General features: G+C 42.5%; 185 protein-coding genes, 7 pseudogenes and 1 riboswitch (1 of these 193 cut by a window edge). Of the genes and pseudogenes, 98 read left to right on the top strand and 94 right to left on the bottom strand.

The features are described from left to right. Nucleotides 1-319: 319 nt before the first annotated feature. Nucleotides 320-1,702: an APC family permease gene (locus B0X70_RS14415; RefSeq protein ID WP_036777273.1), complete on the top strand. Its 1,383-nt coding sequence runs from the start codon at nt 320-322 to the stop codon at nt 1,700-1,702. A gap of 193 nt (nt 1,703-1,895) precedes the next feature. Further along, the gene (dld, locus tag B0X70_RS14410) at nt 1,896-3,611 is read left to right on the top strand and encodes a D-lactate dehydrogenase (RefSeq protein ID WP_217469641.1); all 1,716 of its coding nucleotides are present in this window, start codon (nt 1,896-1,898) and stop codon (nt 3,609-3,611) included. Nucleotides 3,612-3,751: 140 nt separating this feature from the next. On the opposite strand, the gene sbcB is transcribed toward dld, so the two are convergent. From sbcB to B0X70_RS14395, 3 genes are all read right to left on the bottom strand, one after another. Continuing rightward, entirely contained in the window at nt 3,752-5,182 is a 1,431-nt protein-coding gene (gene sbcB, locus B0X70_RS14405) for an exodeoxyribonuclease I (protein ID WP_217469640.1), read from the bottom strand. A 160-nt stretch (nt 5,183-5,342) separates the two neighbouring features. Next, nucleotides 5,343-5,651 (bottom strand): type II toxin-antitoxin system RelB family anti-toxin, encoded by a 309-nt coding sequence (locus B0X70_RS14400; RefSeq protein WP_036815231.1) that lies wholly within the window; start codon nt 5,649-5,651, stop codon nt 5,343-5,345. Then, nucleotides 5,641-5,871 carry a type II toxin-antitoxin system RelE/ParE family toxin gene (locus tag B0X70_RS14395; RefSeq protein ID WP_246593297.1) on the bottom strand — a complete coding sequence of 77 codons (231 nt, stop codon included), beginning with the start codon at nt 5,869-5,871 and terminating at the stop codon, nt 5,641-5,643. Before B0X70_RS14395 ends, B0X70_RS14400 begins: the two co-directional genes overlap by 11 nt. Nucleotides 5,872-6,441: 570 nt before the next feature. Between B0X70_RS14395 and B0X70_RS14390 the strand changes: the two genes are divergently transcribed. Further along, nucleotides 6,442-6,666, top strand: coding sequence for a hypothetical protein (locus B0X70_RS14390; RefSeq protein WP_217469638.1), 225 nt, complete (start codon nt 6,442-6,444; stop codon nt 6,664-6,666). Between the two features lie 199 nt (nt 6,667-6,865). Here B0X70_RS14390 and B0X70_RS14385 read toward each other — a convergent pair whose 3' ends face one another. Next, entirely contained in the window at nt 6,866-7,096 is a 231-nt protein-coding gene (locus tag B0X70_RS14385; protein WP_217469637.1) for a hypothetical protein, read from the bottom strand. 964 nt (nt 7,097-8,060) lie between these two features. On the opposite strand from B0X70_RS14385, the gene tmaR reads away from it, so the two are divergent. Further along, nucleotides 8,061-8,378, top strand: a complete 318-nt coding sequence (tmaR, locus tag B0X70_RS14380) for a PTS system regulator TmaR (RefSeq protein WP_036782152.1) — start codon at nt 8,061-8,063, stop codon at nt 8,376-8,378. A 44-nt stretch (nt 8,379-8,422) separates the two neighbouring features. On the opposite strand, the gene B0X70_RS14375 is transcribed toward tmaR, so the two are convergent. Both B0X70_RS14375 and rne read right to left on the bottom strand, forming a co-directional pair. Continuing rightward, nucleotides 8,423-9,055 carry an SDR family oxidoreductase gene (locus B0X70_RS14375; RefSeq protein ID WP_217469636.1) on the bottom strand — a complete coding sequence of 211 codons (633 nt, stop codon included), beginning with the start codon at nt 9,053-9,055 and terminating at the stop codon, nt 8,423-8,425. Between the two features lie 184 nt (nt 9,056-9,239). Further along, entirely contained in the window at nt 9,240-12,302 is a 3,063-nt protein-coding gene (gene rne, locus B0X70_RS14370) for a ribonuclease E (RefSeq protein ID WP_217469635.1), read from the bottom strand. A 559-nt stretch (nt 12,303-12,861) separates the two neighbouring features. Between rne and rluC the strand changes: the two genes are divergently transcribed. Further along, complete coding sequence (rluC, locus tag B0X70_RS14365) at nt 12,862-13,821, top strand: 23S rRNA pseudouridine(955/2504/2580) synthase RluC (protein WP_217469634.1); 960 nt, start codon at nt 12,862-12,864, stop codon at nt 13,819-13,821. Here rluC and B0X70_RS14360 read toward each other — a convergent pair. Further along, complete coding sequence (locus B0X70_RS14360) at nt 13,818-14,408, bottom strand: Maf family protein (protein WP_217469633.1); 591 nt, start codon at nt 14,406-14,408, stop codon at nt 13,818-13,820. The genes rluC and B0X70_RS14360 overlap by 4 nt on opposite strands. A 142-nt stretch (nt 14,409-14,550) precedes the next feature. Here B0X70_RS14360 and yceD point away from each other — a divergent pair, with 142 nt between their 5' ends. The 18 genes and pseudogenes from yceD (at nt 14,551) to B0X70_RS14270 (ending at nt 30,083) form a co-directional block, all read left to right on the top strand. Next, nucleotides 14,551-15,075, top strand: coding sequence for a 23S rRNA accumulation protein YceD (gene yceD / locus B0X70_RS14355; protein ID WP_036782159.1), 525 nt, complete (start codon nt 14,551-14,553; stop codon nt 15,073-15,075). Between the two features lie 12 nt (nt 15,076-15,087). Further along, on the top strand, nt 15,088-15,258 hold the full coding sequence (rpmF, locus tag B0X70_RS14350) for a 50S ribosomal protein L32 (RefSeq protein WP_011147057.1): 171 nt from the start codon (nt 15,088-15,090) through the stop codon (nt 15,256-15,258). Between the two features lie 29 nt (nt 15,259-15,287). Continuing rightward, a complete protein-coding gene (gene plsX / locus B0X70_RS14345; RefSeq protein WP_072165134.1) occupies nt 15,288-16,325 on the top strand; it encodes a phosphate acyltransferase PlsX in 1,038 nt (345 codons plus the stop codon). Between the two features lie 6 nt (nt 16,326-16,331). Continuing rightward, nucleotides 16,332-17,285, top strand: coding sequence for a beta-ketoacyl-ACP synthase III (locus tag B0X70_RS14340; protein WP_036815005.1), 954 nt, complete (start codon nt 16,332-16,334; stop codon nt 17,283-17,285). 24 nt (nt 17,286-17,309) lie between these two features. Next, nucleotides 17,310-18,242 carry an ACP S-malonyltransferase gene (gene fabD / locus B0X70_RS14335; protein WP_040153169.1) on the top strand — a complete coding sequence of 311 codons (933 nt, stop codon included), beginning with the start codon at nt 17,310-17,312 and terminating at the stop codon, nt 18,240-18,242. Between the two features lie 8 nt (nt 18,243-18,250). Next, complete coding sequence (fabG, locus tag B0X70_RS14330; RefSeq protein WP_105398239.1) at nt 18,251-18,985, top strand: 3-oxoacyl-ACP reductase FabG; 735 nt, start codon at nt 18,251-18,253, stop codon at nt 18,983-18,985. Nucleotides 18,986-19,139: 154 nt separating this feature from the next. Next, complete coding sequence (gene acpP, locus B0X70_RS14325; RefSeq protein ID WP_011147052.1) at nt 19,140-19,376, top strand: acyl carrier protein; 237 nt, start codon at nt 19,140-19,142, stop codon at nt 19,374-19,376. A 73-nt stretch (nt 19,377-19,449) separates the two neighbouring features. After that, nucleotides 19,450-20,700, top strand: a complete 1,251-nt coding sequence (gene fabF, locus B0X70_RS14320) for a beta-ketoacyl-ACP synthase II (protein WP_036815009.1) — start codon at nt 19,450-19,452, stop codon at nt 20,698-20,700. A gap of 228 nt (nt 20,701-20,928) precedes the next feature. Further along, nucleotides 20,929-21,753: an aminodeoxychorismate lyase gene (gene pabC, locus B0X70_RS14315; protein WP_110087144.1), complete on the top strand. Its 825-nt coding sequence runs from the start codon at nt 20,929-20,931 to the stop codon at nt 21,751-21,753. A gap of 49 nt (nt 21,754-21,802) precedes the next feature. Then, entirely contained in the window at nt 21,803-22,828 is a 1,026-nt protein-coding gene (gene mltG, locus B0X70_RS14310; RefSeq protein ID WP_217469632.1) for an endolytic transglycosylase MltG, read from the top strand. Beyond that, nucleotides 22,825-23,462 (top strand): annotated as a pseudogene (gene tmk / locus B0X70_RS14305) (dTMP kinase). Before mltG ends, tmk begins: the two are co-directional and overlap by 4 nt. Then, nucleotides 23,462-24,445: a DNA polymerase III subunit delta' gene (gene holB, locus B0X70_RS14300; protein WP_217471737.1), complete on the top strand. Its 984-nt coding sequence runs from the start codon at nt 23,462-23,464 to the stop codon at nt 24,443-24,445. Before tmk ends, holB begins: the two are co-directional and overlap by 1 nt. 31 nt (nt 24,446-24,476) lie before the next feature. Next, nucleotides 24,477-25,262 carry a metal-dependent hydrolase gene (locus B0X70_RS14295; protein WP_217469631.1) on the top strand — a complete coding sequence of 262 codons (786 nt, stop codon included), beginning with the start codon at nt 24,477-24,479 and terminating at the stop codon, nt 25,260-25,262. Between the two features lie 71 nt (nt 25,263-25,333). Continuing rightward, the gene (gene hinT / locus B0X70_RS14290; RefSeq protein ID WP_105395045.1) at nt 25,334-25,690 is read left to right on the top strand and encodes a purine nucleoside phosphoramidase; all 357 of its coding nucleotides are present in this window, start codon (nt 25,334-25,336) and stop codon (nt 25,688-25,690) included. 180 nt (nt 25,691-25,870) lie between these two features. Next, nucleotides 25,871-26,440 (top strand): penicillin-binding protein activator LpoB, encoded by a 570-nt coding sequence (gene lpoB, locus B0X70_RS14285; RefSeq protein ID WP_217469630.1) that lies wholly within the window; start codon nt 25,871-25,873, stop codon nt 26,438-26,440. Beyond that, the gene (gene thiK, locus B0X70_RS14280) at nt 26,427-27,290 is read left to right on the top strand and encodes a thiamine kinase (protein WP_214068184.1); all 864 of its coding nucleotides are present in this window, start codon (nt 26,427-26,429) and stop codon (nt 27,288-27,290) included. Before lpoB ends, thiK begins: the two co-directional genes overlap by 14 nt. A gap of 50 nt (nt 27,291-27,340) precedes the next feature. After that, nucleotides 27,341-28,363, top strand: a complete 1,023-nt coding sequence (gene nagZ / locus B0X70_RS14275; RefSeq protein ID WP_214039901.1) for a beta-N-acetylhexosaminidase — start codon at nt 27,341-27,343, stop codon at nt 28,361-28,363. A 415-nt stretch (nt 28,364-28,778) separates the two neighbouring features. Next, nucleotides 28,779-30,083 (top strand): NAD(P)/FAD-dependent oxidoreductase, encoded by a 1,305-nt coding sequence (locus B0X70_RS14270; protein ID WP_036782186.1) that lies wholly within the window; start codon nt 28,779-28,781, stop codon nt 30,081-30,083. A gap of 86 nt (nt 30,084-30,169) precedes the next feature. On the opposite strand, the gene B0X70_RS14265 is transcribed toward B0X70_RS14270, so the two are convergent. Next, nucleotides 30,170-31,846 carry a S8 family peptidase gene (locus B0X70_RS14265; RefSeq protein ID WP_217469629.1) on the bottom strand — a complete coding sequence of 559 codons (1,677 nt, stop codon included), beginning with the start codon at nt 31,844-31,846 and terminating at the stop codon, nt 30,170-30,172. A 270-nt stretch (nt 31,847-32,116) separates the two neighbouring features. Then, nucleotides 32,117-32,345, bottom strand: a pseudogene (locus tag B0X70_RS14260) (IS30 family transposase); the annotation flags it as partial. 815 nt (nt 32,346-33,160) lie between these two features. Between B0X70_RS14260 and B0X70_RS14255 the strand changes: the two are divergent. The 10 genes from B0X70_RS14255 to B0X70_RS14210 all read left to right on the top strand — a co-directional run bounded on the left by B0X70_RS14255 (nt 33,161) and on the right by B0X70_RS14210 (nt 47,653). Next, complete coding sequence (locus B0X70_RS14255; RefSeq protein WP_217469628.1) at nt 33,161-34,825, top strand: ShlB/FhaC/HecB family hemolysin secretion/activation protein; 1,665 nt, start codon at nt 33,161-33,163, stop codon at nt 34,823-34,825. A gap of 48 nt (nt 34,826-34,873) precedes the next feature. After that, nucleotides 34,874-43,900 carry a two-partner secretion domain-containing protein gene (locus B0X70_RS14250; protein WP_217469627.1) on the top strand — a complete coding sequence of 3,009 codons (9,027 nt, stop codon included), beginning with the start codon at nt 34,874-34,876 and terminating at the stop codon, nt 43,898-43,900. Beyond that, nucleotides 43,897-44,352 carry an immunity 42 family protein gene (locus B0X70_RS14245; protein ID WP_023044989.1) on the top strand — a complete coding sequence of 152 codons (456 nt, stop codon included), beginning with the start codon at nt 43,897-43,899 and terminating at the stop codon, nt 44,350-44,352. Before B0X70_RS14250 ends, B0X70_RS14245 begins: the two co-directional genes overlap by 4 nt. A 220-nt stretch (nt 44,353-44,572) precedes the next feature. Further along, nucleotides 44,573-44,740: a hypothetical protein gene (locus B0X70_RS14240; protein ID WP_217469626.1), complete on the top strand. Its 168-nt coding sequence runs from the start codon at nt 44,573-44,575 to the stop codon at nt 44,738-44,740. A gap of 66 nt (nt 44,741-44,806) precedes the next feature. Next, entirely contained in the window at nt 44,807-45,394 is a 588-nt protein-coding gene (locus B0X70_RS14235; RefSeq protein WP_217469625.1) for a hypothetical protein, read from the top strand. Nucleotides 45,395-45,471: 77 nt separating this feature from the next. Continuing rightward, nucleotides 45,472-45,816, top strand: coding sequence for a DUF7957 family protein (locus B0X70_RS14230; RefSeq protein WP_217469624.1), 345 nt, complete (start codon nt 45,472-45,474; stop codon nt 45,814-45,816). A 70-nt stretch (nt 45,817-45,886) separates the two neighbouring features. Continuing rightward, nucleotides 45,887-46,168 carry a hypothetical protein gene (locus B0X70_RS14225; protein ID WP_217469623.1) on the top strand — a complete coding sequence of 94 codons (282 nt, stop codon included), beginning with the start codon at nt 45,887-45,889 and terminating at the stop codon, nt 46,166-46,168. Further along, nucleotides 46,147-46,272, top strand: a complete 126-nt coding sequence (locus tag B0X70_RS14220) for a polymorphic toxin type 33 domain-containing protein (protein WP_217469622.1) — start codon at nt 46,147-46,149, stop codon at nt 46,270-46,272. The genes B0X70_RS14225 and B0X70_RS14220 overlap by 22 nt, the downstream gene beginning before the upstream one ends. A 68-nt stretch (nt 46,273-46,340) precedes the next feature. Further along, a complete protein-coding gene (locus B0X70_RS14215; protein ID WP_217469621.1) occupies nt 46,341-46,739 on the top strand; it encodes a DUF4279 domain-containing protein in 399 nt (132 codons plus the stop codon). 422 nt (nt 46,740-47,161) lie between these two features. Further along, nucleotides 47,162-47,653: a DUF2569 domain-containing protein gene (locus tag B0X70_RS14210; RefSeq protein WP_217469620.1), complete on the top strand. Its 492-nt coding sequence runs from the start codon at nt 47,162-47,164 to the stop codon at nt 47,651-47,653. A gap of 516 nt (nt 47,654-48,169) precedes the next feature. Here the strand turns inward: B0X70_RS14210 and B0X70_RS14205 are convergent. The 3 genes from B0X70_RS14205 to mfd all read right to left on the bottom strand — a co-directional run bounded on the left by B0X70_RS14205 (nt 48,170) and on the right by mfd (nt 54,279). Then, nucleotides 48,170-49,015, bottom strand: coding sequence for a TauD/TfdA family dioxygenase (locus B0X70_RS14205; protein WP_036804999.1), 846 nt, complete (start codon nt 49,013-49,015; stop codon nt 48,170-48,172). 65 nt (nt 49,016-49,080) lie between these two features. Further along, a complete protein-coding gene (gene pvcA / locus B0X70_RS14200; protein WP_036805003.1) occupies nt 49,081-50,058 on the bottom strand; it encodes an L-tyrosine isonitrile synthase in 978 nt (325 codons plus the stop codon). Between the two features lie 774 nt (nt 50,059-50,832). Then, on the bottom strand, nt 50,833-54,279 hold the full coding sequence (gene mfd / locus B0X70_RS14195; protein WP_110091861.1) for a transcription-repair coupling factor: 3,447 nt from the start codon (nt 54,277-54,279) through the stop codon (nt 50,833-50,835). Nucleotides 54,280-54,476: 197 nt separating this feature from the next. Between mfd and lolC the strand changes: the two genes are divergently transcribed. The 5 genes from lolC to pepT all read left to right on the top strand — a co-directional run bounded on the left by lolC (nt 54,477) and on the right by pepT (nt 59,887). Then, a complete protein-coding gene (lolC, locus tag B0X70_RS14190; RefSeq protein ID WP_217469619.1) occupies nt 54,477-55,679 on the top strand; it encodes a lipoprotein-releasing ABC transporter permease subunit LolC in 1,203 nt (400 codons plus the stop codon). Next, nucleotides 55,672-56,376: a lipoprotein-releasing ABC transporter ATP-binding protein LolD gene (gene lolD, locus B0X70_RS14185; protein ID WP_217469618.1), complete on the top strand. Its 705-nt coding sequence runs from the start codon at nt 55,672-55,674 to the stop codon at nt 56,374-56,376. Before lolC ends, lolD begins: the two co-directional genes overlap by 8 nt. Continuing rightward, entirely contained in the window at nt 56,376-57,623 is a 1,248-nt protein-coding gene (lolE, locus tag B0X70_RS14180) for a lipoprotein-releasing ABC transporter permease subunit LolE (RefSeq protein ID WP_217469617.1), read from the top strand. The genes lolD and lolE overlap by 1 nt, the downstream gene beginning before the upstream one ends. Before the next feature lie 91 nt (nt 57,624-57,714). Next, on the top strand, nt 57,715-58,566 hold the full coding sequence (gene cobB / locus B0X70_RS14175) for a Sir2 family NAD+-dependent deacetylase (protein ID WP_036781485.1): 852 nt from the start codon (nt 57,715-57,717) through the stop codon (nt 58,564-58,566). A 55-nt stretch (nt 58,567-58,621) separates the two neighbouring features. Continuing rightward, nucleotides 58,622-59,887: a peptidase T gene (gene pepT / locus B0X70_RS14170; protein ID WP_110087241.1), complete on the top strand. Its 1,266-nt coding sequence runs from the start codon at nt 58,622-58,624 to the stop codon at nt 59,885-59,887. Nucleotides 59,888-60,127: 240 nt separating this feature from the next. Here the strand turns inward: pepT and B0X70_RS14165 are convergent, their stop codons facing one another. The 8 genes from B0X70_RS14165 to rluE all read right to left on the bottom strand — a co-directional run bounded on the left by B0X70_RS14165 (nt 60,128) and on the right by rluE (nt 68,012). Beyond that, a complete protein-coding gene (locus B0X70_RS14165) occupies nt 60,128-61,249 on the bottom strand; it encodes a ribosomal protein uL16 3-hydroxylase (protein ID WP_036781481.1) in 1,122 nt (373 codons plus the stop codon). Nucleotides 61,250-61,332: 83 nt separating this feature from the next. After that, on the bottom strand, nt 61,333-62,796 hold the full coding sequence (phoQ, locus tag B0X70_RS14160) for a two-component system sensor histidine kinase PhoQ (protein WP_036781507.1): 1,464 nt from the start codon (nt 62,794-62,796) through the stop codon (nt 61,333-61,335). Nucleotides 62,797-62,815: 19 nt separating this feature from the next. Next, a complete protein-coding gene (phoP, locus tag B0X70_RS14155; RefSeq protein ID WP_036781478.1) occupies nt 62,816-63,484 on the bottom strand; it encodes a two-component system response regulator PhoP in 669 nt (222 codons plus the stop codon). A gap of 242 nt (nt 63,485-63,726) precedes the next feature. Then, nucleotides 63,727-65,097: an adenylosuccinate lyase gene (gene purB / locus B0X70_RS14150; RefSeq protein ID WP_110087239.1), complete on the bottom strand. Its 1,371-nt coding sequence runs from the start codon at nt 65,095-65,097 to the stop codon at nt 63,727-63,729. Nucleotides 65,098-65,120: 23 nt separating this feature from the next. Then, nucleotides 65,121-65,750: a high frequency lysogenization protein HflD gene (gene hflD / locus B0X70_RS14145; RefSeq protein ID WP_110087238.1), complete on the bottom strand. Its 630-nt coding sequence runs from the start codon at nt 65,748-65,750 to the stop codon at nt 65,121-65,123. A gap of 2 nt (nt 65,751-65,752) precedes the next feature. Next, on the bottom strand, nt 65,753-66,856 hold the full coding sequence (gene mnmA / locus B0X70_RS14140) for a tRNA 2-thiouridine(34) synthase MnmA (protein WP_110087237.1): 1,104 nt from the start codon (nt 66,854-66,856) through the stop codon (nt 65,753-65,755). 84 nt (nt 66,857-66,940) lie between these two features. Continuing rightward, on the bottom strand, nt 66,941-67,390 hold the full coding sequence (locus B0X70_RS14135) for an NUDIX hydrolase (RefSeq protein WP_217469616.1): 450 nt from the start codon (nt 67,388-67,390) through the stop codon (nt 66,941-66,943). Next, a complete protein-coding gene (gene rluE, locus B0X70_RS14130) occupies nt 67,383-68,012 on the bottom strand; it encodes a 23S rRNA pseudouridine(2457) synthase RluE (protein ID WP_217471736.1) in 630 nt (209 codons plus the stop codon). The genes B0X70_RS14135 and rluE overlap by 8 nt, the downstream gene beginning before the upstream one ends. A gap of 138 nt (nt 68,013-68,150) precedes the next feature. On the opposite strand from rluE, the gene icd reads away from it, so the two are divergent. Together icd and B0X70_RS14120 are read left to right on the top strand one after the other, a co-directional pair. Continuing rightward, the gene (gene icd, locus B0X70_RS14125; RefSeq protein WP_036781463.1) at nt 68,151-69,404 is read left to right on the top strand and encodes an NADP-dependent isocitrate dehydrogenase; all 1,254 of its coding nucleotides are present in this window, start codon (nt 68,151-68,153) and stop codon (nt 69,402-69,404) included. Nucleotides 69,405-69,725: 321 nt separating this feature from the next. Then, nucleotides 69,726-70,121 carry a hypothetical protein gene (locus tag B0X70_RS14120; protein WP_217469615.1) on the top strand — a complete coding sequence of 132 codons (396 nt, stop codon included), beginning with the start codon at nt 69,726-69,728 and terminating at the stop codon, nt 70,119-70,121. Between the two features lie 214 nt (nt 70,122-70,335). Here the strand turns inward: B0X70_RS14120 and folK are convergent, their stop codons facing one another. The 7 genes from folK to folE all read right to left on the bottom strand — a co-directional run bounded on the left by folK (nt 70,336) and on the right by folE (nt 79,245). Next, nucleotides 70,336-70,878: a 2-amino-4-hydroxy-6-hydroxymethyldihydropteridine diphosphokinase gene (gene folK, locus B0X70_RS14115; protein WP_052105671.1), complete on the bottom strand. Its 543-nt coding sequence runs from the start codon at nt 70,876-70,878 to the stop codon at nt 70,336-70,338. A 77-nt stretch (nt 70,879-70,955) separates the two neighbouring features. After that, a complete protein-coding gene (locus B0X70_RS14110; protein WP_200883244.1) occupies nt 70,956-71,720 on the bottom strand; it encodes a pteridine reductase in 765 nt (254 codons plus the stop codon). A gap of 44 nt (nt 71,721-71,764) precedes the next feature. After that, on the bottom strand, nt 71,765-73,126 hold the full coding sequence (locus B0X70_RS14105) for a tetratricopeptide repeat protein (RefSeq protein ID WP_217469614.1): 1,362 nt from the start codon (nt 73,124-73,126) through the stop codon (nt 71,765-71,767). Nucleotides 73,127-73,132: 6 nt separating this feature from the next. Next, a complete protein-coding gene (locus B0X70_RS14100) occupies nt 73,133-75,946 on the bottom strand; it encodes a condensation domain-containing protein (RefSeq protein WP_217469613.1) in 2,814 nt (937 codons plus the stop codon). A 41-nt stretch (nt 75,947-75,987) separates the two neighbouring features. Then, entirely contained in the window at nt 75,988-77,934 is a 1,947-nt protein-coding gene (locus B0X70_RS14095; protein ID WP_044467151.1) for a dehydrogenase E1 component subunit alpha/beta, read from the bottom strand. Between the two features lie 16 nt (nt 77,935-77,950). Beyond that, nucleotides 77,951-78,553 (bottom strand): 6-carboxytetrahydropterin synthase, encoded by a 603-nt coding sequence (locus B0X70_RS14090; RefSeq protein ID WP_036805051.1) that lies wholly within the window; start codon nt 78,551-78,553, stop codon nt 77,951-77,953. Continuing rightward, the gene (gene folE, locus B0X70_RS14085) at nt 78,550-79,245 is read right to left on the bottom strand and encodes a GTP cyclohydrolase I (RefSeq protein WP_036805054.1); all 696 of its coding nucleotides are present in this window, start codon (nt 79,243-79,245) and stop codon (nt 78,550-78,552) included. Before folE ends, B0X70_RS14090 begins: the two co-directional genes overlap by 4 nt. 794 nt (nt 79,246-80,039) lie before the next feature. Here folE and B0X70_RS14080 point away from each other — a divergent pair. The 3 genes from B0X70_RS14080 to B0X70_RS14070 all read left to right on the top strand — a co-directional run bounded on the left by B0X70_RS14080 (nt 80,040) and on the right by B0X70_RS14070 (nt 85,880). After that, a complete protein-coding gene (locus B0X70_RS14080) occupies nt 80,040-80,933 on the top strand; it encodes a LysR family transcriptional regulator (RefSeq protein ID WP_217469612.1) in 894 nt (297 codons plus the stop codon). A gap of 2,403 nt (nt 80,934-83,336) precedes the next feature. Then, a complete protein-coding gene (locus B0X70_RS14075; RefSeq protein WP_217469611.1) occupies nt 83,337-84,809 on the top strand; it encodes an alanine/glycine:cation symporter family protein in 1,473 nt (490 codons plus the stop codon). A 252-nt stretch (nt 84,810-85,061) separates the two neighbouring features. After that, complete coding sequence (locus tag B0X70_RS14070; protein WP_217471735.1) at nt 85,062-85,880, top strand: N-acetylmuramoyl-L-alanine amidase; 819 nt, start codon at nt 85,062-85,064, stop codon at nt 85,878-85,880. Between the two features lie 364 nt (nt 85,881-86,244). On the opposite strand, the gene B0X70_RS14065 is transcribed toward B0X70_RS14070, so the two are convergent. The 3 genes and pseudogenes from B0X70_RS14065 to B0X70_RS14055 form a co-directional block, all read right to left on the bottom strand. Beyond that, complete coding sequence (locus B0X70_RS14065; RefSeq protein ID WP_217469610.1) at nt 86,245-86,679, bottom strand: DUF805 domain-containing protein; 435 nt, start codon at nt 86,677-86,679, stop codon at nt 86,245-86,247. 272 nt (nt 86,680-86,951) lie between these two features. Next, a pseudogene (locus B0X70_RS14060) lies at nt 86,952-87,656 on the bottom strand (RNA-guided endonuclease InsQ/TnpB family protein); the annotation flags it as partial. A 23-nt stretch (nt 87,657-87,679) separates the two neighbouring features. Then, a complete protein-coding gene (locus tag B0X70_RS14055; RefSeq protein ID WP_036805072.1) occupies nt 87,680-88,063 on the bottom strand; it encodes a helix-turn-helix domain-containing protein in 384 nt (127 codons plus the stop codon). A 315-nt stretch (nt 88,064-88,378) separates the two neighbouring features. On the opposite strand from B0X70_RS14055, the gene mgrB reads away from it, so the two are divergent. Further along, nucleotides 88,379-88,522 (top strand): PhoP/PhoQ regulatory lipoprotein MgrB, encoded by a 144-nt coding sequence (gene mgrB / locus B0X70_RS14050; protein WP_082300881.1) that lies wholly within the window; start codon nt 88,379-88,381, stop codon nt 88,520-88,522. Nucleotides 88,523-88,691: 169 nt separating this feature from the next. Beyond that, the gene (locus B0X70_RS14045) at nt 88,692-90,071 is read left to right on the top strand and encodes an amino acid permease (protein WP_036805075.1); all 1,380 of its coding nucleotides are present in this window, start codon (nt 88,692-88,694) and stop codon (nt 90,069-90,071) included. Between the two features lie 67 nt (nt 90,072-90,138). Here B0X70_RS14045 and pagP read toward each other — a convergent pair whose 3' ends face one another. Further along, nucleotides 90,139-90,762 (bottom strand): lipid IV(A) palmitoyltransferase PagP, encoded by a 624-nt coding sequence (pagP, locus tag B0X70_RS14040; RefSeq protein ID WP_036781808.1) that lies wholly within the window; start codon nt 90,760-90,762, stop codon nt 90,139-90,141. 603 nt (nt 90,763-91,365) lie between these two features. Between pagP and cspE the strand changes: the two genes are divergently transcribed. Together cspE and thiD are read left to right on the top strand one after the other, a co-directional pair. After that, nucleotides 91,366-91,575: a transcription antiterminator/RNA stability regulator CspE gene (gene cspE, locus B0X70_RS14035; RefSeq protein WP_036781809.1), complete on the top strand. Its 210-nt coding sequence runs from the start codon at nt 91,366-91,368 to the stop codon at nt 91,573-91,575. Between the two features lie 114 nt (nt 91,576-91,689). After that, nucleotides 91,690-91,782, top strand: a riboswitch (TPP riboswitch). 40 nt (nt 91,783-91,822) lie between these two features. Continuing rightward, the gene (thiD, locus tag B0X70_RS14030; RefSeq protein WP_217469609.1) at nt 91,823-92,623 is read left to right on the top strand and encodes a bifunctional hydroxymethylpyrimidine kinase/phosphomethylpyrimidine kinase; all 801 of its coding nucleotides are present in this window, start codon (nt 91,823-91,825) and stop codon (nt 92,621-92,623) included. 142 nt (nt 92,624-92,765) lie between these two features. Here thiD and fbaB read toward each other — a convergent pair whose 3' ends face one another. After that, nucleotides 92,766-93,815, bottom strand: coding sequence for a class I fructose-bisphosphate aldolase (gene fbaB, locus B0X70_RS14025; RefSeq protein ID WP_110090433.1), 1,050 nt, complete (start codon nt 93,813-93,815; stop codon nt 92,766-92,768). Between the two features lie 586 nt (nt 93,816-94,401). Here fbaB and tnpA point away from each other — a divergent pair. After that, nucleotides 94,402-94,830 (top strand): IS200/IS605 family transposase, encoded by a 429-nt coding sequence (tnpA, locus tag B0X70_RS14020; RefSeq protein ID WP_217469608.1) that lies wholly within the window; start codon nt 94,402-94,404, stop codon nt 94,828-94,830. Between the two features lie 1,768 nt (nt 94,831-96,598). Here tnpA and trhP read toward each other — a convergent pair. The 7 genes from trhP to B0X70_RS13985 form a co-directional block, all read right to left on the bottom strand. Next, complete coding sequence (gene trhP, locus B0X70_RS14015) at nt 96,599-97,960, bottom strand: prephenate-dependent tRNA uridine(34) hydroxylase TrhP (RefSeq protein WP_217469607.1); 1,362 nt, start codon at nt 97,958-97,960, stop codon at nt 96,599-96,601. 197 nt (nt 97,961-98,157) lie between these two features. Further along, nucleotides 98,158-98,502: a YegP family protein gene (locus B0X70_RS14010; protein ID WP_036805088.1), complete on the bottom strand. Its 345-nt coding sequence runs from the start codon at nt 98,500-98,502 to the stop codon at nt 98,158-98,160. 96 nt (nt 98,503-98,598) lie between these two features. Beyond that, the gene (baeR, locus tag B0X70_RS14005) at nt 98,599-99,303 is read right to left on the bottom strand and encodes an envelope stress response regulator BaeR (RefSeq protein ID WP_036805090.1); all 705 of its coding nucleotides are present in this window, start codon (nt 99,301-99,303) and stop codon (nt 98,599-98,601) included. Further along, nucleotides 99,300-100,688, bottom strand: coding sequence for an envelope stress sensor histidine kinase BaeS (gene baeS / locus B0X70_RS14000; protein WP_040151499.1), 1,389 nt, complete (start codon nt 100,686-100,688; stop codon nt 99,300-99,302). The genes baeR and baeS overlap by 4 nt, the downstream gene beginning before the upstream one ends. Further along, nucleotides 100,685-103,771, bottom strand: coding sequence for a multidrug efflux RND transporter permease subunit MdtC (mdtC, locus tag B0X70_RS13995; protein WP_040151498.1), 3,087 nt, complete (start codon nt 103,769-103,771; stop codon nt 100,685-100,687). The genes baeS and mdtC overlap by 4 nt, the downstream gene beginning before the upstream one ends. Continuing rightward, a complete protein-coding gene (locus B0X70_RS13990) occupies nt 103,768-106,914 on the bottom strand; it encodes an MdtB/MuxB family multidrug efflux RND transporter permease subunit (RefSeq protein ID WP_217469606.1) in 3,147 nt (1,048 codons plus the stop codon). Before B0X70_RS13990 ends, mdtC begins: the two co-directional genes overlap by 4 nt. Beyond that, a complete protein-coding gene (locus B0X70_RS13985; protein WP_105395644.1) occupies nt 106,914-108,119 on the bottom strand; it encodes an MdtA/MuxA family multidrug efflux RND transporter periplasmic adaptor subunit in 1,206 nt (401 codons plus the stop codon). The genes B0X70_RS13990 and B0X70_RS13985 overlap by 1 nt, the downstream gene beginning before the upstream one ends. A gap of 640 nt (nt 108,120-108,759) precedes the next feature. On the opposite strand from B0X70_RS13985, the gene B0X70_RS13980 reads away from it, so the two are divergent. The 3 genes from B0X70_RS13980 to B0X70_RS13970 all read left to right on the top strand — a co-directional run bounded on the left by B0X70_RS13980 (nt 108,760) and on the right by B0X70_RS13970 (nt 111,681). Then, complete coding sequence (locus B0X70_RS13980) at nt 108,760-109,689, top strand: nucleoside hydrolase (RefSeq protein WP_217469605.1); 930 nt, start codon at nt 108,760-108,762, stop codon at nt 109,687-109,689. Nucleotides 109,690-109,714: 25 nt separating this feature from the next. Beyond that, entirely contained in the window at nt 109,715-110,704 is a 990-nt protein-coding gene (add, locus tag B0X70_RS13975) for an adenosine deaminase (protein WP_217469604.1), read from the top strand. A gap of 290 nt (nt 110,705-110,994) precedes the next feature. Beyond that, nucleotides 110,995-111,681, top strand: a complete 687-nt coding sequence (locus tag B0X70_RS13970) for a Crp/Fnr family transcriptional regulator (protein WP_072165536.1) — start codon at nt 110,995-110,997, stop codon at nt 111,679-111,681. A gap of 102 nt (nt 111,682-111,783) precedes the next feature. Here B0X70_RS13970 and B0X70_RS13965 read toward each other — a convergent pair whose 3' ends face one another. The 4 genes from B0X70_RS13965 to B0X70_RS13950 are packed head-to-tail and all read right to left on the bottom strand — an operon-like array spanning nt 111,784 to nt 116,489. Then, entirely contained in the window at nt 111,784-113,316 is a 1,533-nt protein-coding gene (locus B0X70_RS13965) for an asparagine synthetase B family protein (RefSeq protein WP_217469603.1), read from the bottom strand. Between the two features lie 35 nt (nt 113,317-113,351). Continuing rightward, nucleotides 113,352-114,707, bottom strand: a complete 1,356-nt coding sequence (gene aroA, locus B0X70_RS13960; protein WP_217469602.1) for a 3-phosphoshikimate 1-carboxyvinyltransferase — start codon at nt 114,705-114,707, stop codon at nt 113,352-113,354. A gap of 28 nt (nt 114,708-114,735) precedes the next feature. Next, the gene (locus B0X70_RS13955; protein WP_217469601.1) at nt 114,736-116,040 is read right to left on the bottom strand and encodes a carboxyvinyltransferase; all 1,305 of its coding nucleotides are present in this window, start codon (nt 116,038-116,040) and stop codon (nt 114,736-114,738) included. A gap of 50 nt (nt 116,041-116,090) precedes the next feature. Next, nucleotides 116,091-116,489: a RidA family protein gene (locus B0X70_RS13950; protein WP_217469600.1), complete on the bottom strand. Its 399-nt coding sequence runs from the start codon at nt 116,487-116,489 to the stop codon at nt 116,091-116,093. Between the two features lie 555 nt (nt 116,490-117,044). On the opposite strand from B0X70_RS13950, the gene B0X70_RS13945 reads away from it, so the two are divergent. The 3 genes from B0X70_RS13945 (at nt 117,045) to B0X70_RS13935 (ending at nt 120,362) form a co-directional block, all read left to right on the top strand. Beyond that, nucleotides 117,045-118,196, top strand: a complete 1,152-nt coding sequence (locus B0X70_RS13945; RefSeq protein WP_217469599.1) for an ATP-grasp domain-containing protein — start codon at nt 117,045-117,047, stop codon at nt 118,194-118,196. Nucleotides 118,197-118,383: 187 nt separating this feature from the next. Further along, nucleotides 118,384-119,586, top strand: a complete 1,203-nt coding sequence (locus B0X70_RS13940; protein WP_105395447.1) for an IS256 family transposase — start codon at nt 118,384-118,386, stop codon at nt 119,584-119,586. A 155-nt stretch (nt 119,587-119,741) separates the two neighbouring features. Further along, nucleotides 119,742-120,362 (top strand): EamA family transporter, encoded by a 621-nt coding sequence (locus B0X70_RS13935; RefSeq protein ID WP_246593296.1) that lies wholly within the window; start codon nt 119,742-119,744, stop codon nt 120,360-120,362. Nucleotides 120,363-120,438: 76 nt separating this feature from the next. Here B0X70_RS13935 and B0X70_RS25970 read toward each other — a convergent pair whose 3' ends face one another. The 6 genes from B0X70_RS25970 to purM form a co-directional block, all read right to left on the bottom strand. Beyond that, nucleotides 120,439-120,600, bottom strand: a complete 162-nt coding sequence (locus tag B0X70_RS25970; protein WP_105397102.1) for a YfgG family protein — start codon at nt 120,598-120,600, stop codon at nt 120,439-120,441. Nucleotides 120,601-120,612: 12 nt separating this feature from the next. Beyond that, entirely contained in the window at nt 120,613-122,145 is a 1,533-nt protein-coding gene (gene ppx / locus B0X70_RS13930) for an exopolyphosphatase (protein WP_036805121.1), read from the bottom strand. Between the two features lie 3 nt (nt 122,146-122,148). Continuing rightward, on the bottom strand, nt 122,149-124,218 hold the full coding sequence (gene ppk1 / locus B0X70_RS13925; protein ID WP_036805124.1) for a polyphosphate kinase 1: 2,070 nt from the start codon (nt 124,216-124,218) through the stop codon (nt 122,149-122,151). A 63-nt stretch (nt 124,219-124,281) separates the two neighbouring features. Further along, entirely contained in the window at nt 124,282-124,851 is a 570-nt protein-coding gene (gene speG / locus B0X70_RS13920) for a spermidine N1-acetyltransferase (protein ID WP_110087418.1), read from the bottom strand. Nucleotides 124,852-124,964: 113 nt separating this feature from the next. Further along, entirely contained in the window at nt 124,965-125,603 is a 639-nt protein-coding gene (gene purN, locus B0X70_RS13915; RefSeq protein ID WP_217469598.1) for a phosphoribosylglycinamide formyltransferase, read from the bottom strand. Beyond that, nucleotides 125,600-126,640 carry a phosphoribosylformylglycinamidine cyclo-ligase gene (gene purM, locus B0X70_RS13910; RefSeq protein WP_036805134.1) on the bottom strand — a complete coding sequence of 347 codons (1,041 nt, stop codon included), beginning with the start codon at nt 126,638-126,640 and terminating at the stop codon, nt 125,600-125,602. Before purM ends, purN begins: the two co-directional genes overlap by 4 nt. Before the next feature lie 225 nt (nt 126,641-126,865). On the opposite strand from purM, the gene upp reads away from it, so the two are divergent. Both upp and uraA read left to right on the top strand, forming a co-directional pair. Then, complete coding sequence (upp, locus tag B0X70_RS13905; protein ID WP_036805138.1) at nt 126,866-127,492, top strand: uracil phosphoribosyltransferase; 627 nt, start codon at nt 126,866-126,868, stop codon at nt 127,490-127,492. Nucleotides 127,493-127,560: 68 nt separating this feature from the next. Beyond that, entirely contained in the window at nt 127,561-128,853 is a 1,293-nt protein-coding gene (gene uraA / locus B0X70_RS13900; RefSeq protein WP_046393819.1) for a uracil permease, read from the top strand. A 135-nt stretch (nt 128,854-128,988) separates the two neighbouring features. On the opposite strand, the gene B0X70_RS13895 is transcribed toward uraA, so the two are convergent. The 7 genes from B0X70_RS13895 to B0X70_RS13865 form a co-directional block, all read right to left on the bottom strand. Further along, nucleotides 128,989-129,180, bottom strand: coding sequence for a hypothetical protein (locus B0X70_RS13895; RefSeq protein WP_052739579.1), 192 nt, complete (start codon nt 129,178-129,180; stop codon nt 128,989-128,991). Between the two features lie 77 nt (nt 129,181-129,257). Beyond that, entirely contained in the window at nt 129,258-129,428 is a 171-nt protein-coding gene (locus tag B0X70_RS13890) for a hypothetical protein (protein WP_157297551.1), read from the bottom strand. Beyond that, nucleotides 129,412-129,855: a hypothetical protein gene (locus B0X70_RS13885; protein ID WP_036805148.1), complete on the bottom strand. Its 444-nt coding sequence runs from the start codon at nt 129,853-129,855 to the stop codon at nt 129,412-129,414. Before B0X70_RS13885 ends, B0X70_RS13890 begins: the two co-directional genes overlap by 17 nt. A gap of 243 nt (nt 129,856-130,098) precedes the next feature. Further along, nucleotides 130,099-131,406 carry a 6-phospho-beta-glucosidase gene (locus B0X70_RS13880; protein ID WP_217469597.1) on the bottom strand — a complete coding sequence of 436 codons (1,308 nt, stop codon included), beginning with the start codon at nt 131,404-131,406 and terminating at the stop codon, nt 130,099-130,101. Then, on the bottom strand, nt 131,403-131,744 hold the full coding sequence (locus B0X70_RS13875) for a PTS lactose/cellobiose transporter subunit IIA (RefSeq protein WP_217469596.1): 342 nt from the start codon (nt 131,742-131,744) through the stop codon (nt 131,403-131,405). Before B0X70_RS13875 ends, B0X70_RS13880 begins: the two co-directional genes overlap by 4 nt. A gap of 18 nt (nt 131,745-131,762) precedes the next feature. Further along, complete coding sequence (locus B0X70_RS13870) at nt 131,763-133,091, bottom strand: PTS sugar transporter subunit IIC (protein ID WP_040153508.1); 1,329 nt, start codon at nt 133,089-133,091, stop codon at nt 131,763-131,765. 29 nt (nt 133,092-133,120) lie between these two features. After that, a complete protein-coding gene (locus B0X70_RS13865; RefSeq protein WP_036805159.1) occupies nt 133,121-133,426 on the bottom strand; it encodes a PTS sugar transporter subunit IIB in 306 nt (101 codons plus the stop codon). A gap of 293 nt (nt 133,427-133,719) precedes the next feature. Here B0X70_RS13865 and B0X70_RS13860 point away from each other — a divergent pair. Beyond that, nucleotides 133,720-134,323, top strand: a pseudogene (locus B0X70_RS13860) (hypothetical protein). A gap of 308 nt (nt 134,324-134,631) precedes the next feature. Continuing rightward, nucleotides 134,632-135,339, top strand: coding sequence for a DnaA inactivator Hda (gene hda / locus B0X70_RS13855; RefSeq protein ID WP_011146972.1), 708 nt, complete (start codon nt 134,632-134,634; stop codon nt 135,337-135,339). A 41-nt stretch (nt 135,340-135,380) separates the two neighbouring features. Here hda and arsC read toward each other — a convergent pair whose 3' ends face one another. Together arsC and bepA are read right to left on the bottom strand one after the other, a co-directional pair. Then, nucleotides 135,381-135,737: an arsenate reductase (glutaredoxin) gene (gene arsC, locus B0X70_RS13850; RefSeq protein WP_040153506.1), complete on the bottom strand. Its 357-nt coding sequence runs from the start codon at nt 135,735-135,737 to the stop codon at nt 135,381-135,383. 9 nt (nt 135,738-135,746) lie between these two features. Further along, a complete protein-coding gene (gene bepA / locus B0X70_RS13845) occupies nt 135,747-137,210 on the bottom strand; it encodes a beta-barrel assembly-enhancing protease (RefSeq protein ID WP_040153505.1) in 1,464 nt (487 codons plus the stop codon). 136 nt (nt 137,211-137,346) lie between these two features. Between bepA and B0X70_RS13840 the strand changes: the two genes are divergently transcribed. Further along, nucleotides 137,347-138,426 (top strand): AI-2E family transporter, encoded by a 1,080-nt coding sequence (locus tag B0X70_RS13840; RefSeq protein WP_036779716.1) that lies wholly within the window; start codon nt 137,347-137,349, stop codon nt 138,424-138,426. 125 nt (nt 138,427-138,551) lie between these two features. Here the strand turns inward: B0X70_RS13840 and bcp are convergent, their stop codons facing one another. Together bcp and B0X70_RS13830 are read right to left on the bottom strand one after the other, a co-directional pair. Then, complete coding sequence (gene bcp / locus B0X70_RS13835; RefSeq protein WP_036779718.1) at nt 138,552-139,022, bottom strand: thioredoxin-dependent thiol peroxidase; 471 nt, start codon at nt 139,020-139,022, stop codon at nt 138,552-138,554. A 26-nt stretch (nt 139,023-139,048) separates the two neighbouring features. Then, nucleotides 139,049-139,594, bottom strand: coding sequence for a glycine cleavage system transcriptional repressor (locus B0X70_RS13830; protein WP_036779720.1), 546 nt, complete (start codon nt 139,592-139,594; stop codon nt 139,049-139,051). Between the two features lie 271 nt (nt 139,595-139,865). Here B0X70_RS13830 and dapA point away from each other — a divergent pair, with 271 nt between their 5' ends. The 8 genes from dapA to B0X70_RS13790 all read left to right on the top strand — a co-directional run bounded on the left by dapA (nt 139,866) and on the right by B0X70_RS13790 (nt 150,493). Further along, entirely contained in the window at nt 139,866-140,765 is a 900-nt protein-coding gene (dapA, locus tag B0X70_RS13825; RefSeq protein ID WP_036779722.1) for a 4-hydroxy-tetrahydrodipicolinate synthase, read from the top strand. Between the two features lie 16 nt (nt 140,766-140,781). Then, on the top strand, nt 140,782-141,831 hold the full coding sequence (gene bamC / locus B0X70_RS13820) for an outer membrane protein assembly factor BamC (protein ID WP_217469595.1): 1,050 nt from the start codon (nt 140,782-140,784) through the stop codon (nt 141,829-141,831). Between the two features lie 273 nt (nt 141,832-142,104). Then, a complete protein-coding gene (locus B0X70_RS13815; RefSeq protein ID WP_336246291.1) occupies nt 142,105-142,548 on the top strand; it encodes a type III secretion system chaperone in 444 nt (147 codons plus the stop codon). Then, complete coding sequence (locus tag B0X70_RS13810) at nt 142,535-143,701, top strand: VopS family T3SS effector adenosine monophosphate-protein transferase (RefSeq protein ID WP_217469593.1); 1,167 nt, start codon at nt 142,535-142,537, stop codon at nt 143,699-143,701. The genes B0X70_RS13815 and B0X70_RS13810 overlap by 14 nt, the downstream gene beginning before the upstream one ends. A 435-nt stretch (nt 143,702-144,136) precedes the next feature. Next, nucleotides 144,137-144,850, top strand: coding sequence for a phosphoribosylaminoimidazolesuccinocarboxamide synthase (purC, locus tag B0X70_RS13805; protein ID WP_036779728.1), 714 nt, complete (start codon nt 144,137-144,139; stop codon nt 144,848-144,850). Between the two features lie 587 nt (nt 144,851-145,437). Further along, nucleotides 145,438-147,153 carry an ABC transporter ATP-binding protein gene (locus B0X70_RS13800; RefSeq protein WP_246593295.1) on the top strand — a complete coding sequence of 572 codons (1,716 nt, stop codon included), beginning with the start codon at nt 145,438-145,440 and terminating at the stop codon, nt 147,151-147,153. Then, nucleotides 147,150-148,796 carry an ATP-binding cassette domain-containing protein gene (locus B0X70_RS13795; protein WP_110087024.1) on the top strand — a complete coding sequence of 549 codons (1,647 nt, stop codon included), beginning with the start codon at nt 147,150-147,152 and terminating at the stop codon, nt 148,794-148,796. Before B0X70_RS13800 ends, B0X70_RS13795 begins: the two co-directional genes overlap by 4 nt. A gap of 521 nt (nt 148,797-149,317) precedes the next feature. Further along, nucleotides 149,318-150,493, top strand: a complete 1,176-nt coding sequence (locus B0X70_RS13790) for an alpha/beta hydrolase (protein WP_217469591.1) — start codon at nt 149,318-149,320, stop codon at nt 150,491-150,493. Between the two features lie 11 nt (nt 150,494-150,504). Here B0X70_RS13790 and B0X70_RS13785 read toward each other — a convergent pair whose 3' ends face one another. The 9 genes from B0X70_RS13785 to B0X70_RS13745 all read right to left on the bottom strand — a co-directional run bounded on the left by B0X70_RS13785 (nt 150,505) and on the right by B0X70_RS13745 (nt 162,336). Next, a complete protein-coding gene (locus tag B0X70_RS13785) occupies nt 150,505-150,735 on the bottom strand; it encodes a phosphopantetheine-binding protein (RefSeq protein ID WP_036779738.1) in 231 nt (76 codons plus the stop codon). A gap of 34 nt (nt 150,736-150,769) precedes the next feature. Next, nucleotides 150,770-151,993, bottom strand: coding sequence for an ABC transporter permease (locus tag B0X70_RS13780; RefSeq protein ID WP_217469590.1), 1,224 nt, complete (start codon nt 151,991-151,993; stop codon nt 150,770-150,772). A gap of 2 nt (nt 151,994-151,995) precedes the next feature. Continuing rightward, nucleotides 151,996-152,661, bottom strand: a complete 666-nt coding sequence (locus B0X70_RS13775) for an ABC transporter ATP-binding protein (RefSeq protein WP_217469589.1) — start codon at nt 152,659-152,661, stop codon at nt 151,996-151,998. Further along, nucleotides 152,645-153,811 carry an efflux RND transporter periplasmic adaptor subunit gene (locus B0X70_RS13770; protein ID WP_246593294.1) on the bottom strand — a complete coding sequence of 389 codons (1,167 nt, stop codon included), beginning with the start codon at nt 153,809-153,811 and terminating at the stop codon, nt 152,645-152,647. Before B0X70_RS13770 ends, B0X70_RS13775 begins: the two co-directional genes overlap by 17 nt. A 15-nt stretch (nt 153,812-153,826) precedes the next feature. Beyond that, nucleotides 153,827-158,218, bottom strand: a complete 4,392-nt coding sequence (locus B0X70_RS13765) for a condensation domain-containing protein (RefSeq protein ID WP_217469587.1) — start codon at nt 158,216-158,218, stop codon at nt 153,827-153,829. Nucleotides 158,219-158,235: 17 nt separating this feature from the next. After that, nucleotides 158,236-158,730, bottom strand: coding sequence for a hypothetical protein (locus B0X70_RS13760; protein ID WP_036779744.1), 495 nt, complete (start codon nt 158,728-158,730; stop codon nt 158,236-158,238). After that, complete coding sequence (locus B0X70_RS13755; RefSeq protein WP_217469586.1) at nt 158,727-159,737, bottom strand: hypothetical protein; 1,011 nt, start codon at nt 159,735-159,737, stop codon at nt 158,727-158,729. The genes B0X70_RS13760 and B0X70_RS13755 overlap by 4 nt, the downstream gene beginning before the upstream one ends. 525 nt (nt 159,738-160,262) lie before the next feature. Then, nucleotides 160,263-161,267 (bottom strand): hypothetical protein, encoded by a 1,005-nt coding sequence (locus B0X70_RS13750; RefSeq protein ID WP_217469585.1) that lies wholly within the window; start codon nt 161,265-161,267, stop codon nt 160,263-160,265. 4 nt (nt 161,268-161,271) lie between these two features. Then, nucleotides 161,272-162,336 (bottom strand): radical SAM protein, encoded by a 1,065-nt coding sequence (locus tag B0X70_RS13745; protein ID WP_217469584.1) that lies wholly within the window; start codon nt 162,334-162,336, stop codon nt 161,272-161,274. Between the two features lie 254 nt (nt 162,337-162,590). Here B0X70_RS13745 and B0X70_RS13740 point away from each other — a divergent pair, with 254 nt between their 5' ends. The 5 genes and pseudogenes from B0X70_RS13740 (at nt 162,591) to B0X70_RS13720 (ending at nt 168,313) form a co-directional block, all read left to right on the top strand. Then, nucleotides 162,591-164,219 carry a (2,3-dihydroxybenzoyl)adenylate synthase gene (locus B0X70_RS13740; protein ID WP_217469583.1) on the top strand — a complete coding sequence of 543 codons (1,629 nt, stop codon included), beginning with the start codon at nt 162,591-162,593 and terminating at the stop codon, nt 164,217-164,219. Between the two features lie 28 nt (nt 164,220-164,247). Further along, nucleotides 164,248-164,868 (top strand): annotated as a pseudogene (locus B0X70_RS13735) (isochorismatase family protein); the annotation flags it as partial. Nucleotides 164,869-164,938: 70 nt separating this feature from the next. Then, nucleotides 164,939-165,709 carry a 2,3-dihydro-2,3-dihydroxybenzoate dehydrogenase gene (gene dhbA / locus B0X70_RS13730; protein ID WP_036779753.1) on the top strand — a complete coding sequence of 257 codons (771 nt, stop codon included), beginning with the start codon at nt 164,939-164,941 and terminating at the stop codon, nt 165,707-165,709. Nucleotides 165,710-165,806: 97 nt separating this feature from the next. Continuing rightward, nucleotides 165,807-166,259, top strand: coding sequence for a DUF441 domain-containing protein (locus tag B0X70_RS13725; protein WP_011146947.1), 453 nt, complete (start codon nt 165,807-165,809; stop codon nt 166,257-166,259). Nucleotides 166,260-166,264: 5 nt separating this feature from the next. Further along, nucleotides 166,265-168,313, top strand: a complete 2,049-nt coding sequence (locus B0X70_RS13720; RefSeq protein WP_217469581.1) for a tRNA(Met) cytidine acetyltransferase TmcA — start codon at nt 166,265-166,267, stop codon at nt 168,311-168,313. Here the strand turns inward: B0X70_RS13720 and B0X70_RS13715 are convergent. From B0X70_RS13715 to B0X70_RS13695, 5 genes are all read right to left on the bottom strand, one after another. Continuing rightward, nucleotides 168,264-168,452, bottom strand: coding sequence for a YpfN family protein (locus B0X70_RS13715; RefSeq protein ID WP_036779759.1), 189 nt, complete (start codon nt 168,450-168,452; stop codon nt 168,264-168,266). The two genes, B0X70_RS13720 and B0X70_RS13715, sit on opposite strands and share 50 nt — an antisense overlap. Continuing rightward, nucleotides 168,452-169,114, bottom strand: coding sequence for a M15 family metallopeptidase (locus B0X70_RS13710; RefSeq protein WP_217471733.1), 663 nt, complete (start codon nt 169,112-169,114; stop codon nt 168,452-168,454). The genes B0X70_RS13715 and B0X70_RS13710 overlap by 1 nt, the downstream gene beginning before the upstream one ends. 11 nt (nt 169,115-169,125) lie before the next feature. Continuing rightward, nucleotides 169,126-170,253, bottom strand: coding sequence for a succinyl-diaminopimelate desuccinylase (dapE, locus tag B0X70_RS13705; protein ID WP_217469580.1), 1,128 nt, complete (start codon nt 170,251-170,253; stop codon nt 169,126-169,128). Nucleotide 170,254: 1 nt separating this feature from the next. Continuing rightward, on the bottom strand, nt 170,255-170,638 hold the full coding sequence (locus tag B0X70_RS13700) for an ArsC family reductase (RefSeq protein WP_046394792.1): 384 nt from the start codon (nt 170,636-170,638) through the stop codon (nt 170,255-170,257). A gap of 224 nt (nt 170,639-170,862) precedes the next feature. After that, nucleotides 170,863-171,498: a response regulator gene (locus tag B0X70_RS13695; protein ID WP_011146941.1), complete on the bottom strand. Its 636-nt coding sequence runs from the start codon at nt 171,496-171,498 to the stop codon at nt 170,863-170,865. Nucleotides 171,499-172,090: 592 nt separating this feature from the next. Here B0X70_RS13695 and maeB point away from each other — a divergent pair. The 5 genes from maeB to B0X70_RS13670 all read left to right on the top strand — a co-directional run bounded on the left by maeB (nt 172,091) and on the right by B0X70_RS13670 (nt 181,026). Next, nucleotides 172,091-174,370 (top strand): NADP-dependent oxaloacetate-decarboxylating malate dehydrogenase, encoded by a 2,280-nt coding sequence (gene maeB, locus B0X70_RS13690; protein ID WP_110086442.1) that lies wholly within the window; start codon nt 172,091-172,093, stop codon nt 174,368-174,370. A gap of 98 nt (nt 174,371-174,468) precedes the next feature. Then, nucleotides 174,469-175,347 (top strand): ChaN family lipoprotein, encoded by an 879-nt coding sequence (locus B0X70_RS13685; protein ID WP_391529379.1) that lies wholly within the window; start codon nt 174,469-174,471, stop codon nt 175,345-175,347. Nucleotides 175,348-175,624: 277 nt separating this feature from the next. After that, nucleotides 175,625-176,425, top strand: coding sequence for an energy transducer TonB (locus B0X70_RS13680; protein ID WP_217469579.1), 801 nt, complete (start codon nt 175,625-175,627; stop codon nt 176,423-176,425). Between the two features lie 131 nt (nt 176,426-176,556). Then, on the top strand, nt 176,557-178,614 hold the full coding sequence (locus B0X70_RS13675) for a S9 family peptidase (protein ID WP_110086456.1): 2,058 nt from the start codon (nt 176,557-176,559) through the stop codon (nt 178,612-178,614). Between the two features lie 129 nt (nt 178,615-178,743). Beyond that, the gene (locus B0X70_RS13670; protein WP_217469578.1) at nt 178,744-181,026 is read left to right on the top strand and encodes a TonB-dependent receptor domain-containing protein; all 2,283 of its coding nucleotides are present in this window, start codon (nt 178,744-178,746) and stop codon (nt 181,024-181,026) included. Between the two features lie 31 nt (nt 181,027-181,057). Here the strand turns inward: B0X70_RS13670 and xseA are convergent, their stop codons facing one another. Then, nucleotides 181,058-182,431 (bottom strand): exodeoxyribonuclease VII large subunit, encoded by a 1,374-nt coding sequence (gene xseA / locus B0X70_RS13665; RefSeq protein WP_217469577.1) that lies wholly within the window; start codon nt 182,429-182,431, stop codon nt 181,058-181,060. Between the two features lie 172 nt (nt 182,432-182,603). On the opposite strand from xseA, the gene guaB reads away from it, so the two are divergent. The 4 genes and pseudogenes from guaB (at nt 182,604) to B0X70_RS13645 (ending at nt 186,535) form a co-directional block, all read left to right on the top strand. Next, nucleotides 182,604-184,070, top strand: a complete 1,467-nt coding sequence (gene guaB / locus B0X70_RS13660) for an IMP dehydrogenase (RefSeq protein ID WP_046396951.1) — start codon at nt 182,604-182,606, stop codon at nt 184,068-184,070. 73 nt (nt 184,071-184,143) lie between these two features. Continuing rightward, nucleotides 184,144-185,721 (top strand): glutamine-hydrolyzing GMP synthase, encoded by a 1,578-nt coding sequence (gene guaA / locus B0X70_RS13655; RefSeq protein ID WP_217469576.1) that lies wholly within the window; start codon nt 184,144-184,146, stop codon nt 185,719-185,721. A gap of 210 nt (nt 185,722-185,931) precedes the next feature. After that, nucleotides 185,932-186,242 (top strand): annotated as a pseudogene (locus B0X70_RS13650) (type II toxin-antitoxin system RelE/ParE family toxin). A 2-nt stretch (nt 186,243-186,244) separates the two neighbouring features. Beyond that, nucleotides 186,245-186,535 (top strand): type II toxin-antitoxin system RelB family anti-toxin transcriptional regulator, encoded by a 291-nt coding sequence (locus B0X70_RS13645; RefSeq protein ID WP_036805204.1) that lies wholly within the window; start codon nt 186,245-186,247, stop codon nt 186,533-186,535. 533 nt (nt 186,536-187,068) lie between these two features. On the opposite strand, the gene B0X70_RS13640 is transcribed toward B0X70_RS13645, so the two are convergent. Both B0X70_RS13640 and B0X70_RS13635 read right to left on the bottom strand, forming a co-directional pair. Then, complete coding sequence (locus tag B0X70_RS13640) at nt 187,069-187,461, bottom strand: DUF2335 domain-containing protein (protein WP_217469575.1); 393 nt, start codon at nt 187,459-187,461, stop codon at nt 187,069-187,071. A 93-nt stretch (nt 187,462-187,554) separates the two neighbouring features. Beyond that, nucleotides 187,555-187,797, bottom strand: coding sequence for a hypothetical protein (locus B0X70_RS13635; RefSeq protein WP_228901878.1), 243 nt, complete (start codon nt 187,795-187,797; stop codon nt 187,555-187,557). 279 nt (nt 187,798-188,076) lie between these two features. On the opposite strand from B0X70_RS13635, the gene rlmA reads away from it, so the two are divergent. Beyond that, nucleotides 188,077-188,895 (top strand): 23S rRNA (guanine(745)-N(1))-methyltransferase, encoded by an 819-nt coding sequence (gene rlmA / locus B0X70_RS13630; RefSeq protein WP_217469574.1) that lies wholly within the window; start codon nt 188,077-188,079, stop codon nt 188,893-188,895. Between the two features lie 80 nt (nt 188,896-188,975). On the opposite strand, the gene mntP is transcribed toward rlmA, so the two are convergent. The 8 genes and pseudogenes from mntP to pabB form a co-directional block, all read right to left on the bottom strand. Then, nucleotides 188,976-189,557, bottom strand: coding sequence for a manganese efflux pump MntP (gene mntP, locus B0X70_RS13625; protein ID WP_146111044.1), 582 nt, complete (start codon nt 189,555-189,557; stop codon nt 188,976-188,978). A 425-nt stretch (nt 189,558-189,982) separates the two neighbouring features. Next, a complete protein-coding gene (locus B0X70_RS13620) occupies nt 189,983-190,441 on the bottom strand; it encodes a DUF986 family protein (protein WP_036781965.1) in 459 nt (152 codons plus the stop codon). A gap of 65 nt (nt 190,442-190,506) precedes the next feature. Further along, nucleotides 190,507-191,373, bottom strand: coding sequence for a PTS mannose transporter subunit IID (locus tag B0X70_RS13615; protein WP_046397536.1), 867 nt, complete (start codon nt 191,371-191,373; stop codon nt 190,507-190,509). Nucleotides 191,374-191,386: 13 nt separating this feature from the next. After that, entirely contained in the window at nt 191,387-192,187 is an 801-nt protein-coding gene (locus B0X70_RS13610; RefSeq protein WP_036781969.1) for a PTS mannose/fructose/sorbose transporter subunit IIC, read from the bottom strand. Between the two features lie 75 nt (nt 192,188-192,262). Continuing rightward, nucleotides 192,263-193,246, bottom strand: a complete 984-nt coding sequence (gene manX / locus B0X70_RS13605) for a PTS mannose transporter subunit IIAB (protein ID WP_046397537.1) — start codon at nt 193,244-193,246, stop codon at nt 192,263-192,265. A gap of 496 nt (nt 193,247-193,742) precedes the next feature. Further along, nucleotides 193,743-195,106 (bottom strand): annotated as a pseudogene (locus tag B0X70_RS13600) (L-serine ammonia-lyase). A 171-nt stretch (nt 195,107-195,277) separates the two neighbouring features. Next, nucleotides 195,278-195,841, bottom strand: coding sequence for a CoA pyrophosphatase (locus B0X70_RS13595; RefSeq protein WP_046397539.1), 564 nt, complete (start codon nt 195,839-195,841; stop codon nt 195,278-195,280). Continuing rightward, the gene (gene pabB, locus B0X70_RS13590) at nt 195,838-197,208 is read right to left on the bottom strand and encodes an aminodeoxychorismate synthase component 1 (protein ID WP_217469573.1); all 1,371 of its coding nucleotides are present in this window, start codon (nt 197,206-197,208) and stop codon (nt 195,838-195,840) included. The genes B0X70_RS13595 and pabB overlap by 4 nt, the downstream gene beginning before the upstream one ends. A gap of 139 nt (nt 197,209-197,347) precedes the next feature. On the opposite strand from pabB, the gene B0X70_RS13585 reads away from it, so the two are divergent. The 3 genes from B0X70_RS13585 to pip all read left to right on the top strand — a co-directional run bounded on the left by B0X70_RS13585 (nt 197,348) and on the right by pip (nt 199,036). Then, a complete protein-coding gene (locus B0X70_RS13585) occupies nt 197,348-197,527 on the top strand; it encodes a YoaH family protein (protein ID WP_040153331.1) in 180 nt (59 codons plus the stop codon). Nucleotides 197,528-197,634: 107 nt separating this feature from the next. Then, complete coding sequence (gene yebF / locus B0X70_RS13580) at nt 197,635-198,009, top strand: protein YebF (RefSeq protein WP_040153328.1); 375 nt, start codon at nt 197,635-197,637, stop codon at nt 198,007-198,009. A gap of 73 nt (nt 198,010-198,082) precedes the next feature. After that, nucleotides 198,083-199,036, top strand: a complete 954-nt coding sequence (pip, locus tag B0X70_RS13575) for a prolyl aminopeptidase (RefSeq protein ID WP_040153326.1) — start codon at nt 198,083-198,085, stop codon at nt 199,034-199,036. A gap of 49 nt (nt 199,037-199,085) precedes the next feature. Here pip and B0X70_RS13570 read toward each other — a convergent pair whose 3' ends face one another. Then, nucleotides 199,086-199,316, bottom strand: coding sequence for a DNA polymerase III subunit theta (locus B0X70_RS13570; protein WP_040153323.1), 231 nt, complete (start codon nt 199,314-199,316; stop codon nt 199,086-199,088). 319 nt (nt 199,317-199,635) lie between these two features. Between B0X70_RS13570 and ftnA the strand changes: the two genes are divergently transcribed. The 4 genes from ftnA to B0X70_RS13550 all read left to right on the top strand — a co-directional run bounded on the left by ftnA (nt 199,636) and on the right by B0X70_RS13550 (nt 202,097). Next, nucleotides 199,636-200,139, top strand: coding sequence for a non-heme ferritin (ftnA, locus tag B0X70_RS13565; RefSeq protein ID WP_036782010.1), 504 nt, complete (start codon nt 199,636-199,638; stop codon nt 200,137-200,139). Between the two features lie 194 nt (nt 200,140-200,333). After that, on the top strand, nt 200,334-200,720 hold the full coding sequence (yobA, locus tag B0X70_RS13560; RefSeq protein WP_036781988.1) for a CopC domain-containing protein YobA: 387 nt from the start codon (nt 200,334-200,336) through the stop codon (nt 200,718-200,720). A gap of 2 nt (nt 200,721-200,722) precedes the next feature. Next, on the top strand, nt 200,723-201,616 hold the full coding sequence (copD, locus tag B0X70_RS13555) for a copper homeostasis membrane protein CopD (RefSeq protein ID WP_040153321.1): 894 nt from the start codon (nt 200,723-200,725) through the stop codon (nt 201,614-201,616). A gap of 139 nt (nt 201,617-201,755) precedes the next feature. Next, on the top strand, nt 201,756-202,097 hold the full coding sequence (locus tag B0X70_RS13550) for a YebY family protein (protein ID WP_036781991.1): 342 nt from the start codon (nt 201,756-201,758) through the stop codon (nt 202,095-202,097). Between the two features lie 227 nt (nt 202,098-202,324). Here the strand turns inward: B0X70_RS13550 and B0X70_RS13545 are convergent, their stop codons facing one another. Then, entirely contained in the window at nt 202,325-202,567 is a 243-nt protein-coding gene (locus B0X70_RS13545) for a DUF1480 family protein (protein ID WP_036781993.1), read from the bottom strand. A 664-nt stretch (nt 202,568-203,231) separates the two neighbouring features. Between B0X70_RS13545 and B0X70_RS13540 the strand changes: the two genes are divergently transcribed. From B0X70_RS13540 to htpX, 4 genes are all read left to right on the top strand, one after another. Then, nucleotides 203,232-203,729 (top strand): free L-methionine (R)-S-oxide reductase MsrC, encoded by a 498-nt coding sequence (locus B0X70_RS13540; protein ID WP_036781995.1) that lies wholly within the window; start codon nt 203,232-203,234, stop codon nt 203,727-203,729. Between the two features lie 95 nt (nt 203,730-203,824). Continuing rightward, complete coding sequence (gene proQ / locus B0X70_RS13535; RefSeq protein WP_040153316.1) at nt 203,825-204,532, top strand: RNA chaperone ProQ; 708 nt, start codon at nt 203,825-203,827, stop codon at nt 204,530-204,532. A 19-nt stretch (nt 204,533-204,551) separates the two neighbouring features. Beyond that, entirely contained in the window at nt 204,552-206,603 is a 2,052-nt protein-coding gene (gene prc, locus B0X70_RS13530) for a carboxy terminal-processing peptidase (RefSeq protein WP_036782000.1), read from the top strand. A 350-nt stretch (nt 206,604-206,953) separates the two neighbouring features. Next, nucleotides 206,954-207,841, top strand: coding sequence for a protease HtpX (htpX, locus tag B0X70_RS13525; protein ID WP_040150653.1), 888 nt, complete (start codon nt 206,954-206,956; stop codon nt 207,839-207,841). Between the two features lie 78 nt (nt 207,842-207,919). On the opposite strand, the gene B0X70_RS13520 is transcribed toward htpX, so the two are convergent. Continuing rightward, nucleotides 207,920-209,311, bottom strand: a complete 1,392-nt coding sequence (locus B0X70_RS13520; RefSeq protein ID WP_040150651.1) for an L-cystine transporter — start codon at nt 209,309-209,311, stop codon at nt 207,920-207,922. Nucleotides 209,312-209,498: 187 nt separating this feature from the next. Beyond that, nucleotides 209,499-210,047, bottom strand: coding sequence for a metal-dependent hydrolase (locus B0X70_RS13515; protein WP_036782006.1), 549 nt, complete (start codon nt 210,045-210,047; stop codon nt 209,499-209,501). Between the two features lie 398 nt (nt 210,048-210,445). Here B0X70_RS13515 and B0X70_RS13510 point away from each other — a divergent pair, with 398 nt between their 5' ends. The 3 genes from B0X70_RS13510 to B0X70_RS13500 all read left to right on the top strand — a co-directional run bounded on the left by B0X70_RS13510 (nt 210,446) and on the right by B0X70_RS13500 (nt 213,862). Next, nucleotides 210,446-211,615 (top strand): RNA-guided endonuclease InsQ/TnpB family protein, encoded by a 1,170-nt coding sequence (locus B0X70_RS13510; protein WP_217469572.1) that lies wholly within the window; start codon nt 210,446-210,448, stop codon nt 211,613-211,615. A gap of 90 nt (nt 211,616-211,705) precedes the next feature. Further along, nucleotides 211,706-213,268, top strand: coding sequence for a transposase (locus B0X70_RS13505; protein WP_217469571.1), 1,563 nt, complete (start codon nt 211,706-211,708; stop codon nt 213,266-213,268). A 51-nt stretch (nt 213,269-213,319) separates the two neighbouring features. Further along, nucleotides 213,320-213,862, top strand: a complete 543-nt coding sequence (locus B0X70_RS13500; RefSeq protein ID WP_217469570.1) for a YniB family protein — start codon at nt 213,320-213,322, stop codon at nt 213,860-213,862. A gap of 56 nt (nt 213,863-213,918) precedes the next feature. Here B0X70_RS13500 and B0X70_RS13495 read toward each other — a convergent pair whose 3' ends face one another. From B0X70_RS13495 to B0X70_RS13475, 5 genes are all read right to left on the bottom strand, one after another. Then, nucleotides 213,919-214,785: a fructosamine kinase family protein gene (locus B0X70_RS13495; protein ID WP_217469569.1), complete on the bottom strand. Its 867-nt coding sequence runs from the start codon at nt 214,783-214,785 to the stop codon at nt 213,919-213,921. A gap of 118 nt (nt 214,786-214,903) precedes the next feature. Continuing rightward, entirely contained in the window at nt 214,904-215,791 is an 888-nt protein-coding gene (locus tag B0X70_RS13490; RefSeq protein WP_217469568.1) for a metal ABC transporter permease, read from the bottom strand. Next, on the bottom strand, nt 215,788-216,663 hold the full coding sequence (locus B0X70_RS13485; RefSeq protein ID WP_036775950.1) for a metal ABC transporter permease: 876 nt from the start codon (nt 216,661-216,663) through the stop codon (nt 215,788-215,790). The genes B0X70_RS13490 and B0X70_RS13485 overlap by 4 nt, the downstream gene beginning before the upstream one ends. Then, nucleotides 216,660-217,556, bottom strand: a complete 897-nt coding sequence (locus B0X70_RS13480) for a manganese/iron ABC transporter ATP-binding protein (protein WP_036775949.1) — start codon at nt 217,554-217,556, stop codon at nt 216,660-216,662. Before B0X70_RS13480 ends, B0X70_RS13485 begins: the two co-directional genes overlap by 4 nt. Next, nucleotides 217,553-218,473, bottom strand: coding sequence for a metal ABC transporter substrate-binding protein (locus B0X70_RS13475; RefSeq protein WP_036805264.1), 921 nt, complete (start codon nt 218,471-218,473; stop codon nt 217,553-217,555). Before B0X70_RS13475 ends, B0X70_RS13480 begins: the two co-directional genes overlap by 4 nt. 222 nt (nt 218,474-218,695) lie before the next feature. On the opposite strand from B0X70_RS13475, the gene B0X70_RS13470 reads away from it, so the two are divergent. Next, a complete protein-coding gene (locus tag B0X70_RS13470) occupies nt 218,696-219,367 on the top strand; it encodes a transglycosylase SLT domain-containing protein (protein ID WP_036805267.1) in 672 nt (223 codons plus the stop codon). 905 nt (nt 219,368-220,272) lie between these two features. Then, nucleotides 220,273-230,686: the start of a non-ribosomal peptide synthase/polyketide synthase gene (locus B0X70_RS13465; RefSeq protein WP_217469567.1), read on the top strand. It continues 38,702 nt past the right edge of the window; the window shows 10,414 of its 49,116 coding nt (coding positions 1-10,414); it begins with the start codon at nt 220,273-220,275; the stop codon falls past the right edge of the window.

The raw sequence follows: 230,686 nt of genomic DNA, 5'->3' as shown, positions 1-230,686 counted from the left end.
TATGTGTCGGTTATTTTTTTTGCTTTGACTTATTTTTTACTATACCAGAGGCCGGACTCTGAGCCGGATAGATAATTGGCCCACGAGCAACCGCAACGAGGATCGGTTGCCGTAATGAGGAACGCTAATATGGAGCAATTATTCTCTTTCGCACTTGTACCAATCGGTACATGCTGCTGCATCGATGACTACGGAGCATTGCGCTCTGCATATAATCCAGCCTCTAACTCTCCTGCCTATAGGCAGAAGCGAAGTCTTCCCAGTAACTGTCGATTAAGTAGTGTCATAACACGAATCGGAGTTATGGGAGGTTTCGCTCATGTCGCGTAATACTGTAATCCCACTAGGCACCAACCAGACTGGTGCGAACAATCGAGTTCAACTCAGAAAAACACTGACTTTAGTTCAGGTGGTGATGATGGGTCTTGCTTATCTGCAACCTATGACCATCTTTGATACTTTCGGCATTGTTTCTGGTTTGACTGACGGTCACGTACCGACATCCTACGCTATTGCTTTGATAGCAATTCTGTTTACCGCCTTGAGCTACGGGAAATTGGTAAAACGTTTCCCATCTGCCGGATCTGCATATACTTATGCACAAAAATCCATTAGTCCGCATGTTGGCTTCATGGTGGGTTGGTCATCGCTATTGGACTATATGTTCATGCCGATGATTAATGTCTTGTTAGCGAAAATTTATCTTCAGGCCATTTTTCCTAGCGTAGATCCGTGGATCTTCGTCGTGGGGTTTGCATTACTGATGACAGCTTTTAACCTGCGTGGCATTAACGTTGTTGCTAATCTCAACACGGGTATTGTTATTGTTCAGGTTGCCATTATGGTTGTATTTGTGGGTTTATTGATCCACGGTGTGTACAACGGGGAAGGAGTTGGGACTTTATGGAGTGCGAAACCATTCGTTTCTGAGGATGCTAATTTAATCCCAATGATTACTGGGGCCACGATTTTGTGCTTTTCATTCCTAGGGTTTGATGGCATTAGCTCGTTGTCCGAAGAGACGCCGAATGCTGGTAAGGTGATCCCGAAAGCGATTTTCCTGACAGTATTAATCGGTGGTGTCATCTTTATTGCGGTTTCTTATTTCTTACAGCTCTATTTTCCAGATATCTCTCGGTTCAAGAACCCGGATGAATCTCAGCCAGAAATTATGCTGTATGTAGCGGGTACGCTGTTCCAAGCCATTATCTTGGTTTTCTCTTGTGTCACCGTTTTGGCTTCTGGTATGGCGGCTCACGCAGGGGTTTCCCGTCTGCTCTATGTTATGGGGCGTGATGGTGTATTTCCTGAGAAAGTATTTGGCTATGTTCATCCAAAATGGCGGACGCCGGTAATCAACGTGTCGTTGGTAGGTATTATAGGGTTATCTGCGATTACTTTTGATCTGGTGACTGCAACAGCTCTGATTAATTTTGGCGCGTTGATAGCGTTTACCTTTGTGAACTTGTCAGTCATTTCTCAATTCTATATCCGTGAACGTCGTAACCGTACATTAAAAGATACAATTAATTTCTTGGTATTACCTGTGATAGGTGCTTGTACTGTTAGTGTGCTGTGGATGAATCTGGAACAAAGTTCTATGGAATTGGGGCTAACTTGGGGAGCAATTGGTCTGATTTATATGGTATTTCTGACCCGTCGCTTCCGGCAGCCGATGCCGCAATGCTCTGAAATGGTTTAATATCTAGCAAAAGAATAATGGCGCCGAATTTGGCGCCATTATTTTTCCTATGTTGTCAATTTATCGTAATAGTGAAGAAAAGGGAGCTTAGGAAAAAAAACAGCGAGGTAGCTTACAGATAAGAAAAATTTCAACGGTAAACGGAGAAAAACAATCTATGCTCTGAGAGGTGATTATTATTAAGGAAGAGACTATGAATGGTACAAAAACCTCTCAAAATCAACAATTCATTACTACCCTGACCAATATTGTCGGTAAATCTCATATCCTGACTGCCCCCCATAAAACTGAACGTTATCGTAAAGGCTTTCGCTCCGGCCAGGGAGATGCTTTAGCTGTCGTATTTCCCGGTTCACTGGTGGAACAGTGGCGTGTGTTTAAGGTCTGTGTTGAAGCAGATAAAATCATCTTAATGCAAGCGGCCAACACGGGGGTAACCGAAGGTTCTACTCCGAATGGCAAGGATTACGATCGTGACATCGTGATCATTAGCACACTACGCATGAATAAGATTCAGATTTTAAAATCGTGTAATCAGGTAGTGGCGCTACCGGGCAGTACATTATGGCAACTTGAACGTGCGCTCAAGCCTCTGGGGCGTGAACCTCATTCAGTTATCGGTTCTTCCTGCATCGGCGCTTCCGTGGTTGGGGGCATCTGCAATAACTCAGGGGGTTCTTTAATTCATCGTGGGCCGGCTTATACCGAAATGGCATTGTATGGACGAGTTAATGAGCGCGGTAAGCCGGAATTGATTAATCATCTGGGGATCTATTTGGGAGAAACGCCGGAAGAGATCCTCTCTTGTCTGGAAGAACAGCGTTACAGTAATCAGGATGTAGAACAGGGGCAGCGTAAAGCATCTGATCATGAATATGCCCAAAGAGTGCGTGACGTAGATGCTGATACTCCATCTCGTTTCAATTCTGACGAGCGTCGTTTGTTTGAAGCTTCAGGTTGTGCTGGTAAGCTGGTTGTGTTTGCGGTCCGGCTCGATACTTTTCCGGCAGAACCTTTGTCTCAAGTATTTTATATCGGTACCAACCAAACTGGCGTATTGACGGAATTACGTCGCCATATATTAGCAAATTTTCATAATTTACCGGTGGCAGGTGAATATATGCACCGGGATATTTTCGATATTGCGGAAACTTATGGTAAAGATACTTTTATCATGATTGATAAGCTTGGTACTGATAAAATGCCAGCTTATTTTACTTTAAAAGGGAGAATGGACGCTATCTTCAATCGTATCCCATTTTTGCCTGCCAATCTTGTCGATCGCATTATGCAGGGGTTAAGTCGCTTACTTCCTTCCCATTTGCCTAAGCGTTTAAAAGAATATCGTAATCGTTTTGAGCACCATTTAATATTAAAGATGTCCGGTGATGGGGTTGAAGAGGCCAGAAGCTGGTTGGAAAAATATTTTAGCCAGGTAGAAGGGGATTTCTTTGCTTGTACACCGAAGGAAGGCGCTAAAGCGTTCCTGCATCGTTTTTCCGCTGGTGGTTCAGCTATCCGCTATCAAGCGGTGCATAGCAACACAGTAGAGAATATCCTTTCACTGGATATTGCTCTGCGCCGTAATGATCGTGAATGGTTTGAACAATTACCCCCAGAGTTTGATGATGTGTTGGTACACAGACTTTATTGTGGGCATTTTATGTGCTACGTGTTCCATCAGGATTACATTGTGAAAAAGGGGGTAGATGTACAGGCATTGAAAGAAAGAATGATAGAACTGCTTGATAAACGAGGTGCGGAATACCCGGCAGAGCATAATGTGGGGCATGTATATCAAGCTAAACCCCAACTTAAGGCTTTTTATCGGATGACTGATCCCACTAACACTCTCAACCCAGGAATTGGAAAAACATCCAAGCTGAAAAATTGGGGCGAAAGATCTTAATGTCAATATTCTCAGTAGTTACAACGTTATGCTGGTATTAAGAAAGTTCAAATCTGTAAAAGTTGATGACAATCATTCTGTTAGAAAGAAAGGCGAGTATATATGACTCGCCGTTTTATATTTGTTCTCGACCCGTTTAATTATCCAGCCAGTTGCACTGCATATTCCATGAGTGCTTTGAGCTGACGACATTTTTCTTCATTGCTTTGGTGTTCAATGAAGAGTTGTTCAATTATAAAGAAATATTCATTCAGTTTATCCTGAGTTAAGACATCTTGACGATGACGTAACCAACGCTGTTGTTCATCGTAAGTTAGAGTAGCGGGATAGTTTCTGGCACGGTAGCGGAATAACAGCGTTTTAATACGTGGGTCCTGAAAAGTCAGATCGAGTGCCGGTAAATTCTGAGGCAGCGTCTCCCGAATAATATTCATTGCTGCTTTATCGGCACTACTAAAGAAGCCGTCATACAATTTAGCGTCAACATTATCGGATTCAGGGAAAGGTTCGGCCTCTGCAAACAGTTCTACAACTTTTTCTCTGATTTGTGGATTATTCCGTAGAATAGCCAGATTTTTTTCGCAGTGATTACGATCTAATCCAATACGTTCAGCGTCTTCTGCCCGCAAAGTATTATCGGGGGCGATTATCGGGCACTTATTAATATGAACCAGTTTTATAGGGACTGGCAATTGATCTGGCTGCAATTCATCATGGCGGGTATATAGACGTTCACGTAACGTATCTGCATCCAATTCCAGTAATGGTGAAATATCTCCAGCTAAATCGCACATAATAACCGCATTCTGGTTTACTGGATGCCAGGCAAGAGGCGCAACCAAACTGAGGTTGCTGCGAGCGGCGCCAAACATCCCGGAAACATGAACCAGTGGTTTCATTTGAGGGATATCGATGAGGGAGCTAATTTTCTGCTTATTTCTTAACTGAAAGAAATAATTGAACATCTTTGGCTGTACTTCTTTGAGTAATTTTGCCATTGCGATCGTGGCGTAGACATCGGACATAGCATCGTGAGCATGTGAATGTTCAACGCCATTTGCCTTGGTGAGATGTTCTAGTTTAAAGCTAGGTAGACCATCTTCATTCTCTGGCCAGACAATACCTTCGGGGCGCAAGGCGTGACAGGCACGTAATACATCAAGCAAATCCCAACGGGAATTACCTTTTTGCCAACTATAAGCGTATGGATCATAAAAATTGCGGTAAAATATATTCCGACTGACTTCATCATCAAACCGAATATTGTTATAACCGAGGATACAACTGTTCGGTACGCTGAATACATTATGAATCTGGCGGGCAAATTCCGCTTCATTGACCCCTTTTTCTAATGCAATTTGCGGAGTAATGCCGGTAATCATGACAGCTTCTGGTTGTGGAAGATAATCATCAGCGGGTGAACAGTAAATAACTAATGGCTCTTCAATAATATTGAAATCCATATCAGTACGAACACCAGCAAATTGAGCCGGTCTGTCCAAGGCCGGATGTTGACCAAAAGTTTCGTAGTCGTGGATGTAGAAAGTGGGTTGTTCGCTGCTATTTTTCACTGTTGTTCACTGTCCAAGGTTGTTGATTAATTATTCTTTTACCGCGTAGTTTGGTTTTAATCAGCTTTAATGTCCAAATAAAATGGTAATTTATTATTTAGTGTTAATTCAGGTCTGATAGTGGTTGGTTATTTACACAGGTGTCTATCAGATTACAAAGTCATACTAGGCGTATCTGTAATTTTTTACCGACAGCTGCTGCATATTTTTTCAATGTATTATACGAAGGCCCTTGTGTACCAGAAGCTAGCCCACTTTCAAGCCGTGTGATGGCCGTTGCTTTGGTTCCCATGCGTTCAGCTACTTGCGCTTGTGTTAGCCCGGCTTTTTTGCGTGCAGCTAGCAGTTCATCAAGCAATGCAAATTCTTGTTCCAGTTTCTCGTATTCAGCTTTTACAGCCGGATTTGACAGCATTTTTGCAACCATTTCATCGTGTGTCATAGTTGGAGGGGTATGTTTACCAGTCATTTTCTACCTCTTTCATTCTGATTTCGGCTTTCCTGCGTTCTTTAAGTGGGGTCTTTTGCGTTTTCTTCACGAAGCTGTGCAGCATCACTATACGGTGCCTAATCATTGTGCAATAGAACACGCGAGCAATCCCTTCAGCCCCTTTGAGTCTGAGTTCAAACAACCCATTACCAAACGCTTCTGTGTGTGGTTCTCCGAGGTTGGCACCATGTTCTCGCATTCTTTCGGAATACCTGATGTAACGGGCTTGAAGTGTGTCAGGGAGAGCAAGGATCTCGTTCTCCACCTCGGTGCTATAGTAATCGATAGTATATTTCATGAACCAAAAATAACAAAATTGTTATATTTTTGCAATGCTTTGCTAATGTGAAGCAGGTATATGTGACTGTTCCTTGTCCTATTGAGTTGTATCCTAAAAGTTGGACGCCAGATTACTGACTTAAGGGGGCGGTTCTATGAAGAAAAATATCCCGTTGCCTCTAGGATTCAGGTTGCTGAGGATTTCCTGTCAGGTACTTTTGGCGTTAAACTGACTGCAAAACATTTTGGTATTTATCATAGTACTATTGTGTACATATTTTCTTACTTTTTGCTCCATGATCGGAAGTTGGTTATTAACATTTTGAGTACTTGAAATAAAAAATTGTGTGTTTTAAGAACATTTACCCTTGACAATATTGACCTGCCTACCGCAGTATGCATCGAAGTGTTGAAAAAATAAACGAGGTGAATATGTCAAATTTAATTTATTTAATGAAATATTTGAAGAGTTCTCTGTAAGGCTAGATCAATGAAGATAGTAAGTATATTGATGAAAATCGTGATGCACATAACTCAAGGGATAATTGGTGGGGTGAGTGTATTTTCAGTTATTGGATTAGTTTATTTTACCTTAATGTCAACATTGGAAAATAGATATCAGTATGCGATAGTTGCAGGTATATGTTTGGCGCTTTCTGGTTTTTTTTACTATATAACGGAAAAAATGAAAGAAAAATGTATATTACTCCAATAGGTTACAATTAGTAAGTATGAAAATTATTCTTTACTAAGGTGGATTCGATTAATAAATACATTTTTCAGGGGGGCTTCCTTATTATCAATGGTATTATCACAGGAAATCTATAAATGCCTTTTATTAGTTTGCTGATGAATTGTTTAGGCAATTTTACCAGCAAACAGGGTATATAATAATTAGAGTATATTTATCCTTGTTAAGGATAATTAATTTCTTGAAAATGCTCATTGATAGATTCAATATATTGTTCACTTAAACCAGTTTCATATTGAATTCTTTCAAGTAAATTTATTCTATTGACACTATAAAATGGTTTAATAGAAATCCCATTTTTTGGATGGGTTATTCTTATAATTGGAATTCTTGTTCTACGTGCATGGCCAAAAGATATTTCGTAACCATCCAAATCAAAAGGAATTTTTTTCATCACCAAACCTAACCATTGTTATGTTTTTCGTCAATTTTAATTGTGTTTCAGCAATAAGGGATTTTTATTCTGTTATTAAGATGAATGTCACAAATATAGTGATTTTTGTAAGAGATTTAAATAATAAACTAATAAACTAATAAACTAATAAACTAATAAACTAATAAACTAATAAACTAATAAACTAATAAACTAATAAACTAATAAACTAATAAACTAATAAACTAATAAACTAATAAACTAATAAACTAATAAACTAATAAACTAATAAACTAATAAACTAATAAACTAATAAACTAATAAACTAATAAACTAATAAACTAATAAACTAATAAACTAATAAACTAATAAACTAATAAACTAATAAACTAATAAACTAATAAACTAATAAACTAATAAACTAAAGGTTTTTCCTATTTGGTATAAATTTTCTCTAAAATAATTCCCTGAAAATCCTATTTTACAAGTAATTGAAAAATAAAAGTGTGAAGACAGTTTAAGATATATAGAATATTGGGGTAATACTGATACTTTATTCAGGTTTTTTTATCATGTTTTATATAATTAATTGTCTTTGTTTGGTTTGTTTATTGATATCTGATTTAATGATTTAATTTCTAAATGGAATTAACTTTATGGTTTTTTATTCATTTTGTATAAGATAATAGTGATTAATGATAGTACACTTGAAATCTGAAAAAATTGTAGAGTAAGAGATGGAAGATGAGCGATAGGGAAAAACTGTGCTTCTGTCAGTGGAGGGTTGGCGATTTATTATTCATTCGCAATGGACGATTGTTTTCGATTGAGTCAATATGTTGAATCTTTAGCAAGAAGTTAACAGGTTTATGTAATTAATGAGAATCAATAAATAACGGAAACTAACTTGTCTATTAATGGTTTTGGTCTTATTGTGTAGTTAAATTGGATAATCTATACGTTTGAGTAAAAGAAAGGTATGAAAATGGACAACGCAAATAAACCGTCATTCCACAATGTGCTGGAGTTTGTACGTATGTTTCGTCGTAAGAATAAGTTGCAGCGTGAAATCGCAGACAATGAGAAGAAAATACGTGATAACCAGAAACGAGTTTTATTGCTTGATAACTTGAGTGAATACATCAAGCCCGGTATGTCAATTGAGGATATTCAGAGCATCATTATGAATATGAGAAGTGATTATGAAGACCGCATAGATGATCACATAATTAAAAATGCGGATCTTTCTAAAGAGCGTCGTGAGTTGTCTAAAAAGCTTAAAACAATAGGTGAACTCAAATAGCATCATTAGATAACCACGCGTGAGTGCGTGGTTATTTTTACCGACTACGCAGTAACCCAATCAGGTTTAAGCTCTGGATCAACTAAGGTATAAATCTGCTGATATGAAGATTCTTCTTCTGCCATAGTTGCCAGTTGATGTGCGACATCTTGGCGACTAATTGCACCATGAATTTCATGTTGATATCTTTGGCAATGGCCTGTTCCCGGTTTATCTGTTAATCCACCTGGGCGAATAATTGTGTAATTTAAAGAACTTGTCTGAAGGTAGCTTTCTGCCATTGATTTACGCCTGACGGATTGGCCAAACAGTGACTTAGCTCTGGGTGATAAGGTTTTCCAGCCTTCGCCGCAACCTATTGAGGTAACGAGTAGCATACGTGTTATTCCAGTTCTCTCAATAGTATCAATGATGTTCATATTGCCAGGGAGATCTGAATCAATTCCACCAATAGTAGAGAAGACGATTGCTTTTGAACTTACATGTTGTACCGCTTTTTCAACATCTTCGGGATTACAGGCATCGCCTTGTATTACTTTGACGCCTAAAGCACTTAGCTCAGTAGCCTGCTGAGCATTGCGGATAAGAGCAATTACGGGACGTTTTTGTTGCAGCGCGACAGTCACGAGATGGCGTCCAACGCCACTACCTGCACCAAAAATAAGCCACGGTTTCATAGACTATTCTCCTGGTTAAATAATAAATCGAATGATAATTAATTGAACAGAGTAACAGTGATAGCCGTTTAAACTACCCCTTATATAGATAGAATAAAATTAACGATAAGTATTTTTGTGGGGTTAGTAGCAAAAAAAATGGCTCCCCAAAAAGAGCCATTCTGCTAATATTAAACGATGTTATCTATTCAAAAGACTGTGGTTTAGCCATTGGTGAAGTAGCCGCATTAGTGGCTGAATGGCCCCCAGCTCCCCCTTTCCCGTCAAAATGAGAAAAAGGCCGTTGCCATTCACTAATAACAATGGATTTTTCAATCATCTCAGGGGCTGGCGCTTTGGTCATTGGCGCATAAGCATGATGAACTTTGGCTATAACGGCAACAGGCTGTTTAACCATTTCATCTTTACTCTCTTCGACAGTCATCACTGCTGCAATTTCTTTAGAAACAACAATGTCTTCTTCTGTTTCAGGTTGCTGTTCAAATTCAAAGGCAATCGGCGTTATTGCAACAAGTTCAGTAACTGACGGCTCTTCCTGCATTAATTCGGTTTGTTGTAGAACAATGTCATTTTGTTCCGTAATGCCTGTTTCAGGTCTGATTCCGTCCTGGCGAACTTCCAGCGTCTCCGTTACCTTAGGCGATTCAGTGATGGTTTGCTCAGATTCTGCAATAACGGTGATTGCAGAATCTGTCTCTGCTGCTATTGTTGGCAATACCTCATTTTGCTGTTCTTGCTGTTCGATCATGGAAATTTCCTCAGGAATTTCTATGGAAATCGGAACCACCGGATAGCGAACCCAAACTTTACCGGAAGCCATTTCTGGTGATGCAACAGCCATAGATAATGGCGCCGGTGATTGAAGTAGATTTCTTTCATCACGGTAACGGCGGCGGCGCTGACCACTAACGCGCAAATGACGAGGTGAGCGACGAGAGCGGCGTGGCATAACATTATCTTGTTGCTCTTTATTTTCAGCCAGTTGTTGTGGCTGAACTGTTTCTACAGGTATTTCAACCGGTGCTGGTAATTGCTCTTCTGTAACAACAGGAACCGGCAGTGAAGCGGCAGTTGTAACTTCTTTCACTTCATCTATGATGCGGATTTTTTGTTCAAGCTGACGACGTTGGCGACGTGGTGCGACTGGAAGACGCTCTTCAACCTCATTTTCAACGACTTCTGGCTTCTGGGTTTCAAGTTGCTGCTGGCGTTTTTCTTCCTGACGACGGCGTTGACGTTCGGCACGTTGCTCGCGACGTTGCTGCTGTTGAGCTTCACGAGCAACCGTATCTATCGTCACGTTGTTATCTTGAGCGCCATTTTTCTGTTGAGTGTTGCGATTTTTTCGTTGCTCGTCACGATCACGGTTATTACGTTGCTCATCACGCAGATTATTATCATCACGATCTTTACGTGAATTTTGACGGCGTTGGTTACGTCGTTCAGAAGAGCGACGGCTATCATGACCGGATAATTTATTCTCTTTTTTCTGGGCCGGTTTTTCTTCTTCTGTGCTGAACATTTTTTTCAAAGCAGTTAAGAAGCGGCTAAAGAGACCAGGTTGTTCCGTTATAGTCTGAGCAGGGCGATTAGGCTTTTTCTCTTTTGCTTTATGTGATGGCTGCTGTGCTGGCGTATCGGCTGGTAAAGCAAAGGCAGAAATAGCGGGCTGTTCAGGACGCTTACGTTCAGGTTGGACATCTTCTTGAGGATTTGTCGTTCCAGCTTCATGAAATTGAGGAAGCAGATAACTCAGTGTAGAAATTTCCTCACCCTTACGCACGCGTAAGACAGAGAAGTGGGGAGTCTGCATTTGATCGTTAGGCACGATCACCACGCCAACGTCTCCTTGACGGCGCTCAATTGCACTGACTGCCTGGCGTTTTTCATTTAGTAGATATGAGGCGATTTGTACCGGAACAATAGCATGTACTTGATGCGTGTTCTCTTTCAGTGCCTCTTCTTCAATCAGACGTAAAATGGATAGCGACAGGGATTCGTTATCACGAATAGTCCCTGTGCCGCTACAGCGCGGGCAAACGTGGTGGCTGGATTCACCTAGCGATGGACTTAGGCGCTGACGGGACATTTCCAGTAGACCAAAACGGGAAATACGACCAATTTGAATACGAGCACGATCCTGACGAACAGCATCACGTAGGCGGTTTTCCACTTCACGTTGATGGCGTACGGGTGTCATATCGATAAAATCGATAACAATCAAACCACCAAGGTCACGCAGGCGTAACTGACGGGCAATTTCATCCGCTGCTTCAAGATTGGTATTAAAAGCGGTCTCTTCGATATCCCCTCCGCGTGTTGCGCGAGAAGAGTTAATATCGATCGCGGTTAACGCTTCTGTGGTATCGATAACCACAGCACCGCCTGATGGCAGGCGAACTTCACGCTGAAATGCAGATTCAATCTGCGATTCAATCTGATAATGACTGAACAGGGGAACTTCACCACTATATAGCTTGATTTTACTGGTGAAATCTGGGCGGCCAAGTGCAGTGATATGTTGCCGTGCCAGATCGAGAACCTTGGGATTGTCGATTAAAATCTCACCGATATCTGGGCGTAAATAGTCGCGGAAAGCACGGACGATAACATTGCTTTCTTGGTGGATTAAGAATGGCGCAGAGCGGTTCTCCGCGGCTTTTTTGATCGCCTCCCAGTGTTTAAGGCGGAATGACAAATCCCATTGTAGTGCTTCTGCGGATTTACCGACGCCCGCAGTGCGGACGATCAGCCCCATTCCTTCCGGCACTTCTAGCGATGCCAAAGCTTCTTTCAGTTCTGTGCGGTCATCTCCTTCGATACGGCGGGAAATACCGCCAGCGCGAGGATTATTAGGCATTAATACCAGATAACTGCCCGCCAGGCTGATAAAAGTAGTTAAAGCAGCCCCTTTATTACCACGTTCTTCTTTATCGACTTGAACGATAACTTCCTGGCCTTCCCTGAGAACATCTTTGATATTAGGGCGACCATGAGGATGGTAGTTATTGGGGAAGTATTCGCGGGCTATTTCTTTAATAGGAAGGAAACCATGCCGTTCAGCACCATAGTCAACAAAAGCGGCTTCCAAACTAGGTTCAATTCGGGTGATTTTACCTTTGTAGATATTTGCTTTTTTTTGCTCGTGTCCTGGGCTTTCGATATCCAAATCATAAAGACGTTGCCCGTCAACCAGAGCAACACGCAACTCTTCTTGCTGAGTTGCGTTGATTAGCATTCTTTTCATTGTAACTTACTCATTATTTTTTACATTAGTTATAGAGCCACGGGCAAATATAGATGAGCGACTGGTAACCGATGGTCTCGTGTCTTTTACAAATCCGCCAACCTCCCGGTTGTCGTTTGTATAGAGACGCATATTTTCGGTAGGTCTGAATTTTCACTTAGAAAACAGTACCCTTTTCTAGGAATAATCTGCAAATATAAATGAAGCGGATTTGATCCAATTCCAGTAATCTGCTACCCGTAGCCCGCTAATTATTTGATTTCCCAGTACGTCTTACGCCATTGCTGCGTTTTTGTGCAATCAAATAAAGAACAAACGTTTAACTTCGCCATTCAGGATTAAAAAACTGATGGTGGCTACGTATTATTCCATTGCTGTTGGGGTGATAGCAAGGTGACTTTATGTCTTTAAGCGGTTTTTCTGATGAAATAGGAAGAAATAGTTAATATTTAATCTTTATCTTAAAGTAGGGAAGGTAACAGCTAGAAAGTATGCGTGATTTTTACACATATTTAAAAATGAGTAGCACTCTGCTTGAGTGATAATTAAAATTGCTATCATGAAAACGAATAATCAAATTGTACAATTTGTCACTATTGATGACGATGAGGCCGGACAGCGGGTTGATAATTTTTTATTAGCGCGTTTGAAAGGGGTTCCTAAGAGCATGATTTACCGGATTGTGCGTAAAGGCGAAGTTCGGGTAAACAAAGGCAGGATAAAACCTGAGTATAAATTGTCTGCGGGGGATGTTGTTAGAATCCCGCCGGTCCGGGTTGCAAAACGGCAAGAGGCGCCAGTTTCAGCTAAATTGGATAAAGTCGCTGCATTAGGCGATTGTATCTTATACGAAGATGACTACATTTTGGTGCTCAATAAACCTTCCGGTACGGCTGTTCATGGCGGTAGTGGCTTAAGTTTTGGCGTTATTGAGGGGCTACGGGTTTTACGTCCGGAAGCCAAATTCCTCGAATTGGTGCATCGTTTGGATCGTGATACCTCTGGAATTTTGTTAATTGCTAAAAAACGCTCAACTTTACGGGCCTTGCACGAGCAGTTACGACTTAAACAGATGCAGAAAGATTATCTGGCTTTAGTTCGGGGACAATGGCAATCACATTGTAAAGTTGTTCAGGCTCCATTGCTGAAAAACATCCTGCAAAGTGGTGAGCGGATTGTTAAGGTAAACAGTGAAGGTAAGCCTTCTGAAACACGTTTTAAAGTAGAAGAGCGTTTTACCAATGCAACGTTAGTGAAAGCCAGCCCTGTAACAGGTCGGACTCATCAAATCCGTGTTCATACACAATATGCTGGGCACCCGATCGCTTTTGATGATCGTTATGGCGATAAAGTCTTTGATTCGCAACTGTCAGATACGGGTCTTAACCGCCTATTTTTGCATGCCAGCGCGCTAAAATTTACTCATCCTTCGACGGGAGAGACATTACGTCTTGAAGCGCCGATGGATGAGCAGTTGCGCTATTGTATAAAAATGCTACGTCAGCATCACAGTAATTAACCTATCTCCGTCAGAGGGTTTACCCCCTGGCGGATTAATAATTCAGTCAATGTAATTAATGGTAAACCGATTAGCGTATTCGGATCTTTCCCTTCAAGTCGTTCAAATAAAGTAATTCCTAACCCTTCGCTTTTAAAGCTTCCGGCACAATTAAGGGGATTTTCCGCGGTTAAATAAGCACAGATTTCATCATCAGTGAGTTCTCTAAAATAGACATTGAATAATTCGCAACGGGTATCAGCTATTCCTGTTTTGCTGTTAAAGAGGCAAATGCCGGTATAAAAGGTGACGCAATGACCACTGGCTTGCCGTAATTGTTTAAATGCATTTTCAAAATTGTGAGGTTTGCCGGTAATTTCGCCATTAATAACACAAACCTGATCAGAACCAATAATCAAATGCTGAGAATATTTAGCTTGTAATGCCTGTGCCTTGGCTTGTGCCAAACGCATAACGAGTTGTTCTGCATTTTCATTCATTCGAGGTGTTTCATCAGTATCAGGAGCCGCGCATATAAAGGGTAAACGAAGTTTTTCCAGTAACATGCGGCGGTAAGCTGAGGTGGAAGCTAAAATGATTTGTGTCATAATTTTTCCAAAAGACATGGCGAAATAATTGCAGGCATTTTAAACTAGGCGCAGCTTAATAAGCGAATATTTGGCGGAAAGGTGCAGATGTGTGGCCTTTTTCTTTGACTATATCTCATTACAAAGATAATATGCGCGCCTTATGCAAAAGGTAAAATTACCCCTAACCATTGATGCGCTTCGCGCAGCTCAGAAACGATTAGACTACGCAGGTAGTTATTCACCTGAGCAAGTTTTGCGTATCGCGGAATCTGTGGTTAGCGTGGACAATGATGTAGACAGCGTTTTATCGTTTCAGATAGATAACCAACGTCTGGCGGTTGTGCGTGGGCATTCCGATGTGGATGTTACGCTTGAATGTCAGCGTTGTGGCGGTAATTTCAGCCATCACGTTCACATAACATATTGTTTTAGCCCGGTCGTCAATGATGAACAGGCTGAAGCATTACCGGAAGAGTATGAGCCAATTGACGTTAACGAATTTGGCGAAATAGATTTGCTGGCAATGATTGAAGATGAAATAATTCTTTCTCTGCCGGTGGTTCCGGTACATGATTCTGAACACTGTGAAGTGTCCGAGGCGGACATGGTGTTTGGTGAATTACCTCTAGAGGCTGAAAAACCAAACCCATTTGCCGTATTAGCCAGCTTAAAGAAAAGTACTTAAGGAGTAAGGTCAATGGCCGTACAACAGAATAAACCAACTCGTTCTAAACGTGGTATGCGTCGTTCTCATGATGCACTGACTGCACCATTACTGTCTGTAGATAAAACTTCTGGTGAAACTCACCTGCGTCACCATGTGACTGCTGATGGCTACTACCGTGGCCGCAAAGTCATCAACAAATAATCTCCGCCAGTCATTAGCAAGTTAATACCTTGACTAATCTGACTTTAGCGTTAGATGCCATGAGCGGGGACTTTGGTCCTCGCGTTACGGTGCCTGCTGCATTGCAGGCACTGGCGTCTAACCCTAGACTTAAATTATTGCTGGTCGGGATCCCCGATATCATTTCTCCGATGCTTGTAAATAGCGATGCTGAGTTGCTCAGTCGTTTACAAGTGGTTCCTGCTGAACGGGTTGTGGCTAATGATGCGAAACCATCGCAAGCGATTCGTAACAGCCGAGGAACGTCAATGCGTATTGCCTTGGATTTAGTGAAATCAGGTGAAGCGCAGGCGTGTATCAGCGCAGGAAATACCGGAGTATTGATGGGGTTATCTAAATTGATGCTAAAATCTATAGAAGGCATTGAAAGACCTGCTTTGATGACCGTGTTGCCAAACCTGAAACAGCGGGAAACGGTCGTATTGGATTTAGGCGCCAATGTTAATTGCGATAGCCGCATGTTGGTACAATTCGCCATTATGGGTTCAGTGATGGCCGAGGAAGTCGTAGGGGTGGTTAATCCTGCGGTAGCATTGCTTAACATTGGTACAGAAGAGAGTAAAGGGCTGGATAATATCCGCGAAGCCGCCACTGTTTTAAAGAGCATTCCGACAATAAATTACATTGGTTATCTGGAAGGTGATGAATTACTGACAGGTAAGAGTGATGTACTGGTATGTGACGGCTTCGCAGGTAACGTGACGTTAAAAACGATGGAAGGGGCGATCAGAGTTATCTTATCCCTGCTTAAATCATCGGATGGACAAAAGAAAAAGTTTTCCTGGTTGTTGAAAATAGTCAAGAAGTGGTTGCAAAAACGGATGACAAAACGCTTCGGTCACCTGAACCCTGACCAGTATAATGGCGCATGTCTGTTAGGATTATATGGAATTGTAATCAAAAGCCATGGGGCGGCTAATGAGCATGCGTTTAAAGCCGCAATCGAACAGGCTGTTCAGGCCGTTGAAAGGCAGGTTCCTGATAGAATTGCTGCACGCCTGGAAACAGCATTACCCAAGAGTGACTGAACATACATGTATACAAAAATTTTAGGTACAGGTAGTTATCTGCCTGCGCAAGTGCGTACTAATGCTGATTTAGAAAAAATGGTAGATACGTCTGATGAGTGGATTGTTACCCGTACAGGTGTCCGCGAACGTCGTATTGCTACTGATGATGAAACCGTTGCGGTTATGGGGTTTCGGGCCGCCAAGAAAGCAATTGAAATGTCGGGCATTGATAAAGATCAGATTGATTTAATCATTGTTGCAACAGCTTCATCCACCCATGCTTTCCCCAGTTCTGCGTGCCAAATTCAGCACATGTTGGGTACCCAAAATTCAGCGGCTTTTGATATTTCCGCCGCTTGTTCTGGTTTTGTTTATGCACTGAGTATTGCTGATAAGTTTATTAGAACCGGTGTGGCGAAACATGCATTGGTTATTGGTTCTGATTCTATTACCAGAACGCTTGATCCAGAAGATCGCGGAACACTTGTCCTGTTTGGCGATGGTGCAGGCGCTATGGTGGTAGGGGCTTCTAATGAGCCAGGAATTCTTTCAACTCACCTTCATGCAAACGGTAGCTATGGTGAATTGTTGGTATTGCCTTATCAGGAGCGTCAGAATCTAAAAGAACCAGCGTATGCCAGTATGATTGGTAATGAAGTATTTAAGATTGCAGTTCGTGAATTGGCTAATATAGTTGATGAGACTTTAGAAGCAAATAACTTACCGTATAGTGAGTTGGATTGGCTGGTGCCTCATCAGGCTAATTTGCGTATTATCGCAGCGACAGCTAAAAAATTAAACATGACAATGGATAAAGTAGTGGTAACACTAGATCGTTACGGTAATACTTCTGCGGCATCGGTACCCACAGCATTTGACGAAGCAGTGCGTGATGGCCGGATTAAGCGTGGTCAGTTAATCTTAATTGAGGCTTTTGGTGGTGGCCTTACTTGGGGTTCAGCACTGATACGTTTTTAATTTGACAGGAAGATGAACATGTCTATGTCTGAATTTGCAATGGTATTTCCTGGTCAGGGTTCTCAAGACCTTGGCATGTTGGCCGATTTGGCTACGGCGTTCCCGGTTGTCGAGCAAACTTTTGCTGAAGCATCTGATGTACTGGGATATGATCTCTGGGCACTGGTTCAGCAGGGGCCAGAAGAAGAACTGAATAAAACATGGCAAACTCAACCCGCGTTGTTGGCAGCATCGGTTGCTATTTGGCGGGTCTGGCAGGAAAAAGGTGGAAAAGCACCATCACTGATGGCTGGACATAGCCTTGGTGAATATTCTGCACTGGTTTGTGCAGGCGTCATTGATTTCAAACAAGCAATTAGACTTGTTGAACTGCGTGGCAAATTGATGCAAGAAGCTGTACCTGAAGGCGTTGGTGCAATGTATGTTATTATTGGCTTAGATAATGAATCCATTGATCGCGCCTGTAAAGAAGCAGCTCAGGGGCAAATTGTTTCTCCTGTTAACTTTAACTCACCTGGTCAGGTTGTTATTGCCGGTGAGAGAGAGGCGGTAGAGCGTGCTGGTGATGCATGTAAAGCCGCAGGTGCGAAACGTGCGCTGCCTTTGGCAGTCAGTGTACCGTCGCATTGTGCACTGATGAAACCCGCCGCAGATAAGCTGGCAGTTGTTTTGGAAGGAATTGAATTTAGTCATCCTCAGTTCCCGGTGGTAAATAATGTTGATGTGAAAATAGAACAATCTGCTGAAGCTATCCGTGATGCACTGGTACGACAACTCTATAACCCTGTCCGTTGGACAGAAACAGTTGAATTTATTGCTGGACAGGGTGTCGGGCGGCTATTAGAAGTAGGGCCAGGTAGAGTTTTGACAGGTTTAACTAAACGAATTGTCAATACCTTAAGTGCAGCAGCAGTTAATGACACAGCTTCACTAGTAACTGCATTGGAAAATAATTGAGGAACAATATGAGATTAGACGGAAAGATTGCATTAGTAACAGGAGCTAGCCGTGGGATCGGCCGTGCAACTGCTGAACTATTAGCAGAGCGTGGAGCCTATATCATTGGTACAGCAACAAGCGAAAAAGGTGCTGAAGTCATCAGTGCTTACCTTGGTGAAAAAGGTAAAGGTTTTGTACTGGATGTCACTGATCCGGAATCGATTGAACAGCTTATGACTACCATCCGAACAGAGTGGGGTGGGCTTGACATTTTAGTGAATAATGCGGGTATCACGGCTGATAACCTGGTGATGCGCATAAAGGATGATGAGTGGCAGCATGTTATTGACACTAATCTTTCATCCGTTTTCCGTATGACAAAAGCGGCAATGCGCTTCATGATAAAAAAACGTTATGGTCGTATCATCTCTATTGGATCTGTTGTGGGATCGATGGGGAACACTGGGCAGGCAAGCTATGCAGCGGCGAAAGCAGGTCTTGTTGGTTTCAGTAAGACATTGGCTCGTGAAGTGATTTCTCGTGGTATTACTGTTAACGTTGTTGCGCCAGGGCTTATTGAAACTGATATGCTAAAAGCGTTGCCAGAGGAACAGTTGGCGAACTTTTCGAAAGATATCCCCGCTAAGCGGCTTGGGGATGTGAAAGAAATTGCTAGTGCTGTGGCTTTCTTTGCTTCTGATGAAGCGGCTTACATCACAGGCGAAACATTACATGTCAATGGCGGCATGTACATGAACTAAAAAATGAGCGAACCAGTTGCATTTTTTGTGTCAAATAACGCAAAATAGTGCAAGTTTGTGGTTCGACCAGCCGGGATTGGGTTGCATCTTTTCCTGTATTTTATAAACTACGAAAACCATCGCGAAAGCGAATTTTGATAGGAAATTTAATAGCATGAGCACTATTGAAGAACGCGTTAAAAAAATCATCGTTGAACAACTTGGTGTTAAAGAGGAAGAGGTTGTTAATTCAGCTTCTTTTGTAGATGACTTGGGCGCTGATTCTCTTGACACAGTTGAACTGGTAATGGCTCTGGAAGAAGAGTTCGATATCGAAATTCCAGATGAAGAAGCAGAAAAGATCACTACAGTTCAGGCAGCTATTGATTACGTCCAGAACCAAAGCGAATAAGTGAACACACCTAGGCGGTCATTCGACCGCCTATGTTTCTGCCCTAAATAATTTCCCTCCCTGGAGGATAAGCGTGTCTAAGCGTCGAGTAGTTGTGACCGGACTAGGCATGTTATCTCCTGTCGGTAATACAGCAGAATCTTCTTGGAAAGCTGTTTGTGCCGGACAGAGTGGTATCAGCCTTATTGACCATTTTGACACCAGTCACCATGCAACTAAGTTTGCTGGTCTGGTTAAAGATTTTAATCATGAAGATTTCAATATTTCGCGCAAGGATGCACGAAAAATGGATGACTTCATTCAATATGGTATTGCAGCAGGTGTGCAAGCCATTGAAGATTCTGGAATTGAAGTAACAGAAGCCAATGCTAGTCGTTTTGGTGCTGCTATTGGTTCTGGTATTGGTGGTTTGGGTCTGATTGAAGAAAATCACGGAGCATTGGTGGCGAATGGTCCTCGTAAGATCAGCCCATTCTTCGTACCTTCTACGATCGTAAACATGGTAGCAGGTCATCTGAGTATTATTTACGGCTTGCGTGGTCCAAGCATTTCTATCGCAACAGCATGTACATCAGGTGTACATAATATTGGTCATGCTGCCCGTATTATTGCTTATAATGATGCTGACATTATGCTGGCAGGTGGTGCGGAAAAAGCCAGTACTCCTCTAGGGGTTGGTGGTTTTGGCGCTGCCCGTGCTCTATCTACCCGTAACGATAATCCACAGAGTGCAAGCCGTCCGTGGGATAAAGACCGCGATGGCTTTGTTCTGGGGGATGGCGCAGGTATCCTGGTACTGGAAGAGTATGAGCATGCGAAGAGACGTGGTGCGAAAATTTACGCAGAAATCGTTGGCTTTGGCATGAGCAGTGATGCTTATCATATGACGTCTCCGCCAGAAAATGGCGCAGGTGCAGCACTGGCGATGGAAAATGCGCTGAAAGATGCCGGCATTACTACCAAGCAAGTGGGATATATTAATGCTCATGGTACTTCAACACCGGCTGGCGATTTAGCGGAAGCCCATGCAGTTGAGTCCGTGTTTGGTGAAGGTACTGATGTTTTAGTGAGTTCCACCAAATCAATGACGGGTCATTTGTTGGGTGCTGCGGGAGCGGTTGAATCTATTTTCACTATCCTGGCATTGCGTGATCAGGTTGTTCCGCCAACTATCAACCTGGAAAACCAGGATGAAAACTGCCGTCTGGATTTCGTGCCAAATGAGTCCCGTCAGGTAGAGGGGATGGAATATGCATTGTGTAACTCTTTCGGTTTCGGTGGTACTAACGGCTCACTGATTTTCCGTAAGATTAAGCCTGATTGACAGACAAAGCCTGATATTACAGAAAATTGCTGTTGAAGGCCCCTCGGTATGAATTTGTAAATATTGAGAGGCGACAAAATAGAGAGCTCCAATAGTTAATCATTATTGGAGCTTTTTTTGTGGCAAGAATCATGGGCATTTTTGCACTCGTGACAGCGATATACTATCATACCGTCTGTTGATAAATTGATTGAAATGCCTTTTTTGAGTAATTAAGAATAAAGTGATATGTATTGGATTAATGGGGAGCGGAGCGACTATTTACCAGTGAATGATCGTTCAGTTCAATTCGGTGATGGTTGTTTCACAACAGCAAAAATAGAACAGGGGCAGGCCGCTTTATTGCCATTGCATATCCAAAGATTACAAAAAGGCGTTGAAAGGTTATATCTTCCACAACCTGATTGGCAACAGCTTGAAAACCATATAAAACAGATTGCTTCCACAACTGAACAAGGTGTACTTAAAGTTATTATTTCCCGCGGAACCGGAGGGCGTGGTTATAGTGCTGAGGGTTTTACGCAATCCAATCAGATTTTGTCTGTTAGTCCTTATCCCGATAACTATTTGAAACAGCGTCAGAAAGGTTTTTCTCTGGTGCTCAGTCCGATACCGATGGGAATAAACCCTTATCTTGCCGGAATAAAACACCTTAACCGATTAGAACAGGTATTGATTAAATCATTTATCGAAAAATCAAATGCTGATGAAGCTCTGGTACTTGATACGGATGGTTTATTGGTTGAATGCTGTACTGCAAACATTTTCTGGCGTAAAGGAAAAGATGTGTATACTCCTGATTTACGAGGCTGTGGTATCGAAGGGGTGATGCGAGCAAGAATAATCGCGTTATTATCGGAAAGTGATTATCACTTTTCCTGTGTAAACTGTTATCCCGAGACATTGGCTGATGCAGATGAAGTGATAGTCTGTAATTCTTTAATGCCAGTGATACCTGTCAGAGAAATTCAAGTTCATGAAAATCAGCCTACATGGAAATATCAGTCAAGGGAGCTATATGATTATTTGCTTCCTGAATGTCTGAAATTGTAATTCATAATGTGTCTAAGTGAACAATGTATTTAAGTGATTAGATTAATTGATGAAACGGAAAAAAAGTCTTTTTGCTCTATTGGTTTTGATTGTCATTACGGCAGCAATATTACGCTATGCTGGCTATAAAAAAGTTGAAAAATTTGCGGATCAAACACTAACAATTAAACAGGATCGAATATTTACCTTACCAGCCGGTATTAGTCGTCATGGTTTGGAGGCGTTACTAGTGCGGGATAACTTGATTGAAGATAGTCATATTTTCCCTTGGTTATTAAGGCTGGAGCCAAAACTTGCCGAATTTAAAGCGGGAACTTACCAATTGACACGAGAAATGACGTTGCGGGAAATGTTGCAATTATTCTCTAGTGGTAAAGAAGCGCAATTTACGGTCCGTTTTGTTGAAGGTAGTCGTTTATCTGACTGGTGGAAAATACTACAGCAATCTGAATATCTTAAGCATGAATTGGATAATAAAAATGCGCAGGAGTTGGCTGAGATACTCGATATAAAAGATACCGATACTTTGGAAGGGTGGCTTTATCCTGATACCTATCACTATACGGCAGGTACAAGCGATGTGGCGTTGCTGAAACGAGCATATCGACAGATGAAAATGACGCTTGAAGAGGAGTGGGAAGGGCGTGACAAAAATCTACCCTATAAGAATGCTTATGAAATGTTGATTATGGCGTCGATTATTGAAAAAGAGACCGGTGTTGAGGTTGAGCGGACAAAAGTTGCTTCTGTATTTATTAATCGCTTACGGTTGAACATGCGGCTTCAAACTGATCCGACCGTGATTTATGGTTTAGGTGAAAAATACACAGGCACTATTTTTCGTAAAGATTTAACAACATTGACGCCCTACAATACTTATATGATTGATGGCCTGCCACCCACACCGATTGCGATGCCTGGCCTCGCTTCCATAAAAGCGGCTGCCCACCCGGCAAAAACCGAATTTCTCTATTTTGTGGCGAATGGTAAAGGTGGTCATACTTTTACGACCAATCTAGCTGCGCATAACAAGGCGGTAAATATTTATCGTCATAGGTTAAAACAGGACAAATGAACAGCAAATTTATTGTTATTGAAGGGCTGGAAGGTGCAGGAAAAACGTCAGCGATGAAAACAGTCGTTGAAATATTGCAGCAGCACGGTATTCAGGATTTAATTTTTACCCGTGAGCCGGGTGGAACACCACTGGCAGAAAAATTACGAGGGTTAATTAAACAAGGTGTTGAAGGTGAATCTCTGACGGATAAAGCAGAGGTGTTAATGTTATATGCAGCCAGAGTTCAATTAGTCGAAAATGTGATTAAACCTGCTTTGGCTCGCGGTACATGGGTTGTGGGTGATCGTCACGACCTCTCTTCCCAGGCATATCAAGGGGGAGGGCGTGGTATTGATAAAAACTTGATGAGTTCGCTACGTGATACTGTGCTTGGTGATTTCCGTCCTGACCTGACTATTTATCTCGATCTTCCTCCTCAGATTGGTTTACTGCGTGCTCGTGAACGCGGAGAGTTAGACAGAATTGAAAAAGAGTCGATGGATTTTTTGATCGTACGCGCAGTCGTTACCTGGAGTTTGCAGCACAGGATAAGAATATTGTGACCGTTGATGCGGCTCAACCGATAGAGCAAGTACAAGCAGATATTTATCAGGTACTTGGGCAATGGCTAAAGCAGCAGGAAAATGGCTGATGAATTGGTATCCGTGGCTTAATCAGGCATATCGTCAGTTGGTGGAATCTCACCAGCAAGGTCGAGGCCATCACGCTTTATTGGTTCATGCTAATGCAGGTACTGGGGCCGATGTGTTGATCTATGGATTAAGCCGATGGTTGATGTGTCAGGATAGACAGGGGATGAAAAGTTGTGGGAAGTGTCATAGCTGTCATCTGATGATGGCCGAGACTCATCCTGATTGGTACATTATGTCACCGGAGAAGGGTAAAACCAGCGTTGGTGTGGAAGCGATACGGCAGATTACGGAAAAGCTTTATAGCCGTTCTCAGCAAGGTGGGGTAAAAATTGTCTGGTTACCTTTGACCGAGTGTTTGACAGATGCTGCGGCTAATGCATTATTGAAAACGTTGGAGGAACCGCCGGAACATACCTATTTTCTTCTGGAATGTCGGCAACCAGCCAGCCTTTTGGCAACTTTACGTAGCCGTTGTTTTTACTATTTTTTGCCAGTGCCTGAAACGGAAAGTAGTCTTTATTGGTTGCAAAAACAGTTGCCTTTAGTTTCTTCTGCCGATGCAATAACAGCATTGAAACTGTCTCAGGGGGCTCCTGTAGCAGCAGAGCAATTATTGCAACCGGGGCAATGGCAGATACGGGAACAGTTTTGTCAGGCTGTTAAACAGGCTTTGGATAAACGCGATGCTTTGTCACTTTTACCCCAGCTTAATCATGAAAATGCGCCACAACGCCTTCATTGGCTTATTAGCTTGTTACTTGATGCGGTGAAGTGGCAACAGCAGGTACAGCGTTATTGCATCAATCAGGATCAACAAACGCTGATTTATCAATTGAGTTCCATGCATACTATGGCTGTTTTGCTGCAAAGCGTTGATGATTGGATGTCTTGTCGTCATCAGTTGCTTTCAGTAGTGGGCGTAAATTGGGAATTGTTGTTGGCAGAACAGTTGCTTAATTGGGAAAAACAGTTTACTTCATAACCATAAAATCTTTTTGTATACGAGTTTAAATATGTTGTTAGTTGATTCGCATTGTCATCTCGATTGTCTCGATTATGAAAACCTACATAAAAATGTAGATGATGTTGTTGCAAAAGCGGCAGATCGGGAGGTTAAATTTATGCTGGCAGTAGCGACAACGCTACCTGGTTTCCAGCAAATGAAAACGTTAATTGGTAAACGGGAAAATATCGTATTTTCCTGTGGTATTCATCCACTTAACTTGGATGAAGGTTATGACTTTGATGAGTTGGCGCGTTTAGCGGCCGAGAATGAAGTTGTCGCACTAGGTGAGACTGGGTTGGATTACTACTATCAACAGGATAATGCTGAATTACAGCGAACCTCATTTCGTGAACATATTCGTATCGGACGCAGACTCAACAAGCCGGTTATCGTTCATACCCGTAGTGCTCGTGATGATACTTTAAAGGTATTGCGTGAAGAACAGGCACGAGAATGTGGCGGTGTTTTGCACTGTTTTACGGAAGATAAAGATACGGCTAGAGAATTACTGGATTTAGGTTTCTATATTTCATTCTCTGGTATTGTTACTTTCCGTAATGCAGAGCAGATCCGTGAAGCGGCGAGATATGTACCATTAGATCGTATTCTGATTGAAACTGATTCGCCTTACCTTGCACCCGTTCCTCATCGTGGCAAAGAGAACCAGCCAGCCTATGTACGTGATGTTGCGGAATATATGGCTGTACTCAAAGGTGTGAGTGTTGAGACAATAGCAGAAGTGACTACACAGAATTTTTGCGATTTATTTCATGTTGATGTAGACAAAATTTGATTTATCAACTTGAATCTTTGGCTTGTAAGCGCTCATATATCGGTTGTTTTTTTGAATAAAAGGAAAATATGATGGCAGAGGAAACTATTTTCAGTAAAATTATTCGCCGTGAAATACCTTCTGATATTGTTTATCAGGACGATCTGGTCACTGCATTTCGCGATATTTCTCCACAGGCGCCGACCCATATTCTAATTATTCCAAATGTCCTGATCCCAACAGTGAACGATGTTAAACCGGAGCATGAAGCAGCGTTAGGGCGCATGATGACGGTTGCGGCAAAAATTGCTGAACAAGAAGGCATTGCTAAAGATGGATATCGTTTGATTATGAACTGTAACCGCCATGCGGGACAGGAAGTTTATCATATTCATATGCATTTGGTTGGCGGTCGCCATTTAGGGCCATTGTTGATGAAGTCAATGTGAAGTATTGAAATTCATGGATATTAGGCAGATATTCGGGGATGTTTATTCCAAGATGCCTCGAATATCTCGATTTTTTAATAAATGCTGCAAATTTATCATTGGAGTTGAACCGATAATATATTGCTGCTATCACAGCAGAAATTTATCTGTTTTTTAGAACTCTGTAATTGGAATAGGTTAATGAGAAGAATTCTTTTTGTAGCACTATCGGTTATGTTTTTGGCGGGATGTCCATCCTTGCCACCGGAGCAGCCCGAACCTCCGACGCCGGTTGTACCAGTGACTCCATCGGAAAAACCGACACCACCATCGGAAAAAGTACCAGAACTCCCGAAAATGCGCGCGATTGACTGGGAAAGTACTGTGCAACCATTAGTTGAGCAATTAGTTAAGGCTCATGGGTTGGAAAACGGGAAGCTACTGTTAGTTGATACAGTAAAAAATAATACCAACGGTGCATTACAAACCATGCAGGCAACCGATGCTCTGTGTCAAGCTGTCAGTAGCAAGCATGTTTTTGAGTTAGTACCACAAAATCAAGTGCAAAGTGCCCGTCAATCTCTAGGCTTATCTGAGGAAGATAGTTTGGGATTGCGTAGCAAAGCGATTGGTCTGGCGCGTTATTTGAATGCCGATTATGTCCTTTATTCTATAGTTTCAGGTAACAGTGATAAGCGCGATATCGTCATGCAACTGATGCTGGTACAGACGGGTGAGATTCTTTGGTCAGGGCACGGTGACGTTAAATAATCATGATTGTTTGTTGCGGGCATTGTGCAGGCAATGGCCGCATACCGAAGTAGGCGATTGGAAAATAAGACCGTTAAGCGGTCTGACAAATGGGAGCTATTACGCCACCAATGGTAAATATCATGTTGTCGGCCGTAAGCAGTGGCAACAAGGGAAACAGCTTGGCGTTAATCGTCAGCGTGAAAGCGCCATTTTGCGCCATCTCAGCCAGGTAAAAATTGCTCCGCAAGTCATAGCAATGGTTCCTCATTGGCTGTTGTTGACGTGGTTGCCCGGCCATGTGATTGGGCAAAATGAGTTTTCTCAGCCTGATTTTTTGCAAAAATTGGCGGCATTATTGGCGATTTTGCATCACCAGCCGCTGTTTGGCTACCGGCTTCAACTACGGCATCAGTTAGAAAGCCACTGGTTGCAAATTGATAAAACGCGTCTTACTCCCCGCTGGTTGCGATTGCATAAACATTTTATGTCATCTCCAATGCCTTCAATACTCAAATTATCACCCGCTCATATGGATGTGCATTACGGTAATTTGCTTAATACTTTTCAGGGGCTGAAACTCATTGATTGGGAATATGCAACTGATACCGATATTGGGTTTGCGCTAGCGACACTGTTTCTCACTAATCACTGGAATGAATCGCAACAGCAAGATTTTTTGAACTACTATTGTTGTCAGCCATCAGGATACTTGAATCGCACACTATTAGAGCGCCAGATTAAACGTTGGCGACTTTGGGTTGATTATATGTTTTTGATGTGGTTTGAAGTGCGTTGGAAACAGAGTGGTGATCCACAATTTTTAGAATTAGCACAACCGTTACGTCTCTCTTTTGGTCTAACGTTTTAAATATATCGCACTGCATTAATTGCAGCACATGAATACAAGTGAGGAATGTTATGGGTCCGGTCATGTTAGATGTTGTTGGTTATGAATTGGATAATGAAGAGAAGGAAATTTTGCAACATCCATTAGTGGGCGGATTAATTCTGTTTACCCGTAATTTTCATGATCCTGAGCAATTACGAGAATTAGTACGTCAGATTCGTAAGGCTTCCCGTCATCGTCTTGTGATTGCTGTTGATCAAGAAGGCGGCAGAGTTCAGCGTTTCCGTGAAGGTTTCACTTGTTTACCGGCGGCTCAATCTTTTGCTGGATTGAGTGACAATCTCAATGGAATTCAATTGGCGGAAGAGGCGGGTTGGTTGATGGCGTCTGAAATGATTGCTATGGATATTGATATCAGCTTTGCTCCAGTTTTGGATTTAGGTCACCGATGTGTGGCTATTGGTGAACGTTCATTCCATGAAGATCCCGAACAGGCCAAGATGATGGCGGAGCACTTTATTAAAGGCATGCATTCTGCTGGTATGAAATCGACGGGTAAACATTTTCCGGGGCATGGTGCTGTTGATGCTGATTCTCATAAAGAAACTCCCTGTGATGATCGCCCGTTGGAAGTTATTTGTCATCATGATATGTCTATTTTTCGTGATTTTATTCAGCGCAATTTATTGGATGCGATTATGCCGGCTCATGTGATCTATTCTCAGGTAGATGAGCATCCAGCCAGCGGGTCGTCATACTGGTTAAAATCAGTGCTGCGTCAGCAATTGGGCTTTGATGGCGTGATATTTTCCGATGATCTCTCTATGGCGGGGGCGGCGATGATGGGAAGTTACGTTGAACGCGGACAGACTGCCCTCAATGCAGGTTGTGACATGATTTTGATATGTAATAACCGTGATGGAGCGATTAGCGTGCTTGATAATCTGCCTTTGACCAAAGTGGAGAAATTATCAGAATTGTATCATCGAGGTAGTCAATACAGTTTGAATGAGTTAAAGAATTCAAAACGTTGGCAGCAGGCTAATAAAGCACTAACGGCTTTACATGAGCAATGGCAGGGTTGTGTGCGGTAATTGTAAAGTCATCTTTTATGTTTGTTTTATTGCCAAATAGATGACCTTTAGCGTTAATTGTGCGGGAAAATATCCCGCTTTTTTGTATAAATAGTATTGTCGCATTCCTGAAATTTCTTTGATATCAGGTTTTTTTAAGATCTCTTTCTTAATTCATATTTTCTTTCTTACGTCAATAGAAACATGAGAAAAATAAGAGCTGAATCCAACCAACTGAAAATAAATTGACAAATTTTGTGATTGATGTTTATTTATTCAAAAGAATTTGATGTTGTTCAATTTTGGTATGACCTACTAACCAGTCATGATATTCTGTAATTATCACATCAGTTATTTGTATAAAACTAAATGTTATTTAAAGGTATTATTTTACTGCCCTTAAATAACATTTGGTTTACATTTTAGTGGAGTAGTCATGACAACACCAAAGAAGAGAATTGTTATCATTGGTGGAGGTGCCGGTGGTTTGGAACTGGCAACCAGTCTGGGGCATAAGTTGGGTCGCAAGAAGAAAGCAGAAATTGTGCTGGTGGATCGTAACCAAAGTCATTTATGGAAGCCGTTATTACATGAAGTGGCAACAGGCTCCCTTGACGATGGGGTTGATGCGTTGAGTTATCTGGCCCATGCCCGTAATCACTATTTCAGTTTCCAATTAGGGACGTTGACTGATATTCACCGCGATAGCAAAAAAATTACTTTGGCTGAGATCAGGGATGAATATAACGAAGTGCTGGTGCCTGAACGTGAATTGAGCTACGACATTCTGGTTATGGCCTTGGGCAGTACATCCAATGATTTTAATACACAGGGTGTGAAAGAGCATTGTATCTTCCTGGATAATCCACAACAGGCTCACCGTTTCCATAATGAAATGTTGAATCTGTTTCTTAAGTATTCTGCAAACTGTGGGCAGCAAGATAAGGTTAATATTGCTATCGTTGGCGGTGGTGCGACAGGTGTTGAGCTATCAGCGGAATTGCACAATGCGGTAAAACAGCTTAACAGTTATGGTTTTGAAGGGTTGAATTCAGAAGCGTTGAACGTGACGTTAGTCGAAGCAGGGGAGCGGATTTTGCCTGCATTGCCGGCGCGTATTTCTGCTGCGGCACATCAGGAACTCACAAAACTTGGCGTTCATGTATTAACCAAAACTATGGTGACCAGTGCTGATGAACGCGGGTTGAATACTAAAGAGGGTGAGCTAATTAAAGCTGATCTCATGGTATGGGCTGCCGGTATCAAAGCACCTGATTTTATGAAAGATATTGCTGGTCTTGAAACTAACCGAATTAATCAGCTAGTGGTGAAGCCAACGCTGCAAACGACACTTGATGATCATATTTTTGCCATTGGTGATTGTGCGTCATGCTCGAAGAAGGAAGGTGGTTTTGTTCCACCAAGGGCGCAGGCGGCTCATCAAATGGCTAGCTGCTGTTACAGTAATATTATTGCCTTGTTGCATGATAAACCGTTAAAAGAGTATACCTACAAAGATCATGGCTCATTGGTGTCATTGTCTAAATTCAGTACGGTGGGTAGTTTGATGGGCAATTTGATGCGTGGTTCAATGATGATAGAAGGGCGTGTAGCTCGCGCTGTCTATATCTCTTTATATCGTATGCATCAGGTAGCCTTACATGGATATATCAAAACTAGCTTGATGATGCTTGTTGGCGGTATAAACCGTGTAATTCGCCCGCGATTAAAATTGCATTAATGACTTAATTAATACAAGGCCCCCCGTAGAATAACGGGCGGCCCTGATAAAACATCACTACTTTAATCTGAAATCATTTACCTTAATTAAGAAAGCAAACGATCAACTAATTTGAAAGCATTTGCGACATTTGGTCGCGAGCCGATTCCTTGTAGTTCTCCTATTGTAAAACCGCTACTTCTAACCAGTGTTGCTATTTGAGTGCAGTTAAGATATTTATGATATTTTGATTTGGCATAGGACTGAATAAGTGCTAATGCCCCTGCGACTAAAGGTGTAGCACTGGATGTACCATTATAACCGCGAGTATAATTTCTATTATTTCCTGGTAGGTACTGTAAGTTTGTATATCCAGTAGTTGTGACATTCTCACCCCAGGAGTTTAAACTGGTGTGAAGATTATGATTGGAAAAGCCTAATCGGTGTCCATTAATTGATGTACAGGCACCGATCATAATACCACCAGGATCACCGTAATTAGGGAAAGTGAAGTCATAGGCTAAATTAATACCACTATTACCAGAAGCGAAAATAATGATAGCTCCTGCATCAGCACAACTTTTTATTCTTTGCCAATTAGATTTGAGGTAGGTAAAAGGATAATATCTATTATTGGCTACAGTTTGAATATTTAAGCTAATAATATCTCCTGGTAAAAAGCTATATATTATTCTATCAAAATCATCGACGTCATAAAAACGGAATTGACATTCGTGAGCAATACCCGTCACACCGAATTCATTATCTTTTGCAGAAATACAGCCGGTGGCTGCTGTGCCATGATTACAATCTTGTGTTTCTGGGCGGCTGTTGATAACCGTAATATTACCAACTAAATCTTCATGGTTTCTATAAACGCCGAAATCAAGATGGTGTACAGTGACGCCTTTACCTTTATAACCTTCATCCCAGGTTTTTCTAATATTCATACCGTTATGTTCGTCTAAATATCCCTGTAGATGTGAAAAATCAGGTGTAACGATATGAGTAGTATCAAATTCAGGAATTATGGTTTCCTCTTCGGACAGAAGTAAAGGCGGTGGTGGCAGTTCTTTCAAAATCGGCGTAAGAGAGCAAAATTCGACATAATCCAGTTTCTCCAACTCATTGGCTAACTTGACTAAATCAGCATGACTAATATCAGCATCTATCTTGTAAAGATGAGTTAATTTACTGAATTCTGGTGTTTTCCAGGTTTTCTTATCTAAATCTTCTTGATTAAAAACAGGTTTTATCTCTATTGCGCTTTTATATGAATTAAAAATAGGTAATAAGTTATCTTTTTCTATTTCAAATTTTTTTAATCCATCAGGGGAAAACAGAATTTCAAGATTATATTTCAAATTCTTATTTGGGATATCATTATTTCCTTTTAAAGAGACGGTGTTACCTTTAGCAGGTGTTTGTTTCGGGAGGATATGGTTAATGTCAATATTATCAGTTTTGTTTTTATCTATCTCATCGATTTTCTTATTGATATCAAACAATAAATCTGATTCTTTTATTTCTATATTTTCTGGTGTAAGATTAGCAACTGTTTTACCATCCTGAACAAGGATGGTTTCTATCGTATAATTTGCGGGTTTTAGTGAAGTCAAGCAGGCGATTTGATTATCTTCACTATAACATTCATATATCTCTTTTGTATTTGAATTGGTTACGGTGTATTTTATTTCTGTATTGTTACTAATTTCACCGTGACATTTGAAATATAAATTACCGTCAAATTTTGCAGATTGAAAGTACTCAAGGGATATGTTCATTATCATTCTCCTCTTTGGTTAATTGCCTCCTCAGTATAACTATAACTGGGTATTTCATATTATTATTATTTCTTAGTCCATTGTTCTGTTAGAGAGTAACTGGGCTATCTATACTGATTATTGCTGAATGTGATTTTAGAATTAATTTATAATCGCTTTGGTGAGGAAGTTATTTTCCTTAAAATAAAAAGTGGGTTTTTATTAAGGTGGATAAGTTTGAATAACCTTATTAATAGTATGTAATATATTTACATAGTAAGTGCAACATTGTTACTCTGGAAGTAAACACATCCGTGTTCCTCTAAATAATTCATTATGTGTCTTCCCACCCCCGAGTTTTTCGGGGCGATTACTTAATCGGTTTACCACAAAATTTAATTTCTGCTCAGATATTTCATTAAAACTGGTTCCCTTTGGTGATTAACTCATTGATGTTTTCATTAGTCCCCCTTTCCCAAGGTGAATAAGGGTGAGAAAAGTAAATTTGCGACTCTAATTTAGTTCATGCTCTGCAAACTCCAAACATCGTATTACCTTCCCAATCGCCGATACGTTCAACTCTCCAATTACGGAGAATGACGCTAACAAATCATGTTGTTTATCCCAATATAATTATGGAGGTTTTAGGTTAAATGATCTTCTGGCAGAGCGAGCAGCCGATAAAAAGTAAGATTGGCATGGATACATCCTCACTGGAGATCTTTGTCTCATTAGGATTCATGATTTTTTCCAATCTGTGAGTTAATTACGGAGCAGTAGCACGGGATTTATTTTTATCTGATAGAGTTTATTTAACCAAAATCGATATGGGCAGCTCAACTAGACATCAAGTCCGGTAATAGAGAAATTAGCTGTGTAATCACCACCAATACCTGCTGTCTGATAGTTATCTCCCAATCCGCAATAGCGTAGCACCTGTTTTGCCAACTGAGCTAAAAGTTATCATCCAATCTAATCATAAAAGGTCATTACTTATCACAAATTAAAAATAACTGTCACAGTTCAAGAAATTCAATGCTGAAATCAATCATCATAAATGTGATTTACATCACATTGTTAAAATAAAACAATAAAATTAATTTGAAATTATTAATTCTGGTTATTAAATGATTAATATTAATCTATTTTTTATACAATTCTGTTACAAAATAATCACATTGGCCTGTTTTTTGCTTTGTCATATAACCTCTTGTTTTTGCTGTTATTTTAACCAACCCCCTATTTTAGTTGCCCGGTTGATAATCAACCCTAAATATTGATCGTTAAGTTAAATTCATGGTTAATGCTGTTTCGACATTGTGGAATAGAAAGTCAATGAAAAGCAGTATTTTGGTATTAACGGTTTTTTGTAGCGTAGCCTCAGGCAGTCAAGCCGCCGACATCGCAGATCAACAACTCATTCATCAACAGGCCCGTCAGCAAGCCCTGGAAGCGCAATTAGCCCCGCCGCCTGCGGAGGTTCATCTGTCGGTACCGGAAACCGGGGAGTCAGCCGCCTTTGCGGTGGAAACCCCCTGTTTTCCTGTCACTCATGTCGTATTAGCCGGCACCGAAAATTTCCCGCACTGGCTACCGCTCCGGCGTGTCGCCCAACAGGGCGAAAACCATTGCCTCGGTGATAAAGGCATTAGCCGGCTGATAACCCAATTGCAAGATCAGCTCATCAATCATGGCTATGTCACCAGCCGGGTTCTGGCTCCTCCCCAGGATTTGCGTACCCAAACCTTAAAACTGGTGATGATACCGGGCAACATCCGGCATATCCGCTATACCCCAGATAGCGGGAACTATATCCAGCGGATAACCCCCTTTCCCGCACGTGAAGGAAAATTATTGGATTTACGGGATATCGAGCAGGGATTGGAAAACTTGCAACGTTTCCCGACCGTGCAGGCTGATATGAACATTGTTCCGGCAGAGCAGCCGGGGGAGAGCGATATTGTGCTGGACTGGCGTCAATCCCGCCACTGGCGAGTCGCCACGTATCTGGATGATACCGGGTCTAAAAGCACCGGGCGTTATCAGGGCGGTTTAACCTTCTTTCTGGATAACCCGCTGGCGCTCAGCGATCTGTTCTATCTCTCCGAGGGACGCGATATTCACTCATCTGCCGGGAAGGGCAGCCAAAATGACACGCTCTATTACTCTTTGCCCTTCGGCTACTGGATGGCGAGTGTGACGGCCAGTCATTACGATTATACCCAGACGATAGCCGGGCTGAATCAGGCGATCCAATACCGGGGCAAAAGCCAAAACCTGGCGGTTCAGCTTAGCCGTGTTCTGCACCGTAACGCCGACCAGAAAACTCTGCTTAACGGTGAAATTTATCGCCGGACGTCGCGCAATTTTATTGATAAGACCGAAGTTGATGTTCAGCGCCGGGAAACCGCGGGCTGGAAGCTGGGGCTGTCCCATCATCACTTTATCGGCAGTGCGACGCTGGATACCCGGGTGACTTACCAGCAGGGCATGCGCTGGTTTGGCGCACAACCGGCGCCGGAAGAGTACCGCAATGAAGGGACCGCCTTACCCAAAATCACCCAGTTCTCGGCGACGCTGGCCGGGCCGTTAACGCTGTTTTCTCAGCCCTTTTCTTATCAGACCCAATATTTGCGTCAGATAAGCGCCAGCCCATTGACGCCCCAGGATCGATTTTCAATCGGAGGCCGCTGGACGGTGCGCGGCTTTGATGGCGAGCTGACCTTATCCGCTGATCGGGGCTGGTACAGCCGGAACGAGCTGGACTGGCAAACCCCGCTGAAAGGGCAGTCGCTGTATCTGGCAATCGATTATGGCGAAGTGGGCGGCCGGGGCAGTGACGCGCTGCTCGGAAAACACCTGGCGGGGAGCGCCCTGGGCTGGAGAGGCAACCTGAAAAAGGTGAGCTACGACCTGTTTGTCGGCGTCCCGCTGTCCAAACCCGCCGGTTTCCAAACTTCCCCCGTCACGGCCGGATTCAACCTGTATTGGCAGTATTAATTCAAATAACAAAACTGCCGGTGGGTAGTGTTGTGTGGAGCAAAAATCATGAACAAGCAGTTATATCGTATTATCTTTAATCAATCTCGCCAGCTGTGGATGGTGGTGGCCGAGATAGCGCGGGCCGGACGGGGAAGAGCCGGACGTCGCGCTCATCGCCCCTCTTCACCGCAGCGTCGTTGCCGACTCACCGCGCTACGGTTTGGGTTGTTGTTAGCCCTTGGCGGAGTTTCGCTCACCGTACAGGCGGCGATTGTGGCCGACGGACAGGCACCGGGCCGTCAGCAGCCCACCATCATTCGCAGCGCCAACGGCACGCCGCAGGTCAATATCCAGACCCCGGGCGCCGACGGCGTTTCCCACAATACCTACCGTCAGTTTGACGTGGATAAACAGGGGGTGATCCTCAATAACAGCCATCAGGCCACCCAGACGCAACTGGGCGGTATGGTCGCGGGCAATCCGTGGCTAGCCAAAGGGGACGCCAGCGTTATTCTTAACGAAGTCAACAGCCGTGACCCCAGTCACCTTAATGGCTGGATTGAAGTGGCCGGGCATAAAGCCGAGGTGATTATTGCCAATCCTTCGGGCATCACCTGTAACGGTTGCGGTTTCATTAACTCACATCGCACTACGCTCACCACCGGACAGGCGCTGATGGAGCAGGGCCGGCTGAAAGGGTTTGATGTCAATCAGGGGGAAGTGCGGATTGACGGGCGCGGCATGGACAGCACACAGCAAAGTTACACCGATATTATCGCCCGCTCCGTGGCGATTAACGCCAAATTACACGCGCAAGACCTGAAAGTGACCACCGGGCGCAATATTGTCGATGCGACGCATCAGCAGATTAAGAAAAAATCGGTTGACGATGAAAAGCACCCAGAGTTTGCGTTGGATGTGGCGGCGCTGGGCGGCATGTATGCCCATAAAATCAGGCTGATAGGCACCGAGGCGGGGGTGGGCGTGCATAATGCCGGTAATATCGGCGCGTCTGCCGGGGAGGTCCATATCACCGCCGATGGCCGGATAGAGAACCGCGGCACCCTCAGCAGCCGTGACGCGTTGCAATTAACCAGTACCGCAAAGATAGACAATCAGGGCAAACTCCTGTCTCAATCGACGGCGACCTTGCAATCAGGCGAACAACTGAACAATAGTGGTCGGGTTGAGGCTCGGGGCAATATCACCGCCAGAGCAGGAACGATACAAAGTGGTCACGGCAGCGTGTGGGCTGCGGGGCTGGATGACAACGGCAACACGACCCGCCCCGGCTCCCTGACTCTGACCGCGCAGCACGTTCAGGCTAATGGCAAAAATCTGGCCACTGATACGCTGGCTATCCACAGCCAACAGATTGACCTGAGCGACAGCCAGACGGCGGCCGGGCAAATTCAACTGACTGCCAGTCAATCGGGCATCAGTACCGCTCGCGCTACCGTCAACGCCGACCGTTTTAGCGCGAAAACCCCGGGTCAGTTTAACAACGACGGCGGCCAGTTAGTGGCGAAGGAAATCCACCTCACGACGCCGGATTTATCCAATCAGCAGGGAAAAATTAACCAGACCGGGACCGGTGAACTGACGCTCCATACCCGCGCCCTGAATAACCGTGAAGGGATGGTGTTCAATCAGGGGAAACTGACTCTCACTACTGACCGGCTCAACAACCGTCAGGGCACTATTGCCAGTCAGGGCGAGGACCTGCATCTGACCGCGCATCAGGCCGATAACAACCAGGGGACGGTGCAGTTGGCCGGTCAGGGTCAATTATCGCTCAACACCCAACGGTGGCTGGGTGATAAGGGCAAACTACTGACCAATGGCGCCCTGACGATACAGGCCGGTGAACTGCAACTCAACCACGCCGAAACTCAGGCCGGGCAGATAACCGTCAACGCTGACATCCTGAGCCATCAAGGTGGCGTGATGCAACAACAGGGCAAAGATACGCTGTCCCTCACCACCCGGAGGCTGGATAACCAGCACGGCACCCTTGCGGGCAACGGCAACCTGAACCTTAAAGCAACGACCATCGATAATCGTCACGGCAACATCGTGGCCGCCGAAAAAGGCTCGCTGACACTGGCGGTCAAAGACACGCTGGACAATCAGTCGGGCCGGCTGGAAGCCGGTCACGCGCTCCAGCTCAGCGCGACTCAATTGGATAATCGCCGGGGGAGCATCGTGGCAACCGGGGACAGCGCCACCCTCACCGTGGGCAAAACTATTCAAAACGTTAACGGTCATCTTGAAGCCAAAACCCGACTAACTACGACCAGCCAGACCCTGGATAACACCCAAGGCGTGTTGCTGGCACAGCATATCAATAGCCAGACCACAGGCCATCCCTTCACCAATACCGCGGGGCAGGTGATAGCCGAAGACACGCTGACGGTAAACAGTGGCGAACTGGATAACACCGCAGGGTTGTTACAGGCTGGCCGCGAGATGACCGTTGATACCCACGGCCACCGATTCACCAATACCCGCAATGCCGACCAAAAAGCAGGCCGGTTATTGAGTGGCGGGCAGTTAACTTTGCGCACCGGCGATGTTGATAACACCGGCGGGATAATCGCCGCGGACGGCAAAACTGCGCTGACCAGCACTGCACTCAATAATACTCAGGGCCAGATAGCCGGAAATAGCGGGCTGGACATTCACAGCCGACAACTCACTAACCGCAACGGGACTTTACAATCCGCCGACGCCCTGACTCTGGATACCGACGGACAGTTGCTGGATAACCAGCAGGGCCAGATTATTGGAGAAGGAAAAACCACCGTCACCAGCGGCCCACTGGACAATCGCCACGGTCATCTGCAAGGCGGACAGGTGGTTATCGATACCCGACACGCCGCGCTGGATAACCGGGACGGCAAACTGTTATCCACCGACACGTTAACCCTGAACACTCACCAGCTCGATAATCGTCGCGGGCAGGTGCAGGCGGTGGGCGACACTCAGCTTGATGTTGACACTCAAACCGATAACACCGGCGGCCTTATCCGTGGCGGTCAGCAATTGACCCTGAACACCGCTCGCCTGATTAACCGCGAGACGGCGCACACGGATAACGGACTGGAAGCGCAAAACCTGACGGTAAACGCTCAACAGGTGGACAATACCCAGGGCGCTTTACGGGCGGCCAATCACCTGCAAGCTCAGGTGAGTCACACGCTGGAGAATGCGCAGGGGTTAATCTCCGCAGGTAAACAACTTACCGTAGACGACAAGAGCGGGCACACCTCGCTAGCGATTAACAACCGGCAAGGCACGCTGATTGCCGGGGAACAGGCCACGATTAACGCACACTCTCTGAGCGGTGACGGCCAACTGTTATCACAGGGCGATATGGCGGTCACTTTAACTGAGGATTTTCACCATACCGGCAACACGGCGGCCAATGGCAATCTGACCCTGAAAACGACCGGCAATCTTATCAATGACCGCCAGATAAAAGCCGGTCGGGCGCTGTATCTGGGCGCACAGAATCTCACCAACAGCGCCTCCGGTGAAATCAGCGCCAAACAAACGCAAATCCAGGCTCACGATACGCTGAACAACACCGGACTGATTGACGGCGGCTTGACCCATATTACAGCCAACACCCTGAACAATACCGGCACCGGGCGCATTTACGGTGACCAAATTGCCCTCCAGACGGGCACACTGAATAACTCCGCACAGGACGGCAAAGCCGCCGTGATTGCGGCGCGGGACCAACTGGATATCGGCACCGGAACACTCAACAACCAGCATCATGCGCAGATTTACAGTGTGGGCGACATGCACATCGGCGGCCGGTTGGATAACACCCTGACGGCCACCGGTCAAGCCCGTGAACTGAATAACCACGCGGCGACGATTGAAGCCGGGCGCCACTTGAAGATGAATGCCGACCGGATTAACAACACCAACGCCGGGTTGGTGACTCAGGTCGTCGAAACAGAAAAGTCTCAGCATCACGATGCAGTACTAAGCGGCCAGACCACTCGCTATGACTGGTCACAGGTGGACACTTCCCACCGCAATAAATACAAAGTGCACGATGCCATCATGCCGGATGGCAGCCGCAGTAATGACTTTTACGAATATCAGTACACCCGCACCGTCAAAGAAACTCAGGTCAAACAGAGCGACCCCGGTAAAATTCTGGCCGGGGGTAATATCACGCTCAACAGTGCGCAGGTCACCAATCACGACAGCCAGATTGTCGCTGGCGGCACGCTCGGTGGTGAAATTGGTGAACTGCACAATATCGCTACTCAGGGAGAACGGATTACCACCGATACGGGCAGTCAGACCCACTGGTATGCTAAAAAAACCAAAAAGAAAAAGTTCGGGTTCGGGGGGACCAAAACCTCGCAGGGGAAAAGCCGCAGCAATTATGACCCGGCCCCCGTCATAGAAACCATCGACCTGAAAACGCTGGCCTGGCAGGAGAATACCCGTCCACAGGGTACCGATATCACGATTACAGACCGACAAACCGGTCAGATACATTCTGCCCCCACGACGGTCACACCGGTGAACGGTATCAAAAATCAGCCACTGGTATTGCCTCCCGGTCAGCCGTTTGAACTGAGTTTGCCCCCGGAGACCGTCAAAGGACAAACTGTCGACCCGGTGATACGCGTGGTGACGCCCGATACCCGCCTGCCGGATAACAGCCTGTATACCGCGCAACCGGGCAGCGACAGCCACTATCTGGTGGAGACCGACCCGAAATTTACCCAGTACAAACAGTGGCTCGGCTCGGACTATATGCGGCAACAGTTAACGCACGACCCGGCGCTGGTTCACAAACGCCTGGGCGATGGGTTCTACGAACAGCGTCTGGTGCGCGACCAAATCACCCAACTGACCGGCCGGCGCTATCTGCCCGGCTACAATAACGACGAAGCCCAGTTTAAAGCGCTGATGGATGCCGGTATCGCCTTTGGCAAACAGCAACAGTTAACGCCGGGCGTGGCGCTGAGTCCGGCGCAGATGGCGTTGCTGACCTCAGACATTATCTGGCTGACTAACCAAACCGTCACCTTGCCGGATGGCACTACCGAGGTGGTCACCGTGCCGCAGGTTTACGCGCGTGTCCGTCAGGGCGACCTGCGCAGTGATGGCAGTTTACTCGCCGGGAATACCGTGGCGCTTAACAGTCAGGGCGATATCACCAACAGCGGCACGATAAGCGGACGTGACGTCACCCAACTGACGGCCAACAATTTGACCAACAGCGGCTTTATTCGCGGCGGCAAAGTGGATGTGACGGCCCAACAGACGCTCACCAACCGGGGCGGCCGGATTCAGGGCGATGACCGGGTGACCCTGAAAGGCCGGGATATCATCAGCGCATCGACGGTGCGTGGGGATGAGGCTAACCGCTGGCTGGACCGTCCGGCGGGCATCTATGTGCGGAATGATAAGGGCGCCTTATCGCTGAGCGCCATCAACAATGTGCAATTAACCGCCAGTGACGTCAAGAATGCCGGGAAAGACGGTCACACCGAGATAACCGCAGGTCATAACCTGACGCTGGACGCCTTAAGCACGCGCCGCACAGAGCAAGGGAATTGGGGGAAAGATAACTATCGCCATCTGACCCAACAACAGGATATCGGCAGCCAGATAACCGGCGCCGGTGATGTGACCCTGCAAGCCGGGCAGGATTTGAACGCCACCGCCGCTCATGTCAACGCCGGTCGACAACTGACGGCGCAGGCCGGCAATAACCTGACGCTGACCACCGGTACCGCGTCCTCAGACTTAGTGGAACACAGTAAACAGACCAGCAAAGGCTGGCTGTCGAAATCGTCAGTGGAAACCCACGACGAAGTGCATGACCGGCAGGCCCTGAGCACCACATTCAGTGGCGATAAGGTCAATCTCCAGGCCGGTAAAGACCTGCGTATCAGCGGCAGCAATGTCGCCGGTACGCAGGATGTCAGCCTGAGCGCCGGTCATCAGCTCACTGTTACCACCGCCGCGGAAGCGCACGATGAAACCCATTGGCGGCAGGAGAAAAAATCCGGCCTGATGGGGACCGGGGGGATTGGTTTTACTGTTGGCAAAGCCAGCCAGAAAGCCACCACCGACAGTGACAGCCAGCTGAGTAAAGGCAGCACGGTCGGCAGCAGCCAGGGCAACGTCACCCTCAACGCCGGTGAACAGCTCCGGGTTCACGGCAGCGAGGTGATTGCCGGTAAAGACCTGACGCTGACCGGTCAACAGGTCGATATCACCAGCGCGGAAAACCGCCATCACACCACGACAAAAACCGAACAAAAACAGAGCGGTTTAACCGTGGCGCTGAGTGGCACTGCTGGCGGGGCCGTCAACAGCGCGGCGCAAACAGCCAGAGCCGCCCGCAATGAAAGCGACCCGCGAGTGAAAGCCCTGCAAAACACCCAAGCCGCCCTCAGCGGAGTGCAAGCGGCGCAGGCCGGCCGACTGGCGGAGGCTCAGGGCAGTGACGACAAAGGCAATAACAACCTGGCCGGGATTAGCCTGTCCTACGGTCGCCAGTCTTCCCGTTCAGAACAGCAGCACCGCCAGACCACTCAACAGGGCAGCCATCTCACTGCCGGGGATAACCTCACGATAACGGCTCACGGGGATAACAAAGGTCCATCAAATCAAAGCGGCGATATCCGTATTCAGGGCAGCCAGTTACAGGCGGGTAAAGACCTGCAACTGAATGCTAACCGGGATATTCAGCTCTCCTCCAGCCAGAACACTGAACAGACTACCGGCAAAAACAGCAGCCACGGCAGTTCGCTGGGCATGGGCCTGACCGCGGGACCGGGAGGGACCGGCCTGAGCGTCTCGGCCAATGTCAGCCGGGGCAACGGCCGTGAAAACGGCAACGGTATCAGTCACACTAACACCACATTACAGGCGGGACAGACCGTCGGGCTAAACAGTGGCCGGGACACCACGCTGAAAGGGGCCCAAGTCAGCGGCGAACAGATTACTGCCGAGGTGAAACGTCATCTGACCCTCAGCAGCGAGCAGGACAGCCAGCGCTATGACAGCCGACAACAGAATGCCAGCGCGGGCGTCAGCGCCACCGTGGGTCCCCTCTCCAACGGCACCGCGAGCCTCAATGCCAGCCGCAATAAACTCCACAGCAACTATGACAGCGTGCAGGAGCAGACCGGACTGTTTGCCGGCAAAGGCGGCTATCAGGTTGACGTCGGCGACCACACCCAACTGGACGGCGCGGTGATAGCAAGTACCGCCGACAAAGCCAACAACACCCTGAACACCGGAACGCTGGGCTTCAAGGATATTAAAAATCAAGCGGACTTTACTGTTGAGCAGCAAAGCGCGGGCGTCAGCCTCGGCCAACCGACCGCCGGTCAGGTCCTGAATAATCTGGCGGTCAATGGGCTGAGTGGTTCCCATAACCAGGGCCATGACAGCAGCACCACGTACGCCGCCGTCAGTGACGGCAACCTGATTATCCGGGATAAGGCGCACCAGACGCAGGATATCGCGACCCTCAGCCGCGATACCGATAACGCCGCCAATGTCCTCAGTCCGATATTTGATAAGGAAAAAGAGCAGCAACGGCTGAAACAGGCGCGACTGATTGGCGAAATCAGCGCCCAGATGACCGAGATAGCCCGTACCGAAGGGAAAATTATCGCCACCAAAGCGGCGAAAGCGAAACTGGACCATATCAGTGAACCGGACAAAGCCGCAGCCAGAAAAAAACTGGTCGACAGCGGCAATCCACACCCGACTGCGGCGGATATCAATAAGCAAGTTTATGACACCGCTTACACACAGGCGCTGAATGACTCGGGCTTTGGGACCGGCGGAACCTATCAGAAAGCCCTACAGGCGGCTACGGCAGCGATTCAGGGCTTAGCGGGCAACAATCTCGGTCAGGCGCTGGCCGGGGGCGCTTCACCGTATCTGGCGGGCGTGATAAAAGAGCTGACCACCGACCCGAAAACCCATCAGGTGGATATCGCCACTAACACGCTGGCCCATGCGATTTTAGGCGCGGTGGCGGCAGAGGTAAGCGGTAATAATGCCTTGGCGGGTGCCGCGGGTGCGGCGTCGGGGGAACTGGCGGCTCAGGTCCTGATTAAGCAGCTTTACGGCGACGGGGCTAAAGTCAGTGAGTTAACGGAAGAGCAAAAACAAACTATCAGCACCCTTTCCACCCTGGCGGCAGGACTGGCAGGCGGCATTGCTGGTGACTCCACCGCCAGCGCCGTTACCGGGGCTCAAGCCGGGAAGAACGCAGTCGATAACAATCACCTAAGTGTGGAGAAGAATCAATCGCGCAGTGAGGAACTGGTTAATTGTCAGGGTGATAGCAGTTGCCGCTCTGCCGTTAGGGATAAATATCGGCAGGAGTATGACAAGGTTCAGGAACGGATAGCAACGTGTTCAGGCGCTGACCAGTGCGTTGCTGTTGCCAAAGAACTGCGGGCATTGCAAGGTGATTACAGCGCACGAATAGGCGAAATTCAGGAAAAAGCCAGAATGCAGGGGCTGGATTCCCTCACTCCAGCAGAAGTGCGGGAATGGGCAGATTTACGGGGTGCCATGTCAAATATTGACGCATCACGGAATTTGGTGCTCCATCGTGCCCAAGTCACCGGCGGTTCAGAAGAAACGACCCAGGAAATCGTGAAGATTATGGGGCAGACGGGAATTGCGGCGTCTGCGGGGGTGGCCGGAGGGATCAGTAAGGCTGGAGTAAAAGGAATAAAGGGAAGTGCTGTACCAGTACCTAATCCAGTGACAGCAAATAATGGGTTAGTTTATAAATCCAATCCTAAACATACTCTTGGTGGTGATGGAAATCGCCGTAATGCGGGAATAGAACCAAAAGACTCATTGAAACTTTTTGAAAACTCAATTCCAAGCTCCAAAAATTATGGTAATAAAGAAGTTAGATTCGCTAAGGATGAAAAAGGTAATATTCATAGGTTCGAAGGTACCAATGGGGAATATCACTGGAATGGCAGTTCTGGAGATATAAAAAACCAGTTAACAAGTAAACAGGTGCCAAGCGACATTCAAAAGAAATTGGGAGTTAGGTTGAAATGATTTATGGCGATCCGTTTTATTTTTCTCTTCAGTTCGATGCTGTTGAATCATGGAACTCATCTGATGGTTTTTGGAAAAATGGCATTTTCTTTTTCTATTTGGATGGACATAAAATATTTGATCTTTTGGATGTTTTTGAGCTGAAAACAACCTTCAGTTTTTATTCAAATATGAAAATAGATGAATTGGTATGTAATGATGTCAACATTGAACCAGTTAGCCTGTATAGAAATGCTGAGAGTTATTTCACAGGGGATGGAGAAAATCTCATTGAGGGGCTGTTCGATATGACATGTACACCAATGGGAGATAATGGATGTTATGTTTACTTCATGAAAACGAGCCATAATGATCGTTTTGTATGGAGTAATGATGATGGAAAAACAATAAATGAAACATTATTACCATCTGGTACTGTAAGCTCTGTAATTAAAAAATTATCTAATTATTGATGTTAGAAACATAAATCCCGGCCAAAATGAACTACCCCAAATGTTAGACAATCATCCGACATTTAAAAAGGGGGGGGGTCATTACGTCTGGAAAAAGTGGCTTACAGGCTAAAAAGTCGCGTCGGGGCGTTATGGGCCGGGCATCAAACCGTACCGGGAAGAATTGATTGTAACAGACTGATTGCATTGGAAAATTCAGTGTCCATCGGTCAACTTCGCAATGGAATGCGTTGTTGTAGACAACAATGCCCTTAGCATGGGGAGTCTGTTTGGTTCCGAAGGCGCTAAACATTTTGAAGGAGCGGGATCACTCGCACAAAAAATGGCCCAATCCGGTGCAACACCCGAAGAAATAAATGCTGCCTTAACTCACTACCTCAAAGGATAAGTCCCTGAGGGTCAAGACCCAGCAAAAGGTCTGATTATTGCGTGGGGGAACTTCTTTGGTGTTCCGTTGGATGTCGTGTTATCAAATGAGCAGATGACGCCACAGAAAGCGGCGGAAATTGTTGCCGGAGGGATACCTACCAGTGAAGCGAAGCTGATACAGTTTGCAGCCGCGAAAGCATATCTGTCTTTAAGTAAGTATCGGTCAACAGAAGTGGTTGAGGGGAAAGGAGGTTCTCTGGCTGATAAAAGTATTACTGGAAATAAGACGACGATTTCATCTATAAATGAGGGCAAAGGTACTTCTGGACGACTCCCTGAAAAGCCCATTAAAGAAGTAACAGCAACAGAAGTAAATAATTGGTGGAAAAGTCAGGGATATGAACAACCTCCATATACTCCAGGAACTACAGTAAAGGAATTTGAATTAGCAGCTAACACGCAATTTGTTAGGGTTTATGATGGTACTCATTCACAAATGAGAGGGGGATGGATGATGAAAGCCGAAGATATAAAAGGATTAAGTAGTAAACAAATTCAAGAAAAATTTGCTTTGCCATATGAGCCAAAATACGTTGCGGATGTTGAAATTAAAGCAGGTACTAAGATGAGAGTAGGTTCTGCAAATAGTCTGTTTGGCTATAAAGGTGGATGAACCCAGTTTGATCTTATGGGGCAAAGAACAGGTACATTCACTAATGAACGGGCTATTCAGAAAAAATAGGATATAAAATGGCTATCTTAGTAAACGATAACAAGATTAATGTTAATGGGCACTTAATTATATTTAATCAAAAGATTATTAAGGCGATAGAAATCGATAATGGTTCTGTTCTTGTCTTAACTGATATTCCTATAGGAGATGACGGACTAAATAATCTATTTTCTTACACAAATAATGGAGAATTTCTTTGGCAAATAGAGCCTTCAGATTTACAAAAAGAAGGTCAAATCAGTTACCCATATGAAGGATTGAACGTTGTTGAAGGGCAATATTTTGTTGTTGATTTTTATGGAAGAAGAATATTTTTCGATCCTCATACTGGCCTATTCTTATCACGAGATGTTGTAAAATAAGGCGGATAATAATGCTCTAGCTGTACCAATGCCACCACCACCGATAGCGGGTTCAAACACGGGTGAAGCCGTGAATGAAGCAAATCAGACAATAGCTTCAGTTTTGGACAAAAAATTGAAGGAAATGGGAGAGTCTATAGATAAAGCCACCCAATGCTCCTTTGGCCGGGTATGTTCGTCAGATTATGTAGATGGTGAAAATCAACCAAATGTGGGGGAAAACCTGCGAATGAAGAGAAGAAGGAGTATGGTGGTACAGGAAATCAACAGCCACCTGAAGATAATCAAAATAAGAATGAACAGAATGAACATAAACCATCAAATATCAAAATGGCTGATGACAAGTATTTAAAACAGAATGAAATTGATGCCCATGAGCTTAAATCTGATGTTGTTGGTAAGAAAAATATATCGAAATATGATATTTATGTAAATAAAGAAACTGGTGAACTATGAGTTTTCAGAAAAGGGGGTACTGGAGAAGGTATCCCAACAGGTGAATTCATTAAATAAGGTTATAACGAATGAGTAAATCAACTGTGAGTGTGTATTTTTTGATCTCGGGAGATAAATTAAATCCTAGGGATGTAACTGAAAAATTAGCTATTCAACCAACAAAATGTTGGGTGAAAGGCGATCCTATACTAGGTAAAAAACGCCTTAGAATAGATAGTTGTTGGCTTTTGAGTACAGGTGATGAAGAGTCGCTTGATATTGGTGAACAGTTAGGAAAAATATTCGTATTACTACAGGACAAAAAAAAGGTTTTAGTAAAATTAGCTAATGAATATGAGCTTGATTATCAGTTTAATATAGTAATTAAAATAGAAGAAGGAATTAGACCAGCAATAAGTTTGGATAAAATGATGATCAAAGAGCTTGACGAGTTAAATGCGGGACTAAACATTGATCTGTATATATAGTTAAAAATTAAATAAGTTGTTGTCGATAACAACCACCTAAGTGTGGAGAAGAATCAATCGCGCAGTGAGAAACTGGTTAATTGTTAGGGTGATATCAACCGCTGTTCTGTTGTCCGGGATAAATATCGTCAGGAATACGATAAGGTTCAGGCATGAATAACAAGCTGTACTGGTGCAGAGCAATGTGTTGCCGTTGCCAAAGAACTGCGGGTATTACAAAGTGATTACAGCGCATTAATAGGAAAAATTCAGGGAAAAGCCAAGGTGAAATATTTTTTTTCACTTGGAGATGTAAATAACTACATTAAAAATAGGAGTATTTATCGGACTGACAAGTTATTAGTTTATATACTATCACCTGTATGATTTAACGTGAATTAACAATCAATCTTTGGATTAAAATTACTATTTAGAGAAATTTTATGAAGTGTATTAAATGTGAAAGCCCAGCATTACATGAATCAGACTTTTGTGCAGCATGTGAAGAGAAAGAATTAAGTAGCATTGGCGGGTTTCTCTATTTACCTGCAATAAATCTTATCTTTGCAATATTTAGCTCTTTATTTAGTTCATATAAAACAATGACAATCTTAAACTCTAGTTATGATTCTCTGGGTGAATTACGTATCCTTATAGGATTTGAGTTTTTCTGTTTTACAATTATTTTTGGAATTGCACTTTATACATCTATTCTCTTCTTTAGAAAAAAGAAGAAAACACCTTTGTTTTACATTATCCTGTTAGTTTTTACCTCATTATTTGTCATCACCGATTTAGCGTTGGCTCATTATGGATATGAAATAAAACTGGATTATAATCATCTTTTCTTGCTTTTTAGAACTGTGTTTTATGCATGTGTATGGGTGCCTTACTTTATTATATCTATTCGAGTTAAAAGGACATTTATTAAATAATGGTTAAAATTAAACTATTTTATAAACAATATTCAGTGGGAGTAGGTGAATTTTTTATAATTAATATTTGTTTGAAAAATATGACAGCCAAAACTACCTCGGCCTTGTGAATTGCTCCCCAAAGTCAGACAATTCAAATCACGCTTTCATTAAGGTCCGAGTCCTGTATTTTACTGGACTCAGACCATTTAATTTATACTTGATGCGTAAGCGTGCGGCGAAAAAGGGTAACAGTGTTATGGTCAAGAGAATTTATATTTCAGCTATTAATAACGACTATAATGGCAAAATGATTTTGGTTGATAATTATTTTTTTACAATCAAAATAAACGTGTCAATGTTATACTGAGATTATCAAGGCTGGCTAAGGAGATAATTAAAAAGATTTTAATTTTGCTCAAGAAAACGGTGGGTTCGACTAATAAATGCAATTTTTCATAAAGATAGATCATTTGACTCCCAATAAATTACAGTGGGAATCAAATAATCTTTCTAGTTCTTTATCGTATAAGAATACTATGATCTTAACGCTTGGTTATTAAATACTGGATTGGATTGAATATGAATTCTCTGTAAATGTCTTTCTGATTTGGAGGTAAATCCTTCACGTCCATGTAGCAGAGAGAAGTTATCCACAATCACCAGATCGCCTTTTTTCCATGTATGAGCATATAAATGGCGTTTATCATAGAGTGTTTTGATGAAATCTTGCTGAAATTCCGCTACTTGATCAGGGTTGATGTTATGGTATTCAATAGCATGCTTATTCAGGAATTTTTCTCCATCTATTGCTGGTTCATTATATCTGATAACGTATCCGTTTCCGTCAGGATGTTCTTCCAGTAGAGGAGAATGAACCTCTCCACCATAATGAGTGACCTTATTAATGCGATAAGTAATAGATATATTTTTCCATTGTTCTAGTTGCTGTTGAGTAGCATTAGTAACAACACGACGAGTATTGACAAAGGTTGTTCTGCCCCCTTGGTCACTTTCAGGTGCGTGGGCGCAATGGAACATAATAAATTCAGGAATGGTCGGTTTATACATGCCGTCCCAGTGCAATGGCATATAGCTGTTATCAAAAACGTGATCGGTAGCATCTTGATGTTCACGAACATCTAAAATAGCACCAAACGGCCACATCATTATTTCTCCCCAATTATGGGCATATTCTTCATATTTTTTGTGGTCAGATAAGTCAGATTTGAAACCACGTAATATAAGCAGATTGTGTTTTCTAGTCAGTTCTTTCAGTTGTTCCACTGATAATGTATCAATATGTTGATCGGAATATTGAGGAGTAATTTTTAAACCAAATGGGGTTATCTCTTCTGTCTGGAAGTTATTTAATTCTGTCATCGCTATTTTCCTTTAATTATAATTTCTCTTTAAATCACCATATTACGTTAAATTACCATATTAAGTTAAATTACATAGTGACTAGGTTTTCCATGAATATTAACTAGCTTTCCACCCATCATCTGGACTTCTTTGTGTTTCATAAGTATGAATTGTCCATTTACATTGGCTGCGACACCGTGCCAAGGGGTTAACCAATCATCCCGGGTTGGCATCATATGAATACCAAGTTTAATACTACTTGCTGGCTGAGGATGAATAGATAAACGTATGGCGTTTGGAAAATGAGTATCTAATAAACTTCCCCATGCCCAACTTCGTTGAATAACACCGACGGCCCTTTGTTTGGCATCTTTTTGTAGGGCATTGTTTGATCCGGTATAGCCGGGTAACAAGCTGTCTTCATATAAGAAGCGGGTGACCGCACGGTATAATTGTAACCCATCACTATTTTGCAACAGTTCGTCTTTGATAGACTCTTCCGGGCGGGCATAATGTTTGACTAACAGATGTCTCTGTAAATTGAAATCATCACTATGTTCGCAAAGTTCCTTATCGTCATTAAGGTTAAATGTACTTAAATTGATAGCACCCACTTCATGAAGTAATTGTTTAATATCTTCATGATATTGGCTGATAACTGTATCATTGACGTGGATGAGATCACCGAAAACATGCCCATCAGAGCAAATAATAATGCGGGCGCCAGGTGGATAATAAAGCTGGATACGCTGGCAAAGAGAATTAAGAAAAATTAAAGATAGACGTTCTGCCATATCGGGAGCAGTACCAAGCACTTTATTTCTGTTTGGTGATTTTGTTGGGAATGCGGGTAAAATAAATTCGATAGGTTTTTTGTTCTTGATAAATTGTTCAATTCTGGGCAATTGTACAGTTTTAACAATCTCTTCTTCTTTAGCCGAATCCCTCCCTGCGTCAGTAAGGCGTCTGCGATATTGCAACAACTCACGCAGAATCTGCATAGAAATATTATTAGTGGAAACATTCTCGGAAGTAATATTATTAGCGGTGGTAATTTGCATAATTACGATTTCTCATATATTTGTTGCAAGTATATCTATTTTCAAAATAGATAAATAGCGGTTCAACTAATTGGTATAGGCGAAGTGTAAGATAATGCAATTAAAAGATAATATAATATTTAAGAATATCTAATAATTTATTTAATAATAAACAATATGTTTGAATATGATTTATATAATTAGTCAATATATTTGATTGATTGTTACATTAAGGCACCGTTTAATAGGGTTATTAAAACATTCGTTAACTGGTACGATCACTTCAATTAGACACTAGTTAAAGTTAAATGAGCGATGTGCAATGAGATTGAGGCTAATTTTATATTAGTCGTTTTTTGCTGAAATTGATTCTGAATAAGGTAAATAAGGCATTTTTTCGCTATTAATATATTGTTAATAATTATATGATGTGATTTTTGCATAAGGAAAAATTATGAATTTAATGGGGGAAGATATCATTAAAGTAAATTACTGCATGAGGTTGATCATAAAGGCCATTATTATGACTATATCTAGTTATTATCTTTCGTAAATAAAATTTTCCCATAATCCAATCAGATTAGTAATCTTCATTTTATATGCATATTGTCATAGGATTGTTATCTTAGAATAAATATTGATGAATAGATCACAGCATAATTATTCAATAGTACAAATGAATATTGGCCTCGATTTTGGCGGGATTACGTAGAAAAAAGGAGTTATGAAATGTGAATTAAATTGCAGTACTTCCCCACAGATTGGTAATCAATCATAGGGGAAGTTAACAGTGGTTTAAGAATGGATTTGATGATGTTCAAAAGTATCAAGTAATTGCTGAATGAATTCCAGACGTGTCATTCTTTCGTTCAGATCGGTGATGAATTTCAGTTTAGCGGGGCCATCCAACCGGTAGATTTCGGGCTGTTTCTGTAACAGGCCGATAAGATAAGTTGGATCGACTTTATGTTTCTCACTAAACTCGATGAATCCTCCTTTTTCATGGGCTTCTATTCGTTTAATACCTAACTTCTGAGCTGACAAGCGAATGGCTGCTGATTGTAATAAATGGCGCCCCGGATTAGGTAATGTGCCGAACCGGTCTATCAATTCAACCTTCAATTCTGTTAATTCTGATTCTTCCTTGGCGCTGGCAATACGTTTATAAAAAGACAAACGCATATTGACATCGGGAATATAATCATCGGGTAACAAAATAGGCATCCGCAATTCAACGTCAGTTTGGCTATTGCTCAAGTCTTCAAGTGAAGGTTTGCGGCCTGCTTTTAGTGCATCGACAGCACTTTCCAACATCTCCATGTAGAGAGTGAAGCCGATGGTTGTCATCTGACCACTCTGTTCTTCGCCCAAGAGTTCGCCGGCTCCACGGATTTCAAGGTCGTGAGTTGCCAATGCAAAACCTGCGCCTAAATCTTCAAGGGAGGCGATGGCTTCCAGACGTTTGTGTGCATCGGTTGTCATTGCTTTCGGATGTGGTGTCAGTAGGTAAGCATAAGCCTGATGGTGGGAGCGTCCGACGCGTCCACGTAATTGATGCAATTGGGCCAGGCCGAAATGGTCAGCACGTTCAATAATGATGGTATTGGCGCTTGGAATATCGATGCCTGTCTCAATAATGGTGGTGCAAATCAGAACATTAAATCGTTGATGATGGAAATCAGTCATCACCCGTTCCAAATCCCGTTCACGCATCTGCCCATGACCAATTGCGAACCGTGCTTCTGGTACTAACTCTTCGAGACGCAGTTTCGCTTTCTCAATATTTTCAACATCGTTATAGAGGTAGTAGACCTGCCCACCGCGCAAAACTTCACGCAGTATGGCTTCTCGCACAACCAGACTGTCATACTCGCGCACGAAGGTTTTAACTGCCAGACGGCGGGCTGGCGGGGTCGAAATAATTGAGAGATCCCGCATACTACTCATTGCCATATTGAGCGTCCGGGGAATTGGGGTTGCGGTGAGGGTTAGAATATCGACGTCGGCACGCATGGCTTTGATCTGCTCTTTGTGGCGAACACCAAACCGATGTTCTTCATCGACAATTAACAAGCCAAGGTCTTTCCAACGCAGGTCGCTTTGTAGCAGTTTATGCGTGCCAATAATAATATCGACTTTACCTTCGGCTGCCATTTCAACGACTTGCTGCTGTTCTTTGGCGCTGCGGAAGCGGGATATCATCTCAATACGTACGGGCCAATTTGCAAAACGGTCGCGGAAATTATCAAAATGTTGTTGAGCCAGTAGGGTTGTCGGAACCAGGACCGCTACTTGTTTGTCATTATGGACTGCCAGAAATGCGGAGCGCATTGCAACTTCGGTTTTGCCAAATCCTACATCACCGCAAATTAAGCGATCCATCGCTACGGGTTGACACATATCATTCAGAACGGCGTTAATCGCTTGTTCCTGATCTGGGGTCGTTTCGAATGGAAAGCTCTGACAGAACAGTTGGTATTGTTCCCAATCATGTTTAAAAGCAAATCCGGGTTTTACGGCGCGGTGAGCATAAATATCAAGCAGTTCCGCGGCCACATCGCGCACTTTTTCGGCTGCTTTCTGGCGGGCTTTGTTCCATGCTTCTCCGCCCAATTTGTGTAATGGGGCATTTTCATCAGCACCACCTGCGTAGCGGCTGATTAGATGCAGGGAAGATACCGGAACATAGAGTTTGTCGTCGCTGGCATAACTTAGGATCAGATATTCAGCTTGGATACCACCTGCTTCCAGCGTAGTTAACCCCTGGTAGCGGCCAACGCCATGCTCCAAATGGACCACCGGTTGATTGGGGCGTAATTCAGCAAGGTTACGGATCAGGGTATCGGTATTAATCGTGCGGCGGGTATCTTGACGGCGGCGAACAATACGCTCACCGAGCATGTCACTTTCACAGATTAGAGCAAATTCATTCTTTGTATCGATAAAACCATGTTCAGCGGCACCAATCATCAAAAAGTGACCGGGTTGTTGCGCCTGATTTAATCTATTGATTTTAATTGGTTTAATCTTTATTCGTGACAATAATTCCTGTAATGCTTCTTTTCGTCCTTCGCTTTCGACGGAGAAAATTACGCGGCCACTGAATTGTTCCAGGAAACGGCGAAGTTTATCCAGCGGCGCCTTATTTTGTGCAACAACGGAGAGATCGGGCAGTAATTGATAATCAAGGTTTACGTGGCTCGTTTTTTTACTCAATTCTTCCGCTTTAAGTTGAATGCGGGGCCAGTTTTTTAGCGCTGAAAATAATTTATCCGCCGGGAGCCAAAGCTCTTCTGGGAGGAGGAGAGGGCGCATTGGATCAATTTTACGGCTCTCGAAGCGCTGTTGAATATCTTGCCAGAAACGTTCAGCGGCATTATTGATTTCTTGGCTAAGAATCAGGGTGTTATCAGGCAGGTAATCAAACAATGCAGGCAGAGGTTGGCTGAAAAACAATGGTTGCCAGTATTCTATCCCTGCCGGTAGCGTACCTTTGCTGACTTGCTGATAAATATGCTCACTGTCACGACGGACTTCGAAACGTTCCCGCCATTGGCTGCGAAACAGTTCAATCGTCTCTTTATCTGTTGGGAATTCATGAGCAGGCAGTAGGTTGATTTGCTTAACCTCAGTTAGCGTGCGTTGGCTGTCAACATCGAAAATGCGTAAGCTATCGATTTCATCATCGAAAAAATCAATACGATAAGGATGCTCGCTTCCCATTGGAAAGAGATCAAGTAGTGCGCCACGAGTAGCAAATTCGCCATGCTCAAGAACTTGTTCGACACTACGGTAGCCGGCCTGTTCTAATTCAGCACGAAGTTTGTCCCGCGAGAGTCTCTGACCTTTATGCATAACCAATGCATGTCCGTTAAGGTACTCATGAGGGCAAACCCGTTGCATTAAGGTATTTATCGGCAGGATTAAAACACCTTTGGTCATCGTCGGCAGACGGTAAAGTGTAGACAGGCGGTTGGAAATGATTTCCTGATGAGGAGAGAAGCTGTCATACGGCAGTGTTTCCCAATCGGAAAGAAGATCAACCGGGCAATCGGTAAACTGATGGATTTCATCATGCAGACGCAAGGCGTTTTGCATGTCTTTGGTTATCAGTACAACAGGCCCTTGATGGCGCTCGATAATTTCAGCACATTCTACAGCGCAAGCGGCGCCAATAAGTCGACCTAATTGACGGTTATCACCGCGGCGTTCAGGAAGTTCATAACGATATTTTGAGGACATAAGCGTAAATGTGTTCTTTATGATTCAGTCCATTCCAACGGGCTTTCGACGCATATATGGTCTTCGAGTAAACACGCAGGCTGGTTGAGAGAAAATAAAAAAACCACAGAATCTGGGTGTTGGTGGTTCCATAAAATATAACTACCCTTTATTATCCCCGAACACTTTGCTTTGGCAACAGGGGCGTAACAGATTTCATGTTTCAATCTGTCTCATTATTTATAGGTTTACGGTATATGCGTGGCCGGGCGGCTGACAAATTTGGTCGGTTTGTCTCATGGCTATCAGCAATTGGCATTACTCTCGGTGTTGCTGCATTAATTACAGTATTGTCTGTGATGAACGGTTTTGAGCGTTCATTGGAAACTAGCATTCTCGGCTTTATGCCACAGGCGATTGTGACGTCGGTAAACGGCTCGCTAGACCCAAAAGCGCATCCTGTTAGTGAACTTGCGGATCTAAAGCAGATTAACAGGGTTACCCCATTGGTGACGGGGGATGTGGTATTGCAAAGCGCCCGGAATGTCGGTGTCGGTGTGATGTTGGGCATCACTTCTGATGAATATGAGCCGCTGGCCGAATATTTGATCGGTGCTTATCGTCATCAACTTGCTCCCGGTAGCTACAATGTTATTTTGGGCGAAAGAGTGGCCGGGGAGCTTGGAGTAAAACGTGGTGATCGCATTCGCCTGATGGTGCCAGGTGCAAGTCAGTTGACGCCAATGGGACGTATTCCTAGTCAGCGTCTATTTACTGTTATTGGTACTTTTGCATCTAATAGCGAAGTCGATGGCACACAGATTCTGGTTAACCAGCAAGATGCGGCTCGTCTGATGCGCTATCCGCCAGGTCACATTACTGGCTGGCGTCTCTATCTTTCAGAACCATTGACTGTAGATAGTTTGAGCTTACAAAACTTGCCTGAGGGATTGTTGTGGAAAGATTGGCGCGAACGTAAAGGTGAGTTTTTCCAAGCGGTCAGGATGGAAAAAAACATGATGGGCTTATTGTTAAGCCTGATTATTGCTGTGGCTGCGTTCAATATTATTACTTCGCTTGGTTTACTGGTCATGGAAAAACAGGGTGAAGTGGCGATTTTGCAAACACAGGGGCTGGTACGACGTCAGGTGATGGCGATTTTTATGATCCAAGGCGCGGGAGCCGGGATCATCGGCACTTTACTGGGAACTGGGTTTGGTGTTCTGCTTTCCAGTCAGCTTAATAACTTAATGCCGCTTATTGGCTTGTTGACCTTAGGGGTTGAACTGCCTGTTGCCATTGAACCGCTACAGGTTGTTACAATCGCAATTTCAGCGATGGCGATTGCCCTATTATCTACGTTATATCCTTCCTGGCGTGCTGCTGCCGTCCAACCTGCTGAGGCTTTGCGTTATGAATAATCAACCACTATTGTTGTGCAATAATCTGTGTAAAAAATATCAGGAAGGACAAGTACTGACCGAAGTGCTGAAAGATGTCACTTTTGCTGTCAATCAGAGTGAAATGATGGCGGTTGTGGGAAGTTCAGGTTCAGGTAAGAGTACGCTTCTGCATTTGCTTGGTGGGTTGGATACGCCGACTTCTGGTGAAGTCCTGTTTAAAGGGCGCTCGTTGAATAAAATGTCTTCCAGTGCCAGGGCAGAACTGCGTAATCATGAATTGGGCTTTATTTATCAATTTCACCATCTGTTGCCAGATTTTAATGCGATAGAGAATGTCGCTATGCCGCTGTTGATCGGCGGTAAAAATCGTAATCAGGCGCAGAAGAAAGCATTAGAAATGCTGGCGGCTGTTGGTCTGGAGAAGCGAGCTCATCACCGCCCATCAGAATTATCGGGAGGTGAACGCCAGCGTGTGGCAATTGCCAGAGCGTTGGTGAATGAACCCTCTTTAGTTTTAGCGGATGAACCTACCGGCAACCTCGATTTACGTAATGCAGATAGCATTTTTGCATTACTGGGCGAGCTCAACCAGCAGCAAGGCACGGCATTTCTGGTCGTCACCCATGATTTGAATCTCGCCGGCAGATTAAATCGTCAGGTGGAAATGCGTGATGGTTATTTACAGGATAAATTGACCCTAGCGGGGGCGTTGTAATGGCGAATTTGCCTCTCTCTTTGGTCACTGCTTTGCGATTTAGTCGCGGGCGTCGCCGTGGCGGTATGGTATCTCTGATTTCTGTGATTTCTACGCTAGGGATTATGCTTGGTGTCGCTGTTCTCATTATTGGTCTGAGTGCCATGAATGGTTTTGAACGAGAATTGAGAAACCGCATCCTCTCTGTTGTTCCTCATGGTGAAATCTATACGGTTCATCAGCCTTTTGAACAGTGGCAACCTGCATTGGAACGGGTAAAAAACACAACCGGTGTGGTTGCTGCTTCACCTTATGTTACTTTCACTGGCTTGATGGAAAAAGGTGCCAGCTTACATGCGGTTCAGGTGAGAGGCGTTGATTTAGCCACTGAATCTCAGGTCAGCTCATTACCACAATTTGTACAAGATAATGCCTGGCAAAATTTTCAAGCTGGTCATCAACAGGTCATTCTGGGGCAGGGGGTTGCTAACGCCTTGAAGGTTAAACAGGGTGATTGGCTGACTGTTATGATCCCGAACAATGATCCTGAGATGAAATTGTTGCAACCGAAACGAATTCGTTTGCAGGTTAGCGGGATTTTTCAATTGAGCGGCTTGCTTGATCATAGTCTGGCTCTGATTCCTTTGGCTGACGCGCAACAATATTTGGATTATGGACAGGGAATCACGGGCATTGCGCTTAAGGTTGATGATGTATTTGCCGCTGATCAACGGGTAAAGTCTGCCGGGGAAGCATCACAAGAGTATGTCTATATCAGCAGTTGGATGAGAAGTTATGGCTATATGTACCATGATATTCAGATGGTACGTAGCATTATGTATCTGGCGATGATTCTGGTGATTGGCGTAGCGTGTTTTAATATCGTTTCTACCTTGATTATGGCGGTAAAAGATAAAAGTAGTGATATTGCTATCCTGCGAACTCTTGGCGCTAAAGATAGGCAAATTAGGGCAGTTTTTCTCTGGTATGGGTTACTGACGGGTATGACGGGCAGTATTGCCGGTGCTGTAGCCGGTGTGTTGGCATCACTGAATCTGACAGCGCTGATTCATGGGTTGGAAAAGTTGATCGGGCATCAATTTCTTTCCGGCGATGTTTACTTCATTGATTTCTTGCCATCTGAGTTACATGGCATGGATGTTCTGTATGTTCTGGCGACGGCTCTGATTCTGAGTTTATTGGCCAGTTGGTATCCGGCGCGACGAGCAAGTAGACTTGATCCGGCCCGAATTTTAAGTGGGAAATAATCAATCTGTTATTGGCACGAGCTAATCAAAACGTTATGGTGTAAAAAATAGAAACCTAAGTAGCATTTAAGAAATCTTAAAGGAAGTCAGTATGCGAGTTCGTCGTCGGCTTAGTCGGCTTGGCCGGCTTCGTAAGGTTAAGCGTGTGAGACAGCAGAGATTTCGTAGCCGGATTTTTTATAGGGATAATCGATTGGCGCTTAATATGAAAAAACCTTACATCGTGGTATTGACGGGGGCCGGTATTTCGGCCGAATCGGGTATTCGGACTTTCCGCTCTTCTGATGGGTTGTGGGAAGAGCATCGGGTGGAAGATGTTGCTACACCTGAGGGTTTTCAGAAAGATCCAGAATTGGTGCAGGCATTTTATAATGCTCGGCGTCATCAACTTCAGCAATCAGAAATAAAACCGAACGCAGCGCATTATGCTTTAGCCGCGCTGGAGCGTGAGCTTGGCGATAATTTTTTATTGATTACTCAGAATATCGATAATCTTCATGAGCGGGCGGGCAGCTATCGTACGGTGCATATGCATGGTGAATTGCTCAAAATTCGTTGTTGCCAATCTGGGCAAGTGTTTGAGTGGACAGGCGATTTGACGACAGATGAACGCTGCCATTGTTGTCAGTTCCCCTCGCCATTGCGTCCACATGTTGTTTGGTTTGGTGAAATGCCTTTGGAGATGGAACAGATCTATTCCGCACTGGCCCAGGCAGATATTTTTATTGCTATCGGCACCTCTGGTCATGTTTATCCTGCGGCTGGGTTTGTACATGAAGCTAAACTGGCAGGGGCGCACACGGTAGAGTTGAACTTAGAACCGAGTCAGGTGGAAAGTTTATTTGATGAAAAGCACTATGGACCGGCTAGTAAGATAGTAGATGAGTATGCCAGAAGGTTAATTGATAGTATTAAAGAATTTAAAGCTGATTTGACGCAATAATTATTGTGTTTCTCTTCCTCATAATAGGTAACAAAATCCCTGGGGGAAGAGAATAATGGACAGATTACTAGAGCGTTTTTTTAAATACATATCTTTTGATACTCAGTCAAAGCCGTCAGCAAAGACTATTCCCAGTAGTCATGGACAGCTCGAACTTGCTAACGCGCTAAAACAGGAGCTGATCGAATTAGGTTTTTCCAATGTGGCACAGGATGCTCATGGTTGTGTGATGGCAACATTACCTGCCAATACCTCTTGGCCTGTGCCTGCTATCGGTTTTATTGCTCATCTTGATACTTCACCTGATTTCTCTGGGAAAAATGTTAGTCCACAAATGCTGGAAAATTATCGAGGCGGCGAGATTGCTCTGGGAACGGGTAATGATGTGTTATCGCCGGTTATGTTTCCTATCTTGCATAACATGTTAGGGAAAACATTGATTACCACCGATGGTAAAACGTTGCTTGGTGCCGATGATAAGGCGGGTATTGCGGAAATCATTACTGCAATGGTTCGTCTGAAAAATAGCAATATCTTACATGGTGATATTCGGATTGCGTTTACACCTGATGAGGAGATAGGTAAGGGAGCAAGCTATTTTGATATTAATTCATTTGATGCTGAATGGGCATACACCGTAGATGGTGGTGGTGTAGGTGAACTGGCATTTGAGAATTTTAATGCGGCAGTAGTAACCGTTAAGATTGTTGGCAATAATATCGACTCTGGTAATGCTAAAAATATCATGATCAATGCATTATCGCTGGCGATCCATATCCATCAGGCATTGCCATCGGAAGAAACACCGGAACATACCGATGGATATGAAGGCTTTTATCATTTGCAGCGTATTAAAGGCACGGTTGAGCGTGCTGAAATGCACTATCTCATTCGTGATTTTGATCGGAATAACTTCGAAGAGCGTAAAAAGAAGATGATTAAAATTGCTGAAAAAGCCGGTGAAGGGTTGCATTCTGGTTGTTATATCGAACTGACTATCGATGACAATTATTACAATATGCATGATGAAATTATCAAATATCCGCATGTTATTGAGATTGCCAAACAAGCAATGCTGGATTGTAATATTGAACCCGTTATTAAACCTATTCGTGGTGGTACTCATGGTGCGCAATTGTCATTCCGTGGTCTACCCTGCCCGAATATATTCATGGGAGGGTATAATTATCATGGTAAACATGAATTTGTTTCGTTGGAAGGGATGGAACAGGCTGTCAATGTTGTCATGCGTATTGCTGAATTAACCGCATTGTTGTCTAAAAAATCTGAAATAAGTCCGTCGTTGTGCAGCATTAACTAAGTAGATAATTTGCTGTGTTGTTTTTCGATATATGCAATAAATTAATAGGTCTTGCTTTCTGCTTGTGAGTGATAGCAACACCATGATTCATTTGTGCTTTCCGTTAATATACAAATCCCAAAATTGCCTTTGAATCAGAGGATCTGATTCAAAGGCAGTGAGTTAATCACTAACTCAGGTGTTAAACAGAATTAATGATCTTTGATAACTCTATTGAAATTAACCTTTTGAGGTGAGGTATCAATCATTAAAGTACCAGTAACCACTATTAACCAATGCAGTGAGCAGCCTGATAAAACGAACATCATCTATCGCTTCACCAAGCATTTCGGCATTAATTTCATAATAGTGGCAAAGAACATCAGCCGCTTTAATATGAGGCGTATCTATTAATTCACCGTTAACAAAGCACTGATCACCAATCCTTATAACCCGCAACCCGTTAAGTCGGTGGAGATTTTCACCTTGTTTCATTAATTCATAAATTTCATCACTTTCATAAGGTGGCTCTGGTGGAGCAATATCAAGTTCATGCCGTGACTGAGAAATGAATTCACCAAACCATTGCTGGAAAGTGTCAGGTTGTGCCAATAACTCGTTCATCATGGCATGTAGCTCTGATAATTCATGCGGCTGGACCAGTGCCGGATTTTCACGGAAAGTCAGATTAGGATCGTTATAACGATAGCTGCCTAAATCATTAGCCAGCACATAATCGGCGAAGCTACTGAAAAGCTCACGGGAATTGGGGGCGCGGAAACCAACTGAATAATTTAGTGACTCTTCGATGGCATAACCTTCATGCGGAAATCCAGGTGGGATATAGAGAATATCGCCTGGCTCCATCTCTTCGTCAATAATGGCATTAAAGGGATCAACCTGTAATAGATCGGGGTGAGGGCAGCGCTGTTCCATTGGTAGCTTTTCCCCAATGCGCCAGCGACGGCGACCCATTCCTTGAATGATAAATACATCGTATTGGTCTAGATGCGGACCAACACCACCTCCGGGAACAGAGAAGGAGACCATCAGATCGTCTATCCGCCAGTCAGATAATACGCGGAATGGTTGCATTAATGCGGCGGAAGGATGGTGCCAGTGATTAACCGCTTGTACCAGCAGTGACCACTCTTTTTCACCTAAATGATCGTAACTTTCAAATGGACCATGAGAGACATCCCAACGGCCATTTTTCTGGCTGACCAGGCGGCAGTCAACTTCATTTTCCATAGCCAGACCCGCGAGTTCATCGGGAGTAAGGGGATCAATGAATTGACGGAAGCCTTGTTTGATCAGTAAAGGCCGTTTTTGCCAATGATTATGCAAAAATGCCTGCCAGTCCAGGTTCAACTGATAGTCCATAGTGACATCCTGAGTGTGAAGTGAATTTCAGGGTATTATAACCAATAGTTAAATCCAGTATCAGACTGTACTGGCATATTTAACTAATCGTCATCATTAATTTGCTGGCATCGGAATATAACGCAAATTCTGGCGCCACCAAGTGGACTGTCACTGATACTGATATCACCTTTATATTGTTCGATAATTTCAGAAGCAATTGACAATCCTAGCCCTTGACCGGGCTTTAAAGTATCAACACGTTGGCCTCGCTGGAAAATCATTGCCCGTTTTTCAGGCGGCACCCCTGGACCATCGTCATCGACAATAATCATTACCGAATCGTGATCGATCGCCACAGAGATCTCAACAAATTTAAGGCAATATTTACAGGCGTTTTCCAACACATTCCCCATGACTTCCATAAAGTCGTTTTTCTCACCAAGCCAGGTGATCTCCGGCGAGACATCTAACGTGAGACTGACGCCTTTACGCTGGTAAACTTTTGTTAAAGCGCTGCACAGGCTATCCAGTAAAGCAGGAACAGAAGAAACTTTCCGCATAATGGCGCTGTGTTCACTGCGCATACTGGCTCGATGTAGATAATAGCCTATCTGCTGAGAAATACGGCCAATTTGCTCTAGCATGATAGGTTCTGCTTGTTGAATAGTCATTTGTTTGCTGTCGCGTAAAGAACGGAGAGTTGATTGTAAAACAGCCAGTGGCGTTTTCAAGCTGTGTGTTAGATCAGCGAGCGTTGTCCGGTATTTTGTATAGCGGTTGCGTTCATTATTGAGCAACACATTAAGATTACGCACTAGCCCCCGCAGCTCTGTCGGTGGATTCTCATCCAGTTTTTCCCGTTCACCTTTTTCTAACGAACTGATCTGATGAATAAGCGATTTAATTGGCCGTAAACTCCAGTGTGCCGCCAGCCAGATTAATGGGATAACCAGAATAAGATTGGCAATCAATACATAGCCGAACCACTCCCACACCAGAACCGCTTTTTGTAAATCCTGTGGAATGGTATCAATGACTACAATAGTTAATGCTGGCAAATGAGCTGTCGCGCTATATCTGTTGACGGAAACGGAGTGGGTTAGCTCGTTATCTTCATTTTCGTCAAGTGCGTCAAGTTTACCTAATTGCCCTTGTGTGTTAGCCGAATTTTTTAGTAAGTCGCGGCTGCTTTTTAAATCAGTATCCAGTTCATATAAACCGTCTTCTTTTAACCATTCACTGGGAATAGAGTTTTCGACTTTTGGGATATGGCGTTGACGCCAGAGGATGGTGCCTTTGTTGTTATAAATCAGAACCAATGATGGGTTATTCAGTGTGAAATTAGGTGGTACTGAAATATCCAGCTTATTATTATTCCACTGTGCAAGGCTGAAAAATAGGTTACTCTGACTGCGTAGCAGTGTATAAGCAGTTTTATCAAAACTAACCAGATAACCGACAATGGCGACAATACCGTAAGACATGGTAAGAGCAAGAATAACCGCCGCAGTTGCCATTAAAAATCGGGTACGGAGTGAGAAAGGCTGCTTTTTGTGCTTAAGCACTTTTTTACCTATGAAAGTCTTACACATCAAAGCGATAGCCTTGGCCACGAACAGTTACGATAGCTTCATAGGGCCAGATATCCAATATTTTCTTCCTTAGCCGACCTATTAAGACATCGATGGAGTGGCCTTCGCGCAGTTCAGCATCGGGATATAATTGGCGCATTAATGACTCTTTAGTGACAACTTTGTCGCTATTACACATCAGTATTTCAATGATTCGGTATTCAAACGCCGTTAGTTTGACGCTCTCTCCGTAAACTGTTAACTCCTTGCGTGACAGATCAATTTTGAAAGGCGGGAATTCAATGATCTGAGAAACTAGCCCATTATTACGGCGTAAGAGTGCCTGCATACGAGCAATAATTTCTTCAAGATGAAAAGGCTTGGTAACATAGTCATCCGCTCCTGCATCAAGAACCGTGACTTTTTCTTGCCAGCTTTCGCGGGCGGTCAGAACAAGAATGGGGAGTTTTTCATCTTTTTGGCGCCAGCGACGGATCAAACTTAAACCATCTTCTCCGGGCAAACCAAGATCAACAATGGCAATATCGGGTTCGCTCTCGACCAGATAGTAATCGGCTTCTTTGGCATTTGCCGCGGCATCAACTAGATGACCGGTATCACGAAGCTGTACCGTTAAATGGTGACGCAGTAACATGTTGTCTTCAACGATCAATATCCGCATGGAATAATCCTTCTCAACTCCAGCAGGCAGTATTGTAATAATCAATTCATTCGGACTGTTATATAGACAAAACTGCCAGTAAAAAATTCAATGCAATGGTTCTGGCTGAACATGTTAGATACATGGATCTGTAACAGCAAGACGTTAAGTAGAAATAGAGAATATAACTTTAAAGTGTGTTTGGGATTGGTTTATATAAGGATAGCAACAGACGGGTGTTTTATCCGTCTGTTGAATATCAATTACTTCAATTCATCAACCAGTGTAATTGCACGGCCAATATAATTTGCCGGTGTCATGGCTTTCAGGCGAGTTTTCTCTTCTTCCGGTAAATCCAGTCCATCGATAAAGATTTTCATCCCCTCAGCATTGACGCGTTTACCGCGGGTAAGTTCTTTGAGTTTTTCATAAGGCTTTTCGATACCATAGCGACGCATCACTGTTTGGATAGGTTCAGCAAGCACTTCCCAGTTTTGATCTAGCTCATCCAGCAGATGCTGCTCATTGACTTCCAACTTATTTAAGCCTTTCATCGTAGATTGATAAGCGATCAGAGCATATCCCAAGCCAACACCAAGGTTACGTAATACAGTTGAATCAGTCAGATCGCGTTGCCAGCGGGAAATCGGTAACTTGCTTGCCAGATGACCAAATACTGCATTTGCCAGCCCCAAATTGCCTTCCGAGTTTTCAAAATCAATTGGATTGACTTTGTGTGGCATAGTGGAAGAACCGATTTCACCGGCAACCGTTTTCTGTTTGAAATGGTTAAGTGCGATGTAACCCCAAATGTCGCGGTCAAAATCGATAAGAATCGTATTGAAGCGAGCGATGACATCGAACAATTCAGCAATATAATCATGGGGTTCGATTTGAGTCGTGTATGGATTCCATTTGATGCCGAGTGAAGTCACAAAAGTTTCACTAAACTGATGCCAATCAACCTGTGGGTAAGCGGCTATATGGGCATTATAGTTACCCACGGCGCCATTAATTTTACCGAGTATTTCGACTTGTTCCAGTTGGCGATACTGGCGTTCCATCCGGTGAGCAACATTGGCAAACTCTTTACCAACGGTGGAAGGTGTGGCCGGTTGGCCGTGAGTGCGAGATAACAGTGGTAAATCTCGATATTCACTCGCCATTTTTTTGATGGTATCAATCATCTGATGCCATTGTGGTAAAAGTACTTCTTCACGAGCTGTTTGTAGCATCAGTGCATAAGCCAGATTGTTAATATCTTCAGAAGTACAGGCAAAGTGAATAAACTCAGAAACCTTGTGTAGTGCAGGAACATGTGCAACTTTCTCTTTCAGAAAATATTCCACTGCTTTGACATCGTGGTTAGTGGTGCGTTCGATAATTTTAATGCGCATTGCATCCTGTTCATTGAAATTTGTGATAATTTCATTCAGGTAAGCGTTTGCGTCTGTATCAAAAGCGGGAACTTCTTTAATTTCAGCACATTCTGCCAGTTTTTGCAGCCAACGTACTTCAACCTGCACTCGGAATTTCAGTAAGCCAAACTCACTAAAAATGGTACGTAATGCGCTGACTTTATCGCCGTAACGGCCATCGATCGGAGAAACAGCAGTTAGTGAGGACAATTCCATTGGTAGCAACTCCCGGATTTTATTTAACAATGAGAAAGAATATCTTTCGCCTGTTGGATCAGGCGTTGACGAGAAAACATTAATTGCAGGCGACCGCCGCCAACTTGTTGCCATAAGACCGCGCAACGGACGCCAGCCAGTAGAATAGCCCGGACTTTCGCTTGTACAAGTGGATTGCGCAGAACATCCGGGGAACCTGTCACTTGGATACGTGGGCCTATTGGGCTGATAACATCGACATAAATACCGGCCAACGCATTGAACATCCCTTCTGACATGGGTTCAAAATGCGCCTGTTGGCGCTCTAACAAACTGATACGATTACCCAGTGCATCGAAAGCGGCCTGATTTTTATTTAGTCGGCGCTCCAGTGCGACTAGACTCAAGATATAGCGGGTGAGATCGGCGGAAATACCATTGTTGTTAGCGCTATTAAACATCCCTAGCAATGCGTTTAGCCCAGTGCGCAGATTGCGTTCATGATTGCCGAACACATCTAAAACAGATGTCGGGTTAGTGTTCAGGATGCTATTAACCATAGTGGCGACAGCATCGGTATCACACTGGTTTTCATGAGCAAGTTGCTGTACCAGACGACCTGACTGGCAAATTCCCGCCAATGCCAGTGTGATATTGTAATAATTCTTTGCCACGATTACTCCTGCAAACGTTGTTCAATCACGCCACCGCCAAGACAAACTTCACCCTGATAAAAGACGGCTGATTGGCCGGGGGTGACTGCGGCGACAGGGTTAGCAAAACGGACTTCAATTTTATCTTCGTTTATGGGGGTGACAGTGCAAGGAATATCCTGCTGACGATAACGTGTTTTGACGACGCAATGGATTTCTTTAGTTAATGTCTCTCTATCAACCCAATGAAGTTGCTGAGCGATAAGGCCGGTAGACATTAAACGAGGGTGTTCATGCCCCTGCGCCACGATCAGGATATTGTTTTGAACGTCTTTATCTATGACATACCACGGCTCTTCGCTGCCTTCTTTCGTTCCACCGATGCCTAAACCTTTACGTTGGCCCAACGTATGGTACATCAGCCCCTGATGTTCACCGACGGTTTCTCCATCTACAGTCATAATGGGGCCAGGTTTGGCAGGTAAATAACGGCCAAGGAAATCACGGAATTTGCGCTCGCCGATAAAACAGATACCGGTGGAATCTTTTTTCTTTGCCGTCGCCAGACCGATTTCTTCCGCGATACGACGAACCTCCGGTTTTTCCAGTTCACCGACAGGAAATAGGCTTTGAGCAATTTGCTGGTGGCTCAGAGTGTATAAGAAATAACTTTGGTCTTTATTGTTATCCAGCCCGCGTAATAATTGGCTTTTACCGTTAATATCTTTGCGACGGACATAATGACCTGTTGCGATGTAATCCGCGCCTAAATCCTCAGCAGCGAATTCCAGAAATGCTTTAAACTTAATTTCTTTGTTACATAGAATATCTGGATTAGGTGTTCTGCCCGCTCGATATTCAGAAAGAAAATGTTCGAAAACATTGTCCCAATACTCGGCGGCAAAATTGACGGTATGAAGTTCGATGCTCAACTTATCGCAAACGGATTGGGCATCAGCCAGATCAGTCGCGGCTGAACAGTACTCTTCATCATCGTCCTCTTCCCAATTCTTCATGAACAAGCCAGCCACTTGATAACCTTGCTGTTGTAGCAAATAGGCGGAGACGGAGGAATCTACACCGCCGGACATGCCGACAATGACTTTTTTCTGGCTGTTATCTGACATGGGAATCTCACTGGAGAAAAAAACGAGCGTCGTACTTTAACACGTTGCAGACAGGGGTGCATCAAACGTATTACTGTTTTGTTATTAAATAAACGGAGAAACATAACTATCCAATAGGGCGAGAGGATATTTTTCGTTTTTCAGGTAGCAGCGGATACTTTCTGCGACGAGAGGAGAACGAAGACAATGGCTATTGAATATTTGTTCGGCTGTAACCCAATGGCAACAGTCAATATCACGGTCTTGTGGATTGGCTGCGGTTTGTTGTTCCATTTCAACCAGAAACAGAAAACGGATAAAGGGCGTGCCGTCTGGCGCAACCCACTGATGAACTTTCAGCAGTGCTTGTGGTTTAGCCTGAATACCGGCCTCTTCCCATAATTCGCGTTCCGCCGCTTGTAACAATGTTTCATCAGCCTCAAGATGACCAGCGGGCTGATTCCATAATGCTTTGCCATTAATTGTCTCTTCAACGACCAGAAATTTATTCTGGGCATGGACAATACAGGCAACTGTGACGTGGGGACTAAACAAAATTGATCTCCTTCCATTCACCGGGTTTCATCTTGCCTAATTGCAAGCTTCCCATACTAAAACGAATTAGCCGAAGTGTGGGGAAACCGATATGTGCTGTCATTCTGCGCACTTGACGATTTCGGCCTTCATAAAGTGTTATTTTTAACCAGCTTACCGGAATATTTTTACGTTCACGAATCGGTGGCTGGCGACGCCAAAGCCATGATGGTTCATGAACTAACTCAGCGCCTGCGGGTAGGGTAGGCCCATCTTTTAATATGACGCCATTGCGTAACTTATCGAGAGAAGCTTCATCTGGAATGCCTTCAACTTGCACATAATAAACTTTGGCTGTTTTTTTATTCGGTTGGGTTAGCTGTGCTTGAAGTTTGCCGTCATTGGTCAGAATTAATAATCCTTCACTGTCGCGATCTAAACGCCCGGCAGCATACACATTTGGGAACGGGATAAAGTCTTTTAGTGTTGTTCTGCCCATTTCATCAGTGAATTGGGGTAAAACATCGTAAGGTTTGTTAAATATCAACACTCGACGAGGTTCTGTTGGTTTTTTGACAGAATGTGATATTTTTCTTTGGCTGAATCGGTTAAGTCTGTGTTTTTTAATGGCGAAATTTGTCATCATAGATCACTGCATAAAATGGAAGGGGTATTATACATTAGTCTGCTATCAATTGGCGTTCGCAGAATATTCAAGTAGTATTGACACGTCCCTTACAAAAAATTAACAAGGTATTACGCTTACTTGAAGGAGAGGTTAATGGAAAGCAAAGTAGTTATTCCGGCGGAAGGTAAAAAAATAACAGTCGACGCTAAAGGTAAACTGATTGTTCCGAATAACCCGGTCATCCCTTATATCGAAGGGGATGGGATTGGTGTCGATGTTACCCCTGCAATGTTGAAAGTGGTCGATGCAGCGGTTCAGAAAGCCTATCAGGGTGAGCGTAAAATTTCCTGGATGGAAATCTACACCGGTGAAAAATCTACTCATGTATACGGTAAAGATGTTTGGTTGCCGGATGAAACGTTGGATCTGATTCGTGAATATCGCGTAGCCATTAAAGGTCCTCTGACGACGCCGGTTGGCGGCGGCATTCGTTCTCTGAACGTAGCATTGCGTCAGCAATTAGATCTGTATGTTTGTCTCCGTCCTGTTCGTTACTACCAGGGAACGCCAAGTCCGGTCAAACAACCTGAATTGACCGATATGGTTATTTTCCGTGAAAACGCAGAAGATATTTACGCCGGTATTGAATGGAAAGCGGGGTCTGCCGAAGCGGATAAAGTGATCAAATTCCTGCAAGAAGAGATGGGCGTAAATAAAATCCGTTTCCCACAACAATGTGGTATCGGTGTGAAACCCTGTTCTGAAGAGGGCACTAAACGCTTAGTCCGTGCTGCCATTGAATACGCAATTGATAATGACCGTGAATCTGTCACTCTGGTTCACAAAGGCAACATTATGAAGTTTACCGAAGGTGCTTTCAAAGACTGGGGTTATCAGCTTGCTCGTGAAGAGTTCGGCGGTGAACTGTTGGATGGCGGCCCTTGGGTAAAAATTAAGAATCCGAAAAACGGCAAAGAGATCATTGTCAAAGATGTCATCGCGGATGCGTTTCTACAACAGATTCTGTTGCGCCCTGCTGAATATGATGTTATAGCCTGTATGAACCTGAATGGTGACTACATCTCTGATGCACTGGCTGCTCAGGTTGGTGGTATTGGCATTGCTCCGGGAGCAAACATCGGTGATGAATGTGCCTTGTTTGAAGCGACTCATGGTACAGCACCTAAATATGCAGGTCAGGATAAGGTGAATCCAGGTTCTGTGATTCTTTCCGCTGAGATGATGTTGCGCCATATGGGTTGGACAGAAGCCGCAGATCTGATCGTTAAAGGCATGGAAGGCGCGATTGCCGCGAAGACCGTGACTTATGATTTCGAACGTCTGATGGAAGGCGCTAAACTGCTGAAATGTAGCGAATTTGGTGACGCGATTATTCAGCATATGTAATCCGTCATCATTGTGAAAACTTCACGGTAGCTAATGCTTCCGTGGGGTTTTCTGAATTTACAGGGATTTTTGCTGTAAAATTCTCAAAAATAGTGGAAATAAACGTGTTTTTTTGCGTTATATTCTTCAATTTTATTTTTTTCAGATAGTTATCTGTCGTTTTTACCTTTTTATGCCCTATAGCCTTAATTGGAAAATCTCAATCACTTAAAAGGTATATATTGTTGTTTTATTAGGCATGAAATTTTGCAAGTCACATATGACAGAGTGTATACTGAGGTTAATATTCGTTCTGTCTGATTAGGGAGAGGGGGGTAAAAGATGAGTGGCTCAGATGATAAAAAAATAGAGTTTAGTACGAGCGATGTGTTAAATGCTCTCTTACATCGCGGTCAGAATATGCAACATCTTGCAACTCAGGAAAGTGTGGATAATCTGCGCCGTGAGACCGAGGCTAACTTTGCGTCACTTGATAAGCGTTTCGAATCTATTGATAAACGCTTTGAATCTGTTGATAAGCGATTCGAATTAATAGATAGACGCTTCGAATCTATAGATAAACGTTTCGATGTTATGGATAAGCGTTTTGAATCTATAGATAAACGTTTTGATAAACTTGAAGGTAAATTTGATCGACTTCAATGGTTTATTGTTGCGGCGGCGCTGGCATTGCTATTCAAAGAATATATTTTTAAAGCGGCGACTGTTATCCAGTAACTTGCAATTTTTTGCAAGTTACTGCTAACTTATTCTTTTTTTCCTCTTCTTCATTGCCTTTTGCTAAGGTGTCTTCCCGCTCTTACAGAAGCGGTCTGAGTTGTGTTGAATTTCTTTGTTCTAATAACCAATTGTTATGAAATTATATTTATGAGTCAGTCATGTTAATACACAGAAATTTGATTGATAACAATGTGCTGTTTTTGGCCCTTTTCTAATGAATGTTAGCAGAAACAGATCGAAATGTTTGGTCGAAATGAGATATGTATTTTTCTTTCTCGTAAAGTGTTTGTAGTTTTTGCTCAAGTTCACTAATCGATGCTTTAAGGAGCGGATGTTGCGTTTCAGGTAATAAATCATTGAGTGGCGTTAAAACAAAGAAGCGCTTATGAAACCTCGGATGAGGAATAATCAGGTTTTCCGTAGATATAATCTTGTCTCCGTATAAGAGTAAATCAAGATCCAGTGTTCGAGGAGCATTGACAAACGAGCGTTTCCTGCCGTTGAGAGTTTCAATACTTAGCAACTCGGTGAGCAAGACCACCGGTGTTAGCGATGTCTCAAAGACGACAACGGCATTCAAGTAGTCTGGTGCTCCTGTACTGTCAATCGGGGCTGTTTTATATATCGGACTAAATCGGAAGTTTGTACTTTCTCTCAATGCCAGCAAATGATTTTCTGCTGCTAATAAGTTGTAATAAGGCTGATTAAGATTACTTCCAATTGCCACTGCTGCTATGACTTTTTCGTGCTTCATATCATATTTACCCGCAAAAAATTAAATCACCTGACACTTATTCCATCATAAAAATGTATGTTGCTAGCGTGGAACTTTTATCTGGAAAGTATTGCACCGCCATCGATCCTGATGATGTGACCTGTGACATACTCTGAAATTGCAAGAAATCGTACCGCCTCAGCGATGTCTTTGCCATCACCAATTCGGCCAAGGGGGATTTTTTTCAAAGTGGTGAGTTTTTCGCTATCATCTGATTTATTACTCTTTTCAGGCCACATGATAGTTCCAGGAGCGACGCCATTCACTCGGATATTTGGCGCTAACTCTAAAGCGAGCGCTTCGGTGAGTAGTGCAAGGCCCGCCTTTGCAGCACAATAGATAGGATATCCTTTTAGAGGACGCTGAGCATTGATATCTACTATATTGACTATGTTCCCACAAACCTGATGTAGCCAAGGCATAGCAGTTTGGATCAGAAAAAACGGTATTTTTAAGTTAATATCGACCAAATCATTCCATTGGCTATGGGAAACAGATCCAATTTCTGTTGGGTAATAGGTTGAGGCATTATTGACTAATATATCTAATTGTCCCCATTCACTTATTGCTGCATTTATAACGGGTTCACAATTGCGTAAATCACTCAGATCGGCTTGCACAGATATTGCGGAGTGGACTCGTATCGAATTTAATTCCTGAACGAGTTCGTTGGCTTCTAATTGGGATGTATTACAGTGTGCTACTATATTGAATCCCTCAGCATGCAATGCTTTTGCGATAACAGCTCCTAATCTTCTGGCAGCCCCCGTGATCAGTGCAACTCGTCGTTTTCGCATTGATATAAAATGTTCATTTTTCATATTGATTTTCCGTAATTAAAGTAGATCTCGCAAATACAGATAAATTAAGTTTCCATATATTTGTGAACAATCATTTCATTGATTTTTACCCGATTCAAAAATGAAAGGCGTCTGGTATCATCAAGAATACGGTGAGCTATGCTCATTACCACATTATAAGCTTCTGATAACCAGCATTTTTCCTGCTCCATATCTCCACAGTTGATTGCTACGGTATAGTGGTTCATGTAGATCTCCTGTGCTCGGAGAGCGGGTAGCCATCCCATGCGAATGAGCATATCAATAGCAGATTGGCTATATTTTTTGGCAGCGTCAAAGTTATTTAGTCTGAGGGAAATTTGTCCCATAAGCGATAAAGAAAGGATTTCGCTACGATATATTCCAGCTTGGTGTGCTTCAGCGATATTTTCCTGCAAGATTTCTTCGGCCAAGGAGATATTTTGTTTGGACGGACTACTTTCTCGTTGTAAAAGAAATTCCGCATAGTAATTTCGGACAAGCGTTATCAAAGGTAAGTTACGAGCCAATTTACTCTCTTTCCACCCTGTTATGAGGTGTTCACGTGCCTTGTCATATTTTCCCCATTCCATATAGACCTTGCCAAGGAGTGCACGATTATTCGCATTCCATGCGTGTGGCGTTTTCTCAGGGATGAAATATTCAAGGCAGCTAAGTAGAAGCGATTCAGCGGTTTCATAATCCCCTAGACTAATATGGACTTGTGCTAGGTAGTTGCAGAAGATGGAAATGTCGAATTTGATGCCGAGGTGCAGGCTTGACTCATAAACTCTTGACAGATGTTTCATAGCTGCTTCGTAGTTTCCAAAATCGAACTCGCAAACTCCATGTATCGAAGAAATAAAATGGATATACCTTTGGTTTTCCAATGACAGTTCATGATTTACTGGATTCTGATGCAGGATATAGTGAGCTTGCCGGATCAATTCTCTCCCACACTTAAGGCTGATTTTCATAGTCTTGTGACCTAATTCAGCTAATGCAAGGGCTTTGATATAGGGGGTACAACTGTTTTCAGCCAAAATGACTGCATCTTGTATCGCCAAGATTGCTGCTTCCGATGATTTTGTATTGGCGAGGTACTTTCCTTTGAGAACTTTCAGTTTAATATGCGTATCAAGTGATGCTTTCTTAGTATGATAAGTTTCTGCCAAAGAGAATAGATCATGTCTTGTCCATTTCTCAGTGAAAGGGAGATTGCATTGTTGATTATAAATGTCATGTATAAACAATAGCATATAAATACAATCTAGAGTGATTTCATCTTGCAGACAACACTGTTCATTTGCAGCCCTGAGCTGTGTGTAACAATGTTTGGCGCAGTGTTCGAAATCTTGACGATTTAGTGCTTCGTGTGCTGACCGGTGTAATTCTTGTGCTGGTATCATGTTTGATTACTCAATTGTTTCACAAGTATCTTTAAGTTTAAGCAGCGTGATACTGTTCTCCGAACATGCCTTCCGAAGGACTGCTGTGAATGATCGAACTATGGATTTCACCGTTTTCTCTTGAAAGAGATCAACGTTATATACTAACTTTGCACATATATTTTCATGCTCTACAGATATCCATAGCGTCATATCTAAAATTGTGCCGTCAAAAGGTTCTCTACCACGCCCTATATCTAAGTTTATGGGTATGCTCTCAATGTTTCGTAAGGTCAATTTTGCGTTGGGAAGCATGATTAACATGACCTGAAAGACGCGTGATCGTACTTTGTGTTTTTCATGAGGAGCTAGTGCATCGGCAATCGTGCCAAAAGACCAATCAATATTATCCTTTGCATCCAGAGTAGTTCGACGTATCGATTCAGTCAGTAATGTGAATTCTTGTGTATCTTCAACGAATATGCGTGCTGCCCAATTGTTTGCAAAGAAGCCAAGATTGTTCCCATATTCCGGTTGTCTGTTGTCCGCCGCAGTGCCAATAATGACTTCTTGTTGCGATGAATAATGTGAAAGAACAATTGACCAAGCTGACATAAGAACCGCATACGGTGTGGCTCCTATATGGCGGCTGAATTCAAGGACACCAATCTCTTGTGGGATCTGGAATACTTCTGACGCGGAACGTCCTGTTTGATAGATTTCTGATTGATTGCATATAGATATAGGGAGAGAGAGTAGGGAAGGTGCACCTTCCATTTTATGTTTCCAGTAACTTATTTGACGTTTTACAGATACATCACGGATATATTGTTGTTGCCAGTTGGAATAGTGGCGATATTGTCGTTGTAGATCTTTTGGCAAAGCAACTGATTCGTCACCGCACGCATGGGCATAGAAAGTTGATAATTCGCCAGTGAGAATTCGAATAGACTCACCATCTGCAATCAAGTGATGTAGACAAAGTGTTAAAACCTGTTCGTCTGCTTTGAGAAGAACCAGGCTTACATGAAACAGCCAGTCGCCTACATTCCAGGCACATTGTGAATGACGTTGTAAGGTGGACATTAATTGTTTGTCTTGACCTTCTTTGGCTATTGTAGAAAGGTCAATTATCTCAATTGGCAGATCGGCATCTTCTTCAAAGTACCCAATAAATGACGCGGTGGCCCAATCGAATCGACTACGAAGGATTTCGTGTCGTTTTGTTAGGTGATGTAGTGCTTGCCTTAATGCATCTCTATCGAGATGACCAGTGAGCCGATAAGCGCGGAAAAGGTTATAGTCAGAGGGATCTCCATCAGCGCATAATTTGAGTAATCTCTCTTGTTGAAGAGAGAGTGTAACGTAGTTATCCGGCGACTCAGGTAAAAGATCGTCAATGTTTCGAGGTGTTTCATTAATTAGCTGTATAATTCTCTGGGTGAATTTTTGAAGGGTGGGGTTTTCGAAAAGCAATCGCAGAGGTACAGCAACGGCAATATGAGCCGCGACTTGCGATATCGTGTGGGTAGCCTTCATCGAGTCACCGCCGAGTTTGAAGAAATTATCCGATAGATTCACTACTTGGCATTCAAGCTGCGATTGCCAAATATTGCTGATATCGTCAGCTAATTTTAGATTTGTCGGGGAAAAGCGACTGTGAACCGGGGGCGGTTGTTGAGCTTCTGTATCGGATAAGTGTAATTTAGTGGCATTGTTGGTGAGTAGCCTTCGTTTAAAGTCATTTAAAAATTGTGCTGCTATGGCGCCAGTGATTACTCTATGATCGAATACTAAGGTGAGTGACATAGGGTATCCCTCAAGATCTTTATCACCTCCGATTCCTAGAATGGCGCATTGCTGCTTATTTAACATGGGTTGAAAATGAAGAACATTCTGACCAGACAGGTCGGAAACTGTAAAGGTCGCCCCTGTGACATCTTCAAGACTTAACTTGTTTTCATGGTATCGGCAGACATAATCGGCGACAGCTACTTCCACATTTGGCAATGCTAATTGATTTATTTGCCGAACCACGGGGACTCGCAGTCCTTGATTCATGTCAATTGCAACGCCAATATTCACTGCGCTGTACCGATGAATCCGTTGTTTCTCATAATAAGAGAGTAATTGTGGCCAGTCTTGCAGTGTGATACCCAGTATCCACAAAAGATAAGGAAAAATTTGTCCACTGGAATTTGCATCATTTCGCAATTTTTCCCGTAGATTGATGGAATTGAACTGAACAGTGATAGAACTGGGTAATGAGCCATTCTGAGCTTCAGAGAGAATGCGTATTTCAGCTTGTTTCGAAACTTCGATCGGTTCCGTAGTCGTGATATTTTCGACTAATGATAAAATCTTATCCGATTCGTGGGGTTCAGCTAATAGTATAGCTGTGGATGGCTTTTGAACGTGTTCTTCTAAAGCTAAATGTTGTCTGAGATAATCCAAAGTTATGAGGCCGCTAAATCCCAGTTTTGAAGGATCAATTCTATGTTGTTCGAGATATGCAGTAGCGGCCTTAGAGAATCTGGCCGTTGCATTGCTTCTATCCACTTGGAACATGGATGCATCGGGATCTTCTTTATTTGGGGTAGAAGTAGGTTCTTGAACGATTTCAGCTATAACATTTCCTACAGCAACCTCATCTCCTGTCTGATACCTCTTAAGGAGATATCCCGACATAGGGCTATGGATTTCCATTATGGCTTTGGAAGCTTCTACCCTCGCGATCATTTGCCCGGTAGTGACATAATCGCCCTCTTCGACTAACCATTCTGAGATTAACATTGTCTCGTCGTTGGCGCTTAGCTTCTCAAGAATAATGGTATTTTTCATAGTATACCTACTGTGGTCACATTAATTTTAATTAAAGACATTTATTGTTGAGGCTTGGCCTCTGATATGTATGCTTTAAGAATTTGTTCAATCAGCATGTCTTTTCCTGGAATCATAAGGTTTTCAAGGGCTTTACTTGAGGGTATCGCCATACTGAAAGGATATATGCGTATTGTGCGAGGCAATAACTTACCCAAAATTTCAGTCAATTGAGCAACGACTTCTGAACCGAAACCCGCAAATCCCTGGCCTTCTTCAACGATAATGGCGATTTTGCATTTCGATACGAGTTTGATATATGGGATTACACTAAACGGATATATCTGGAGTGGGCAGATAACTTGAGCAATCACATTGTGTTCTACAAAAAGTTCTTCTGCTACATCCACCAGCAGATCACTCAGCCCACCATAACCGAAGATTACAACGTCGACGTTTGTTGACAGAGGGTTTACAACGACCGCGGGGAATGGATCGTCAGAGGCATAGCTTGTGAACCCCAATGAGGCATTTCGAATGCTCTTGGTATAGAGGATTTTATTTTCAATAAGAAGAACAGGACCTTCCTCCTGTTTTGCGAGTGCTTTGTAGACTATTGCCGGATCGATAAGATTGTTAATTGCCAGTATCGTCAGACCTGGTATTCCCATGAAATGTTTTTCCAAAGTTTGGCTATGGGTAGGCCCGTAACCGCGGCCAGCGCCCATTGGTGTTCGGATCACTAATGGAACTTTCACCTGATCGTTGTACATGTCCCTAAACTTGGCGGCGTGATTCAATATTTGGTCAAACGCTAAAGTCAAGAAGTCGCCAAACATGATTTCCACAAAAGGACGATATCCATGCATGGCGAGTCCACATCCGATGCCGACAATAGCGCTTTCGGAAATGGGGGTATTTATGACTTGTCCGGGAAAGCGATCGGACAGACCATCGGATATCTTAAATGCGCCCCCATAAGGTGCTTTCACGTCTTCTCCTATGAACAGGATATTTTTATCCAGTTCCATGATTTCCAAAAATGCATTATTGATTGCACGGGATAGTCGGATCTTAGACCCTTGGCGGGGTAGAGAATGAAATGTGGAAGATTGCGATTGTGTTTCAGTACCGTAAAACGGTGATGAGCGAGCCTGCTTTGCCTTTCTTATTGCGTCATTTACTCTTTCTTGAGCTCCGGCGACTTCTGTCGCTAGTTCAGCAGTATGCTCACGCAGAATGACATTGATGGGATCTATAGTATTAAAGTGTTCGATTTCGTCTATGCTTCTTAGATCGTCTCCTTTGGAGTGAGCTTTGAGACGGTAAGTATCGATTTGTAGAAAAGCAGGGTGCCTTTGGTTTCTAGTATAATTTATCAGATCTTCTGTCTCAGTTATCAGATGTTCCCAATTCCAAACATCAGATTTCGCATATCTCATTCCAAAAGCCTGTGCGCGCTTGCTTATGCTGCCTGATAATGTTTCTGAGATATGAGTAGATTGTGCGTACTGATTGTTTTCTAACACGATCAATAGTGGTAAATCCCACTTTGCTGCGATATTTAATACTTCATATACGACACCCTCTCCGAGCGTGCCATCTCCGATAAACGCTATTGAGATGGAGTTATCATGGCGTAACTTCTTGGCGAAAGCTGCCCCGGTTGCTACTGGCAAGATCCCGCCTTGAATTCCGTTAGAAAAAAATCCCTCTTTGCATAGATGTTGACTTCCACCACGGCCGCCACACACGCCGGTTTCTTTTCCCATCACCTCTGCGATTAGTCCTGTAACATCGCCTGTCCGCGAAAGAAAGTGACCGTGACATCTATGATTGGAGAATACCCAGTCATTTTTTTTCAGAAACTTGCATACTATTGCGCCTGTTAACTCTTGCCCAATGCATGTATGCACTGTTCCATGCAGTTCTCCAATGGAATAAAGACGTAACAATGCTTCTTCCGTTTCTCGTATTAGTAGAGATGTTCGTAAGATATCGCTGTCCATATTCGTCAGCCCTCATTCATCGTGATTTGTTACTTGGTAAGTGCTCATGAGTAAAATCAGATGTAACAATATTTCTTGAGTCATATTCAAACCGGCCCATTGCTTGTGAATAAGCTTTCAGCTCCTCGAACCGTTGGCTGAGAAATGCGTTACGTTCCTCTTCATGAATCGAATCGGCATTGCAATCTGTAAAACAATTGGGGGTTTCATAGAGTCTGACGTGGTGAATTTTGAGGCTATCCCATTCACTAAAAAGAACTTCCATAGTGAGGAATATCTCTTTTGCAATATTTTCAACGGTTGGATTGCAGTACTCGCCACTACGATTTAAGCTCATGAGTCTAAATTTACTGCGCGTAGCATGGACAGCGGATATAAAATCTGCATCCTTGGGATTAAGAATCGAGGCGTGATCCAGATACTCATCAATCCATGCTGCGCCGATACGCTTTATCTCTTTAAAATCTATTGCGTATCCAATTGGCTGCATCTGTTCAAATGAGAAAGTGAGTTCATACAGATAAGTGTGTCCGTGGATATTGAAGCATTTCACCCTCTCGTTCATGACTCGATGAGCGGAGTCAAAAGAACCTTTACGTGTAATATATTGAATTGTCATGCGGTACCTCTAATCAATTCATAGAAGTCTTGCTTGGCAGGTGAATTAGTATCGGCGAATACACCTGAGAACATTTGTGTCTTCATCCGGCTTTTCTGGTGGCGTACACCTCTGCAACTTACACAGTTGTGTGATGCATCTACCAATACTGCGACACCCTGATTTCTTTCACATACTTGGTTTACCGCATTATGGATTATTGCTGTTAATCGTTCTTGTATAAGTCCACGTCTGCCAAAATGTTCGACGATTCGATTTAACTTTGACAGGCCAAGAACGCGGCCATGTTGACTTGGTATATAGGCAACGTGAACATAGCCTCTGATTGCTTGATGATGGTGAGAGCACATGGAGTCGAGAGCGATCCAGCCGTCGAATACAATGCCATCGTAGTTATCTGCCGGAAATGTAGTGATAGGTCCCATTGGTTTGTATCGACCTTTCCATAGGTCAAGTACATAAGCTTTCGCAACACGTCTCGGCGTGTCTTTCGAATTAGGATCATTTTGCCAGTCTACGCCAAGAGCGGTCAGGAATTCTCCGAATGATATAGCAGCTTTATCTATGATAAGGTTAAGTTCTGTTTTGGTCAGAGTCTCATTGGGTCCGTGTAATGCGCGTTTTTTTGCTAATTGCATGGATATTCCATCTGCAAATCCATGTGTAGAAATTTCTAAATCTCCTGGTTCCACAGTAGGTACCTCGTTATTGTCACTAAATGGTTCATTATGATCCGTTTAGAAAAATGCATATTTTTGTTTAACGGACCACCAGTATTTAGTCCCTTACTATCTGAATGCTAGATAAAATAGTGGTGGGTATCATGTCCTTTGCAGTCATTCTTAAGACCTTTTAAGTCTTAATTGGGTGAACTGATATTGGGATTCGTGTTTTCCCGCTCACTTAGTCACGTTGTGAAATTGTGCATTAAGTTAGATATGTTATATACCCGTCATCTTTCAAGTTTCTTCTTTGTTGGCTGCACTCGCTCACCCCGGTCACACAGTTCGCTATACTCCCGGGGATTCACTCCCTTGCCGTCGCGATGCATCTTGAAATCTATAGGATGTGCCGTTATTTCTGCTTGTTTTAATTTCTTGATATGAATATTTAATACTTATCTTTCCAGAGAAAATAATGAGTCTTATTTATTGTTATTGTAAATGTATTGACGTACAGTTTGGGGCTTATTCATTAAATAAATTAATTAATTATATGAATGGCATCCAGATAGAGAGCGGTTTCACAACTATCAGATACTGTTTTTTAACAAGGTTAGGCAAATCTTGCCCGGTGATCGGTTATAACATATTTACTAAAGGAGGTTTTATGTAATTCGGAATTGATAATATGGGCCCTGATCTAACCTACGGGACAACACCAACTTAAAACTGAACGCTTTTAGATGATCTGAAAGGACAAATAAAGATGTGTTCAGAAAGAATAGGCATAAGTCTGTTTAGCGAAAGATGGAGGTTGCATATATATGAAATTGCGACATTTACGGTGTTTTGTGGCGGTAGCAGAAGAATTACATTTCGCGAGAGCTGCGCAGCGCCTGCATATAGAACAATCACCGCTATCAAGGATAATTAAAAACTTGGAAGCTGATCTTGGTACGATGTTATTCGTGCGTACCACAAGGAATATCCGGCTCACACGTGCGGGGGAAATTTTACTGGAGCAGGCTCCTCGCATCTTTTCCGTACTTGGTCAGGTTCGTGATAGTGTGAAAGCAGTTTCGGCTGGATTTCATAGCCAGCTTCGTATTGCATTATCCGATGGTGTTACACCACCCAAGTTAGCCGAATTGTTAGCAAAATGCCGTGAGGACGAACCAGGGATGGACATTCGCTTACATGAGATACCTCTAGCTCAACACATGAATGGATTACGTGACAACCTTTTTGATGTGGGATTTGCTCAATCTATGGCAGTAGGCGATGGCATCATTGCCATGCCGGCTTGGTATGATTCGTTGGTGGCGGCTATTCCTATCAGGCACCCGCTTTTAGTGTATAAAGAAGTGCCGTTAGATGAACTTTTATACTATCCACTGATCATCTGTGGTCAGGAAGCGTATGAGGGATATTTGGAGCCGGTGCTGTCTATATTACAAAATGCAAAGTTAGCGCCATCTATATCCGAAAAGGTTGCCAGTTTTGACCTTTTGCTAACTTTAGTGGCCGCTGGATATGGGATTGGGGTGGCGGGAGAGTCACAGATCAACTTGGCTCGGCATGGCGACGTCGCCATAAGACCATTCGCTGGTGATATTCCTAAACTGGTGACATATATGCTTAGGCTTGATGCACCGTTAACAGAAGAACTTGCCCGGTTTGAAGAAAGAGTTGGAAATTTGTACACCAGTGTTTGTTGATCTTATTAGGGGAAAGAGCCTTTTGGAGTTCTGCTAGTGCTGATTAAAGTGCAATTCGCAATCATCTAAGTATCTAAATTGATAGAGAACTGCGAATTTCTGGCAAATATTTGACCATTTTTTTCCAATGCCTGATGAAAGTTTTCATATCAATCGGAGTCGAGGACTTAAGATACCTATCTTGAGAAAGAATGGAATGATCAGCTTGGTTTGATGAGTGACAAGTAGATGTAAGAAGTTAAAACTGGATAGTTAATTTAATAGCATGTAAAAATCTTTATTGCGTGTGTGTTTAGGCAAAAACCGCTAACGGGAGTTTGTTCTCCCGCTGGTTTTATAACTGTAAATAGAGTACTTACTGTATAATATTTGAAGTGTTATTATTTAGTTATTGTTTTTCCTTATTAAGAATTTTTTCATATTCCTCCCAAACGGCAGACAATGGTGAACTTAAACAACAAATGGATATTGAACCCCCTGATGGAGGGTGATATTCATATTTAGATCTCCCACGATAGACTCTTATAGGTAAATTGTTATCAGTGGGATTCTTCCTTTTTCTTCTTAACATCATTCATAACCTCAACGTATATTGTTTAAATTATGCATTTAGAATAAAAGTGAGATATTTATACAATATTAACTTCATAAACATATTTTTTTTGTAAAAGATAACAAATGAAAATATTAGCAGTAGATAATAAAAGATCCAGTTTTATGTTGCATATAAGAGAAGTTTTTTCACATTTTTTATAAAATAGTTTCAAAATGAAATAATATTTTATGGAAATTAAAACACAATGTTTGATAAATGTAAAATAAAAGTTGATTTTAACTATGCATGGTTGGGTTAAATCTGTTGTTTTTATAGCCGAATGAAGTGGTGACTAACATATAACTGACTGTTTGGGAGAATTTTGATGCTTATACCCGTCATCTTTAAAGTTGCCTCTTTGTTGGCTGCATTCATTCACCCCGGTCACATAGTTATCTATGCTCCCGGGGATTCGCTCCCTTGCCGTCGCGATGCATCTTGAAATCCATAGGGTATATAGGTATTCAACGAATTGTTGTAACAAAATGGTGGGTGTAATTTTGGTCAAACTATCTCTAACTAGCTATCACGATGGATTGCCAAGTTGAGTCTTGGTATTTTTGTGATTTACCTAAGATACCTCTACTCGTAGTATCCAGCCTTAGGGAAACTCAACGTGGTGATATCATTGTGATAACTTTATTTTGCAGTGTATTCTATTTTACTTAAATTCTATTGCTCATGCGGTAAATTTTCTACAAGCTTTATTAAATATTCAGTCTATCTGGCAGTCGATCAAATTTGTCCTGATGCGGCTGGAAAACTTGCTGAATAAACGTTATTTGCTTCCAAAAGGCAATCAGAGTACCCCTTGATTTTTTATAAAAAAGGATTTTATTATGCCGATTTTATGGTCATTTCATTTTAATTCACTTGCGGAAATATTGGACAATCATCTTGTGGAAAATAGAGTAATAGGAGGCATTAGATATATATTTTGAAGATATTTGCAGAATAGAAAAATAAGCAGAAATGTGTTCGTTAGAATCAGATGAAGAAGTGGGGAACATTCGTTAAAATCTTTTTAATGCTAATGATACTTAACACAAGTAGCTAGGAGAAAAATATCATTTTTTCTTGTGATTTAGGATGCTTACAGATAAATGCCAGATATAGGTTAAGGTTTTTATTAGTTTTTTGCATGTTATGTTATTTGTTGGGATGATATTTCCTACATTGAGTGTATGTGTTGGTATTTCATTGTGATCTGATAAGTGAGTTTTTTATCTTTTTGATTTTTAATGTTTTATGTGATGGATGTCACTATGCGAAATTTTCTAAATTAATGATGATTTTTTTGTTAAAGCTGATAATCTGCTCACAAAACTAATCACAATATCTTATTTTTGAATTTTTTTTCTTGATATTAATTGGTTGTTGATTTAATTAACAAGAGGCTCATTGGTAGAACTTTTTTACTTGCATGAGCACTATCGTCGTAGGCTTCATAATAGTAATGGGTTTCATTATGTAGCTTATTGTGAATCACAGGTAGGAGGCATCGCCGAAAGTGTATGAAATGACTGACGGGCAATAGTCGATTGCATGCCATATCTATTAACTATCAGTCAAAAACAGTACACCAAACATTCATTTAATCTGATGGATAATGTAAAAAGGTCAGTAAACATTACACATTAATTTCAAACTTGTGTTACATTCATAGTGTTTTTCTGACCGGTATCTCTGTGTTTTTTTATACAGCATTGTGTTACTTGTTAATTATAAAGGCATATTAAGCGCAATGAATTCTGCCGGATACGATTTTATGGTCAGACTAGGTTTACTAATTTAAGGGGAAAAATATCTTGACGGAACTAATTAGCTTTCTTAACAGCCTTAACAGTATCCTTTGGGGCTCCGTGCTGATTTATCTTCTTCTTGGCGCCGGTATTTACTTCACGATTCGTACAGGTTTTATACAGATTCGCCATTTTGGGCACATGTTTTCAGTATTGAAAAACAGTAAAAAATCTGACAGTGCAGGTATTTCATCATTCCAGGCTCTGTGTACCAGTTTAGCAGCACGGGTTGGCACCGGTAACCTTACTGGTGTGGCAATCGCTTTAACGGCTGGTGGGCCTGGCGCCATTTTTTGGATGTGGATGGTCGCTCTGATTGGGATGGCAACCTCTTTTATTGAGAGTACACTTGCCCAGCTGTACAAGACAAAAGACGATAAGGGGAATTACCGCGGTGGTCCGGCCTACTATATGGAAAAAGGGCTTGGGGTACGCTGGATGGGCATTCTGTTCTCCATATTCCTCATTATTGCTTTTGGTCTGGTATTTAATGCTGTTCAGGCAAATTCCATCGTTCAGGCTGCTGCTTTCGCATTCGATTTCAACCCTTTATATGTTGGCATCGGTTTGGTGATTCTTAGCGGGTTCATTATTTTTGGTGGTTTGCGCTCTATTGCTCGGGTTGCAGAGTTGGTTGTCCCTTTTATGGCGATAGCTTATCTGATTTTGGCATTCTGGGTAGTCGGGCATAACTTTGAACGCATGCCGGAAGTGTTTGCATTAATTTTCAAAAGCGCATTTGGTTTGCAGGAAGCAGTCGCAGGCACCGTTGGTTATGGTGTTGCACAAGCGATGACACAAGGTGTTCAACGCGGGTTGTTTTCAAATGAAGCAGGGATGGGTTCAGCACCCAATGCTGCGGCTTCCGCTTCTCCATATCCTCCTCATCCGGCATCTCAGGGTTATGTGCAGATGCTAGGTGTCTTTATGGATACTCTGGTTATCTGTAGCGCTACTGCTGTTATCATCCTGTCATCGGGTGTGCTTGATGGCAATATTTCAGGAATAAGTGGAATAGAATTGACTCAGCGGGCACTGTCTTCCGCTGTCGGCGATTGGGGATCTGAATTTATTGCATTGGCTATCTTCTTTTTCGCATTCACATCAATCATTGCAAATTATGCTTATGCTGAAAGCAATATCGTATTCCTTGAACGTAATCATATTGCTGGTTTAGTGATCTTACGTCTGGCGGCGTTGGGTATGGTGATGTTTGGTTCGTTGGCTGAATTGCCTTTAGTTTGGAAAATGGCTGATTTGTCTATGGCATTGATGGCAATTACCAATTTGACCGCTATTTTGTTGCTTTCTGGCGTCGCATTTAAGCTCGCAAAGGATTACAACCAACAGAGACGTGTTGGTAAATTACCGACATTTGATATCAATCAGTATCCTGAGATTCAGAAAAAAGTTGAAGTTGGTATTTGGGAAGAAACGGCAACTCTTGCCCAATCTAACCAAGCGGTTGACCGCAAGTGAAATGCTAGCACACAGTATAGTTAATACTATTTAACAACATAGCGGCTGATAGCCTTTCACGTTTCATCTGTTATTCTTGCCTTATTTCCATCTAACTTATGGGAATAAGGCATTTTTACTTGTGGTCTATGTCAAGAGCAAAACCGGTAGTTTTATAAAAAAATCATGTAAAACATAAATTTTATTTTGTATTCATTTGATTTCTTTGTGTTATTATCTTGCTATTCAATTAATAGGTAGGACAGGGAAATGATGAAGAAGATCATATTAGTTGGCTTATTTATGCTATTGGCGGGGTGTTCCAGCCTGGAAGATCGGGGCACTTATAAAGTTGATAGCTCTTTTCCTTCACAAGGTCAAAATGACAGAGTAAGGTTTTTGGTATTCCACTATACCGCTGTCAATGATGAAGATTCTTTACGTATACTCACTCAGGGCGGTGTTAGTGCTCATTATTTGCTCCCATCGTTACCTAATTATGCGAGAGGCAAGCCTGTTATTCTGCAACTGGTTCCTGAAGATAAGAGGGCATGGCATGCTGGTATTAGTGGATGGAATGGTCGGAAAGACTTGAATGACACTTCGATTGGCATTGAAATTGTTAATAAAGGATTTACGGAAATGCTACTTGAGAAAGAGTGGTATCCGTTTAATGAGCAGCAGATCGATCTATTAACGCGTTTGGCGAAAGATATTATTCAACGTTATGGCATTGAACCTATTAATGTCGTTGGTCACAGTGATATTGCACCTTTGAGAAAGTATGATCCAGGTAAACTTTTCCCTTGGAAGAGTTTGGCTGAACAAGGTATCGGTGCATGGCCTGACGATGCAACCGTTGAAAAGTATATGGCGGGTAGAAAATGGAATGATGGCGCTTCTGTTGAGTTAATTCAGAAGACATTGGCTAAATATGGCTACACCATTCCACAAACCGGTGTGCTTGATGAAGATACCCGCAAAACAATCAGTGCGTTCCAGATGCATTTCAGGCCAAGTGACATCAGTGGTAATCCTGATGCACAAACTGAATCGATAGCTCTGGCTCTGGTTGAGAAATATAAAAAGTAGTTTTGATTTGTAATATTTCATTGTGATCGTGCCATAAAAACAACTTCATCAGAGTGACCTTTATGGCATGATTCTTCTCATTAACTCTATAGATTTTCATGATCTATTCTTCGAGCCTTTCTTCACTTTGTTTTAACCTGCAATGACAGTCTTACCTCGGCAGTTGTTGATCACATCTTTCCTGTTATCACTGTTTTAACATCAGGCGGCTTTCATTATTATTTCTATAGAGAAAGAACTAAGATTATGGCTAAGTAATAAAATATTCAGTGTATATAAATAATCGTCGCTTTATTTTATAATGATTATTACTATCTTAAGTAATAGTTAAATTAAATTAAATTTTTGTAATATGGAGAAAATATTAATTTTTATTATTGTTTCTCCTTTTTGGCAGAATAAATGCCAGGATAATTCCAATTAGACTGATAAAGGGTGAATACATTATTATTTTGTTTTTGTCGGAAAAATAGTTTGGTAACACACTGCACAGGTAGATAAAAATAGAGATTATCCAGCCATACAGCCCCACATCATTAAATCTGTAGGCTGTTTTCATGATTAAATAGTAAACCGTAGCGAAGGAACACATTGCCCATAGGCCAATAGAGATTATATATAACCACACTGATAACTCATATTGCATGTGAGCTGCGTAATTGTTTTCTGCTAGATAACCTGAGAGAAAGATCAATATTCCTAAAATAGCGGCTATTTTAATAAAGCTAATAATATAATCTTTTCTACTCAATCTTTGGCTGAAATAGCTTTTTATTGAACTCACTAGAGAATCGTTCATAAATAATAGTCAGATAAATAAGAATGGGACAGATAGTAACTGATTTAACGATAGTATGAACAGAAAAATATGAATCAGATATTAAGATGAGAATATTTCAAAAGTAATTTTATGATTAAATATGTATAAATAAGGTGATGATTGTTAAATTATATGATGGTTTTTGTCCTTTATGATTTTTTTTGGTGTTTAAACCGTTGTGTGATGATTTGACAAATGATTATTCGCTTATGTGACTGCTCCCCGCCGTAAACGGCAAGGCTTCCCACTTCTCAGGCCGCAACCGTTGATGCAACGGATTTACGCTGGCCTCCGTGGGCAGGAACGACGAGTCCCGCCGCCTGTAATTCCTGTATGCCCTTGCGCTGGATGTTGATCGCTGCGTTGATGTCACGATCATGTTCGACACCACAGCAAGGACATGGCCAGATCCGCTTGTTCAGCGGCATTTCTGGCACTTTATGGCGGCAGCAGTGACACGTTTTCGAACTGGCGAACCATTGATCCAGTTTCACCAGATGGATGCCTGCCGCTTCCGCTTTGTATTCCAGCTTCGTGATGAATCCATGCCAGCCTGCATCACTGATAGCACGAGCCAGCTTGGGATTTTTCATCAGGTTGGCCGATTTCAGTGTCTCCACAATGATCGCTTGGTTTTCGTCAACAATTGAACGAGACAGTTTGTGTTGAAAATCGGCACGGGCATTGGCGACCCGTTCGTGTATACATGCAAGCTGTATACGCGCTTTGCGACGATTGGCACTCCCCTTGGTCTTACGGGATAACGCTTTCTGTTTACGCCGCAGGTTGCGGCTGGCGTTGATAAGGTGGCGTGGATTCGCAATCTTATCCCCACTGGATGTGATCGCATAGTGAGACAACCCCATATCCAGCCCGGTTACACGGGCTACCAAAGAGGGCTTTACTGGCGCTTTCATGCCGTCATTGCAGAGGATTGAGGCGTAATACTTGCCTGTTTCAATGTTCTCTGACTATCGTGTCACGAACGGTTGGCAGCAAAATGTAGAGGTAATTTAACTTCGAGCTCAATATCTGGATTCTGCCGGAAATCATAGGGCGTTATGCCATACTCTTTGCGGAACATGTAAGTGAAATGAGACTGAGAGCCGAAGCCGAAATCTAAAGCGATATCAAAAATAGGCAAAGAGCTGTTTCTTAAAAGATGCACAGCGCCGGCCAGGCGTCGCTGGCGGATATATTTACCAAGCGAAATGCCGGTGACTTCCTTGAATATTTTCTGCATGTGCCAAAGCGAGTAACCGGAGTAAGCTGCCAGTTCTTCCAGGTGGATTACCCGGCCAAGGTGATTCTCAATCCATTTGCTGAGAGCACATACAAGTGCTAAGTGATTATCCTGTGGCATTAACAATTTTGTTCTGGTTGAAAATGAAAGGAAGTATACACAACTTTTTCTAAAGATGACAAAGCCTTGACATCACGATTTAGATTGTAACTGAATGTGACAATTGATTTTTTTGTCATAGTGAATAAAATCCACATGGTTAGTATTTGTTTAAACGTGTTCTGATATGTTGTTAGCATACATATTGTTGCCGGTACGATTTTTTCGCAATGAAAGCACAGGATGAATATTTTTCTTGTTTCATTGTTGTAAAATATCATTTTCCAACTTTATTCTTAACGTATTGCGTTCTGACCGAACTTGAAGGAAATAGAATTGGACATAAAAAAAACCATTGCAATCTTAGTATTACTTGGAATATGTCTGTTCTTGTATCTGTTAGCTTTGGATAGCTATTGTGATCAGGGGGGAAAGTTTGATTCAGGTATTTGTTCTGTGACTCGATATCTGCCTTTCTGATTAGTTGCTGATACTCATCAGCCATTTTCCCGTCATATATCTGTGCTAACATATATCTTCAATATCCACCCTTTAAAGCTAGTGTTTTGTTTGCTTTGAATAAAGCAGATAAGGGGAAGCGGTTGTTTTCCCACTAATAACAAGATAGAAGTTGCATCAAGAGGACAAGATGGCAGGACAATCGCAGCGGTCAACACTTAAACGCGGTTTAAAAAACCGGCATATTCAACTTATTGCTTTGGGGGGGGCTGTCGGGACTGGGTTGTTTCTCGGTATTGCACAAACCATAAAAATGGCAGGTCCCTCCGTAATTTTAGGATACGCTATCGCAGGCTTTATTGCATTTCTGATTATGCGTCAGCTAGGAGAGATGGTGGTCGAGGAGCCTGTAGCGGGGTCGTTTAGTCATTTCGCGTATAAATATTGGGGGGATTTTCCCGGATTTTTATCAGGTTGGAATTACTGGGCGATGTTTACTCTGGTTGGCATGGCTGAATTAACGGCTGTGGGAATGTATATCCACTACTGGTGGCCTGATATTCCAACCTGGGTTTCTGCAACCGTCTTCTTTGTCTTAATCAATACAGTAAATTTAATTAATGTCCGATTATATGGTGAAACAGAATTTTGGTTTTCCATCATTAAAGTGACCGCCATTATCTGTATGATTGTATTTGGCGCTTACTTGTTAGTTAGCGGAAATGGCGGACCTCAGGCCAGTATTACTAACCTTTGGCAACATGGCGGCTTTATGCCTAATGGCATCACCAGCCTAATCATGGCAATGGCTGTGATCATGTTCTCTTTTGGTGGATTGGAACTGGTAGGTATTACCGCAGCAGAAGCGGAAAATCCACGTATCAGCATTCCTAAGGCCACCAATCAGGTAGTATACAGAATATTGATTTTCTATATTGGTTCTCTGACCGTGTTATTGTCGCTTTATCCGTGGGGCAATGTCGTTGAAGGTGAAAGCCCATTTGTTATGATTTTTCACAACCTGGATAGTTTCTGGGTGGCTAACGTTCTGAATATTGTTGTCCTAACTGCCGCATTGTCCGTTTATAACAGCGGTGTGTATTGTAACAGCCGGATGCTGTACGGTTTAGCAAAACAAGGCAATGCTCCTGGGATGCTGACAAAAGTTAATGAGAGTGGTGTTCCTATCAGAGCCATTGTCGTGTCTGCTTTGGCAACGTCCGTTGGTGTATTGATTAATTATGTAATGCCGGGCAAAGCATTTGAATTATTGATGGCGTTGGTGGTAACAACGTTAGTGATTAATTGGGTCATGATCTGTACGGCGCATTTAAAATTCCGGGCGGAAAAAGTTAAACAGGGAATAGAGCCATCATTTAAGGCATTCTGGTATCCATTCGGTAATTATCTGTGTCTGGCTTTCCTTGCCTTTATACTCGTCATTATTTTGATGATGGACAGCATCCGTATTTCAGTCATTCTGATGCCATTCTGGGTGGGTGTGTTATGGATTGGGTTTTTAATGTCTCGTTCCCGCCGTGATAAAATGAGAGCACAGGAGCAGGGATAACATATATTTGGATTATCTCTATGAAGATACCAGGCTGATATTACACAGCCTGGTATTTTTTATCCAGTTACCATTGCCAACGTAACCAAGCGAAGAGGACGTTACCGTTATTATATGTGCCGGGAATATATGTCCCTTGCAGCGATAACCGATCATATTCTATGGAGAATAACGGTAGTGGCAGTGGAATAGGGACATAATAATAATCATGACGAGCTGTAACGCTTAAAGTGAAACCGATTCCCATTCGGAAACCATCTAAATCACCGGGTATCCACATTTTCTGAAATCCATAGCCAACGATGGGTTCCAAACGGTTATGAGAATCCATAAAAGCCATTGCATAAAGGGAATGCCAATCATTGTCTTGGTCGTAACGATATTTACCATAGCCGAAACCCCAGGGCCGCTCATTATATCTATCGATTTTCTCTTTATCGTAGGTATGCCTGTTATGCCAAGTAATTACCGGCAGATAAAGTTCATTGTCGGGTGCATTCCAGGTGAGAGCGACATTATTGTTGAATTTTTCCCATAAACTACCTGAATTGTTGCTATAACCGAGCGGTGTGTGTGATTGAGTCGTTGCTAATGATTTATTAGCAGTATTTGCTGTTGCTGCCAACACTGTCCCAGATGAGACTAAAAGAGTGGCTGATAGGGTACAGGCTGTGGTTAAATCAAACTTCATTATTTATTGCTCCAAATTTCCCGACGACATAAATTGGGAAGATCCTGCGCATCACGTAAAATATGACAAACATCTAAATTCAGGAATTCTACTCTTGCTATTTTCAATAAAAGTTAAACGAAAAATTAATATTAAGATGTGATAGGTATTAACTGGGTATATTTAATACTGATATTTTAGTCGACTAATATTGGGAGTGTGTTGATTTTTTCTTTCACCCAAACAGTAGAGATTGGCCTCTGTGAACATACTAATAGATATAAAAAATCTAATAATAAGATAGGCAAAATAAATTAGAATTTTTTATGTTATCTGGGGTTTTGTTGAATGGATAAACTGTAAGCTAATTAGGATAACCTTGGATTTTCAAATTTTTGCAGTTATGTTAAACAATAATTGTTGTTAAGAATTTTAAATATGTGCGTTAGCTCCATAGCTGATAAAAAATGGCTTGCCATCATATTAAGAATATGTGATAAATCGTTCGGGTAAACGAGGTACGGTTCTGTTATACAGTTCTGTTAATAGCAGCAACTTGCTCTAGTTTTTATGTTGCGCCGAAACGGCGAATTAGAATTAAGTGATCCAAAGGAAATTCTTAAAATGGCAAAAATCACTGGTACTGTAAAGTGGTTCAACGAATCAAAAGGTTTTGGCTTTATTACTCCTGCTGATGGTAGCAAAGATGTGTTTGTACATTTTAGCGCTATTCAGAGCGAGGGTTTTAAAACTCTGGCGGAAGGCCAAAAAGTTGAGTTTGAAATTCAGGACGGTCAGAAAGGTCCTTCTGCGGCAAACGTCACTACAGCATAACTTCTTTTTGTCGATCATTTTGGATTGACGAAGTAAATTTGTTGTCTGATTGGTTTTTTACTGGCAACAATGACATACCGATATCACCCTGTTGGTTATCTGATAGGGTGTTTTTGTTTTGGCTCGGGGCGCTCTTTATTGAGCTGAGATGAACCCGTAATACCTGATCTGGATAATGCCAGCGTAGGGAAGTCATGGTGTCTTTTCCTGATACTTGCTTTTCTTTTGCTGGTTGGAAGAGGTGCTTATGATGAGAATCAATTTACTGACAATTGCCGGTACTGATCCTAGCGGCGGTGCCGGCATTCAAGCTGACCTAAAAACTTTCTCTGCACTTGGTGCTTATGGCACAACAGTAATGACAGCGCTTGTTGCGCAAAATACCTGTGGTGTGCAATCCATTTATGATATCGATCCTACTTTTGTTGCGGCACAGCTTGAATCTGTGCTGTCAGATATCAGAATTGATAGCGCTAAGATAGGCATGTTATCTAATGCAGCCAACGTTGTCGTTGTTGCTGATGCAATAAGTCGTTATTCCGTTCCTTATGTTGTATTGGATACGGTAATGATTGCGAAAAGTGGCGATCCGTTGCTGGCGCCGGAAGCGGTTTCCGAGGTTGTTGAACGATTATTACCGAAGGTTTCGTTGATTACCCCAAATTTGCCGGAAGCCGCAGCGATATTAAAGTGCTCTGTAGCAAAAACCGAAACGGACATGCAAAAACAGGGGCGTGAATTATTATCGCTAGGATGCGAAGCCGTTTTACTGAAAGGCGGGCACCTTACAGAGCATGAAAGCCCTGATTGGCTGTTTACTGTTGAGGGTGAATGGCGTTTTACTGCGCCCAGAATCAATACGCGCCATACACATGGTACAGGGTGTACGCTCTCTGCTGCGCTGGCTGCTTTGCGTCCACGTTACTCGAATTGGCAGACAACCCTGCCTGTTGCCAAATCATACCTCCAGGCGGCATTAGAACAGGCGGACTCGTTAGAGGTAGGAAAAGGCATTGGGCCTGTGCACCATTTTCATCAGTGGTGGTGAGAATAACTGATTGGCGTTTTCGGGATTAGGTGAGAAAGTGATAATGAATAAGAAGAGTAAGGTATTTATACTGTGAGAGCAGTATAACTCAACATTGGCAGCGACCTACTATCTACTCATTATCACCGGCGACAAGCTTGATTTACGCGATAGTCACTTGCTTATCCAGATAGACATCTTGAACCGCATTAATCAGTTCAATACCCTCTTTCATGGATTTTTTGAACGCTTTACGACCGAGGATTAGCCCCATACCGCCTGCGCGTTTATTAATGACGGCGGTACGAACGGAGTCACTCAAATCACTATTACCGGATGCACCACCTGAGTTAATCATACCGGCGCGCCCCATGTAGCAGTTAGCTATCTGATAACGGACCAGATCGATAGGATGGTCGCTAGTCAAATTAGTGTAAACACGTTTATCGGTATGACCAAAACCAATTGCAGTATAGCCGCCATTATTTTCGGCCATTTTCTGTTTAACGATATCGGCACCGATAGTGACGGCCAAATGGTTAGCCTGACCTGTTAGGTCCGCACTGGAGTGATAATCTATCCCCTCTTTTTTGAAGGTAGAATTACGCAGGTAGGCCCACAATACCGTTACCATGCCCAATTCATGCGCCCGTTTAAAGGCGGCTGAAATTTCCTCAATTTGACGCCGTGATTCAATAGAGCCAAAGTAAATCGTTGCGCCAACGGCAACAGCACCCATCTCAAATGCTTGTTCAACACTGGCATATAAAGTTTGATCATATTGGGCGGGATAGCTCAGTGCTTCATTGTGGTTCAGTTTAACCAAAAATGGGATCTTATGAGCATAACGACGAGAAACAGAGGATAACACGCCATAAGTAGAGGCAACACAGTTACAGCCGGCTTCGATAGCCAGTTCAACGATATTTTTGGGATCGAAATAGAGAGGATTCGCTGCAAAAGAAGCGGCAGCAGAATGTTCTACTCCTTGGTCCACCGGCAAAATAGATAAATAACCAGTGCCTCCAAGACGACCATGATTTAACAATGTTTGCATGGAACGCAAAACTGTATTGGGTCGGTTATTGTCGATCATTACTCGGTCAACAAAATCGGAGCCTGGCAGATAGAGATTTTCACTTGGGATGGTATTACAACGATGTTGCAATAAACTGTCCGCATCTTTGCCTAACAACTTAGCGATATCAGTCATGTTTTACTCCAGTTATGAAAAGATATCATTGATTGTCATTTATCCTTTTTAGGATAACAAGTTGTATTGGGAGGGAAGTGGTAGTGGATCGCTTCAGGTGGGGGGGATAAAGAGAATTTTATTACTTGGAAAGTGGCTATTTAGCGCAAGAGTGACATGACCATTCTTTAGGGGATATAGGGGCGAAAGCGTAAGCTCTTTATGTGTTGGGTTATATATTTTTGTAATTCTTATTGCTTGCTAGCAGACAATTTTCTTGGATAAGATAAAGAGATGTATGAGATTTAATACTGATAAAGAATAAATTATTCATTGTATTTATGACATTGATATTGATTGGGTTTTGATAAATTGCAATATCAATATAGTTAAACTGATCGTCTTTGTTGATATTGTTAATATTTCCTTTGCTTTTATTATTCAACAATGAAATGTTTTCATTATAGATTGGATATATATTATTGTTTCTATAAAGTTTCGGGGGGGATAATTTATATTTTATTTATTCTTCCATATGAAAGGTTAAAACCACCGACTTTAGTCGGTCAGCTTTAGCTGAGATACTGTGTTGCATGGGAGGTGCAACATGGATTACAGATACGGTAGTCACACAGTATTTCAGATTGAATACCATTTTGTGTGGGTAACGAAATACAGGCACAAAGTGCTGATAGGTGAAGTAGCAATACGGGTGCGCGAGTTAGTTCGTCAGACATGTGAAGCATTTGAAATCAGGATATTAAAAGGGGTCGTGAGCAAAGATCATGTTCACATACTGGTGAATAGTCCCCCGACATTATCTCCCTCAGAAATCATGAGGAGACTGAAGGGAAGGACAGCGAGTAAGTTGTTTGAAGAGTTTTCGCATCTAAAGAAACGCTACTGGGGTCAGCATTTTTGGGGCAGAGGCTATTTTTGTGCGACGGTGGGTCAGTTAACGGAAGAGATGATAAAGGCTTATCTGGAGCATCATTTTGAACCAAACCCGGATGATAACTTCAGGATGGACAATTGACGCATCGTTCAGCCGATGCGTATCCGGACTTTCAGTCCGTTAATCACTAACCCACCGACTTTAGTCGGTGGTTGTTGAGTTTAGGTTTTTATCTATGCAGATTATATATTATAAATTTAACTATTTCTCTTTATCAATATCAAAAAAAGGAAATAAATTTATTATCGTAAATCTCTATCTATTAGTGCCTTTTTATTTATGAAAGAATTAATCCTTTAGTTATTGTTCTTTATTGATTTATAATATTACAATGTTGTTGGATAGAATTGATAAGATTGTTAGGTGATTTTGGAGTAAAAACTAATGTTAATTTATCATTCTCAATAAATAACTCATTGATTAATATTAAATTGTTTCATTGTTTGCGTGATTTAATTAACCGATAAATAAAGTCATTCTTTATATTTTACTATTTATATCGCTACACTTAATGTTTTATTACATGAGTCTTTTATAAAGATACAATATGTTTTTCTATTATTTAAATGAGTTTTACAAGGTTAGGTGTTCATATTTTATTTACAGCTATTGATATAAATTTAATTGGTTTTAATTGTTCGTGTTAATAATTTTTTATTTTGTCAATTGAGTTATAACCATGTTTCAATATTGTACATGATAAATAACCATTTTTGGCATCAATGTTTTTAAATCCACATAATTCTGTAAGCAACAGTCAATATGGTTATTTATTCTTTCTTAAAAGTGATAATAATATAAAATAATAATTATACTAAATTCTTAGTTTTAACTTGTATTTATCCATTAATTAACTAATTGAAAAATACATCAATATAATTTGATTTTGTCACAGGTAGAAAATTTCTCATGTTTTTATTACCAATAGTGACATTTAGGTTTCTTTCATTTGCCAAGAGTGATTTCTTATTACATTTCTTCTTTAGTAATTTGTTTGCAAACGATGTTTTATAAAGTTATTGGCTCTATTGATATAGGTTAAGAGTTTGATAGATAAAGGTTGAATGTCTATTGCTGTTACTCGCTAAGCTAATTTTTCCTGATGTTATTGTTAGGTGATATTTTTCATGCTGGTTCGGTGTAAAAATGGGTTTCTATAGTTTTTTTGTTTACTGAACAGCCCCTATTGTGGGATTAAATTTCATCTTTACGAGAGGGTAACATGTACTGTGTTGTTGTTTATCAGCTTTGGGGTGATTTGGCTATTTTACCCCTGTTTATACTATGGATATATATAAAACAAAATCCATTTTGGGTTGTTAAGTCGGTATAGTCAGCTAAATGTTGAACTAATAGTTTTAACAATAAGTAAATTGTAATTATCTGTTTTCATAATTTTCACCTGATTAATTCTATCAAATTGTATAATATTTGGTCTAAATATGATGAATTTCCTGAATTATTGAACAGTGGAAAATTTTAATTACATTTCTTTAGATAGTGTGATATTTCAATAAGTAGAAATATTTTCTTATTAATATATAGGTATAAGGAACACATTGATATAAATATTCATGGCTTTAATAGTTAAATTTCTCTATTTAATTAATCATGTAAATGAATTCTGTAACTTGTTGATTTTATTTCTCGGAGGAAAAAAGAAAAGGCCAGCTCAAGGGAGATTGAGCCGGCCAAGGAGGTGGTTCCTAGTCTTACTGTAAAACTTTTTTAATTTTTTATTTTTCGCCAGCAATACTACGGTAAATAAAATAGTATTGATGTGATCTGTTTCTAAAAAAAGAAATATATCCTCATAAAGAGGGGATATTGATGATTATTTGTCTGAGTCTCAGTTCGTTTGAGCAGATTGAGAATTAATACCATTTAGATTACGTATTAATAAGGCATAATTAATATCGATTTGTTCCGGAATTGGCAAATAGACAATATACCCATCCCCAGGCGCAACTTCCATTGGTTGGCCTTTTTTATCCTGCATTGCTTCCAATGTAAACTGGATATTGCCTGATGGTGTCATTAATTCGAGACGATCTCCGATCATGAATTTATTCTTGACAGCAACTTCAGCTAATCCGTTGACTCGTTTACCCGTAAATTCACCAATAAATTGTTGTGTATCGGATATCGAATAGCCATATTCATAAGTCTGATAGGCATCATGGGTATGACGGCGTAAAAATCCTTCGGTATAGCCGCGATGAGCGAGTCCTTCTAACGTTGTTAGCAGAGTTGGATCAAAAGGTTTCCCTGCGACGGCATCATCAATGGCTCGGCGGTAAACTTGTGCTGTGCGAGCGCAGTAATAGAAGGATTTTGTCCGTCCTTCGATTTTCAAAGAGTGAACGCCCATTTTAGTTAATCGCTCAACATGCTCAACAGCACGTAAATCTTTAGAATTCATGATATAAGTACCATGCTCATCTTCGAAAGCTGACATATATTCACCAGGGCGTTTTGCTTCTTCGAACGTAAATACTTTATCTGTTGGTGCGCCCTTTCCCAATGTTGGCTCGATATTTTTTGTCGGTATAGGTTCATGCATATGCACAATATTACCGATATCATCCTCTTTGCCTTCTTGGACATGATATTCCCAACGGCAGGCATTAGTGCAGGTTCCCTGATTGGGATCTCGTTTATTAATGTAGCCGGACAACAGGCAACGACCGGAATAGGCCATACACAATGCGCCATGTACGAAAACTTCCAATTCCATACCGGGAACCTGCTGGCGAATCTCGTTAATTTCATCGAGAGAAAGTTCTCGGGAAAGAATGACCCGCGTCAGCCCCATTTGTTGCCAGAATTTTACTGTTGCCCAGTTAACTGCGTTAGCTTGAACGGAAAGATGAATTTCCATTGCAGGAAAAGCTTCACGAACCATCATGATCAGTCCGGGATCGGACATAATGAGAGCATTTGGTCCCATATCAATGACAGGTTTTAGATCACGGATAAAAGTTTTCAGTTTGGCATTGTGAGGTGCAATATTGACCACAACATAAAAGCGTTTACCAAGTTCATGAGCTTCTTTAATGCCGAGTGCCAGATTTTCGTGATTAAATTCATTATTGCGGACGCGCAGGCTGTAACGTGGTTGACCGGCATATACAGCGTCTGCGCCATAGGCAAAAGCATAGCGCATATTTTTCAGCGAACCGGCAGGGGAAAGTAATTCTGGAGTAAACATGGTTAAAAAATTCTCGATTTGAGTTGAGATTAGTTTTCACTATAAAAAGTAAGGATAAGATGGGGATTCTAACGCTTAATTTGTTAGGGACACAAATTTATTGGCATGAATCGTTCGATTCTATTGATCGATGAAGGGCGCCTTATCAATTGATAGTAACTTTCAACTGATAAGGTGCGGTTTATCATGAAAAAATGTCATTCTGACTTTGTTAAATCTCGGACATTGGTGCTCGAGCCATGTTTAATCGCAGATTGAATGCCTTTTTTGGCCGCGACTTCATTATCGTGAGATTCACTGATGCCGATAACTTGATAGTTTCTCGCTTTCAGCACGAAATAGGACTTGCCAGATTTGTTTTCTCTGATTTCGAAGTTTTTTTCTGCCGGTGAATTTGCTTGGACAGAACGAATTCCTTTATTCGCTGCTGCCTTGGTGGTGTACATTTCACTGGTAAGGATAACTTCACCGTTCGATGCTTTTAAATTGAAGTAATACTGCTTGTTTTTTGTTCTCTTAAGATCATAATGACCTATAGCCATAAGAAATTCCTCCAATTAAAGTAAGTATTTTTAATATAGCTGAATTTCTGACCGGTGAAAGGTTGAGAGAAATTTAATTCAGTTAAAATGTGACAGTTATAACAAACGGCATATATCCGCTTCCCATCGGTAACCAAGTCCATAAATAGAACGAATGAATGTTTTACTGTTGTCCAATTGTTCCAGTTTACGGCGTAAATTTTTAATGTGGCTATCAATAGTACGGTCTGTCACGATTCGGTGATCGTCATACAGATTATTCAGTAATTTATCGCGGGAAAATACTTGTCCTGGGCGACTTGCCATCGTTTTTAATAACCGGAATTCAACCGGGGTTAAATCCAATATTTTATCGCGGTAACGCGCTTGGAAACAGTCCTCGTCAATTTGCAAATCACTTTGTTTGACAATATCTTGTGGTCGATAACAACGACGAAGAATCGTTTTAACTCGCGCGACAATTTCACGTGGACTATAAGGTTTACAAATATAATCATCTGCCCCGATTTCCAATCCAAGTAAACGGTCAATTTCTTCCGTTTTGGCGGTGACCATGATAATCGGTACGTCAGAGAAGCGGCGAATGTCCCGACAGATAGATATGCCATCACAGCCTGGAAGCATCAGATCCAGCAAAATAATATCTGGAATATGTTGTTGTACATGGGAGACAGCTTCATCACCCCGCAGTAGCCACTGGGTTTTGTAATCAGCCGCCCGCAGGTAATCAACCAGCAACTGACCAAGCTTTGGCTCATCTTCAACAATCAAAACAGTATATTGTTCAAACTCTGTACTCATAACATTTCGCCGTCGAGGGATTTAGTTAGCGGCAATTCTACGATAATTCTCAAACCACCTAAAGGTGAGGGTTTGGCATGGATTGTGCCGCCATGTGCTTCAACAATGTTATAGCAAATAGCTAACCCAAGCCCTGATCCACCACTGGCACGGTTTCGTGAGGATTCACTACGGTAGAACCGTTCAAAAACCCGTTGGCATTGCTCTGGTGACAAACCGGGCTTACTGTCCTCCCAATTCAGAATGAAGTGGTGATCGTTAGAACAACCTTTAATGATTAATTTTCCATTATCAGCGGTATAGCGAAGACTGTTTTCCAGTAAGTTGTGAAATAGCTGAGTCAATCTGCTTGGGTCAGCAAACACCATAATAGTTTCAGGAAGTTTAACATCTATTTGGATTTGTTTATCAAGGAAACGTCCGCGATAAGATGCAATAGCAGCCTGAATTAACTCACTGATATTGATAAATTCTTTCCGGTATGCCAGCGCTCCGCGATCGGATAAAGAGAGTTGGTGTAGATCATCAACCAGTTTGGTCAATGTGGTAATTTCAGCCAATAACGAATTGAGCGTTTCTGGGGTGGGTTTGTGAACACCATCCTGTAACGCTTCCAATTCACCGCGCAATATAGAAAGGGGGGTGCGCAGTTCATGAGAAATATCGGCCATATAATCGCGACGCATCTGCTCGTTTTTTTCCAGGGTACTGGCGAGCTGGTTAAAATTGTGGGCAAGCTGACCAATTTCATCTTTACTTGATGGTGTGACTCGGGCGCTGAAATCGCCGGCGGCCAGTTTATGCGTCCCTTCAACCAAACGTTTAACGGGTTTTAACATACCGCGGGACAATAATAGCGTGGCTATGATTGCCAGCAAGGTAGATAAACCGGCGATGATCCAGCTTGTCAGTTGCTGTTGGCGATCAAAACTGATGTCAGCTTGACGGGTAATTTTATCTGATGTGCTGACAATGACCCAGCCAACGACTTGATGATGATAGAGGATTGGTTTGCGATAGGTCTCTGCCGGGATTCTACCTTCATGACCGACCAGCAGTTTCATGTCACTGTCTACTACCCAAAATTGAGTTCGCCAGCCGCGAGGGGGTGGACCTTGATAACTTTCGCTGGTTTGTTCAATGGAACGAATGATTTGAAAAATTACCCGGTCACTCCTCTTTAAGAATTTCCAGCTACCATATTGTTGATATTGTTCAGCCAGTGCTTCGGCTAACATAGCGGTACGTAACTGAATATTTTGTCTGATGTAACCAATAAAACCATGCTGGAAGCTGCTTCTTACTCCCCAGTGCATGGTGATGAGCACTAGCATACAAGTGGCGAAGATGGCCATAAACAGTTTACCACTGATGCCTAGTTTCATAATGGCTCCATAATTTGTCTGGTGGAACGCCGTTGTTGCCACTTTTCCCTTAGTCGATCAAAACAGAGATAGACAACCGGTGTGGTATATAGCGTTAAAAGCTGGCTCATGACCAAACCACCCACAATGGTTATTCCTAAGGGTTGGCGTAATTCCGCACCGTCGCCACTACTTAAAACCAGTGGCAGAGCGCCAAACAAGGCGGCCAGCGTGGTCATCAGAATTGGACGGAAACGTAACAGGCTGGCTTGGAATATCGCATCACGGGCGCGAATATTACCGTTACGCTGAGCTTCAATAGCAAAATCCACCATAATAATGGCGTTCTTTTTTACGATACCAATCAATAACATGATGCCTATTAATGCTATCAGGCTGAATGGTGTGTCAAACAGTTCCAATGCCAGCAGGGCGCCAATGCCGGCAGAAGGCAGGGTAGAGAGAATAGTCAATGGATGGATATAACTTTCATACAGTATCCCTAGCACCAGATAGACGGTAATAATGGCGGCCAGAATCAAGAATAATTGGGATTTCTGGGTTTCCTGGAAAATCTGGGCGGTACCAGCAAAAGTGCCGCGAACTGTCGAGGGTACACTGAGTTCAGTCATGGTTCTTTCAATTGCATTGACAGCATCAGAGAGGGTATAGCCTTCTGGTACATTGAAAGCAATGGTTGAAGCAGCAGAAAGCCCTTGATGATTGACACTTAGCGGAGCGTTAGCCGGTTGCCAATGGGCAAAATAGGAGAGTGGAATAGCTTTTCCTTGATTGTTAATCACAAACATTTTTTCCAGTGCGCTGACATCCTGTGTATATTCTGGTGCAACTTCCATCACAACCTTGTACTGATTAAGTGGTTGATAAATAGTGGATATTTGTCGCTGACCAAAAGCATTATTCAGTAGACTATTGGCTTCACTGACATTGATCCCCAGACGAGACATGGTATCGCGGTCATAGGTTATTGCCATTTCAGCCCCTTTATCCTCTTTATCCGAATTCACGTCGGTCAGTTGGGGCAATTGCCCTAATGCCTTACGAATAACCGGCTCCCATTTGCGAAGATCGTTTAGATCATCTGCCAGCAATGTAAATTGATAGCTAGCATTAGCCTGGCGACCGCCAGCCCTAATATCCTGTACCGGAATGAGAAACAGATTTGCCCCCGGTTCATTGGCAAGTTTAATTCTCAGGCGTGAAATAACCTGTTCAGCGCTTTCTGAACGCTCTTTTAATGGTTTCAGAGAGATAAACATAAAGCCATTATTTACCCTTCCACCACCGGTAAAACCGATAACGTTGTCTACCGTAGAATCTGCATTAATTGTCTGCATGAAGTTTTTCATTTTTTCACGCATAGATTGGAAAGAGATACTTTGGTCTGCCCGAACAAACCCTAGTAACCGACCGGTATCCTGTTCCGGGAAAAAAGTTTTGGGGATATGGATGTAGAGCCAAACATTTAGAGCAATGATGCCAGCCAAAATTAACAATACCCAACGGCTATGATTAAGAACCCACATCAGGGAGCGTCCGTAAATTTGCTGAATTTTCAGCAGAACTTTACCGAATCCCCGTATTTTCTTCTGTGCTTTGGGAAGCTGAGATTTTAGTAAATGAGCGCACATCATTGGCGTTAGTGTTAGAGAAACCAATAATGAGATGCCGATTGAGGTGGTTAAGGTAATGGCAAATTCACGGAACAGCCGACCAACCAATCCATCCATGAGTAGTAGCGGGATAAAGACGGCTACCAATGAAATACTCATCGAAAGAACTGTAAAACCCACCTCCCGGACACCACGTAGTGCCGCTTGTATGGGTTTTATACCTGCTTCAAGGTGGCGGGAAATATTCTCCAGCACCACAATCGCATCATCCACCACAAATCCTGTGGCGACTGTCAGCGCCATTAAGGAAAGATTGTTCAAACTGAAACCGCACAGATACATGGCGGTAAAGGTGCCAATGAGTGAAACCGGTACAGCGATGGCCGGGATCAATGTTGCGCGACCGGAACGCAAAAACAGGAATACCACTAGAATGACTAGCCCGATAGCAATCACCAATGCACGTTCTACTTCTGCTAATGAAGCACGAATCGTTGGTGTGCGATCTTGAGTAACTTTCAGTTGAATACTGGCAGGAATAGATTCACGTAATGTAGGTAATTGTTCCCGGATACGGTTTACTGTGGCAATAATATTCGCGCCAGCCTCACGGCGAATAACCAACAAAATAGCTGGTTTACTGCCAGACATTCCGGCTGCTCTGACATTCTGAACAGAATTTTTTACATTTGCTACATCCTGCAATCGCACTGGTGAACCGTTGTTATAGTGAACGATGATTGGGCGATAGCTTTCGGCTGTTTTTAACTCGTCATTCGTTTGAACTTGCCAGTGTTGCTGATCGGAATCCACATATCCTTGTGGACGGCGAACATTGGCATTGCTGATAGCTTTGCGTACCGCGTCTAGCGAAACTCCCTGATGAAACAGAGCGCCAGGATTTAATTCAACTCTGACTGCCGGTAATGAGCTTCCGCCAACAGAGACTTCACTGACACCTTCAACTTGGGCGATTTTCTGAGCCAGTTGAGTAGAGGCAAAATCATAAAGCTGCCCTTGATTATAGGTATCAGAAGTCAATGTGAGGATCATAATCGGGGCGTCAGACGGATTGACTTTGTAATAATGCGGTCTGCTCGGCATACCGGAAGGCAACAGACTTTGAGCGGCATTCAGTGCTGCCTGTACATCCCTTGCTGCGCTGTTAATATCACGATTAAGGTCAAATTCAAGTGTGATATCGGTATTGCCAAGGGAGCTGCTCGACGTCATTTCATTAACTCCGGCAATTCGGCCTAAGGCATGCTCCAACGGAGTAGCGACAGATGAGGCCATTGTCTCCGGTGAGGCGCCCGGTAATGAGGCGTAAACGGAGATCACCGGAAAATCCACTTGTGGCAAAGGAGAAACCGGCAACAAGGTAAATCCCAATACCCCACATAGGGTTATGGCTAAACTCAATAGCGTGGTGGCGACAGGACGTTGGATAAATAAGGCAAAAAATTTCACCGCGGCTCCTGATGATCAATAGATGAAGTGCCTGGGGTTGATAGCTGGCGATTGCGGCGATAGTGTGCCAACCGGTCAAACAGTAAATAGATCACCGGCGTAGTAAACAACGTCAGGATCTGGCTCATAATCAGTCCACCTACCATACAGATACCCAGAGGCCGACGTAATTCAGCGCCTACACCGGTGCTGAGCATTAAGGGGAGTGCTCCAAGCAACGCTGCCATTGTGGTCATCAGAATCGGGCGGAAACGTAATAAACACGCTTGATAGATGGCTTCGTAAGGCGATAATCCCTGTTCGCGTTCTGCCGCCAGCGCGAAATCGATCATCATGATGGCATTTTTCTTCACAATACCTATCAACAAGATAATGCCGATGATCGCAATGACATCCAGTTCCTGACCTGCCATCATTAACGCCAGTAGTGCACCCACTCCTGCTGTCGGCAACGTGGAAAGGATTGTCACCGGGTGGATGAAGCTTTCATACAGTATGCCTAGCACGATATACATAGCGATAATGGCAGCCGCGATTAACCACAATGTATTGCCCAGTGCGCTTTCAAAGGCCAGCGTTGTTCCCTGAAATTGGGTGGAAATATCTTTGGGCATTTTGATCAATTGTGCTGCATCACGAACAGCGTTAACCGCCTGTTCGAGAGAAGCATCCTCGGCAACGTTAAAAGAAAATGTCGCTGAGGGAAATTGAGCGAGATGATTGATTGCCAGTGGGCCAAATCGTTGTTCAATAGTCGCAATAGCCCTGAGAGGCACGACATGGCCGTCAGTTCCGTTAAGGCGGATGTTATCAAATGCTGCTAGCCCTGGAGTCGATGTTACATCATGTTCCAAGATGATCCGATATTGATTAGCCTGGGTATAAATGGTTGAAATTAGCCGCTGGCCGAATGCGTTGTAGAGTGCGTTATCTATAGCGGCCATTGAGATACCCAATCGGCTGGCAGTGTCTCGGTCTACTTTAACGTGAGCGGTAAGCCCCTGATCTTGCCAGTCGCTGCTGATATCAACCAGTTCTGTTCTCTGTTTTAATTCAGCCAATAATTTTGGCACCCAGATACTCAGTTCATCCAGAGAGGTTGCCTGCAAAGTGAATTGGTATTGGGTACGGGTAACCTGAGTGTCAATCGTCAAATCTTGTATCGGTTGCAGATAGAGCTTTATGCCGGGTATAGCGGCAACTTTTTCCTGCAAACGCGGAATAATGTCAACGATTCTGTCATCACGCTGATTCAGTGGTTTTAGTGTGATTTGCAGTCTCCCGTTATTCAATGTTGGGTTACTGCCATCAATACCGACAAAGGTGGCGATATTTTCTACTGCCGGGTCTTGCAGTAATAAAGATGAAACTTGCTGTTGTTTATCTACCATTGCAGCAAAGGAAATGGATTGCGGCGCTTCGAGTGTTCCCTGAATCAGCCCATTATCCTGCGATGGAAAAAATCCTTTTGGAATCACCAGATAGAGCAGTGCAGTTAGCGCCAATGTGCTTAGGGCGATGCCGAATGTGATCCACGGGTGGTTCAGCGCTCTTTTTAGCCATACGGTATAACCAGCGATCATTTGTTCAAAAAAGCGTTCACTGGCTTGTTCAAAACGATTGTGTTTTATCTGTGATTCCGGTTTCAGTATTCGAGCGCACATCATGGGGGTTAATGTCAGCGAGACAATGGCTGAAATCAGAATTGCCACGGCTAGGGTAATCGCAAACTCACGAAACAGGCGGCCAACGATATCGCCCATAAAAAGCAGCGGGATTAGCACCGCAATCAAAGAGAAAGTCAGGGAGATAATGGTAAAACCGATTTCACCCGCACCTTTCAATGCTGCTGTCATCGGTTTCTCGCCTTGTTCTATATAACGAGAGATATTTTCAATCACCACAATGGCATCGTCTACGACAAAACCGGTGGCAATGGTGAGCGCCATTAGCGTCAGGTTATTGACGGAGAAACCGCAGAAATACATCACTGCGAATGTACCAATCAGTGAAAGAGGAACGGCGATACTGGGAATGAGTGTTGCAATACCGTTACGTAAAAACAGGTAAATCACCATAACAACCAGTGCAATTGCTAGTAACAGTTCAAACTGAACATCTTTCACAGAAGCACGAATGGTTGTCGTGCGGTCAGTCAAGATTTTCATCTCGACGGATTTAGGCAAGCTGCTGATAAGTTCCGGCAACATCTGACGAATATTATCTGTGGTTTCAATGACATTGGCGCCGGGCTGGCGCTGAATATTGATCACAATGGCTTGTTTGTTATTTGACCATGCACCGAGTTTGGTGTTTTCAGCGCCTTGTTCAATGGTTGCGACATCTTGTAACCGTACCGGCGATCCGTTTTTATAGGCAACGATCAAGTTGCGGTAATCATTGACTGATTTCATTTGATCGTTAGCTGAAAGCGTGACGGAACGGGTCGGACCATCAAGGCTGCCTTTGGCGGAGTTAACGTTAGCGTTGTTGATTGCAGTGCGGATCGTTTCGCTATCCAATCCCTGTGCCGCGACTGCTTGAGCGTTTAACTTCACTCTGACGGCTGGTCGTTGGCCGCCGGCGAGTGTCACCAATCCTACACCGTTGATTTGGGAAATTTTCTGTGCGATACGGGTTTCCACCATATCTTGAATCTGTGTCATTGGCATTGCGTCGGAGGTGACCGCCAGCATTAAAATAGGCGGATCAGCGGGGTTAACCTTGCTGTAAATAGGAGGGTAAGGAAGGTCATTCGGCAGTAAATTACTGGCTGCGTTAATGGCTGCCTGCACTTCCTGCTCGGCGACATCTAACGGCAAAGTCAGTTGGAATTGTAATGTGATAACGGAAGCCCCGCCGGAACTTTGGGATGCCATCTGTTTAAGACCGGACATTTGCCCGAGTTGGCGTTCCAGTGGTGCGGTGACTGCCGAAGTCATCACATCGGGGCTTGCGCCGGGGTAGAGTGTGACAACCTGAATAGTGGGATAGTCCACTTCCGGTAATGCAGACACCGGCAGCATGCGATAGCCGATAATACCTGCCAGCAGAATTGCTGCCATAAACAGCGTGGTGGCAACGGGTCGCAAGATGAACAGGCGTGATGGTCCGCCTCCTGGGATTAGGGAGCTTACCTGCATCAGGAATTCTCCGCTTTGTCGTGTTTTTGCGGTTGAGGGTTATTTACTATCGGTGTGACAATATCCACTTTAGCGCCATCTGTCAGGCGATCGATACCATCTGTGACCACTTTATCACCTGCTGCCAAGCCGGTACTGATAACAACGCGTTTTGTATCCTGCAATTTGACCGTGACCAGATGTTTGCTGACTTTATTCTCTTTGCCTAACATCCAGACAAAATTCCCTTCATTACCCATTTGCAAAGCAGCATTTGGGATCACCACTGCGTTTTCCAGTGTATCGACTTTAATACGGACATTAACGAACTGATTTGGGAATAAGACGCTATCTTGATTGGAAAAACGGGCTTTCAGCTTAATTGTGCCGGTAGCGGCATCAATTTGATTATCAATGCTCAGTAATTTTCCTTCGGCAAGTTGTTGCTGGTTATTGCGATCCCAGGCGCTAACAACGACGTTGCGATTCGCTTTCTGAGCTTGTAAAACAGCATTGATATCGTTTTCAGGGAGTGAAAACAGCACATCTACCGGATCGGTTTGAGTAATCACCACAATAGGAGAGTTGTTGCCACTAGAGATAAAATTTCCTACATCGATCTGCTTCAAGCCCACTTTACCGGAAATAGGCGCCGTAATACGGCTGTAAGTGAGTTGAAGTTTTGCGCTATCAATTGCTGCTTGATCAACTTTTAGACTGGCCTCGTGTTGGCGGACAAGCGCACGTTGATTATCCATTTCTTGTTGGGAAATCAGGTGAGTGTTTGCCAATTTCTGGTAGCGATTGAGATCTTGACGGGCATTCGCCAATATTGCCTCATCTTTAGCCAGTTGGCCTTTGGCTTGTGCTAGCTGAACCTGAAAAGGGCGTGGATCAATTTCCGCCAGTAAATCCCCTTGTTTAATTTGTTGACCTTCCTGAAAGTGCAAAGCGATGAGCTGACCTTCAACCCGGCTGGTTACTGTGGCGGTATTGGCGGCTTGAATGGTGCCAAGCCCGGTCAGAAAGCGAGGGACCGCCTGCTCTTTTGCCGTGGCAATTTGAACCGGGGGTAACGGGTGATGCTTTAAACCAGAAGGTTGATCCGATGAGCTAAATTGTTGAGGTGTTTTAAATTGATACCAAAAAAATATGGCCGCAGCGATGGCAATCGCGGCTAATGTTGCACGGAAAATAAGGGTACGGCGTTTATTATTTTGATTCATTTCTTCGACATTCTCTCAAACGCAAGGCCAAGGTATTACTTGATTATGTCCGACTGAAATATCGGTTTAATCACATCTATTAGTTTAGACAGTGAGGATAGGCTAAAAAATGGAGAAAATGTGGAAAATATGTCAAGGAAGCGCTTTTTAAGGTAAATTTAGGCGTTTTTTGTCAGTTTTTTCGAGACGGCTCCAGAAATTATGCAAATGATGTTGCCTTTGTTACCTTCTTTTCCTTTTTCTCGTTCATATTTGAGTATAATTTTAAATAGATAAACTTAATGAAAGACGTTAATTGTCTATCTTAGGCAGCTATTTTTTCTTTATATTTTGCATGTATGTATTATTTATAACCCATAACTTCAAATGATTTATTGACGGTATATACCCAATGGATTTCAAGATGGATCGCGACGAAGGGAGCGAATCCGCGGGAGCATAGAAAACTATGTGACCGGGGTGAGTGAGCGTAGCCAACAAAGAGGCAACTTGAAAGATGACGGGTATATTGTGAAATAGATCACATACTCGTTATATATCTCTGTGCAAATTGTTTCTTGATTTTGAAAAAAGGTCATGTGACTTTTTTTGGGCGGAACTTATAACTTAATGTAAGGAACATAATAAAGGGAGGTAGTCTATGAGACATTTTATTATTGATACAGATACGGCTTCTGATGATGTAGTTGCATTACTGATGGCGCTTCGTGAGCCATCAGTTTTTATTGAGGGTATCACCATTGTTGCCGGTAATTGTGCTGTTGCTCAATGTAGGAAAAATGCGTTAGTTAGTATTGAGAAAGCAGGAACATATATTCCTCCGGTATATGAAGGAATGAGCAAGCCGTTATTTAGAGAACACTATGCTTCATATCATATTCATGGGAAAGATGGTATGGGTAATATGAATTTACCAGAGCCTTCATTAATAGCAGAAGATAAGCATGCAGTAGATGCAATTATTGATATCGTAAAAAAATTCCCAGGTGAGATAGAAATAATCACTTTGGGGCCGTTGATAAATATTGCAATGGCTGTCTTGAAAGAGCCAGATTTATATAAATTTGTCAAAATGATTTATATTATGGGTGGATCAGGGATGAAGCCAGGTAATATTACGCCGTTAGCTGAATTTAATATTTATGTTGATGCTGAATCAACACATATAGTATTGAATTCTGGATTGCCTCTTATATTTTGTGGATGGGAGCTAGGTATGGAAGAGGCTTTTATTGATGAATCCGATATGGATAAATTAAATTCTTTAGGTGATCTTGGCCAGTTTGCAGTGAGCTGTAATAGAACATTGATTGAATTTAATGCGGGAAGGACGAATAGAAAGGGGTTTGATCTGCCTGATCCTATAACAATGGCTATTGCTTTATATCCGAATGAAATGATAGAGGATAAATTAGAGGCGTATGGTTATGTTGAATATCAAAGTGTACGTTCATATGGGCATTTAGTTATTGATTCAACCGATCTTCTCAATCATCCCCATAATATGACTGTGGTGACTAAGATCAAGGGGAGAGTATTTAAGAATAAACTATTTGCATTATTGTCATAATTTTAATCATATAGGCGGATAAAAGATGAATTTTAATCCTGATTTACTGAGAAAGGTGGAGTTACATACACATCTTGATACTGGGTTGAGTTATCATTTCGTTAAAAAACTTATTCCTGATATTACCCAGAAGTCGTTTTGTGAAAAATATATTGCCTCTGAAAAATGTCATGATTTAGGTGATTTTTTAAATAAGATTACTCCTTCATTGGATTTACTGCAAAAAAGGGAGGTAATAGTTGATGCTGTTGAGGATCTTTTCATACAACTAAAAAGCGATAACGTAGTCTATGCTGAGATTAGATTTGCCCCTTTACTGCATCTTCGTTTAGGGTTAAGTGACTGCGATATTGTGGAAATTGTTTTGGAGGCAATGAAAAGTTCTTCAATTAAATATGATATAGCAGCCGGTTTAATATTGTGTACATTGCGGCATTTTTCAGAAGATCAAAGTTTGAGAACCGCATATCTAGTCAATGAATATGTTAAATATGGTGTTGTTGCTCTTGATCTTGCTGCCGATGAGGCAAGATATCCACTCAATGCGCATTTGAGGGCGTTTAGAATGGTGTTGGAAAATGGTGGAAATGTTATTGCACATGCAGGCGAAGCGAAAGGGGCTGAGAGTGTGCGTGAGACTATTAATAAATTAAATATCTCTCGTATAGGGCATGGTGTCAGAAGCATTGAAGATCGAGATGTTATTGATCTTATTATAGAAAGAAATATACATTTAGAAATATGTCCGACATGTAATATTGTTTGCGATATTTATGATATCTATGAAAACCATCCAGTTAATCTTTTAAAAGAGATTGGTGTCAATATTGGGATTAATACGGATGCCCGGACAGTTGCAAATATAAATTTATGTGAAGAATATTTGAGGATTAATCGATATTTTGATTGGCAATATAGTGATTTTATTGAAACAAATTTGAATGCATTACAGGCTTCCTTTTCTAGTAATGAATTGAAAAATCGATTAGAAAAGGAAATAATTAGATTATCGTAGTGAAAAATTTTATTTTATTCATCTTTATGTACAATTGAAAAAGTTTATATTAAATCTGTAATCTGTAAATATCTTAGTGGGGAAATTTATGGAGAATAAATGGAAAGATCGGAAATATTTAAATATACTTAGTTATATACCCTATGGATTTCAAGTTGCATCGCGACGGCAAGGGAGCGAATCCCCGGGAGCATAGATAACTATGTGACCGGGGTGAGTGAACGCAGCCAACAAAGAGGCAGCTTGAAAGATAACGGGTATAATGTGATTTAAGATATAGTGGATTAAATATGTGTCTGGGTAAACAGAGAAAGCTGAAAAATTATATTGATAAATATCATCTTGATAGCATTTTTCCATTAGAATTTATGCAAAAATTGGAGGTGGTTGATGTTAAGAAAAATGCTTATCTTACGCATCAGTCATCGAATTTTACTCATCTCTATATTTTGGTTGAGGGGAAACTTAAGGTTGAGTTTTATAATGTTAATGGCAAATTCTTTGTTTTTGCCTTTGCTACTCCTCTTTTTCTTATTGGAGATTTAGAGCTTTTTCATTCCCAAGAGAATAACATAATTAATACTATTTTTGCTCAGGAGCAGTCAGTACTTCTATCAATACCGTTAGAGACGGTGAAAACATTTGGCTTAACGGCTCCTGGATTTCTTGAATTTGTTTGTAAACAACTCAGTAATAAGCTTTTCGAGTCATTTTTGTTTCGGTCGGGAGTATTTTTGACTGTTGAGGATAAATTAAAGCGATTTCTTTATTATAATTCGAAAAGAAATGGATTTGTACAGATATTAGAGAGAAGGGAAGACTTAGCATCTATTTTAGGTGTTTCAGTTAGGCAATTAAATAGGGCTATTAAGAGTTTGAATGAGAAAGGAATCATTATGTCAAAAAATAAGAGAGTTGAAATTATTGATTATGATTTTTTAAAAAAGGATATTGAGTTCCAGTTAGATGTTAAGTGATGTAAATAAGAAATTCTATTTTCCCAAATAGCTGCATTGTTAGTAGGATAAACAATGCAGCAATCAACATAATTTAAATTACAGTCTCACACAATGTTGAAATTATGATATGAAATTAAAGTAACCAGATTCTGAGAAATCTTTACCAGATTCTTTGAAACGTTCTTTTGGTAGTGGATAGCCTAAAGAGAGATATTTTTTAGCGAAATAGAGAGCGCTTTGGCTGGTTAAGCCGATAGTATTAAGGTTGTCAACAACGCTCTTTGGTAGATCGCATTTAATATCTTTAACGTAATCTATGATAGTATTTTTTACCCCGCTACCATCTGGCATTCTTATTTTTGGTCTGTCAATGATATATTCGGGTATTTTTCCTCTGAATGCTTCACGTAAAATATGTTTTTCTACTCCGTTATTGAGTTTGTAAGAAAAATCCAGACTTAAAACATAAGGAACCAATGCTGAATCCATAAAGGGAACTCGTGCTTCAACCGTATTTCTCATGCTTGCCCGATCGACTCTTTGTAAATCAGTTCTATGAAGATTATTTAATCTATATAGGGAGAGATAATGGGGATCGGGATATGTCTTAAATAGATCGTAGCCAGCAAAAATTTCATCACTGCCTTCTCCACATAGAGCGATTTTAAAGCCGAGGCGGTTAGCGATATAATAACCAAAGTGAGCAATATTCGAATCAATTGCATCAATTTGTTCGAAAAACTCACCATAATAGATAGCATCTTGGATGTTATTAATTAATTCTTCCTGAGTAAAGGTATAGATAATGTGTTTTATCTTATTCTCAGAACAATATCTTTGGGCAATTTCAATATCTTTTGAGCCGGGTAATCCAAATGAAATTGCTGTAACATTGTGGTGATATTTGTGTGCAAGATAGAGCACAATGGTACTGTCTATACCGCCGCTAAACATGATTGATATAGGTAGATCTGTATCAACCCTCTTTTTGACGGCATTATCTAAAAGTGAATAGACTTTTTCTTTTGCCTGTTCGAAGTTATCGTTGCTTGCGGAAATATTTGTGTCGTAGCTAATATATTTTTCACTGGTAAAGCCGTCGAAAATTGAACCGGGTTCAACGGGTTTAATTTCTGAATTAAACTCGATCAATGATTTTATTTCTGATGCTACATACCAGTTACCCTCTTTTTGGGTGTAATAGAGTGGTTTTATGCCGACGTGATCTCTTCCTAATAAGAATTTATTATTCTTATTATCAAATAGAATAAAACTGAACATTCCATCTAATTTTTTAATAAATGACTTGCCATAGCGAATGTAGGCGATTAGGGCAACTTCTGCGTCGCCACCATTTTTAAATTGATAGCCTTGTTTAATTAATTCATTTCGAAGAGACTTATAATTATAAATTTGACCATTCAGCACAAGATGAAGATCATGTTCCTGATTTGATATGGGTTGATAGGCTGAATCACGTTCGACAATCGCCAGTCTGTTGGTTGCGATTGCAAAGTTATTTCTGACAACCTTTTCATTAAACCGAGATGAATCACCTCGATGTGCTATTTTTGACATTATAGTATGTAGCTTATTTTCAATATCATCAATAAGCCTGTTTTCTGTATTAAAAATACCACCAATTCCACACATAGTGAATTCCTTTGGTTAAGAGTTATCAATGATATTTAAACGTCTTCTGGTATAGGGCCAGAATATTTTAATTCATTCACGTTGGCGCCCAATGTGGATATTTCGGCGAAATATTCTGGATAAGTTTGACCAACATGATATGGTTCACTAATAATAAGCGGCTCATCACAATGTAAACCTATTGTGGTGAGCGCCATGATTAATCCATGATCGTAATGACCATCAACAATAACACCGCCTTTATATCCATATGGATTACCATAAATAATTAATTGATCTAGCTTTTCTTCTGATCTAATTCCTATTTTGTCTAATTCTCGCCGAAAATCGGAAATTCTATCTGATTCTTTATAGCGGATATGCTCAATGTTATAGAAAACGCTTTTACCATCGGCAAACGCAGCTAATGCAGCAAGTGCAGGTACCGCATCTGGCGCCAGTGAACCATCGAAATCCTGTGCTTTCAGGGGGCCGCCAGAGCGAATATTGAGACAATCTTCTCTGATAAAGCTGATTTTCGTTCCACTGTTAATTAAATAATCCACTACCGCGCCGTTACCTAATTCTTCCTCAAAGAAACCGTTTAGGGTGACGTCAGAATTCAGTGAGGCGCAAAGTGCAAGGATCGCTGCCGTGCTGGCGGGATCAGCGCCGACGCTAAATTCTGATGGGATAAATCGACTTTTTCCTGTGGTAAAGAAATTGCGGAATTTATCGTCATATTCAATATTGATGCCGGCTTTGCGCAAATTATTAATTGTCGTGTGAACCATCGATGGCGCGGTAATTGTGTCGGTGACTTTTATTTGTAGATCTCGTTCACTGATAGCGCCTAAGTAAAGTAGTCCACTCAGGAATTGAGAGCTTTTTCTGCATGAAATCTCAGTGTAATTACCGATATTTCTGTTTGATTTTATGCTTATTGGTAAAAGTGAATCTGGCCCAACGGCGGTACACTGAATATTGAGTAATTTGAGTGCATTGACCATTTCTGATTGTGAACGTGTACCCAGGGAGTGACGGTATTCTGTAATAAATTCAGTATCAGGTAAATAACCGGATACACCCATTAATAATCGTAAGACAACGCCAGAATTACCTGGGTTAAAGATGATTTTTTTATCAATCTTTCTGATATCTATACCTTCTACGATTGTCCCTGTAATATCACTATTAAATGATGCTCCTAAACGGGAACAGTTTAATTTCATTGCTGTTGTATTGTTCCCTGATGCCATGTTATTTATTTTACTTGTACCTTCCGTTAATGATGCAGTCAGAATGGCGCGAGTTGAAGAGCTTTTTGAGGCAGGTAAAGTTATTGAACCATTTAGTGATTTAGTTTTATTTATTTCGATAAATGGCGGATGATTATTACCATAATACTTCATATTTTTATCTCGCTTATTATACTGTTAGCTAACTTATTCTAGCCCCGAGAGAATTTAAGGATTGGATAAATCCAGGAAAACCATCATCTAATTTATGTATATGATTAACGGTTGTTCGTTCTCTTGCCCCTAGTGATGCAATAATATTGGATGCGCAAATCCGATGATCATAGTAGCTGAATATTTCAACGCCTCCGTTTAATGGCCCGTTACCGTTAATCCTTATTTTGTTGAAAGCCCCAGTATCATTAAAAATTAAATAACTTTTGCCTCCCATCATGCGTATGTTTTCGTTGATAATAAATGCCCGTTGGCATTTATGATTATTTATAGCATTAAGACCGGAAAATGTGATATCCCCATTACCATTAATTGCCGCCGCGATGATATTAGTGGCAACGGAAGGGAGTTCATTTAAATGGATTTCATCTGTAATGGCGTTATATTTCCCCTCCAGGCTGATATTAAGTTCATTCTTAATTGGGTTATAGTTTAAATTCATACCAAATTTTTTATATATGTCAAATAGTACTCTTTCGTTAATGGTATTCCCAAGATAATAACTTTTTATGGTGACTTTGCTTGGTCGATTAATACTTAATATTGATGAAGCAATGTAGCTTAGTGATGTGAAATCCGAAGGGATATTAATAGTAATATCCTTTGATTGATATTCAGTTGAAATAAATGTACTGCCTATGCGGGTGATTTTGCTCCCCAGTAACGCCATCATGTTAATTGTTATATCGACATATCCATTCTTAATTTCACCGTTGTTGTTAATGATAAGACTTTTTCCTTTAATAAATGGTGAAACCAAAAGAGAGAATGACAGGAATTGGGTGCTCTTATTGAAGTTTAATGGTGACTGTGATGGATATATTCTCCTGGAAACCATGACGATATTTTCTTTTTGCTTTTCTACAAATATATTTAGATATGAAAAAAATGATTCATCATATAGGCTTTCTCTGTTAAACAGTGAATCATTGCATTTTATATAAACTTCTTTTTCCGTCAGTGAGGCTAAAGCGACGCTGATTCTAAATAACATACCAGAGCCATTAGCATTAATAATCCCATTACAATGATATATTGGACGTGCTCCTTTCAATATGATGTGATTTTTACCTCTGTCCAGAATTTGCAGCCCAAATTGTTGTAAAGCAATAAGGAGATCTTCTGTTTCGGTACACCACGATATATTATTTACGGTAGTTGTTTCTTCATTCAACAGTGCTAATAGTAGCGCTCTTTGGATATGAGGCTTAGATGATGGTATGACTATTTCCCCATTAAGAGTAGAGCCGGGGAGCACGCTAATTTTATTCATGCCAAGCCTCCAGGTAGATCAATTACCATTGGTATTATTCTTTAATTTGACTATTTGCTGTCGATGGCAATAGTTGTAATTTCAACGTAATGTTCTGGTTTCACCATCGATTTAACGGCAATGGTGGTATTGACCGGGCGTATATCGCCAAATTTATCATTAAATGCTCGACAATAATCATCAAAATGTTGGAAATCTGTTAAATGTGTTACTGTGCTGACAACATCAGTCAGTTCTGCACCAAGTTCTTTTAAATATTTCTCAATTTTTTCTATGATAAATAGAGTTTGCTCGTAAGCATTTTCTCCCATAACATTTCCATCGCCATCTGAGGCGACACATCCTGCAATAAAGATTTGATTGCCAACTCTTTTTCCTCTTGAATATCCCATTTTATTTTCCCACGGGGAGGGGCTGAATACTGTTTTTCTAACTTCATGAGATGACATAAATACTCCTATAAATGAAAATATATAAGAAGAAAATTTGGGAATAATAAATTAATTTAAACAATTTATTCCATTAACTAAAAAATATCCGTAAATCAATGTAGTATTAATAAAAGTATACAAAGTCTGATATGTCAAATAAAACTAATTATTAAAATGGAATAATTGTTTATTTCCTTATTAAAAAAATGAATAAATATTTTATCTTGACAATAAAATTGTTTTTTATGGAAAAATTTCTATTATTATTGAATTGGTTATATATTAAAGAGATGAATCTGGTTGTATTTCGACTATTTTGTATTTGAAAGTCACCTTAGTTGGAACTATACATGATGATTAGGTTGTCTTAATTTTGATGAAAATTTTATTTGTTAATAAAAATGGATAATTTAAAGAGTGAATAAGATGGGTATAAAATAATAATTGTTAACTGATGATGGGGTGGATATGGGCGTTTTTATTTTTATTGAAGTAAGACCGGTTGAATGTTAAGCGATTGATTATATTAGAAATTTAGGGTTTTCTCCTGTATTGTTTACGTCAATGGAATCGATGAATAAAGGATTATATGATGATTTGAAGACGGAATTATTTGATAATGTTTATTATTTAGATACGAGAAGTAGTACAGATATCATTAATTTAATTAAAGATAACTGCATTCCTATTGCCGCGATCTTGGGCTGTTATGATGATTTTATGATTGTTGCGTCTGAAGTGGCGTTAGAATTTGGTTTACCTCACCCGGATATCAATGGTTTGAGGAATGCATTTAGTAAGAAGAATGTTAGGGATATTCTGGCGCAACATGGTTATGAACAACCTGCCTATGCGGTTTTTCCTTATAATAATATTCCAGAAAATCCTAAAGTTCCTTTTCCGTTTGTTATTAAGCCACTTCGTGATGCGGGGGCTTATGGAGTATCACTTTGTAAATCTCTAGATGATTACCGCCATGTAATTTCAGAAATTTCATCTAATGGCACAATGTCGATGCTTGGAAAAGTCAATGAGGAGTTCTTGATAGAAGAGTTCCTGCAAGGAAATTTTTATGGCGCGGAATTAATTTATAGTCATGATGAATGGCATGTAATTGGTATCAATAGAATTTTTGTTTCTCCTGACGATGACCTGTGTATGATAGGTTTATCTCATCCTGCTGAGCTGCCTGAATTTGAGTTTACAATGGTTTGTAAGCTTATTAAAGAGTGGGTAACTGTTTTGGGATTACGAGGTGGCGCAATAAATGTAGAATTTATTTATACCTCACGCGGGCCAGTATTGGTTGAAATTAATTTACGTATAGCGGGCGCTAGAGCGGCTCAACAGATCTTCATGACCTCTGGGATTAATATGGTTAAATACTTGGTCGATTTTGTTTGTGGTATCGAGAGTTCTATATCACCAGAATCGGAAAGAGTTTATCCATTTGTCGCTGATGCATTTGTTTTTTATCGTGGTGAAGGGATGGTAAATGATATCAGGATAGATGCTGATATTCCTTATTTCATCTCCGCAGGATTTAAAAAAACACCTTTTACTATTTCATTTAAAAGTGAAAGTTCATCGAAAAGTAAAAATTCATCAAAAAATAAAAACTTTGGTTCTATTGTCGGTTATGTTCTGGCTTATGGTAATAGTTGTGAGGAAGCGATGGAAAATGCGACACGTATTGCTAGCAGCGTACAGTTAAAAACAAATTAATAAGAGATCATCATTATGGCTATTTTAATGGGGTTGATTTCAGCATTGTGTTGGGGAAGTACTGATTTTTTGGCAGGACAAGTGGCAAGAAAAGTCGGCGTTGCTAAATCTTTATTCTACAGTCAGCTATTGGGAGTGTTAGAAATTCTGTGTCATTCCAGTAATATATCTCAAAAAGGAATGACAAATGACTCAATCTTTCGATTTCGACAAAGCCCTGAAAGCACTTCAGGAGGGTCAGGCACTGACCGGTAAGAATGGCATCCTGACCCCATTGATTAAGCAGCTTACTGAAGCCGCTCTGGCTGCCGAACTTGACTCCTATCTGGCTAATGACCTTGAGGCCAACCGGAAGAATGGTTCTACCAAAAAGACCCTCAAAGCCCCGACCGGCAACTTTGAACTGGCTACACCACGGGATCGTAATGGGACTTTTGAGCCCCAACTGGTTAAGAAGCACCAGACCACGTTATCAGACGAGATAGAGCGGAAGATTATCCGCCTGTTTGCCCTCGGGATGAGCTACACCGATATCAGCCGGGAAATCGAAGACCTATACGCCTTTAGCGTTTCCAGCGCCACCCTCAGCGCCGTCACGGACAAGGTGCTCCCCGAGCTAAAACAGTGGCAGCAGCGCCCGCTGGAAGCCATTTATCCCTTTATCTGGTTGGACGCCATCCACTACAAAATCCGTGAGGAGGGTCGTTACGTCAGCAAGGCTGTCTATACCGTATTGGCGCTCAATCTTGAGGGAAAAAAGGAAATCCTTGGGTTGTATCTGTCTGAAAGCGAAGGCGCAAACTTCTGGCTATCCGTGCTGACAGACCTGCAAAACCGCGGACTGAAAGATATCCTCATTGCCTGTGTTGATGGTCTGACGGGCTTCCCGGAAGCCATCAACAGCATATACCCGCAAACGGAGGTGCAGCTGTGCGTCATTCACCAGATCCGTAACTCCATCAAATACGTGGCTTCAAAGCACCATAAAGCCTTCATGGCTGATCTGAAACCCGTGTATCGTGCGGTCTCAAAAGACGCCGCAGAAAGCGCACTGGACGAACTGGAGGCGAAATGGAGTCAACAGTATCCGGTAGTCATCCAGAGCTGGCGTCGTAAGTGGGGTAACCTGTCGGGTTATTTCCGCTATCCGGCGGGCATCCGCAAGGTGATTTACACAACCAATGCCATCGAGTCAGTCCACCGTCAGTTCAGGAAACTGACAAAAACTAAAGGGGCGTTCCCGAACGAAAACAGTCTGATGAAACTGCTTTATCTGGGGCTTCTCAATGCACAGGAAAAATGGACAATGCCAATACAGAGCTGGAATCTAACGCTGTCGCAACTCTATATTTACTTTGAAGGACGTTTGGATAATGTGATAACGTTATAACCGCTCAATTAACGTGACACAGAATTCTGAACGCCCTCCAGCTATTTGGTTTTTTTGTTTTATCGTTGCTGCTGTTTTTTTATTTTGAGATGTCGTTTGTTAATGCAAGCTTCTTGCAACTGACTATATGTGTTGTTGCTTCGGTTTGCAATTTAATGGCAATGGTGTTTCTGCTTAAAGCGTTATCGATCGGCAAAGCCTCTATTGTCGCGCCGATTGTTTCGCTTTATGGGGCCGTTACCACGATTTTGTCACTGATAAATGGGAAACCAATGACCGCTTTGGTTTTGTTTAGTCTATTTATTTGTGTTGTTGGCGCCTGTCTAACCAGTATACCGAAATCAAAAGATGGACAACGAGAATCATCTGGTTCAATTTTCTTCGCGCTTTTATCTTCATTGATGTTTGGTTTGGGCTTCTGGCTGCAAGGGGAATTTGCTGTTAAAGATCTGGGTGTTATCAATGCATTATGGGTTTACTATTTAACCGCTGTGGTTCTTTTGTTCCTCACGTTGTTACAAAAAGGGAATTTATCGTTACCGCCGATTTCAATTGTTGCTCTGGTTTTTTCAATTAGTTTCTTTAGTTTGATAGGGTTTGCTTCATTAGCTTACGGCTCTGCTACGGGACATGTTGCAGTTGTTACCGTTTTGAGTTCATTGGCAAGTGGCGTCACTGCGTTATTAGGTTTTTTTATTCGCGGAGAACGGTTGAGCCAAATTCAGTGGATGGGCATTGTGATAATAATAGTGGGTGTTATTCTTTTGAAATTATGACGTTTATGATAGTTTGTTTCCCCGAATTCTTCGGGGAAACAGTGAAATAATTACATTGATTTAGGCGCTAGCTTGATTATTTCATTTGATGATTTTCACTTTTCTCTATTATGACCTTTTTATTTTGCTGATGATGCTCTAATGCCGCTATGGATGAGTAAATGAAACGGCCAAATAACATCAGAAAGCTGATAAGTAAAACCAATTTAATTATCTGAGATCGTTTCTTTTTTTTCATAGTTTAAAATCGCTATATTGATTCCTCGGCTATTTCTAATTGCCAACCCGTAACGTTATGCCAGTAACCTTGCTCTTTTTCCAGATCGAGCTGCATCAGCGTGTTTTCTGATAAATAATTATAAGGCAGGTAGAGCGCCCAATGACTATCATCAGTAACAAGTCTGAGTGATTCAGGGGTGGTTGTGGATTGACGTTGATTATTGAGTAACGTTGCCAGACGTAGGATTTGAATTAATGGCAGATACTGTTTTTTCTTGAATAAATTGAATCTTGGTAAATCATCCAGTTTTATTGTTTTGCGATGACAGCGAACCAAGGTTGCCAACAGTAATTGTTGTTCCTGATTAAAGCCCGGCAAGTTGGTGTTTTGCAGAATATAGGCAGAGTGTCGTTGTAATCCGCTTAAGTTAATACTTAATCCAACTTCATGTAGCATTGCCGCCCAGTGTAAAATCGCTTCGAGTTGAGGTTGTACCAGTTTGGGATTCTGCATTGCCCACTGTTGGTAAAGTGTTTCAGTCGTATTAAGTACGCGCTTGGCCTGTTCTCTGTCGATATTATAGTGTTCAGCTAAACTTTTGGCGGTTCTTTGGCGAATATCTTGATGACGGAAGCGGCCTTCCATTTCATACAAAACACCTTCACGTAGTGCGCCGTCTGAGAGTTGTAGCGTTTTTATGTGCAGAGCATCGAATATACCGCATAAGATAGCCAGACCAGGAATAAAAAAATGTTTGCGATCGTCTGATAATCCAGCTAGGTCAAAGGTTTTTAACTTTTTGAATTTGAGTATTTCTTTGACTAACATCTCCAATCGTTCAGGAGTGATTAATCCGTCTTTTTCTCCCATTGCGACCAGTACTTCATATACGGCTTTAATTGTCCCTGATGCGCCAAGTGCTGAGTTCCAGCCGGTGATGCGGTACTGCCATGAGAGATTTTCCAGTTTTTGCGCAGCTTCGAGCCGCGCTCTGCGGAATTTTTCTGCGCTAATTTCGTCATCGGGAAAAAATTGGTGGGCGAAACTAATGCATCCCATTCGGCGGCTTTCTACTAATAATGGTTCAAAATTCTCACCAATCACCAGTTCTGTGGAGCCGCCGCCAATATCAATCACCAGTTTACGGTCTTTTTCTGGTTGCGTATGTTCCACGCCCATATAGATTAGACGGGCTTCTTCATGGCCGGAAATAATTTCAATCGGGTAGGGGATAACGTCTTTAGCGCGTTTGATAAATTCTTTTGCATTACTGGCTTCACGTAAGCTATGAGTGCCCACCAGACAAACATTATCAGCAGGAAAGCTTTGTAATCGTTCTGCGAATAGAGCCAGACAAGCAAGACCGCGCTCCATCGCTTCTTCGCTTAGTCGATTGTTGTGGTCAAGGCCGTCGGCAAGATGGACGCGTTGTTTTAAGCGGCCCAGGATCTGAAATGCACCGTTAACAATTCGTGCGATAATCATATGAAAACTGTTTGAGCCCAGATCAATAGCCGCGATTTCTATTGGTCTGGGTGTTGGCTTGTCGTGTGTTAGCGGCATAGATTAAGCTCTTGGTTCAGGTTGTTCGAGGGCTTTTATATAGTCATAAATAGCCAGTTGTGCCCGGATTTTCCGCTTATTTCCTCGTGGCACATAACTATTGCTCAGTTCTTTATCAACGTAACGGGCTTTGACCGTATCATTGAATTGTAATTCGAGAATATCCAATACCCGTTGTTTTAATTGTGGATCAAGTAGGCAAACCGCAACTTCAATTCGGTAGTCGATATTACGGGTCATCCAATCGGCAGACGAAAGAAAGACTTTTTCATCTCCGTCATTAGTGAATACGTAAACCCGATCATGTTCGAGGAAACGGTCAACGATACTGATGATCTGAATATTTTCGCTAAACCCGGGCTGATTGGGCACCAGTGAACACATACCGCGTATCAGCAGACGTATTTTTACCCCCGCTTCTGAAGCGTCGTATAAGCGGTCCACCAGCTCTTTATCAACCAGATTATTAATCTTTAACGTAATGCCTGCGGGCTTATTTGCTTTGGCGTTGGCGATTTCCTGTGAAATAAGCTGGTTGAGCATCGCACGGGAATTTTGCGGCGAAACCATCAGGTTTTCAAATTTAACCGGACGGTAGGGATTTTCAATGAAGTTGAATACCCGGCGCACTTCGTTAGTAATTTGTGGATTGGCTGTCAGCAAGGAGTAGTCGGTATAGAGGCGAGCTGTTTTTTCATTAAAATTACCCGTACCAATATGGGCATAGCGAACAATTTCTTCGCCTTCCAGACGGGAAATAAGGAACAGCTTTGCGTGAATTTTTAGTCCCGGTGCTGAGAAAATGACATGTACACCCGCTTCGGTTAGTCGTTTGGCCCAATGAATATTGGCTTCTTCATCAAATCGTGCCTGTAATTCAACCACGACGGTCACTTTTTTACCGTTATGGGCAGCATGGATCATGGAATCAATAATGCGGGAGTCTTTTGCTACCCGATAAATATTGATCTTGATGGAAAGTACACTTGGGTCGAAAGAAGCCTGACGTAATAATTCCAATACATGTTCAAAGGTGTGATAGGGATAATAGAGCAGCACATCTTGTTCACGAATCGCATCAAAACCGTTGCGGAAATTATCAAACCAGGTGTGTCGTAATCTCGGCAAGGGTTTATTGAGTAGATTTCTCTTCCCCTCATTGGGGAATTTAATGAAATCTTTAAAATTGTGATAGCGTCCGCCAGCAATCACTGAGTCATCGTTTGACAAACCAAGTTTGCTACGCAGTAATTCCACCATTTCGTCTGGCATTTCTCGCTGGTAAACGAATCTTACCGGTTCCGCTGTCAGCCGTTGTTTCAGCGTGGATGACATCAGTTCGAGCAAGCTTGATTCCATCTCTGTGGCTAGATCATATTCAGAATCACGGGTCATTTTCATTGAGTAGGCGTTCAGGGAATCATAATCGAAAAAGCCTTTGAAAATTTCATCAAGACAATAACGCATAATATTGTCTAGCAGGATCATCGATTTGCGGCGGTGCGGCATTTCAGGTGGCAAGTTAACAAAACGTGGCACCTTATCTGACGGAATTTCCAATAGCGCATATTGAATATTCTGGCCGTGGACAATTTCAACTGCCAGATAAGTGTAGTCATCTTTCAGAAATTCAACCAGGTTGGTTTCTGGATTGATTAAGATTGGCGTAGTATGTGGCCGCAGATGTTGACGAAAATATTGACGTAACCAGATTTGTTGATTGGGTGAAATTTGTCGTTCATTGATTAGAAAAATTTGATTACGAGCGATTTCTAATAGCAATTCATTATAGAGCACATCAAATTCTTGATCGGTTTTAGCCACTTTAGCCTGAATTTTTTTCAGTACATTTCGAGCGCTGGTGGCCGATCCCCGTTCTTCATTAATTAATATTCGCCGTTTCACATCAGCAAAACGGACTTTGTAAAATTCATCCAGATTATTGGAGTAAATACCAAGGAACCGCATCCGTTCTATTAATGGATTGCTCTTATCCGCTGCTTCTTGAAGCACACGTTCGTTGAATGATAACCAACTAAGTTCTTTCTCGGTATAGAGCCTGTCTTGGGACATTGTTACTCCAGGTGTTAAGGTAAAAGTATTAAAACTTTGAATACGACAGGGCGTCGTTTGTCGCTATATTTCTGTCTGTAATTGCTGACTCATTTTTTCATCTTCCTTGGATACAAAATATTGATGTTGGAAAACGCACATGCGAATGGCTGTGTGGTAACTACCATTAATAAAGAATTCGTCTATTAATTCGCCTTCAGTATAGAAACCTAGCTTATTATAGATGTGAATGGCCTTGGCGTTCTCTTTATCAACAATCAGGTAGAGTTTATACAGATTAAGGACGGAAAATGCATATTCCATTGCCAGTTTTGCCGCTTTGGTTGCATGACCTTGGCCTTGATGTGCAGGAGCGATAATAATCTGAAATTCTGACCGGCGGTGGATATAGTCGATTTCGACTAATTCAACTAAACCCACTTTGGCGTCAGAGCTTTCGATAATAAACCGGCGCTCGCTCTGGTCGTGAATATGTTTGTCATAGAGATCGCATAGTTCAACGAAAGCTTCATAAGGTTCTTCGAACCAGTAACGCATAACGCTGGCGTTGTTATCTAATTGATGGACAAAAGGGAGATCTTCCCGTTCAAGGGGACGTAACCTAACAGGTGGGGTATGAGAACCACCAGACATTTGGCACCTCAGTGTTTTTAGTAAGGAACATAATTAATAATAGTTCGCAGTGCCGGGTATGTTACCACAGCACTGTAATTAGCCGTTAATATACCCATTAGGGTATAAGTAAATTATTCCGCGGCATAGCCTTCTGGAGGGAGAATCTTTCCATCCAGATACGCTTTGCCATTAACCATACTTAGGCGCCCTTCGATAAACCAGTTGATAACTAACGGATAGATGTCGTGTTCCTGAGTCTGAACTCGTTTAACAACCTCATTTTCCTGATCACCGGCAAAAATAGGAACTTTAGCTTGCAGGATCACCGGACCGCCATCCAGTTCTTCTGTTACAAAGTGGACGGAAGTACCGTGCTCTGTATCACCATTTTCTATCGCTTTGCGGTGAGTATGCAGGCCGGGATATTTGGGCAACAGAGAAGGGTGAATGTTTAGCAAGCGGCCAAGATAGTGCTGAACAAAATCTGGCGTCAGAATACGCATATAACCCGCGAGGACCACCAAATCTGGTTGATACTGATCAATGGCATGTTTCAACGCTTCATCATAAGCCTGACGATCTGCATAGTCTTTCGGGCTAATAACATGAGCGGGAATATCCGTCTGTTTAGCGCGTAACAGACCGTAAGCATTTGCTGTATTGCTAAATACCGCGCAAACCTGACCATTGATTCTGTTCTGCTGGCAGGCATCAATCACCGCCTGGAGATTGCTTCCGCTGCCAGAGATGAGTACAACGATACTTTTCATTTAATAACAACCTGTTGTTCACCCTCTTGCAGTGTCGCGATAGAGCCGATATGCCAGGCTTTCTCACCGGCGGCAGTGAGTAATTCAATAGCGTGTTCAACGGCTGTTGGTGGTAATGCAATTATCATCCCGACACCACAGTTGAATGTACGGTACATTTCATGACGGCTAACATTACCTGTCTGTTGCAACCAATTAAATATGGCCGGCCATTGCCAACTGGATTCGTTAATCTGTGCCTGGGTATTTTCAGGTAGAACACGTGGAATATTTTCCCAGAAACCGCCACCGGTTAGATGAGCAATAGCGTGAACATCAACGTGTTCAATCAAGGATAAAAGGGATTTCACATAAATTTTTGTCGGGGCGAGCAGGTGATCTGCCAGTGATTTACCTTCAAGCTCGGTTGCTTCTGGATCTGTGTTGCTGACGGCCAGAATTTTGCGTATCAGAGAATAGCCGTTTGAGTGAGGGCCGCTGGCGGCAAGGGCAATCAAGGCATCACCTGCTTGAACCTTACTGCCATCAATGATTTCTGATTTTTCAACCACGCCAACGCAGAAGCCAGCAACATCATAATCTTCGCCGTGGTACATCCCCGGCATTTCTGCGGTTTCTCCACCAACCAGAGCACAGCCGGATAATTGACAGCCTTCCGCGATACCGGTGATAACGCTGGCGGCAGTATCAACGTCCAGTTTCCCGGTTGCATAGTAATCGAGGAAAAATAGGGGTTCTGCGCCTTGAACAACCAAGTCATTAACGCACATTGCAACTAAGTCAATGCCGATAGTGTCATGGCGTTTGAGATCCATTGCCAGACGTAACTTGGTGCCGACGCCATCAGTACCAGAAACCAGAATGGGTTCGCGGTATTTTTGTGGTAATGCGCATAAAGCGCCGAACCCGCCTAAACCACCCATAACTTCTGGGCGACGGGTCTGTTTTACAACACCTTTAATACGGTTGACTAAGGCATTACCAGCGTCGATATCGACACCAGCATCTTTATAACTAAGAGAGGTTTTGTTGGTCACTCGAAGCCCCCAAGGCGGTTGCGTTTGATAAATTAAGACAGAATAGTAACAATTCTAACAGTCTAAGCAAACGTTTGCGAGACTCTTGTTTAGGATCAAAATTCTCGCAAGTAGGGCTGTGTTTGATGAAAATCAACGGATTGGTAGTGGTGTTATGGGTAAAAGAGGGTATAATCTCGCGGTTTTTTTGTCTGCTGGCGACATGACATACAGTAGGAGAAGTCCATGAAGATCGTTGAGGTGAATCACCCACTTGTTAAACATAAACTCGGTCTGATGCGAGCGAATGATATCAGCACCAAACGCTTTCGTGAACTGGCCGCAGAAGTTGGAAGCCTTCTGACTTATGAAGCAACTGCTGATTTAGAAACTGAAAAAGTCACTATTGATGGCTGGTGTGGTCCGGTGGCAGTTGAGCAGATTAAAGGTAAAAAAATAACTGTCGTACCTATTCTGCGTGCGGGGTTGGGGATGATGGATGGTGTATTGGAGAATGTTCCCAGTGCCCGGATCAGCGTCGTAGGGGTTTATCGTAATGAAGAAACCTTAGAACCTGTCCCTTATTTCCAGAAACTGGCCTCCAATATTGATGAACGTATGGCTCTGGTGGTTGACCCTATGTTGGCAACCGGCGGCTCTATGATTGCAACTATCGATTTACTGAAAAAAGCCGGCTGCCAGTCGATTAAAGTTCTGGTTTTGGTGGCCGCGCCTGAAGGTATTGCCGCGTTGGAAAAGGCCCATCCTGATGTGGAACTGTATACAGCCTCTATTGATGAGAGACTCAATGAACAGGGATACATTGTGCCTGGCTTGGGGGATGCAGGCGATAAGATATTTGGTACGAAATAATAAGTTAGCCGACTTTTGAGTCGGCTTTTTTTGGTTCTAACGCAAGAATATTAAGAGGATAAATTAAGATGACCCGTCGTACGATTGGAATAGATGAGCGGCCTCCTTTTTTACAGACCATTCCACTCAGCTTCCAACATCTTTTTGCTATGTTTGGTGCGACGGTATTGGTGCCGATTTTGTTTAAAGTCAACCCAGCGACAATTTTGCTGTTTAACGGTATCGGTACATTGTTGTATTTGGTGATTTGTAAGGGAAAGGTTCCGGCATATTTGGGATCGAGTTTTGCTTTTATTTCGCCGGTTTTATTGTTGTTGCCGCTGGGATATGAGTTGGCTCTAGGCGGGTTTATTCTGTGCGGTGTGCTATTTTGTCTGGTTTCACTGATTGTCAAGGTGGCAGGGAGAAGTTGGATTAATGCGCTGTTTCCGCCTGCGGCAATGGGGGCGATTGTGGCTGTTATTGGTCTGGAACTTGCTGGTGTTGCGGCTGATATGGCGGGTTTGCGTCCGGCGGAAGGCGCCAGTATTGATCCAACAACATTGACAATTTCTCTGGTAACGCTGGCGGTAACCGTGCTTGGTTCAGTGATGTTCCGTGGGTTTCTGGCCATTATCCCGATTCTTATTGGCGTATTGGTAGGTTATGCGTTGGCGTTTCTGATGGGGGTAGTTGACCTGACGCCAATACGTGAAGCGCCGTGGTTTGCATTGCCAACTTTTTATACCCCACGTTTTGAATGGTTCGCTATTATGACGATCTTGCCTGCGGCGCTGGTTGTGATAGCGGAGCATGTTGGTCACTTAGTTGTGACGGCGAATATTGTGAAAAAGGATTTGTTAAAAGAGCCGGGTTTGCATCGTTCTATGTTCGCAAATGGTTTATCAACTGTGATTTCCGGTTTCTTTGGTTCAACGCCGAATACGACTTATGGCGAGAATATTGGTGTCATGGCAATTACCAAAGTTTACAGTACCTGGGTTATTGGCGGTGCTGCGATACTGGCGATTTTGCTCTCCTGCGTCGGTAAATTGGCGGCGGCAATTCAGGCCGTGCCGGTTCCAGTCATGGGCGGTGTATCGCTGTTGCTTTATGGGGTTATTGGCGCATCAGGTATTCGGGTGCTGATTGATTCCAAAGTGGATTATAATAAAGCACAAAATCTTATCCTAACTTCTATCATTCTTATCATTGGCGTCAGTGGGGCGAAAATTAATATCGGTGTCGCTGAACTTAAAGGTATGGCGCTGGCAACGATTGTAGGTATCGGGATGAGTTTGATTTTCCGACTGGTCGCTATTTTCCGTCCCGAAGAACGATATATTGAATCTTCCGTTGAATCTGTTAATCGGAATCATTAACTGGAGCAATAAATTCGATTCATTACCCCCGCTTTGAATGATTTTATCAGGGAAGAGCGGGGATGGGTTGAGTAATTAATCTTATTCCGTGGAGGAGATTAGGAAAGCAAATATCTCCACGTTTAGGCACGAACATCAGTAATTAAGCTCCTGATTATTTGGAGTCACTCTTTCGTCGGCATGAGCAGTATAAGCAGATAAGCCATTTAGTAAGTTAGATTCAGTCAATCGTTTCTTGGCGGTTTTTTGAATAATTGATCCTTGTTTACTAATCTTCTCAATGTCTACAGCATCGCCTGCTTCAAATTTGGGTATTATTTTGAACATACACAAGAAAGCCATTATCGAGGGTGTTAGGTTTTAGTTATGGAGTAAAAAAGGAGCGAAAAGCTCCCTTCAAGTGTTTATCGGACTACGTACCAGTTTGGTTTTTCATTGAGATACTGAACAGTACCCTCTCTTTCGGATTTTTTTAGGGCGCTGTAAGCAGCTCTCATACGTTCCGCTTTTTTAGCTACCGCTTCTTCGAGTTCAAGCTTTTCTTTTTCAGCTTGTTCGTTATGTATGTATGACATAACCCCTCCCGTTTGGATCTAACTTATCTATTATGGTAAAGCCGTTTTGTGTCACAAATCGATATATATACCGCTTATAGACCCTGTTTAGTCGCTCATCTGCGGCTAGTAAAATGTATCCACTAGGGCTGACCGCATTATAGTGCTCATTAATCAGCCTTTCAACTGCGTACATAATCCCTATCATCTGATTATGGTTATTTGTAGGACACCTCTCAAATAGAGTGTTGTTATCTAAATTGTTTTTTGCATCAAATGAGACTTCGAAAAAATTGTTTAAATCGAAGCTGTAATTTTCAGGTAAAAAGACAGAAGAATCTCCCTTTGAAATAATCTCCATTATAATCAAGGTATATTCCACGCCAGACACCTCAAAATCTGAGATATGTGCTTCGCCATATCCGAGATTCTCTATTTTAAATGGCATAGATTTTCCTAAAATTTCAACGTGTTGAAACTGTTATTTTCAATATTCTTCAATCAATTGATTTCAGCGCAGTATAATACAGAATCTCTTGTTCAAACTTAACGTGAAAGATAAATGCGTGCGGCGCCGCAAAAAAAAGAGGTTACAAAGTCAGTTAGCGATATCTGTTAGTCAGAAGTAACAGGTATCGCTTTAATTTTATGCTTGTTCTGATTTCAAATTAATTAATCAGGTACCGCTTATTCATTGAAATTGCGGAAGATAATCACGGTTTATCATTAATACGTCATCCAATAGTGGTGAAGCAATGTCTACGTCGGCAACCAGTGGATTGGTGATCAGCGCCAACAGTGCGGCGTCGCGGTCGCCATGAACTGCTGCTTTGATCGTCAAACGTTCGTAAGTTTTTATCTGTTGTGTCAGAGGATACATACTGTCAGGCAGGCGGCCGAACGTTAGCGGGTGGGCGCCTTCTGCATTAATAATACAATTGGTTTCGATGACGGCATCGTCCGGTAAACCCCGAATAGCGCCGTGGTTTGTGGTATTGACTACCAATTGGCTATCGAGATTGTTATGAATGGCGCAAATCAGATCCAGTGCAACCTCAGAATAGAATGCGCCACCGCGGAAACTGAGTTGCTCTGGCTTATGATCAAGTTCTGGATCAGCGTACAGTTCAAATAGTTCCTGTTCTACTTTCATCACTTGTTCTGCCCGGGTGCCTTGTGCGACAGCGGCTTCGTGCTCTTCCTGTAACATATTGCGAGTTTGGTAGAAGTAGCGGTGATAAGGGCAAGGGATTGCGCCTAGTGCCTTAAGTAGTGGAGGAGGCCAGGGCGCTTCTTGAATATTATTCATGGTTAATACTGCACCATTACATAGCATATCAAGTACCTGTTGAGTTTTATCCTGACCTGCAACCAGTACTTGGTGTACCCAGACCATATGATTCAGCCCGGCAAAGTGTAACTGCACATCTTGATAAGGGCGTTGTAGCATATTAGCTATCATGTGATGCATTGTGACTGGGACATTACATAGGCCGATAATTTTTGCTTTGCTATAGCGGGAAATTGCTTCGGTGACAATCCCGGCTGGATTGGTGAAGTTAATAATCCATGCGTCCGGTGCAAGTTGTTCAACTTTATGGGCAATATCCAGCAAAATGGGGATGGTGCGTAATGCTTTGGCAAAGCCGCCTACGCCGGTAGTTTCCTGACCGATCAAGCCATATTTTAGCCCCAGACGTTCGTCCGCAGCGCGAGCCGGAAGCTGGCCGACACGTAATTGAGTTAAAATAAAATTAGCCCCGCGAATGGCGTTATCTGGTGTGAAATGGACGCTGACAATAACGTGTTCCATGCCATGACGAGCTAACATACGGCGAGTAAGCGCGGCGATAATTTCTACTTTCTGTTTTCCACTGTCAATGTCAACTAATGCCAGTTCAGATAGTGGAATGTTTTTTTGGTGTTGAATAAGCCCTTCGACTAATTCAGGGGTATAACTGCTACCGCCGCCAATAACGGCTATTTTGATTCGTTTCATACCTTTTCCTCTTGTGATGGTATTCGGCGATAGAGTTCAATCATATCGCTGGCAAGATCTTGAATAACCATTGCGTTCATTAAATGATCTTGCGCATGGACAGTGATGAGATTGACAGGTAATTTACCGCAGCCTTCATCCAATCCGATGAGGGTGGTTTGAATCGTGTGTGCTTCTTTAATTGCTTGTTGGGATTCAGCCATCAGTATTTGTGCTGTCTGAAAGTCACTGTTTCTGGCATGTTGTAATGCCATTAGGGCGTGACTGCGCGCACTTCCGGCATGAACCAATAGCTCTACAATAGTTTTTTCTAAATCAATGGCTTGTCCTAAATCCATGTGTAAATCCTCCGAAAATTAGGGTTGGGATTGAGTTTCTACACCGGTGGATGCTGTGTTTTCTCGCTGTTTATTTTCTTCGTTGACCAACTGTTTTTCATAAATTTTGAAGAAGGGATACCAGATAAAGAGGTCGATTATCATTAGTATGAACACTAGCACTGCCGCACGATAATCCCAGGCAGCGGAAATCATTGCGCCGAATGGCGCCGGCGTAGTCCAGGGGGAAAGGGCGACCATTTTATGCACTAGGCCAAGATGCAGAGTGCTGTAGGACAATACTGCATTGACCAATGGCACAACCAGTAGTGGAATGAATAAGGTTGGATTCATCACAATCGGTGAGCCAAATAACAGTGGTTCGTTAATATTGAATATGGACGGAACCACGCTCAGTTTTCCGATAGTACGCAAATGTATAGAACGGCTGCGCAGATAAAGGAACGCCAGAACCAGCGTAGAGCCAGAGCCGCCAATACAGATATAAAACGACCAGTAAGGGTCAGTAAAAATTTGTGTTGTAGCCGTACCTTGAGCCATTAATGTTGCATTGGCGGCAATATTTGCCATAAAAATAGGGGCCATCAAGCCAGTGACAATGTTGGCGCCATGAATACCGGCAAACCACAGTAGGTTAGCAATGAGTAGCGCCAATATAATGGCGGGCAGAGTATCACCGATGGAAATGAGTGGATGGAACATCTGCATTATGGCTGCGGGAATAAGTAGATTGAATTCACTCTGTAATAGCAAGCTGGCAGGATAAACTGTCAACAAGATACCTATGACTGGGTACAGAAGTTCAAAAGAACGGGCAATTGCTGGCGGCACTTGTGTTGGCATTCGGATGGTGATGTTATATTTTTTTAGTAAACGTGTTAGTTCAACTGACCAGATAGCGCAAATTAATGCGGTAAATACACCCGTGCCACCGAGGAAATCGAGAGCTATTTTGTTTTCTATCTGTGGTGCTGCTGCTAGCAAAAATGCCATTAGTGACAGTAAAGCAGAAGTTAGTCCGTCCAGACCGTAGGATTTAGATAAACTGTAGGCGGTGCCGACCGAAACAAAGACACTCATTAATCCCATAGTCATAAAGTAAGGCATAGTGATGGTGCCCCAGTGAGTTTTGGCAAAGGACAACCAAGCTTGGCCGAATGAGGATGCAGTCTGTAAATCGAAGGGTGGGTTTGCCACAATTAACATCATGCTGCCGATGATCAAAAATGGCATGGCTGAGATAAAGCCGTCACGTATTGCAATGATATGCCGTTGGTTACCGATTCGCCCGGCAATCGGGATAATATAGCTTTCTAAGACGCGCGTAAAAGAGGTATAGAGACTCATGGGAGGACTCCGAGTGGTGGTGAAATTGCTTATTCCAATAGGCTTAATGCTTTATCGAGAACCTTATCACCACGAAGAGAGCCATAATCCATCATGTCAATAACGTCGATTGGCTTACCGAGTGGTTTGGCGATAGCGGAAAGATGGGTTAATTGATATCTCACCTGTGGGCCGAGTAAAACAACGTCAGCGTCGGCTATCTGGTGTTCTAATTCAGCCGTGGGGGCAGCTTTGATCTCAATGTCCAATGCCCGTTTTATCACTTCTGCTTGCATACGTTGTACCAACATGCTGGTGGACATACCGGCCGCACAACACAATAGGATTTTTTTCATTGCTAAGTCTCCAGTTTGTTATACCGTTTCTTATGAGATAAGTGGTTGATGAAAGCTTTCACTTTTTATTAAGACTAGCAATTTATGTTAAATATGTTGCGATTTTGTTCGCATATTAATCAAGAATAGTTTAAGGAATAGGGATAGAATGTGATCTTCGTTTGTATTGTACCTAGGTAGTGTACATAGCGTGAAAATGTCAAATTATATAGGACGTTGCAGCGAGATTTTTCACTTATGGAATAAGAGTGAGTGTTTGGATACAGTAAATATTGGCAACTGGTGATGAAGCAATGCTAAAGTTAATTCCTGAAGTAGATTTCGATATCAAACTTAACATGACAGAGAAAAATGCAGAAAACACTCAGGCTTTCATTGAACGCGGAGTGAAAGACTTTTCTTTGCCTGGATTTGTTACTCCACATGGTTACCGCTTACTGACATCTGTTTCTGGCAATCAATATAGATTGGTGACTGATGCAGATATGCCGGGGACGGTTTACGCGGTAAAGCTCGAATTTATGGAACAGATTGTTCCATCAAAAAAACATGCACACAGATACTTGTGTGGCGTACGGTCCTTCCTCAACATGACGGGGCTGTGCGAGGTTTACCACAAGAGTTTTTTAAATTTTTCCTTGAAAGATACTCCATTGTTGTGTCTGACAGTGAGCAAACGCTAGATGGACGTAGGTTTTGGGAGCGTATGATTGCTTGGGCTATCAGCATTAGTGGGTATCATGTGTATGTTTCTGATGGCGCCAAAGAGGAGCGTCCACTGAACCTGATTACCTCATGGGACGACTTCTATGGAACTTGGGCTAATTATTGCTGGGGTCATGATAAGGATTATCACTATCATCGCCTTTTGTTATCAGTAAGGAGCTATTACATTGATCTTTGCTAAGAATGAATAAAACTCACTATCTGATGGCTTTTTCTTAAATAATATAGCTCTTAAATAACATAATTCTTAAATAACATAGGACTGAAAACTTAGATTTTTCCTGCTTTTACATGAGGAATATTTTATAGGAATTTGCGGTCCGTTCTGTGCTATGACGAGATATTATGCGCTTCTGGGACTGGAATGGATTTAACTTATTGAATCCTAAAAATAGTTTTTTTATTCTTTACCTATACAGTTCATTTACAACTATTTTCTGTGATAAACTTGTTGGCGTTTATTACCAGCTCTGTTTGAGGTGCTTCTGAACACACCATCGCAGCTTTCGTTACCTTTGTATCTTCCCGATGATGAAACTTTTGCCAGTTTCTTTCCGGGGGAAAATGCCACCCTGTTAGCTGCAATCAAATTGGCCATTAATCAGCCGCATGGCAGCTATATTTATTTTTGGTCCCGTGACAGTGGGGGCCGAAGTCATTTGTTGCATGCCGCCTGTGCTGAGTTGTCCCTGAAAGATGAAGCTGTGGGTTATGTTCCGCTGGATAAACGTGCCTATTTTATCCCTGAGGTGCTTGATGGCATGGAACACTTATCACTGGTTTGTATCGATAATATTGAGAGTATCGCTGGTGATGAAGAGTGGGAAATGGCGATTTTTAATCTTTATAATCGCATTCTGGAGATTGGCCGCACTTGTTTGCTTATTAGCGGCGATCGTCCACCTCGCCAGATTAATCTTAAGTTACCTGATTTGGCTTCTCGTCTGGATTGGGGGCAAATTTATAAATTACAACCGCTTTCCGATGATGAGAAATTACAAGCTTTGCAATTGCGAGCGAAGTTACGCGGCTTTGAATTGCCAGAAGATGTAGGTCGCTTTTTACTGAAAAGATTGGACAGAGAAATGCGGACTCTGTTTATGGCATTAAATCAGTTAGATCACGCTTCGATAGTGGCCCAGCGTAAGCTGACGATTCCATTTGTGAAAGATATTTTGCATCTTTGAAGATGATGATGGTGGTGTCACCATCATCATATCTATTCTTATCAATCAAGAAGTTCTTTTACTTTTTCCGGTGGGCGCCCAAGTCTAGCTTTATCACCGCAAACGACGATTGGGCGTTCAATCAGTTTAGGATTGGCAATCATCGCTTCCAGTAAATCATGCTGAGTGAGTTTTTCATCAGCCAGATTTAACTCCTTGTATAGATCTTCTTTCGTTCTCATCAATTGGCGTGCATCATGGAAACCAAGCTGTTCTAGCAGAACGGATAATTGCTCTACAGTGAGAGGAGCCTCCAGATAGAGAATAATCTGTGGTTTAATTCCCCGTTCTTCAATAAGAGCCAAAGTTTCACGGCTTTTGGAACAGCGGGGATTATGATAAATCGTCACCTGTTGCATGAGAATTCCTTAACGTTTGTATTGACTATAACGCTGTTGTAGCTGGCGTAATTGATCGATACGAGCATCATAACGTGCTTGATCGTAACTGCCTAATTTTACGAGTGCGCTGGCACTACTGAGATACTTGATGGCATTGTCAAATTGACCGCGAAGTGCCATTTCTTCAGCATACGCTGATAGTTCTTCATGGCGTTTGCCTTGTTTGGCGGCGGCTTCGGCCATCAGGCGCCAACCGTTTGGATCATCTGGGTTATTGAATGTATAGCGGTGGAGCAGCTTTAAAGCTTGTTGATATTGTTTTGCGTGAATAAGCGCATTAGCAAGATTAATTTGTAATACCAAATTGTCCTTTTGTTTTTGCAAGGCGTTCTGTAACCGGGTGATAGCTTGAGCAATTCGGTTCTGTTCAATGTCGATATCAGTCATTGTGTCAATAAACCAGACATTATCCGGCTGTTTTGCTAATAGTGGTTCCAAAATAGCCCGTGCCTCAGTGTATTTTTTATCTTGAGAAAGCAAGATTGCCCGGCCATAAGCGGCGGCAAGTTGCTCTTTAGCTGTGCCTCTACGGTAATTTTCTAAAATTTGCTCAAGATAGCCGCGTTGCTCTGTGCTGTACATGCCCATAACCCGGACTCTGGCGAACAGAAAATCTTGAGATTGTGGAATGTTCTGGGCCGGATATTGATTAGCACGGTTACGCGCATCAGCAAGACGGCTGTCAGGTAACGGGTGAGTGAGTAACATTTCCGGTGGTTTAGAACTGTAACGGGTTTGATCTACCATGATTTGCATAAAAGCTGGCATACCTTGAGGATCAAAGCCAGCTTTACGTAGTGTCTGCATGCCAATGCGATCAGCTTCTTGTTCATTGGATTGAGTAAAACTGATCATGCCTTGTTGTACACCGGCAAGAGTACCACTGAGGGCTGCCATCCCTGCTTGTGGGTTAGCCATTAGCAAAAGGATAGAACCCAACGTGCCTGCCCAGGCTAATGGTGCTGTACGTTGCTGATCTTCCATCATTCGTGCCAGGTGGCGTTGAGTGACGTGAGAAATTTCGTGAGCCATTACGGAGGCAAGCTCGCTTTCATTACGGCTATAACGAAAAAGTGCGGCATGGAGTACCACATTTCCGCCAAAGAAAGCGTAAGCGTTGATATTCGGGTTATCAATCAGATAGAAATGGAAAGGCGTTTTAACCGAGTCAGCATGAGCCACTAACCTCTGTCCAATGGCATTAATATATTGTGTTAACAATGGGTCATAAATCAGCGGAGCGTTGTCACGCATCTGGCGAACGTAAAAATCTCCCATTGCTAGTTCCTGATTGATGCTCAGGACTGAACCTGCCGTGGTGCCGATATCTGGCAATGAATCTTCAATAGAGGCGCTGAGAACAGGGGGACTTGTGAGCAATAATGTATTGATTAATATTGCTGTCAGAGATTGATTAGACATTATTTTCATAAAACAAAAGTGCTCTCATTTGGCCATCGTCTTAGATAATGCGTGTATGATAAATAAGGGTACCTTAAAATTAATCAATTAGTACAATTTTTAAGAAAAATAGAAATATGAATATTGCTATCAAGGAGCCTGGTCAATGCTGGATATGATTATACAGTGGTATCGCCGTCGGTTTACTGATCCGCAAGTTATTGCGTTATTTGTCATCCTTTTAGCAGGGTTTTGCATTATTTATTTCTTACATGGCATTTTGGCGCCTTTGCTGGTAGCGATTGTTCTTGCCTACTTGCTGGAATGGCCGACTGCTAAACTTGAAAGATTGGGATGTTCGCGCACAGTGGCTGTTTGTATTGTGCTGATTATTTTTTCCGGTATTAGTTTGTTGGTTATCTTTATTGTCGCGCCAACCGCATGGCAGCAGGGGATTAATCTGTTGTCAGATATACCCAATATGCTTAATCGGTTTAATGAATATGCCCAAACATTACCGGCCCGTTATCCGGTTTTGGTTGATGCTGGCATCATTGATGTGATGGCTGAAAATCTGCGTAGTAAGATTTCAACTGCCGGGGAATCTGTGGTGAAGTTTTCGGTGGCTTCATTGATTGGTTTATTAACGCTGGCTATCTATCTGATTCTTGTGCCGTTGATGGCCTTTTTCTTGTTAAAAGATAAAACCCAGATGCTGCAAGCATTGCAACGGGTCCTGCCGCGTAACCGCATTTTGGCCGGGCAGGTATGGCGCGAGGTGAATCAACAAATTACTAACTATATTCGGGGTAAAGTCACCGAGATGGCGATCGTCGGTATTTGTACCTACGCGGTGTTTGCCTTTCTTGGATTGGATTATTCATTGCTGCTTTCTGTTTTGGTTGGGCTATCAGTGTTAATTCCCTATGTGGGGGCGCTTATTGTCACGATTCCTGTTGTATTGGTTGCGCTATTTCAATGGGGAGTCGGGACAGATTTCTGGACCTTGATTATTGCTTATTTGGTCGTTCAGGGGCTGGATGGTAATTTGCTGGTGCCGATTTTATTCTCCGAAGCGGTGAACTTGCACCCTTTGGTAATCATTCTTTCTGTGATTACTTTTGGTGGTTTGTGGGGATTCTGGGGCGTATTTTTTGCTATTCCGCTGGCGACGCTGATTAAGGCGGTGATCCATGCATGGCCGGAAGAGATAGTTATAACAGAAGACGATGAAATAAAAGAGTAAATCTATTTTTAATGATACTGGTACCCGTATTAGAAGAAGCACGGGATGGGGATATCCCTCCCGTACTTGCCTTTGGCATCTTGAGCTGTTAAATGAGCGTGATTAAATTTTGAAGCATTTTCTATTTAAGGATGCTGTTTCAGATAATCCACCACGACTTGGTGGTGATCACTGGTCTTAAATTTATCAAAAACGTGCTCAATATTGCCGTTGGTATCGATCAGGAAACTGATACGGTGCATACCGTCATAGGTTTTTCCCATAAATTGTTTCTCGCCCCAGACACCAAACTGTTCAGCAACTTGATGATCCTCATCGGACAACAATGTGAAGTTCAGCATTTCTTTCTCCACAAAGCGTGACAATTTACTTGGGGTGTCTGTGCTGATGCCTAGCACTTCAACACCGGACGCCTTTAATGTATCCATTTCATCGCGCAGACCACAAGCTTGTACAGTACAACCAGGAGTCATTGCTTTAGGGTAAAAATAGACTAAAACACGCTGACCTTCGAAATCAGATAAATTGATTGTTTCTCCATCTTGGTCAGGAAGGCTGAACTGAGGGGCCTTATCACCGGCTTTCAGTGGGTTCATCCCGTATTCTCCGTTTAATCTTTCAACTAAAGTGGTTCAAGAATACTAATACTGCCTTGTGCATTTAGATCTGTACATAGCTTATTAAACGCCTGCTTAATAATTATGCCGTCATCCTCTAATAGACTATGGGCAGTAATCTGGATCTGCAACCGAGCAGGGATATTGCTTTCCGGTGGATGTGTTTTTGATACCAGTTCAGCAATATTAAAATCTTGTGTGGTAAATAGATTGGTAAACTGCTCGACAATACCGGGTGAATCATCAACATCGACCTTAACGGAAACCGTGGAAGGAAATGTTGTATGGGCATCGCACTTTGTGCGTTTCATGACGATAAGAAGATCGAGCTCGGCTCCTTTCTGTGGCAGTGAAGATTCAATCATTGTGATAGCGTTCCAGCTACCGGAAAGCAGCATAATGAAGGTGAATTCCTCACCAAACATGGCTAAGCGGCTGTCTTCAATGTTACAACCACACTCACTCACAAGACGAGTAATGGTGTTGACGATGCCAGGACGGTCAGCGCCTAAAGCGGTTATAACGAGAAAATGTTGTTGTGATTGTGGCAAAGTCACTTTTCCTTCTCTGCTATGGTTTCGTTAAGGTAAACATAAAAAGGCTATACTGCCAAGGCCAATTGCACCAAAGTTGTTCTATTGTGTTCCCATATTGTGTTCCCATTCACTGACATTGAATTTCAACAAATTACTTTGATTATCACTTCTTTTTAATGGGGGTTATCTGGTATTAACAAAATTCATTGAAATTCCGTGTTAAATAGTTTCCTTCTGGATGACTAAAAAGTACCATTGAGTTCTTGTTTGTATAGGGGGTAATGTAATGTCTAGCGGGAGATTTGAATTTACAGGTAGCATTGTTGCGCTGGTAACACCAATGGATGCAAATGGTCAGGTTGATAAGGTCAGTTTGAAAAAGTTAATCGATTACCATGTTGCTAGTGGGACATCAGCGATAGTCTCGGTCGGGACAACCGGAGAATCAGCCACATTGAGTCATGATGAGCACGGTGGTGTTGTTTTGACAACCGTAGAATTGGCGGATGGGCGTATTCCGGTTATTGCCGGAACAGGTGCAAATGCGACTGCTGAGGCAATATCCCTAACGAAACGTTTTGAAAACAGTGGTGTTGTTGGTTGCCTAACGGTAACGCCTTATTATAATAAGCCGTCGCAAGAAGGTTTATATCAGCATTTTAAAACGATTGCTGAAAATACGGATTTACCACAAATTCTGTATAATGTGCCTTCTCGTACCGGGTGTGATCTGCTGCCGTCAACTGTAGCGCGTTTGGCGAAAATTAAAAATATTGTCGCAATTAAAGAAGCTACAGGGAACTTAAATCGTGTCAGTCAAATCCAAGAATTGGTTAATGATGATAGTTTCATCTTATTGAGTGGTGATGATGCAAGTGGGTTGGATTTTATCCAGCTTGGTGGTAAGGGGGTTATTTCTGTTACTGCAAACATTGCAGCGCCTGATGTTGCTAAGTTTTGTGAATTGGCATTAAACGGCCAGTTTGCAGAGGCGCGTAAGGTGAATAATCGCCTGATGGATTTACATCGTCAGCTATTTGTTGAACCTAATCCGATTCCAGTTAAATGGGGATGTTACAAATTGGGTTTGATTGCTGATGACACCGTGCGTTTGCCGATGACGCCATTGACAGATGCAGGAAAAGTCTCAGTTGAAAAAGCCTTGAAAACGGCCGGATTACTGTAAAATTTAGGGAATTTTAATGGCAATATTGTTGCAAAAATCGAAGGTGATAAAGGTTGCTGGTATGTCACTTGTCGTGTTACTGGCCGCCTGTTCTAATGACCAGAGCTATAAACGCCAAGTCAATGATGATGACACATATCTTGAAACACCTCCCCTGAAGGCGTTGAAAGTTCCTGCGGGTATGGCATTGCCATTGCAGAATGGTGAATATGATATTCCAGCAATAGCCTCTAAAGGGCAGGTTGGGAAAGCACTTGATATTCGCCCGCCATCTCAAACATTAGCCCTGTTGAGTGGTTCCCGTACTGAAAACAGTGCCAAGAGCAGTAAGTTGCTACTTGAAGACACGCCTGAGAATAGCCATTTGTGGTCACAGATTAACAATGTTTTGTTGAAAAAAGGTTATCAAGTTAGCCAACGCGATGATGCTAGCCAGACATTGACAACTGATTGGATCGATTGGCCGCGTGCAGATGAAAATGTTTCATATCAGACTCGCCATCGTATTAGTGTTGTACGCCAGAGCTATCAAATTGAGTTATCCGTGACTAATGAAGGGCTGAGACAAGGTGATCAACAGGTCACTGATCCTATTGAAATCCAGCGTTATAACTCACTGATGCTCAATGAATTAATTGAAGGTGTAAACCAGCAGCGCGAACGCGTTAGCGATGATGCCGTGGCGCGTAATCTAGGTCCATTGGATGTACAGAGTGGCGGTGACACATCTGGATTACCTCAGATAATTGTTCGTGCGCCATATAATATTGTTTGGGATAGATTACCGGCAGCACTGGAAAAAATAGGCATGAAAGTGGGTAGCCGCAGCCGTTCAACAGGGGCTATCACTGTGACTTATAAAAGCCTCAGTTCATCTAGCTGGAAATCAATGGGTGTTAGTGAACCATCCATTAGTGAAGGTGATTACAAATTACAGGTTGGTGATTTGAATAACCGGAGCAGTTTACAGTTTATTAGTGATAAAGGTAAACCGTTGACCCAATCACAAAATGATGAATTAGTTGCAGCGTTGAAAGCCGCTTTTAGCCAGACAACGGGATTATAGGTTTAATAAAGGGGTGAAAAGCCCTCGGATTATTGACAAAGCGCTGGCTGTCTAGCTAGCGTTTTGTTTTTATATAAAAAACGAGTTTGGCGCGAGATTAAGAAGGCTCCCAACGCAATTTTTCCTCGAATCCTCGATAATCAATTGTGAATTTATCTGTAACTGCCTAATACCGATTGCTAATATACAAAAGATAGACTATATCTGACAGTCATCATATTTCTGAAAGCTTAAAATCCTGTCATCAAAATAATTGATTTTCCTTTCTCTACTATGAATGATCATTTCACTAATATATTAATGACCGAACTGGCAACTAAATTAGGCATGAATAGACTCTCCTTTGATGAAGAGGGGAATTGCTTCTTACTTGTCGATAACTCTCTGCCTGTTATTTTGCGTCGCCAGGAAGAACATTTAGTCATTATTTGCCAAATAGATATGGTACTTCCAGATTCAGCAGATGCTGATACTCTTCGTTATTTGCTCAATACAGCACTTAATCCATTAAATAACCGGCTACCTGGTATTGGTTGGCATCAGGAGCTTGGGGTTGTTGCGTATAAAATATTGCCCTTACTACATCTAACGGCCAATAAGTTGGAGCATGAATTGTCTGAATTTATTACTTGGGCAAATAAATTTCCATCGTCACTATCACAGAAAAGTACCTTGCCGTCGTCTTATGACAGGAGAATGATTTATGATCGAATTTAAGAATCTTGCTGTATTACAACATGCCTCGCCACAAATACAAGAACAGGTTCGTAGCGAAGGTAAACTGCAAATTGCTGGCCGTGAATACCATATTAATGCAGATCTGCAACAGGTTCTGCGTACGCACCCAAAAGGCAATCACTTTGCCCGCTTTTTTGAAGGGGTAAGTAAATTTTTCTTACATGGCAGTAGTGCTTCAGTAGCCAAAGAGGTGACTAAAACCCTCTTTTCTACAGAGGGGGCACAGCAACAGCGTTTACAGAGTACAGATTCGGTCAGCCATGCTCGTATGTTGTTTAAGGATGGTAATTTGCAGACATCAGAACAAGTACTAGAAAAATTAAGGACGGTAGATACACATAAAATGACAGAAGCCATGTTGGCTGAACATACGCTTTTACTACAGCGTACTATGTCAGAATCGCTACAAAATACAGAGACGGGTAAAAAATTACAGGATTTGATGGGACATCAGGCAACAGCCCAATTGACCAACAAATTGGTTGCCCCCCAACAGTCTTTTGTCAGCCTTGAACAATTGCGTAAGCAACCTTCGGCTGCTAATGCTGTTGCCAGTCTTGAGCCAGTTTTGATGATGGAAGAGAAGAACTTGCTGGCGGCCCAACATCATCAAGAAGCAATAAGAGGCCAAGATCTTAGCCAAGGCATTTATGCAGAAACACTTTCTGAAGAGTTTTATAACCCAGGTAAATTAACTGATAATGTTGATCGGGCTGCGGCTTGGATACTTAAGGCATCGACTTCGGGGGGGAATGAGTGGAGTAACTTCACAGCGCTACTCAAGGAGTATACCCATAACGACAAAGATCTGACTGATAGCCAAGTCCTCAAGGAACTTCATCATAGATTGGTTCCAAACATAGAGCGTGATTATCGTGGCCCAGCAATCAGCGGCGGGAGTCTTCCTTCTAGTATAGGTGGTGCAGCAATGCTGGCACATCATTTGGAGACATTGGATAAAGCAGATCCCCAGATTGGGAAACAGCTTTTTGCTGCTGTCGTCGGTTTTCACGGTTTCACTGATGGTAATGGCAGGATGGGACGCCTCCTCTATGCGCTGACAGAACTGAGAGCGGATCAATTTACCCCCCTTTCGGTCAAAGCAGAAAATGCTTTGCATGGGATTCACTGAAAAAAAGCCTGCATATGTATGCAGGCCAGCTTATTGGCCTAGCGCTGTGTTAAGAATGTCCCTTTCATGTAATTTCTTCCTAAAACTCAGGAAATTTAAGTTAATATCGCTTATTACCGCTGCTTACCATACTGCTAAGGTATTGACGATATTTTGGTTTTGTACTGCTTAGTAATTTAGAAATACAGAATCGATTAATTTTTTTATTAGCTTTACTTACCGAATGGACTTTTGGCTAAGTTTTTCGAAGGTTACCAGCTTGCCTTGAAACTGATTAGGGAAGAGAGGAAGTTTTTTAGCATGACGCTTGGCTGTTTTTTGGACTAACCAGATAACTATAGAAAAAATCAGCCCTTTGGACAGGATTTTATCGACAATCTGTTTTATTATTTATCTATGGTATTTATACAGTAGTAATATCTCTGGAGATATAAGATGCAAAAAAAAGCTGAGTTGTATCGTGGAAAGGCGAAAACGGTGTATACCACGGATGATCCTGATTTGCTCGTGCTGGAGTTCCGTAATGATACATCAGCATTGGATGGCGAACGTATTGAACAGTTTGATCGTAAAGGGATGGTGAACAATAAATTTAACCATTTCATTATGAGCAAATTGGCAGAAGCAGGGATTCCGACACAAATGGAACGGCTGTTATCGGACACTGAGGTATTAGTTAAAAAGCTGGATATGGTGCCGGTTGAATGTGTTATTCGCAATCGGGCTGCGGGCTCATTAGTTAGACGCCTTGGTGTTGAAGAAGGTTTGGTATTGAATCCACCTCTGTTCGACTTGTTTCTGAAAAATGATGCTAAGCACGATCCAATGGTGAATGAGTCTTATTGTGAAACTTTTGGTTGGGTTAGCAAAGAACATCTGGCTGAAATGAAGGAATTGAGCTACAAGGCCAATGAAGTATTGAGCAAATTGTTTGATGATGCGGGTTTGATTTTGGTTGACTTCAAACTGGAATTTGGTTTGTTCAAAGGCCAGGTAGTTCTGGGGGATGAATTCTCTCCTGATGGTAGCCGTTTGTGGGACAAAGAGACTTTGAACAAAATGGATAAAGATCGCTTCCGCCAAAGCCTTGGTGGCCTGATTGAAGCGTATGAGGAAGTAGCGCGCCGTATCGGCGTTATTTTAGACTAATTGCGCAAACGATTACTTGGGCCGAAAGGCCCTTTTTATTGGCCTCTTATGGCCAAATCTCATCCGACTACTAAGTAGTTAATATGAATTAATCCAATTATAGAATAGACTAGCCCTTTGCAAGAGATAATTTGCTTAAACTTAGAACAATTTAAGGCATGTTAATATTGAATAGGAATTCATTTATATAATCGCTATATATTTTAAAATTACTATAATTCATTGTAATTATTGGTATTATTTATCCCATCTACGATTCTTCGTTTGGAATAAGTTACTTATTATTCATATTGGCGATATATTTTTCAATTAGTGCATTAAATAACCTAACAAAGGTATTGATATTGTCGGATAAAGTATCAATTTTATTTTTCGGCTATTTTCTTGTGATAGCGTTTATAAACATTTCAATCAGATCGTGATAAATGCGGGTATTTTGCGATAATTACATTTTGCTAAATGTGAACCAGATCTTGCTGTTGTGATCGATCTGTTATTAATAACCTTGATGTTGGCTGCATACACTGATGTTGCAAATAACATCGCTAATTTTGATGAGGTGCCATAACCTAAAGATGAAAAGCGTGATGTCAAAGAATTTAACTGTATGGCGGATATTGCTACAGAGTGCCATACCATTTAAGGGGACAGTTTTATGTGCGTTTTTGGCCTTAGCCGTTACATTATCGTGCGATCTAAGCGGTCCTTATATTATTCGGAATTACGTTGATAAGGCGACATCAGGGACGACTGTTGATCAACTTATCATGTTGGCAATCATTTATGTTTTTATTGCGTCGATTGGTGTTATCGGTAGTCTGGTAACCAGTTACATGAGCACCAAGGCAGGTTGGGGTATTGCTGATACTATTAGATATAAGCTCTTTCATCATGTGATGACAGTTTTACCTGTATTGGAAATAGAACGACGATCGCAGGGGGAGTTGCTGGAAAATATCGAAGGTAATGCTGATATTATAGGAAAAACGATTTCTAAAGCAGGCTTCAAAGCCATTGCTAATTTAGCGCTGACATTAGGGACATTGATCATTATATTCAGCGTCATGCCTCAGGCAGGTATTGCCATAGCAATCGTCGTCATACTGGTGGCGTATGTATTGATTCAGTTAACCAGACTTTCTGTCCGTCGTTGGCTAATTGCGAGAAATGAAAAAGCTAAAATCTTTGGTTTTGTTGGTGATTCATTACATGCAATGGATGATTTACAGCCATTGTCGCAGGCGCATTGGCCTGCCATTGCATTTCGTAAGATGCTGTCAATGTTGCTCAAGTTTGAACGCAGTGCCTATATTGGCGGCAGGGTTTTTTGGCCAATTACCCAGATCTTTTTTGCACTCTGTTTCGGTATAGGTTTTGGTTTTGGGCTTCAATTACTTGGTGTGGGCAGCTTAAGCATCGGTACATTAACGATGGTTTATCTCTACGTTGATAAACTTCGGGAACCGGTGGAGGATATGTCATCAGAAATAGAGCTGATACAGAAATTATTTGCTGCTTTGTCACTTTCGGCAAAAATGTTAAATGAAGGTACCCCAGATAAATCATCGGATAATTTATTGCCTGATGGTCCTCTCTCTATCCATTTCGATAATGTTGATTTCAGTTATAACGGAGAAGAAACGCAGGTTTTGCATGGCGTTAATTTTTACGTCGCTCCGGGGAGCAAAATTGGCATTATTGGTAGAACGGGAGCGGGAAAAAGTACCATTCTTAATTTGATGTGTGGATTTGCGCGACCCGATTCAGGAAGAGTGACCATTGGCAATGTCGATGTCTCAACCATTCAGCCGGAAGAGTTTGCGAAAAAGATTGCTGTTCTTAGTCAACGTTCTCATCTGTTCTCCGCAACGTTGCGGGAAAATTTAACGCTTTTCAGTAATGAAATATCTGACGATCAAATTTGGGAGGTTCTTCAAGAATTAGATGCGCTTGAATGGGTTAGGGCACTGCCAGATGGCCTTGATACACAGGTTGGTACTAATGGTCTGATGCTATCAGCAGGAGAAATTCAAATGATAGCGGGTGCCAGAGTGATGTTACAGCATTGCTCGTTAGTGATTATTGATGAAGGAACTTCTCAGCTTGATCCCCGAACGGAAGAGAGTTGGCTGAAATTGCTTGAAAAGTTAAGCCGCAATTGCACCGTAGTGATGGTTGCACATCGCCTTCACACGCTTTCGGTCGTTGATGAAATTATCATTATCGATGATGGACGGATTCAACAACGAATCCCTGAAACAGAAGTCGCAATGTTAACGAGTAATCATGGGCTTATGGTATGACTATATCCAATGTATCAACTAAACTTAAAATGTTACCGGCTTTGACTGAGCTGATAAAAAAGTTTGCTCCTCTCTATTTCATTACCATGTTTGTGTGGACGTTAATGCATGGTTTTCCTCTGTTGATTGGTTATCAAATCAGCAAATTACTCGATAGAGCGATGAATGAGCCAACTAACCCTGTCGTCTGGTGGTTGCTGGCCTCTGCGATTGCGACTATGGTCTTGCGATCACTATTTCTATTCTTGGGATTAACCTTTGATTTTACGTTGATTTTCAAGGTCAGTGCTTACCTGAAAGAGCGGGTTTTGTGGGGAGTGAGCCATTGTTCTCACGATCAGAGACAGGCTTTTTCTCAAGGCGATATACTGAACCGTATTCGTGATGATAGTGATGAGATTGCGGAATTTCTGAGTTGGACCTCTGATTTTATTTACCGCGCATTACTTTTAATTATCGCATTAGTTGTGCTTATCAACACTGACATAATAACCACACTTGCTCTTATGCCTATGATTGTGGGCCTTTGGGTCGGGGCGATACTTAAACGCAAGGTAGGGAATTTACAGAAGAGTAAACGTCAATCGCAAGGGGACATTGCCGGCAAGATTACTGATGTCTTAACGGGGATACGCGACTTGCGTCTTGGCAACAAAATGGAAGGGCAGATTGAGCGGTTATCGCAGAAATTTGTCAATCGACGGGCTATTCAAGCCAAACATCAGGTATTTACTGACCTTCTTTCTGGGCTGTTCAAAAATATTGTCATACTTGGGACGTCGGCTGTTTTATTGATAGTGAGTAAACGAATTGTCGATGGCAGTTTTACGGTAGGTAATCTGGCATTATTTTTGACCTATATCGGCTGGATCAGTGAACAAATACTTTTCTTTGGTCGGTCAGTTGCCTATTACAAAAATGCTGATGTGTGTTATGGCCGAATCAGGCAGTTTCTGGCAAATAGTAAAAAAGAAACCAAAGAATATGGGCAAGATGAAATCTTACATAAGCTAAGTGTTAATCATCTAGCTTACTCAAAAACTCAGCCTCCTGTTTCGTTTGAGGCAACGGCTAATCAGGTTATTGGCATTGTCGGTGATATTGGTTCGGGTAAAACCACCTTTTTGCGTTACCTGATTGGTCTGGAAAAATCCAGTTCCGGCAGTGTACTTTGGAATAACCGAGAGGTTCTGGGCAATGAAAACTGGTGGCGGAATCCACGTATCGGATATGCCAGACAGAAAGCGGGTTTTTTTGGTGGAACCGTAAGGCAAAACCTCGCGTTGGGTGATAAGGATATCGATGATGATGTCATGGTGCGGGCGCTGGAGGCGGTAGGTTTGACGCCCGGCTCATACGAATTGCCGGAAGGACTCGATACCGTCATTAATTCTGGCAGTGCCGGTCAATTATCTGGCGGCCAGCGTCAGCGTTTGGCATTGGCCCGGATGTTATGTCGTCCCGCTGATGTTTATATTGTTGATAACTGCGATTCGTCATTAGATACGGATACGGCTCGTCGTTTATGGACTGTTTTACCTGAGCACTGGCCTGGTTTGTGGATTGTTGTTTCACATAATGCCGATCTTCTCGCTAAAGCGGATCATATTGTCACCGTTCAACAACGGAGAGAATTAGCATAATCCATTGGATATCCACTCCTGGCTAAGTCGGTAGGAGTGGATGTCAATATAAAATGGTATATATTTTTTCCATATCTGGTGAGGGGGGATTATGAGTAAGTAAACTATTTATAGTATGAAACTTGAATCAGATCCGCATGATTACTTCGTGGCTGCTATTGCGGTGAATATGTGGGCATTTGCAATAGGGTTGAGTTAATAGTTCACTCTGTTATATTGTAAATATGAAAAGAGAGGTTGTTATGGTAAAAATTGCTGATTATCCACTTTTCGCCTTGAGCATCATAATCGTGCTTTCCTTCAGGAAAAGGTTGATATCGCACGCCAATCTGTAAAAGAGGGTAATGGTGTTGAACATAGCGACGTAAAAGCGATTTTTGCGGCTCGAAGAGAACAGGTTAAAGCTCGTAAGTGAACGTGATTTGGACACTCAGGCGCTATTGACTGGTTTATGAGGACTATCTGGATTTTAGCTTTAGTACATACATCGCGGTTGTGGCCGCAAGAAGTTGAGTAATTACATGCTTATTAAGAATTTAATTGCCACATTGGAAGGTGAAATACAGATATTAATAACTACATTGCTTAATGAGCAATGGGAAGCAGCCAGGGAATTAATGAATGAATCATTACGTATGGCGGCTGATGATTTGGCTTTAACTGTATTGGCAGACAGTTTGTGTAACTCAGATATCGATATTATTTACCAGCAGCAAGGTGCTTGTCATCTGCGGCTAAATACCCTCAATGGAAAGTTTAATCTTTATATTGGGATTAAAGATCGGCAAATTGATTCTCTCACTCTATCTCGATGCCCAATACCTGATGCGTATGCAAAACAGGGTATTTTTATCGAAAAAACGTTAAAGACGTTTGGTCTTAGAGATATCCCGGATGGTTTGGTATGTTTGCCATCACCACATAATGATGCCAAAGCACTTGTTTTATTGCTTGCGGGTTCTGGTCCGCATTCGATGGATTATGATGTTGGGCCTAATCCACTGTTTCGTATGTTGGCACATGAATTAAGTCAATATGGAATTGCGAGTGTACGTTTTGACAAACGTTATTACCGTATTCGGCAGAGAAATATGGACCCTGAGGTTGTCGATCTCAATACGGAAATTGTTGACGATGCTTGTAATATTCTGACCGGTTTAATGGGACATATTGAATTTCACGATATGCCAGTGTTTCTGGTTGGGCACAGTTTCGGCGGATATGTCAGCCCATTAATTGCAAAGAACTTACAGCAAAAATCGGGTTTAAATGTTACGGGTATTGCGATGTTGGCGGCGCCCTTCCGTAATTTACTCCGAGTGATTTTATCCCAATTACCCAGTGGGAAAGAGAAAGACGCAGTATCTCTTGAGAGCTTTTTGTCAGTGCCGGAGAGTTATCTCAAACAGATTGAGAATTATCATGCATTTGACTGCTTAAACAGCTTGCCTGCAATGCCGTTATTCTTTGCCCAGGGAGATCAGGATTTCCAGATTTTGCATAATGTTGATTTCACGATGTGGAAAAACGCACTGCAAAATAATAGGCAGGCAGAGTTCAAACTCTACACTGGATTGAATCATATTTTATTGCCCACAATGGGGTGCGATGGTGGCGAGGATTATCTGCAACCAGGTCAGATCCCGGTGCAGGTAATTGCAGATTTGGCTGCATGGATCAGCCACCATTCGTCATGAAATAGACAGCGCTATTTATCTTTTGCGAGCAGTTTGATCCAATCGTTGATTGTCGGCCAGCGAGCTAAATCTGCAAAGTTGACTGGGTACCCTGCATAATTTAGCCGATCAACCAGCATCAGCATTTTTACCGAATCGAAACCGATATCGAAAAGATTTTCATCCTCCGGTATTGTCTCTACTTCTGGGTAAAGCGCTCTGATTTCTCGATGTAAAATTTCATAGATAAGCTGATTTTTCATTGTGTCTCCAAAAAGTTTTATGAAACGAAACAAGCTACAATTCTCTGATACCTTCGATTGGCGCTGATGCGGCTGCGCGATGTGATGGATATACACCAAATACTACGGTAATAAAGCAGGCTGCGAGGGAAGCGAGTAAAAAGGAATAGAAAGAGAAACCAACCGCGATATCAAATAGTAATAAAATTCTGAAACCGATAAATGAGAATAACAATCCTAATAGTGTTCCCAATAGTGAAATCAAAAATGCTTCGGTAAGAAATTGGTAAAAAATATCGGAATAACTTGCTCCTACAGCAAGCCGTATACCAATCTCTCTTCTACGTTCTCTGACACTAATGAGAATGGTATTCATGACACTGACACCCGCGACAAAGAGGGTTACTGATGATATTGACAGCAGGAAAAGATTAATTTTTGATTGAGTTTCATGCAACGTTTTTAACAATTCCGTGGTATTACGTATCTCATAGCTTTGTTGATGTTTAAACCGTGATAACCGTTGTTCAACAGCGTATTTAACCGGCTCAATATGAGAGGCATCTTTGGCTTTCAACACCATGCCGCTAGGAGGCGTATGGCCGAACAGCCTAACCAGATAGCTGTTGCGTGGCAAAAATGCGGCATCATCGACACCCGCATCCATGCCTTCGCCTTTCTGTGTCAGGATACCGATAACTTGCATTGAGATGTCATTGATCTTGATGTTCTGCGCAAATGCGGTTTCTTTTTGTGGAAAAAGTCGTTCGGCCAGAGATGCTCCCAAAACAACGACATTTGCCAGAGCCGCATCGTCTTGTGGTGTGTAAAAACGCCCACGCTCAATTACCAAATTACGGATAATCGCGATATCTGCATTGGCGCTAATCAATTGAACATCAGCAGAGCCTTGTGGAGAAACTATCGTTCCTGGCGCAGTGTAAAACAGGGTGCTGTGGCTGATATGTGGATTATTTGCAAGTGACGTTATATCCTCTTGCGTCAGATAATTATTATGGGAATCGAAAGCGCCGTTTTTTTGTCCCTTGTATTTTACTGAAATGATATTACTTCCCATTGAAGAAACCATCTTAACAATATGATGCTTGGTTTCTATACCAATTGCTTGCATGATCACAATCGAAGCTACCCCGATGGCAATGCATAATAGAGTCAAGAAGACTCGTGTTTTATGAGCGGTAAGAGAGCGTACCGCCATTTTGAGGTTGAACAGGATAACGGTTAAATAAGCATTGAATTTTAAGGTTATTTTACTCATGTTCATTGAGTCACCAAACAACCATTATCCAGATACAGCTTGCGTTTGGCATATTCGGCGACAGCTTGATCATGTGTTACCAGGATGATACCGCACCCATTATGATGTAATTCAGTAAAAAACTGCATGAGATTGGTCGCATTAGTGGTATCTAACGCGCCGGTAGGTTCATCGGCAATAATAAACTTTGGGTTGTTAATCAAAGCGCGAGCTACAGCAACCCGTTGCTGTTCTCCCCCTGACAAATGGCGTGGGTATTTATCTAATAGATTGTTAAGTTGGAGGCGATCAATTAAGTAATGGAAATGTTCTCTGTCATAATCGAAGTTTCTTTTTAAGTAATACATGGGCATCAAGATATTTTCATCAATACGGTAATTTTCCAGCAAATTATAATTCTGAAAGACAAAGCCAAAATATTTTCGCCGTAGAAGCGCCAATGAGTGAATCTTTTGCTGAGTCACCGCGAGATCGTTAATAAGATATTCTCCCGCACTGGAGATGTCCAAAAGCCCTATTATATTCAATAAAGTACTTTTCCCTGAGCCAGAACGACCAAGAATAGCAACATAATCATTCTGGTTTATGGTTAAGCAAATATCTTTCAGGACAAGATGCCGTTTACTCTCATTGCCGTAGGTTTTGCAGATATTATTTAGCGTTATCATTGTTACTACCCCCGAGATTATCTTGTTTAGCAAGTACAACGATTTGCTCATTATTCTGCAATCCACTGACAACGACTGAACGTCTTCCATCATTATGGCCGATCAGCAATTTTCTTACTACGATGTTTCCATCTTTCATTTCACGTAAAAAATAGGTAGTTAGATCATCATTCAAAGGTTGATGCCGTTTATTATTCAGTATGTCGCTGGATATAGTCACTACTCCGGTGCTTTCGTGGGTCACAATAGTGACATCCGCACTCATACTGGGTTTGAGCAGGAGATTATCATTAGGGACATCAAATAGTACCGTATAATAGACGGCATTATTAATGAGATCAGGTTTATACATAATCTTCTTAACATTGCCGTGCCATATATGCTGATTTGCCCCATAGATCTTAAAGGCGGCTTTTTGCCCTGTCACAATTTGGTTAATATCTGCTTCGGAAACTTTTGCATAAACCGTCATATTTTTGAGGTCGGCAATTTGCATGAGAACCGGTGTCTGTTGATTGACATTCAGCGTTTGCCCCGGATCGACATGGATTGCAGTCACTACACCGGCAATGGGTGAATAGATTTGGGTATAACTGAGGCTGACTTCTTCGCTGTGTAAGATATGTTGATTCTGCCTGATATCTGCCTTGAGGCTTTCAATTCTTGCCTGGCTTTTTTTGACGCCAAAAGCCGCTTCATCCAGTAGTTGCTGACTGGTTGCGGAGCGCAGATTAAGCTCTCTTTGGCGTTTTTCCGTGATGACCAGTAGTTGATAGGCGTATTGTTCCTCCTGCAACATGGCCCGCAATTTTTCTAGCCGCGCTCGGCTGGCCTCAACTTTAGTGCGATAAAAAGTATCATCAATGCTGGCGACCAGTTTACCTGCTTCAACGATATCCCCGACCTCAACATATAACTTGGTTAGCTGGCCTGAGATTTGGCTGCCAACATTGACTTGTCTGGTTGGTTGTATAACGCCGGCGGCACTTACCGTAGTAATAACGTCACCTAATGTTCCGGTGACAATTTGTTCTGCCATAACCGCAGATGTCTCTTTTTGGCGAAAGTTGTTATAAAGCACGGCAAGAAAAACGATCATGACGATGGTGATAACAACCCATTTCTTTTTTTTAACCAGCACAATCAGCATCCATTTTAATACTTGTTATCGTTCCGTATCGCCAGGCATCAGGTCATGCTGAGTGCCCATGCAATCCAATAAATCAATCAAAAATAGCCCCATATCACTGATGATATCTTCTGAGAAAATATCATCATCGTATAGCCATTCCAGACCTATCCCGGTTGGTAAATTGATCAGTTCGAGCGCAATATCTCCTTTAGGTTTGAGTCCCTTGATTTTTTCCTTGGTGCAACGGGTTTCACCAAGATATAAACTGGTTTCAAATCCTATTTGAGAAGAAAAATAGTAGGTAATTTCCGGCAATTGCATACTGTGGTGGTGATGAAGGTGTTGTTTTAAATACGCCAGTGAGATATTGGAATGAGTATTCGCGTCTGCCAGAAAATCGCGGACATGCCGGGATACGTTAATCAACGAAGTTTCCGTGGTAACGTAGGGCAGCAGTAGTGTTGTTGCGAAGCTACCAACACTGTCAAACGATATGGGAGGAACGCGGTTGGCACAAGGAATACCGACGATAATCTCATCTTTATTGAGTAATGAATTAATAGTCATCAGAAATGCGCCAATCACAATATGTTCCAGAGTCACCGCGTATTTTTTCTGCGTGTTGGATAGTGAGGCAATTAATTGAGGAGACAACGGCATTGAATAACGTCGCCCCCGGCTCCTCTGATGAGCTTCTGATGTATCATTGCGCTGTCCGGCAGCCGAAAGTACATTGAACAATTTTTCTGTCCAAAAATTTAATGTTTCGTCTGACATGCGCTGATTGATGACATTAATACCTGTTTTCGTAGCGGCTTCAATTTTTGGTACATTATCGGCGTAAGCGGAAGATAATTTTTGCAGTACATGAGCAATCGACATCCCGTCACAAAATGCATGATGGAAATTTAATAAAAGGTAGTGCTCGTGCTCTGCTATTTTTAATAACTTAAAATATACCGGCGGATTATCTTGCAACGCCATCGGCTTAAATGCCATATCATTTAAGATCTTGCGTAATGAAATCTCAATATTAATGCCGGTAGCATGAGTTAAATCGATATATTCGAAAGGCAGATTCTCTTTGGCAGCAGGTGAGAAGGTTAAAGAGAGTTGCCCATCTGTTATGGTGACTCGTTGGCAGAGGGCAGGAAAATATTGCATGATATACAGCAAAGCGTAACGTAATTTCTTTAAATCAATCTCGCCGGTCAGATGATAATATAGCGGGATATTATGAGCGCCGGATCGATTAGAGATCGTATCGATAATCCAATAATATTGGTCGTGTTGCTCTGTCAGGCAAGTGCTATTTTTATCGGTTAAAACCGGTATTTGCCCTTGTTGAATGATAGATTGTAATAGATAACCTACTCTTGGGGCGTGATAGAAATCTTCCAGGTGGAGAGAACAATTAAAGCGTTGCTGGATCTTATTAATTAACAATAATGCTTTAAGCGAAGTACCGCCTGCGTCAAAGAAATTAGTCTCTTCATCAATAATGCTATCACTATCGCCAAAAACTTCCCGCCATAAAGTAAAAAATATTTCTCGTTTTTCCCCTTTAATTTGCGAAATATTGTCTTTTTTATTCAACTCCGACACTGGAGAAGCATCGTTGGATGCTGCTAGTTCGACAATAAAAGGTACTTGCAATTTTGGATAACATCCACGCAAGAATGAGACGATTTCGTGACGTGTAATTGAGTAGGAACCATCAGGTATAAATATATTAATATATTGGTACCCAGTCTCATTTTCTTTGATAGTTAAATGAATGTCATCAATATTAATCGCCGCTGTAAGTAATTTTTGCATTTCATCCAGATCGACACGTTTCCCGTCAATTTTACGCTCTTTATCCAGGCGGCCAATGAAATTTAAATTCCTTTGGTCATCGTAAAATCCACGGTCTCCGGTTAAATAATAGATTTCTCCATCGTTCAACTGTAAGAACTTACGTGAAGTTGACTGATTATCGTTAATATATCCAGTACAGATAGAATCGCCACGAATGCATATTTCTCCACTACTGCCACTAATGATCTTATCAGTTCCATATTCCCGAATAACGATAGTGGTATTTGCTAGCGCTTTACCAATGATATTGCCGGGTTGAAATTTATCATCTATGTTGTGACAGCTAGCTACAACGCAACATTCTGTTGGGCCGTAAGAATTAATTAGGGAAATACCACATCCTACTTTTTCCAACCAATGATGAATGGCTTTATCCATTGCCAGATCGCCACCGATAATTGTCATTCTAATCGAAGGGGCGAGTTCTTTAATCGCTGCATGTAGGAAAAAGACAATTTGATGCCAATAATTGGTAGGAAAGTTAACTATAGTGACTGATTGTGCGTGGCAAAATGAAAATAGCGCATCAAGCTCAACGATCATGTGATCGTCGGCAATCGCCAATGTAGCGCCTTGATAAAAACAGCCGAACACCTCTTCAATATAAGCATCAAAAACCGGGGTGCTGAAATTGAGAATAACGTCATCTTGTTTAATACCATACTGCGTTGTCATCGCAGCTAAATAAGCATAAAGCCCCTTAAATGTTATTGGTACTGCTTTCGGTGCGCCAGTGGTGCCTGAGGTAAAAAAGATATAGGCTTCGTCCTCTTGAGTCGCGGGACGTTTTATATCATTCCCCAGGAATATTTCAGAAGGGCGAGTCTCTATATCTTCAATAAAGAGAAGATGCGTATTATTAATACTGTTTATTTTTTCATGATAGCGTCGGGCAGTAATTAATAAAGAAATATTCAGGCCATCTAATATACTGTTAATTTCCTCTTGACTGAATGTCATATTGATTGGGACAAAACATAATCCCGCAGTATGGATTGATAATATAGATAATAATGACTCTACCCCTCTGGGTAATAATACAGCTACCCTTCGGTTTTGTAGCGGGCAGGATAGTAGTAGTTGACTGAAAGTTAATAATTTGTGGTAAAGTTCGTGATAATTAAGGCAATGCACACTGCTTATTTCTGCTTGATCCCCATAAATGACGGATTTTTTATCCGGCGATATTTCAACGATTTGTGCTATTCTGGCAAGAATACTCTCTTTGATCGGATGATGAGTGAAAATATTTTCTGGGTTCCACAGGACTGAGGTAATATTATCTATTGGTTTAATTTCTTTATATTTTTCCCAATATGTCTCGACCGTTTCATTAATATTTTCTGCAATAATGCTATAAATACGTAAATAATCGTCGATCAGAACATCAGCGGCAAAATGACTGTACAATCGGCTCCCCACATCCAATTCAACTAATGCTGATTTCTCATTAGGAGAAAACCGGATGTTAATACCATAATTATTGACTGCGCCGGAAGTCATACAACCGCGAATAGCGCGATTATCTTTCATGAGATCATGTTCAAGCTCATGCAGCAGATTAACATAAGGAGCGGCAGTGAATTGATCTGCTCGATTGATTGCCTCATCGTTTAAATCGTTTATATCAATACGGCTATGCTTGCTATGCAGACTCATTTGCGACTGCATTGCTACAAGGATCTGTTTTATTGTTGCCTGAGGAGTTAAAGAAACCATCAGAGGTAACGTGTTCATTGCCGGGCGATAATAACAGTATTCTCCTTTGTCGCGTCGGTTAGAGAAAGGTAAATTAATGATACTTGTTGATAAGCGACCTCGTTTGCTCATTTGCAGACATAAAGCCAGTATCATCATGAATTTATCATTAAAGGTAAAACTACCGTTGTTTGCAGTGAGCGGCCGGCTTACCTTAATTGCTTTTGAAGGAAATAGGCGTTTACGGGCGTAATCCTCTAATTTGGGCAGTTGGTTGAGATAATTATTCCAATACTCTTTGTTGTTGGCATAATGCGCGTTTGCTTTATATTTAACATCGTTAAGGTAAGCCTGATAGGTAAAAACAGGCGCTGATGTTGGGTGGAATGTTTGCCGTTCATAGCAAGACAAAACATCGTGAATCAACTGACCTATGCCCCAATAATCTGTGGCGATATGGTGAGCGATGATTCCCCAAAAACAGCACCCAACATCATTAAAGTAAAGATAATGTCTTATCGTCACCCCTTTTTCAGGCGCTAGCGGTTGAGTTGTTCTCTTTGCAAAATCAGCTTTTGCCGCTGGTTCTACTGCTGGATCTGACAGTTTTATTGGTATAACTTCGACCGGCGTAGCGCTTTTTTCCTGAAAAATATTGTGTTCGGCAATACGGTAACGTAAGGAAAAACCATCATTGAATTGATGAATGGTAATAATGGCCTGCTTCAATTTTGCCAGGCTAATATTATCACTGAAGCTGACGAATTCACCGACATTAAAGACAGATTTATCGTCAGCAACAGTATTAGCGATAGCTAAGCGGAGCTGTGTATAATTCAACGGCCAATGATTGTCACGGTATTCCATTATCTTGTGGCTCCACGCTATATTTTATCTTGCAACTCGCCTTTTATTTTTTCAAAAATAGATTCATCTATGCATAACCCAATATTACCTTCTGAGTTAAAGCAAATCAGAGGGCGTTTGCTTACACGTAGAATGAAATATTTATTTTTTCCCTTGTGATAGTATCCAGACGAATAATGGATGATATGTATACCATTACTGCGACTGAAATCTTCCAGGGAAACGCCTTCTTCCCGGCGTAATGAGGAAATAACCCATTCGTGTGAATATACCCCGGACTTCATCAATAATTTTTCTTCCTTGACCACGGCTTTATTTGATAACAGTTGATAGCCTACAAATAAGGCAATGATGACAAAGAGAGTCGTCGCGATACTTGCCGCCAGCTTATTGGGATTATTGTTACTGAGCCAGTATGGTACAGGCAGAAAAACTAAAGCGATCAGGACGAGCATAGCGACATTCATTAATATGACTTTGAAGTCTGGATTTAATCCCACGATATTATTCATGCTGCTGCCATTCCTAAAGATAATTCGGTAAAGAGATGAATCACTTCTTTGCGTTCTTCACGTGTTGCGGGCAGATTGATATAACCACACTTTTGCGCTGCAAACAGGCAAGCGGTGATCTCCCTTCTGACAGCTTCTTTGACCAGTGTATCGACCATTTCTTGGTTGTTATAGAGTCTGGCAAGATGAAGAGAAGCCGTGCCGGTTGAAAGGTCGCTATGATCAATTTTGGGTAAATAATTTGCCATACATACAGTAACCGCTGTTTGTACCGCCAGGCTTAAGTAGGCTACTACGTTAACTGCCGCCGCCGCATTCACTGCTGCGACAACTCGGGTGCCGACAGCCACGTTGACCGCAGCGACGACATTGGCCCCTACCGCAAGGCGAGCAATCTCAATACTGGTGTCATCTGCATGGTTTAAGGGTTCCAGAATTTCCTTCAGCCGGATAAGAGGAGGACTGTTTGTATCTTGGAGCTGGTAGGATTCGATGTTTTCTTTAAAATGTGCGAACAGGCTGGCATCTTGATTGAGATGGTGATTGATTCGGCTTCTCAGACTTGAGCCTCTTTCGTTTAAACCATAGGTTTTTAGGTGGGAAAAGAGGGCTTCATAGTCGTTGGTTTTTACCGCATTCATTAAGTCTTTATCATAAGTAATGAATAGCAGTAATTCTTCCGCGGAACCGGGGCTAACGATATCTTTGTCTATGCCAAATTCAGACAACACTTTTTCCGGCGACTCCCGGTATTCTAATGCCAAATTGGGCTGCTGCTGTAGGGTTTCCCAGAATCGGTTATAGGTGATGATCTCTTCCCAAACTTCAACCGGAAGTTTAGCGTTTGACATTGACAACCTTAGCTTATTTTCTTCAACCTCTCCCGGAGAGAGTAATGAACGTGGCACGCCAAAGAGGCGGTTACTATCAGTGCGAGCGTTAACGGTGGGTATAACACTGCCAATAGCTGCGCCGGCAGCCACGCCAATAAATGTACGTCTTTTCATAATTCATTCCTTTATAAGTTAACGGAATTCTTTTTTTATTGAGCGTTATATAAGATAAGATGTAACCTTTCCTTATTAAGTTTCTTCATTACTGAAATAATTATCTAACTGATATTTCTTACCTGCGATATTCATTGTGAGTATATATTATGATTACCATAACAGGATTTGGGTATCGTTCCTGATACTCAATGGAAAAATATTCAATAGGAAAACATGGAATAATTTACCCTCCGTTAAGTTAAAGGTCAGACGATACTAACTATTGGCTGGATGGTGACATTTTGCAATAGGTTAGTGGATTAAATTTATATTTTGAGCGTTTAGACTAAACATATTTTTTGACAAAAGGCACTTATTTAGAGTCCGATCACAAAATAGTAAATAAAAATATTCCTAAAGAAGAATAAGACCTTTCCTTGATTACCACCTCATTCAATAAAAATTTCCTAGCCGAAAAAGAGTTATTTTGGTGATATTCGTTAGTAATAACGTTAAAGTTTCGATTCGATCTTGTTGTATTTTTCATGTTGTCATCGTTTTTAAGGACAATTCAGTAAGAAGCAGCATGACTTCTTTGCGCTCTTCACGGGTCGTTGGCAAATTAATATAACCACATTTTTGTGCGGCAAACAGACAAGCAGTGATTTCTCTCTCGATTGTTTCTTTGACCAGTGTATCTACCATTTCTTGGTTATTATAGATTCTGGCAAGATGAATGGAGGCAGTATTGGCGGAAATCTCATTATAATTAATTTGAGGCTGATACTGCGCCACGCATTTTCCAGAGACCGAGACCGCTGTCAATATCAGGACATGTGCTATCACACTGGTTGTTGTTGATACATTGACGGAAGTAGAGGTGTGTGCGGTAACTACGGCCGCCATGTTAATGGTGGCTACGACACTTGCTCCTACCGCAAGATTAGTATCGTCTCCGTTGTTCAAAGGCTCCAAAATTTCTTTTAACCTGAGAAGAGGGGGAATATCTGCCTCTTTGAACTTATCTGGTACAATGTGTTCTTTAAAATGCGCGATCAGATTGGCGTCTTGATTAAGGTAGTGATTAATTCGGCTTCTCAGGCTTGATTTCCTTCTATTTAAGCCGTAGCTCTTTAGCCGGGAAAATAATTCTTCATAGTCGTTGGTTTTTACCGCATGCATTAACTCTTTGTCATAAGTGATGAATAACAGTAATTCCTCTGCGGAACCGGGGCTAACAATCTCTTTATCTATACCAAATTCATCCAGCACTTTTTCCGGTGATTCTCGATATGATAATGCCAAAGCCGGTTGCTGTTTTATCGTTTCCCAAAATCGGTTGTAGGTAATAAGCTCTTCCCAAACTTCAATGGGGAGTTTGGCGTTTGACATTGATAGCCTCAGCCTATTTTCTTCGACTTCTCCCGGAGAAAGTAGTGAACGTGGTACGCCGAAGAGACGGTTACTGTCAGAACGGGCGTTAACAGTGGGTATGATACTGCCAACGGCGGCTCCCGCCGCTACGCCAATAAATGTACGTCGTTTCATCAAGTTATTCCTCAGTTAAGTTAACGGCATTTTTCTCTGCTGAGTAGTAGATGAGATCCAGTCTTTCTTTAGCATTAAATTTCTTCATCACGGGAATGATTTCTTTGTGATAATTATCTAACAGATTCCGGCGTGTTCCTTCGTCTTTATGCAAATGAGCACAGGCTTGGCAGGGATGAACGATTTTTTCCAGATTAATGTTGCTATCCAGTGGGCGATATTTTTTTAGGATCTTGTATGGTCCTTCTGTCCTTAACCATACTTTCATAAAGTCTTCTTCCTGACCTTTAAAAAGTTGAGATACATCGCCTCCTTGTAAACGACCAAGTTTCATTTCGGGAATATGCTCTAATGTCAGCCCGCAACAAGCGGAAATTTCACCGTGTGGTGTTAGTACAATATTTTCAAAGACCTGATCGCACCCTTTTGCCAATTGCTGATCCCGGTTTGGCACATCTTTTCGTTCTTCACTGGTGTCATAGAACGGCATCCAGGTATTTCGTTGTAAATTAATCTTGTTTTGTTCTTTCAGGCGCTTAATAACCGGGTTCTGTGTGATTTGCGTTGCAATGGCAGAATCAGCGGTATCCTGTTCTACTGTAATCAGTGTTGTAATGTTTTGTTCGGCCAATGCTTCTGCTGCTGCAACTACGCTGTCAAGAGGAATCCATTCATTGTGATCTTTCCCGGTGCTGATGTTCATCTCTGTGATGCCGGCATTGAGTAAATCTTGGGCGATTTTTTTCGCTTTCTCTCTATTTTTCCCCCAATAACCATTAGTCACGCAACGGGTTAATAAGCCATGATCTGAGGCAAAACGAATAGCTTCAATCAGATCTTTACCCAGTAGGAAACATTCACCACCACTGAAAACGACGAGCTTTAGCCCCGGAAAATTCGCTTTTGAGTGTGTAATAAATTGTTTGATTTCATCCAGGCTTAAACGTGCTTTTACCGAGGGATTACATTCAAAACAACATTCTTTGCAAGCTGCATTGCAAGTATATGTTGTGATCACAGTGGCAGTATTCGGATATTGCTCCCAATACCCGGGAGGAAAGCATGACATAATTTACCCCTTTTAAATTAAAGGTTATACGCTACTAACTATTAGCAGTATGAGTTTATTTTGCAATATATTTAGTCATATAAATTTGTATTTTGAGCGCTTGCGCTAAGTATGACTTGTTACGAAATGTATTTATTTAGAGACGGCTCACAAAATAAGGATCGAAATATTTCTGGTTAAGGATAAAGTAAATATGTATAAACAGTAGTTGACGATTGTTTAAGGTATTGAATATTATTGTAAGGAATAAAATTATGTCTATTGAATTTACACATTGGCCGGTTGAATTAGCAGAGCATTATCGTGAAAAGGGTTATTGGCTTGGTAAACCCTTAACTGACATACTTTATAAACAGTGTCAGATACAACCTGAAGCTATTGCTATTATCTGTGGTGATCGTAAATTTAGTTATCATCAACTTGATCAACAATCCTCTGCATTAGCCACAAATCTCACTTTAGCGGGAATAAAGCGAGGTGATACTGCTATCGTACAATTACCAAATATAGCTGAATTTTATATTACGTTTTTTGCGCTCCTGAAAATGGGGGTAGTGCCTATTAATGCATTGTTTAGCCATAATAAATTGGAGTTACTTTCTTATGCACAGCAAATTGATCCAAGTTTGATTGTACTTTCGTCAGAACATTCACTTTTGCAGAATAATCATTTCCTGGAGCAATTAAAAATAGATTGTCCACGGCTCAGAAATATCGTCGTTAATGGTCGGAAAATACAATATAGCAATGAATTATATACCAATGAATTAAAGCCGTGGTTAGAGCCAACAAATTTACCTTTGAATTTTGAGACGACACGTTCAGATGAGGTCGCTTTTTTTCAACTTTCAGGTGGGAGTACAGGAACGCCTAAATTAATTCCAAGGACGCATGACGATTACTATTATAGCGTTAGACGCAGTGTTGAAATTTGTGAATTGACACAACAAACCCGTTATCTTTGTGCTTTGCCGGCGCAACATAATTATCCGTTGAGTTCTCCGGGAGCACTCGGCGTATTTTACGCTGGCGGTTGTGTCATATTAGCGACAGATCCTGGGCCTACGACCTGTTTTCCACTAATACGTGAACATCAAGTCACAATGACCTCACTGGTGCCATCGGCTGTTGCGTTATGGATTCAGGCGATTAGGAAATACGAATATTCACTGGAAAGTCTTCAACTATTACAAGTCAGTGGAGCAAAGTTAAGTGAAAGTGTGGCGCGAGTGATACCGAAACTTTTTTCATGTAAGTTGCAACAGATTTTTGGTATGGCCGAAGGGTTAGTATGTTATACCCGGCTTAATGACGATGATGAACGTATATTTACCACTCAGGGGCGTCCAATGAGTGAAGATGATGAGGTGCGTATCGTTGATGATAACGGCAATATACAAGCGCCGGGTTCAACGGGTATGTTAATCGTTCGTGGGCCATATACATTCCGGGGATATTATAAAAGCCCGGAGCACAATTCGAAAGTATTCGACAAAGAAGGTTTTTATTATTGCGGTGATTTAGCTTATATGACTAAAGAGGGTTATGTATGTATTATCGGTCGTGAGAAAGATCAAATTAATCGCGGCGGTGAAAAAATTGCTGCGGAAGAAATTGAATCTTTGCTACTCAAACATGAAGGTGTTATCCATAGTGCTTTAGTTGCGATGCCTGATCCTTTGTTGGGGGAAAAAAGTTGTGCTTTTATCGTGGCGGCTGATCCGAATATAACTGGGTTGCAACTGCGGAAATATTTAAGGGGGTTAGGAATTGCTGAGTATAAATTGCCTGATCGTTTCGAGATGATTGATGTTATGCCTGTTACACCGGTTGGCAAGATTAATAAACTATTATTAAGAAAACTCATTCGAGATAAATTATAAAATTAATTAATGACATGGAGGTATTGAGATGACCATTCCATTATTGAAAAATTATAGGCTACCTCAGCCGGAAGATTTTCCAGGCAATAAAGCCTCCTGGTTATTCGAACCCCATAAGGCAATTTTACTTATTCATGATATGCAGGACTATTTCTTGCAATTTTTCGGTAATAATAGCCCTTTAGTGAATAAATTAATTGAAAATATTCATTTGTTGAAATTATTTTGTAAAGAAAAAGAGATTCCCATTATATATACAGCACAACCTAAAGTACAAAGTGATGAAGAGCGCGCATTACTTAATGATATATGGGGAGCTGGCTTAAATAGATCACCACATTTACAGCATATTAGCCATGCTTTAGCCCCTAATAACGATGATATTGTGATAGTTAAGTGGCGTTATAGTGCATTTCAACGTTCTTCGTTGGAAAAAAATATAAAAGAGTTAGGGAGAGATCAATTAATTATTTGCGGAGTGTACGGACATATTGGTTGCATGATTACTGCGGTTGATGCATTCATGAGAGATATAAAGCCTTTTTTAGTGGGTGATGCAATAGCGGATTTTACGCTTGAAGATCATCTTATGGCTTTAAAATATGTTGCTGAAAAATCAGGAATGGTTATGAGTACGAAAGAAATAATTTCATCAGTAAATTTCGATAAATAGAATTTATAAAAAATGCGTAATAAATCGCTATCAAAGAAGAAATAATATGAAAAATAAACAAAATTTACAGATGGATTTTAGCCATAAAACCGTCTGGGTAACGGGAGCGGCACGTGGCATTGGTGAACAAATTGCCCGTGATTTTACCGCGCTTGGTGCTAACGTAATAGGTTTCGATCGCGTATTTGAGCAAGATGATTTGCCTTATCAATGTATACAACTCGATATCAGTGATCCAGAAAAGGTCGAAATGATTTGTTCCCAACAACTGTCTATCTCAGCCAAATTAGATATTTTGGTTAATGCTGCCGGTATATTGCAATTGGGAAATATTGATGAGCTAAATATTAGTGACTGGCATCGTTGTATTAATGTCAATGCTTCTGGGGCTTTTTATCTATTGCGTGCCGTGGTTCCCCATTTTAAACGTCAGCGCAGTGGCGCTATTATCAGCATCAGCTCTAATGCGGCACATGTTCCACGTATGCGAATGGCGGCTTATTGTGCATCAAAATCAGCACTGACAAGTTTAACGCATTGTGTTGGGTTAGAACTCGCGCCGTTTGGTATACGTTGTAATGTTGTATCGCCGGGTTCGACGGATACGCCTATGCAGCGTTCCATGTGGAAAACTGATGATGATGAAAAAAATATGATTAACGGGTATCCTGAGCAATATAAATTGGGTATTCCCCTTGGTAAGATTGCAAGCGTTAATGAAATTTCACATACCGTACTCTTCTTGTCTTCTGATTTGGCAAGCCATATAACGCTACAGGATATTGTGGTTGATGGTGGTGCGACGTTAGCTTGTTAATTGTTTGAATTAATACGAAAATACCCGTTGTTTCTGTAATATAAGGAAAAATTGCCCTCGCCTAATAGGATTAGGCTGTTGTAGGGTATTGAAATCTATGAGTCATCTCGATCCTACTTTACTGGTGCTGCTAGTGTTGGCAGCACTGGGCATCATCAGCCACAACATGACCGTCACTCTTGCAATGCTGCTTTTGCTGGTTATTCGCATAACGCCACTAAATCATTTTTTCCCGTGGGTGGAAAAATATGGGTTGACTATTGGTGTACTTATTTTGACTGTGGGAGTAATGGCGCCTATCGCCAGTGGAAAAATTACGGTACAGGCTGTCCTTAACTCGTTTATGAATTGGAAATCGTTACTCGCGATAGTGATAGGTGTATTAGTGTCATGGTTAGGTAGTCGCGGTGTTTCACTCATGTCTAATCAACCATCGACAGTTGCGGGTTTGTTGGTCGGGACGGTATTAGGCGTTGCCCTGTTTAAAGGTGTTCCTGTGGGGCCGCTGATTGCCGCGGGGATTTTGTCATTGTTGATTGGTAAATCATAGCCGTTATGTTGTCAGAACTGAGTGTGATACAGGCGGAAATGCAGCAGCAAGGGTTTCGTCGTTTGCTGGTGTTGAGCGGAGATTATCATTGGTGCTATTTACAGGCTAATGAGTTACAGCTGAGATCTACTGGTGATTGGTTATGGATCTCTCATCGTAAACAGAATGCTGTGTTGCCAGAAAAGGCGGTCAGTTTATTAGGTCAGGAATATCTGCACGGAATATTTGACGCTACCGAAGGTTTTAATGCGGAAGCTCTGGCGATATTAGCAGGCACATTGAAAGCTGGGAGTTGGTTGGTGATGATGGTTCCATCTTGGCGCCAATGGCGTCATCAACCAGATAAGGATAGCGCACGTTGGAACGAACAGTTAGATGCTATTCCAACGCCGTATTTTGTTCAGCATATTCAGCAGCAAATTGTTAGCGATTCCCAAGTTTTGCTCTGGCGGCAAAATGATCCCTTATGCATCCCTGAATTTCCACAGTACAGCGCGTGGCAACTGCCTGATGGCAACCCAACTGTCAGCCAACATGCCATTTTGGTTCGACTTTTGCGGGCAAATCGGGGGGTATGGGTCATTACTGCGCCAAGAGGGCGAGGTAAATCGACACTTGCTGGTATGTTAATGCAGCAATGGCAGGGAAATTGCTGGCTAACCGCACCAGCGAAGGCGACAACCGAAGTTATCAGGCGCTATGCGGGGGACAAGGGAAAATTCTGGGCCGTAGATAGTTTGCTCAAATATTGTAGACAAAATAGCGTATCAGATATTGATTGGTTGCTTATCGATGAAGCTGCTGCTATTCCAATGCCGCAATTATCTGAGTTGATCAGCTATTTTCCCCGAATATTGTTGACCACAACGGTACAAGGATATGAAGGTACCGGGCGCGGATTTTTACTTAAATTTTGTGCTGGGATTCCTGATAGCCATATTCTGAATCTAACGGCTCCTGTGCGTTGGGCGGAAAATGATCCGCTGGAAAACTGGTTGGAAAACGCTTTACTGTTTGAGGATGCCATTCCTGCCAATAATTCTAATCAGGCGATCAGTTATCACGTCTATCATCAGCAACAATGGATTAAACAGCCTGAATTACTGAGGCAGTTTTACGGCATATTAACCAGCGCTCACTACAAAACTTCACCTTTGGATTTACGGCGTTTATTCGATGCCAAAGGGATGCAATTTGTTGCCGCTCTTAGAAATAATGCCTTGATGGGGGCTTTATGGATGGTTGAAGAAGGTGGGTTGTCGCTTGAGTTAGCCCATGAAATATGGGCAGGCAGGCGTCGTCCAAGGGGAAATCTGGTTGCGCAATCGTTAGCTGCCCATAGCGGTTTACCACAGGCGGCGGTTTTGAAATCTCAACGGATCAGCCGGGTTGCTGTACAGGCTAATAATCGCAGACAGGGTATTGCTCAGGGAATGATCGCGTATCAACGGGAAAGGGCAGAAAAACAAGGCGTGGATTTTATTTCCGTTAGCTTTGGTTATACCGCAGAGCTATGGGCATTGTGGCAGAAATCTGGTTTCCAATTAGTGCGAATGGGAACTCATCTGGAAGCCAGTAGCGGTTGTTATACGGCAATGGCTATTTTTCCCCTGAGTGAACAGGGAATTGTTCTGGGGATTCAAGCTCAGCAACAGCTTGCTCGCGATGCACATTGGCTAGAATCCCAGATTGGATTTAGCTTGCCTGTTGATTACCAGACTGACCATCATCTCAATCGGCATGATTGGCAGGAACTATCAGGTTTTGCATTTGCTCACCGGCCATTTTCCGCTTCATTGCCGGCCGTGCAACGATTGTTGCTGAATAGTGATTTGCCGTTGGTTGCGCTGAGAAATCATCTCCAGCAGGAAATGAGTGTTGAGCAATGTGTCTCTGTATTGAGGTTGAGTGGTTACAAAGCATTAGTGCAACTCTGGCGGCGAGAAACCGCACAGGCGTTGTTAAGTCTCGATGAGAAACTTGCCAGAGACTGGCAAGAGTGGACTACGGCTTTTTCTGTGGCCAATCATCTTCATCATCCCACTTGTTATTGAGATCCCGATGAGGAGGCAGCTCCGGTTTGTTGTCCAGAAACTTTTTTACATCCAGGCGACGTAACTCTTTAATGGCATTGAGAAGAACGCCAACCAATAAAATTAAAATAATCCACCAGTAATCGGCTAACCATTGCATTAGGTTATCTCCTGCTCAACGTGGAGGTAATTTTCAAATATATAAGGTAGGTTAGCCGATAACCAGTCAATACCTGCGATGTCATGCTGTTGCCATACATCCAGCAATATTTGTTGAGTCAGCAATTTTTTTAATTGTTTGGCTAATGGTTGGTAGCTGATATGCCACGGTTCATAAGCGATGCCGCTATTGTGACCGACAAAGGGACGGTAAAAACCGAAATGGGCCATATTCTCGGTTAACCAGTGAGTTAATGGTTCGAAATAACCGCCATTTTCATATTCCCAAGGCTCAAGTAATAACTTCTGGTTATCCGGTAGCATTGTTGGATCATAAATATCCAGCTCTGTTCCCCAGTGATGGCGGCTACCACCGGGCAAGGCGGACCAACGAAGAATTGCCTTACAGCGTTCTCCTTCTGATAACTGGGTGATATCCATTGGTTGGCTGTTTTCATCCAACACCGGGCGTTCACCACGAAATTTTCCATTCCAGATAGCTTGCTGACGCTGAAAATCACGGAACGTGCTGGCAGGTTGCAGATTAATGCCGGCCTTTTTAGCGGCTTGTTGTATGGCAAGAAAAGCATTGGCGGCTTCTGGTTGTAATCGGTGATTGCCGGAGAGAGAAATCAAGTGACCAGTAGCCAGGCCGGTTAACATATTTGCTGTGATCACTGGATTAGCTGCTCCATAACGCGTTGATAAATCCGGCTGAGTTGTTGCAGATCGGCGGCGCTAACAGACTCATTAACTTTATGAATTGTTGAATTGAGTGGTCCCAGTTCGACAACTTGAGCGCCCATCTGAGCAATAAATCGCCCATCTGATGTACCACCACTGGTAGATAATTCAGGTTGATAGCCGCAATATTGGTCTATTGCCTGTATGACAGCATTGACTAATTCACCTTTGGCCGTCAGAAAGGGCTGGCCTGCCAGTATCCACTCAATTGTATAATTCAGGTTATGATTTTTTAGGATAGTTTCAACTTGTTCACGAATTTGGCTATCAGTCAGTTCTGTACTGAAACGGAAATTGAATTGAACTTGCGCATTCCCGGGGATCACATTATGGCTGCCTGTTCCTGCGTGAATATTGGCAATTTGCATACTGGTCGCCGGGAAAAATTCGTTTCCTTCATCCCAGTGCGTATTGACCAGTGTCTGTAAAGCAGGAAGGACACGGTGTATTGGGTTATCAGCTAAATGCGGATAGGCAACGTGGCCTTGAATACCGTGGACGGTGAGATTCGCAGTCAGGGAACCGCGACGGCCATTTTTCACCATATCGCCAAGGCGATGCTGGCTAGAAGGCTCGCCGATCAGGCAATAATCTAATCGTTCATTGCGGGACATCAACGCTTCAACCACTTTAACGGTGCCGTGGGTGGCTTTTGCTTCCTCGTCTGAAGTAATAAGAAAGGCCAGACGACCATTATGGTTGGGGTGGGCGGCAATAAAACGTTCAGCAGCGACAATCATAGCCGCTAATGAGCCTTTCATATCTGCCGCTCCCCGGCCATACAACATGCCATTACGGATAGTTGGCTCAAATGGGGGATATTCCCACTGAGATTCATCGCCCGCCGGGACGACATCAGTGTGTCCGGCAAAGGCTAACGTCGGGCCTGCGCCGCGATAGGCCCAAAAATTGTTTGTATCGCCAAAGGGCATCCGTTCAACGGTAAAGCCAATTGCTTGCAAGTGGGCGATCATAATATCTTGGCAACCTCTATCGTCCGGGCTGACAGAGGGTTGCTTGATGAGTTGTTGTGCAAGTTCAATTACAGGACAAGTCATTTCAGAGTGCCTCAGCAAAAAATTGCTGATATTCATCCACTTTATAGCCTAATAGGCAATCACCTTTTGCAGAAATTAATAGTGGACGTTTGATAATAGCGGGTTGTTCCAACATCAACGCTTTTGCCGCGTCAGCATTATTAATTGTCGCTCGTTGTTGATCGGTCAGTTTACGCCAAGTTGTACCGCGGGTGTTAATCAATGATTCCCAACCAAGTTTGTCAATAAATGACTGCAAAAGTGTTGCACTTAATCCATCAACACGATAGTCATGAAACAGGTAAGTAATTTTCTGCTCTTCCAGCCAACGACGGGCTTTTTTTATCGTGTCACAATTCTTAATCCCATAGAGAGTAAAAGCGGGTTGAGAAGATTTATCCAACATCATTTAACAGATCCTTAAAGAAAATTTAAATACCTAAACATAATGCTGGAAAATGCTAGTTTTATCCAGATGATATCCTGATTTTTATTGCCGGAGATACCAAAGCAGGAGACTCAATTTTGTTGGCTGGTTTCATAGGAGGTATTTGCCGCATAACATTTCTACATAACGACGATAAGAGCCGATCCTCGGTAATAAGCTCAAGGATCGGTTCGGGAGAAGTATTAGGCTACTCCATTTTTCCTATGTTGCAAATACATGATTGTTGCAGCCAGGCGGGAACGTACATTCAGTTTTTTTAACAAGTTTCTGATGTGTACCTTCACGGTCTCTTCAGAAATAAATAAGACATCAGCAACTTCCTTATTAGTCATGCCACTGGAAACTTCTTTTAATACATCTAACTCACGTTTAGTCAATTCAGATAAAGGATCAACATGTTTATGACGGTTAGCGAGATGTTGGTATATTTTTTCGCTAAATACAGTTTGTCCACGAGCAGCGTGGCGAATACTGCTTAATAACGAATCTAAATCGCTATCTTTAAGTAAGTAGCCATTGGCTCCAGCGTCAATAGCGGCGTAAACATCATTTCGATCATCTGAAACGGATAATACCAGTACATAGGAATTGATCCCTTTTCTACGGATAGATTTAATTGTGTCCACGCCTGAAAGACCATTCATATTGAGATCTATCATAATGACATCAGGTTTCAGCTTGCATGCAATATTTATTGCTTCTTCACCATTGTCAGCTTCTGCTGTCACGGTAAGCGCTCGATCGAGCTCTACAATCTGTTTCAAGCCATGGCGAATGAGAGGGTGGTCATCAACTATCATCACTGAATGGTTATACATTTTCCTTCTCCCTTAATAAGTAAAGCCACGAAATGCAGACTTTGAATTTGATTAAAAGGCAGTAATGAATGGGTCTGCCATAAATTAAATTGCTATGAAAAAATTTTACCAAAACCGATTGATTTACAGAATTGATAGCTCTGTAAGTCCAGAAAGCACATCCTGATATAAAAATATAAATAGCGCAAATTAGTTTGATAAGTAAAAAAAGAAGATGAGTAATTTTCACAAAAAACACATAACTTCCTGACTTAAAATGATGTTAAAAATCAATAAATTAAATTTGTGATTATTAGATTTGTTTTCTTTTATAAAATTTATTTTAATTGAATTTATATTGAGAGTTTTTTTATGTGATAATTATTGTCGTTATTATAATTTTAGTGATATTGTATGAATGATAATGTTTCTCTCTTTATTTTCCTATATAAAGTAGGGTCGTTAGTGGATAACTTGGGTAGTGTTTTTTATGAGCAAATAAAGTGCTACTTTATTGATAAGGCGCTGTCAATGTTATGATTTGACACACAGTACCTATTATACTGCTCCCGCTCTTACTCCAGATTGTAGATTGTATATAAAGGATCCGACGATGGATGAAAAATTAAAACAGAGTGCATTGGATTTTCACCAGTTTCCACAACCAGGGAAAATCACGATTACTCCGACTAAGCCCCTGACAACTCAGCGAGATTTAGCCTTAGCTTATTCACCAGGTGTTGCTGCGCCTTGCCTGGAAATTGCAGAAGATCCATTAGCGGCTTACAAATATACGGCGCGTGGCAATCTTGTGGCGGTGATATCTAATGGTAGCGCGGTCTTAGGATTGGGGAATATTGGCGCACTGGCAGGTAAGCCAGTGATGGAAGGAAAAGGTGTCCTGTTTAAAAAATTCTCAGGTATTGATGTATTTGATATTGAAGTCGATGAGTCTGATCCTGATAAGTTGATTGATATCATTGCGGCGCTGGAGCCGACATTTGGGGGAATTAACCTCGAAGATATTAAAGCACCGGAGTGTTTCTATATTGAGAAAAAACTTCGGGAAAAAATGAACATTCCGGTATTCCATGATGACCAGCATGGTACAGCGATAATTTGTACCGCTGCTGTTTTGAATGGCTTGCGGATTATGAAAAAAGAGATTTCAGCGGTTCGCTTAGTTGTTTCTGGCGCCGGTGCTGCCTCAATTGCCTGTATGAATTTACTGGTTGCGCTTGGGTTGCAACGCAAAAATATTGTGGTATGCGATTCTAAAGGGGTGATTTATCGCGGTCGCGATAAAAATATGGAAGAGACTAAAGCTGCTTATGCGATTGAAGACAATGGCAGCCGCACATTAAGTGATGTTATCCCTGGTGCGGATATTTTCCTTGGATGTTCCGGCCCTGGCGTGTTGACTCAGGACATGGTGAAAACGATGGCCAAAGATCCACTCATCATGGCATTAGCAAACCCTGAACCGGAAATTTTGCCGCCATTGGCGAAACAAGTTCGCCCTGACGCCATCATTTGTACTGGCCGTTCTGATTATCCGAATCAGGTTAATAATGTGCTCTGTTTCCCGTTTATTTTCCGTGGCGCGCTGGATGTTGGCGCAACAACCATTAATGAGGAGATGAAGCTTGCTTGTGTTCATGCGATTGCTGATTTGGCGCTGGCGGAACAGAGTGAAGAAGTGGCTTCTGCTTATGATGATCAGGATCTGTTTTTTGGTCCGGAATATATTATTCCTAAACCATTTGATCCACGCCTGATTGTGAAAATTGCCCCGGCAGTTGCCAAAGCCGCAATGGATTCCGGCGTGGCAACCCGTCCGATTAAAGACTTTGGCGCATATATTGAGAAGCTAAATGAGTTTGTCTATAAAACAAACTTGTTTATGAAACCTATTTTTTCTCAGGCTAAGAAAGCGAAAAAACGTATCGTTTTGGCCGAAGGGGAAGAAGTACGTGTATTGCATGCGACTCAGGAATTGATCTCTCTTGGGCTGGCTTACCCAATTCTAATTGGTCGCCCTAGTGTTATCGAAATGCGTATTCAGAAACTGGGATTGCATATTGAAGCGGGTAAAGACTTTGAAGTCGTTAATAATGAGAATGATCCGCGCTTCAAAAAATACTGGCAGGAATACCATAATATTATGAAACGTCGAGGTGTTTCTGCTGAACAAGCTCGCCGGGCGGTTATCGGTAATCCAACCCTGATTGGGGCGATTATGGTGCTGCGTGGTGAAGCTGATGGTCTGATTTGTGGTACCGTTGGCAGTTACAGTGAACATTACGAGGTTGTGAGAAACGTATTTGGTTTCCGTGATGGGGTTCATACTGCCGGTGCAATGAATGCACTGATGTTGCCAAGCGGTAATACTTTTATTGCGGATACTTATGTCAATAATGATCCAACGCCTGAGCAATTGGCCGAGATTACCCTTATGGCGGCAGAAACTATCCGCCGTTTCGGTATCGAACCAAAAGTTGCGCTGCTTTCTCATTCAAGTTTTGGTTCCACTGATTGCCTCTCAGCACGGAAAATGCGTCAGACGCTGGAGTTGGTGAATAAAATGTCACCTTCACTTGAAATTGATGGTGAAATGCACGGTGATGCTGCATTGGTTGAAAGTATTCGCCGTGACATCATGCCAGATAGCCCATTGAAAGGAGCTGCCAATCTGTTAATTATGCCGAATATGGAATCTGCCCGTATCAGTTATAACTTGCTACGTGTCACCAGTTCTGAAGGCGTTACCGTTGGCCCAGTTCTGATGGGGGTTTCCAAACCGGTACACATTCTGACGCCAATTTCTTCTGTACGCCGTATCGTCAATATGGTCGCTCTGGCGGCAGTTGAAGCGCAAACTCATCCGCTGTAACACCTACTGCCCCTGTTTCCTGTACGAGCAGGGGCTGTTTGTTGTAAACGATTCTTATCATCTATATGATGCGCAAAACATTAATATGGATAATGGACATGATAAAATTTCTCACGACTGTAAAATCTTTTCTGATTATCTGTGGTTTACTGATCTTATCTGGATGTGTATCTGTACAACAAAAACCAACTCTCCAAACGCTTTCACCGGAACTAACTCAGCAAGGGGCTATTATCGATCTTAAAACAGGTCACGCCCTGACCCCTAATGAATTGCTCAATCGATTGGCGCCACATCAGCGGATAGTGGTGGGTGAAAAACATGATAATCCATATCATCATCAGATAGAGCTTTGGCTGGTTCAGCAACTTCCGCTCAAAAGAGAGCAGGGTTCGGTTCTGTTAGAGATGATTAACCCTGATCAGCAGCAAAAAGTGAATAAAGTTAAGAGTTGGTTGCAAACTAAGCCTATTGTACGTGAAAGCCGTATAAAAGAGCTTCTTACATGGCGAGAGGGGTGGCCGTGGGAGTTGTATGGCGGATTGGTCATGGAGCTGATATCTCAGCCTTATCCGTTGCTGTCTGCAAACTTGGATCGCAGTGAAATTAAAGCGGCTTACAGTAACCCTCCGCTCCTCCAGGGGAATATTTCTGTTGCTGAAAATGTTAAAGCGCAGATTAAAGCGGTGATTGAAGATGTCCACGGTGGTGAAATAACGGAACAACAGTTATCTGCCATGACAACTATTCAGCAAATGCGGGATCGCAGAATGGCGGAACAGTTACTTAAAGCGCCGGTTCCCGCCACATTGATTGCGGGTGGATACCATGCAACGAAAGTAATGGGTGTTCCTCTGCATGTTAAAGAGCTATCGCCCCAAGAGGATCTTGTTGTGTTGATCATCGCTGAGAAAAGCAATGTACTGGATGACCAATATGCTGATTATGTCTGGTATACACCAGTAAAGAAACCATAGATATTTTAAACAAATATCCCCGTTATCTTTCCAGTTGTCTCTTTGTTGGCTGCACTCGCTCACCCCGGTCACATAGTTAGCTATGCTCCCGGGGATTCACTCCTTTGCCGTCGCGATACATCTTGAAATCCATAGGGTATAGTGGTCTTTTCCCTTATATAAAGGGCTTTGGCACAAGGATGTGCTCAAGTTAACGATACATGTAAAAATAATTTTCATTAGCATATGAAATTAATTATCATTACTAAATGATAATTAAAATTATGCGCTATCATCCATGTTGACGCTGACACACCCGGCCTTTCAAACGGGTCATTTTAAAAAAGGGCTCGTTTCTGCTATTGCTGCTCATCTCATTTTGGCTGGCTGGATTATCTACCAGCCAGAAGAAATTGCCGTTGATGAACTGATGCCACCGCCGGCGGTGATGATGGAGCTTTCATTGTTGACAGAAGCGACGCATCAGGTACAAAAACAACCTATTGGTCTTGAACAGCAACTTTCTGTTGCCAGCCGACAGCAGGAAAGTGAGGTTAATGAGATTAAAACGCCTGAGCTTATGAAAGATGAACAGGCGCAGATTCTGGTGCATAAACCTAAAAAGCAGAAAAAGCGCCATGAAGAGATTAAAAAGACACCACTGGTGAAGCACCAGCAGGTAGAAGAACAAGAGAGTGAAAAATCTCAAAGTAGTGCTGCTATGGTAAGCAGTACTGCCACTTCCACTAATCTGACTTCGCGGGTTGCCGCTGCTTATGACAGTGATTCAAAGGCGGTTGCTGATGCGGATGCGCTATGGCGAGCGGAAGTTATCGGGCATTTAAATCGATATAAACGTTATCCAGAGGATGCACAGAGAAGAAACCGCACCGGTCGGCCTACAGTCAGATTCACGATTGATAAACAGGGCTATGTTACTCACAGTGACTTAGTTCGTCGTTCCGGAACCCATTCTTTAGACAGGGAAGCGAAGCAAGTTCTGGCAAGGGCGCAGCCGTTGCCAGCTCCCCCCAATACCGTTTTAAACGGTAATGAAATTACGATAGAACTTCCGATTGATTTTAGTTTAGTTAATTAATACTTTTGAACGATTTAAGGACAGCATATATGTTAAGGCAGCAAGCGCGATTTGCCCTGAAAACTAAAGGGCTGTTATTGATATTTTTATTGAGCGGCTGGTTGAATTCTGCCGCCGCAGAGGAAGAAATTATGCCACCAAAGGCGATGAAGCAACCACACCATATAACTATTCACGATGATACTCGTATAGATGATTATTACTGGATGCGGGATGATACTCGTAAGGATCAAAAAGTTATTGATTATCTGACCGCCGAAAATAAATATACCGAACAGGTGTTAAAACCCGGTGAACAGTTGCGGGATACGTTATACGAAGAAATGGTTGGCAGGATGAAACAGGATGATCAATCAGTACCCTATACTTATAATGGGTATATTTATCGGACAACTTATGAAACTGGCAAAGATTTCCCGATTTATCAGCGTAAACCTGCTGATGGCTCATCAGATTGGCAGGTGCTGGTCGATGGTAATGAGAGAGCCAAAGGGCATGAATATTATCAATTGAGTAATTTTGCGATTACTCCAGATAATAAACGTATTGCGATTGCTGAAGATACGCAGGGGCGCCGTAATTATCAGATCTCTTTTAAAGATATTGCTGACAAACAGTGGAATAACGATGTAATAAACAATACTTCTGGTAATATTGTTTGGGCGAATGATAACAATACGTTGTTTTATGTGCGCAAGCATTCACAAACATTGTTGCCATATCAGGTATTTCGTCATCAATATGGTACTAATACCAGCGAAGATCAGAAGATATATCAGGAAGAAGATGAGCGTTTTTATTTAGGCATATCTAAAAGCACTTCCCGTGATTATATTATGTTGTCGATAACCAGTAATTCGACTTCTGAATATTTGCTGATTGATGCAAACAAACCACAAGCGGAACTGCAACTCTTTTCTCCTCGTAAGGAAGGCCGAGAGTATTATATTGACCATTTCCGCGATCATTTCTACATCCGTTCAAATCATGAAAATGAAACCTATGGGCTTTATCAGACGGACGCCATCAATACGCCGTGGAAAATAGTCATTGCTCCGCAGCAGGATAGTGATCTTGAAGATTTCGATCTGTTTAATGACTGGTTAGTCGTACAGGAACGAACAAAAGGATTACCGACAATTCGTCAGATTAATTGGCAGACACAGCAAGAAAAACAGATTAAGTTCGATGATCCAAGTTATATGGCATGGATTGATTACAACCCTGAACCCGATACTGATTTTGTCCGTTATGGTTATTCATCCATGACGACACCAAGCTCAACATTCCAATGGAATATGAAAACAGGTGAGCGGGAATTACTTAAGCAGCAAGAAGTAAAAGGTTTCGATAAACATCATTATGAGAGCCAGCGTATTTGGGTGAAGGCTCGTGATGGCGTTGAAGTTCCTGTCTCTCTGGTTTATCGAAAATCACTGTTTAAAAAAGGCCAAAACCCGATATTAATATATGGTTATGGGGCTTATGGTATCAGCATGGACCCTTCATTTAGCTCACCGCGATTGAGTTTATTAGATCGGGGCTTTGTTTACGCATTAGTACATGTACGTGGTGGCGGAGAACTGGGTAAGAAATGGTATCTACAGGGTAAGGTCGAAAATAAAATGAATAGTTTTAATGACTTTATCGATGTGACTAAGGCACTGATTGCTCAGAAATATGGTGACAGTAAACGTGTTTATGCGATGGGAGGGAGTGCTGGTGGTTTGCTGATGGGCGCTGTGATTAATCAGGCACCGGAATTATATCGCGGCGTGGTTGCTCAAGTTCCCTTTGTTGATGCCGTGACAACCATGCTTGATCCTTCTATTCCTCTGACAGTAGGAGAATATGAGGAGTGGGGTAATCCTGAAAATAAAGAGGATTATTCCCGGATTAAATCATATAGTCCGTATGACAATATAAAACACCAACGTTATCCAAATTTATTGGTGACGAGTGGATTTTATGATTCCCAAGTGCAATATTGGGAGCCGACTAAATGGGTGGCAAAATTACGGGATATGAAGGAAGGTAACTCTATTTTATTATTAGAAACCAATATGAGCGCCGGGCATGGTGGTAAATCAGGCCGATTTAATCGATTAAAAGATACTGCAATGGATTACAGTTTTATTTTGATGCTGGATGACGCTAAAAAGTATTTTCCGCAATTAAAAGATAACTGAAATAAATTATAAATAATATAAATTTGTTATTTGAAGCACTGATAATAATTTATCAGTGCTGAATATTTTTGTTTTCTGAATACTGGTATGTGAGCAAATATTGATTTGTATGCATTTAGGATAATTGAAATGAAAATAATGACAAAGATAGCAGGGGCTGGCGTGGTTTTAATTGGGCTGCAAGGGTTTGCTTATGGTGAGGAAAAGCAAGAGAGGAAATCAGATAAGGTAATGAAGTTCAGTAGCCTTAAGATTTCTGGTTCGCAGGATGATGCGGAAGTGAGGGCAATGGAAAGGCCCGGCTCTTACAGTTCTAAAGGTGAAGATACAAAACTTCAATCAATGGATAGCATATTACGTAGTATGCCAGGGACCTATACCCAAATAGATCCGGGGCAGGGAACGGTGAGTGTGAATATTCGTGGATTAAGTGGATTTGGTCGAGTAAATATGATGGTTGATGGTGTTAGCCAGAGTTTTTATGGTACATCACCCACCAGCATAACCCACGGTAATAGCCTTCAGAGTCAGTTTGGTTCATTAATTGATCCTAACTTTATTGTCGGTGTGGATATTAGCCGGGGACAATCTGATGGATCTGATAGTGTCAACGCATTAGCAGGTAGTGCTAATTTCCGTACAATTGGTGTTGATGATGTGATATTCAGTGGTAATACACTGGGAATACGTACAAAAATGCTCTATGGCGATAATGGAATTGGTCATAATGGCATGATAGCCGTCGCCAGTAAAACTCAGGCTTTTAGTTCTGAAGGATCAATTGGCGCTATGTTGGCCGCCAGTGGACATTCAATTGATGCAAATTATAAAAATGGGGATGGAATATCAAGTGATGAATTTGGTACTAATAAATATTTTAAACAGAAACCAAATTCGCAATTAATGAAATTAAATATTAAGCCAAATGAATTTCATGATATGGAATTAAATGGTCGCTTGTATCACAATAAATTTACCCATCGTCATATTGATAGCGAGGATTTTTATCTGAAATACAACTATAAGCCGTTCAGTGAATTGATTGATATGAAATTGTTGGTTAGCACTAGTGGAAGTGATCAAATATATAATACTGCACTTAATGCGTTAATAAAAAGTAAAACTAAAAATAAGTCAAACACTATTAATCTCAGTAACATCAGCCGTTTTAATTACGGAGATACAGATTTTGATCTGATATTCGGTGGTAAGTTGATGAAAACTGAATATAGTAAGACGACTGATAGTATTTACTCTGATATAGAAGAGGAGGAAAAAAAGAAGGAATATAAAAAGAAAGATAGTGAAGCAAAAGAAAATAATAGTTTCGCACCAAGTGGTAAACAAGATATTGCCAGTATTTATAGCGGATTGAAAATTACTCGTGATATTTACCAAGCTAATATTAATCTTAATTATATTGATTACAGTGTAAAGGGCCATAAACCAGCCTGTGAGCCACGAGTTAACTGTTTCCCTCAAGGTAAAGCCGAATTGAATTTGAAAGAGCGTGGATTTAATCCAAGCGTTCTGCTATCAGCGGAAATCATTCCTGAATTCCAGCCTTTTGTGAGTTATACTCATTCAATGAGAGCGCCGAACGTACAGGAAATCTTCTATGGCAATGAAGGTGGCGCATCAATTAATCCATTCCTGAAAGGAGAAAAAGCAGATACTTATCAAATCGGCTTTAATAGTTACCGTCCAGACATGATTGTAAAAGGAGATACTTTCCGTCTGAAAGCAGCCTGGTATCATACTAAGATAAAGAATTACATCAGTAGTGATTTATATGCTCTGTGTAAAGATGGTAGGGTATGCCAATCTTCGAAATTATCAGAAGAAGATTGGAAGCATGTTGACGCAAATTTTGGTATACATATTTATAGCAATAGCATAACTCCGGTAAGAATGCGCGGTTATGAAGTCTCTGCTGATTATGATGTCGGTGTATTTTATAGCAAGTTGGCTTATAGTCGACAAAAAACAAGCCAACCGACTTCTATTTCTACATCGATTTTTGGGGCAGATCCTGCATCACAATTACCTGAAAGTTTTATGACTTTGGATACAGGGGTTCGCTTATTAGGCGAAAAACTTCGTATTGGAGCGATAGTTAAATATACCGGTAATTCCTATAAGCTAGATTCAGATCCCTATAATCAGGATAGTGATGGGCGAACGGTGATGGAAAAGGAGAAAAAAATTCCAACCGTGGTCGATTTTTACAGTGATTATAAAATAAATAAAAATGTGCTACTTAAATTCTTGGTACAGAATTTGACAAACAGAAACTATTCTGAAGCGCTTAATCGTATGAATAATACGGCTGCATTAATGAATGAATCCACTTCTGCTAATCAAACCGCTCGGGGCCGGACCTATATTGCCGGTGCAGAAATCCGTTTCTGACATAGGAAAAATAAGTGGCAAAGGAAAGCCACTATTTCAGATTTGCAGATCGTTTTTTCCGTTCTTTCTTGATTTTCAACACCTCACTTTCAATCCAGCCATCTTGTAAACGGGTATTCAGGACATCACCAACATGTACCTGTTTGGTTTGTTTCAGTAATTTTCCATCCGATGTTTGATTAATGCTATAACCGCGGGCCAGGGTTGCCAAAGGGCTAACCGCTTCCATCCGTGAACAAGAAATGGCAAATTTTTCTCTGGAACGACTAATTTGCCTTTCAATCGCTTGCCTTAACCGAAAATCTTGTTGTTGAATCTGTTGGCTATATTGGTGGATCTGCGGACTAGGTTCAGCGTACCAGAGCTGTTGCTGTAATTTCTTATAAGTCAGATCACTTTGTCTCAAATGTCGTTGCAAGCTGTCAGTGAGCCGCTGGCGTAAACTGACTAGTAAATTTTGTTGACGCGCTAGTCGTAAACGAGGATGTTGCTGCTGTAAATGATGAGAGACCAGACTGAAAACACGCTGTTTCTGGGCAAAGAAGTAGTCCATTGCCATTTCCAGCCGTTGTTGTTGCGATTGAATATGGCGTAATAATTCGAGCTGATTACGGCTGACTAACTCAGCCGCCGCTGATGGTGTCGGGGCGCGTAAATCTGCTACAAAGTCAGCAATGGTAACATCTGTTTCATGACCGACCGCACTGACTATCGGAATATCACTGTGAAAAATGGCTCTGGCGACGTGTTCGTCGTTGAAACTCCATAAGTCTTCTAAAGAGCCGCCTCCGCGTCCGACAATCAGTACATCACATTCCTGCCGTTCATTGGCTAATTCAATAGCTCGGATAATCTGTAACGGTGCTTCTGTTCCCTGAACCGCTGTCGGATAAATGATGATGGGCAGTGATGGATCACGGCGCTTTAAAATATTCAAAATATCATGCAGGGCTGCGCCACTGGTTGAAGTAATTACACCAAGCTGTTGAGCCGGGGATGGCAATGGTTTTTTATGGCTTTGGTCAAATAACCCTTCTGTACTGAGTTTTTGTTTCAATAGTTCAAACTGTTGCTGTAACAGACCATCACCGGCGGGTTGCATACTTTCAACAATAAGCTGATAGTCCCCTCTTGGTTCATAAAGCGTAATTGCCGCCCGAACCAAAACCTGTTGACCATTTTGCGGCCTGAATGTTACCCGTTGATTGCTATTGCGAAACATCGCCGCTCGCACTTGGGCACGTTCATCTTTTAGCGTGAAATACCAGTGCCCGGAGGAGGGCTGAGAAAAATTGGATATTTCAGCGCTTAGCCAAATTCTGCCCATTTCCATTTCAAGCAGTTGCCGAACCGTCTGATTGAGACGGCTGACAGAAAAAATTCCAGTATTAAAAAGTAGTGACATGTGAGAAAGATCAAATTTCAAAACAATAACTTAATGTGCTGATACTAACCTGCATCATGAAGTAAGCAAGAAATTTTTTAATAAAATGCTGGAGGCAACCGATTACGTTCTGTATAATGCCGCGGCAATATTTTATCCCTTAAATTTTCAGCAGCTTGGTGAGATATTGCTTATGTTACGAATTAAAAAAGAAGCTTTAACCTTTGATGATGTTCTGTTAGTTCCTGCTCACTCTACTGTTCTACCTAATACTGCTGACCTGTCTACTCAACTGACCTCCACCATTTGTCTAAAAGTTCCAATGTTGTCTGCCGCTATGGATACTGTCACTGAATCCGGTTTGGCTATCGCATTGGCTCAAGAAGGTGGCATGGGTTTCATCCATAAAAATATGTCTATTGAGCGTCAGGCAGAAGAAGTTAGCCGAGTCAAAAAACATGAGAGTGGTGTTGTGACAGATCCAGTCACTGTGGCACCTGAAACAACGCTGCGTGAAGTTAAAGAATTGACAGAACGTAATGGTTTTGCGGGTTATCCGGTTGTCACTGGAGGAAATGAGTTGGTTGGTATTATTACTGGCCGTGATGTCCGTTTCGTTACCGATTTGGATCAGCCTGTTACTGCGGTAATGACGCCTAAAGAGCGTCTGGTGACAGTAAAAGAAGCTGAAGCCCGTGAAATTGTGTTGCAGAAAATGCATGAAAAACGTGTTGAGAAAGCGTTGGTAGTTGATGAAAACTTTCATCTGCTCGGCATGATCACAGTTAAAGATTTTCAGAAAGCAGAACGTAAACCTAACGCCTGTAAGGATGAACGTGGTCGTTTACGTGTTGGTGCCGCGGTTGGTGCTGGTGCTGGCAATGAAGCGCGTATTGATGCATTGGTTGCCGCTGGTGTTGATGTTCTGCTTATTGATTCCTCGCATGGTCATTCAGAAGGGGTACTGCAACGTATCCGTGAAACTCGTGCTAAGTACCCAAATCTACAAATTATTGGTGGTAACGTGGCGACTGGGGAAGGTGCAAAAGCGCTGGTAGCGGCAGGCGTCAATGCGGTTAAAGTCGGTATTGGTCCCGGTTCTATCTGTACTACCCGTATTGTTACCGGTGTAGGAGTGCCGCAAATTACCGCTATCTCTGATGCTGTTGAAGCGTTGGAAGGCACTGGTATTCCAGTTATTGCTGATGGCGGCATTCGTTTCTCTGGCGATATTGCCAAAGCTATCGCAGCGGGAGCGTCGTGCGTTATGGTGGGTTCTATGTTGGCAGGGACAGAAGAATCACCAGGAGAAATTGAGCTGTACCAAGGACGTTCATTTAAATCTTACCGTGGCATGGGATCATTAGGGGCGATGTCCAAAGGCTCTTCTGATCGATATTTCCAAACTGATAATGCCGCAGACAAACTGGTACCGGAAGGTATTGAAGGTCGTGTTGCCTACAAAGGCTTGCTGAAAAACATTGTCCATCAGCAAATGGGAGGCTTGCGCTCCTGTATGGGACTGACCGGCTGTGCAACTATTGATGAATTGAGAACCAAAGCAGAATTTGTTCGCATTAGTGGTGCTGGCATTCAGGAAAGCCACGTTCACGATGTCACCATTATCAAAGAGTCTCCAAACTACCGGCTAGGTTTGTAATCCATATTTATTGTGGCCCGTATAAGGGCTGCTTATCTTTATTTGTTACTTGTTTTTTTGGAATTCACCGCACATGACAACTAATATCCATCAGCACCGCATTCTTATCCTTGATTTTGGTTCGCAATACACTCAATTGGTTGCTCGCCGTATCCGTGAAATCGGGGTTTATTGTGAACTTTGGGCATGGGATGTCACTGAAGAGCAAATCCGCGAATTCAACCCAAGCGGTATTATTCTTTCCGGTGGTCCGGAAAGTACTACAGCACAAGGAAGTCCACGGGCTCCTGAATATGTTTTTAACGCTGGTATTCCTGTTCTCGGCGTTTGCTATGGCATGCAAACGATGTCAGTACAATTCGGTGGTAAGGTAGAAGATTCTACTGAACGTGAATTTGGTTATGCTCAGGTTGAGATTAAAGCGGAAAGCGCATTATTCCGTGGAATTCAAGATTCATCAAATGAGCAAGGTAAACCATTATTGGATGTATGGATGAGTCACGGTGATAAAGTTACGGCAATTCCTGAGGACTTTATCACTATCGCCAGCACTGATACCTGTCCATTTGCCATTATAGCGAATGAAGAAAAACGTTTTTATGGCGTGCAATTCCACCCGGAAGTCACCCATACCCATCAGGGGCAGCGTATATTGGAACGTTTTGTACTGGATATATGCCAATGTGAAGCGTTGTGGACACCTGCTTCTATTATCGAAGATACCGTTGTACGCCTGCGTGAACAGGTTGGTGAAGATCACGTTATTCTGGGGCTGTCCGGTGGTGTTGATTCCTCTGTCACCGCATTGTTACTGCATCGTGCAATTGGTGATCGCCTGACCTGTGTATTTGTTGATAACGGCTTACTGCGTCTGAATGAAGCTGATCAGGTAATGGAAATGTTTGCCGGCAAATTTGGGTTGAATATCATTCATGTCCCAGCAGAAGATCGCTTCCTTGCTGCACTGGCTGGCATCAATGATCCGGAAGAGAAACGTAAAACGATAGGTCGTGTATTTATTGAAGTCTTTGATGAAGAGGCAAGTAAACAGACTCAGGTTAAATGGCTGGCACAAGGCACTATTTACCCAGACGTCATCGAATCAGCGGCATCTGCGACAGGCAAAGCACACGTTATCAAATCTCATCATAACGTAGGTGGTTTGCCGGAAGAGATGAAATTGGGTCTGGTGGAACCGCTGAAAGAGCTGTTTAAAGATGAAGTGCGCAAGATTGGTTTGGAATTGGGATTGCCTTATGACATGTTGAACCGTCATCCATTCCCTGGCCCAGGTTTGGGTGTTCGTGTATTGGGTGAAGTGAAGAAAGAGTACTGCGATCTGCTACGTCTGGCTGATGCTATTTTCATCGAAGAGCTGCACAAAGCTGATTTGTACAACAAAGTCAGTCAGGCGTTTACTGTATTCTTGCCGGTTCGCTCCGTGGGTGTCATGGGGGATGGTCGTAAATATGACTGGGTTGTTTCGTTACGGGCAGTAGAAACGATTGATTTTATGACCGCACATTGGGCGCATTTACCATACGATTTTCTGGGCCGGGTTTCTAACCGGATCATCAATGAAGTCAATGGGATATCAAGAGTTGTCTATGATGTCAGCGGTAAACCACCTGCGACTATTGAGTGGGAATGATTTAAAGCCTCCCCATATCATGCCAAATCGTCACATTTCGTTAATTCAAGGTCCTGACTTTAGGGCCTTTTTATTTCCAACGCTCACCAAATTAAACCATATCAGCATTGTTTTTTAGAGACATCTATGCGTCATTGACTTACTGTGTGATGGGGTATATGATGGCTTCACATACACTTATGACGCACTTAAATATGATATTTATTGAAACTGATATTTATTGAAACTGATATTTTTACTGAGGACTGTAAAGAGTTATTAAGTGACGATGAATATCGTGAGTTTCAGCAATATCTTGCAGATAATCCCACGGCTGGAGATATTATCCAGCGTACTGGCGGGTTGCGTAAAGTCAGGTGGGTCTCTTGTGGTAAGGGAAAGCGTGGTGGTGTACGTATTATTTATTACTACAAAGTGGACGTTTCACATATCCGATTGTTGTTGATTTATAAAAAGGTACAAAAGACGATCTGAGTGAATCAGAGAAGAAAATCCTGAGAGACTTAAATGAGTGGTGGTAGAGATGGATAGTAAATTATTTGCCAGGCTGACTGAAAGTATGACTCAGATGAATGAGATTATTAATGGTGAACGTGCGCCCTCTCGTGAAATTAATGTTGAGGCGATAAAAGTAAAAAATATTCGCCAAGCGACAGGATTAAGTCAAACTGGTTTTGCTAAATTGATTTCCGTTAATGTTGGGACTTTACGCAATTGGGAGCAAGGAAGACGTGAACCAACCGGGCCAGCAAAAGCATTGCTGAAAGCAATAGAAAAAGATCCGATTCATGTTTTAAAAGCGTTGTCTATGTAAATTAATTATTCGTAAGGTATCAAACCTCGTCCCAAGCGGGGTTTTTTCATATCTAGCCGCTTAACTGTGTTTTTTTATTTTTAACCAATCTGCTCCGACAGGTTTTTTATAAGTGAAACATGGCAATAAAAGAATTTATACCCGTCATCTTTCAAGTTGCTTCTTTGTTGACTGCGCTCGCTCACCCCGGTCACATAGTTCGCAATGTTCCCGGAGATTCACTCCTTTGCCGTCGCGATGCATCTTGAAATCCATAGGGTATATTAAGACATTTCAATCATCAATTTATATGATATTTGTAACTATTCTATTAATGAAGACGATGAAATTAATGATAAAAATTTAATATAAAAACATTATATTAATTTCTTATGAAATAAAATTTTCATAAATGATGAAATAATAGGGTGATAATGATATATAATCATTAATAATTTACTGATGGTGATTTTCTTTTACTAAGCCTAATTATTAGGTAGAGTAAAATTTTATGACAATATAAAAGAATACATTTTTCCCTGACCTATATTGATTCATTTTACAAATGGTTGTGGATTTCTATTTAAAACATAAATAACTAGAATCGTTGTTACAGTACCGCATCCGATAATCCCTGCTAACCAATTATGCCCATTTAAGCCCAAGATTAAAGCGACAAACAGAGAGGTAAAAGTGAGTAATAATCCATAACTGTGTCCTCTTATACTTTTTCTTACCATTTGCTCTAAGGCAACTCTTTCTATCTCGTGTCTGTGCTTCTGTTGTTGTTCGATCAGAGTTAGAAATCGGTCAGCAGCTCCTTTGGAGTGTTGTTCATAAAGTGTTAATATCTCTGAATCAAGCAATTGATAATATAATGGATTGATATCACCTTGATTAGATTGTTTAACTATTTTCGGATGTTTTCCGGTGGCTCTTTGGCTCATATATTGTCTCTTTCCCTGTAGATAATATATACCCGTCATCTTTCAAGTTGCCTCTTTGTTGGCTGCACTCGCTCACCCCGGTCACATAGTTTGCTATGCTCCCGGGGATTCACTCCCTTGCCGTCGCGATGCATCTTGAAATCCATAGGGTATAATTTCGTCATTGAATTGCTTTAGTACAGCGGCAAAGTCCGCACGGACTTTATCCAGATCATCCGCTAAAGTATCAACGTCACTTTTCTGTGGGATAAAATCCAAATAGTTTGTATTGGGCATAATATCGAATTTCGGTGAAATTGATCTTAATTTATTAAAATATTGTATGAAAATATTCATTATATTATCCGCATTATTAGTTGTTTCTATTAGTTAAATAATTTATTAGCAATGATGCTTTCTTAAGTTTTGATTGAAGAATCATACCTGATAAATAGATTTATGCCATAGAAATATTGCGAGCCGTTTCAAAAAAAGGACTGAAAATAATGGAATATAATTTCATTCAAGATAATGATTAGTCGTTTATATAGAATTATTAATTGGTATGATTCACGACGAAAAGTATCAGAATATGCTATAGTGCTGGCTGGTTTTTGCTTATATTTTTGGAATCTTATGTCTTATCAATGTCCTTTATGTCATCAATCTTTATTGCTCGCTCGACAGCAATGGCGCTGTGAGAATAATCATCAGTTTGATTGTGCTAAAGAAGGGTATGTTAATTTGATGCCCGTTCAGCATAAAAAATCCAAGGAGCCGGGCGATAGCCCGGATATGATGCAATCAAGAAGAGCATTTTTGGATTCAGGGCATTATCAACCATTACAACAACGGGTTTCGGAATTACTGGAAAAGTATTTGCCAGAAAATGCAGAGAGTTTGCTGGATATAGGATGTGGTGAAGGTTATTACACTGCTGCGGTTGAAGCACTACTAAGTAAGAAGTGTAATCTTAAAATCTATGGGTTAGATGTTGCCAAGATCGCAGTTCGTTATGGCGCTAAGCGTTATCCGGCTGTTAACTTTTGTGTTGCGTCGAGCCATCGTTTGCCATTTGCCGATAAATCGCTTGCCGGGGTATTAAGGATTTACGCGCCTTGCAAAGCGGAAGAGTTGGCAAGGGTGGTTAAGCCACAGGGAGTTGTTTTGACAGTTACTCCTGGTCCTCGCCATCTTTATCAGCTCAAGGAGTTGATTTATCAAAATATTCATCTTCATCCATTGAAGGCAGAACCGTTGGAAGGATTTGAATTGATAACCGAGGAATTGTTATCTTACCCAATGAAATTAGATGGCCTGCAAGCGTATCATTTATTACAGATGACACCATTTGCCTGGCGAGCAACGGAAGATGTGAAAAAAGGATTGGCAGATAGAACTCTGTTTGAATGTGAAACTGATTTTATATTGCGGGTCTATCAACGCCTTAATTGATCAAGATTTCAGCCCAAAATATAGCGTTTAACAGATATACCCTATGGACTTACGGGCATAAATATTTTGGGCTGGCGGCGCTATTTGGCGTACATAAATAATTCGAGATGTTCAAACAAGATATTGAAGCCAATTGCAATCAGAATTAGCCCACCAATAAGTTCAGCACGTTTGCCTAACCGTGGGCCAATATAACGGCCAATTAACATGCCCAATGTTGCCATAATCATTGTCATCATTCCGATAGCCATCGCAGTATGCACGATATTGACTTCAAGGAACGCTAGCCCAATACCAATTGCCATTGCATCCAGACTGGTGGCAATGGCTGTTGTTATCAACACAATTGAATTATGGCGGCAGGGTGATTCACACTTTTTTTCCTGCTTTGCTTTGAAACTCTCTGTAATCATTCTACAACCCAGAATGAATAACAGAGTGAAAGCAACCCAGTGATCCCACTCCATAATATATTGGCTGGCATAAAGCCCTAGAGACCAGCCAATCAATGGGGTACAGGCTTCTGCCAAACCAAATATTAAACCTGTACGGATTGCTTCACGAAAATGCGGTCTATGTAGTGCGGCCCCTTTACAAATTGAAGCAGCAAAGGCATCCATTGAAAGTGCTAAAGCTAGGATGATGGTTGCGTACATATTCATTAATATAGCCTCGGTTGGGTGTTTCCATATACATATAACCCACCCCCAACCAATGATGGTGCTATATGCAATGGTCTTGCCAACCGAGTTAATAGCTATCTCATTAGACTATTTCATTTGCTATTTTTAGCAACAATAATGCCTGTTAAGATAGCAATAAGGCTACCCGCACCACGTTTATTTTGTAACGAGCGTGTTGATACGGGCTTTTCAGAGAAATTAACTAAATCGTTTCTCCGAAACAGGCTACTCCCCATGACAATTTAAAAGATAGCACAATAATTCAAAAAGGGAAAATAATATTATTTTTAGGGTTAATCAATGATATTGATAATAATTATCATTATCTATTTTATGGGAAAAATAAAAGCCAGCGTATAGCTGACTGTTTATTATTTATTTCTTTATATATTATTATTTCTTATCTATCTATTTTCGATGAGGAATTTGTAAATTCTTTCTAAATCATCAATTTGGCTTACTGATATATATAATTTCTTGTTTTCTAAACCAATAACCAGGATGCCATCTTCAGATAAATTCATGGTTTTTATCCGGTTATAGGAAATAAAGGTGTTTGCATAGAAGAAACCGTTATTCTTAAACAATAATTTAGGCGAACGTATATAGGAAATATAAATAGTCACCAGGGTAGTAAACAACAATAAATATGTGGTTAAACGGCTACCATAGGTGGTAATATTGTTATAAACAACAATAAGAATAAGGATAATAAAGATGAGTGCATCAATTTTGTGTTTTCTTTTTAGCTGTATTTGTAAGTAGGTTTTCCCTTTCAGCAAATTAACCACGAATTCATCATAAACAGCAAAAGCTAGCATTAGTACGATTAAACCAGCTAATACTATATCATTAAGGCTCATTCCTTATCCCTATATTGTTATAAAAAAGAAAAGATGGGGAGGAGCTCCTCCCCGAATGATATTTACTAGAGACCAAGGAAACCAAATCTGGCGCCAATAATCCCTAGAATAAAGAAGCCAATAATGATCCACAGGGCATTGACTTTATGCCGTAATAGCCACATACAGGCAAATGTCAGCAAAAGGGGTACCAGGCCCGGCATCAACTGATCGAGGATATTCTGAACTGTGGTTATTGTCGTTTCACCCGTCTGTTGGTTAGGAATTTCTGATACAACCAACGGGATATTGACTTTCGTCCATTTATTGACTAATGCCCCCATGACAAATAGGCCAAGGATTGACGCTCCTTCCGTCATTTTTTGCAGGAAGCCACCACCCATATCCTGAACGATATTGATTCCTTTCTTATAACCATAAGAGATACCTGAATAGAGAACCAACAGGCGTACAAGGTTGAATAAGAAGAAGAACAAGACAGGCCCAAGCCAGCTACCGCTCATTGCGAGGCCAGCACCCAAAGCAGCAAATACTGGGCGGGCTGTTCCCCAGAAAATAGGGTCGCCAACACCGGCCAATGGTCCCATCAGACCAACTTTGATACCGTTGATTGCACCATCATCGATGGTTGCACCGTTAGCACGCTGTTCTTCCATTGCCATAGTGACACCCAGTACAGGCGCAACGACGTAGGGGTGGGTGTTAAAGAATTCAAGATGGCGTTTGAGTGCCTGTTTACGTTCATCGGTATTTTCTGGATACAAACGACGAAGAGCTGGCACCATAGAGAAGCAGAAGCCTAGGGCCTGCATACGTTCAAAGTTCCATGAACCTTGAAACACATTAGAACGGAGAAATACACCGCGGATATCACTGGGCGTCAGTTTTTTCTGGTCTGCTGTCTGAGCAGCCGTTTTTGTTGTATCTAACATGTTGCTCATCCTTTTAATCTAATTCGTTATCAAGATCGTTATTGGTGTGTCCGGGGGCAGCAACTACCTGAGATTTGTTATATTTAGGGCTTAGCTGAATGTACAGCACGGCCATAACAATACCAATAATGCCCAATGCAACCAGGTTAAATTCAGTGAATGCCGCTGTGACGAAGCCGAGGTAGAAGAAAGGCATTAGGTAGCCGGCACGCATCATGTTGATAACCATTGCATAACCTACAACGACGATCATCCCTCCTGCGATGTTCAAGCCATCTGTTACCACTTTTGGAATAGAGGCAAGTAACTGCTGGACTTCGTTGGTGCCAACCGATAGTGCAACGATCAAAGCAGGGATGGCGATACGCATAGCCTGGAGTAGTAATGCGGATAGATGGATAAAGCTAATCGCACGCAGGCTGCCACGTTCTGCTGCATTGTCAGCCGCATGCTGGAAGGCGACTGTGATGGTACGTACAATGATAGTCAGAACTTGTCCTGCTGCTGCTAGTGGAATGGCCAAGGCGATACCTTCACCGATATCACGACCACCGGCGATGACCAGAATCGTTGAGATGATTGATGCTAAGGCCGCATCCGGGGCAATTGCAGCACCGATATTCATCCAGCCAAGGGCGATCATCTCTAGCGTACCACCGATAATGATACCAGTTGTCATATCACCAAGAATGATCCCGATTAAGGTGCAGGCCACGAGTGGGCGATGGAATTGAAATTCATCAAGAATGGAATCCATTCCCACTATACAAGCTACGATGAATATCAATGTAATTTGAACAACGGTAATTTCCATTGTTTGTCTCCTGTAACCAAATTAAATTTGGTGAGAAATTTTTATCATTGAGAAATTTTTGTCATTGAGTAATAGTTAAATTGCTCTGATCTGGTTTTCGTTTTTAACCTTCTGGAGTAGATCCATCATTTGTAGACGGCTGTCACTGGCAACCTTACGGGCTTCAAGCTCAATACCTCGTTCATCTAGTTTTTTGAAGGCTTCAATATCGGTTTCATCAACGGATATTGCGTTGTTAACTTGTGTTTTCCCCTGACGGAAAGCCATTCCTCCGATGTTGACAGATGTGATATCGACACCATCCTCGACTAAACGCAAAACATCTGTTGGGTTTGTAAACAGCAACATGACACGTTCATTGGCATATTTCGGGTTGTTATAAACGCGAACACATTTTGCAACATCAACAACGTGAGCACTGAGCCCCGGTGGAGCAACTTGTTTTAGTAAGGTGGTACGGACAGTATCAGCAGCAACTTCATCGCTGACGACAATGATCCGTTTGACATTGGTTTCTTTTGTCCAACGAGTAGCGACCTGACCATGAATGAGGCGGTCATCAATTCGGGCCAGTGCGATTTTCATATGACCACCGGTTGATGGCGCAAATGAAGGCGCCGCAACGGATGCTACAGGCTTTGCTGGTTCAGTTTTTTGAGGTTCTTCTGTTTTCAGGGCCCGGATGCCTTCTTTCCCTGTTTCCAGAGCAACAGAAACCAGTTCTGCCAGAGATGGGTCATCATCTCGACACATAAAGGTTTCAACCAGCATTGGAACGTTAACACCGGTGATGATTTCGTAATTCTTTTTATCTACGGCGATACGGCTAGCCGCATTGAATGGACTTCCTCCCCATGTATCGACAAGAAACAGTACACCTTGCTCTGTATTAAGCGTTTCGAGTTTACTGTTGTATTTTTCAAATAAAGTATCGGCATTTTCACCAGGAACGAAGTCAATGTAGGAAACATTTTCTTGCTCTCCAATTAACATCTCTGCGGTACGAAGCAGTTGCTCAGCCGCAGCCCCGTGCGTGCCAATCATAATGGCTATACTCACTTGTTTTCCCCTCTGTTAACAATATAAACGCAGGATTATTACAAAGTTACTGCAATAATTTTGATGAATCATTCCTCCAATAAAAATCTTATTTGTATGAATAATGACCTTTTATCAATATGATACCTAAATATTTGACTTGATTTAGACTTTATCTCTTATTGACTGAAAAAATCGGCTGTTAGATTAACATTAGAAATACCGAAGGAAAATTGCTGTCAGTCAGAAAAAATGAAATAGATAAAAATGTTAACCACAAAACAATTTAATAAGCTAAAAATTGTAAAATTAATTTATAATTATCTATAATTTGTTTATTGTTAGATGTTTATTCTGTTCTCGGTAACATCTTATTAATTTAAAATCGAAAACATATTCATCTTTTTAGATCAAAAGATGATCATTTTAAGTTTTGGCTAAAAAATATCCCAACCATAAGGTAGGGATATTTTCATTACAGAAGTATTTATTGATTAAAAACAGGTTATTTATTTGATTAATCACACTGAACTTTAATTGCCAGACCACCGCGGGATGTTTCACGATATTTAGCGTTCATGTCTTTACCTGTTTCGTACATGGTTTCAATAACTTTATCGAGAGAAACACGTGGTTCACTGGTACGGCGCAAAGCCATGCGTGCAGCATTGATTGCTTTTACTGAAGCAATGGCATTTCGTTCGATACAAGGTACTTGTACTTGGCCTGCCACCGGGTCACAGGTAAGGCCGAGGTTATGTTCCATACCGATTTCAGCCGCAATACAGACCTGTTCAGCGCTGCCGCCAAGCAGCTCAGCAAGGCCGGCTGCTGCCATCGAGCAGGCAACACCTACTTCCCCCTGGCAACCCACTTCAGCTCCAGATATTGATGCATTCATTTTATAGAGAATGCCAATAGCGCCGGAAGCGAGGAAATAGCGGATATAGAGTTCTGGCGTTACAGGTTCAATGCAATGGTTGTAATAAGCGAGTACAGCAGGAACAATGCCACAAGCGCCATTGGTTGGTGCGGTAACAACACGTCCACCCGCAGCATTTTCTTCATTGACTGCCAGAGCGAACATGTTCACTAAATCCACAACATTCATTGGATCATTGGACAGATTGTTTGATGAGGTCAGCATGCGATGTAGTGCCGCTGCCCGGCGTGGTACACGCAGTGGGCCAGGTAAAACCCCTTCTGTGTTCAAACCACGTTCAATACAAGCCTGCATGGTATCCCAGACATCGGTAAAATAGGCATTAATTTCTTCTTTGCTGTGGAGATCCAGCTCATTTTTCATCATTAAACCGGAAATAGATAACCCGGTTTTATTACAATTCATCAGTAATTCTTTTGCTGAATTGAATGGATAGGAAACGGGTTTGGTATCCTGGGAAGGTTTACCAAAGTGTTCTTCATCAACAATAAAACCACCACCAATTGAGTAGTAGGTTTTGCTATAAACTTTTTGTCCCCCGCGAATGCGTGAATTTGCATGCCGTTTTCATGTAATGACAGGTTATCACTACGGAAAACCATGCCGCTATCACGTGGGAAATCGACTTCATGTAAACCGTTGGCTAACTTAATACGCTGTGTTTGCTCTACATCACGAATAAAACCGGGGATCGAATCAATATCAACGGTGGCGGGTAAATTGCCTGCCAGACCCATGATAATGGCGATATCCGTATGGTGACCCTTGCCAGTTAATGAGAGTGAGCCGTAAACATCGACGGCTACACGCGTGATAGAAGGCATTAATCCCTGGTTTACCAGATCGTCGACGAACTGTTTGCCGGCTTTCATCGGGCCAACCGTATGAGAGCTAGATGGACCAATACCGACCTTAAACATGTCGAAAACGCTAATCACGCCAGACTCCTTAAAAAAGATAGAGATATAGTTATATATATTGGGGTACGCTACTTTACTGTGATTTAGTAGTGTTGATAAGGGAGTTTACAGTTTTTTTTGAATTATGATAGCAATAGTAATAAAAATGGGCAAAAAAAGCACAAATTAATTATCCTTAAATAATTTAGATCAAACTTGAACTTGTTGAGCTAATTGATGAATTATCGTTGCTGTCAGCCCCCAGATGAGGTGTCCCTGGTACCAGTAAAAATAGATACGATGCTGCTGACCGCGGCGGTTAATATCAAGATAATGATAACTCGAAAGTGAAAGCGCTTCTGATAGAGGAACTTCGAATATTTTGGCAACCTCTTCCGGGTTGCTGTGAAGGGATAATCCAGGGGGCAATAATCCGACAATAGGTGTCACCAGATAGCCACTGGTGCTATTTAAAGGGGCGAGTTGTCCCAGAACCTGAACTTTCTGATGAGGTATGTTAACTTCCTCTTCCGCTTCTCGTAGCGCTGTCGCGATTATTGATTTATCTTTAGGATCAGCAACCCCTCCTGGAAAGGCGACTTGACCGGCATGTGATCGTAAAGTGGCGGAGCGCCGGGTTAATAATAGTGTTGGTTTCGGTTTGCAGATGATGGGTAATAACACCGCGGCATGGCGGTTGTTATCTAGAAGTCGTTTAGGCGGTGGTGGAAGTTGTAACTGAAATCTGTTGACGAAATCAGACAGCGATATCATATGACTTTTATTTTCCCTAGTTGTGGCAAAATACAATTCAACTTATCAAATGTTTCTTGATACTCTTTTTCGGCAATGCTGTCGGCAACGATCCCGCCGCCAGCCCAACAATATATTTTTTCTTTCTCAGTTAAGAGGGTACGAATGGTGATATTGCTATCCATTGTGCCACAGAAACTAATATAACCAATTGAGCCACAATATCCATGTCGGCGGTGAGGTTCAAGTTCTTCTATTATCTCCATCGCTCTGATTTTAGGCGCTCCGGTAATAGAACCTCCGGGAAAACAGGCACGTAATAGATCCGTGGCATGTTGTTCATTTGGCAGTGTTGCGGTGATTGTGCTAACCAGATGATGAACGGCAGGGAATTGTTCAACCACAAATAATTCAGGAACTTTAACTGACCCAGGTGTGGCTACCCGGCCAATATCATTCCGCAATAAATCGACGATCATCAAATTTTCAGCTTGGTCTTTTTTTGAAGCTGCTAATTTTTCAGCTTGCAGGGCGTCCTTTTCTGCATCACCTAAGCGCGGTAATGTTCCCTTGATCGGGCGAGTTTGAATTTGTTTATTTTCCAAGAGTAAAAAACGTTCGGGAGAGACACTGATAACGCTGTTTTCCGGTAAACGAATAAAGGCTGAAAAAGGTGCGCGGTTGCTCTCATTAAGTTTTATGAATGCTTGCCATTCATCTCCTTGGTAATCGGCGCAAAATCGTTGTGCCAGATTAACTTGATAACAATCGCCATTTAACAGGTAGTGATGAATGCAGTTAATTTTCTCGTTATATTGTTTGGCACTCATATTTGACTGCCATTCACTGGTCAACGTAAAAGCTGCTTTTGGTGAAACTTGGCGAGATGTAAGCCAGTTCAGACGCGTGTCAACATTACTGTAACTGAATAAAATCACCTCTTTTTTATGATGATCAACAATCAGTGCCCAGTCATAAATACCTATTGCCATATCTGGAAATGACAGCTCATTTTTGGCTTGTGACGGTAATTCTTCAATATAACGCCCTAGGTCATATCCCCATAAACCGAGTACGCCACCCTGAAATGGCAAATCAGCATCAAGTTTTGCTGTAATATTTAATTTCTTTAGTTGTTTTTTTAGCAGGTGAAAGGGATCTTCCTCAGTAATATAGATATCACCATCTTCGTTTATTTCAGTCGATTTATTATGACTGAGCAGTGTTATCCGTGGTTCTGCAACCATAATATCAAACCGGTTATGGGGGTGGTTGGCAGAACCAGAATGGAGCAGCATTGCCCAAGGCTGGTTTGAAATCGGCGCGAAATAGTTGATGGCAGCGTCTGGTTGATAAGGTAATTGCCGTTTTTGTAGTGAAATACTCATTATGATGTTGGTTTAGCAGTTGTAACGTAAAAGTTAGTTTTGATTTTAATCCTTACAGATTAGCATAGAAATCCATTCCTTACTTGAGTTAAAAATCGCTATACTCCTCGGCATAGATCACTTTATAGAGGTTATTATCATGTTTTCGGATATGCCAGCTTTATCCCATCAGGAACAGCAACTAGCAGTGGAAAAAATTCAGCAATTGATGGTTGAAGGAATGAGCAGTGGGGAAGCGATTGCGTTGGTTGCTCAAGAAATTCGTGAACAGCATCGAGGAAAAGAACAGGTGAATGTAGTGTTTGATGATGAAAAATGAACATAATTAAATTATTTATTTAACAATAATCACACATTTGTTTTACCTGACATGCTAGGTTAGCTCCATATTTAATCTCTTACTTTGAGATATTAACGGGAGGTAGTATGAAAGCATGTCATATCATTAACAGAGTTGGCCTATCGGGCGCTGCACTTTTGCTCACTGTTTCATTCACAGTATCTGCTGTATCGGAGAACAAACGTGTTGATAAATTTATTTCTTGCGATAATTTAACCAAATCGCAAATTGCCGCTCAAGTAAAGCGTGATTTTCTGCAAAACCGCATTAACCATTGGTCAGAAGATAGAAAGCAGTTGGGAACTTCTAAACCAGTGGCGTGGGTAAAGGCGGAAAATATTACTGGCGATAAAGATATCTTAAAAATTCCGCTGACTGTTCGTGGTTCTAAGCGTGACAAAGATTATCGTGTTGTCGTTGATTGTCAGCAAAATACGATTAGCTATAGCGAATTGAAATAACATTTTCTGCTAGTTATCTCTACCCGTCGTTAGACGGATACTGGGTTTGGTGTTAGTCAGTAAAGGAAATGTTATGTCAGAATTGAGAAAATTATATCCGGTTTGTGAAGCTTATCGCTCGGGTTATTTGGATACAGGCGATGGTCATCAAATTTATTGGGAATTGTGCGGTAATCCTGTAGGTAAGCCTGCTGTATTTATTCATGGCGGGCCGGGCGGTGGTATTGCCTCTTATCACCGTCGGTTATTCGACCTGAAGAAATATCATGTCATGCTATTCGATCAGCGTGGTTGTGGACGTTCAAAACCTCATGCCAGTTTGGAAAATAATACCACTTGGCATTTAGTTGAAGATATTGAGCGTTTACGTCAATTGATGGGGGTGGAAAAATGGCTGGTATTTGGTGGCTCGTGGGGTTCAACTTTATCTTTAGTTTATGCCCAGACTCATCCTCAACGCGTTTCTGAATTAATTCTTCGGGGAATTTTCTTGCTGAGACCACAAGAGTTGCACTGGTATTATCAGGATGGCGCTTCTAATTTCTTCCCTGACAAATGGCAACGCACAGTATCTATTTTATCCGAGGAAGAACGAAAGGATGTGATCGGAGCATATAATAAGCGGCTGACCAGTGATGACCTTCGTGTGCAATTAGAAGCCGCTCGTCTCTGGAGTTTGTGGGAAGGGGAGACGGTGACATTGCTTCCTTCAAATAGTGTGGAGTGTTTTGCAGAAGATGAGTTTGCTTTGGCATTTGCTCGGATTGAAAACCACTATTTTATCAATGAAGGTTTTATGAATGAGGAGCAGCAACTGTTGAATAATATTGACGTTATACGGGATATTCCGGCAGTTATCATTCATGGCCGATATGATATGGCTTGCCGGGTGCAAAATGCTTGGGATTTAGCGCAGGCATGGCCGGAGGCGGAATTACATATTATTGAAGGAGCAGGGCATTCATTTGATGAGCCGGGTATTTTACATCAGCTTATTAGTGCAACAGATAGGTTCGCCGATCAGTGATTGGATATAACCACCGGTTATCCGGTGGTTACCCATGCTTACTGGCTGATTAGCGGCTTTTGGGTTCGTAGGGTAAACGGGAAAATTGTTTGGATAATTGGCGATAATACACTAAACGTTGTTGAAAATATTGCCGCAGATACTCGGGTTGCTCTTGTTCAACGGTATCAGGCAGTACTGGCATATTGTAACGCTCCTTAAAAGCTACGCCGGAGGCTGCCAAATCAACATTCACTTTATCCATGTTCTCTGTGGAAAGCTCGGCCAGATTATGTTTCATAAGTGTCTTTCTCATTCACACACAAAGTGATAAAACTAATCTAGAAGAGTTTTTCTGGCAAGGTCTGAATTGATTATTTTATAAATATAAATAATATTCATTATCATTAAATATAAAAATTCCTTGATGAAGATTATTTTGTAAATGTAATTCATTTTCATTTAAATATATTAAATGAGATTCATTTTCATTTTATTTATCAGGAAATATATTTATATTTCAATATGATATGTATATTTAATTTATTTTCTCTTATTGGGTTTTATTATTCTAATTTAATTGGCATAATATAGGTGAATTAATGACTGGAGTATCTATTATGTTAAACCGAGAAATGATTGATAAATTAAATGAACAGATGAATCTGGAGTTCTATTCTGCGAATTTATATCTACAAATGAGTGCATGGTGCGGTGAACAAGGATTACCTGGCGCTGCTGCGTTTTTTAAATCACACTCCCAGGAAGAAATGCAGCATATGCATCGTTTGTTTGATTATCTGAGTGATACAGGTGCAATGCCTCGTTTGGGGCAAATTGATGCGCCTTCCGCCGATTATGAATCTATAACCCATGTACTCAATAGAACTTATGAACACGAGAAGTTTATTACTGCCGAAATTAATAAACTTGCTCATTTGGCGATAACCACGCAGGATTATTCTACTTTTAACTTTCTGCAATGGTATGTAGCGGAACAGCATGAAGAAGAGAAATTGTTTAAATCTATCCTTGATAAATTGGGTATGGTTGGCGAGGATGGTAAAGCACTTTTCCTATTGGATAAAGATCTGAAAGGTCTGGCTGCTGCAAATCCTGTCTAATGAAATGGAATTAATTAGCCGCAGTAGTCGCAATAACTTTAGGTATTTAAAGTCAATGCTGCGGTTTTCCTTTATTTTTGCGCGATAGTTCACAAGACGAAATTCTCATTGTAAGTTATCGCAGATAAAATAACTCTTTTGATATAAAATGATGACAACTTATCGAGATTCATTTGAAAATTAAGAGGTTATTGATGACTATTAGCACAATTCGCTCTTTTTGCCGAAAATTATCTGCTCTAATTGTTCTTTTTGTTGGCATATCCTGCCAGCAAGCTTTGGCCCATGCCCATTTGACAGAACAAATTCCGGCGGAAGATACTACTGTAGAAAATACACCGCAGGTAATCACATTAAGCTTTTCTGAAGGTATTGAACTGAATTTTAGTAAAGTAAAAGTGACTGGTCCGGAAAATAGACCCATTAAAACCGGAAAATTGAAGCTTGATCCGGCAACTAATACAAAACTGATTCTTCCTATCGAAGATAAACTAACGACAGGGAGATATGATGTGAACTGGAGCGTGGTCTCTGTTGATGGGCATAAGACCAAAGGTGTCTATAGCTTTACAGTGAAATAATTATGTCTCTGGCGGCGCTGTATATTCTTTGTCGCTTCACCCATTTTGTGGCAGTTATGTTAATGTTTGGCTTTAGCGTATTTACTGCCATCTTGGTTCCTGAGCGTTTATCTGTTCTGATTGATGCGCGCCTTCGTTTAGGGGTAATTATCAGTACCGTTGTGACATTAATAACAACAATTGGATGGTTGGCAATTCAGGCGGGAATAATGGGTGATGGCTGGCAGGATATTTATAATCTAGAAATCTGGTTGGCAGTACTGGGAACAACTTTTGGTAAAGTTTGGCAATGGCAAATACTGATTTCAATAGTTGCTACGGGGTTTTTGTTTATCAGTAAACAAAAAGCCAGAAATATTCTGATGTTAATCAGTTCTACGGTTTTACTCGCCTGCCATGCCTTTATAGGCCATTCGGTAATGCATGATGGGATAACCGGCGTTTTTTCTCAGGTCAATCAGGTAATTCACTTAGTGAGTGTTGGGTATTGGTTTGGTGGATTATGGCCTTTTTTGTTATGTCTGCAATTTTTACGGATACAAAATGAATTGGCCATAGGGTTGGATAAACAGATTATGATTTCTATGATGCGTTTTTCCACGTATGGTCACGTTGCTGTAACCCTGATTATTATAACGGGCATCATAAGCAGCTTAATTTTGCTGCCGAACTGGCCGAAATATAGCGGCAGTGAATATCAATCCATGCTATGGCTGAAGATAGCATTAGTGGCGGGCATGGTGATGCTAGCATTAATTAACCGCTATATCCTGGTTCCCAAACTGAAACAACCTGGCCGTTATCAGTTGTTGATTATCAATAGTTGGATTGAAATTATCCTCGGAGCATTGGTTTTATTATGTGTTGCTGCTTTTGCCACTTATCAACCAGTTTGATTTTCTTAGCTAACTATCTATCTCAATAGGTGCTATTGGTGTAGCCTATTCTTGACACTAAATATATAGTGAATATGGAAAAAGCTGGAGTGTATAAAGATCCACTTCGCTCGCTTTTATATCTACATTGGTAACTATTATGAAACGTTTACTCTTATTACTTTCCTTGTTTTGTCTCTCTTTTCAAAATGTTGCTGCGCCGATTGAAACGGTGAGTAAGCTACAATTTGGTGATAAATGGGCATTTACACGGGAAGAGGTGATGTTGGATTGCCGAGCAAATAAGGCTCTGTTTGTGATTAATCCAAGTACGTTAGTGCAATACCCATTGAATGATATAGCCACAGAGATGATGCAGGTAGGGAAAGTGAATGCTAAGTCTTTGGATATTATTTTATTGGATGATAGCAAAAATCCAACTCAAAAAATGAGTATAGAGCCATTCCAACAAGCAGCTTTAGCATTGTGCGATAAAAAATAATGTCATTGAGTAAGCGATAGCGTCTATATTTGGCTTAATGGAAGATGTTGTTTTTGATTATTTATTATCCAAAAAGTTGGTAAAATGCAAGTATGTCGGCTACGCTTTAAGTTGTAAGTTGTTTTTCGTCTCAATGACACTTTTAGCGCACGGCTCTTAAGAGCCATTTTCCCTAGGCCGAGTAGAGGAGTCAACTCGGCCTTTTTTTGTCACAAGTTTTGTGGACATCAGACCACCCTCATAACCCATGCATGTCTTTGTCTATCATAATGCTTTCTGTAGAGAAGAATGTGTTTATCGTTTAATAAGGCGGGAATACTGGTGTGTTCATCCCATCCATCCAACTGCATACAGAGTTCGCGGTCGGAATTACAGGGAATGCTGATGGTGATATCATCCTCTTCAGAAGGTGAAGAGAGAATAGCATCATCAATTTCGTAGCTGGAAATTCTTAATATTGTCTGGTTCATGATCGCTCCTTAACTTTTAGATAACAGGTAAGACCAGTGTGGCCATCATTGAGGATAGATCAAATAGCTGAGATTTCCAGTAATAATATTTTCTATGTTGGATAATCGGTAGATGATATTGCTGTTATAATTATCTGTTCTAAAACTTACTATCGTCATATTGCTTTTTTTATCTTTGTCATTCTTTGACCTTTTATACATTCAGTAGGAAATATTTATTTGGTGTGGTAGTAAGGAGTAAAAGTGTTAGTGATGGTGTAGTAAATGCAATAATTCTACGGATAAATTGTTTGAATGTTTTGTTTTTTACTACACAACCAGTCAATTCTCAAATGGAAGAGGCTAATGAACGACACTGTTATCAGATAATTGATCTTTATAATTGTGGAAAAGTTCAATTTAATTTTATTGTATGGGAACCTGGAGGTGCTGACGGTGAATCATATTCATACTGGTTGCGCCCCTGATAATGTTTTGGTAGGTAGTGTGATATCTCACAAGCTTTTGCAAGTATTCAATAAATATATTAAAGAATATCTTATTAAAGATAGTAAAGAATTTACGTCAGTGTGACAGACTGTTAACCTTATTGTTATGGGCATTTGATATTTTTTTGATATAAAAATAGAGATGCGTTTTGTGAATTTCATCGGATAGGTCAATTATGAATAAAAATGAGTTCTATCGGGAGCTTACGGGGGACTTAAAAGCTCTGTTGTCTGGTGAGTATGACTTAATAGCAACGCTGGCTAATGCCAGTGCATTGTTGTATGAACGCTTGCATGATGTTAACTGGGTTGGTTTTTACCTGATTGATGGCGATACGTTGGTGTTAGGGCCATTTCAGGGAAAAGTTGCTTGTGTCAGAATACCTGTTGGCAAGGGGGTATGCGGAACGGCTGTATTAGAAAAGCGCATCCAGCGTGTTGATGATGTTCATACGTTCCCAGGCCATATCGCCTGTGATGCCGCTAGTAACGCTGAAATTGTGTTGCCGTTGATCGTAAGCGATAGAATCATCGGTGTATTGGATATTGATAGTACGGTCTTTAATAGGTTCGACGAGAAAGACGAATTTGGCTTACAAGCCCTTATTGATGGGCTTTGTGCTCATTTAGAACAGTGCGTTATGCCTAAATATGTTGAATTGAATGTAACTTAACATATGGATAACGTGGCATTTATCAGCAACGCTATTATAATGACGCCAGTTCATGCCTATGCTGGTTGGCAAAACCGTTGTAATCAGGAAATTTCATGGAAAATCAACCTAAGTTGAATAGTAGTAAAGAGATTATTGCATTTTTAGCTGAGCGTTTCCCGCTCTGTTTCGTAGCAGAAGGTGAAGCTCGTCCTTTAAAGATCGGTATTTTTCAAGATATCGTTGAACGTATTCAGGACGAAGAGTGTTTAAGTAAAACACAACTGCGCTCCGCCTTACGTCTGTACACATCAAGTTGGCGCTATCTGTATGGTGTTAAAGAAGGTGCACAGCGTGTTGACCTTGATGGTAATTCATGCGGTGAACTGGAAGCGGAACACATTGAACACGCTCTCCAGCAACTGACTGAAGCCAAAGCACGGGTTCAGGCACAGCGTGCGGAACAAAGAGCTAAGAAACGTGAAGCTGAAAATGCGGCGGCTGGTGAAAAAAGTGAACGGCCCGCAGCCAAGAAACCTGCACCTCGTCGCCGTGCTAACAATACTGAGGGGGAAAAACGGCAGCAACAGCCACGCCAACAAAAGCGTCCTCAGCAAGCACGTAAGCCAGTTGCTAAACCTGCTCAACCTTCACCTACTCAGATTATCGATGTTTCATCGCTGAAAATTGGTCAGGAAATTAAAGTAAGAGTGGGTAAGAGTTCAGTGGATGCTTCTGTGCTTGAGATCGCCAAAGATGGTGTACGAGTACAATTGCCTTCCGGTTTGGCAATGATTGTACGCGCAGAACATTTACAGTTCTGATACGGAGGCCAACCTGGGCATGAACAAATTCGTCAGACTGGCTTTTGTCTTAGGTGTTTCAATTTTTGGTACTTGTTATGCAAATACAAACAGTCCGGTGGCTGTTCCTGTTGGCATTGAACAACTACCTATATTGAAGCAGGAACCTCAGCATTCAACAGTGAGCGAGCGGGTAACATCCCGCTTCACTCGTTCTCATTATCGCCAATTTGATTTAAATGGTGATTTTTCGGCAAAAATATTTGACCGCTATCTCAATATACTGGATTACAGCCATAACATATTATTAGCGTCAGATATTGCTCAGTATGCCGATAAGAAAAAGTTGTTAGGCAAGGAATTGGAAAGTGGGAATCTGGAAATTCCATATGACTTGTTTAATTTGTTACAGAAACGTCGCTTTGAGCGTTATCAGTACGCTTTATCGCGTCTTGAACAGCCAATGAATTTTGATGGTAACGATACAATTGATATTGATCGTTCCAAAGCCCCTTGGCCACAGAGTGTGGAAGAGCTAAATAAACTTTGGGATGCTAAAGTTAAGTATGATTGGCTCAACCTCAAGCTCAGTGGCAAAGAGGACAATAAAATCAAAGAGATGCTCACCAAACGTTATCAATCCGCGTTAAAACGTCTGACACAAAGTCAAAGTGAAGATGTTTTCCAATTGATTATGACTGCGTTTGCTCGTGAAATTGATCCTCATACCAATTATCTTTCACCACGCAATACTGAACAGTTTAACTCAGAAATGAGTCTTTCCCTGGAGGGGATTGGTGCTGTTTTGCAAATAGATGATGACTACACGGTTATAAATTCTTTGGTTGCTGGTGGACCTGCCGCCAAAAGCAAAGCATTAAACGTGGGCGATAAGATTATTGGTGTCGCTCAGTCTGGGAAGTCTATGGTGGACATTATTGGCTGGCGTCTGGATGATGTGGTTGCGCTGATTAAAGGTCCTAAAGGGAGTAAAGTACGGCTTGAGGTTATTTCTGATACCAAAGGAGCAAAACCACGTACTGTTACTTTAACTCGTGAACAGATCCGTTTGGAAGATCGGGCTGTGAAGATGTCAGTTAAGACAATGGGTCAGGAAAAAGTGGGCGTTCTTGATATCCCCGGTTTTTATGTTGGTTTGACTGATAATGTTAAAACGCAATTACAAAAACTGACCAAACAGCATGTCAGTGCTATTGTCATTGATTTGCGTAGCAATGGCGGTGGTGCGCTGACAGAGGCGGTTTCTTTATCAGGCTTGTTTCTCCCAAGCGGCCCGATTGTCCAAGTTAGAGATAATAATGGAAAAATCCGTCAGGATTCTGATACCGATGAAGTGGTGTACTATAAAGGACCTTTGGTTGTTCTGGTAGACCATTTTAGTGCTTCTGCTTCTGAAATTTTTGCTGCGGCAATGCAGGATTATGGGCGAGCGTTGATTGTTGGTGAACCAACTTTTGGTAAAGGCACAGTTCAACAATATCGTTCTTTGAGTCGTATTTACGATCAAATGATGCGTCCTGATTGGCCATCACTGGGTTCTGTCCAATATACGATTCAGAAGTTCTATCGCGTGAATGGCGGTAGTACTCAGCGTAAAGGGGTTACTCCTGATATTGTAATGCCGACGGGGGTTGATCCGGCAGAAACGGGGGAAAGTTTCGAAGATAATGCTTTGCCTTGGGATAGCATTCCTCCTGCCCGTTATACAGGGTCTAAAATTGTTGCTGCATTGGTTCCTCAGTTGAATGTCGTTCACAATGCTCGCATTACAAATGATCCAGAATTCAAGTACATCAATGAGGATATTGCTCACTATAAGGCGATGAAAGAGCATAAAAATCTTGTTTCTTTGAACTACGCACAAAGAGAGAAAGAGAATAAGGAAGCGGATGCTCTGAAGTTGAATCGCATAAATGATCGCTTTAAACGCGAAGGTAAAAAGCCGTTAACTTCACTGGATGATTTACCTAAAGATTATCAGGGGCCAGATCCCTATCTTGATGAGTCAGTGAAGATTGCACTTGATTTAGCACACCAACCTGCTGAGAAAATGTTAGCTAAATCTAAATAAAATAATGGGTTAAAGCCTGTCAATGATTAATGCCCAATATCGTTCGCTTGAGATGTTTTGAGTGAACGGTATATTGGGTTTTCAATAAAATAATATGAACAGCCTTTTTAAGGTGTTTTTTCTTTTCAGAAAAGATGAATTGTTTCACATTTTCTCAGCATTACTAGGGGTTGGAGTATTTTGTTTAACCAATTGGTGTTAGGCTAATGCGGGTTTTTTTATGATTTTGTAAAGTTGTGTTGATCTTATCGCTTAACAGGTTAAAAGCCTTGAATATAGTAAGAACAGCCTTATTTATAGAGTAGTTCTGAAAGTGCATTTATGATTATTAATAAAGGAAGCCGGTTTTTATGATGCGAATTGTTTTGTTCCTCCTCACTAACCTCGCTGTTATGTTGGTGTTCGGGATAATACTTTCTTTGACAGGAATTCAGAGGAGTAGTGTACAAGGTCTGATGATTATGGCTGGCCTGTTTGGTTTTGGGGGAGCATTTGTTTCCCTGTTGATGTCCAAATGGATAGCTTTGCGCTCTGTGGGTGGTCAGGTCATAGAACAGCCAGCAAATGAAGTTGAACATTGGTTAGTTGAAACTGTTCGTCGTCAAGCGGAACAGGTCAATATTGCCATGCCCCAGGTTGCGATTTATGCCGCGCCTGATATTAACGCATTCGCTACCGGAGCGCGTCGTAATGCTTCTCTGGTAGCTGTCAGCACCGGTCTATTGGACAACATGAGTAGGGCAGAAGCAGAAGCCGTTATTGCTCATGAGATTAGTCATATTGCTAATGGTGATATGGTGACGATGACCTTGTTGCAAGGGATAGTAAATACTTTTGTTATCTTTATTTCTCGTCTGTTGGCTCAGGCTGTATCAAGTTTCCTGTCTGGCAACAGTGATGAGGAAGAGAGTAACTCCTCTGGTAATCCGATTGTTTACATGGTTGTTTCAATGGTGCTGGAAATAGTATTTGGTATTCTGGCGAGCATTATCACAATGTGGTTCTCCCGTTACCGCGAGTTCCATGCAGATGCAGGTTCTGCCAAATTGGTCGGCCGAGAGAAAATGATTGCTGCTTTACAGCGTCTGAAAACCAGTTATGAACCGCAGGAAGAAGGCAGTATGATGGCGTTCTGTATTAATGGTAAAGCAAAAACATTCAGTGAGCTGTTCATGTCTCACCCACCATTGGACAAACGTATTGAAGCGCTGCGTAGTGGACAATACCTGAATAAATAATCCTGAATAAAGTATTGTGAATAAAATAAAAAGCCGGAAAATCAACTCCGGCTTTTTTGCAACTTTTGAAGTTTTAAATTATAGCTGACTTAATTCAACCTGTTCTTCTTGATCGAAGATAGTTTTATCAGTTTGTCCCATCAGTTGGCTGGTAATAGTACCAGCAGTCATTGAGCCACTTACATTCAGCGCCGTACGGCCCATATCAATGAGAGGCTCAACAGAAATCAATAAAGCAATCAACGTCACAGGTAATCCCATTGCGGGTAAGACAATCAGTGCGGCAAATGTAGCACCGCCGCCTACACCGGCGACACCAGCAGAGCTGATAGTGACAATGCCAACGAGTGTTGCAATCCACATCGGATCGAGAGGGTTTATACCTACTGTTGGAGCAACCATTGTTGCCAACATGGCGGGATAAATACCGGCACAGCCATTCTGACCAATTGTTGCTCCGAAAGATGCTGAGAAACTGGCGATAGATTCTGGCACGCCAATACGGAGTGTCTGGGTTTCGACATTCAGTGGAATACTGGCCGCACTGGAACGGCTGGTGAATGCAAAAGTCAACACTGGCCAGGTTTTTTTGAAGAATCTAAGTGGATTGATGCCGATGAGAGAAAGCAGAAACCCATGAACAACAAATACGAGTGCTAATGCAATGTAAGATGCGATAACAAAGGTTCCCAGTTTTGCAATTTCATGGATATTAGAGTTGGCGACAACTTTGGTCATTAGAGCCATAACACCATACGGCGTTAGGCGCATAACCAGACGAACCAGCTTCATTACCCATGCTTGTATAGTATCAATAGCGACTAATATGCGCTCACCTCTTTCATGATCATCTTTCAGCATTTGCAGAGCTGCGATACCTAAGAAAGTTGCAAAAATGACAACGCTGATAACAGAGGTTGGATTAGCGCCGGTGAAATCTGCAAACGGATTTTTAGGAATAAAAGATAAAATCAATTGTGGTACAGATAAATCAGAGATTTTGCTGACATAGTTGTTTTCGATAGCAGATAGGCGCGTTGTTTCTTGGGGACCTTGAATCAGACCTTCAGCAGTCAGGCCGAACAGGTTGATAATTATGATACCGATAAGCGCTGCAATCATTGTAGTGAATAGCAACGCTCCAATGGTCAGAAAACTGATTTTTCCTAAAGAAGATGCTTTGTGTAATTTGGCAACTGCACTCAAAATAGAGGCAAATACCAGAGGCATAATGACCATTTGTAGAAGCTGTACGTAACCATTACCGACAATGTTGAACCATAATATGGATTCCTTCACTATGGTATTATCAGAGCCATAAACTAGTTGCAGTGCCAAGCCAAAAATAATGCCAATGGCAAGGCCCGCAAAAACCTTTTTCGACAAGTTCCATTGCCGTGAACTAGCTTTTGACAATAGCAAAAGCAGTGCTACGAAGACGAGCACATTCGAAATGAGTGGTAAATTCATCCCCAAACTCCAGAATTCAATTTAGTTGAGTCATAAGTTGTATCGAATCGTGTAAGTTTGCAAACGAACACATTACAACAAGCAGTTGGGGAATATAGTATCAGCTTAAATTATTCTCATTTATAACTATATAGAATTTGATATAACAAATGTGACTTTTAAGATTTATTTTTAGTCAATTAGAGTATTATAAATAGAGATCTTTGATGCGATTGATATAAAAAAGTATAGAGTATTCAATATCTTTTGGTAGAAAAATGGCAATGACAATTAAGAGAGCAGAAATAAACCTTTCTGCTTTCTTATTTCCTTGCTTGCCAAGCACCGGTAGACAGAAACGTATTTTGATTGGCCATAATAACGGCACACCCGCAGGTGTTAACATATCTGCAATCAGATGGCTTAAATAGCCAACAATCATGGCATGGAAAAAATCAGTTGGGATTAGCCACTCTTCTGGTATTTTTAGCCAAAATAAAGTGATTCCTAATATGAGAGCAAGTAAGCTGTGAGTAAATCCTCTATGACCACAGAGTTTGGCAACAGGAATGGAGATAAATCTGAATAATCTACCCAAAGTTGAATTGGGGTGATCGATATCGGGTAACAAGGCAGTAAGCAGCACCCCTGGTAGCATATGCAGCCAGTCTCCATTTGCTATCTCTGTTGTTATTTCTAGCTTGTGTGCCAGGATAATGCTGGCAACTGAAAACAAAAGATGCCCTTCTGCGGTCATAAATTCCTCTGACTAATAACTGTCTATCCATACAGTTGGCGAAGTATAGAGGGTTTTACGTGGGTAAGATAGAGGGTGAAAAGCAAAAATATCTTATTTATTAATATATAACGTTAATATCTAATTAAGTTTTTATTTGACAGAATAAGATATAAGCGCTGCGGCTGTTATGTGAACAATTGAGAAGCTGCCATCGATATCAAAAAATGGCCGCTTTTATTGGTAAATGAAAAGACATTTAGCAAAATCCGCCGTAAACCCTAGCCCAGTGCGGGCGGGAATATCAGGCGAAAAGCCCTTTGGGCTTTAGGTCTGGCTACTGCGACGTCTCCTGAATGAATGGATATCTGCCGGTAAAACAGGCTAAAATGAATGCACTTTATCAATGAGCGCTGAATATGTTAAGAGCGACCAAGGTCCGCATCTACCCCACACCCGAACAGGCCGAGTATCTTAACGGTCAGTTTGGGGCGGTCCGTTTTGCGTACAACAAGGCGCTGCACATCAAAAAGCATGCCTACAAACGTCACGGCGTGAATTTAAATCCGCGCAAAGACCTCAAACCGTTACTGGTGGTCGCGAAGCAATCCCGCAAGTATGCCTGGCTCAGGGCATATGATTCTATCGCGTTACAGCAGGCGGTGATCAATCTGCATACTGCATTTGATAATTTCTTCAATCCGAAGTTGCGCGCCCAATTTCCCACGTTCAAACGCAAACAGGGTAAGCAATCGAGCTATCACTGTGTTGGGGTGAAAGTGCTGGAGGGCGCAGTGAAGATCCCGAAATTGTCACCGATAAAGGCCCGCATACACAGAGAAATTGAAGGGGAAGTGAAGAGTATTACGCTATCCCGAACCGCCACGGGAAAGTATTTCGCCGCTATCCTGTGTGACGATGGCAAAGAGGTACCGGAAAAGCCGGGCGTTATCACCCGCGTGACCGGGTGCGATATGGGTTTGTCCCACTATCTTATCGAGTCGACCGGGGAGAAGGTCAATAACCCCCGTCACCTTATCAACGCCACCCGTAACCTGCGTCGTAAACAGAAATCACTGTCCCGCAAACAACAGGGCAGCGTTAACCGCGGCAAGGCCCGATTACGTCTGGCGGCCGTCCATGAGCGGGTAGTCCATGTCTGCGCCGATTTTCAACACAAACTCTCTCGGACAATGGTTGACGAAAACCAAGCGATCATTGTTGAGACACTGAAATCGGCCAACATGATGAAGAATCACCACCTTGCCCGCGCTATCGGGGATGCGGGCTGGCATGGCTTCATCAAGAAACTGGAATATAAAGCCGCAGCGGCGGGCGTCCATCTGGTCAAACTGGATCAGTGGTTCGCCAGTTCGAAAACCTGCCATTGCTGCGGTCACAAAATGCCGGAAATGCCGCTGAACAAGCGGATCTGGCCATGTCCTTGCTGTGGTGTTGAACATGATCGTGACATCAACGCAGCGATCAACATCCAGCGCAAGGGCATACAGGAATTACAGGCGGCGGGACTCGTCGTTTCTGCCCACGGAGGCCAGCGTAAATCCGTTGCATCAACGGTTGCGGCCTGAGAAGTGGGAAGCCTTGCCGTTTAGAGGGTGTCGCAAAAGGCGTGTATTATCCGTTAAGATCTGCGTACTTCTTTTAAGCGCAGATCTTTTATGACCTTATTCATTCGAAAACGGGAACCTTCCCTTCATACCGGACGTCAGTTTGTCAAAGCTCAGCACTTACCTGTATTGGATGGCTCCCTTTCCCTTTCTGATTATCTCAGGCAAATGGGGGAGCGTAGCGCATTTATTGTTACTGACATTCTTGATGAGCAAGATTGGGGCCCTTTTGAACGCCATTATGCTTCGACAGGGAGAGCCCCTTATTCTCCACGCTCCATGATAGGGCTCCTGCTTTATGGGATCATGAAAGGACACTGCTCGCTCAGAGAACTTGAACGACTTGCGCGTTTAGATTTAGGCTGTATTTTTGTCAGTCAGGGAATTACGCCCGATCATGCCAGTCTTGGGCGTTTTATTTATCAGCACCAATCCGTCCTGACGGGCTCGTTTTTTAAGGCACTGACCTTATCCATTTTGCACCGTAGTCATTCGGACGGCTCGTGCCTGGCCGGTGACGGGACAGTGATAGAGGCGGCCTGTTCTCATTACCACCTTTTAACTCAGGAAGCGATTTCACGTGAAAAAAATACTCTCACGGCCACCCCTGCCACAGCGCAGACAGAAAAACGCATAAAGCAATTGGAACAGGGAGCCAGCGTATTACGGCGCCGACAAGAAAATCGCGAAAAAAAAGGGAAGGATGCCAGCCAACTGCGTATCAATCCAACAGAACCCGAAGCCGTCGTCCAGAAACTTAAGCGGGGAAGGGGATTTTCAACTTCCTATAAACCGTCTGTTTTAGTCAACAACAGACGTCTTATCGTCGCTCACACGGTCGATCCCTCCAGTGAAACCCAAGTGATGGCCGCGTTATTGGCGCAGAATCTCACTGTCTCGGGCGGTCACCCGGAAAAATTGATATTGGATGCCGGTTATTTCCATGACGATGTGATTGCTGAGGCGAAGAAACATCAGAGCTTGCTGTTTTGTGCAGAAAATTCAGACCGACAGCGTGCACGAAAAATCTATCCTAAATCATTATTTACTTATGATGCTGAGCAAGATTGCTATATTTGTCCTGCGCATCACCAATTGTCCCTGCAAAGTACAGTGAAAGCCACTGAAAAAACGCGGCCCTATCGGGTTTATAGCGCTGACAATTGTGTCGGATGCCCGCAGAAAGCGGGCTGCACAAAGGCTAAAGGAGGAAGAAAAATAAAACGTTATCCGGAAGATGAAGGGAGGGAGGCGCTTCGTTTGCATATGGCCCGACCCGAGTCAAAACAGATATTGAGTCAACGAAAGAGCCTGGTAGAACCGGTATTTTCGGCATTACGGGGAATTCAGAGACTGGAACGCTTTCGGCGTAAGGGATTGTCAGCGGTAAAGCTGGAGTTTTCCCTGCATGCAATGGCCTATAACTTATCAAGAGCGGTGGCTCTGATATTAGGGATTATTTTTAGCCTGTTATCCATACAAATAACAGGCTGCCCAAAGTCAGTGATTGAATTTAACTTGATGCTTGAAAAAGTGACCTTAACCTTTTGCGACACCCTCTTTACGGCGGGGAGCAGTCACTTAACTAAATATAAAGTTAAATTTGGTGATTGATGGGCTATGATTAGCCAAAATAAAATCTGCTGATTGCTATGAGGGGTATCGATGACTTACCAAAAAGCCGGATACATCGCTATTATTAAGCGAGTTTTAGGTTGGATGATTTTTATTCCGGCACTTTTATCGACCATTGTTTCTGTGATCAATCTTGCTTGGTTGCATGGTATTAAAGGTGATGGTATCAATGCTGTTTTGGGTGATTTGCTGAAAATGATGGCTGAAATGGTGCGTTTTAATACCCCATTTCTGGATTTCTTCTGGAAAAATTCGCCAACACCTGATCATCTGGCTGACTTTACCGGGTCAACACTTGGTTTCCTGATTATCTATTTTCTTATTTTTTTCGGCCTTGCTATGAATGCATCAGGTCAACGTATGTACAGGCAAGTGAAGTTTGTACGCGAAAATATTGAAGATCAGCTTATTATTGAAAAAGCTAAAGGCAATAATGGACTGACGAAAGAACAGATTGAATTAAAAATTAAACTTCCTCGTCATACACTGTTCAGTCAGATTTATATCTTATATATTTCACCGGTAATTATCGGTGCGATTTTTTATTTTCTATTGAAAATCTTAGGCTGGTAAACGCTCCGGTTGGCTATAGCTGCGGAATAAGGTTTTCGCAGCTTGATTACCACTGATTAGCTATTTTTAGTCAAAATATTATCAATAATATTTTGAACCGCAATAAGATTATCACCACCAAACAGATTACACCGGTTAAGCAAATAATAGAGCTGATACATAGGCTGTCGTTCGATAAAGTTGGCAGGGAGCGGCCATATGCTCTGATAGCCATCAAAAATTTGCATCGGTAAATCAGGGTATAACGGTAACATAGCGAAATCACATTCACGATCTCCCCAATAACAGGCTGGGTCGAAGGCAACGGCTTGATCATCTAACGAAGCACAATTAGCTGGCCAGAGATCGCCATGTAAGAGAGAGGGTTGTGGCTGATGGTGTTGAAGTTTGTTACTTATGGTTTGAACGATATTATCAATGTCGCCAAATATCATGTTTTTTTCTGCTGCGATTTGTAATTGCCAACCAATCCGCTTTTCCGCATAAAATTGGTGCCAACGTCGTTGCCAGCCATTGGGTTGTGGTGTCGTTGCCAGCATATTGTCAAAATCAAAACCGAATTGAGGTTGCTCACTCCATTGATGAAGTTTTGCCAGTTGTTGACCGAAGCAATAGGCACTGTGAGGGTCAAAAGATTTTAAAGGCAGAAATTCAAGCAAGAGAAAGCTATGGTCACGGGTGTTGCCAATACCATAAACAGTTGGAACACGGATAGTCTGGCTGCGTGCCAAGAGTTCAAGTTGTTCTGATTCTGCTTTGAAGACAGGGAGCATTTCCCGCAGGTTTGATTTGACAAAAATTTGTCGCTTTCCATGTGTGATTCGCCAAGCTTGGTGGATGTCCCCTCCGGCTAACTCAGTTTTATCGTGAATTTCAGCAACACCGAAATGTTCGTTTAACAAACGATTTATTGCTTGCCACATGGTTCACCTCTCTACGTCGTCAATTACTTTATGAACAATTATAGTCAGAGAAAATATATGATCAGGTAAAAAATATGATTAACAGGGTTATATCTCAAAACAGATATAACCCTTTTTGTTATTGGTTGGGTTCGTTAGAGATTTGTAGAGCAGCTTGATACGTTTTACGTTTAGATTTTGTTCTTACAAGTTTTATCTGATTGTAAGCCAGTGCTAGTGTAAAGAAGATAGCCTGAACAATAACAATGCATGGTCCCGTTGCGCCATCAATGTGGAAACTGATCAGAGTACCTAGGACACAGGAACTGACCGATGCAATGATAGCGACAATTAACATTCGGTCAAAACTGCGGCATAACATGAAAGCGATAATGCCTGGTGATATCAACATTGCAATAACCAAAATCATTCCCACTGCTTGCAGGGAAGCGACGATGGTCATGGACAGCAGGCAAAGCAAACCATAATGCAAAAGCTTAACAGGTAATCCCACAACGCGCGCTTGGTTCGGATCGAAGCAGTAAAGCATAAAGTCTTTGCGCTTTAGCAGTACCACCGCCATAGTGATGCCGGTAATCCATAATGTTTGGTTCAACTCATCTTTAGTGATCCCTAGTATATTTCCGAACACAATATGAGTGAGATGTTGGTCGGTATCCATACGGGCAAAAAGAACTAAACCAAAGGCAAACATGCCTGAAAAGACAATTCCCATGACAGTATCTTCTTTTATCCGGCTATGTTCTTTCAGATATCCCGTTGCAACAGCACAAAAAATACCGGAAAGAAATGCGCCAATAGCCAGTGGTATACCGGCAGCGAAAGCCAGCACAATACCTGGTAATACAGCGTGAGAAATGGCGTCTCCCATTAACGACCAGCCTTTAAGAACCAGATAGCAAGAGAGCATTGCACATACCGCACCTGTTACAATCGCGGCGAATATCGCTCGTTGCATAAATGGAAACATAAACGGCTCAGTGAGTAACTGTATTAACTCATTCATGGTTGTGTCTCCTGAGCCAATGTCGAGGATTCTTTTTTGGCACGCATACGTGAAGCGAATAGTCCATGTTTTGGCGCAAAGAAGAATGCTAGCAAGAAAATAATGGTTTGCAGTGTGACAATGACACCACCAGTAGCGCCGTTAAGGAAGAAACTTAGGTAAGCGCCAAATGCACTGGTCAGAGAGCCAATAGCAACAGCAATGATCAGCAGGTGCTTAAAGCGGTCAGTTAATAAATAAGCTGTTGCGCCTGGAGTGACTACCATTGCAATCACTAGAATAGCGCCGACAGTTTGTAGAGCTGCGACAGTACAAGCACTCAACAAAGTAAAAAAAATGATTTTCATCCGCAAGGGAGATAAGCCGATAGAGCGTGCGTGCGTTTCATCAAAAAAGACAACGAGCAAATCTTTCCAGATAAACATGAGCACGATAAATGAAATTGCGATAATGATTTCAACCTGGAGAACATCTTCATCAGCGATGCCAAGGATATTGCCGAAAATAATGGTTTGTACGTTAACAGAAGTAGGATTGAGAGAAACGATTAACAACCCGGCGGCAAAAAAAGTGGAAAAAATGAACCCGATCACCGCATCTTCGCGTAAACGAGTGATATGACGAACCAGAGTCATAGACAGAGCTGCCAGCATTCCGGTAAAAAAAGCCCCACCTGCATAAGGGAGACCCAGTGCGTAAGCACCGGCGACGCCAGGTACAACTGAGTGAGAGAGAGCATCTCCCATCAATGACCAGCCTTTTAGCATCAGGTAGGAAGAAAGGAAAGCACAGACGGCACCGACGATGGCACTAACCCAGATGGCTTTTACCATGTAATTGTAGTGAAAAGGTTGCAGCAAAAGTTCTGTCATGATTGGCGCTTCTCCTTATGCTGACTCTGCCGCGGCGGAACATGGTGATCATGACCATAAAATACGGCTGCGCGTTCATCATCAGTAATAACTGTCAAGGAGCGTGGATCATCATCATCATGTAATTCCGGGCCGGATAGATTAATATGACGAAGCACTCCACCAAAAGTCATCTCTAAGTTTTTTTGGGTGAAAGTTGTTTCTGTTGGGCCGCTTGCCAGAACAGTCCGGTTGATTAAGATGACATGATCGCAGAATTCAGGCACGCTACCAAGGTTATGTGTGGAAACCAAAACCAGATGGCCTTCATCACGTAAATCACATAGTAGGTCAATGATGGCATTTTCTGTTTTTACATCAACACCAGTGAAAGGTTCATCCAGTAATAGAACTTTGCCTTCCTGAGCCAGAGCCCTTGCAAGAAAAACCCGTTTTTTCTGTCCGCCTGAGAGTTCGCCGATTTGCCGGTTGCGTAGGGCGGTTAAGCCGACACGTTCAAGGGCTTTATCAACCGCTTGGTGATCTTTTTTACTTGGGATTCTCAGGAATCCCATTTTCCCATAGCGGCCCATCATAACGACATCAGAAACCAATACGGGAAAGTTCCAGTCGACTTCTTCTGTCTGAGGGACATATGCAATAATATTTTTCTTCAAAGCATTTTTGACTGGCATATCACTCAGAGTTACTTTTCCCTGAGATGGGCTTACCAGCCCCATGATGGTCTTAAACAGTGTGGATTTACCACTACCGTTAATGCCCACCAATGCACAGATAGTTCCACCGGTGATAGAAAAACTTGCATCATAAATAGCTGTGTGACCGTTGTTATAAGTCACAGTGGCGTCATCGACGACTAAATGAGGACGTTCAAACAGCATATTGCTATTCATTGATTAAATCCTTTTGCGATTGTATCTACAGTTTTGTTCAGTAAATCAATATAAGTTGGTACTGGGCCGTCACTGCCGGAGAGTGAATCTACATAAAGAACGCCACCATAACGGGCATCTGTTTCTTTACTGACTTGTTTAGCGGGTTTATCTGAAATTGTACTTTCACTAAACACAACTGGGATTTTATTTGCTCTTACAGTATCGATAACATGACGAACTTGTTGTGGTGAACCCTGTTCTTCCGCATTAATTGGCCATAGATAAACTTCCTTGAATTGGTAATCTTTAGCCAAATAGCTAAAAGCCCCTTCGCTGGTGACTAACCAACGTTGATCCTGTGGAATCCGGGAAAGACGTTCTCGCAGTGGAGAATCTAGTTGGGCGATTTTTTCAGCGTAGGCTTTGGCGTTCCTATTATAAATTTCTGCATTTTCAGGATCGTATTTCACAAATGCTTGGCGGATATTCTCGATATAGACCAAAGCATTTGTGGGTGACATCCAGGCGTGAGGATTAGGGTTCCCGTTGTAAGGCCCTTCACGGATAGGGAGTGGTTCAATGCCGTCAGTAATGACAACGGCAGGTACATCTTTAAGGTTTTCAAAGAAGCGTTCAAACCAGCGCTCTAGATTTAGCCCATTCCAAAGGATCAAATCAGCATGTTGAGATTTTATAATATCTTTGGGGGTAGGTTGGTAATCATGGATTTCGGCGCCAGGTTTAGTAATTGATTCAACAATCGCCGCATCACCTGCTACGTTTTGTGCGATATCTTGAATGATAGTAAAGGTAGTGACGACTTTAAATTGTTTGGCGGCAGCTACCTGATGGCTAAATAAAATTGTGGATAAGAGAATTAACATAATTCCCAGAACAGGAGGGGAAAGTAAAAGCAGAGAAAGTTTTTTCTTCATCAATTCAAACCTTACTTGTTATAAGTATATATATGATAACGATTATCAATATCATCTAAGTAAAGTCAAGATTATAAAATTTGGGAACAGCGATTATTGCGATAGTCATTCCATATGAATATGAACACGAATACAGTGAAAAGTTAAGTAAAAATATTTTTAGATTGTAAACGAAATTGTATATGCTGCGCTTTAGTAAAATTTGATCCAGAGGATTATAGGGTGAAATTAAGACTGAGCTTTGTGGCACTGATCGTGCTGTTAGTCGGTTGCGCTGAGAGAAATGCTCAGCAAACAAATGCGGGTAAACAGTCCGGTCAGCAACGTATGCTTAGTGGCAATACTGCTAACGCAGCTAGAATTTCTTCTTTCCCGCCAACGCCCTTTGACACATTTATTCAACAGGCATCCAATCGATACGGCGTTGATGAAACGCTTATCAGAGCGATTATTCAAGTTGAATCCGGTTTCCGTCCTGATGCGATCAGTAAATCGAATGCAATTGGTCTTATGCAGATTAAAGCATCGACCGCAGGACGGGATGTGTATCGACAAAAAGGGCGTCTTGGTCAGCCGACAACTCGTGAGTTGAAAGATCCTAAAACCAATATCGATCTTGGCACTGCTTATATCAGTATTCTGAAAGAGCAACATCTGGCAGGTATTGATAACCCTGAGACCCTCTACTATGCCACTATTGTTGCCTACGTAAATGGTGCGGGTGCTCTTTTGCGTACTTTTAATGTGGATCGTCAGTTAGCCGTTAATAAAATAAACCGCATGACACCGGATGAGTTTTATCAATATGTTCAGGATAATCATCCAGCACCTCAGGCTCCACGCTATTTATGGAAGGTAAAAAAGGCTTATCGTTCGTTAGTAATGGCAGATTGAGTTGCTGATAAAAATGACGATTCCATTTACGACATCCTCGCATTGGTCGGGAGTTTACGGCGGTTTTTGCTAAATTTAACTGCGAAAGACTTGTTCTTAATTTGTAGTGGATTCTGGGAAATAAAATGATCCCTCCTTTGGTACTGATTGTGGAGGAGGGGACTTTAATATATGTGTTCACTGGTGTTTACAAGCTAAACGGTATAGGACCTCATTTCAATTTACATCATGCGATGGTAAATATTATCTGATATCCGATAATTCATATCTTATGTTTCTTATGAACAATACGGTATTCCATCAATGTTGATCTTAACTACATTATTATAAGATAATATATAGTTAGATTGATTTTAATTGGAAATTGTTTTCTTATGAAGTTAAAGATAATTAATTTTTACATTAATTGCATAAGATTATTATTATAAAATAATGATAAATGAAGTTAATTTTAGCCTAAACTTATGTTTTAAAGTGATTAAATATACAGATTTTCTTTGTGAATGTTTAATGAGTTGTATTTGATATGGCATTTTACCTGCTCCTTGTTTAAAGGGTGAGGCGTTATTTTTCAATAAATTATCGAAGTTTTCTCGTACTCATAATGGAATTAAGCATCAGCCCAAAAGTGCTTATCCAAAAAATAAGGATGAAATAGAACATATATTTACGTTTCATAAATGACCATTTCCCGGGTTTAGGAAAGTTATCATCACAGAATTGCTAATAAATAAGTTATTTACATCCAATTCCAGAGAGAAAACATTGCCTGAGTATTTTAGTTGATGTTTAACGTGCCCATTTTTATTCCGCTTGGGATAAGTGGGGCAAAAATAAAAAAACACTTGTGATGATTGCTAAGAATGATAGTTGCCAAATATCTAACAGATTTATTGAGGTAGTAGATGAAAGATAGCATTACTAAAAAAGCGGAAAGTATCCTTAAAGCCGAACTTCTCTCTCAGACATCAGAAAATATAACCAATAACGTAAAGAATATACCTGCTCTGTCACGTAATTGCGTCGTGGTCGGGGGAACGACCCTTGCAATATTCTGTGCCGAACAAATTCAGGCGGCCGGGCATACAATACAAGCAATACTGACGACTGATACCGTCCTGCAAACATGGGCTGCCCGGAAAGAGATTATTTGTGTGAACTCTGTCGAGGCATTACAAGCGCAAATTGCACAACATCCTGTGGACTGGCTGTTCTCCATCGTTAATCCGATTATCCTGCCTGTGTCGCTGATTGGGCAGATTCGCTGCGGTGCTTTTAATTATCACAATAGCCCCTTGCCACGTTATGCGGGAAGTCATGCCACTTCTTGGGCACTGTTAGCGCGGGAGACACATTACGCCATTTCGTGGCATTGTATTGAGGCAGGGGTGGACACTGGTGATATAGCGGTGCAATGGCCGGTATCTATTGAGGAACACGATAATGCATTTTCATTGAATCTGAAATGTTATCAGGCAGCTCAGGAAGGGTTTATCAAATTGCTTCGGGATCTTGAGCAGGAAGAGTTGGTGACTTATCCGCAGGATCTGACACAACGAAGTTTTTATGCTCAGTCTCGTCGTCCCGATGGTGGGGGGTATCTGTGTTGGCAGCAGTCGGGTGAGGTACTTTCAGCTTTAGTACGGGCATTAGATTTTGGCGAAAATTATTTAAATCCACTGGGTTGCCCGAAACTGTTACTGAAATGGGGCACAGTGCGAATTTCCTGGCTTCAACGGCTGAATCACTATTCTGGAGGGGCACCCGGTACGTTGATTGCTGTAGAGGAGGATGCCTGGCAGGTAACAACCGGAAGTGAGGATGTTAGGCTCGGAGGGTTTGCCACACTTGAGGGAGAATTACTCTCCGCTGGGGAACTTGCTGATATATCAGAACTTGGACCAGGCAAGCAGTTGCCTCTGCTTTCTTCACAACAGACTCAGAATGTAAAAGATATCCTCCAGGCATTGGCACCCAGTGAATCATTCTGGCATGAGCGTCTTGCCTCTTTTCTGCCACTCCAATTACCTTTCGAAACTGCCGGGAAGTCAGCAGCACCGGAATGGGCATTAAGTGCTTGGCAATCTCCGCTATTAGAAAATGGTGAAAAAAAACCATTGCAGACACTGTTACAGACATTTGCTATCTATCTTGCACGTTTGACTCATCAAACCGAGTTCCAAATCGGCTGGTGTGTGGATAGGGTAAAAGATGAATCGGATGTGTTGTCTGTTTTGGCGCCAGTGGTGCCAATGACTGTTAAGGTGGAGTTTGATCAGCCGTGGTATGCGGTAGCGAATTGGATGGAGGGTGAGCTTGCACGGCTGACGCAGCATCGTACATTTTGCCGTGATCTCCTTTCTTGTTCTCCTTCACTGTGTGTTATCCCAGCATTAACAGCAAGTCGCCCGTGGCGAGTTGCCGTCTCTTTCACGCCGGATAATAAACAGTGGGAGCAGAATGCATTAGGTGAATTGCTGACACTCCAGATAAATACTCAGGGTGGTTTTCGCTGGATTTACGATATAAACCGTTTGAGTACGGAAGTGGTTCAGCGGATGAGTGAACATTTACAGGTGTTGGCATTATCGGCAGATGAACGGAATGACATTCCCGTCTGGCAACTTAATTTGTTGCCTGAAGCTGAACGCACGCTGCTGCTGGAAACCTGGAACGCGACTGAAACGGTATATCCTGACCGGTTATGTATTCACCGGCTGTTTGAACTACAGGTGGAGAAAACCCCTAACGCTATAGCGCTGATGTATGAAGAACGCGTTCTTAACTATGCTGAATTAAATGCCTGTGCTAATCGGCTGGCGCATCAACTGATTACGTTGGGAGTCTCACCAGAGCAGCGGGTGGCAATTTGCGTCGCGAGTTCGCCAGCGCGGATAGTGGGGCTGCTGGCAGTACTGAAAGCCGGGGGGGCCTATGTACCGCTAGACCCGGCTTATCCGGGGGAACGTCTGGTTCATATTTTGACCGATGCTGAACCAGCTATTGTACTGGCAGATGATACTGGACGTGCCGCGTTAGGCAAAAAAGTACTGGCAACACTGACCGTGCTGGACCCGAATTCATTGCCCAACCACCCGGATAGTAACCCGCAAGTACCGGCGTTAACCCCACGCCATCTGGCGTATGTGATTTATACCTCCGGTTCGACCGGCATACCAAAGGGCGTGATGGTCGAACATCATGGGCTGGTTAACCTGATTCAGGAAAAAATCGTTCAGTTTGATATTCATCCGGGTAGCCGGATGTTGCAGTTTGCCTCATTTGGCTTTGATGCGAGTGTCTGGGAAACCATGATGGCATTGTGCAGTGGGGCTGCTTTGGCGATCCCGGACGACATGATTCGTCAGGAACCTCGCTATCTCTGGCATTATCTGGAAGAGCAGGCGATAACCCATGCCTGCCTGACACCGGCCTTACTTCGGGAGGGGACCGATCTGCCGGTGATGACAATAAGACCGACGTTGATACTCGGTGGTGAGGCGCCTAGCGCAACACTGCTTCAGGCACTGAGTCGTCGGGCAACGGTGTTTAATGCGTATGGCCCAACGGAAATCACGGTGTGTGCAGCTACCTGGCGTTGTCCGTCAGACTACACTGAGGGCGTCATTGCGATTGGACGTCCGACAGCTAACACACAAGTTTATTTGCTGAATACTGACGGCCAGCCAGTGCCGTTAGGCGCGGTCGGTGAGCTGTATATTGGCGGTGTGGGGGTAGCGCGAGGCTATCTCAACCGCCCTGATTTGACAGCGGAACGTTTTCTGGCCGATCCGTTTAGTGGTGAACCCAATGCCCGTCTGTACCGGACCGGGGATTTGGCCCGCTACCTGCCGGATGGCAATCTGGAATTTCTGGGCCGTAATGACCAGCAGGTGAAAATCCGTGGTTTCCGTATTGAACCGGGGGAAATTGAAGCTCGATTGCTGGAACACCCGGCTGTGAACGAAGCACTGGTGCTGGCTCTGGGCGATGGTCAGAATAAACGGCTGGCGGCTTATGTGGTGGCAGAAGCAGATGACGGGCTAGTTAATAGCTTGCGTGCCTATCTGAGTGCCATTTTGCCGGATTATATGGTACCGGCAGCCTTTGTACGCTTGGATACCTTCCCGTTGACGCCAAACGGCAAACTGGATCGCCGAGCGTTGCCTGCGCCAGGGGCAGAAGCCTTTGCCCGTCAGGTTTATGCCGCGCCGCAAGGGGAGATAGAAACTCTGCTAGCTGCTGTCTGGAGTGAATTGTTGGGCATTGAACAGGTCAGTCGGCACGACAGTTTTTTTGCTTTGGGTGGGCATTCGTTGCTGGCGGTACGAATGATTGAACGTCTGCGTAATGTGGGGTTAACACTGGCAGTACGTGATTTATTCCAATCCCCGGTGTTATCTGAATTTGCCCAAACAGTAGGGCAATCACCGGCGCTATTGGTGCTGGCGAATGTTATTACCCCGGCAACCTCGGTACTTACACCTGAAATGTTGCCGTTGATTGATCTGACTCAGACTGAGATTGACCATATTGTGGCTCAGGTACCAGGTGGGGTTGCCAATATTCAAGATATTTATGGTTTGTCACCATTGCAGGACGGTATTTTGTTCCATCATCTGCTGGCGAATAAGGGTGATCCGTATCTATTTATTAGCCAGATGATCTTTGCTGACCGTGCCTTGTTGGACAGTTATTTAGTGGCAGTGCAACAGGTGGTTAACCGTCACGATATTCTGCGTACCGCCTTTGTTTGGCAAGGATTATCAGCGCCTGTTCAAGTGGTTTGGCGTCAGGCTCAATTATCAGTCACTGAACTGACACTAGACCCGATTGATGGGCCGGTCCGTGATCAGTTAGCTCAACATTTTGACTTACAACATCATCGCCTTGATTTGAACCAAGCACCCTTATTGCACTTTGCGGTAGCGCAGGAAGAGGATGGTCGTTGGAGCGTACTGCAATTGCTGCATCATCTGATTGGCGACCATACGACGCTGGAAGTGATGAATGGTGAAATTCAGGCTTATCTTGCCGGACAGGAAGGGAACTTACCTGTGCCGATCCCTTTCCGTAATCTAGTGGCTCAGGCCCGATTGGGGATGAGTGAGTCTGAACATACCCGCTTCTTTACTGACATGTTGGATGAGGTGGATCAACCGACGCTGCCATTCGGGTTGACGGAGGTGCATCGGGATGGTTCGCAGGTGACAGAATCGCACCGGATGTTATCCACTAAGTTGAATGACCGCCTGCGCAGCCAGGCCCGGCGTCTGGGCGTCAGTTTGGCGACTTTGTGCCATTTGGCTTGGGCACAGGTGTTGTCACATACCAGCGGACAGACGAAAGTGGTGTTCGGTACCGTATTGTTTGGTCGGATGCAAGCGGGGCAAGGCGCTGACAGCGGTATGGGGCTGTTTATTAATACCTTGCCATTACGGCTGGATGTGGATGATACCCCGGTACAGGACAGTGTACAGGCAGCACATACTCGACTGGCGGAATTACTGGATCATGAACATGCGTCACTGGCATTGGCCCAGCGTTGTAGCAGTGTGCAGGGGGAAACTCCGCTCTTTAGTGCTTTGCTGAATTATCGACATAATGATCAGTCGGCGATTCCAAATAAGGTAGTGCCAGGTATTGAATTCCTTGGTGCACAGGAACGAACCAACTATCCGTTTGTACTGTCAGTAGAGGACGGCGGTTCTACGTTGGGATTGACCGCTCAGGTGGTGCAGCCATTTGAATCAGAACGAGTATGCGGTTATATGCAACAGGCGTTGGAAAGTCTGGCCGCGGCGCTTGAACAGCATCCGGAGACACCGGTACGAACACTGAATATCTTGCCGACAGCGGAAAAAAAGCTGTTGTTGGAAACTTGGAATACAACAGAAACGTCGTATCCGGATCACGATTGTATTCACCGACTGTTTGAGCAATGGGCAGAGAAAAGTCCAGATGCCACAGCACTGGTATATGAAGAAGAGAGTCTCAGCTATGCCGAACTCAATGCCCGTGCCAACCGTCTGGCACATCAACTGATCACGTTGGGCGTTACGCCGGACCAACGGGTAGCGATTTGCGTGTCACGTTCACCGGCAATGGTGGTGGGGGTATTAGCGGTGCTGAAAGCCGGGGGGGCCTATGTGCCGCTAGATCCGGTCTATACCGGTGAGCGCCTGGCATATATCTTGAGCGATGCTGCCCCCGCTATTTTGCTGGCGGATAACGTCGGGCGTGATGCGCTGGGAGAGGACGCGCTGGCAGGTCTGACGGTACTTGACCCGAATAGTTTGCCTGATCAGCCGGACAGTAACCCGCAAGTGCCGACATTGACGGCACAGCATCTGGCCTATGTGATTTACACCTCGGGTTCGACCGGCACGCCGAAGGGGGTGATGGTCGAACATCGTCATATCCTGCGTTTGTTTGACGCGACTAAATCCTGGTATCACTTTAATCGGCAGGATATTTGGTGCCTGTTCCATTCCATAGCGTTTGACTTCTCGGTATGGGAATTATGGGGGGCATTACGCTACGGCGCTAAACTGGTGCTGGTTTCGCACGCGATTGCCCGCTCACCCCAGGAGCTGCATCAATTCGTGTGTCAGCACGGTATCACGGTGTTGAATCAAACCCCCAGTGCCTTCAAAGCCTTTATTGCCAGTTATGTCGCCAATCCGTTACCGGACTGCTTGCGCTATATCATCTTTGGCGGGGAAGCCCTCGATCCGAGTATTTTGAAGCCGTGGTATGCCCTGCGTGAGGAGACGTTGCCTCAGTTGGTGAATATGTACGGTATCACCGAGACCACGGTTCACGTCACTTACCGAGCACTGGGCCGCCATGATGCAGAACAGACAACGAGTCCTATTGGCACGCGGATCCCGGACTTAACCCTCTATCTGTTGGATAAGTATGGTCAGCCAGTACCGTTAGGCGCTGTAGGTGAGTTATATGTTGGCGGGGCCGGTGTGGCACGGGGTTATCTCAATCGCCCTGAACTGACCGTGGAACGTTTTCTGCCAGATTTGTTCAGTAGTGAACCGGATACCCGAATGTACCGTACCGGGGATTTGGCCCGCTATCTGCCGGACGGCAATCTGGAGTTCTTGGGCCGAAATGACCAGCAGGTGAAAATCCGTGGTTTCCGCATTGAGCCGGGTGAAATCGAAGCCCGATTAATGGAACACTCAGCGGTGAGAGAAGCGGTCGTGCTGGCACTGGATGATGGTCAGGATAAACGGTTGGTGGCTTATGTGGCGGCAGAAGTGGATGAGGCATTGGTTAACCGTCTGCATACTCATTTAAGTGCGGTTTTACCGGATTATATGGTGCCGGCCGCTTTTGTGCGTCTGGATGCCTTCCCGTTGACACCGAATGGCAAACTGGATCGACGGGCATTACCGGTGCCGGGGGAAGAAGATTTTGCCCGGCAGATTTACGCTGAGCCGTCAGGGGAGATGGAAACCACATTGGCGGCTATCTGGCGTGAATTACTGGGCGTTGCGCGAATTAGCCGATATGACAACTTTTTTGCACTGGGCGGTCATTCTCTGTTGGCGGTGCGGATGATGAACCGGATAGCGGCGTTGGGGATTGAATTGCCATTGTCCACGCTGTTTACATTCCCGTCTTTGATGGCCTTTGCTGAAGTGATGAGTGCCCGGTTTGATGAGTCAGGCGGGGCATTGCCCGCTATCGTTCCGCTATCCCGTGAGGGTAAATTGTCGTTGTCATTTGCGCAACAGCGTCTGTGGTTCCTCGCCCAGTTTGAGGGAGTGAGTGAGACCTATCATATTCCGTTGGCCCTGCATTTGCGTGGTCGACTGGATATCGTCGTCTGGCAACAGGCGCTTGATACGCTGTTTGCCCGCCATGAAGCGTTGCGTTCCGTTTTTATTGCTGTTGACGGTCAGCCGCAGGTGAAATTGTTGTCGGCGGCATTGGGCCTGCCGATGAAAAAATATGGTCTGCGTAACACGCCTGATGTGGATGCACAGCTTGCGTCCCTCTCTGCTCAGGAAGTTGAAACACCGTTTGATCTTGCCAGTGGTCCATTAATTCGTGCCAGTCTGATACAGCTGGCTGACGATGATCACGTTTTCTTGCTGACCCTGCATCATATTGTTTTCGATGGTTGGTCTGTCAGCGTGTTGATGCGTGAATTGAGCACCCTTTACACCGCGTTTCTGGCGGGGCAGTCAGATCCGTTGCCGCCATTGGCGATTCAGTATCCTGATTACGCCGCCTGGCAACGTCAATGGTTGTCGGCTGAACGCATACAGTCCCAATCTGATTATTGGCGTGCGAGGCTGATTGATGCACCGGTTCTGCTGGATTTACCTACTGACCGGCCACGTCCGCCTCAGCAGTCATTTGCTGGAGCCTTATTGCCCGTCAGTCTGGATGCTGAGTTAACCCAATCTCTTAAACGCCTGAGTGAGCAACAGGGCGTCACGTTATTTATGACCGTGTTAGCTGCCTGGGCAACAGTGCTGTCACGCCTGTCGGGTCAGGAAGATCTGGTTATTGGTACGCCGAGTGCTGGTCGCGGTCGGCAGGAAGTGGAATCCCTGATCGGTTTTTTTGTGAATACGCTGGCGTTGCGGATAGATTTATCCGGTACGCCGAATGTGGCGGAATTGCTGGCGCGGGTGCGGCAAACCGCGCTGGCGGCACAGGAACATCAGGACCTGCCATTTGAACAGGTGGTGGAAATCGTGCAACCGCCGCGCCGACTGGCGCACACCCCACTGTTCCAGGTGATATTTGCCTGGCAGAACAATGAGAACGCAGAATGGCAATTGCCGGGAGTGGCGGTTTCACCTGCCGATCAATTCGTCGATATCGCTAAATTTGATCTTGAATTGAGTTTGTCTGAGGTGGATGGACGAATTGTCGGTTATCTAAATTATGCCGCCGCGCTATTTGATCAAGCGACTATTGAGCGGCAGGTGGGCTATTTCCATACCGTATTGCGGGCGATGGTGGCTAACCCTCAACAGACGGTCGGGAAAATCGATATCCTGACCGTAGCGGAACGCAAGTTGCTATTGGAAACCTGGAATGCGACCGAAATATCGTATCCAGATTACGGTTATATTCACCGACTGTTTGAACAATGGGCGGAGAAAAGCCCGGATGCCATAGCGCTGGTATATGCAGGACAAGCCCTCAGTTATGCTGAATTAAATGCCCGTGCTAATCGGCTGGCGCATCAACTGATTACGTTAGGAGTGGCACCAGAACAGCGGGTGGCAATTTGCGTCGCGAGTTCGCCAGCGCGGATAGTGGGGCTGCTGGCAGTATTGAAAGCCGGGGGCGCCTATGTACCGCTAGACCCGGCTTATCCGGGGGAGCGTCTGGTTCATATTTTAACTGATGCTGTGCCAGCTATTGTGCTGGCAGATGATACTGGATGTGCCGCGTTAGGCGAAAAAGTGCTGGCGGCGTTAACTGTACTGGACCCAAATTCATTACCAAACCAACCGGATAGTAATCCGCAAGTACTGGCATTAATCCCACGCCATCTGGCGTATGTGATTTATACCTCCGGTTCGACCGGCATACCAAAGGGAGTAATGGTTGAACATAGTGGGTTGGTTAACCTGATTCAGGAAAAAATCGCTCAGTTTGATATTCATCCGGGTAGCCGGATGTTGCAGTTTGCCTCATTTGGCTTTGATGCCGGTGTCTGGGAAACCATGATGGCATTGTGCAGTGGGGCCACTTTGACGATCCCTGCCGATACGGTTCGTCAGGAGCCCCGCTATCTCTGGCATTATCTGGAAGAACAGGCGATAACCCACGCTTGCTTGACACCGGCCTTGTTCCGGGAAGGGACCGATGTGCCAGTGATGACAATAAGACCGACGTTGATACTCGGTGGTGAAGCACCCAGCGCAACGTTGCTTCAAGCACTGAGTCGTCGGGCAACGGTGTTTAATGCGTATGGTCCAACGGAAATCACGGTGTGTGCGGCCACCTGGCGTTGTCCGTCAGACTACACTGAGGGTGTCATTGCTATTGGGCGTCCAACAGCTAACACACAGGTTTATTTGCTGAATACTGACGGCCAGCCGGTGCCGTTAGGCACGGTTGGAGAGTTATATATTGGCGGCGTGGGGGTGGCGCGAGGCTATCTCAACCGCCCCGATTTGACGGCGGAACGTTTTCTGGCTGATCCATTTAGTGGTGAGCCCGATGCCCGTCTGTACCGAACCGAGGATTTGGCCCGTTACCTGCCGGATGGCAATCTGGAATTCCTGGGCCGTAATGACCAGCAGGTGAAAATTCGTGGTTTCCGCATTGAACCGGGGGAAATCGAAGCTCGATTGCTGGAACACCCGGCGGTGAGTGAAGCGCTGGTGCTGGCTTTGGGTAACGATCAGGATAAACGGTTGGTGGCTTATGTGGTGGCAGAAGCGGATGACCGGCTGGTTAACAGTTTGCGTGTCTATCTGAGTGCCATTTTGCCGGATTATATGGTACCGGCAGCTTTTGTACGCTTGGATACCTTGCCGTTGACGCCAAATGGCAAACTGGATCGCCGAGCGTTGCCAGCGCCGGGTGCGGAAGCTTTTGCCCGTCAGGTTTTTGAAGCGCCTCAAGGAGAGACAGAAACCCTGCTGGCTGCTGTCTGGAGTGAGTTGTTGGGCATTGAACAGGTCAGTCGGCACGACAGTTTCTTTGCTCTGGGTGGTCATTCGTTGCTGGCGGTGCGGATGGTTGAACGTCTGCGTAATGTGGGGTTAACACTGGCGGTACGGGATTTATTCCAATCCCCGGTGTTATCTGAATTTGCCCAAACAGTAGGACAGTCACAGGCGGTGATAGTGCCGACAAATGTCATTACCCCGGCGATCACAGCACTTACACCCGAAATGTTGCCGTTGATTGATCTCACTCAGTCTGAAATTGACCATATCATTGAACAGGTGCCGGGTGGAGTTGCCAATATTCAGGATATTTATGCCCTGTCACCGTTGCAGGATGGCATTCTGTTCCATCATCTGCTGGCGAATAAAGGTGATCCGTATCTATTAATCAGCCAAATGAATTTTGCTGATCGTCCATTGCTGGATCGTTATCTGGCGGCAATGCAACAGGTGATTAACCGTCACGATATTCTGCGTACCGCCTTTGTTTGGCAAGGGCTATCGGCACCGGCTCAAGTGGTTTGGCGACAGGCTCAATTGTCAGTCACTGAACTGACATTAGATCCGGTTGATGGGCCGATTCGTGACCAGTTAGCTCAATATTTTGACCCTCGTCATCATCGCCTCGACTTGAACCAAGCACCTTTGCTGCGCT

Source organism: Photorhabdus akhurstii (assembly GCF_019090985.1).
Classification (GTDB): domain Bacteria; phylum Pseudomonadota; class Gammaproteobacteria; order Enterobacterales; family Enterobacteriaceae; genus Photorhabdus; species Photorhabdus akhurstii.
Note: the sequence above shows the minus strand (reverse complement) of the source record. Positions and strands in the feature narration are given on the sequence as shown.

Coding starts and splice junctions, on each gene's coding strand:
- B0X70_RS14415 (WP_036777273.1), top strand. CDS start 320: ATGTCGCGTAATACTGTAATCCCACTAGGCACCAACCAGACTGGTGCG.
- dld (WP_217469641.1), top strand. CDS start 1,896: ATGAATGGTACAAAAACCTCTCAAAATCAACAATTCATTACTACCCTG.
- B0X70_RS14400 (WP_036815231.1), bottom strand. CDS start 5,651: ATGACTGGTAAACATACCCCTCCAACTATGACACACGATGAAATGGTT.
- B0X70_RS14395 (WP_246593297.1), bottom strand. CDS start 5,871: ATGCGAGAACATGGTGCCAACCTCGGAGAACCACACACAGAAGCGTTT.
- B0X70_RS14390 (WP_217469638.1), top strand. CDS start 6,442: ATGAAGATAGTAAGTATATTGATGAAAATCGTGATGCACATAACTCAA.
- B0X70_RS14385 (WP_217469637.1), bottom strand. CDS start 7,096: ATGAAAAAAATTCCTTTTGATTTGGATGGTTACGAAATATCTTTTGGC.
- tmaR (WP_036782152.1), top strand. CDS start 8,061: ATGGACAACGCAAATAAACCGTCATTCCACAATGTGCTGGAGTTTGTA.
- B0X70_RS14375 (WP_217469636.1), bottom strand. CDS start 9,055: ATGAAACCGTGGCTTATTTTTGGTGCAGGTAGTGGCGTTGGACGCCAT.
- rne (WP_217469635.1), bottom strand. CDS start 12,302: ATGAAAAGAATGCTAATCAACGCAACTCAGCAAGAAGAGTTGCGTGTT.
- rluC (WP_217469634.1), top strand. CDS start 12,862: ATGAAAACGAATAATCAAATTGTACAATTTGTCACTATTGATGACGAT.
- B0X70_RS14360 (WP_217469633.1), bottom strand. CDS start 14,408: ATGACACAAATCATTTTAGCTTCCACCTCAGCTTACCGCCGCATGTTA.
- yceD (WP_036782159.1), top strand. CDS start 14,551: ATGCAAAAGGTAAAATTACCCCTAACCATTGATGCGCTTCGCGCAGCT.
- rpmF (WP_011147057.1), top strand. CDS start 15,088: ATGGCCGTACAACAGAATAAACCAACTCGTTCTAAACGTGGTATGCGT.
- B0X70_RS14340 (WP_036815005.1), top strand. CDS start 16,332: ATGTATACAAAAATTTTAGGTACAGGTAGTTATCTGCCTGCGCAAGTG.
- fabD (WP_040153169.1), top strand. CDS start 17,310: ATGTCTGAATTTGCAATGGTATTTCCTGGTCAGGGTTCTCAAGACCTT.
- fabG (WP_105398239.1), top strand. CDS start 18,251: ATGAGATTAGACGGAAAGATTGCATTAGTAACAGGAGCTAGCCGTGGG.
- acpP (WP_011147052.1), top strand. CDS start 19,140: ATGAGCACTATTGAAGAACGCGTTAAAAAAATCATCGTTGAACAACTT.
- pabC (WP_110087144.1), top strand. CDS start 20,929: ATGTATTGGATTAATGGGGAGCGGAGCGACTATTTACCAGTGAATGAT.
- mltG (WP_217469632.1), top strand. CDS start 21,803: ATGAAACGGAAAAAAAGTCTTTTTGCTCTATTGGTTTTGATTGTCATT.
- holB (WP_217471737.1), top strand. CDS start 23,462: ATGAATTGGTATCCGTGGCTTAATCAGGCATATCGTCAGTTGGTGGAA.
- B0X70_RS14295 (WP_217469631.1), top strand. CDS start 24,477: ATGTTGTTAGTTGATTCGCATTGTCATCTCGATTGTCTCGATTATGAA.
- hinT (WP_105395045.1), top strand. CDS start 25,334: ATGGCAGAGGAAACTATTTTCAGTAAAATTATTCGCCGTGAAATACCT.
- lpoB (WP_217469630.1), top strand. CDS start 25,871: ATGAGAAGAATTCTTTTTGTAGCACTATCGGTTATGTTTTTGGCGGGA.
- nagZ (WP_214039901.1), top strand. CDS start 27,341: ATGGGTCCGGTCATGTTAGATGTTGTTGGTTATGAATTGGATAATGAA.
- B0X70_RS14270 (WP_036782186.1), top strand. CDS start 28,779: ATGACAACACCAAAGAAGAGAATTGTTATCATTGGTGGAGGTGCCGGT.
- B0X70_RS14265 (WP_217469629.1), bottom strand. CDS start 31,846: ATGAACATATCCCTTGAGTACTTTCAATCTGCAAAATTTGACGGTAAT.
- B0X70_RS14255 (WP_217469628.1), top strand. CDS start 33,161: ATGAAAAGCAGTATTTTGGTATTAACGGTTTTTTGTAGCGTAGCCTCA.
- B0X70_RS14250 (WP_217469627.1), top strand. CDS start 34,874: ATGAACAAGCAGTTATATCGTATTATCTTTAATCAATCTCGCCAGCTG.
- B0X70_RS14245 (WP_023044989.1), top strand. CDS start 43,897: ATGATTTATGGCGATCCGTTTTATTTTTCTCTTCAGTTCGATGCTGTT.
- B0X70_RS14240 (WP_217469626.1), top strand. CDS start 44,573: ATGGAATGCGTTGTTGTAGACAACAATGCCCTTAGCATGGGGAGTCTG.
- B0X70_RS14230 (WP_217469624.1), top strand. CDS start 45,472: ATGGCTATCTTAGTAAACGATAACAAGATTAATGTTAATGGGCACTTA.
- B0X70_RS14220 (WP_217469622.1), top strand. CDS start 46,147: ATGGCTGATGACAAGTATTTAAAACAGAATGAAATTGATGCCCATGAG.
- B0X70_RS14215 (WP_217469621.1), top strand. CDS start 46,341: ATGAGTAAATCAACTGTGAGTGTGTATTTTTTGATCTCGGGAGATAAA.
- B0X70_RS14210 (WP_217469620.1), top strand. CDS start 47,162: ATGAAGTGTATTAAATGTGAAAGCCCAGCATTACATGAATCAGACTTT.
- B0X70_RS14205 (WP_036804999.1), bottom strand. CDS start 49,015: ATGACAGAATTAAATAACTTCCAGACAGAAGAGATAACCCCATTTGGT.
- pvcA (WP_036805003.1), bottom strand. CDS start 50,058: ATGCAAATTACCACCGCTAATAATATTACTTCCGAGAATGTTTCCACT.
- mfd (WP_110091861.1), bottom strand. CDS start 54,279: ATGTCCTCAAAATATCGTTATGAACTTCCTGAACGCCGCGGTGATAAC.
- lolC (WP_217469619.1), top strand. CDS start 54,477: ATGTTTCAATCTGTCTCATTATTTATAGGTTTACGGTATATGCGTGGC.
- lolD (WP_217469618.1), top strand. CDS start 55,672: ATGAATAATCAACCACTATTGTTGTGCAATAATCTGTGTAAAAAATAT.
- lolE (WP_217469617.1), top strand. CDS start 56,376: ATGGCGAATTTGCCTCTCTCTTTGGTCACTGCTTTGCGATTTAGTCGC.
- cobB (WP_036781485.1), top strand. CDS start 57,715: ATGCGAGTTCGTCGTCGGCTTAGTCGGCTTGGCCGGCTTCGTAAGGTT.
- pepT (WP_110087241.1), top strand. CDS start 58,622: ATGGACAGATTACTAGAGCGTTTTTTTAAATACATATCTTTTGATACT.
- B0X70_RS14165 (WP_036781481.1), bottom strand. CDS start 61,249: ATGGACTATCAGTTGAACCTGGACTGGCAGGCATTTTTGCATAATCAT.
- phoP (WP_036781478.1), bottom strand. CDS start 63,484: ATGCGGATATTGATCGTTGAAGACAACATGTTACTGCGTCACCATTTA.
- purB (WP_110087239.1), bottom strand. CDS start 65,097: ATGGAATTGTCCTCACTAACTGCTGTTTCTCCGATCGATGGCCGTTAC.
- mnmA (WP_110087237.1), bottom strand. CDS start 66,856: ATGTCAGATAACAGCCAGAAAAAAGTCATTGTCGGCATGTCCGGCGGT.
- rluE (WP_217471736.1), bottom strand. CDS start 68,012: ATGACAAATTTCGCCATTAAAAAACACAGACTTAACCGATTCAGCCAA.
- icd (WP_036781463.1), top strand. CDS start 68,151: ATGGAAAGCAAAGTAGTTATTCCGGCGGAAGGTAAAAAAATAACAGTC.
- B0X70_RS14120 (WP_217469615.1), top strand. CDS start 69,726: ATGAGTGGCTCAGATGATAAAAAAATAGAGTTTAGTACGAGCGATGTG.
- folK (WP_052105671.1), bottom strand. CDS start 70,878: ATGAAGCACGAAAAAGTCATAGCAGCAGTGGCAATTGGAAGTAATCTT.
- B0X70_RS14110 (WP_200883244.1), bottom strand. CDS start 71,720: ATGAAAAATGAACATTTTATATCAATGCGAAAACGACGAGTTGCACTG.
- B0X70_RS14105 (WP_217469614.1), bottom strand. CDS start 73,126: ATGATACCAGCACAAGAATTACACCGGTCAGCACACGAAGCACTAAAT.
- B0X70_RS14100 (WP_217469613.1), bottom strand. CDS start 75,946: ATGAAAAATACCATTATTCTTGAGAAGCTAAGCGCCAACGACGAGACA.
- B0X70_RS14095 (WP_044467151.1), bottom strand. CDS start 77,934: ATGGACAGCGATATCTTACGAACATCTCTACTAATACGAGAAACGGAA.
- B0X70_RS14090 (WP_036805051.1), bottom strand. CDS start 78,553: ATGACAATTCAATATATTACACGTAAAGGTTCTTTTGACTCCGCTCAT.
- B0X70_RS14080 (WP_217469612.1), top strand. CDS start 80,040: ATGAAATTGCGACATTTACGGTGTTTTGTGGCGGTAGCAGAAGAATTA.
- B0X70_RS14070 (WP_217471735.1), top strand. CDS start 85,062: ATGAAGAAGATCATATTAGTTGGCTTATTTATGCTATTGGCGGGGTGT.
- B0X70_RS14065 (WP_217469610.1), bottom strand. CDS start 86,679: ATGAACGATTCTCTAGTGAGTTCAATAAAAAGCTATTTCAGCCAAAGA.
- B0X70_RS14055 (WP_036805072.1), bottom strand. CDS start 88,063: ATGCCACAGGATAATCACTTAGCACTTGTATGTGCTCTCAGCAAATGG.
- B0X70_RS14045 (WP_036805075.1), top strand. CDS start 88,692: ATGGCAGGACAATCGCAGCGGTCAACACTTAAACGCGGTTTAAAAAAC.
- pagP (WP_036781808.1), bottom strand. CDS start 90,762: ATGAAGTTTGATTTAACCACAGCCTGTACCCTATCAGCCACTCTTTTA.
- cspE (WP_036781809.1), top strand. CDS start 91,366: ATGGCAAAAATCACTGGTACTGTAAAGTGGTTCAACGAATCAAAAGGT.
- thiD (WP_217469609.1), top strand. CDS start 91,823: ATGATGAGAATCAATTTACTGACAATTGCCGGTACTGATCCTAGCGGC.
- fbaB (WP_110090433.1), bottom strand. CDS start 93,815: ATGACTGATATCGCTAAGTTGTTAGGCAAAGATGCGGACAGTTTATTG.
- tnpA (WP_217469608.1), top strand. CDS start 94,402: ATGGATTACAGATACGGTAGTCACACAGTATTTCAGATTGAATACCAT.
- trhP (WP_217469607.1), bottom strand. CDS start 97,960: ATGTTTACTCCAGAATTACTTTCCCCTGCCGGTTCGCTGAAAAATATG.
- B0X70_RS14010 (WP_036805088.1), bottom strand. CDS start 98,502: ATGGCTATAGGTCATTATGATCTTAAGAGAACAAAAAACAAGCAGTAT.
- baeR (WP_036805090.1), bottom strand. CDS start 99,303: ATGAGTACAGAGTTTGAACAATATACTGTTTTGATTGTTGAAGATGAG.
- baeS (WP_040151499.1), bottom strand. CDS start 100,688: ATGAAACTAGGCATCAGTGGTAAACTGTTTATGGCCATCTTCGCCACT.
- B0X70_RS13990 (WP_217469606.1), bottom strand. CDS start 106,914: ATGCAGGTAAGCTCCCTAATCCCAGGAGGCGGACCATCACGCCTGTTC.
- B0X70_RS13985 (WP_105395644.1), bottom strand. CDS start 108,119: ATGAATCAAAATAATAAACGCCGTACCCTTATTTTCCGTGCAACATTA.
- B0X70_RS13980 (WP_217469605.1), top strand. CDS start 108,760: ATGAGACATTTTATTATTGATACAGATACGGCTTCTGATGATGTAGTT.
- add (WP_217469604.1), top strand. CDS start 109,715: ATGAATTTTAATCCTGATTTACTGAGAAAGGTGGAGTTACATACACAT.
- B0X70_RS13970 (WP_072165536.1), top strand. CDS start 110,995: ATGTGTCTGGGTAAACAGAGAAAGCTGAAAAATTATATTGATAAATAT.
- B0X70_RS13965 (WP_217469603.1), bottom strand. CDS start 113,316: ATGTGTGGAATTGGTGGTATTTTTAATACAGAAAACAGGCTTATTGAT.
- aroA (WP_217469602.1), bottom strand. CDS start 114,707: ATGAAGTATTATGGTAATAATCATCCGCCATTTATCGAAATAAATAAA.
- B0X70_RS13955 (WP_217469601.1), bottom strand. CDS start 116,040: ATGAATAAAATTAGCGTGCTCCCCGGCTCTACTCTTAATGGGGAAATA.
- B0X70_RS13950 (WP_217469600.1), bottom strand. CDS start 116,489: ATGTCATCTCATGAAGTTAGAAAAACAGTATTCAGCCCCTCCCCGTGG.
- B0X70_RS13945 (WP_217469599.1), top strand. CDS start 117,045: ATGAATAAAGGATTATATGATGATTTGAAGACGGAATTATTTGATAAT.
- B0X70_RS13940 (WP_105395447.1), top strand. CDS start 118,384: ATGACTCAATCTTTCGATTTCGACAAAGCCCTGAAAGCACTTCAGGAG.
- B0X70_RS13935 (WP_246593296.1), top strand. CDS start 119,742: ATGGCAATGGTGTTTCTGCTTAAAGCGTTATCGATCGGCAAAGCCTCT.
- B0X70_RS25970 (WP_105397102.1), bottom strand. CDS start 120,600: ATGAAAAAAAAGAAACGATCTCAGATAATTAAATTGGTTTTACTTATC.
- ppx (WP_036805121.1), bottom strand. CDS start 122,145: ATGCCGCTAACACACGACAAGCCAACACCCAGACCAATAGAAATCGCG.
- ppk1 (WP_036805124.1), bottom strand. CDS start 124,218: ATGTCCCAAGACAGGCTCTATACCGAGAAAGAACTTAGTTGGTTATCA.
- speG (WP_110087418.1), bottom strand. CDS start 124,851: ATGTCTGGTGGTTCTCATACCCCACCTGTTAGGTTACGTCCCCTTGAA.
- purN (WP_217469598.1), bottom strand. CDS start 125,603: ATGAAAAGTATCGTTGTACTCATCTCTGGCAGCGGAAGCAATCTCCAG.
- upp (WP_036805138.1), top strand. CDS start 126,866: ATGAAGATCGTTGAGGTGAATCACCCACTTGTTAAACATAAACTCGGT.
- uraA (WP_046393819.1), top strand. CDS start 127,561: ATGACCCGTCGTACGATTGGAATAGATGAGCGGCCTCCTTTTTTACAG.
- B0X70_RS13895 (WP_052739579.1), bottom strand. CDS start 129,180: ATGTTCAAAATAATACCCAAATTTGAAGCAGGCGATGCTGTAGACATT.
- B0X70_RS13890 (WP_157297551.1), bottom strand. CDS start 129,428: ATGTCATACATACATAACGAACAAGCTGAAAAAGAAAAGCTTGAACTC.
- B0X70_RS13885 (WP_036805148.1), bottom strand. CDS start 129,855: ATGCCATTTAAAATAGAGAATCTCGGATATGGCGAAGCACATATCTCA.
- B0X70_RS13880 (WP_217469597.1), bottom strand. CDS start 131,406: ATGAAACGAATCAAAATAGCCGTTATTGGCGGCGGTAGCAGTTATACC.
- B0X70_RS13875 (WP_217469596.1), bottom strand. CDS start 131,744: ATGGATTTAGGACAAGCCATTGATTTAGAAAAAACTATTGTAGAGCTA.
- B0X70_RS13870 (WP_040153508.1), bottom strand. CDS start 133,091: ATGAGTCTCTATACCTCTTTTACGCGCGTCTTAGAAAGCTATATTATC.
- B0X70_RS13865 (WP_036805159.1), bottom strand. CDS start 133,426: ATGAAAAAAATCCTATTGTGTTGTGCGGCCGGTATGTCCACCAGCATG.
- arsC (WP_040153506.1), bottom strand. CDS start 135,737: ATGCAACAGGTGACGATTTATCATAATCCCCGCTGTTCCAAAAGCCGT.
- bepA (WP_040153505.1), bottom strand. CDS start 137,210: ATGAAAATAATGTCTAATCAATCTCTGACAGCAATATTAATCAATACA.
- B0X70_RS13840 (WP_036779716.1), top strand. CDS start 137,347: ATGCTGGATATGATTATACAGTGGTATCGCCGTCGGTTTACTGATCCG.
- bcp (WP_036779718.1), bottom strand. CDS start 139,022: ATGAACCCACTGAAAGCCGGTGATAAGGCCCCTCAGTTCAGCCTTCCT.
- dapA (WP_036779722.1), top strand. CDS start 139,866: ATGTCTAGCGGGAGATTTGAATTTACAGGTAGCATTGTTGCGCTGGTA.
- bamC (WP_217469595.1), top strand. CDS start 140,782: ATGGCAATATTGTTGCAAAAATCGAAGGTGATAAAGGTTGCTGGTATG.
- B0X70_RS13815 (WP_336246291.1), top strand. CDS start 142,105: ATGAATGATCATTTCACTAATATATTAATGACCGAACTGGCAACTAAA.
- B0X70_RS13810 (WP_217469593.1), top strand. CDS start 142,535: ATGATCGAATTTAAGAATCTTGCTGTATTACAACATGCCTCGCCACAA.
- purC (WP_036779728.1), top strand. CDS start 144,137: ATGCAAAAAAAAGCTGAGTTGTATCGTGGAAAGGCGAAAACGGTGTAT.
- B0X70_RS13800 (WP_246593295.1), top strand. CDS start 145,438: ATGTCAAAGAATTTAACTGTATGGCGGATATTGCTACAGAGTGCCATA.
- B0X70_RS13795 (WP_110087024.1), top strand. CDS start 147,150: ATGACTATATCCAATGTATCAACTAAACTTAAAATGTTACCGGCTTTG.
- B0X70_RS13790 (WP_217469591.1), top strand. CDS start 149,318: ATGCTTATTAAGAATTTAATTGCCACATTGGAAGGTGAAATACAGATA.
- B0X70_RS13785 (WP_036779738.1), bottom strand. CDS start 150,735: ATGAAAAATCAGCTTATCTATGAAATTTTACATCGAGAAATCAGAGCG.
- B0X70_RS13780 (WP_217469590.1), bottom strand. CDS start 151,993: ATGAGTAAAATAACCTTAAAATTCAATGCTTATTTAACCGTTATCCTG.
- B0X70_RS13775 (WP_217469589.1), bottom strand. CDS start 152,661: ATGATAACGCTAAATAATATCTGCAAAACCTACGGCAATGAGAGTAAA.
- B0X70_RS13770 (WP_246593294.1), bottom strand. CDS start 153,811: ATGCTGATTGTGCTGGTTAAAAAAAAGAAATGGGTTGTTATCACCATC.
- B0X70_RS13765 (WP_217469587.1), bottom strand. CDS start 158,218: ATGGAATACCGTGACAATCATTGGCCGTTGAATTATACACAGCTCCGC.
- B0X70_RS13760 (WP_036779744.1), bottom strand. CDS start 158,730: ATGAATAATATCGTGGGATTAAATCCAGACTTCAAAGTCATATTAATG.
- B0X70_RS13755 (WP_217469586.1), bottom strand. CDS start 159,737: ATGAAAAGACGTACATTTATTGGCGTGGCTGCCGGCGCAGCTATTGGC.
- B0X70_RS13750 (WP_217469585.1), bottom strand. CDS start 161,267: ATGAAACGACGTACATTTATTGGCGTAGCGGCGGGAGCCGCCGTTGGC.
- B0X70_RS13745 (WP_217469584.1), bottom strand. CDS start 162,336: ATGTCATGCTTTCCTCCCGGGTATTGGGAGCAATATCCGAATACTGCC.
- B0X70_RS13740 (WP_217469583.1), top strand. CDS start 162,591: ATGTCTATTGAATTTACACATTGGCCGGTTGAATTAGCAGAGCATTAT.
- dhbA (WP_036779753.1), top strand. CDS start 164,939: ATGAAAAATAAACAAAATTTACAGATGGATTTTAGCCATAAAACCGTC.
- B0X70_RS13725 (WP_011146947.1), top strand. CDS start 165,807: ATGAGTCATCTCGATCCTACTTTACTGGTGCTGCTAGTGTTGGCAGCA.
- B0X70_RS13720 (WP_217469581.1), top strand. CDS start 166,265: ATGTTGTCAGAACTGAGTGTGATACAGGCGGAAATGCAGCAGCAAGGG.
- B0X70_RS13715 (WP_036779759.1), bottom strand. CDS start 168,452: ATGCAATGGTTAGCCGATTACTGGTGGATTATTTTAATTTTATTGGTT.
- B0X70_RS13710 (WP_217471733.1), bottom strand. CDS start 169,114: ATGTTAACCGGCCTGGCTACTGGTCACTTGATTTCTCTCTCCGGCAAT.
- dapE (WP_217469580.1), bottom strand. CDS start 170,253: ATGACTTGTCCTGTAATTGAACTTGCACAACAACTCATCAAGCAACCC.
- B0X70_RS13700 (WP_046394792.1), bottom strand. CDS start 170,638: ATGTTGGATAAATCTTCTCAACCCGCTTTTACTCTCTATGGGATTAAG.
- B0X70_RS13695 (WP_011146941.1), bottom strand. CDS start 171,498: ATGTATAACCATTCAGTGATGATAGTTGATGACCACCCTCTCATTCGC.
- maeB (WP_110086442.1), top strand. CDS start 172,091: ATGGATGAAAAATTAAAACAGAGTGCATTGGATTTTCACCAGTTTCCA.
- B0X70_RS13685 (WP_391529379.1), top strand. CDS start 174,469: ATGATAAAATTTCTCACGACTGTAAAATCTTTTCTGATTATCTGTGGT.
- B0X70_RS13680 (WP_217469579.1), top strand. CDS start 175,625: ATGTTGACGCTGACACACCCGGCCTTTCAAACGGGTCATTTTAAAAAA.
- B0X70_RS13675 (WP_110086456.1), top strand. CDS start 176,557: ATGCCACCAAAGGCGATGAAGCAACCACACCATATAACTATTCACGAT.
- B0X70_RS13670 (WP_217469578.1), top strand. CDS start 178,744: ATGAAAATAATGACAAAGATAGCAGGGGCTGGCGTGGTTTTAATTGGG.
- xseA (WP_217469577.1), bottom strand. CDS start 182,431: ATGTCACTACTTTTTAATACTGGAATTTTTTCTGTCAGCCGTCTCAAT.
- guaB (WP_046396951.1), top strand. CDS start 182,604: ATGTTACGAATTAAAAAAGAAGCTTTAACCTTTGATGATGTTCTGTTA.
- guaA (WP_217469576.1), top strand. CDS start 184,144: ATGACAACTAATATCCATCAGCACCGCATTCTTATCCTTGATTTTGGT.
- B0X70_RS13645 (WP_036805204.1), top strand. CDS start 186,245: ATGGATAGTAAATTATTTGCCAGGCTGACTGAAAGTATGACTCAGATG.
- B0X70_RS13640 (WP_217469575.1), bottom strand. CDS start 187,461: ATGAGCCAAAGAGCCACCGGAAAACATCCGAAAATAGTTAAACAATCT.
- B0X70_RS13635 (WP_228901878.1), bottom strand. CDS start 187,797: ATGAATATTTTCATACAATATTTTAATAAATTAAGATCAATTTCACCG.
- rlmA (WP_217469574.1), top strand. CDS start 188,077: ATGTCTTATCAATGTCCTTTATGTCATCAATCTTTATTGCTCGCTCGA.
- mntP (WP_146111044.1), bottom strand. CDS start 189,557: ATGAATATGTACGCAACCATCATCCTAGCTTTAGCACTTTCAATGGAT.
- B0X70_RS13620 (WP_036781965.1), bottom strand. CDS start 190,441: ATGAGCCTTAATGATATAGTATTAGCTGGTTTAATCGTACTAATGCTA.
- B0X70_RS13615 (WP_046397536.1), bottom strand. CDS start 191,373: ATGTTAGATACAACAAAAACGGCTGCTCAGACAGCAGACCAGAAAAAA.
- B0X70_RS13610 (WP_036781969.1), bottom strand. CDS start 192,187: ATGGAAATTACCGTTGTTCAAATTACATTGATATTCATCGTAGCTTGT.
- B0X70_RS13595 (WP_046397539.1), bottom strand. CDS start 195,841: ATGATATCGCTGTCTGATTTCGTCAACAGATTTCAGTTACAACTTCCA.
- pabB (WP_217469573.1), bottom strand. CDS start 197,208: ATGAGTATTTCACTACAAAAACGGCAATTACCTTATCAACCAGACGCT.
- B0X70_RS13585 (WP_040153331.1), top strand. CDS start 197,348: ATGTTTTCGGATATGCCAGCTTTATCCCATCAGGAACAGCAACTAGCA.
- yebF (WP_040153328.1), top strand. CDS start 197,635: ATGAAAGCATGTCATATCATTAACAGAGTTGGCCTATCGGGCGCTGCA.
- pip (WP_040153326.1), top strand. CDS start 198,083: ATGTCAGAATTGAGAAAATTATATCCGGTTTGTGAAGCTTATCGCTCG.
- B0X70_RS13570 (WP_040153323.1), bottom strand. CDS start 199,316: ATGAAACATAATCTGGCCGAGCTTTCCACAGAGAACATGGATAAAGTG.
- ftnA (WP_036782010.1), top strand. CDS start 199,636: ATGTTAAACCGAGAAATGATTGATAAATTAAATGAACAGATGAATCTG.
- yobA (WP_036781988.1), top strand. CDS start 200,334: ATGACTATTAGCACAATTCGCTCTTTTTGCCGAAAATTATCTGCTCTA.
- copD (WP_040153321.1), top strand. CDS start 200,723: ATGTCTCTGGCGGCGCTGTATATTCTTTGTCGCTTCACCCATTTTGTG.
- B0X70_RS13550 (WP_036781991.1), top strand. CDS start 201,756: ATGAAACGTTTACTCTTATTACTTTCCTTGTTTTGTCTCTCTTTTCAA.
- B0X70_RS13545 (WP_036781993.1), bottom strand. CDS start 202,567: ATGAACCAGACAATATTAAGAATTTCCAGCTACGAAATTGATGATGCT.
- B0X70_RS13540 (WP_036781995.1), top strand. CDS start 203,232: ATGAATAAAAATGAGTTCTATCGGGAGCTTACGGGGGACTTAAAAGCT.
- proQ (WP_040153316.1), top strand. CDS start 203,825: ATGGAAAATCAACCTAAGTTGAATAGTAGTAAAGAGATTATTGCATTT.
- prc (WP_036782000.1), top strand. CDS start 204,552: ATGAACAAATTCGTCAGACTGGCTTTTGTCTTAGGTGTTTCAATTTTT.
- htpX (WP_040150653.1), top strand. CDS start 206,954: ATGATGCGAATTGTTTTGTTCCTCCTCACTAACCTCGCTGTTATGTTG.
- B0X70_RS13520 (WP_040150651.1), bottom strand. CDS start 209,311: ATGAATTTACCACTCATTTCGAATGTGCTCGTCTTCGTAGCACTGCTT.
- B0X70_RS13515 (WP_036782006.1), bottom strand. CDS start 210,047: ATGACCGCAGAAGGGCATCTTTTGTTTTCAGTTGCCAGCATTATCCTG.
- B0X70_RS13510 (WP_217469572.1), top strand. CDS start 210,446: ATGTTAAGAGCGACCAAGGTCCGCATCTACCCCACACCCGAACAGGCC.
- B0X70_RS13505 (WP_217469571.1), top strand. CDS start 211,706: ATGACCTTATTCATTCGAAAACGGGAACCTTCCCTTCATACCGGACGT.
- B0X70_RS13500 (WP_217469570.1), top strand. CDS start 213,320: ATGACTTACCAAAAAGCCGGATACATCGCTATTATTAAGCGAGTTTTA.
- B0X70_RS13495 (WP_217469569.1), bottom strand. CDS start 214,785: ATGTGGCAAGCAATAAATCGTTTGTTAAACGAACATTTCGGTGTTGCT.
- B0X70_RS13490 (WP_217469568.1), bottom strand. CDS start 215,791: ATGAATGAGTTAATACAGTTACTCACTGAGCCGTTTATGTTTCCATTT.
- B0X70_RS13485 (WP_036775950.1), bottom strand. CDS start 216,663: ATGACAGAACTTTTGCTGCAACCTTTTCACTACAATTACATGGTAAAA.
- B0X70_RS13480 (WP_036775949.1), bottom strand. CDS start 217,556: ATGAATAGCAATATGCTGTTTGAACGTCCTCATTTAGTCGTCGATGAC.
- B0X70_RS13475 (WP_036805264.1), bottom strand. CDS start 218,473: ATGAAGAAAAAACTTTCTCTGCTTTTACTTTCCCCTCCTGTTCTGGGA.